We start from the raw sequence: 219,588 nt of genomic DNA, 5'->3' as shown, positions 1-219,588 counted from the left end.
CGTAGAGAATATCGTTGTTGCATATCGTGGCCTGGCAAATCGAAATTTCACGGGGGCATTCGCAAAGGTCCGGGGGAAGACCATATTTGGCCTTCATCCACTGCCGTGACGGATCGACAAAGCTGATCAGGGCGGCCGGGCAGTCGCAAATCTGCGCCGCCAGTTCGGTGATTTCGTCGAATCCAATTTCCGGGAGGGTGTCGAGTATGGCGTAGCTTGCCAGCGCCTCAAGCCGTTCAGGCTCATTGGCTGGAATCGCGATGTCCATAACAAGCCCTCCGCCGGATCGACCAGGAAATCTATGGCGGAGTGCACATGGCCGGCAAGGCCTCCTTACGGAGGCCCTGCTTCAACGTGTTGTGGTCCCGATCAAGCGCTTCGGGACGCGCAGCAAGACCGTGTCCTGGGCCTTACAGCCCCGTATACCCCGCCTTCACCGGATCGTTGCTGCCATCGAGCTGGCGTAGATAGGTGAGCCCGCACACCGTCAGCCGGTGTGGATCCGTCTCGCCCGCCTCGACCAGCGTGGTGAGATAGGCCGTGACCTTGGCGCGCGCCTCCTCGCTGGCAGCGGCGCTGCAGTTCAGAAGCAGGTCATAGGTCTGCATGATCCGTTCGATCGCGGCTTCCATGGATTCTCCTGAGTTGCGTGAGCGGTGATCGTCAGGCCAATGCGCCTGCTTCGAACGTGGCGATCGCCCTATTGGCGAGCCTGATCCTGTTGAATTCGCCGCGCCGGAACAGCTTCACGATGATTGCGAGCAATCGCTCGTCGGTGACCTGGATATCGGCAATGGCGCCGCTTTTGCGAAGGTAGTTTGAGGCGATCGCGTAGGCACCGCCCACCACCTCAAAATTCATGACCTGAATTCCGCGCTCGACCAGCATGCCCTCACCTGTTTGGTGGCCGGGCCGATAATTCGCAGGCGCGAAGATGGTTCCACTGCGAGAAGAAGATGGTTCCAGTGCGAGAAATCGCCATTTCCCTTTAGGAAACAGCGATAGCTGCCCGGAAATGCGGAGGATTTTCTCTCAAAGGCAAAGCGCACCGGAGCCGGAAACCGGCGCCGATGCGCGTTGAGCGGGGCTTGCTGCCCTGCCAGTTTTGTCAGCTTGTTGGCTACCGGTCTTCTAGGCGGCCGGCTTACGAATTCTCAGAGCCGATACAGGATCTGGTCGGTCCAGAACCGCTCGAGGCGGTGCAGCGACTTGTTCAGCGTCGCGAACTCCTCATTCGAGATGCCGCCGACCTGCTCCACCGTCTTGACGTGCTTCTGGTAGAGCGCATCGACGATCTTGCGGATTTCCTGGCCCTGCGCGGTGAGGCGAATGCGGACCGAGCGACGATCGACGCGCGAGCGCTGATGATCGAGGAAGCCGAGCTCGACAAGCTTCTTGAGATTATAGGAGACGTTGGAGCCGAGGTAATAACCGCGCGTACGCAGTTCGCCCGCGGTCAGCTCCTTGTCGCCGATGTTATAGAGCAGCAATGCCTGCACCGAATTGATGTCGGCACGGCCGCGGCGATCGAATTCGTCCTTGATGACGTCGAGCAGCCGGCGATGCAGCCGTTCCACCAAAGTCAACGCTTCCAGATAGAGCGGCTGCACCGGAGTTTGACCGGCAGAGCGTTCAGCGGTTTCCACCGCCGTTGCAACGGCTTTGATCATGACACTTCCCCTGTCGTCGTTTTTCGACTTATTTCGACGAAACTTCTGTCCCGCCTGATAGCCTCAACTTAAGGGGGCCGTTTGAAGATCCGCTTAAATAAGACAATAAAGAGATCATGAATTTAACAGAGTGAATTGTGGATTAAGCCCCATGGATCAAGGCTTTTCGCAACATTTCATTGACGCTGGGAGCGCCCTGTTCACGCTTCGTCTGCAAGCCTTGTCGCATTCGGAAACAGGTGCGTCTGAAATCGAAACGCTCGCGTGAGAGTGTGGTGGAACCCTTTACGGCCTTTAACGGTGACCAAATCGTTACGGAAAAACTTTTTGAAAATTGTACGGATTCGCGTCGCGGATTCTGCACGCCGATGGATTATGGCGGAAAACTGACAGAGTTGAGGATGCTGCTGCGCTGTTCCCTCGCCCTGCTCTTCGCGGGGGAGAAGGAGCGCATCAGCATACGCCCCCTACGGCGGGCGCTCGCGCGCGGCCATCCAGGCGAGCGCGAGATAAGCGCCGAGCATTACAGCCTCGAGCGCCACCACCGTCAGGCTGCCGCCGTAGATGCCCGGAAACATTAGCTCGATCACCGCCGTCGACACCACCGTGGTGAGCCATACCACCGCGCCCCAAGGCGTCGCGAGCCACAAGCCGACGGCGCCGACAAGTTCGATGACGGCGAAATAGACGGTCGCGGTCTGCCAGGCCATCGACTGGTTCTCGAACGCCTCTTCCTCGCCGCCGATGAAACCCGTGACCTGCGCCCAGTGGTACAGGCCCTTCATGATCGACACGACCGCCATGATGCGCAGGAACAGCACCAGCCGACGCGTCCACACATTGTCATCGGGCTCGATCCGCTCCGATGACATCGCCGCCATGGACATCGCATTGTCCCTGGCATGGTCCCGCCCCTGATCGCGCGCCGAAAGGTCAGACATGGAAGCCGACCTGGAAGCTGATCTGGGGGCTAGCCTCGCAACCGGGGCGCAATGCGTGCTGGAATCTCCTCATGGCCCGATGTCTTGGCCCGGCGGGACGGTAAAATCAATTGCTGATGAGATAGATCAAGGCTCGGTGACGGGGCAGCGGCAAGGTGCTAGAATTGGAACAAATCAAAACCTTCCCTCCGCCTCAAGGAGTACCGTTCACATGGCGATCAAGTTCGGGCGTCCGATCGAAATGCGCGACGCGCCGCGGCGGCAGGCCGCCCTCGCCTCCACCCCGCTCGACCTTGCCATCCGTCCCCGCCGCAACCGCAAGGCGGAATGGGCGCGGCGGCTGGTGCGCGAAAACGTGCTGACCACGGACGATTTGATCTGGCCGATGTTCGTAGTCGACGGCCACAACACGCGCGCGCCGGTGGTCTCGATGCCCGGCGTCGACCGCCTCTCCGTCGATCAGGCGGTGCGCGACGCCGAGCGCGCGGCAAAACTGAACATCCCCTGCATCGCGCTGTTTCCCTATACCGAGCCGTCGCTCCGCGACGAGCACGGCTCCGAGGCGCTGAACCCGAACAATCTGGTCTGCCAGTCGGTGCGCGCGATCAAGAAGGAGTTCCCAGAGATCGGCGTGCTGTGCGACGTCGCACTCGATCCCTTCACCAGCCACGGCCATGACGGGCTGATCGAGGACGGCAGGATACTGAACGACGAGACGGTTGCGGTGCTGGTGAAACAGGCGCTGGTGCAGGCGGAAGCCGGCTGCGACGTCATCGCGCCATCAGACATGATGGACGGCCGCGTCGGCGCGATCCGCCAGGCGCTGGACGAGGCAGGATTTCTCGACGTGCAGATCATGTCCTATGCGGCGAAATACGCGTCCGCCTTCTACGGCCCGTTCCGCGACGCCATCGGCTCCGCCAAAACGCTGACCGGCGACAAGCGCACTTACCAGATGGACAGCGCCAATTCCGACGAAGCGCTGCGCGAGGTCGAACTCGACATCGCCGAAGGCGCCGACATGGTGATGGTGAAGCCCGGCATGCCCTATCTCGACGTCGTGCGGCGCGTGAAAGACACGTTTGCGATGCCGACCTTCGTCTACCAGGTATCCGGCGAATACGCGATGATCGCCGGAGCCGCGGCCAATGGCTGGATCGACGGCGACCACGCCATGATGGAAAGCCTGCTCGGCTTCAAGCGCGCCGGCGCGGACGGGATCTTGACGTATTTTGCGCCGAAGGCCGCGGAGAAGTTGAAGGCCGGAGGCTAACCCTCTCCGTCGTCCGCGAACGCAGGACCGATAACCACCGCTGCACGTGGTGGCAAAGGCAACTGGTCCCATCGCCCCATTGATGAGCGGTGGCGTATGGGTCCCTTGCGTTCGCAGGGACGACGGAGAAGTTGTGCCCCATCGCTGCAACCCGACAATATTGCACGCTGTTAATGATTGTAGGCCCTTGGCGCGCCCTCCGCCTGTTCCCATGTGAACCTTTGGAAACTTCGGCCTGGAGGACGGACCATGTCTTATAGCGGCTCTGGCAATACCGGCGGCGGCGCTTCAAATGCTGGCGGCGGCTGGCGGAATGACGGTGGCGTGCCGCCGCATGCGTTCGATCCCTATTCGCAGCCGGAACTGTTTCGCGGCGTGCTGACGCGGCGGGTATTTGCGTTCCTGATCGACCTCGTCGTGCTGTCGGTACCCGTCATCCTCGGCTACATCTTCATTGCCGTGTTCGGCTTGATCACGCTGGGGCTCGGCTGGATGCTGTTCTGGCTGGCGTGGCCTGCCACCATCGTGTGGGCGATCGTCTATTACGGTACCTCGATCGGCGGCCCGCATTCGGCGACGCTCGGCATGCGCGCGATGGATCTGGAGTTGCGCACCTGGTACGGCGAGCCGGGCTATTTCGTGCTCGGTGCCTGCCACGCCGTGCTGTACTGGGCCTCGATCTCATTCCTGACGCCGCTGGTGCTGCTGGTCGGCCTGTTCAACAGCCGCCGCCGGCTGCTGCACGACATCATCCTGGGAACCGTGATCATCAACAGCTCGGTTCGTACCCAGGTAGTTCCCTCGGCACGCAGCAGCTATTAAGCGAGCAGCAAACTATTTGACCGTCCGCCTTCGGGGCGCGATGTTAGAGCCGGTCGGGGCCCCAAGATGAAATCGGGGCCGGGCCGGCGCTTTTTTTCGTTCCGATGCGTTTTCTTAACGCGACCCGGTGTCTACTGCATTGGAAAGCGCTATGGTTGATTTGTTTCGGAGGCGTGACGACCCGACGTGACCCAACACTCGCGTGATACCCCGCAATTCTACCTAACGGCGCCCTCGCCCTGCCCCTATCTGCCGGGCCGGCACGAGCGCAAGGTGTTTACGCATCTGGTCGGCGACAAGGCCGGCGACCTCAACGACCTCCTGACCCATGGCGGTTTCCGCCGCAGCCAATCGATCGCCTACCGCCCGGCCTGCGACCAGTGCCGGGCCTGCGTCTCCGTGCGCGTGATCGCCAACGAATTCCGCCCCTCGCGCAACTTCAAGAAAGTTTTGGCGCGCAACGCCGACGTTGTCGGCGAACAGCGCAGCGCGGTGCCGACGTCGGAGCAATACTCCGTGTTCCGCGCCTATCTCGACAGGCGCCACCGCCATGGCGGCATGGCCGACATGACCGTGCTCGACTATGCGATGATGGTGGAAGACAGCCATGTCGAAACCCGCATCATCGAATACCGCAAGCGCGGCGTCGACACCGGCATCACCGGCCGCGGCGAGGAGCTGATCGCGGTGGCGCTGACGGATGTGCTCAGCGACGGACTGTCGATGGTGTACTCGTTCTTCGAGCCGTCGCAGCACAGCCGTTCGCTCGGCACCTTCATGATCCTCGATCACATCACCCGCGCGCGCCGGCTCGGCCTGCCTTACGTCTATCTCGGCTATTGGATCGAGGGGTCCAAGAAGATGGACTACAAGGGCCGCTTCCTGCCGCAGCAGCGGCTGGCGCCGTCAGGCTGGCTGCGGGTGGATGCGGCGGGCGAAATGCTGTCCGAGCCGCAGGATTGACCCTCTGCTGTCATCACCCGCCTTGTGAGCAATTGCGCACTGGAGCGGGTGATCCAGTATTCCAGAGACAGCAGTGATGAATCGAGAGGCCGCGGCGAACTGGGTCGCCCGGTCAAGCCGAGCGATGACAGCCGCGTGCGCGGTTAGCCGAAAAACGTTTCGAACAACAACTTCACGTTCAGCGCGACGATGATTCCGGCCACGATCCACGCTACGGCGGCTACTGCGCGCGGAATGACGAACTTGCCCATTTTGCGGCGGTCGGAAACAAACCTCACCAGTGGGATCACCGCGAACGGCAATTGCATCGACAGCACGACCTGGCTGAACACCAACAACTGGCCGGTGCCGCGCTCGCCATAGAGCGCGGTGACGATCACGACCGGAACGATGGCGATGCCGCGGGTGACGAGCCGCCGCGCCCAATTCGGCAGCCGCAGGTGCAGAAAGCCTTCCATCACGATCTGGCCGGCCAGCGTCGCCGTGACGGTCGAGTTCAGACCAGAGGCGAGCAGCGCCACTGCAAACAGGGTCGAGGCAATGCCGAGCCCGAGCAGCGGCGACAGCAGTTCATACGCCTGACCGATCTCAGCGACCTCGGTGCGGCCGGTCGCATGGAAGGTGGAGGCGGCGACGATCAGGATCGCGGCGTTGATGAACAGCGCCAGCATCAGTGCGATCGTCGAGTCGGTGGTCGCCCATCTGATCGCCTCGCGGCGGCCCTTGTCGTTGCGCTCATAGGCGCGGGTCTGCACGATCGAGGAGTGCAGGTAGAGATTATGCGGCATCACGGTGGCGCCGATGATGCCGATGGCGATGTAGAGCATCTCCGGATTGGTGACGATCTCGGGCGACGGCACAAACCCCTTCAGGACGGCAGCTACCGGCGGCGCAGCAGCTACGATCTGAATCGAAAAGCAGATCGCGATCACGATCAAAAGCGAGATGACGAAGGCTTCGAGGAAACGAAAGCCCTTGTTCATCAAGAGCAGTAGCAGGAACGCGTCGAGCGCAGTGATCAGCGCGCCCCAGATCAGGGGAATGCCGAACAGCAGGTTGAGAGCGATCGCTGTGCCGATCACCTCGGCAAGATCGCAGGCGATGATTGCCGCTTCGCAGACCACCCAGAGCAGGAAGTTCACGGGCCGCGAGAAGCTGGCGCGGCAAGCTTGCGCGAGGTCGCGGTCGGTGACGATGCCAAGCCGCGCGGCGAGCGCCTGCAACAGGATCGCCATCAGATTCGACAGCAGGATGACCACGAGCAGCGTGTAGCCGAACTTCGACCCGCCCGCGAGGTCGGTGGCCCAGTTGCCGGGGTCCATGTAACCGACCGAAACCAGATAGCCGGGGCCGAGGAAGGCCAGCAGCCGGCGCGACCAATGCCCGCCAAAGGGCACCGAGATCGTGGAATTGACCTCGGGCAAGCTCCGCCGGACGTCGGCGGCGGCGTCAGCGCGCCAACCGGAGGCGGTCGTATCGGCCATCAGCAAACCCTTGGCTTCCGGGCCCAAATCGGGCGTGCGCGCGTCCATCTCAACAAGATGGCCGATCTTCGTTCTTATTGCAACTCATTTGCAACTGCATCTGGTGATCACGAAAATGATACCACCGTCCATACGTCACCACCGCCAAGCCGTCGAAATCGCCGAACGCGCGGCGCGCAAGGCCGCCGAGACCGAGGCGATGCCGATTACCGTGATGGCGGAAGCCGAGAACCAGGCGGCGAACAACAAAGCGGAGACCATTACCATGCTGGCCAAGGCCGACGCCGAGCCAGCGACCACCCGCGCGGTCGGCGTCAAATCGCCCGGCCAGGCCGAGGCCGAGGTGGCGGCGTTGAAGGCGGAAGCGCGCAACAAGCTCTCTCAGGCGATGATCGACTACGGGCTGCGGACGGCCACTTCCTTATTGCAAATGCCTCTCATTCGTGACAGCAATTGCGACTAATTCGCAATTGCAACTGAGGGAGCATCCAAATGCGTCAGTTCAAGCGGAATTGGGAGGCACACCAAGATAGAAACGACGATTTTCACTTCGGCGCCTTTCTCGGCCATTTTCATGTGCCGCACCGACCGCACGGCTCGCATGGTCCGGGTGAGCACCATGGCCCACATGGCCCCCACGGCTCGCCGTGCTACCCGGATCCGAAGCCGGTAAAACTCGAGTACCGCAGCTTCGACGGCTCGCAGAACAATCAATCGGATTCCACCCTCAACGCTGCCGGCACTGAATTCGCACGTATCGGTGAGGCGCATTTTGCCGACGGCATTTCCGTCCCGCTCGGCGGCAACAACCCGCGTACCATCAGCAATCTTGTGGTCGGCGCCGGCGACCCGGACGTGGCAAACCCGGAAGAGGTTTCCGCGTTCATGTACGCCTGGGGTCAATTCATCGATCATGACATGACGCTGACCCGGACGGATGGCGTCAACGATATCAGCGTCGTCGTCCCCGGCGGCGATCCCGTGCTTTCCGCCGGCACCATCATCCCGATCACCCGCGCGGTCATCGATCCCACGACCGGTGCGGGAACGTCCAATCCCGCGATGGCGGTCAATTCCAATACCGCCTGGCTGGACGCCTCGATGGTCTATGGATCGAGCGCCGCGACTGCCGCCAGCCTGCGCACCGCCGACGGTCACATGATAACGTCGCAGGGCAACAACCTGCCGATCGACAACGGCATGGTCGTGGCCGGCGACGTCCGTGCCGCAGAAAATCCGGCGCTCACCGCGCTGCACACGCTGTTCGTGCGCGAACACAACTACTGGGTTGACAGACTACACCTCGAGCACCCGAAATGGACCGGCGACCAACTCTACAATCACGCGCGCGCGATAGTGACGGCGGAAATCGCCAACATCACCTATTCGGAGTTCCTGCCAAACCTACTTGGCAAGAACGCGCTGACGCCCTACGACGGCTATGACCCCAATGTCGATCCCCACCTGACGCTGGAATTCGTCGCTGCGGCGTTCCGCTTCGGACATTCGATCGTGTCGGGCGAAACCGAAGGCCTTGCGGAAAACGGCCAAGTCATCGCCGGCTCCGAGGAAGACCTGAAGGATGTATTTTTCCAACCGGCGGCAAACTTCATTGACGATGGCGGCGCCGATGGACAATTGCGCCACCTGGCCGCCGATCCGTCACAGGCGCTCGACGCGCGCATAGTCGACGACCTGCGTAACTTCCTTTTCGATCCGCCGGTGTCTCTCGATCTCGCCGCGATCAATATCCAGCGCGCGCGCGACCTTGGCCTCGGCACGCTCAACCAGATTCGTGAGGCAATCGGCCTCGAGCCCTACACGGATTTCAGCCAGATCACGAGCGACCCGGAGACGCTGGCCGGACTGAAGGCGGCTTACGGCAATGTCAACAACGTCGGCCTGTGGACAGGCGGCCTGTCGGAAAATCACGTCCCAGGCGCGCTCGTCGGCGAAACCTTTCAGGCCATCATTACGATGCAGTTCGAGGCGCTGCGCGACGGCGACCGGTTCTGGTTCGAGAATCAGGGATTCGATTCCAAGACGTTGTCCGAGATCAAAGGAACGACGCTGGCAGATATCATTCTGCGCAATACCGACACCAAGTATATCCAGGATGATGTCTTCGTTACCTATGCGCGGCACACCGGCCTTGCCGGCGGCGTGGAGTCCGAAGACCCCGAAGCCCGCCAGATCGTCATCGGCTCCAATGGCAACGACACGCTGATCGGCGGTCCGCAGGGTGATTATCTGTTCGCCGGAACCGGCAGGCAGACGATGACGGGGAATGACGGCGCGGATCGCTTCGTGTTTGATTTCGGATCCACCAAAGCCAAGATCACCGATTTCGATCCAGGCGTCGACATGCTGGTGTTTGAGAATGCCGGCCGTCTGGACTTTCGCGACGTGAGTATCTGGGGCGACCATGGGAATACGGTGGTTCAGGTCGGCGACGACCAGATCGAACTCATTGACGTGCGGCCCCATGAACTCACAAAGCACGATTTCCTGTTCGACGTTTAATGCGAATCCGTCAGCAGGAAGGACGTGCCGGATAAAGCCCGGCCAGGACGGAAGGTGAAAGGCCTCCACGCTGCCGCGATCTTTGCGCTGTCGTGCCCGCGCTTGTCGCGGGCATCCCCTCCCTTGCATCGCGTAACGACGTGAATGACCGGGACAGGCCCGGCCACCGCGCATGTTTGTATTTGGTACCGGCGCTCAGCGTTCGCTGAGATTGTCCATCGTCAACTTGCGGATCCGCTGCTCAAACGGGGCAACGACCCACGAAAGGTTTCCCGCCTTCCCGCAGCGCCAAGATCTCCTTGCGTTGCTCCTCGATCAGTTCAAGCAACGCCTTTTTTGCTCGGCCTTTAGACCCGTCGCGCTTTCGGTGCGCTGGGGCGCGCCATCGAGAACCGTCTTGATCTCCGCCTCGGGGATCGTCGCAAAGAACCCCTTCATCGTTTCGTCTACTGCGGTTTTCCAGTTCTTCTGATTGAATCCCGATTTGGTAATCAACTTTTGGCTCGCAGCATCCTTCTCGAACCACTCGTCGGCTTCGTCATCGTCGTACGCGAAATTGCCAAACTCGGTCTTCAGCTTCTCGATAAGGTCAACGACGGTGGCGGCATCGCGAGAGGTCAATGCCAACGCGACCTTGTCGAATTTGGCCACACTCAATGCGGCGAGCAAAGCAAAGGCTAATGCGATAGCTGCCGCTGCCCGTGAGGGGAAACCCTGCATTTTTCAATCTACTCCTGTTGATTCCAATGAACGACCCCACCCACCTCACGGACGTGCTCACTGAATCAACAGGCAGCTCACAAGGAAGTTGCGCCACCTGCCACTGAATCAAATGGCCCAAATTGTCAATTCGCCCGCCGCTCGATCTGGATATGCAGATGCGTTCTCGCCGTTCGTGAGAGCCTGAGCTTTGCTGACTTTTACTTTTCCCCTCGACCATGAGGGGTACGGAGCGCCACCAGGCGCAACGGTAGTCGGTGTCGCCAGCGCCCTCCCGCTTGCGACACCGGACGACACCAGCCCAACGCCTTGCGGAGCTCCGCGCGCGGCGATTTCTGTCGCGGGGGACCGTGTGCTTCCGGCGCGTGTGGAGGTTTTTGTTTGCAGAGAAGCTTGTCGGGAAACGGGTGGGTTGGATCGTCCATAGGCCAGACAATGGGCCAGATAGATTCTGCCAAGGAATACTGCCATGTCCGCCGCCGACACGCCGCGCCTGCCCGCGACCTTCAACCGTCTGGCCTGGTCGAACCTCGCCGCGCAATTGGCCGAGCAGATTGCGCTGGCCGCAGCGCCCATCGTCGCGGTGCTGCTGCTTGGCACGGGCGAAGGCCAGACCGGGCTATTGCAGACCGCGCTGACGCTGCCCTTCATCCTGTTTGCGATTCCCGCCGGTCTCCTTGCCGACCGCATCTCGCGGCGCTGGGTGATGGCGGCCTCCGAAGCGCTGCGGGCGGCCGCGCTTGCCGCGACGCTGCTGCTGATCTGGCTTGGCGCAATCACGCTGCCGCTGCTCTCGCTGCTCGGCTTCATCGCTGTCTGCGGCACCGTGGCCTACAGCGTCGCCGCGCCCGCTTTGGTGCCATCGCTGGTCAATTCGGAGCAATTGCCCGCCGCGAACGCGCGCATCGAACTGGCGCGCACGGTGGCGTTTGCGAGCGGCCCCGCGCTCGGCGGCGTGCTGGTCGGATGGGTCGGGGCAGCGCCTGCCTTCGGCTTTGCCGCCGCATTGTCGGTGGTGGCCGTCGTGTTGCTGTCGGGCATCTATGAACCGGCACGCGTCCCTGCCCCGCGCCGCCATCCCTTGCAGGAGATCAGGGAAGGCGCCGCGTTCGTGTTGCATCACGCGCTGCTGCGGCCCGTGTTCATCACGCAGTTCATCTTCAACACGGCGTCGTTCCTGCTGCTGGCCGTGTTCGTGCCTTACGCCGTTCGTCATCTCGGCCTATCGGCCACCGGCGTCGGCGTAACGCTTGGCATGTACGGCGTCGGCATGGTGGCCGGCGCGCTCGCGGCCACACGGGTGATGCAGCGGCTGGCCTTCGGCACGGTGATCGGGCTCGGCCCGGTGACGGGATTCGTCGCCGCCGCCATCATGGCGCTGACCACGATCGCACCGACGCCGCTACTGGCAGGCCTGAGCTTCTTCCTGCTCGGCGCAGGTCCCATTCTCTGGGTGATCTCGACCACGACGCTGCGGCAATCGGTGACGCCGCCCTCGCTGCTCGGGCGCGTCTCGGCCATCAACATCATGAGTTACGGCGCCCGTCCGCTCGGCTCGGCGCTCGGGGCCATCGTCGGCGGGCTTTATGGCGCGGAAGCCTGCCTCTATCTGGCAGCCGCGATCTTCGCTGCGCAAGCGCTGGTGATCCTGCTGTCGCCGGTGGTCTCGCTGGCACGGCAGCCGGACATGGTGGGCGAGCCGGCGGGGTGCTAACCGGCTTGCCGAAACCGTCAACGACGGTTTTTGCCAGCGTTTCTTTCCAATTGCCCGGAGCCTATTGGTGCTTTCCCATCCCGCTTTATATGATATACGTAATATCATACAGAAGCGAGAACCCTCATGGCCGACCAGACTGCAGCAATCGACACCGGCCCTCGTTCGGAAGCTTCTTCCACTGTCCTGCAGATTGCTGTCCTGGCAGGCCTCGCCGCCACGGGAACACTCGCCACCAACATCCTGCTACCGTCGCTGCCGCAGATGGCGGCGTCGCTCAACGTCACGAGCGCGGCGGTCACCGCAGCGATCACGGTCTTCCTCGCGGTGTTCGCGATCGGCCAGCTCGTGGTCGGGCCGATCTCGGACCGCTATGGCCGCCGTTGGCCAGTCTTGGTCGGATTTGCAATCTTCTTCGTCGGCAGCGTCTGGTGCGGCTTCGCCAATGATTTGCCAAGCCTGCTGATTGGCCGTGTCATCCAGGCGGCCGGCGCCTGCGCCACCTCGGTGCTGTCCCGCGCCATTGCCCGCGACCTGTTTTCCGGTCCAGCCCTGGGCCGCGCGATGGCGCTGATCATGATCGCAATGTCGGCAGCGCCGGGCTTTTCGCCGCTGCTCGGCGGTGCGCTCGACCACGCTTTCGGCTGGCGCTCCGAATTCGCATTCCTCGCGGCTTTCGCCGGGCTCGGCGCCCTCGCCTACGGCATGGTGTTTGGCGAGACCCACCTCGCAACACGCACCCCGCTCGATCTGCAGGCGATCGCCAAAACCTACCTCGCCCTGCTCCGCGACCGCCGCTTCGTGGTGCCGGCGGCAACCGTCAGCCTGACTCTGGGCGCGCTGTTTTCGATTTTCTCGGCGGCGCCCCGCGTGCTGATCGAAGCGATGCATTTTACGCCGATTCAACTCGGCCTGTTATTTGCGGGTACGGTGCTGATCGTGTTCGCCGCCGGTATGCTCGCGACCCGGCTGGCGCCACGCTATGGGCTCGATCGTTCGATCCGGGGCGGACTGTTCGCCGCCGCAGCCGGCAGCCTCGCGATGCTGCTGGTCTCGCTATACGCCCCCTCCTTCCTGCCGTTTCTTGCGGCCATGAGCGTGTTCCTGCTCGGCATGGGCATCGTCAGCCCGTTAGGCACGGCGCAGGCGCTGTCCCCGTTCGGCGACAAAGCGGGCGCGGCATCAGCGCTCATCGGCTTCTCGCAGATGATGACGGCCGCAATCGGCGTCTGGCTCGCGGCGACGATTTCGCATGAGGCGCTGTTCGCGCTCGGCGTGGTGCTGATGGTGTTCTCGTTAGTGGCCGTGGCGCTTTACTCGACCCGGGCGACCGGGCCGTGACGCGATTTCACGCCAACGACCGCGCGCCCGACGGAAGCTCCTGCAACAGCGGCCACCGGTAATCGGGAAGTTGCAGGGTGTCGACGATATCCCTGCCGGTCATGAGCCGGGCCACGCCGGGGATGGTAAACGCCCTTATCACCTGATTGCGAAACCAGAGGCCGGCCGCGGTTCTTGGTGCAAAAGCCGAAGCGAAGCGCTCGGCACCCTGCTGCTTGCCGTGGATGTAATTCCGCAACCGCGTTTCGTAGTTGCTGAAGGCTTCTTCGTGACGTCCGTCGGCGCTGGCCAGTTCGCCGGCCAGCACGTAGGCTGAAATCATGGCAAGCGCCGAGCCCTGTCCGGCCAACAGCGACACGCAAAACGCGGCGTCGCCGGCGAGCGCAACGCGACCTCGCGACCAACTCTCCATCCGGATTTGGCTAACGCGATCGAAATAGAGCTCGTCCGTTTCCTCGAGCCGCTGCAGAACCTGCGGACATTCCCACTTCCCCTCGCCATAGGTCTTGCGCAGCATGGCCTTCTGCAGGTCCAGCGTGCTCGGCAGTGAACCGCCTTTCGCGGCGAAAACGAAAAGGAACAGCGTTCGATCATCGTGCAATGTGAAGCGGCCCAGCATGCGCCCGGGCCTTCCGTACATCAGATAGACGTCGTCGTCGCGGGGACGATAGCCGCGGACCTCGAACGCCGCGACGACATAGCCGAGATGTTTCTCGAACTGATGCTGCGGCCCGAATGCCAGCCCGCGAACGCCCGAATGCAGGCCATCGGCGCCGATCACCAGATCGAACCGTCGTTCGCCCGCATGCTTCAATCGCACCTGCACGCCGTCTGGCTGCTGCTCGAGTTTGACAATCTCGCTGTCGAAAATGACTTCCGTGGTCCCCCTGATCTTCTCGAACAGCAGTCGCGAGAGGTCGCTGCGCCGAATCGTCACGTAACGATCGTCCGTCAACTCGGAAAACACCTTGGTTCCAAATCCGGTTACGCGCTGCCCCCTGTCGTCGACAATCCGCAGCTCCTGCACGTGGTAGCCGGCGCGGTTGATCTCCGTTATCAACCCCATGCGCTCGGCAATGTCGTACCCATGCCCCCAGAAGTCGATGACATAGCCGCCACTGCGTAGCTCCGGTGCGCGCTCGATCAGCGTGGGCTGTAACCCGGCCGCTCGCAGCCAAAACGCTAGCGTCGGTCCGGCGATTCCAGCACCCAAGATCAATACCGTCTTCATCTCCGGGATTTGTGAAGCGCGGGGCATTGTTCAAGGAGCTGGATGGCATTTGCCATTCACGCTTTGGTTTGCGGGCCGTCTCAGGAGGCTAGATATCGCTCGTACTTCCCGGTCACCACCTCGTCCGCCGCAATATCCGGATCGAGCGTATAAAGATCCTGCGCGCGGCCGATGCCGCGCAGTGCGTAGCGGCCGGTGGAGACCAGGTAGTTTCGCCCCGCGGCATCGAGACCCGAGCAGAACGCCGAGGACATCAGCAATTCGCGGTCGACCGAGCGGCACATCGAGGCGATGCGGCTCACCTCGTTGACGGCGGGCCCCACCACCGTGAAATCGAGCCGGTCGTCGCTGCCGATATTGCCGTAAAAGACCTCGCCGACATGCAGGCCGACATGGGCTGATGTGACCGGCCGGTTCTCGGCCGTGCGTCGGGCGTTGAGCGTCCTCATGTTACGGCGGAAACGATGTTCGGCGCGCAGCGCGGCGCGGTTTGCCTTTGCCATGTTCTCATGTGTGAACATCGCCAGCACGCCGTCGCCGATCAGCTTGAGCACCTCGCCGCCGGCATCGTGAATGGCGTCGATCGAGGCCTGCGCGTAATCGTTGAGAAACGGGATGATCTCGCCGGGATCGATGCTCTCGCTGATCGCCGTCGAGCCGCGCAGGTCGGAGAACCACAGCACCGTGTTGATCCGCTCGGTGACGCCGCGCGTGATGCGGCCGCGCAGCACCTGCTCGGCGGTGTCGCGACCGAGATAGACCCGGCCCAGCGTCTTGGTGATGTCAGCCTGCGCCGCGGATTTGATCGCCAGCCCCAGCACCGGCACGAGATCGCGGAGGGCCGCGAGTCCCTGCACGCCAAACCCCTCGTCGCGTCGTGTCACCCAATAGGAATAGACGCAGTCCATCTGCCCCATGGTGCCGGCCTCGCCGAACTGGTGCACATAGGCGACCAGATGCTTGTGACCTTTCTCGGCGAGCTCGCCCATGAATTTGAAGTTGTGGGAGGTGCGATTGCCGAGGTCGAGCGGCAGCTCTTCATGGCCGTTTTGGAGCATGTAGTAGAAGATCGAACTGCGCCATGCCTCCGCGGCTTCGCCCTCGTTGGTCGAGCCATATTCGAACGCGTCGCTTTCGTTGGTCTCGGCGTCGTTCCAGCGAAAGCCACGGCCCTCGAAAATCGGGTGCAGCGTGTCGATGAAGACCATGCCGCGCGACAGGCCAAGCCCCTCGGCACAGCAGCGTTCGCAGAAGCCGCGGATCAGGTCGTTTTGAGGCAGGCCGGTGAGGCCCTGGCCGACCAGCCAGTTCATCAGGCGCAGACGGGGGGTGAGGTCCATGGGGCTATTATGCCGTGCAATCGGGGCGAGTGAAAGGCTCGCGCCCCGCGCTGGTCAGACCTCGAACAGGTCAGAGCGCAGGCTTGCAAATGTCACGAAACTGTTCGAGTCGGACTGTGACAGGATATTCAGGTCTGGACATCAGTCGCGTCGTGCAGGGCCGCAGTGTGATGCTCACGTCGGCGCGTCATTACTGGCGGCGACGGTTGCGCCACCAGCCTCGTACCAGCCGCGCGAAGCTTTCACCAGATAGACCACCGAAAGCATGACGGGGACTTCCACCAGCACACCGACGACCGTGGCCAACGCGGCTCCGGAATTCAGGCCGAACAGGCTGATGGCGGCGGCGACGGCGAGTTCGAAGAAATTGCTGGCGCCGATCAGCGCCGCCGGCGCAGCGACGCACCAGGCCACGCCGAAGCGCCTGCTCAGCCAATAGGCCAGCCCGGCGTTGAAATAGACCTGGATCAGGATCGGCACGGCGAGCAACACGATCACCAGCGGCTGCGCGATAATCTGTTCCCCCTGAAAGCCGAACAGCATGACCAGCGTCGTCAGCAGCGCCACCAGAGACACCGGTTGCAGCATATGCAGCGTCCGCTGCAACGCCGCAGGTCCCGTTCTTAACAGCGCACGGCGCCCAAGCTGCGCCACGACGACCGGCACCACGATATACAGCAGCACCGAAATCAGGAGCGTAGCCCAAGGCACGATGATCGAAGCCACGCCGAGCAACAGGCCGACCAGCGGCGCAAACGCAAACACCATAATGACGTCGTTGAGCGCAACCTGGCTCAACGTGTAGTGCGGCTCCCCCTCGCACAGGTTCGACCACACGAACACCATCGCGGTACATGGCGCAGCCGCCAGCAAAATGAGACCGGCGATGTAGGACGGAATTTGTGCCGCGGGCAGCCATGCCGCAAACAGATGCCCGATGAACAGCGAACCCAGCAGTGCCATCGAGAATGGCTTGACCGCCCAGTTGATGAACAGCGTGACGCCGACGCCGCGCCAGTGTTCCCGTACCTGGCCGAGCGCACCGAAATCGATCTTCAGTAGCATCGGGATGATCATCAGCCAGACCAGCGCCGCCACCGGCAGGTTCACGCGCGCGATCTCGGCACTCGAGATGGTCGCGAACATTCCAGGCAGCAGATGTCCGAGTGCGACACCGGCGGCAATGCACAGCGCCACCCACAGCGAGAGATAACGTTCGAACAGGTTCATGGTGGAGACATCCGGGCGTGACTTGGAGAGGCGCTCTCCTGCTATCGCGCGCGGCCGTGACCGTGCGATGACCTCCGATATTGCAGGCTCAGCCCGTTCGCAAGAAATATGTCTAGATTTCTCGACACATTGAAACGAAAATTGCGCCGGTAACGTGCAAATCGCCGCGTTCTACCGCTTAACGTCATCGAACTGTCATCTAATTCGTCGATAACTATGGACACGATAGCGAGGCCGCGAGAAAGTCAATGGAAGCAAATGGTCGCGAAGCCAGCGCCATAGAGGGTTTTGGATCGCTCGCGCAGGCAACCCGCCTTGCCGCGGTACGCCACCTGCTCGCCGTCCACCCGCAAAGCCTGCCCGCCGGTGAGATCGCACGGCTCTGCGAAGTGCCGCACAACACGATGTCGACGCACCTCGCAATTCTAAGCCGAGCCGGTTTGATCTCCGTCGAGAAAGATGGCCGCTCGATGAACTATCGGGCCGATGTGGACGGATTTAGAGGCTTGCTCGAATTTCTCTCCAGGGACTGCTGCAACGGTCGCCCCGAACTCTGTGGCGATGCCTTCGATCTCCCATCCGAAGCAACGGGGAAGTTCATGACGCCCGCGTTCAACGTCCTCTTTCTGTGCACTCAAAATTCGGCTCGCTCAATCATCGCCGAAGCCGTGCTCGAGAAGATCGGCCGTGGCCGCTTCCGGGCTTATTCCGCCGGATCGGAACCGGCCCGAGAACCCGTTCCCGAAGTCATCGACCGGCTGAAAGCCCTCGGGCACGACGTGTCCCGCCTGCATCCAAAGTCGTGGGATGAGTTTCGAGGTCCACTCGCTCCCCGCATGGACTTCGTCATCGCGCTCTGCGACGCGCCCAATGGCCAGTTTTGTCCGGACCTCGGCGCCCAGTTCGTCACCGGCGCCTGGCCCCTTCCCGACCCGGCGCAGTTCACGGGGTCGCCGGCCGAGCGCACCACGCTTCTAAATGAACTCTACGCCATGATCCGGCGCCGCATCGAAATCTTCACAAGCCTGCCGTTCGATTCGCTGGACCGCATGGCGATCAAGGCGCGTCTGGACGAAATCGGCGATACGACTCGCGTATCCCCTTAAGGAAATTTCTTATGAGAGTTGGAATCAATGGCATGGGCCGCATCGGTAGGCTTGCCCTGCGTGCGGCGCTAAGTGGCATACGGCGTCCCGAGAGCGATCCGCGCGCCAACAACCGTCTGGAGGTCGTCCATATCAACGAATTAAAAGGTGGCGTGGCGGCGACCGCCCACCTGCTCGAATTCGACAGCATTCACGGACGCTGGCACGAGCGGATCGAAGTTGAGGCCGACAAGACGATTGCAATCAGCAAGCAACGCATCGGCTTCAGCGAACTGGCACATCCGGGCGATATCCCGTGGGGCGATCTCGGTTGCGACGTGGTGCTCGAATGCACCGGAAAATTCCTGAAGCCGGACCAGCTGCAGGGCTACTTCGACCGCGGCGTCAAACGCGTGATCGTCGCCGCCCCCGTCAAGGACGAAGCGGCGCTCAATATCGTCGTCGGTGTCAACGATCAGCTCTACGACCCTGCCCGGCACCGGCTGTTGACGGCGGCGTCATGCACGACGAACTGCCTAGCGCCCGTCGTCAAGGTGATCCATGAATCAATCGGCATCCGCCACGGACAGATTACGACGATTCACGATCCGACCAACACCAACGTCGTCGTCGATGCTCCGCACAAGGATTTGCGGCGCGCACGATCGGCAATGCTGTCGATGCAACCGACCACCACCGGAAGCGCCACCGCCATTTCGCTGATCTATCCAGAACTCAAGGGCAAGTTGAATGGCCACGCCGTACGCGTACCCGTGTTGAACGCCAGTCTCACCGATTGTGTATTCGAGCTGCAACGTTCGACTACTGTTGAGGAGGTTAACCAGCTTTTCAAGTCAGCCTCTGAAAGCGTGCTGGCCGGTATCTTGGGACTGGAGACCCGCGCCCTGGTTTCGGCCGATTACAACAACGACCCCCGCAGCTCGATCGTCGATGCCTTGAGCACAATGGTGACGGACGAGACGCTGCTGAAGGTGTATGCTTGGTACGACAACGAGGTCGGATACGCCTGCCGGATGGTTGACCTCGCCAATATCGTCCGACAAGCGGGCGTATAGACCATGATCCGAAACTACCTCATCGTCACGGCATCCTACTGGGGCTTCACGCTGGTGGACGGCGCGTTGCGCATGCTGGTCCTGTTTCACTTTTTCCGGCTGGGATATACGCCCTTCACGCTCGCTTTCCTATTTCTCCTCTATGAGGCGGCTGGCATCGCCGCCAACCTCGCGGGCGGCTACTTCGCGTCGCGTTTCGGCATTCCCCGCATGCTCGCGGTCGGCCAGATGCTGCAGATCGCAGGATTGCTGATGCTCTCGGCGCTCAATCCCGGCTGGGGCGCCGCCCTATCGGTCGCATGGGTCGTCGTCGCTCAAGGCATCGCCGGAGTCGCCAAGGACCTGACCAAAACCGCGTCCAAATCGGCGATCAAGGCAACCTCCGCGGAGGGCAGCGGGCAGTTATTCCGGTGGGTCGCGTGGTTCACGGGCTCGAAGAACGCAATGAAGGGAATCGGTTTCTTCCTCGGTGGTCTTCTGCTCGATCTTGCAGGCTTTACCCATGCGCTGTGGTTGATGGCCGCCCTGCTCGGAATGGTCTTTGTCGCGGGGCTGCTGCTATTGCCGTTGCAGCTTGGCAAGGCGAAATCGTCAAAAACTATCCGCGAGCTATTCGGCAAGTCGCGTGGCGTGAATCTGCTGGCCGCCGCGCGCATCTTCATGTTCGGGGCAAGAGACGTCTGGTTCGTCGTCGGCCTGCCGGTGTTTCTCTACGCCTACGGCTGGAAATTCCTGCAGGTCGGCGCATTCCTGGCGGCCTGGACTATCGCCTATGGCGGTGTTCAGGCTATCGCACCCTCGCTCGTAAGCCGCAGCACGGACGGCCTGAGCCGCGAGGTGCCGGCGGCAAGAACCTGGGCCGCGCTTCTCGCGGCTGTCCCGATTGCGCTGGCAATTATCATGAACTCAACCGGCGTTGGACGCCCGGATATCGTCCTGGTGGTCGGATTGGCGCTATTTGGGTTACCCTTCGCCGTGAACTCGTCACTGCATTCGTACCTCATTCTGGCCTACGCCGGATCGGAAAAGGCCGCGGAGGATGTCGGCTTCTACTACGCCGCAAATGCGGTCGGCCGTCTTCTCGGCATCACTCTTTCCGGCGTGCTGTACCAGGTCGCCGGTATCACGGGCTGCCTGATCGGTTCCGCGGTCATGTTGCTGCTCTGCTCGCTGATTACATTCCTGCTTCCGCAAAACGCAGATCTATCGACGACAAGACCTGCCTCGGTCTGACCCCCAAGCAATAATCAACATCCCGGGCTTCCTTGCAGTTCCTTCACGCCCTGGAGCCCATCCGCTGATGGGCCGTTGCAATCGCTGAAAGGTCCGACGCGGCGTCTCGTTGCGGACCTGCGGCCGCTCTGCGCTCGGAGTAGCGGTCCGTCAGGGTCGCGACGTGGGGCCGGAGCAGGACCGTGAAGCGAACGAGCTCTTCGACGACGTCGACGATCCGTTCGTAGTAGCTCGATGACCTCATCCGCCCCGCCTCGTCAAACTCCTGGAATGCCTTTGGAATGCTCGACTGGTTGGGAATGGTGAACATCCGCAGCCAGCGCCCCAGCAGCCGTAGCGTATTGACGGCGTTGAAGGACTGCGAGCCGCCGCAAACCTGCATGACCGCCAGCGTTCGGCCTTGGGTTGGCCGCCTACCACCCATGTTGAGCGGCAGGTGATCGATCTGCGCCTTCATGACACCCGTGATCTGGCCGTGCCGCTCCGGGCTGCACCAGATTTGCCCCTCCGACCACATCGACAGCTCACGCAGCTCCTGCACCGCCGGATGATTGTCGCCCTTGAACTGATCCGGCAACGGGAGGTCTGATGGATCGAAAATGCGCGGTTCAGCTCCAAAGAAGCGGACGAGACGAGCGGCTTCCTCGACAACCAGACGCGAATACGAGTGCTCCCGCAGCGATCCGTAGAGAAGCAGGATGCGTGGCGGATGCCGGGGGCAGGCTGCAAGGCTGCTGGCCCGGTTTTGCGGTGCGTGGCGCATGTCGAGGGCGGGCAGGAAGTCGGGATCGGACAGTGTACGAACTCTCATACGCGTTCAGCCGTTGATGTGGGGTTCAAAGGAACAAGCGGTGCACGGGAACAGAACGTTGTAGATGAGATCAGACATCGGCCCTCCCCTTCGGCCTTGGCTGGCAACAGGGCATGAGGTCTTCGATGAGCGGCGCGCAGATTTCCGGCCGCCCGTCGCAACAATCCTGGAGCATGAACAGCACGACGCGACGCAGGCGGTTCAGCTCGGCGCGATAGACAGTCGAGCGGCTGAACCGCCGCGCCGATATCAGTCCGGCGCGCGAAAGCACCGACAAATGCGAGGACATGGTGTTTTGCGGAACCGCGATCGCCTTGGCGATGTCGCCAGCCGCAAGCCCGTCCGGCTCATATTTGACGAGCAAGCGAAACACATCGAGACGGGTCGATTGTGCGAGTGCGGCAAGCGCAACAATGGCATCCTCTGATTCCATACTTCTAGAACTATAGATAAATAGAGCGCGCTGTCAACGTTATTTCGATAATTCCAGAAATATGGTGGACATGGTCCCCGAAGCCTGAAATACTGCTTCCATGAAACTCGATGACGCCGCCGCCCATCTCGAAGCGCTGGGGAATCCGACCCGGCTCAAGATCTATCGTGCCCTGATCCGCGCCGGCGGCGCCGGACTTGCCGTCGGCCGCCTGCAGGAGAAATTGAAAATCGCGCCCTCGACCCTCTCCCACCATATCAAGGCGCTGGTGGTGGTCGGCCTCGTCACCCAGGTGCGCGATGCGACCACGTTGATCTGCCATGCCAACTACGAAGTGATGCGGGAGCTGGTGGGTTTTCTGGTTGCCGAATGCTGCACCGAAAGCGCCGAAACCAAGAATGCCAAGGCTGCGGCTTAGCTGCCGCTCTTTCGACCGATATTTCGATATTTCTAGTTATATGGGAGAACATCATGAGCGAGGCCAAGACAGTAGCGATCATCGGAGCCGGGCCGGTCGGCCTTGCCGCCGCCGCCCATGTGCTGGAGCGCGGCCTGCAGCCGATCGTGCTGGAAGCCGGCGACAAGGTCGGCTACGCCGTGCGGCAGTGGGGCCACGTGCAACTGTTCTCGCCCTGGGAATACAATGTCGACAAGGCGGCGGCGCGGCTGCTGGCGGCAACGGGATGGAATTCTCCCGAACCGGATCAGTATCCGACCGGCATGGAGATGGTGGAGCGCTATCTCGAACCGCTCGCGACCCACTCGGTGCTCGAGCCCTACATCCGCACCTCGAGCCGCGTCACCGCGATCAGCCGGGCCGGCTTCGACAAGATGAAGTCGAAAGGCAGAGAAAAGGCGCCGTTCGAAATTCGCTACCAGAACGGACAAGGTCCGAAAGTCGTCAAGGCTGATGCGATCATCGACGCTTCCGGCACCTGGCATTCGCCGAACCCTGCAGGCGCCAACGGCCTTTCCGCCATTGGCGAGGCTGATACCTTCGACAAGATCGCCTATGGGATGCCCGACGTCCTCGGCAAAAAACGCGCGCGCTATGCCGGCAAGACCGTCGCGGTGCTGGGCGCGGGGCATTCGGCGATCGGCACGCTGATCGATCTGGCGAAGCTTGCGGAGCAGGCGCCGGGCACCCGGCCGATCTGGCTGCTGCGCGGCAGCGATCCGGCCAAGGCTTTCGGCGGCGGTGCGAACGACAAACTGGTGGCTCGCGGTGAATTGGGCGCGGCCTTTGCCGCGTTGGTGACGGCAGGCAGCATCAAGGTCGAAAGCGAATTTCGCGTTTCGCATCTCATAGCCGACGGCCCGCGCCTCGTCGTCGGCGCCCTGTCCGCCTGCAGCGCCCGGCAGGCCGTGGTCGATGAACTGATCGTCGTGACGGGTTTCCGCCCCGATCTCGATTTCGTGCGCGAGTTGCGCATCCGGCTCGATCCTGCGATCGAATGTCCGATCGCGCTGGCGCCACTGATCGATCCGAACGAGCATAGCTGCGGCACGGTGCGTCCGCACGGCGCCCGCGAACTGGCGCAGGACGAGCCGGGCTTCTATTTCGCCGGCATGAAAGCTTACGGCCGCGCGCCGACCTTCCTGATGCTCACCGGGTACGAACAGGTGCGCTCGATAGCGGCCGACATCGCCGGCGACCGAGCTGCCGCAGAGCGGGTCGAACTGGTGCTGCCCGAGACCGGCGTCTGCAGCCTCCCGCTTGCACCTGCTGCCAGCAATTGTTGTGGCGGCCCCGCAATATCGGATGTTGACGCATGTTGCGTCGCGGATGAAAAAGCAAAGCAACAAGGCAAATCGGGATGTGGTTGCGCGTCCTCGGCATGAGGAGTGAATAGAATTTCGCTGGAAGGCCGATCCGTCATCGTTGCGATCTGCGTGGGACAGCTCGGCGTCGCGCTGGATGCGACCGGCGGGCCGCAAAATGAATCGGCCTGGATGGCGGCGTTCGCGGTGCTGGCAGCGGGCATCCTGCTCGGGCCGCTGGCGCTGCTGTGGTCAAGAAGGGAAACGGTCCAGTGAACCAGCTTCCCATCATTCTCGCCCTCGGCACGACACAGACCCTGGCCTGGGCTTCGAGCTACTATCTGCCGGCGATCCTCGCCGACCCCATCGCGCGCGATCTCGGTATATCCTCGACCTGGATATTTACCGCTTTCTCCGCCTCGCTGGTGATTTCGGCCCTGATAGGCCCGCGTGTCGGACGGCAGATCGACCTGGTCGGCGGCCGCTCCGTGCTGTCGCTATCCAATCTGGTGCTGGCGGGCGGGCTGGCGCTGCTCGGCTTCACTTCATCCATCCCCATGCTCGTCATCGCCTGGCTGCTGCTCGGCGTCGGCATGGGCGCCGGCCTCTACGACGCCGCCTTCGCCGCGCTCGGCCGCATCTACGGCGACGCCGCACGCCGTTCGATCACCGGCATCACGCTGCTCGCCGGCTTTGCCTCGACCGTGGGATGGCCGCTCTCTGCGTGGGGGCTGGAGACCATCGGCTGGCGCAACACCTGCTTTGCCTGGGCGGCCGCGCACATTGTGATCGGCCTGCCGCTCAACCTCCTAATGCTGCCGGCCGTGAAAGGCGCGAAGGCGGCGGTGGCGGCAGCCGTCAAGCCGCATGTCCCGATCGATCGCACCATGATCGTGCTCGCCTTCGTGTTCGCAGCCGCATGGGCCGTCACCGGCGCGATGGCGGCGCATCTGCCGCGCATCATGGAAGCGGCCGGCGCGACCACCGCGCAGGCGGTGTTCGCCGGCGCGCTGATCGGCCCGGCGCAGGTGGCCGCGCGGATCTTCGAGGCGGGCTTTCTCAGCCGCTACCACCCGCTGGTCTCGACCAGGCTTGCCTGCATCACCCACCCGATCGGCGCCGCCATCCTCGGCCTGGCCGGCGGCGGCGCGGCCAGCGTGTTCGCGCTGTTCCACGGCTCCGGCAACGGCATTCTGACGATTGCGCGCGGCACGCTGCCGCTCGCGATCTTCGGCCCGGAGAATTACGGCTATCGCCTCGGCATCATCGGCGCACCGGCGCGGATGGCGCAGGCCGCGGCCCCGCTGCTGTTCGGCCTATTGATCGAGGTCATGGGGGCGCGGGTGCTGCTCGTATCGTCGGCACTCAGCATCTCGGCGCTGCTGGCGCTGTTTCTGCTGCGCAAGGGATCGCCGAAGCTGCCAGTTGAGACGTGAGCCTACGGCTTCCTGATCTCCGAGGTCGCGATCCATATGCCCGCAAACACGGCGACCAGTCCAACAATGAGGTTGAGCGTGATCGGCTCGCCGACGAGCTGGGTGGCAAGCAGCCCGGCAGCAACCGGGTTGACGGTCATGGTGTTGGCCACACGCGTCGGCGACGCCCGCTCGAGCGCCAGCACCCACAGGATGAAGGCGAGGGCCCCGCCGGCGACGCCGAGATAGAGCCCCGCGATCCATTGCGGCGTTCCGAACTGGCCGAGCGATGCGACGCTGCCGGTCAACGATCCGACCAGGATCAGCGCCGCCGCGCCGGTGCCCATGCCCACGGTGAGGAAACCGAGCGCGCTGGACCGCTGGATGAACGGCCGGGACCAGACATTGTAGAACGCCATGCACAGCACCGCGCCGGTCATGATCATCTCGCCGCGCCACGCGCCCGCCGGCGCGGCCGACAATCCCGTTGCGAGTGCGGCGGCGACACCCAGCACCGCGATGCCGACCCCGATCGACTTCCGTTTCGTCAGCGGCTCGATGCCGAGCAGAGCACCGACCACCATGGTGTGCAGCGGCAACGTCGCCAGCGCGAGCGAGGCGCGCGCCGCGGTCGTGAACGTCATGGCAATATTGTAGAGAACGAAAAACACGCCGAAGAAGCAGAAGCCGAGGGCGGCGACGGCGGGCCAGTCCGCGCGCTTCGGCCATCGCGCCTTCATGAGCAGCGCCGCCGGCAGCACGCAGCAGAAGCCGATTCCCCATCGCAGGATCGCAAGCGTGATCGGATCTGTGTTACCGGCGAGATACCGCGTGATCGCCGCGGCACTGCCGCCGAGGCTGCTCGAGACCAGCGCGATTGCGACCCCGATCCATTCACCCAATGCCGCCCCCTGTCGCCCGCGTCGCTCCCGCGACCATATGGTGCGGGAAATCGCGCACGCGAGGCTCGATGGCGCTGCGATGAACCTTTTTGTCTTGCGCCGCGCGAACGGCACGCAAATGGCGGCAACTGTCAGTAGCCCATGTCGATCTCTCGTCTTGCGCGCGATGCCACGACGGGCTTAGCCTGCTTGCGGGGAAATCGCAGCCTCCCCGTCAAATGGCGATCCCATTCAAGCGCTGCTCGCTTTTGTATGGAGCGGGCATATGGATGGAACGACGCTCGAACTGCCGCTGTTTCTTCTCGCGACCTTCGTCGGCGCGCTGGTCGCAGGTCTCTCCGGCTTCGCCTTCGGCCTCGTCGTCTCCGCGATCTGGCTCTACATCCTCACTCCTCTGCAAACGGCGACGCTGATCATCGCGTTCGGGCTGGTCGTGCAGGGCTATTCGGTGTGGAAGCTGCGCGGCGCGCTCAACTGGCGAACGCTGTGGCCGTTCGTGGCCGGCGCCGCACTCGGCGTTCCCATCGGCGTCGGCATTCTGACCTGGGCGAACCCTGCCCATGTGCGCGCGGGCGTCGGCGCGTTCCTCGTGCTCTACAGCCTCTACGCGCTGCTGCGACCGGCCATCCCTGCGGTGAAAGCGGGCGGCGCCGCGGCCGACGCCGCCGTCGGTTTCCTCAACGGCGTGCTCGGCGGCATCGCCGGGCTAGCCGGAATTTTGGTGACGATCTGGTGCGGCCTGCGCGGCTGGCCCAAGGACGTGCAGCGCACGGTGTTCCAGCCGGTGGCCGTTGCGATCTTCGCCATGAGCGCCCTGTGGATCGGAGCCAGGGGCGCGATCACGCCTGACACGATCAAACTGTTTCTGATTGGTCTGCCAGCCTTGTTCGCCGGCACCTGGGCCGGGCTCAAGCTGTACGGCCGGCTGGATGAGGCGGCGTTCCGGAAGGTGGTGCTGGTATTGCTGCTGGTCTCGGGTGCGGTGCTGGTCATCTGATAGCAGCGGGGAGCGAAAAAAAGTCTCGATCGCGTCCGGTCAATTGAGCGTGAGTCTGCTGATGTCAGCGTGTGACCGCGTTGACACTCCGCATCAGTGTGGCTGAATGCGGCCATGGGGGCTTTGCGATCCCCCCACGAGGCGACATGCCCAAGTATCGCGTCCCGGTTTTCCGGAGGCGCATACGTATGCCCAAAATTCTCTCATCCATACCCCGACACTCGGCCGCGCTGCATTACGCCTTTGCGGGATGCCGCGCGCTATCCGGTCGATCTTTGGGACTCGCGCAAGGAGGAGAACGCCATGAAACATCGGCTCACATTAATCGCGCTCGGTGCTGCATTGCTGCTGTCGGAGGCCGCCCGCGCCGATGCTATCGACTGGAAGAAGGTGGATGCCGCCCTCGGCAAGACCGCCACGGTAAGCGGTGAAGTGCATCGTTACGGACTGCCGCGATCAGATCTGCACGTTACGCTGGACGGCGTCGCGATCAAGCCAGCATTGGCGCTCGGAGGCTGGGTCGCCTTCGCTCCCATGCACGGAGAGGCCATGCTGATGGGCGATCTGGTGTTGCTCGAGACCGAGATTACCCCTGTCATGACGAAGCTGCTGGACAGCGGATTGGATATTACCGCCATCCACAATCACATTCTCCGCGCCTCTCCTGCGACCTTCTATATGCATGTGGCCGGGCACGGCGATCCCGAGAAAATGGCAACCGCGATCCGTGCAGCGCTTTCATCGGCAAGCAAGACGCCGTTCGATCCACCGGCCACCACCTCCACCGCTGCGCCTGCGGTTGATCTCGACACAGCAAAGCTCGACGAGGCGATGGGCGCCAAAGGCACGGCGACTGGCGGTGTCTACCAGTATGGTATTCCGAGGCGTGATCCGGCCAAGGAAGGCGGAATGCAGGTCAACACGCCGCTCGGCGGCGCCAACGCCATCAACTTTCAGCCGACCGGTGGCGGCAAGGCCGCCATAACAGGCGACTTCCTCGTAACCGGCAACGAGGTCAATCCGCTGATCCGGGCGCTGCGTGCCGGCGATATCGAGGTCACCGCGATCCATAGCCACATGCTCGCAGAAGAGCCGCGGATGTTCTTCGTTCATTTCTGGGCCAACGACGACGCCCTGAAGCTGGCACGCAATATCCGCGCCGCGCTCGACAAGACGGCCGTCGCGCAGCACTGACCGCGCGGGACGTCAAGCTTCCTTTGGCGGCTTGATGCGGCGGAACGGAAACAACGGCGGCGCCGCGGTCGGCGCCGGCAGGCGGCATTCGTGACCAATCTGGCCACCAATTAGAAGTGCACCCCGACCAGATCCGCGAATTATCGCGTCAATCCATCCCTAAATTTCAATCAATTGCGTCGAACCGGCATAGCTTACCGTCAAGAACTTTTTGTCATGAGAAGCTAACCGGAACCCCGGTTTCCCGTAGTTTCGAGGCTCCGGCAGGTTGGAGCGCACAAGCTCTGAGATTGGCTATGAAGGAAGCGATCCGCTTACGTGAATTGGAGGCCGAGTGCCGTCAACGCGCGCTGAGAGAACCGGACAAGAAGTGGTATTGGTTGGCCCAGGCCGCCAAATATCAGGTGCAGGCAAGCCAGCAACTCGCCTTTGACTCGGAAGGGAGCAACACGCCCCACACGCCGGAGATCAAGCTGGCGCAATGGTCGCATGTCCGAGACGAGCGGCGCGTGATGGACCCCCTGCCCGACGGGCGGCGATCGCCTTGGTAGTCCCGCGAACCGCGTTGACGCGCCGGTCGCCGCATCGCGTGAAATCGCGTCACCGTCCCTGCTCCTCGGGCGGCTTGATATGGCGGAACGAGAACAGCAAAGCGAGATCGTAGGCGATCTTGAGCGTGCCGCAAACCACCAGCGGCAACCCCGTAAACGACGTCATCAAGAGCGCGCCCGAGATTGCCGGGCTGACGGCGGATGCGAGGCTGCGCGGCACGGCGGTGACGCTGGCGGCCGCGGGCCGTTCGGCCGGCGTCACCACGGCCATGACGTAGGAGGTGCGGGTCGGCACGTCCATCTGCGACAGCGCGGAGCGCAACAGCAGCAAGCCGAGCGCGACGTAAAGATTCGGCGCAAATGCCGCGAGGATCAAAAAGATGCTGGAGGGGATATGCGTGAACACCATGGTGTTGACGAGCCCGATTCGCTTGGCGATCCAGGCGGCCACTGGATAGGAAAAGGCGCTGAGCGTGCTCGACCAGAAGAAAAACAATCCGGCCGCGGATAATGACAGATCGAAGCGCTCAAACAGCCAGAGCACCAGAAGGGACTGCGCGACGAAACCGCCAGCAAATGAATCGATGCTGAACAGCGCTGCGAGCTTGTAGACCGTGCCGCGCGAAGGCCCGAGTGGCGCCTGAGGCGCCCGCTCCTCGCCGCGCTGATGCGGCACGTAGCGATAGAGCGCCGCGCAGGCGATGCCCAGCGCCGCATAGGCGTAGAACATCAGACGGAATGCGGCGAGTTTGGTGCTGCCGCCGGCGACAAGGAAATCCGGCAGCGAGGCCGCGAGCGAACCCGCAGCAGTGCAGAGCGCGCCGATCAGGCTGTAGCGCGCGAACACCTGCGTACGGCGCTCGTCCGTGGCGCTGTGCGCCAGCACCGCATGCTCGAGCGGCACCAGCACGCCGAGATCGCCGCCGGAAGCGTTGATCGTGCCGATGAATGCGACTAGCGCAATCAGCACAAAATGCTCGACGGCGGGAAAGGCGACGCCGGTGGCGGCCATCAGGCTGGCGCCCGCGATCAGCAGCGGCCGGAGGTCATGGCGCGGCGCGATCCAGCCCGTGATCAATGTCAATAGCGCCGTGCCAAGCAGCGAGGCCGTCGCGACGATGCCGACGGCGATCGCGTCATAACCTAGCGCGGTCATGTAGGCCGGCAGAATGATGACCGCAAAGCCGTCGCCGAAGCCGCGCAGGCCGCGTGCAACATAGAGCAGCCGGATCAGTGCGTTTCCGATCGAAGCCTTCGGTTCGGTCGCAATGCTTGTCATTCCGGCGTCCTCACGGCAAAGCGGTGATCGTTACCTGATCGAAGCGCGTCACACTGTCGGCCTTGGTCCATAGCGCAACAGCGCCCGCATCCCTGAACGTATCGTCCTTCACCTCGAACAGCACCGCTCCGTCATAGCTCACCGTGAACCGGTCGCCTTCGGCCCGCAGCGTGAGGGTGTGCCATTCATTCGATGTCACGCGAACGTTTGATGTACCGAGCTGCTGCCGCCGGCCGGCAACGACCCGATAAAAGCGGACATTGTCCTCAAGCGCGTTGGCGCGGGCGACGTAGTAATTGTCGAGGTCCATAAGCCGCACGGCAACGCCGCCGGCCTGGTCGATCCCGCCCGCGACGGGTTTAAAGCGCACCTGCATGACGAGATTCTTCGCCGAAAAGCTCTCATGTATGGCGAGCGGAAAGCGATAGTTGGTGCGGTCCTTGCTCTGCTGCTCGATAGCGCGGCCTACTTTGGCGGTCGGATCGGCGACGACGCTCCATTCGCCCTGCGCGCCCTGGCCGGTTCGCGCAAACGAAAATTCGGCCGGCGGGGAACCTATAGTCATGCGGTCGATGGCAATCATGACGTCTTCTCTTGCCATGGACGGCGGGAGTCCAGCGCATGCGAGCACGGCCGCGGTGAGCGTGACGCGCAGTGTTGACCTGACGGAACAAAAAAATATCGGCCCTGAACCATCCATGTGCGCTCCTCCCGACACGTCGGGTGTGCGCAGAGCTTGGACGATGGGCCGTCTGACGGGGAGCCTGCTTTGTCCCCGATGAGACAATCTAGGCCCGACCACGCCGTGGCGCAAGCATCGAGTCTGTAGGATAGGTGGAGCGAAGCGATATCAATCAACCCACGATCAGCCGATGATGGGTTTCGCTTCGCCCACCATTCTACGCACCGTTGACAACCATTGACAGCCGAACAGGGCTGCGCTTAATTCCGCGCATGGGGATGTTGCGATCTCCCCACGAGGCGACATGCCCAAGTATCGCGTCCCGTTTCTTTTTGACGAGGGCGCTGCCATGTCATCCTACACCACGATATCTCCAGACAAGCTTTCAAAATTGATCGGCACGGCCAACATGCCGGCCCTGATCGACGTTCGTACCGACGAGGATTTCGCGGCCGATCAGCGGCTGATTCCCGGCGCCGTCAGGCGCAACCACGAGGACGCCGCCTATTGGGGCGAGGAGTTTTCCGGCCGCTCGGCGATCGTCGTCTGCCTGCGCGGCCAGAAACTGGCGCAAGGCACCGCGGCTTGGCTGCGCCATCTCCATGTCTCGGCCGAAGCGCTGGAAGGCGGGTTCGAAGGCTGGAAGGCCGCAAAACTGCCGCTCGTGCCGGCGGCAAGACTCCCGGCACGCGACGCGCAGGGCCGCACCGTCTGGGTCACCCGCGCGCGGCCGAAGATCGACCGCATCGCCTGCCCGTGGCTGATCCGCAGGTTTGTCGATCCCAACGCGGTATTTCTTTTCGTCACGCCGCCGGAAGTGCTCGCGGTCGGCGAGCGTTTCAATGCCGCGCCGTTCGATGTCGAGAACGTGTTCTGGAGCCACCGCGGCGAACTCTGCACGTTCGACGTCATGATCGAGGAATTTGGGCTCGCGACGCCGCCCTTGCTGCGGCTGGCGGCAATGGTGCGTGGCGCCGACACCGGGCGGCTCGACCTGTCGCCGGAAGCGCCCGGCCTGCTCGCGGCTTCGCTCGGGCTGTCGCGGATGTTCGACGATGACCTCGAGCAGTTGGAAGCCGGCATGACGCTGTACGACGCGTTCTATCGCTGGTGCCGCGACGCGACCGGCGAGACCCACAATTGGCCGACCAGCAAGGCGAAACCGTAATGGATGCGACGATGAACAAGGTGGCCGAAGCCGATGTCGTCAGGGAAACCGGTCACGGCATCAGCTTCGGCGAGGCTTTCCGGGTCTGGCTGCGGGTCGCCATGCTGAGTTTTGGCGGCCCGGCCGGGCAGATCGCGGTGATGCACCGCATCCTGGTCGAAGAAAAGAACTGGATCTCCGAAGGCCGGTTTCTGCATGCGCTGAACTATTGCATGCTGTTGCCGGGCCCGGAGGCGCAGCAGCTTGCGACCTATATCGGCTGGCTGCTGCACCGGACCGCCGGCGGCATCATGGCGGGCGGGCTATTCATCCTGCCCGGCATCATCGCCATCATGGGCTTGAGCTACATCTATGCGGCCTACGGCAATGTCGGCTTCATCGAGGCGCTGTTCTTCGGGCTGAAGGCTGCAGTGCTGGCGATCGTGGTCCATGCGGTCGTCCGGGTCGGCAAGCGCTCCCTACGCAACCGCGTGATGATCGCGCTCGCGGCGATCGCATTTGTCGCGATCTTCTTTTTCAACGTCCCCTTCCCGGTCATCATCATCGCGGCCGGCGTGATCGGCTATTTCGGCGCGCGCAGCGGCCGGCCAGAGTTTGCCGCCATCGAACACGGTGGCGGCGGCAAGCAGTCCGCGGCGGTCGACAGCCTGCTCGGCGAGGAACTGCCCGACCATGTCCGCCCCAGCGTGGCGCGCGCGCTGCGTGTAAGCTCGATATGGCTGTTGCTGTGGGTGGTGCCGGTCGCGGCGCTGCTGATCGGGCTTGGACAGGCCAATGTGTTCAGCCAGATCGCGCTGTTCTTTTCCAAGATGGCGATGGTGACGTTCGGCGGCGCCTATGCGGTGCTGGCCTATGTGGCCCAGCAGGCGGTCGAGCATTATCACTGGCTACAGCCACGCGAGATGCTGGATGGCCTCGGCATGGCCGAGACCACGCCGGGGCCCTTGATCATGGTGCTGCAGTTCGTCGGCTTCATGGCCGCCTATCGCGACCCCGGCACGCTGTCGCCGATGCTGGCCGCGACGCTGGGCGGATTGTTGGCGACCTGGGTCACCTTCATCCCCTGCTTCCTCTGGATCTTTCTCGGTGCGCCCTACATCGAGACGCTGCGCGGCAACAAGGGGCTCGCGGGCGCGCTCTCTGCCATCACCGCCGCCGTGGTCGGTGTGATCCTCAATCTCTCGATTTGGTTCGGACTGCACACGCTATTCCGGCAGACCACGCCGGTTCGCTCGCTGGGGCTTTCGTTCGACATGCCGGTATGGGGAAGTCTCGATGTCGCAGCATTCGTGCTGGCGGCCGGCGCGGCGACGGCGATCTTCCGGCTTAACGTCGGGATGTTGTGGGTGCTGGCCGGATCGTGCGTGGCGGGCGTGGCGCTAAGGTTTGCGGGATTGGCGTAGCGCAGCTTCGTAGGATGGGTGGAGCGAAGCGATACCCATCAATACTTGTCATGACGCTGATGGGTATCGCTTCGCTCCACCCCATCCTACACATCCCTACACCCGATCGGCCGGCGCCAGCCTGCAGACGGCGGCATCGACTTCGATCTGCAAGGTGGAATGATGGATGTTGAAGCGATGCGACAACTCCTCGCAAACGTGATGCAGGAAGGCATCGTCACTGCCGCCGGGCCGTACGAGATGCGCGGTCAACGCGGTCTCGTTGGTGCTCATGGCCCAGACATGGAGGTCATGTACCTCAACGACGCCGTCCAGCCCGCCGAGGTAATCCTTCACATCGGAGAGCTCGATGCCGCGCGGCACGCCGTCTAGCGCGAGATTGACGCTGTCGCGGGCCAGACCCCATCCGCTCCAGAACACCACAGCCGCAATGACAAGGCTGATCGCGGGATCAAGCCACAGCCAACCGGTCAGCATGATGATGCCGGCGGCAACCACCACGCCGAGCGAAACGCCCGCATCGGCCGCCATGTGCAGATAGGCGCCGCGAATGTTGAGATCGCCGTGGCGGCCGCGCATGAACAGAAGCGCGGTAAAACCATTGATCGCGACGCCGAGCGCGGCGACCAGGACGACGGTCATGCCCGCGACCGGCGGCGGGGCATAAAAGCGATTGACCGCCTCGACGACGATGCCGCCGACGGCGACCAGCAGCAGTCCGGCATTGAACAGCGCCGCCAGAATGGAGGCGCGGCGATAACCGTAAGTGTGCCGCTGGGTCGGCTGCTTCTGCGCAAGCCACGCGGCGCCCCACGCCAGCAGCAGCGCGACTACGTCGGACAAATTGTGAACAGCGTCAGAGATCAGCGCCAGCGAATTGGCGGCGTAGCCGAAGATCAGCTCAGCAATGACGAACGCAGTGTTGAGCGTAGCGCCGATGGCGAACGCCCAGCCAAAATTATCCGGCGCGTGGCTGTGGCCGGCGTGACCGTGTGCGTGAGAATGATCGTGATGGTGCGCCATGCCACGGTATATAGCGCGACTAAAACTAAATACTATCACAGTGAAAAGATACGATCGTGGTGAGAAGATACGATCGTGCGGCTATCTCCGCCGTCGTCCCGGCCCTTATGCGCAATTGCGCATCAGGAGCCGGGACCCAACCACCGCCCTCAATCGTTGACGCGAGATGGAGCTCCAGCGAACGCTAACCACGAATAGTTGTGGTTATGGGTCGCTGCGTTCGCAGGGAGACGCAATCACCTCACGTCACTCCACGCCGCGCAAGAACTTGTTCGACTTCGGCAGGCCGTGCGCGAGGCGTCCGGCGTCGGCGCGGTTGCCGCGCCAGTCGAACAATTCCTTGGCGCTCATGCTCTGCTCGCGGCCGGCCGAATCCTTCCAGGTCAGCCCCGCCTTGAACTCGAACACCGCGACGTCTGACAGCTTGGCGCTGGAATATTTCTGCAGGCGCACGCCGCGGCCGCGCGCCATCTCCGGCACCTGGTCGAGCGGGAACAGCACCATCTTGTGGTTGGTACCGATCGCAGCAACGGTGTCACCTTGCACGGTCGCGATCGCGCAGGCCTCGTTCGGCATGGTGACGTTGAGCACCTGCTTGCCCTTGCGGGTATTGCTGACGCAATCCTCTTCCTTGACGACAAAACCCTGCCCCTCGCTGCTTGCGATCAGGAACTTTCGCTCGCCCTTGTTAACGAACAGCGAGACGATCGCGGCGTCCTGCTCGAGGTCGATGAACATGCGGATCGGCTCGCCATGGCCGCGTCCGCCGGGCAGTTTTGCCACATCGAGCGAATAGAATTTGCCGTTGGTGGCAAACAACAACAGCTTTGAGGTGGTCTCGGCAAAAAAAGCATGGTCGAGTTTGTCGTCGGTCTTGAAGGCAAGGCCCGAGATATCCTCGACATGGCCCTTCAGTGTACGCACCCAACCCCTCTCGGAGATCACGACCGTCACCGGCTCGCGCTCGACAAAGGCTTCCTCGATCGCGGCGAGATCATGCTCGGGCGCGTCGGCGAATTGCGTGCGGCGCTTTCCGAGCGGCGTCTTCGGCCCAAAGATGTCGCGCACCTTCCGAACCTGTTCGCCGACCTTGGACCATTGCTCGGCTTCGGACCCGAGCAGCGACTTGACGCCCTTCAATTCGTCGCGAAGGTTCTTGTCCTCGGTGCGGATTTCGAATTCCTCGAGCTTGCGCAAGGAGCGCAGCCGCATGTTGAGGATCGCATCGGCCTGGACTTCCGTCAGCTTGAACGCCTTGATCAGCGCCGGCTTCGGCTCGTCCTCGGTGCGGATGATCTTGATCACCTTGTCGATGTTCAGATAGGCAATCAGGTAGCCGCCGAGTATTTCGAGGCGGTTCTCGATCTGGGTCTTGCGATAGTTGGAGCGGCGCACCAGCACGTCGCGCAGATGGTCGAGCCATTCGCGCAGGCACTCGGCAAGCCCCACCACCTTGGGGATCTTGCCCTTGATCAGCACATTGAGGTTCAGCGAAATCTTGCTCTCGAGCTCGGTGAGCCGGAACAGCGATTCCATCATCAGCGCTGGATCGACCGCGCGGGATTTCGGCTCGATCACGAGGCGAACATCCTCGGCCGACTCATCCCTGACGTCGCCGACCAGCGGCAGCTTCTTCTCGTTGAGCAGTTCGGCGATCTTCTCGACCAGCCGGGATTTCTGCACCAGCCACGGGATCTCGGTGATGACCGCGATCCAGGTGCCGCGCGCGCCCTCTTCCTGGGTCCATTTGGCGCGGGTGCGGAACGAGCCGCGCCCCGTCATGTAGGCTTCGGTAATACTTTCCTTGGAATCGACGATGATGCCGCCGGTCGGGAAGTCCGGGCCCTTGACCCATTTCATCAGCGACTTCGACTTCGCCTCAGGCTTGTCGATCAAGTGCAGCGCCGCGTCGCAGAGCTCGGCGACATTGTGCGGCGGGATCGAGGTGGCCATGCCGACCGCAATGCCCTGCGCGCCGTTGGCGAGCAGGTTCGGGAAGCCGCCGGGCAGAACGACCGGTTCCTTGCTCTGACCGTCGTAATTGGCGCGGAACTCGACGCCGTCCTCGTCGATGCCTTCGAGCAGGAGCCGCGCGACCTCGGTCATGCGCGCTTCGGTGTAGCGGTAGGCGGCCGGGTTATCGCCGTCGATATTGCCGAAATTGCCTTGTCCATCGACCAGCGGATAGCGCGAGGCGAAATCCTGGGCGAGACGCACCATGGCGTCGTAGATCGCCTGGTCGCCATGCGGATGGAACGAGCCCATCACGTCGCCGACGATTTTTGCCGATTTCTTGAACGGGGTACCGGGGTCGAGCCTGAGCAGGCGCATGCCGTAGAGGATGCGCCGGTGCACCGGCTTCAGCCCGTCGCGGGCGTCCGGCAAGGCGCGATGCATGATGGTCGAGAGCGCGTAGGCGAGATAGCGCTCTTCCAGCGCATCACGCAGCATGACCTCGTGGATTTCGGCCGGTTCTTCCGGCGGTAGCTGTCGTTTTCCCATGGGGAGGGGTTAGACTCTGCTGATAAATCCGGCAAGACGTATGCCGATGCAATTTTCTGATGTCGTCCCTGCGAACGCAGGGGCCCCTAACCACAGGTGTTTGTTGGAAAAATGACTCGACAGCCCGGCACCAAACGACCACTGCGGCATATGGCTCCTGCGTTCGCAGGGACGACGGGTTACGGCAGCGGGTTCAGGCCGACGAACTGATTCGCGCCCGATGCCGCGTCACCGCATTGATGAACCCGTCCCGGGCGTCGGAATGGCCCTGCCCGCGCGGCTCCAGCACGTGGCGGAGCAGGAACAGGCCGGTCAGGCGAAAACCGTCCTGCAGGTCCTGGTCCGACCAACTGTTCGCCCCGGCCTCGCCTTCGCGCAGGAAGGCCGGCAACCGCAGCAGGCGATCCCGATAGGGCTCGCCGGCCTCCCGCGAGACGGCGCCGCCGGATTTCGGCGAGACATAGATCAGGTCGGAGGTCGCGCCGGTCGCGGCGCAGTTTTCCAGATCGAGGCCGAAGCCGAGCTCGGCGAGCATCGCGAGCTCGAACCGGATCAGGTGCGCCGCCGCGCCGCCGGCGTCGTCGAAGTCGTCCAGCGTGCGGTCGAGCATCTCGTAGATGTCCTCGTGCGGGTCACGTTCCGGCAGCAGCCGCGCCAGTGCGGCCAGATGGGTAACGCCATAGACCGCATGCGAGGACGCGAGCAGCGTTGCGGCGCGCAGCCGCGTGCCCTCGATGGCGTAGGTACCGAGATGTTCGTCGAGCCGCGCCCGCCACACGGCGGTGACGCTGTTGCCGGGCTGCAGCAGCGGCCGCATCCGCGAGGAGGCACCGGCGCGCACCAGGCCGAGATGTCGGCCATGCCCGCGCGTCAAGAGCTCGACGATGGCGGAGGATTCGCCATGCCGCCGTACGCCCAGCACGATGCCTTCGTCGGTCCATTCCATGGGCGGGAGCTTACAGGATTTGGGAGCCTGTAGGGTGGGCAAAGCGTAGCGTGGCCACCATCCACGACGAGCCACTGGATAGATGGTGGGCACGGCGCCGAGCGCCTTTGCCCCCTACCGCAGCCCTGCATCACTCGTTGAACCACCCCACCGCATCGCCGGTGAACGAAAAATACAGCCCCGCCGCAGTCAGCGCGCAGGAGATCACTTCGATGCCGCTGTCGAACTGAATGCCCTTCTCGCCGATCATTTGCGCAAGCGAAATCACCGACAGCACCAGCACCGCGGTGAGCACCCAGCGTGGCCAGTTCTTGCGGTGCTCGGCGGCGAGCCGGACGAGATAGACCAACAGCAGAATCAGGCCGGCCGCCATCAGCGTTCCGGTGCCGATCATCTGCTCCGTCATCTTCGGGGTCGGCGTGCGATCCTGGAACGCCACTGACACCGCATCCAGCGTTAGCGACAGATACAGCAAAACCTCAAACCACAGCACGTTTCTCGGTACGGTCATCGGGCTCGTTCTTGGTAATTGGTGGGTCATGTTCCTAGCCCCGTCATTTCGAGGAGCGAATGCGACGAAGCTATCCATCTTTCTGCGGCTGTATGGATTGCTTCGCGGAGCCCGTCATCCGGCGGCGCTTCGCGCCGACCGGGTGGCTCGCAATGACGCGCCCTCACTATTCCTTGGGGAACTCCAGCCCCATTTCCCGGTAGCGGTCGGGGTCGTCGCCCCAGTTCTCGCGCACCTTGACGAACAGAAACAGGTGCACGGGCACGCCGACAATTTCGGCGAGCTCCTTCCGCGACTCCGCGCCGATCGACTTGATGGTGGCGCCGCCTTTGCCGAGCACGATCTTGCGCTGGCTCTCGCGCTCGACAAAGATCGTCTGTTCGATCCGGACCGACTTGTCCTTGCGCTCGGTCCAGCTATCGGTCTCAACGGTCGATTGATACGGCAGTTCCTGGTGAAGCTGGCGGTAGATCTTTTCCCGGGTGATTTCCGCCGCCAGATGCCGCAGCGGAGCATCCGACATCTGGTCCTCGGGATAATGAAATGGACCCGGCGGCACGCTCTTTGCGAGCGTCTTGCGCAGGTCGGCGACACCGTCGCCCGACAGTGCCGAGATCATGAAGGTGTGCTCGAACTTCATCCGCTCATTGGCGGCCTGCGCCAGCGCCAGTAGCTTCTCGCGCGGGATCAAGTCGATCTTGTTCAGCACCAGGATTTTCGGGTGCGCAACCGTCGCAAGCTTGTTCAGGATCGCGTCGGCCTCCTCATCGATTCCGGCCTTGGCGTCGAGCAGCACGCAGACCAGGTCGGCATCGTGGGCCCCGCTCCAGGCGGTCGACACCATGGCCCGGTCCAGCCGCCGCTTTGGCAAGAAAATGCCGGGCGTGTCGACCAGAATGATCTGCGCATTGTCCTCGATCACGATACCGCGGATCAGCGCGCGTGTCGTCTGCACCTTGCGCGAGACGATGGTGACCTTGGAGCCGACCAACGCATTGACAAGGGTGGATTTGCCGACGTTGGGGGCGCCGATCAGCGCGACGAAACCGCAGCGGGTCTCGGCAGACGCGCCGGATACGGGTTCAACTGTCATTGCCGCCGACACCTTCGCGTTCGATCATCACGGAGGCTGCCACCTTCTCGGCTGCGCGCTTGGAGCCGCCGACGCCTTCGGCGGGCGCCAGTCCCGGCAAGTCGACAGCGACGCGGAATTGCGGGTCGTGATGCGGCCCGGTGCGCTCGATCTCGCGATAGACCGGCGTCGGCAAGCCCTTGCTCTGGGCCCATTCCTGCAGCACCGTCTTGGGATCGCGCAGCGGCCGGCGCGGTTTGCGCATCCGCTCCAGCCAGTTGCGCTCGACGAATTGCGACGCCGCCGCATAGCCGCCGTCGAGATAGATCGCCCCGATCACCGCCTCGCAGATATCACCGAGAACGGATTTGCGCAGGCGCGCGCCCGCCCCTGCGCCCACCGCGCCAAGCTTGATGTCATCGAGCAGCCCCAGCGATTTGGCGACGTCGGCGCAGCTTTCCTTGCGCACGAGGTCGGCGAGACGTTTGGACAATTCGCCTTCGTCCGCCCTCGGATAGGCGCGATACAGCATGTCGGAGATAATCAGCCCGAGCACGTGGTCGCCGAGGAACTCCAGCCGCTGATAACTGTCGGCGCGATGTCGGGTCGCGGGCTTCAAGGCCGAGACATGGGTAAAGGCGGTCGTCAGCAACGTCGGATCGGAAAATTTGTAGCCGATGCGCCCCTCGATCGCGGCAGCCGCAGCCTTCGCGCCGGCCTTGCCGCGCTTCTTCTTCGGCGCAGCTTCGCGGGGCGCATCCGCCTGCTGGCCCGGCCCGCCGGGGGCCGATGTGTCAGGAATGATCGCTGTCTCGTCGTTCATCGCACAATTGTGAATAGGCGATTCCAGCGCACGGCGGTCGGCCAGCGCCAGAACATCCAGGCGTGTTCGCCCTCGGCAATGGAGAAGAAGATCATCTGCGCCCGGCCGACGATGTTTTCGAACGGTACGTAGCCCACCGCCGACAGCACGCGGCTATCGGTGGAGTTGTCGCGATTGTCGCCCATCATGAAGAAGTGGCCGGGGGGCACGGTATAGACGTTGGTGTTGTCGTAGAAACCGTTGTCGACGCAATCGAGCGATTCATAACTGACGCCGTTCGGCAGCGTTTCCTTCCAGCGCTTGACGCGTGCGGTGGCGTCGGAGCCGCAGGGGTCCTCGCCGATGAAGTCGGAAAGCCGCTCGCGCTTGACCGGCTTGTCGTTGATGTGGAGCAGCCCCTCGCGCATCTGGATGCGGTCGCCCGGCAAGCCGATCACGCGCTTGATGTAATCGGTGGAGTCGTCCTTCGGCAGACGGAACACGACGATGTCGCCGCGGTTCGGCTCCGAGCCGAAGATGCGGCCCGAGAACAGTGGCGGCGACAATGGAATGGAATAGTGGCTGTAGCCGTAGGAATATTTCGAGACGAACAGGTAATCGCCGACCAGAAGCGTCGCCTTCATCGATCCCGAAGGGATGTTGAACGGCTGGAACAGGAAGGTGCGGATCACGAGCGCGATCAGAAGAGCGTGGATGACGACGCGGATGGTTTCACCCAAGCCGCTTTCAGATTTTGTGCCGGATGTCACGCTCATCGCTTTCCCAATTCCCGCGGGCCCCAGCCCGCACGGTGGCAGAACGTTTTCCGCACGCGAATCGCAAAATACGTTCGCGTCAGGAAAATGGTCTAGATAACTGATATTGAGAGCCAATTCCGACGGTAACCGGAATCGGCCCTGGCTCGAACAGGTCGTTGGCGGCGTTTTTAGACGGTTGTTGGTGGGCGCGCAATCAAGCGCCTTGTCAAAACTTTATAATCCATTGATATCTCAATGATTTTTAGTTTTCCCGCTTCCCCGACGCAAACGCCTGCGCGGCTCATGATTTGCCGGGTGCGACCGCCGAAATTATGACGAAGGCCTGCGCCAGCGGCCAGTCGTCGGTGATTGACAGATCGATTCGCGCTTCAAAGCCATCCGGCGTCAGCGCTTCGAGCCGGGCCAGCGCGCCGCCGGTGAGTTTCATGGTCGGCCGTCCCCCCGGCATGTTCACCACCCCCATGTCCCGCCACCAGACGCCACGCCGGATGCCGGTGCCGAGCGCCTTGGAACAGGCCTCCTTGGCCGCGAACCGCTTGGCATAGGTCGCGACCACCATTTTTTCGCTGTTGGCGCGGCGCGCCGCCTTGGCGCGCTCGGTGTCGGTAAAGATACGGTCGAGGAAGCGGTCACCATGGCGCTCGATCACCTTGGCAACCCGTGTGATGTCGATCAGGTCGGAACCGATGCCGATGATCATGGCCGGCCCGCGACTTTCTGGCGGCCGCGGTCCATTGCGGAGCGCATCTGCCGCACAGTCTCGCCAAGGCCGACGAACAGGGCCTCCCCCATCATGAAATAGCCGATGTTGAGCTCGGCGATCTCGGGCAGCGCTGAAATCGTCTCCGCGGTCTGGTAGTCGAGGCCATGGCCGGCATAGACCTCCAGCCCCGCCGCGCGCGCCAAGGCGGCGCCCTCGACGATCCGCCGCCATTCCGCCTCGGCCTTGTCAGCGTGGCCATCGACCACGGCGTCGCACCAGCCGCCGGTGTGGATCTCGATCACGGGCGCGCGCAACTTTGCCGCCATCTCGATCTGCGGCGGGTCGGCGGCGATAAACAGCGACACCCGGATGCCGGCATCGTTGAGCCGCGCGATGAACGGGGCCAGCACGTTGTGCTGGCCGACCACGTCCAATCCGCCCTCGGTGGTGAGTTCTTCGCGGCGCTCCGGCACCAGGCATACGGCGTGGGGTTTTATCGCGAGCGAAATCCGCAGCATGTCTTCCGTTGCCGCCATCTCGAAATTCAGCGGTTTTGATATTTCGGCCTTCAGCCGGGCCATGTCGCTGTCGCGGATGTGCCGGCGGTCTTCACGCAGATGCGCGGTGATGCCGTCGGCGCCTGCCTCGATCGCGAGCAGCGCGGCGCGCACCGGATCCGGCCGCTCGCCGCGCCGCGCGTTGCGCAAGGTGGCGACGTGGTCGACATTAACGCCGAGACGGAGCGGAGGAACGGGCATGACCGGACTCACAGGCAAGCTTACGGGCGACTTCGATAGCACAGAACGTCATGCGCGGGCGTGACCCGCGCATCCATCTACTTGAGAAGGATGGATTGCCGGATCGCTCAGTGCAAGAGACGCGCTTCGCGCTTTTGCCCTGCAATGACGATATCGCCTACCCATTGACGCGCTCGACCTTGGCGACGACGGCCTTGGCACGCAATTGAGCGATAATTGCACTGAGATGCTTGAGGTCATAGACCTCGAGATCGATGGTCAACTCGGTGAAATCGGGCGAGCGGCGCGACATGCTGATATTGTCGATATTGCCGTCGTGCTCGGCGATCACGGTGGCGACCTGGGCGAGGCTGCCGGGCTCGTTGACGTTGTGCACCAGGATCCGCGCCGGGAAACGCTGCGGCATGGATTCATCGATATCCCAGCGCACGTCGAGCCAGCGCTCCGGCTCCTCCTCGAAATCCTTCAACGCCGGCGACTGGATCGGATAGATCGTGATCCCCTCGCCCGGCGTGACGATGCCGACGATGCGGTCGCCCGGAACCGCACCGCCGTTCGGCGCAAATTTCACCGGCAAATCCGAATTGATGCCGCGCACCGGGATCACAGAGGTGCTGCGCGCCGGTTGCGGCGGCGACTTCAGCTTCAATTTCACCGCGAGGCTCTTCTTGGCCCCGTACTTCACCAACCGCTCTTCCTTGTAGTCCGGGTACATCGCGCGGGCGACGTCGGAGGCCTTCAGTTCACCCCGTCCGACGGAGGCCATCACGTCCTCGATCGAGGCGCGCGCCAGGCGCGGCAATGCACCCTTCAGCTTGTCGTCGGCGTATTCGATCTTGGCACGGACAAACAGGCGGTCGACGATGCGCCGGCCTAGTCCCGCATATTGATCGCGCACCGCGGTACGCGTGGCGCGGCGGATCGCGGCGCGGGCCTTGCCGGTGACCGCAAGCGATTCCCAGGCCGAGGGGGGCGCCGACTGCGCCTGCGAGGTCAACACCTCGACCTCGTCGCCGTTCTGCAATTCGGACGACAGCGGCGCGAACTTGCCGTTGATCTTGCAGCCGACCGCTGAGTTGCCGACATCAGTATGCACGGCATAGGCGAAGTCGATCACATTGGCCTGCCGCGGCAGCGCGATCAGTTTGCCCTTCGGGGTGAAGCAGAACACCTGGTCGTGGAACAATTCGAGCTTGGTGTGCTCAAGAAACTCTTCCGGATTGGCGCTTTCGGAAAGGATGCCGACGGTGTGGCGCAGCCAGGCAAAGGCGTTGGATTCGTGCTTGAGCCGCTCGGTCGGCGAGCCCATGCCTTCCTTGTAGAAGGCATGTGCTGCAATGCCGAATTCGGCGATCTGGTTCATTTCCTCGGTGCGGATCTGCAGCTCGACACGCTGGTTGCCGGGTCCGATCACGGTGGTGTGCAGCGAGCGATAGTCGTTCTGCTTCGGTGTCGAGATGTAGTCCTTGAAACGCCCCGGCACCACCGGCCAGGTGGTGTGCACCACGCCAAGCGCGCGGTAGCAAGACTCTGCGTCGTTTAGAATGATGCGGAAGCCGTAGATGTCGGACAGTTGCTCGAAGCCGACCGACTTGCGCTCCATTTTGGTCCAGATCGAGAACGGCTGCTTGCGGCGGCCATAGACGCGCGCAGTGATCCCGTTCTTCTGCAGGTTCTTGGAGAGCTGGCTTTCGATCTCGCCGATCAGATTACGGTTGCGGTCGGCAAGCGCGTCGAGCCGCTGCTTCACCACCGCATAGGCTTCGGGATCGAGCACGTGGAAGGATAGATCTTCCAGTTCCTCGCGCATCTCATGCATACCCATGCGACCAGCGAGCGGCGCATAGATATCGAGCGTCTCCTCGGCAATGCGGCGGCGCGAGGCGTGCGGCACGAATTCCAGCGTGCGCATGTTATGCAGGCGATCGGCGAGCTTGATCAGAAGCACGCGGACGTCGTCGGCGATCGCCAGCAAGAGCTTGCGCAGGTTCTCGGCCTGCTTGGCTTCGCGCGAGACCAGCTCCAGCCGCTTCAGCTTGGTGAGCCCTTCGACCAGCGCGCCGATCTCGTGGCCGAAGATATTGTCGATCTCGGCGCGCGTCGCCTCGGTATCCTCGATGGTGTCGTGCAGCAGCGCCGCGACGATGGTGGCGTCGTCGAGCTTGAGATTGGTCAGGATCGCCGCGACCTCGAGCGGATGCGAGAAATAGGGATCGCCGGACGCGCGCATCTGCGTGCCATGCGCCTTCATGGCGTAGACATAGGCGCGATTGAGCAGGTCTTCGTTGGTATCCGGATTGTACGTGCGGACGCGCTCGACCAGATCGTATTGCCGCATCATTCGCGAACGCGGCGATTTCGGCTTCTCCGGCACGGGCGACCCCGGCGCAACCGCGACCTGGCCGGTCGCGGCCTGCATTTGCCGGGAGCTGCGGCGCCAATACGCCATCACATCACTACCTTCTTCCACCACACCCGGACGGGTCCCGCCGTTACGTATCTCACTTACGTATCTAATGCGTTTTCGAACGGCGATACACGCCGCGCGGGCCGCGATACGGTTCAATTTCGGTTGGGCCTGCGGCCATCCGACGCCCAACCCGATGGCCTGTCGGCCCGGCAGGTCAGCCGTTTTCGGCCGCGCCGGCCAAGGACGCATTGTAACCGCAAAAATGTCAACAAAAGCAAAGGCCCGGACTGACGTCCGGGCCTTTGGCAGATCGGGAGTTCGGGACGGACCGGAAGGTTCCGGATTACTCGTCCTCTTCGGGCTGCTCTTCCGGCGGCGCCAGGCCTTCCAGCCCCTTGAGGAGCTCTTCCTCGGTCATGCGCTCGACCGCAACCTCGGTGTCGTCGGCATCCACGCTGGCACCGGCCGAGCCGATCAAAGGCACGGTATCGGGCTCAGGCTCGTCGACCTCGACGAATTTCTGCAGGGAATGAACCAGTTCCTCGCGGAGGTCTTCCGGGGAAATCGTGGAATCGGCGATTTCCCGCAGTGAAACGACTGGGTTTTTATCGTTATCGCGATCAACCGTCAGTTGCGATCCGGACGAAATCATACGGGCGCGATGCGCCGCCAGCAGCACAAGGTCGAACCGGTTGTCGACCTTGTCAATGCAATCTTCCACGGTGACGCGCGCCATAGACTGTCGCTCCGTTAAATGGGGCCAAATATGTCGGTTATGGGCGCTAGTTATAGTGGCAGGCGGTCTTTCGCAAGATCAAATTTGTGATTTGCCTTCCCAATGGGCTCTGATACGCCAACTCTTGGGGCCAGAAGGGCCGGAGCGTCCGGACGCGGCAGGGTTGCTGTACAGGACAAGTAAATCTCTTCATTGCATGTCAAAAGTATAGGTTTTTCGCCCTCGCCTCACCATAATTGCAGTGGTGACTGTCGTGGGGCACGATTCACCGAACTTTAGGCAACAGAACTGGAAAGTGCGCGCGGCCGTTGGCCGCTGCGCTAGAAAAGCTAACAACAACGTGAGAACCATTTGATGTCACCAGCTTCCAACAAGATTGCGCTCTTCATCGATGGCGCCAACCTCTACGCAACGGCCAAGACGCTCGGCTTCGACATCGATTACAAGCGCCTTCTCAAGGAATTTCAGAGCCGAGGAACGCTGTTGCGTGCGTTTTATTACACGGCAATCATCGAGGATCAGGAATACTCCTCGATCCGTCCATTGATCGACTGGCTCGACTACAACGGCTACACCGTCGTCACCAAGGCAACCAAGGAATTCATCGACGCATCCGGCCGCCGCAAGGTGAAAGGCAACATGGATATCGAACTCGCCGTCGATGCCATGGAACTCGCCGAGCATGTCGATCAGATCGTGTTATTTTCGGGCGATGGCGATTTCCGCTCGCTGGTGGAAGCGGTGCAGCGTCGCGGCGTTCGCGTCACGGTCGTTTCGACCATTTCTAGTCAGCCGCCTATGATCGCCGACGAACTGCGCCGCCAAGCCGACGTCTTCACCGATCTTGTCGAGCTGCAATCAAAGCTGGGCCGCGATCCCTCCGAGCGCCCTGCCCCGCGCGAGCCGCGTCACCACTCGCCGCAATTCCTGCAGCGCGCGACCACCGTGGCGCCACGGGCCGGCGACGACGATTTCGACGATTGAGCATGAGCCAGTACACTGCTAGAGCCTCGGTTCTGATTGAAAACAGAACCGGGGCTTTTTGTTTTGGCGCGCGCCTCTGAGGAGAACCGGTATCGACGCCGCACCGGGTCCGTGACTGGATTTCGCTCAAAAACGCATTGGACTGATGGCTAATCTCCCCGCCCTTGCGGCTGCCGAACCCGACCGCAACTGCCCGCTCTGCCCGAGGCTCGCCGAATTCCGCGCGCAGGCGCGTGCCCGCGAGCCGGGCTGGCACAACTCGCCGGTCGCTTCGTTCGGCGATGCCTCCGCGCAACTGTTGATTGTCGGGCTGGCGCCGGGCCTGCAGGGAGCCAACCGGACCGGACGCCCATTCACCGGCGACTACGCCGGCGATCTGCTGTATGCGACCTTGCTGGCATATGGCTTTGCAAAGGGCGTCTACCAGGCGCGACCGGACGACGGACTGAAGCTCGTCAACTGCCGGATCAGCAACGCGGTGCGCTGCGTGCCGCCGCAAAACAAGCCGCTCCCGGTCGAGATCAGCACCTGCCGGCAATTTCTCAGCGCGACCATTGCCACGATGCCCAGACTTCGCGCGATCGTGGCGCTCGGGCGTATCGCCCATGAATCGACATTGAAGGCACTCAGCCTGCGCAACGGCGCCGCCCCCTTTGCGCACGGCGCCGTGCATAAAGCCGGCGCGGTCAGGCTCTACGACAGCTATCACTGCTCGCGCTACAACACCAACACGCGGGTGCTGACACCGGAGATGTTTCGCGACGTGTTTGCAAGAGTGCGGAAGGATTTGGAGTCGTAGAATCGCAGGGTGGGCACGCTGCGCTTTCCCCACCCTGCAATTTAGGCGGGATTTTCCTTCAGCCATGCCAATACGTCGGCGGCGTTCCGGTCGGGCGGGAAAACCGGATAGAACACGTGGGCAATGCGCCCATCGTCGACGATCAGCGCCAACCGCTTGATCAATGTCAGTCCCGCCACTTCCATGGTCGGCAAATTCAGGGCGCGGGTGAGCTTAAGCTTTTCATCCGACAGAACCGGAAACGGCAAATGCAGCCGTGACGCCATCTCGGTCTGGTAGACGTTGTCCTGAGTCGATAGGCCGAACACCTGCCTGGTGCCGGCCGCTTTCAATTCTGCAAACAGATCGCGGAACGAACAGGTTTGCGGCGTGCAGCCGCGCGCGCCAGGGATCATGTCCCAGTCGTCGACCAGGCTGATCTTGCCCGGCGACCCGGTGCGGGGATAGGCGAACACCACGGTGCGGCCGGGAAGCACCGAGAGCGTCACCGAACTATCATCGGTGGCCAGCAGCGTGACCGGCGGAATCGCCATGCCGACGAGATGCGCCGACGCGCCGTCGTCGACCGGCGGAGGGATCTTGCTCCAGTCGACTTCATGCAGGTTTTTCTGGTTCATCTCAGGCTCCACTTCCCTCGTAGGATGGGTAGAGCGCAGCGAAACCCATCGCAACCGTCGTCGATTGGAGTTCTATCTTGATGGGTATCGCTTCGCTCCACCCATCCTACGACCTATTCGCCCTCTATCCTCTCGCCCGCATCAGGCGACCTTTTTCCCGGCCCCAGTCGCGCTTCTTTTCGCTCTCGCGCTTGTCGTGCAGCTTCTTGCCCTTGGCGATCGCCAGCAACAGCTTGGCGCGGCCGCGCTCGTTGAAATAGAGTTTTAGCGGAATCAGCGTCATGCCTTCGCGATCGACTGCGCCCATCAGCTTGTTGATCTGCTTTCGGTGCAACAGCAATTTGCGCGGCCGTTTCGGCTCGTGGTTGAAGCGGTTGGCCTGCAGATATTCCGGAATATTGGCGTTGATCAACCAGATCTCGCCGTCCTTGGAATCCGCATAGGACTCCGCAATGGTGGTCTTGCCATTGCGGATCGACTTTACTTCCGTGCCGGTCAGCGCGATGCCGGCCTCGACCGTGTCCTCGATTGCATAATTGAACCGGGCCTTGCGGTTTTCGGCGACGACCTTGATTGGGCGCTCGTTCTTATCAGCCACGTTAGCCCTTCTTGAGGAGATCGCGGATCTCGATCAGCAGTTCTTCCTGTCGGGTCAGCTTCGGCGGCGCGGGCGGAGCTTCGTCCTTGCGCTTCAGCTTGTTCATGGCGCGAATAACGACGAACAGCACAAAGGCGACGATGAGGAAGTTCAGCGTCAGCGTAAGGAAATTGCCCCAAGCCAGTACGGCGCCTTGCTTTTTGGCGTCCGCCAGGTTGCTGGCGTTTACCGCCTTCGACAGTGGCGTGAAATAGTTGGAGAAATCAAGACCGCCGGTGATCGCGCCGATCACCGGCATGATGACGTCGCCGACCAGCGAGCTCACGATGGCGCCGAAGGCCGCACCGATGATGACGCCAACCGCGAGATCGACGACGTTACCCTTCATCGCGAATTCGCGGAATTCCTTCAGCATGCTGGCTTCCCCTCTTCGTTCTTCAGGCGAAGCGGAACCGCCTTAGTTGATCAGGCCGGCATGGACCATGGCGCTGCGCACGGCGACCCGCGTGGGCTCGGACACCGGCACCATCGGCAGCCGCAGCTTCTCGTCGATCTTGCCGAGCAGCGAGAGCGCGTATTTCACCGGCGCCGGATTGCTTTCGATGAAGAGGTTGTTGTGCAGCGGCATCAACTTGTCGTGCAACTTGAGCGCGGTGGCGTGATCGCCCTTCTGCCATGCCGCGTGGAACTCCGAGCACAGCCGCGGCGCGACGTTCGACGTGACCGAGATGCAGCCATGGCCGCCATGCGCCATGTAGCCGAGGATGGTGGCGTCCTCGCCCGACAATTGGTTGAAGTCCTCGCCCATCGCCGCGCGCTGCTGCGATACCCGCACCATGCTGGCGGTCGCATCCTTCACGCCGGCGATGTTCTTCAATGCGAACAGCCGCGTCATGGTCTCGACCGACATGTCGATCACGGAACGGCCGGGAATGTTGTAGATGATGATCGGAATGCCGATGGCATCGTTGATCGCCTTGAAGTGCTGGTACATGCCTTCCTGGGTCGGCTTGTTGTAGTACGGCGTCACTACGAGCACGGCATCTGCTCCTGCCTTTTCCGCGTGCTCGGCAAGCTCGACCGCTTCCCTGGTCGAGTTGGAACCCGCGCCGGCAATCACCGGCACCTTGCCCTTGGCCTCGTCGATGCACCATTCGACCACGCGCTTGTGCTCGTCATGGCTCAGCGTCGGGCTTTCACCGGTCGTGCCCACCGGGACCAGGCCGTTGGTACCTTCGGCGATCTGCCAGTTCACCAAGCCGCGGAAAGCGGCCTCGTCGACCGAGCCGTTCTTGAATGGCGTGACCAAGGCAGTAAACGACCCCCGGAATTTTGTCTTGGCTGCCATGGATTTCCTCCAAACGCTTAAGAAACGGCACGACCGAAACTGGATCTCAATTCATATCGGGTCTGGCGACTAGGCGAAAGGGCCGTGCATCAGGTGCTAGCGCCTTGTTCCGAAGCTCTTTCCCGCCGCGGGCCAATATCTACCATCCTCGAACGCTGATAGCCGCGATTTTGCCGTGGTGATGGCGCAAACAGGTCCACCGCGACGTTTTTCGCATTTTGTCCACATATTCAATCAAAATAGACCAAGGCTGGAGCGATTGAATGATTCGCCGCCGCAGAGGAAAGCCGTGATCCCTTCCGCCCGCGCCGCCGCGTTGCGATCGTCCGCACTGGCCACAAGCCTGGCGCTGGCGGTCGGACTGACTTCCTTCCCTGTTGAAAGCTGGGCCAAGTCAAAAGTTCCCGTACCGAAGCCGCGACCGATTGCCCGCAACGTCGTTCCCAAGTCCGCGCCGACAGCGAATACTGGCACCCCGGCTGCACCGACCGCGCCGGCGCATGCAGCGCCGGCGCCACCGCCGCCTGTTCTGGCGCCTGCGACCCGGCAGCATGCTGTCGCGCCGGCTCCGCGCAGACACGCCCCAGCCGCAGTGGCCGCGACCTCCTCGACGTCTCAGGCCGACAAGGACGCGCTGGAGAACGTCATCGAACTGGTGCGCAAGCAGAAGGCCGGCGATGCAACGCAGGTGCAAGCGTCGATCTCGGATCCGGTCGCCCGCAAGCTCGCGGAATGGCTGATCCTGCGCAGCGACAACAACAACGCCTCGGTCGAGCGCTACCGTGCGTTTATTTCAGCCAATCCGAGTTGGCCGTCGCAGACTTTCCTGCGCCGGCGCATCGAGGCCGCGCTGTGGGACGACCGCCGCGACGATTCGACCGTCTGGTCGTGGTTCGAGAACGAATCGCCGATCTCGGGCAAGGGCAAGTTCGCGCTGGCGAAGGCGATGCTCGCGCGCGGCGACCGCGCCAATGCCGAACGGCTGGTCCGCGAGGCCTGGCGTCACGACGGCATGTCGGAAGACACCGAGAACGCCGCGCTCGACATGTTCGGCGCGCTGCTGACGGCGGGCGATCACAAGGCACGGATGGAGTCGCTGCTTTACGGCACCGAGCAGGAAACCGGCGGCATGCGCGCCGCGAAACGGCTCGGCTCGGGCCATGTCGCGCTTGCGAAAGCGCGGATCGCGGCCAACAAAAAGTCCTCCAACCTCAGGGCGCTGCTTGAGGCGGTGCCGCGCGAATTGCACGGCGAAACCGGCTACATCTTCGCGAAAATCCAGCTACTTCGCCGCGAAGAGAAGTTCAATGAGGCCGCGCAGCTCATGCTGAGCGCGCCGAAAGACCCGAATCGCCTGCACAATCTCAACGAATGGTGGATCGAGCGGCGCTTGCTGGCGCGCAAGATGCTTGATGTCGGCGAGCATCGCACCGCGTATCTCATCGCGCGGGATGCGGCGCTGCCGACGCGCGACATCTACAAGACCGAGCAGGAATTCACCGCCGGCTGGATTGCGCTGCGGTTCCTGAAAGATCCTGCGGTCGCAGCCCAGCATTTTGCGCGCATCGGCGTCGGCAGTGCGAACCCGACTGCTTTGGCGCGCGCCGGCTATTGGCAAGGCCGTGCCGCGGAAGCGGCGGGCCGCGCGCAAGAGGCCCGCGCGGCTTATGGGCGCGCGGCCGAACAATCAACCAGCTATTATGGTCAGCTCGCCCGCGCCAAGCTTGGCCTGCCGCAGCTTCAGTTGAACGGCGTCCCGAGCGCCCGCGGCCGTGGCGTCGAGCGATTCGAGATCGTTCGCGCGGTGCAGCTGCTATATGACCTCGACGAGCGCGAACTCGCGATCCGGATTTTAGCCGACATGGGCGAGAACGGCGATCCCGAAGCCCTGGTGGGTCTCGGCGAACTCACCTCGCGCTACCGCGACGCCCGCGGCATGCTGCTGCTCGGCAAGGCCGCGCTCAATCGCGGCCTGCCGTTCGACGTCTACGCCTATCCCGTCACCGGCATCCCGTCGTTCAAGCAGATCGGACCCGAGGTCGAGCCCAGCGTCATCTATTCAATCGCGCGGCAGGAAAGCGCCTTCAATCCGGCCGTGGTCTCTCCGGCCCAGGCCTACGGGCTGATGCAGGTAACGCCGGACGCCGGTCGCTATGTCTGCAAGCGGGCCGGCGTCAGCTTCGATCTTCAGCGGATGAAGACGGACTCGGTCTACAACGCCATGCTCGGCGCCGCCGAGCTCGGCGGGCTGCTCAAGGACTACCGCGGCTCCTACATCCTGACCTTCGCCGGCTACAATGCCGGTCGCGGCAGTGTGAAGAAATGGATCGAGCGCTACGGCGATCCGCGCGATCCCAAGGTCGATGCGGTCGATTGGGTCGAGCAGATCCCGTTCTCCGAGACGCGGAACTACGTACAGCGGATCATGGAGAATCTGCAGGTCTATCGCGCGCGGTTCGGCGGCGGGACCAAGCTTCAAATTGAAGCCGACCTGCACCGCGGCGCCAGCGTCGAATAGCGTCAGGCAACCCGACTTGACCTGAATATTGAGCCACGGCCCGGAACGAGCCTGCGGGCCGCAGCTATCTTCGCAATAAGTCCTGAAGCGCGGATAAGGCATGCGCCGCCCTTTGTCCGTGCCACGAACCATACCCACAATGAAAAACCCCCGGCAGTTGCCTGCCGGGGGTTCTCCTAGTGTTTCAAGTCTTTCGGGATCAGAAGTTACGCTGAGCGCGAACGTTCAGGAACACAGTGCTCTGGTCCCGGAACTCGTAGATGGCAGTCGGCTTCGGAGCCGTCGGCGTCAGGATGGCAGAACCGCTCATCTTCTGGTCGAGGAAGAACGCACCGACTTCAGCCGAGAACGTCAGGTTCCTGACGGGAGTCCAGCGGGTGGTAACACCAACCTGGGCGAAGTTGAAGGACGGGTTGCAGGAGAAGTCTGCAGACACGACCTTGCCAGTTACGTAGTTAGCGCACCAGGCGCCCCTTGCCGAGGTGATGTCCAGCTCGTCGCCACCGTAACGGACCTGACCATAGCTGCCCCAGAGGCTGGTCGACCAGTAGGGATCCCAGTTGTGGTTGAACGCACCACGGATACCCCAAGCATCCACCAGCTTGATGCCGTCGGTGAAGCCAGGCAGGTACACACCATCAGCCGTCTGACCGAAGCCGATGCTCTGGTAGCCACCCGCAAGACCGGTGTCACCGAACATCACGAAGCTCGGCGAAGCGCCGCTTGTGGAGACCACCGACTTGGTGGAGCCCTTGGCGTAGGTGGCGTCGATCTTGAAGTCGTCGCCCGCGCCGGTCGGCAGGTTCTTGATCTGCAACGCAGCCATCACCGCACCGCCCCACTTGCTTTCGGGGTGGCCAGAGATCTCCGACAGGTTGTTCGGAGTGCCGTTGGCGTTGAGGATGTTGTAAGAACCGTTCACGAGATGCGCCAAACCACCGATCTGGAACAGACCCCAAGCCTGGTCGACGCGGATGTTGCCGACGATGTCAGGAGCACGCACGCCGCCGTAGGCTTGAGCGCCCGCCGTAGCGAAGCCGCCGATTCCAGAGGAAAGGTTCAGCAGCGCGGTGCGGTTGTACACGGTCGGTTCATCCAGACCGATGGTGGCCGACACGCCATTGCCGAACTGAGCGGTGTACTGGATGTTGTTGACGCCGGTCACGTAGTCCGGACCGCCCATCAAGAACGAGTTGTTGTTGCCCGGATAGCCGTTCCAGGGCGACGCAAAGGCCGAAACCGACTTACCGAAGGTGAAGCCCGCGAACTGCAGGAAGATCTGGTCGACCGCGACATAGCCACCGCCCGCGGAGTCAAGCAGTTGCGTGTTGTTGCCGAGGTTGGTCGCGAGCGAGTTCGGATTGAAGGTGTTGTTGCCGAGCGTGCTGAGTTGGATGTTGGCCTGACCGAAGGTGCGGACAACGCCGTATTCAGTGGCGGTGCGGGTATCAACCGTCAGCGCCAAACGGGAACGGGCCGCGAAGTAATTGGCGTAGCGGTTGCCCTGACCGATATCACCGCTCCATGCTGGCGAGCCATAGATGCCGCCGTTGAACGTGGTGTCGATGCGCAGATAACCACCCAGCTTGATGCAGGTGTCGGTGCCCGGGATATAGAAGAAACCCGCGCCATATAGGGAGCAGATCCTCACGTACTCGACCGCTTTGGCCTTGACGGGAAGATCGGCCGCCTGTGCTCCGCCCATGGCGATCAGACCCGCCGCTGAGCCGAGAATAAGGCTCTTAACCATCTTCATGCTAAACCTCCAAGTTGCTCTGTAGGGAAGGTTCCGGATCCGCTGGGTGAAACACCCTAAGGTTGGTTCCCTTGTCCCCTGAAACCCGCTTAGTCGCTTCGCGCCTTCGGACACTCCCGCATGAACGCGAGGGACTTAAGCGAACCACCTAAAACGGGACGACCTCGGGATGCCCCCCTCCGTCGCCCGATCACAATTACCGAGGACTTCTGCACAAGCAACAAAGGAACCGCTTCGAGCGGCCCCACTTCGCCCCTTTTCCGAAGGGTGTTGCACAAATAACACGTGTTTGTGATCGAAGTTTCTCTACAAGCCTTTGTTTCTAATAAACATTTTTGATTAGTTCTATTTGACTCGTGAATTGTTACGTGGGCAGCGCAGCAAGCGGTTCTGCCCTCCGAACGAATGTCATCGCGTCGAATCGAATGGCGGGATTCGCCGAATCCGCATCGACCGAACACGATAGAGAAGGCGACGCGCGGCAGCCGGTTTGGGCGCGATTCATGACAAGTATAAAGACTAAGCCGGCGGCCCCGCCGTCATGACCAGTTTCGGCCGGCGGCTCCCAGGGAACCAGCTCGTGAGAAACTGCAAAAAGCCCCGGAATCGAAGTGCATTCGCTGGGCGAAGACGACGCTTTATATAAGCGCCTGCTCCCAGGCCCCTTAATCGGGCTACATCCCCGCGCCGAATCGAATGCGAGGCCTTGAAAAGAAGCGGTGTGACATGCTCTGCGGGATACGGGATCGACCCGGAAGGAACGCCTACGGCGGCACCGCCACCAAATAGCCCCGGCGTAACCTGAATCTGCCGCTTGCGGCTCGCCCTCGCGTCGGGCATATCCGCCCTCATGGAGCTGTGGCCGAGTGGCTGAAGGCGGCGGTTTGCTAAACCGTTATAGGGTTGTAAAGCCCTATCGAGGGTTCGAATCCCTCCGGCTCCGCCACCCTTCGCCCTGCCGGGCTTCGGGTGGCGGGCCACCCGAGGGCCGACAGAGCGAAGGGTGTCTCCCGAAGCTCTATTAAGAGCGCAGGGAGACTGTAACCACGTGTGGTACGTCTACTTCCTCGAAACTGAGCAATGGCGACATCTACGTCGACTCAACGGACGATCTGCGACGAAGAGTTGCGTCCCATCAGCAGGGACACGTCATCTCGATAAGCAAGTATTTGCCCTTGCCATAACCATTGCGCCATTTGCGATGATGCTGGATCGTCTCTTGCCGTTGCGAGCGCATCCGATCAGCATCGGATTTACCACACGCAGTGGAGCACAGCATGAAAAAGGAATAACTCGAAGCAATCCTCGACGATGGCGAGAACACGCCTGATCTCGGCCCGATCGAAGACCACCTTCACGGCATCGCAACGGAAGCAGACCTTCCTGATTTCGCCATCGCCGTTTGTACGGCGGATCGAAGAAGCCGCGCCGAAATTGCGCGCCTCGAGAGAGCTGCGGATGGCGAGCTCTTGTCAGACGATGAAAGTCTGCTGCTGTTCCGCGGGCTTCATATCCTGGGCGGAGCTTGTAACCGCGAATCTTGCCAGCCGCTCTTGCGCCTGCTGCGCCGGCCCTTCGATGAGGTCGACGATCTCATCGGCGATACCGTCATTGAAAGCCTGGCCAATATTGTCACTGGCGTGTTCGATGATGATAGCGACGCCCTGTTCGCTCTGATCACCGACCGCTCAATCGACGGATTCATCCGTGAAGCGTTGTTCGGCGCGGGCGCGCCACGTCGGGCGTAACGATCCATGTCCCTGCGGGAGTGGCAAGAAGGCGAAGAAATGCTGCCTTGCCAACGGAGAGCCGCCGGCGTGACGCCGCCGTCTTTCAATGCGCGGTCATCCACGCACGCGCCTCGCGCTGTGCGGCGGCGATTTCGGCATCCGACATCATGGCGGCAACCTCGCGGCGCATGGAGATTGCATCCGCGCGTCCCTTCAGCGCGGCGAGATTGAACCATTTGTGGGCCGCGACGAGATTGACCACGCCGGAACGGCCGCTCGCCCAGTAAAGGCCGCGCTCGAACAGCACGTCCGGAATTGCGGTCGCCTCCACCGGAATTGCGGTATCGAGATCGATCTGCCCCTGAAACATATGTAGCTCCCCTTCTTATCGTTGCCGCCCTCCCCCGAGCGCGGCCCCTGTCCACTGTTGACATCCCCGGCGCGCGATCAGCAAAAGTGGAAACCGGTTTTGCGTCCGATCGCGCGCCCTTTATTGGAAGAACGCATGATCTGATCGCCAAACCGCCTACACTTTGGCGGATCATGCGCGTGCCGTTTTCCGGTCTGTTGTTGGGATGATCATGGCCGAACAAATTTGAAGGGCAGTTTAAGGTTCGCGATGAACGGGGCGTAAACGCGCACCTTGCGCCGTTGAACACGAAAATCGCAGAAGTATCTGCGGCACAGGGAGAAGTGGCCAATCGTGAAGGTCGGTTTACCCTGCGGTTTTGCGGAACGATAACCATTGCGGCCAATGTCGGTGTCATCGTCACCGTCACCCCGATCGAAGCGTTGACGGTTCCAGCAGATGACCCGGGCGGCACGCAACTCTGCGGGCGTGCCGGCCACCGAAACGCGCCTGCCGGCGCGACAGGCGGAACCGAACCGGCGCCTGTGGACGATGTGAATTTGGAAAACTTCAGTGCCGGACGCCTGATGCGCGGGCTGTCGGAGCGCTCCAGCGAGAGTGGGCGTTCCGGGGGCGAGTACGCCCCAAGGGAACGAGGGCGTCGGCGAACACGTCAGGACCAGATTTCAAGCCGGGCTTTTGGCCCCGGTGAAATTGCGAGCAGTTAAGGATGCCCGCACCGAACGAAGAAAACCTGTTTCTTCTGCCGGACCGGTTTGAAAGAGCAAGCTCTTCCGAAATACGATCCAGCCGTTTGACCTGATGTCTCGCCGACACCCTCTTTCGTCGACCAGAGCCTTCAGCGTTTCGTCTTGGGGCTCGGATGACGTGCCGGCATCGAGCCGCCGGCAATTTTCAAAGAAGCGAACTTACTTCTTCTTCTTGGCGACCTTGCGGGTCTTCTTCGCAGTCTTCTTCACTGCGCTCTTCGCTTTCTTCGCCTTCTTAGCTTTCTTGGCCATGTTGCCCTCCTAATGTAGTGAGATGGCTTAGTCGCTGCGTGCACTCGGGAATCGAGATGCACTACATCCCGAATACACCAACACATCCAAAAAAACAGCGTCCCGCTTAAGGAAGTGTTGACGCGGTAATGTGAGAGCGCGAGCAGCGCTGCAGTCGACGACGCAACGACATGCTCGCGCGTCGATGCAAAAAGTGCCGCAACGATCGACATCGGCGTTTGTCAAGATTGCAAGAATCGCCTGTGCCGCAGCGCTTTCTTGGATTCGCGCAAACCACGTTCGATGCGCACTCGATGTCGTCGCGACTCACTGATGGTGCGAAAACGTCGTGTGCACGGACTCTGAGTCGCAAATTTTGGCAATAAAAAAATTTTCGTGGGCACGGCGTTGGCGTCTCATCGCCGCTCGCCAAAACCGAACTTTTTTGCGAATCGCGAAGACCGATTCGCAACTGCGCTATCGGGCGCGCGGGTGAATTTCAGATCGCGATGGACGATCGAAACACGCTCGCGCGCATCAATCAACGACGGAGTCGTCCCGTTACGGGACGCCTCAGATGCCGAGCTTCGTCTTCAGGAGATCGTTGACTGCTTGCGGATTGGCCTTGCCGCCGGACTGCTTCATCACCTGCCCAACGAACCAGCCGGCGAGCTGCGGCTTGGCTTTCGCCTGCGCAACCTTGTCCGGATTGGCGGCGATGATGTCGTCGACGACCTTCTCGATCGCACCGAGATCGGTGACCTGCTTCATGCCGCGCGCTTCGACCAGCTCGCGCGGGTCGCCACCTTCCTGCCAGACTATCTCGAACAGATCCTTTGCGATCTTGCCGGAGATCGTGCCCTCGCCGATCAGGCCAACGATCGCGGCCAACTGCGCCGCCGACACTGGCGACGCCGTAATGCCATGGCCTTCCTTGTTGAGGCGTCCGAACAGCTCGTTGATCACCCAATTGGCGGCGAGCTTGCCGTCGCGCGCCTTGTCCGCAAGTCCATCCAGCACGGCCTCATAGAAGACCGCGCTCTCACGCTCGGCCACCAGCACGCCAGCATCGTAGGCCGACAGGCCGAGGCTCTCGATGAAGCGCGCCTTCTTCTGGTCCGGCAATTCCGGCAGCTTCGCCTTGAGCTCATCGACATAGCTTTGCGTGAACTCGAGCGGCAGCAGGTCGGGATCGGGGAAATAGCGATAGTCGTGCGCCTCTTCCTTGGAGCGCATCGATCGCGTCTCACCCTTGTTGGGGTCGAACAGGCGCGTCTCCTGGTCGATCGTGCCGCCATCCTCGATGATCTCGATCTGACGCCGCGCCTCGTACTCGATCGCCTGGCCGATGAAGTTGATCGAGTTCATGTTCTTGATTTCGCAGCGGGTGCCGAGCGGCCCGCCGGGCTTGCGCACGGAAACGTTCACATCGGCGCGCAACGAGCCCTTCTCCATGTCGCCGTCGCAGGTGCCGAGATAGCGCAGGATGGAGCGAAGTTTGGTTACGTAGGCCTTGGCCTGCTCGGCATCGCGGATATCGGGTCTTGACACGATCTCCATCAACGCCACGCCGGAGCGGTTGAGGTCGACATAGGACATGGTCGGTGACTGATCGTGCAGCGACTTGCCGGCATCCTGTTCCAGGTGCAGCCGCTCGATACCAATCGTAGCGGTCTTGCCGCCGTCCAGTTCGACGACGATCTCGCCCTCGCCTACGATCGGCGACTTGTACTGGCTGATCTGATAGCCCTGCGGCGAGTCCGGATAGAAATAGTTTTTTCGGTCGAACACCGAACGCCGGTTGATCTTGGCGTTGAGGCCGAGCCCGGTTCTGACAGCCTGCTTGACGCATTCCTCGTTGATGACCGGCAGCATGCCCGGCATCGCGGCATCGACCAGCGACACATGGCTGTTGGGCTCGCCGCCGAATTCGGTCGACGCGCCCGAGAACAGTTTTGATTTCGAGGTGACCTGGGCGTGCACCTCCATCCCGATCACGACTTCCCAGTCGCCCGTCTGGCCCTTGATCAATTTTCCCGGTTTGACTGACACGGTCATGCTTTTCTACCTCCGAGCAGCGCGGACACGATCCGCTCCCATTCGGCTTCCAGAGAGTCCTTTGCCACCGGCTGGCCGGCCTGACGGTACCAGTAGCCGGCGTTGCTGAGATCGCCTTCGACCCGGTGCAGATAGGCATGCACCCAGGCGGCGTTCGCATCGCTCTCGTCCTGAACGATCTTGTGCGCCCGGTCCCAGTCGCCCTTGGCAGCCCACCACAACGCGGCCAGCGGCGGCTCGAGGCCCCGCGCGGGCGCTGCGTCCGTCAAGCTGGCGCGGAAATCCGCCATGGCTACCACCAGCGCGGCGGGGTGAAGCGGCCGGCCGCCTGCTCCACGACTTCGCCGAGCGAGAACAGCGTCTCCTCATCGAACGGACGGCCGATCAACTGCAGGCCAAGCGGCAGTCCCTGCGCATCCTTGCCGGCCGGCACGGCGATGCCCGGCAGCCCCGCCATGTTCACCGTCACCGTAAAGATGTCGTTGAGATACATTTCGACCGGATCGGCGCCGCCCTTTTCGCCGACGCCGAAGGCGGCCGAGGGCGTCGCGGGCGTCAGGATCGCGCTGATGCCCTTGGCGAAGCAATCTTCAAAATCCCTCTTGATCAGGGTGCGCACTTTTTGCGCGCGCAGATAATAGGCATCGTAATAGCCGGCCGAGAGCACATAAGTGCCGATCATGACGCGGCGGCGCACTTCATCGCCAAACCCTTCCGCGCGGGTGTTCTCGTACAACTCGCCTATGCTGCGGCCCGGCACGCGCAGGCCATAGCGCACGCCGTCGTAGCGCGCGAGGTTCGACGAGGCTTCCGCCGGCGCCACAATGTAATAGGCCGGCAGCGCGTATTTGGTGTGCGGCAGCGACACCTCGACCAGTTCGGCGCCGGCCGCTTTCAGCCATGCCGCGCCTTCGCTCCAGAGCTTTTCGATTTCCGCCGGCATGCCGTCGAGGCGATACTCTTTCGGGATACCGATCTTCATGCCTTTCACGGACTTGCCGACGGCGGCTTCGTAATCGGGCACGCCGATGTCGACCGAGGTCGTGTCCTTCGGGTCGTGGCCCGCCATCGAGCGCATCAGGATCGCGGAATCGCGCACCGTGCGCGCGATCGGACCGGCCTGGTCGAGCGAGGACGCGAACGCCACGATGCCCCAACGCGAGCAGCGGCCGTAGGTCGGCTTGACGCCGACGGTTGCGGTGAAGGCGGCGGGCTGGCGGATTGAACCGCCGGTGTCGGTCGCAGTCGCGCCCATGCAGAGCAGCGCTGCCACCGCGGATGCCGATCCGCCGGACGAGCCGCCCGGCACCAGCGCGGTGTTGGAACCCTCGCGCCGCCACGGATTGACCACCGGGCCGAAACACGAGGTCTCGTTCGACGAGCCCATCGCGAATTCGTCATTGTTGAGCTTGCCGAGCATCACGGCACCGTCGCGCCAGAGCTGCGAGGTCACGGTCGATTCATACGGCGGCACGAAGTTGCCGAGGATCTTCGAGCACGCGGTGGTGCGCACATCTTTCGTTGCGAACAGGTCCTTGATACCGAGCGGAATGCCGGCAAGCGGCCCGCCCTCGCCCTTGGCAATCTTCGCATCGACCGTACGCGCCATGGCACGCGCCTGGTCGGGCGTTTCCAGCACGAAGGCATTGAGCGAACGCGCCGCTTCAATCGCGGCGAGATGCGCGTCCGTCAGTTCAAGCGAGGTGAAAGACTTGCTCGCGAGGCCGGACCTGGCCTCCGCGATCGTCAGAGATGTCAGGTCGGTCATTTATTGATCGGGCTGCAGAAGAACGGAGAAAGCGTCTTGTCGGCGGCGGGGCTATTCGATTCCTGGGCGCGCGCCTTGTCGGCTGCCTCGAGCTGATCAAGCACGGCATCCATCGCCTTGTCGGGATCGGCGGCCTTGCCCTGCCGCTCCATCGCGTCGAGATAGTTCATATAGGCCTGATAGGCCTTTTCATCGTCGCAGAGCAGACACATCGGACTTCCGATCTCAAAACAGAGTAGATGTTATTCGACCACCTTTGGCACCAGGAAGAAATGGTTTTGCGTCTCCGGTGCATTCCTGACGATGTCGTCGGGAATCTCGCCGTCATTGACCACGTCCTGCCGCTTCTTCATTTCCATCGGGGTCACCGAGGTCATCGGTTCGACGCCGTCGATGTTCACTTCCGAAAGCTGCTCCACGAAGGCCAGCATGGCGTTCAGTTCGCCCTGCAGATGGGGAACCTCGGCCTCGGTGACCGCAATCCGCGCCAGATGCGCGATGCGGCGAACGGTGGCGGCATCAACGGACATAAACATAGGCCTCAAACGGGGAATTCGCACCCGCCGTATAGCAGAGGCTGCTTTTGCGCCGCAACCGCGGGAAAAGGCGGCCGCAGGCCGTTGCGGTCGCCCTTGCCCTGATGGACAAGATTTTGTGTGTGAAGCGCAGATATCCTGCGCAAAAGCGCCCCGACGAAACCATTTTTATCGATTGACGTAGTCATCCTGAAACAGTCAGGGGATGAAAGTCGCGGCCGGAACATCGGGAGGCCGTGTCATGTCGACCATCGAAAATGACCGCGCCGAATCGGAAAGCTGGGATCCGGCCCTCTGGTCCATCGGGACCGTTCTCGGTGTCGCAATCATCTACCTCGCCTGCTTAACCTGACCCAATCGGGAGAAGAGCCATGTCCCAGGCTAAAATCCTGCGGGAAAAGGCGGAAATGTTCGAACGCCGTGCCGAAAATGCGACCGACCCCATCTCCAAGCAGCATTACAAGGAGATGGCCGCACATTACCGGTCGCTTGCCGCGGAGCATCTGGACGTCAGGCGCGATGAACCCGCACATTGAGCGGCGAATAGGACTTATCCGCTTAGCGCACTGAACCGCGCCAGCGCAGCGCCTGCGAGCGAACGGGTCAATTCCGCCGCCGGCATATCGCGGCCCATCCGCACCGCCTGCCCGGCCCACAGATTGGTGAAATCGACCTTGCCGAGCTTTTCGGCCGCCGCCTTGAGCGGCCCAAGCGCGGTTGCGGCATGGGGGAATGCGGGCGCGTCCGGCGAGATCGGTCCGACCTCGCGCATAACACGGTTGGCGACGCCACGCGCAGGACGGCCGGTCATGACATTGGTGATGACGGTGGAATCATCATGCGACTGGGCGAGCGCCGTGCGAGCCGGTCCGATCACCTTGGACTCCGGACAGCGCAGATAGGCGCTGCCGATCTGCACGCCGGATGCGCCGAGCGCGAACGCCGCCGCAATGCCGCGCCCGTCGGCGATGCCGCCGGCCGCGATCACAGGCACCTTCACAGCATCGACCACCTGCGGCACCAGCGCAAACGTGCCGGGCTGCTGGGCGATATTGTCGGTCAGGAACATGCCGCGATGGCCGCCGGCTTCGGCGCCTTGCGCGATGATGACGTCGGCGCCATTCTCCTCCAGCCAGATCGCCTCCTTCACGATGGTTGCCGAGGACATCACGAGGCAACCCGCCGCCTTGACGCGCTTGACCAGCACCGGATCCGGCAGGCCGAAGTGGAAGCTGACGATTTCCGGCTTCAGTTCTTCCACCACCGCACACATCGCCTCGTCGAACGGTGCGCGATTGGCGGCGCTGATGGGCGCGGCAGGATCGATACCCAATTCCTTGTAATAAGAGCCAAGCCGCGCCTTCCAACCGGCCTCGCGCGCGGGATCGGCATCGACCGGCTTGTGACAGAAGAAGTTCATGTTGATCGGCGCGGTGACGCGCTGGCGGATGATGTTGACCTGCTCACGCGCTTTCTCGGCCGAGATCATCGCGCAGGGCAGCGAGCCGAGCGCCCCGCCCTGCGCCGCCGCGATCACAAGCTCGGCGTCCATGAAGCCGGCCATCGGCGCCAGCACGATCGGAAATTCGGTCTTGAAGAGGTCGATGATCCGGCGGTCTGGCCACATGGTTGTGCTCGCTTGAATGAATTGAAGGTCGGTGCGGGTCAGGCGGCGACGGAATTCCGCCGTCCGCCCAATATCTGCTCTGCCTCGGTAACGATCCTGTCAACGATCTCGCCGGCCGGCGGGATATCGTGAATCAGCCCGACGGCTTCGCCCGCGATGACGGCAGTGATATCGAAATTGCCCGCCGCTCTCGCCGCCGCATATTCGGCGGCCACCGCTTTGAGATTCTGCATCAGTTCGACCTCGCGTCCCATCCACCGCCGCGCATGATCGTTGATCAGGCAGCGGCCGGTAAACGGCGCCGGCCAGACATTGTTGCGCGAGAGATCGAAAATGATGCCGCGGACGCTGTTGCCGCTGGTTGCGGCGCAGATACGCCGCTTGGCTTCGTCCGCTCCGTCGCATTCCTGGCTGGCATAAAAGCGGGTGCCGAGCAGCACGCCGGAAGCGCCCAGCATCATCATTGCCGCAAGCCCGCGGCCGTCGCCTATCCCGCCTGCTGCTGCGACTGCCGCCCGGCCGGCCGCCAGATCAACAATCGCCGGCACAATGTCGATCGTGCTGCGCGATGCGCCATGGCCGCCGGCTTCCGTTCCCTGCGCGACCAAAATGTCGGCGCCTGCATCCAGCGCCTGTCGCGCCATGTCCTCGTCCTGAACCTGGCAGATCAACAACGCGCCCGATGATTTGACGCGCGGTGCGAAAGGTGTGGGATCGCCGAACGAGAGCATGATGGCGCGTGGACCGGCTTCAAGCGCGACATCCAGTAGCGCCGGCTGCTTGGCGAGGCTCCAAGTGATGAAGCCGATGCCGAAGGGAGCGGATAGATCAGCAAGCTTGGCCGTCTCCTGCTCCAACCACGCCCGCTCGCCATAGCCGCCGCCGAGAATGCCGAACCCTCCGGCAGCACTGACCGCGGAGGTGAGACGCGCGCCCGCAATCACATCCATGGGCGCCGACAGGATCGGATGCTGGATGCCCAGACGGGCGGTCAACGGCGTGGAGATCGGCATGTCCATTCCCTGCAAACTGGACAGGCAATATAGACCGAACTATCATTCTCCAAAAATGAATACTATAGAACTCTACCATCTCTAGAAAGAAATGGAACTCGCCATGGAGCTGAGCGATCTCGTCACCTTCCAGGCCGTGGCCCGGCTGGGCGGCATCACCCGCGCCGCCGACGAACTCAACACCGTGCAGTCCAACGTCACCCAGCGCGTGAAGGCGCTGGAAGGCGAGATCGGCACCGCGCTGTTCGAACGGCACAGCCGCGGCATGACGCTGACCGGCGCCGGCCGCCGCCTGCTTCCCTATGCCGACCGGATGGCGGCGCTGACGCGCGAGGCGGTGCTGGCCGCGCGCGACGATGGCGAGCCGAAGGGGCCGCTTTCGATTGGCTCGATGGAAACGACGGCCGCGGTACGCCTGCCCTCTTTGCTCGCCGAATTTCATCGCCGTTTCCCCGCTGTTCAATTGAGCCTGCGGACCTCGACAACGGCTGACCTCGTCGCCGGCGTGCTCAACGGCACGTTCGACGGCGCGTTCGTAGCTGGTCCCATCGAGCATGCCGAACTCGATGCGACGGTCGCGTTCCAGGAAGAGCTGGTGCTGGTCACGGCACGGCGCTGGCAGAGCCTCAGAGCTTTACGCGCAGGCACGCCCGGCTCGGGTCCGACCGCCCTGGTCTTCCGCATCGGCTGCACCTACCGGCAGCGGCTCGAACAGGTGTTTTCGGAATTCGGCTGGCCGTCGGCCACGCGCTTCGAGCTCGGCACGCTCGACGGTATGATCGGCTGCGTCGCCGCCGATATGGGCGTGACGCTGCTGCCGCGCGCCGTCGTCGGGCGGAACGACACTGTCAACGTCCACACGTTGAACCCGGCGCAGGCACGCGTCGAGACGCTTTTCATCACCCGTCGCACGGCCCATCGATACAGCGCCCTGCAGGGCTTTGCCGCCTGCCTGGAAAATAACGGCGAGGTCATCGCCGCCTGATATGCCTGCGCCGCAGCGCGACGCCGGCCCAGATCGCCTCGACCAGCCCGAACGGCCAGGCGCCCTGCAGAAATCCGTATACCGAGCCGAGCGCACATGCGCCTGCAAAGGCAAGGATGAACCAATGGCTGCGGTCCTCCAGCGCGTAGGCCACGAGCATCGCGGTTACCGCGAACAGGCCGAACAGGCTTAGCGCATCCACTGAACTGCCCCATACGTTCCGTTGCGCGAAAATTCCGCTGCCTCAATTCTGCAACAAGTCGAATTGCGGCGCAGCACCCGCGGTCTTCGATCGCAACACACGCATCGGCTCGAAAAATTTCTAGCCGCCGCGCACCGCTACGTTAGTATGAGCCGCTAGTTACCAAAAACCATAACGTCAACATCTGGGAGGAACTGCGATGCGCAACGCATTCGTGTTGTGCTGTTCTGTTACCCTGTTGGGTACGGTCGGAACGGCAAGCGCTCAAGACTGGACGAAATCGAAATGGGGACCGAACGACGAGATCGGCGCCGCCAATTACATGAAGCCCGAACTCGTTGTGAAGGCAGCGGGCCTGGTCAAGACCGGCAAGACCTACGCGCTCGGCATTCCAGTCGACTCCAAGACTCCCGCCTACCCACCGCGGGCCTTCAAAGTCACGATCGTGCAGCCCGGCCAGGCCGGCATTCCCGGCCTTGGGCCGAGCAAGACCACCTATAACGACGATATCATCGAGGGCTGGGTCGGCGTCGGCAGCCAGCTCGACGGCCTCGGCCACATCGGCGTCGAGCATGTCTATTACAACGGCAACAAGCTCGCCGACTTCGCCGATCCGACCGGGCTGAAGAAGCTCGGTGTCGAAAAGATCCCGCCGATGGTCACGCGCGGCGTGCTGCTCGACATGGCGGCCCATTACGGCACCGACGTGGTCAAGGAAGGCACCGCCTTCAACACCAAGGAAATCGAGGAAGTCGCCAAGAAGCAGAACGTCGAAATCCGCCAGGGCGATGTCGTGATCTTCCATACCGGCTGGCTCAGCCTGATCGGCAAGGACGACAAGCGCTTTGGCGCCGGCGAACCCGGCCTTGGCGTCGAAGGCGCCAAGTACCTCGCCGGCAAGGGCGTCGTCGCTGTAGGCGCGGATACCTGGGGCCTCGAGGCGGTCCCGTTCGAGACCAAGAATGTCTTCGAGGTGCATCAGGTCCTGCTGCCGATGAACGGCACCTACATTCTGGAGAACATGGACACGGCCGAACTCGCCAAGGACAAGGCCTATGAGTTCCTGTTCGTGCTCGGCCACCCGCGCTTCAAGGGCGCCGTGCAGAGCATGATCAACCCGGTCGCGATCCGGTAAGACCAGGCGCGGCGTGGCGTTCTCGCATGGATGCCACGCCGCGATCGGCTTTGCGTGCGCGCCGCGACGCGTGTTAAGCGGGGCGATGCCCGCCCCCATCCTCCCCTTGATCGACGCCGTGACGCACTGGCCCGAGCGTGGGGCCCTGATCGGCCTCGATCTTGGCACCAAGACCATCGGTGTCGCCGTGTCCGACCCCGACCGCCGGCTGGCAACCGGCGTCGAGACCATCCAGCGCAAGGCCTTCAAGGCCGACGCAGCGCGGCTGCTTGCGATATCAGGCGAGCGCAATGCGGTCGGCTTCGTGCTTGGGCTGCCCATCAACATGGACGGCAGCGAGGGGCCGCGCGCGCAATCGACCCGCGCCTTTGCCCGCAATTTCTCCAATCTCACCGGGCTTGCCATTGCCTTGTGGGACGAGCGGCTCTCGACCGCGGCGGTCGAGCGTGAGCTGATCGGAATGGACGTTTCTCGCGCCCGCCGCGCCGAGGTGATCGACGAGCACGCCGCGATCTTCATCCTGCAGGGCGCGCTGGACCGGCTCGCAAAACTGCGCAGGGATCGCTGAGCATGGCGGTCGTCATCGCGGCGCTGCTGCCGGTGTTTTTGCTGATCGTGCTCGGCTTCATCCTGAAGCGGACCCTGATACGACCGGAAACGCAATGGCATGGACTGGAACGGCTGACCTATTATGTGCTGTTTCCGGTCCTGCTGGTACAGACGCTGGTCAAGGCCGACCTGAGCAAGGTGCCGGTGGCCGGCGTCGGCGGCGCGCTGCTGCTCTCGGTGCTGCTGATGTCGCTGCTCTGCCTGGCGCTACGGCCCTTGCTCGCGCGCCTGTCGATCGACGGCCCCGCCTTCACCTCGATCTTCCAGGGCGCCACCCGCTGGCAGACCTATGTGGCGCTTGCCGTATCCGGCAGCCTGTTCGGCGACCTCGGGCTGGCGCTGGCTTCCGTCGCGATGGTCGCCATCATTCCGCTGGTCAACGTGTTCAGCGTTTCCGTGCTCGCTCACTACGCTTCGCCGGAAAAGCGCTCGGTTGGCACGATCGTCGCGACCGTGGCACTCAATCCGTTTATCTGGGCCTGCGTCATCGGGTTGGCGCTCAACGTCACCCACATCCCACTTCCCAAACTCTGGCACGAGGTGGCCGATGCGCTCGGACGTTCCTCGCTCGCCATCGGCTTGCTGGTGACCGGCGCTGGCCTGCACCTCGAAGGCATGTTCCGGCCGAGCCTCGCTGCCTCGGTCGCGCTGGTGCTCAAGCTCGTGTTGATGCCCGTCATCGCGGTCACGCTGGCGCTCTGGTTCGGAGTTTCCGGTCCGAACCTTGCCATCGTCACGGCCTGCGCCGCGGTGCCCACCTCTTCCTCGGCCTATGTGCTGGCGCGACAAATGGGCGGCGACGCCCCGCTGCTGGCCCAGATCATCACGCTGCAGACCATTTTGGCGGCGATTACGATGCCGATTGCGATTGCGCTGGCGGCCATGTGCTAGTTGGAACCCGCCAGCCAGAAAGTCTGGATGGTCGCCGCCAGATTGTTGATGCCGTGCAGGACGATGGTCAGCCAGGTCGAATTGGCGCGGTAGCGCAGATAGCCAAGCAGCAAGCCGATCGAAAACACCTCGCCGAAAAAGAACCAGTCGTATTGCAGATGCAGCGAAGTCCAGGCCAGCGACGACAGGAAGATGGCCCCGGCGACGCCGAGCCGCGACTCCGACCAGCCGCGATAGAGAAACCCGCGCGCGAAGATCTCCTCCCACATCGGCGCGGCGACGGCAAACGCGATCACCAATAGCCACAGCGCGCCGTCGGCCTGCGCTGTTTTCAGAACCTCGCCCATGAAGCCCGGCGTCACCTCGCGCCCGAGCGAGCGCGACAGCAGGTCCCAGCCGCCGACGAGAATGACTAGCGCAGCGAGGCCGATGAAGAAATTGCGCCACGAGGGCCAGCGCAGCGCCAGATAGTCGGCAAACGGTATGCGCGTCGGTCGGATTGCAATCCACGTCGCCAACAGCACGGCGGGCAATCCCAGGATGACCGAGAGCGAGATGGTCAGGCCGCCGCCGATGACACGGATCGCCTCAGTGATGTCGAACGATCCGCCCTGCCGCAGCACAAAATAGATGATGACCGAGAGTTGGCCGAGGAACACCGCGGCAAAGATGAACACGCCCCACAGCGTCGTGCCCCAGAATTTCCAGGCGCATGGCGGCCGCTGATCTGGCATCGCTGGCGGTACGGCAGCGGGACTTGCGGTGGTGAGGGAGTCCATCAAGTGACTTTCATAGCCGGAGGATTATCTTCGCCATGCCCGAGCTTGCCGATGAAGCTTCAGCGAAGGCGGCAAACCCAGCCACGACGGTGAGACGCGTTCATGCTCACGGCAGCGCGCGCTCCAGAAGGCCGCGGACATTGCCACTATCCAGATCGACCGCGCCATACATGCCGGCGTGGGTGCCGGCAAGACGCGTGGCTGCGAACAACTCGGCATGCCGCGGCGACACGCCATTGAGCGCCGCGGCAGCCGCCAGCAGCGCCAGCTTTTCGACCGCCAGCCGCGCCACGCGCTCGCTGTCCGGCCGGTGGAACGCCTTGCCGATGAACGCGGTGGCTTCACCTGCACCCGGCAATCCGAGCGTCTCGCCGGTCAGTTCATGCACGATGCCGGAGGCCGCTTCGGGATCGCGCGACAGCGCGCGCAGCACGTCGAGGCACATCACATTGCCGGAGCCTTCCCAGATCGCATTGACCGGTGACTCCCGGTAATGCCGCGCCAGAATGCCCTCCTCCACGTAGCCGTTGCCGCCGAGGCACTCCATCGCCTCATAGAGAAAGCCAGGGGCGCTCTTGCAGACCCAGTATTTGATGGCGGGCGTCAGCAGCCGCATATAGGCGGCTTCCTTGGCGTCAACAGGGGCGCGATCGAACGAACGGCATAGCCGCATCACCAGCGCGATGGTTGCCTCGACATGCAGCGCCATGTCCGACAGTACCGCCTGCATCAGCGGCTGGTCGGCGAGATGCTTCTGGAACACGCTGCGGTGCCGCGCGTGGTGCAGCGCATGCGCCAGCCCCGATCGCATGAGGCCGGCAGACGCGATCGCGCAATCCTGCCGCGTCAACTGCACCATCTGGATGATGGTGCGGATGCCCTTGCCCTCGGCGCCGACGCGCTCGGCGTAGGCGCTGTGAAACTCAACTTCCGAGGAGGCGTTCGAGCGGTTGCCTAGCTTGTCCTTCAGCCGCTGGAACCGGATCGTGTTGACCGAGCCGTCCGGGGCAAAGCGCGGCATGAAGAAGCAGGTCAAGCCATCCTTGGCCTGCGCCAGTACCAGAAAAGCGTCGCACATCGGCGCCGACATGAACCATTTGTGTCCGGTGATGCGGTAGACGTCCCCGTCACGCTCCGCCCGCGTCATATTGGAGCGGACGTCGGTGCCACCCTGCTTCTCGGTCATGCCCATGCCGAGTGTCATGCCGCGTTTTGTCGGCCATGGTGCAAAGCTCGGGTCATAGGATCGCGTCGCGACGACCAGCATCACCTTCGCCAACAGGTCAGGCTGTTCCGCAAGCGCCGCCACCGACGCGCGCGTCATGGTGATCGGGCAGAGATGCCCGGTCTCGACTTGTGCTGCCATGTAGAATTTCGCCGCGCGCACCACTTCGGACGCACCGCCGGCCGGCTTGCCGTCGGCAGTCCAGGTCGAATTGTGCACGCCGGCATGCGCACTACGCGCCATCAGTTCGTGATAGGCCGGGTGAAACTCGACTTCGTCGCGGCGATTGCCGCGTGAATCGAAGGCACGCAGCTTGGGCGTATTCTCGTTGGCAATGCGGCCGCGCTCCGCCATTGCCGCAGAACCCCAATGCTTGCCGAAGTCAGACAACTCCCCCTCTGCCGCAGCGCCGCCATTGGCGGCGACCGCATCGAGCAGCGGCCGGTCGGCCACGTATAGATCGACATCCCAAAATGGCGGCGACTGGTTGAAGACCTCGTGGGTCGAAAATGTTGCCTGGCTCATGGCTGATCCTGGAACAGTTAAATCACTTCCGCGGCGTGATCGGGAAATCATAGGCCTGCCCGCCCGCGCCCGGCAGCGAAAAGTGCCACCACTCCTTCGAATAGTTTACAAATCCTCGCCGCGCCATCACCTGGACCAGCTTCTCCCGCCAGCGGCGTTGCGCTGCGGTGATGGATTTCGCCGCCGTGTGCGACTTGGCGTCGGAACAATCGTAGCCGGTGCCCATATCGACGCTGCCTTCCGGCGCGCGCAGGTTCACGTTGGCGATGCAGTCGGCATAATCCTTGGCGGGATCGAAGGTTGCCGAATTGTCGGCCTTCAGATCAACCAATGTGAGATCGAGCGCAGCTCCGGTCGAATGCCCGGAACGTTCGGCAATATAGCCCAGGCGAAACAGGTCGGCCTTGCGGAACGATGGATTGTAGCGCTTCCGCGCCGGTGTTTCGCGGCCATCGCGCGACCAGGCCACCATGTCGGCCACCGCGCGCACCGGGCGGTAGCAATCGAACATCTTTAGCGCCAGGTTCTGCAGCGCGAGTTCTTCCTGAACGCTCTTCAAGCGCATGCCGACCTCGCGCTTCACCACGCATTCGGCAGCCTGATAGCCCCGCAGCGGACGGCCGACAAGATTGTTCGAGCCGGCGTAACGGATATCCTGGATGATGGTCGGATCGATGTCGCGCAGATAAACGAAACCGGCAGGCAGTTTTGGCGCCTGCGCGGCGGCGCTCGCGATGCAACCCGCCGCGAATATCGCCGCGAGTGCCACCCGCCTTCCAGCACCCCTGCCAACAGTCACGCCGGTGCCCACATGGTCCGAATGCATTGAGTGAAATGCCGCACGTTTTCCCCGATGTATCGCGTGCCAATCCTGGCCATTCTAGTGGAATCCCCAGGTGCGCGGATTTACCCTGTCGCGGAAGCGCTAGTGGATAAGTCGGTACCTCGGATTTGAAGCTTGCCCTGCATGGCATCTCTGCCTATAGCTCTCGCTTTAATGACCCCTGCATCGAAATCGACCTTCGTCCTCGGGCACCGGCACTTGCTGGGAATCGAGGGGCTTTCCGCTGCCGACATTACCGGCCTGCTCGACCTTTCCGAGGAATATGTCGAGCTCAACCGCCAGGTGGACAAAAAGCGCACCTCCTTGCGCGGTCGGACCCAGGTGAACCTGTTTTTCGAGGCGTCTACCCGAACCCAATCCTCGTTCGAACTGGCGGGAAAACGGCTTGGCGCCGACGTCATGAACATGTCGGTGTCCTCGTCCTCGATCCGCAAGGGCGAGACGCTGATGGACACAGCCGTGACGCTCAACGCCATGCACCCGGACATCCTGGTGGTGCGGCACCACGCCTCTGGCGCGGTGGAACTTCTGGCGCGCAAGGTTGACGGTTCCGTGATCAATGCCGGCGACGGCGCGCACGAACATCCGACCCAGGCGCTGCTGGACGCACTGACCATCCGCCGGAATAAGGGCCGGCTGGAAGGCCTCGTGATCGCGATCTGCGGCGACGTCATGCATTCCCGCGTAGCGCGCTCCAATATCCTCCTGCTCAACACCATGGGCGCGCGCGTCCGCGTCGTCGCCCCCTCGACGCTGCTGCCGCGCGGTATCGAACGGATGGGCGTCGAGGTCGCGCGCGACATGCGCGAAGGCCTCAACGGCGCCGATATCGTGATGATGCTACGGCTGCAGCGCGAGCGCATGAACGGCTCCTTCGTGCCGTCGTCGGGCGAATATTTCCACTATTTCGGCCTCGACCAGAAGAAGCTCGCTTACGCCAAGCCGGACGCGCTGGTAATGCATCCGGGCCCGATGAACCGCGGCGTCGAGATCGACTCGATCGTGGCCGACGGCGCGCAATCGCTGATCCGTGAACAGGTGGAAATGGGAGTGGCAGTGCGCATGGCGGTGCTTGAAGCGCTCGCCCGCAACCTGCCGAACGCGTAATCATGCTGACCGACCGCCGCCCGATCCTGCTCGCCAATGCCCGCGTCGTCGATCCCTCCAGGGACCTTGACGGCCCCGGCGACGTCCTGATTGCGGACGGAACGATCCGTGACTCCCGGCGCGGCATCGGCGCTGCCGGCGTGCCTGAAGGTACCGACATCATCAATTGTGCCGGCAAGATCGTCGCCCCCGGGCTGATCGACATGCGCGCCTTTGTCGGCGAACCCGGCGCCAGCCACCGCGAAACCTTTGCCTCCGCAAGCCAGGCGGCGGCCGCCGGCGGCATCACCACCATCATCTGCCAGCCGGACACTTCGCCCGTCATCGACAATTCGGCCACCGTCGACTTCGTGCTGCGCCGCGCCCGCGACACCGCGATCGTCAACATCCACCCGATGGCGGCGCTGACCAAGGGGCTAGGCGGTCAGGAAATGACCGAGATCGGCCTCTTGAAGGCTGCCGGCGCGGTCGCCTTTACCGATGGCGACAAGAGCGTCACCAACGCGCAGGTGATGCGCCGAGCGCTGACTTATGCGCGCGATTTCGACGCGCTGATCGTGCACCACACCGAGGACCCTGATCTCGTCGGCGAAGGCGTGATGAACGAGGGCGAGTTCGCCGCCCGGCTTGGGCTCGCCGGCATTCCCAACGCCGCCGAGGCCGTGATGCTGGAGCGCGATATGCGCCTGGTGGCGTTGACCGGCGGGCGCTATCACGCGGCCTCGCTATCGTCGATCGAGTCGCTGGAAATCCTCAAACGTGCGCGCGACGCCGGCCTCGACGTCAGCGCTTCCGTATCGATCAACCACGTCACGCTGAACGAAAACGACATCGGTCCCTACCGCACCTTCCTGAAGCTTTCGCCGCCGCTACGCACCGAGGAGGACCGCCTCGCCCTCGTCGCAGCGGTCGCCTCCGGCCTGGTCGATGTCGTGATGTCCGATCACAATCCACAGGACGTCGAGGTGAAGCGGCTGCCGTTTGCGGAAGCGGCTTCCGGCGCGGTCGGGCTGCAGACCATGCTGCCGGCGGCGCTCCGGCTGATCCACAACGGCGAGATGGACTTCAAGACGCTGATCCGGGCGATGTCGACCCGCCCTGCGGAGCTTCTCGGCCTGCCCGGCGGCTCGCTGCGGGCGGGTTCCCCGGCCGACGTGATCGTCATCGACCCCGATACGCCCTGGGTGCTCGATCCCGCCGACCTCAAATCGCAGTGCAAGAACACGCCGTTCGACGAAGCCCGCTTCTCGGGGCGCGTCGTGCGTACTATCGTGGGCGGGCGGACAGTTTATGAACACGTCTGATTCGTCCGAACCAGCCCGCGTGGAGTGACGGCGATGTCACCTGAAGTATGGCTGCCGTTGGCTTTCGTTCTCGGCTATCTGCTGGGCTCGATTCCCTTCGGGGTGGTACTGACCACAGTCGCGGGCACGCAGGACCTGCGCTCGATCGGCTCTGGCAACATCGGTGCCACCAACGTATTGCGCACGGGGCGCAAGGGCCTCGCCGCTGCGACGCTGATCGGCGATATGCTCAAGGGTACGGTTGCGGTGATGATCGCAGGCTATTTCGGCGGCGCCGATGCGGCGATGCTGGCCGCGCTCGGCGCATTCCTCGGTCACCTCTTCCCGGTCTGGCTCAAATTCAACGGCGGCAAAGGCGTCGCCACCTATATTGGCGTGCTGATCGGCCTGTTCTGGCCGGGGGCCGTGATGTTCTGCCTGATCTGGTTGGCCACCGCCCTCACCACGCGCTATTCGTCACTGTCGGCGCTGGTTGCCGCATTCGTCACCCCGCTGTTCCTGTGGTGGTTCGGCCACCCCGCGCTGGCGTCGCTGTTCGTCGTGCTGACGCTGCTGCTGTTCTGGAAGCACAGCGAGAATATCAAACGGCTGCAGGCCGGGACTGAAGGACGGATCGGGGCGAGGTAAGATGTCCCGGCTCTCGTAGCCCGGATGAGCGCAGCGATATCCGGATCGGCGTTAGACTGTTCCCGGATGTCGCTGCGCTCATCCGAGCTACGGCTCTATCGACGCGCAAGCGCCCCCTCCACAAATCGCGCCGCCGCGAGGGCTTGGGCATCAGCGCCGTATCTCGCAATCACCTGCACGCCCACCGGCAAATTGACTTCCGCCACAAGAGCCGGAACGTTGACGCACGGCACACCCATCAGCGTCCACAGCCGGTTATAACGGGCGTCGCCGGTCGAGCCCAATCCCTTCGGTGCCACGCCAGGTGCCGACAAGGTCAGCAACACATCGCCATCATCGAACACCTTTTCCAGCGCTTGTCTGGCGCGGTTCGCTATTCCAATCGCCGCGTCATACGCGGCGGGCGTTGTGTCCCTGCTCCCATCCAGCTTGGCCCGCAAGAGCGGCGCCATCTCCGCGTAATGTTCACGGTATTCCCAGGCGAGCGCCCGATGCGCCTCGAATTCCTGCACGATCGGCTGCGCAGCCCATGCGTCGGCAAAAATCTGGGGCAGGTTCAGCGCACGCACGTACGCACCGGCTTTCTCCACCGCTCGCGTCGCAATCCGCAACGCCGCCTGGCCCGACGTTTCCGGCGCGCCGGCGAAATCCTGGAGCACAAAGCCGATGCGTGGTGTTGGAATCGTGTGCGGCAGAAGCAATTCGGGCCGACCGGTCATCGCGGACAACCCGCGCGCGACGTCATCAATGCCGGCCGCGAACAGCCCCACCGTATCAAGCGTCCACGAGTAGCATTTGACGCCAACCGTCGGCAGCAAGCGGTAGGACGGCTTGATCGCGGCGACGCCACAGAACGAGGCCGGCCGGATCACCGAACCGCCGGTCTGCGTCCCCAGTGCCAGCGGGATCATGCCGGCCGCAACCGCTGCGGCCGAGCCCGATGATGATCCGCCGGGTGTATGACCCTTGTTGTGCGGATTGAGCGTCGGCGTCGGATCCATCGAGGCGAATGCCGTCGTCGTGGTCTTGCCGATGATGCTTGCGCCCGCCTGCTTCAGCATCATCACGACGGCGGCGTCGGCGCGCGGTCGATATCCCCGGTAGATCGGCGAGCCCATTTCGGTCGGAAACTCCGCCGTATCCATGACGTCCTTGATGCCCACCGCAATGCCGCGCAGCGGTCCGGCGTTTGCCGCGCGCACATTTTCGGTACAGCAGACGAAAGCGCCGATGGCTTTGTCCTGTGCGGTGATCGCTTCCAGCGACTGCGCGATGGCGTTGTCGGGTGAAAGTTCGCCAGCATCGATGCGGCGCTGAAGGTCGGCGACCGAGATCATGGGCGTGTTCCTGCGGCTTTTGATCGTGGCGGCTGGATGGAATATGATTGATCCGCCGCTGTCAAAGTTGTCCGTGTGTCGTGATGCAGCTTGAATCCATCCTGACCTGTCCGCGCTGCAACCATCAATCCGATGAGCAAATGCCAACGGACGCCTGCCAGTTTTTGTATATCTGTAAAGGCTGCGGCGAGAGGCTGAAACCGCTGGCGGGAGACTGCTGCGTGTTCTGCTCGTACGGCTCCGTGCCGTGTCCTCCCGTTCAGGAAAGCGGCAAAGGTGCCTGCTGCAGCTAGCAAGCTCAGGACGTTTTTACGTCAAACAGGTTGATCGCAATCTCAGGTTGGGCAAAGCTGTGTCCGCATGCATGACCGGACGCCACAAACCCTTCACCTCACCGACGCCGAGCGGATCGACCGGCTGCGGCTGATCCGCAGCGACAATGTCGGCCCGCGCACCTTCAACTCGCTTATCAGTCATTTTGGCAATGCGCGCGCGGCGCTGGAGCGGCTGCCCGATCTGGCGCGGCGTGGCGGCGCTGCGCGTTCGGGGCGTATCTGCAGCGAAGAGCAAGCGCGGGCCGAGATCGCGGCGGCGAGCAAGATCGGCGTTTCGCTGGTGGCGCCGGGCGAAGCCGCTTACCCGCCGCGGCTGGCGACCCTCGACGATCCGCCGCCGCTGCTCGGCGTGCGCGGCACGCCCGACGCGCTGATGCGGCCGATGATCGCGATCGTCGGCTCGCGCAACGCTTCCGGCGCCGGATTGAAATTCGCCGGCCAATTGGCGCGCGACCTCGGCGACGCCGGCTTCGTCGTCATCTCCGGGCTGGCGCGCGGCATCGATCAGGCCGCGCATCGCGCGACGATCGAAAGCGGCACGGTCGCGGCGTTGGCCGGCGGCCACGACCGGATCTATCCACCGGAGCATCAAGATTTGCTGGCGATCTTGCTCAAACAAGGCGGAGCGATTTCCGAGATGCCGCTCGGCCACGTGCCACGCGCCCGCGACTTTCCACGCCGCAACCGCCTGATCTCGGGCGCCTCGCTCGGCGTCGTCGTGATCGAGGCCGCGCATCGGTCGGGATCGCTGATCACGGCGCGGATGGCTGCCGAACAGGGCCGCGAAGTGTTCGCGGTGCCCGGCTCGCCGCTCGATCCGCGCGCCGCCGGCACCAACGATCTGATCAAGCAGGGCGCAGCGCTGGTCACCGAAGCGAACGACGTCATCAACGCCATTCAGCCGATCCTCGAACGGCCGATCACGCTCGAGGCGCGCGAGGACGACGAGCCGCTCGACTTCGACACCGATCCAGGCGAACGCGAGCACATCGTTGCGCTGCTGGGACCGAGCCCAGTCAGCCTCGACGATCTGATCCGGATGTCGGGCCTCTCGCCCACCATCGTTCGCACAGTGCTGCTCGAACTCGAACTCGCCGGACGGCTGGAGCGTCACGGCGGCGGGCTGGTGTCGCTGATTTAGTCCTTCTCGCTGCGTGCGTCGAACTTCATCCGCGCATGTTGAATCTCTGGCTGATGCTCGATCGCCCAGGTGCCGAGAGCTTTCACCGGCTTGGATAAGCCACGTCCCAGATCGGTCAATTCGTAGTCGACACGCGGCGGAATGGTTGGAAACACAGTTCGCGTCACAAGACCATCGCGTTCCAATCCGCGCAGCGTCAGCGTCAGCATGCGCTGCGAGATGCCGCCGATCATGCGCTTGATCTCGTTGAAGCGCTTCGGGCCATCGCCAAGCATCATGATCACGAACACGCTCCATTTATCGCCGACCCGCGCCAGCACGGATGCGGCGCCGCGGCAGTCACTGTCGAGGTGGGGACCGGCTGGCAGGGCAGGCACTTTTTTGTGCTCGGGTCTCATGGATGTGCTCGGGTGTAAAAAATGTGCGTTCTTGCGGGACCTTACGACAGTCACTCATATAGCGCCAGTTACAAACGTATACCAAGGGTGACCCCTCATGAAGCTTCTGCATCTCGATTCCAGCGTTCTCGGCCCCCACTCCGTCAGCCGCCAGGTTTCCGCCGCCATCGTCGACCGCCTCCGTCAATCCACCCCCGGCCTCGAAGTCGGCTACCGTGATCTTACGCTGACCCCGCTGGCGCATCTCACCGGCTCACACCTCGCTGCCGGCCAGGGAGCGGCCCCGGAAGCTGCATTGCGGGAGGATATCGCCGCCGGTCAGGCTGTCCTGGAAGAGTTTCTGGCCGCCGACATCGTCGTGATCGGCGCGCCCATGTACAATTTCACGATACCGAGCCAGCTCAAGGCCTGGATCGACCGTATCCTGGTCGCGGGGAAGACCTTCAAATACGATGCCCAAGGTGTCCAGGGGCTGGCCGGCAACAAGCGCGTCATCGTCGCGATCTCGCGCGGTGGCTATTACGGCCCGGGCACGCCGGCCGCGCTCGGCGAACATCTCGAAACCTATTTGCGCTGGGTATTCGGCTTCATCGGCATCAGGAATCCCGAATTCATTTCCGCCGATGGCATTCAGGTCGGCCCGGAGCACCGCGAAAAAGCCGTCGCCGGCGCGCTGAGGGCCGCGAGCGACCTACACGCGGCGTAGTTGGAGCGAGAGCGGTTGCCGCCGCTAGGCGCGACGGCAGCCGCTCGATCAGAAGACGCCGTTGATGCGGAGGATAACGGCGACCAGCGAGATCAGCAGACCTACCCCGGAAAACAGAGCGACTGAAACAAGTTGAGCGGTATCCGAGCTTTGCGACGCCGATGAGGAGATGCCAGCGGTTTTCGGCATGACGGCTCTCCGGTTCTTTGATTGGCAAGAACGCCTGCCTCAAAATGTCCTGCAGTTACACGCCGGGTTCAATGCGCGTTCTGGCTCCGCGCCAATCCGCCGCAGGGCGCCGGAGCCCGTCAGCGCGACGAGATTAGACCGCTGACCGGCTTGGATCGTGCCGGGATCTGCTTACCCCCGATAGATTGGCGCACCGCTTGGAGAGGCCGTGGCGCCGCCGTCGACGAACAACTCCTGGCCCTGTACATGGGCGGAATCGTCGGAAGCGAGGAACAGGACCGTCTTGGAAATATGCTCGGGTTCGCCGATCCGGCCGAGCGGCGTCGACAACGCGATGCGCTTTTCAAACGCCTTTTCGGCTTCCGGCGTGGCGATCGCCGCCCCCCAGATCGGGGTGCGAATCGCGCCGGGCGCCACCACGTTGACGCGGATGCCACGCGGCGACAATTCCGAAGCCATGATCCGCGCCATCGCACGCACGCCGGCCTTGGCCGCCCCATAGGCCGAATAGCCGGGGATTCCGAGCACCGAGATCACCGAGCCGTTGAGAATGATCGAGGCGTTGTCGTTGAGATGCGGCAGCGCCGATTGCACGGTGAAGAACACGCCGGTCAGGTTGGTGCTGATGACCTTCTCGAACGCCTCGAGGGTTGAGTCACCTAGCGGCGTGCCACCGGCGATCCCGGCATTGGCGAACAGGATGTCATATTTGCCGAACTTTTCGGCCCCCTTCCCGATCGCAGCTTCGGTCGCCGCGATGTCGGTGGCGTCAGCCGCGAGCGCCAGCGCGTTTGGGCCCAATTCTTTCGCAGCGGCATCAAGCGTTGCCTGATTCCGTCCGGTTATGACGACCCGGGCACCTTCGGCCACGAACAGTTTTGCGGTCGCGAGGCCAATGCCACTGTTGCCCCCTGTGATCAACGCCGTCTTGTTCGCGAGCCTCATGGCATGTCCCCTATGGTTGCATTATTAAACTAGATTGATTAGCTAGGGCATCTGGTTTAATATTGCAACCACACAAAGCCGTGATCGGTCTCAAACCGATCGGAGACTGAAATGGTGAAACGAACCAGCTTTGAGCATGACGATTGCCCGATCGCGCGCTCGCTGGATGCGATCGGCGACTGGTGGTCGATGCTGATCATTCGCGAGGCGCTGTTTGGCATCAGCCGCTTCAGCGAATTCCAGAAGAGACTGGGGCTCGCCAAGAACATCCTCACGGTGCGGCTGCGCGCGCTGGTCGATCAGGGCATTCTGAAAACCGCGCCCGCTTCCGACGGCAGCGCCTATCAGGAATATCTGCTGACGCTGAAAGGCCGTGGCGTCTTCCCTATCCTGGTCGCCCTGCGGCAATGGAGCGAGGAGTTCGACGAGCACCCGGAAGAGATCGCCACCATCTTGGTCGACAAGGAAAAGGGTAAGCCGGTTCGCAAACTCGAACTCTACTCGCAGGATGGGCGGCTATTGAGTGCGGGGGATACCGCGCTGAAGCCACGGGCGGTGGTGAAGCAAGGCGGGCGGCTTACGGCGTAGCCGACCTTCTTCTCCCTCTCCCGTTCTTGCGGGGAAAGGAAGAGTGCCCCGTGGGAGACTGCCGTCGGTTTGAACTCTCACGAGAGCTTGCGTTTGCTGCGGGTGCGCAGGCGCTCTTCCGCCTCGAGCTGCGCCATGCCGAGCAAATGGCTGAGCACCTCGAGCCGATGGCGCTCCGCGAGCTTGACCAGTTCGGCAACGGTCTCCGCAATGAAGGCCACGGCCTCGTCGGGGCCGCCTTCCTCACCTCGTTCTTCGGTTGGCGATTCCGGTTTCTTGCCTGAAGCCTTCCGCTTCCGGCCGCCCGCAGCCTTGCTCAAAAAATTTGCATCCTAACGACACAAAATATTACCCAGAAATAACCCCTTTGGAGGCGCAACTCTAGGGCGCATTTCGCAACTCCTCAGATATAAGTGGATAGCGAAAGGTTCCCTGGCGGCATCTGCCGATTTGACAGGGGCCGCCTCACCACCCATGTTCGGGCCAATCGGTGGGCCGCGAGTCTCGCGGAACCCGCCTTTATCTTTTCCCGTAAGCCATTGGAATGACATGAATATCGTCATCGTGGAGTCGCCGGCGAAAGCCAAGACGATCAATAAGTATTTGGGCGCCTCCTACGAGGTTCTGGCCTCGTTCGGCCATGTCCGCGACCTCCCCGCCAAGAACGGTTCCGTCGATCCGGACGCCAATTTTCAGATGATCTGGGAGGTCGATCCCAAGGCGGCCGGCCGGCTCAACGACATCGCCAAGGCCCTGAAGGGCGCCAGCCGACTGATTCTCGCAACCGACCCTGATCGCGAGGGCGAAGCGATCTCCTGGCACGTGCTGGAGGTGATGAAAGAGAAACGCGCGCTGAAGGATCAGAAGATCGAGCGCGTGGTGTTCAACGCCATCACCAAGCAGGCGGTGACCGATGCCATGAAGGCGCCGCGCCAGATCGACGGCGCGCTGGTCGACGCCTATATGGCGCGCCGCGCGCTGGACTATCTGGTCGGTTTCACGCTCTCGCCGGTGCTCTGGCGCAAGCTGCCGGGCGCGCGGTCGGCCGGCCGCGTGCAATCAGTCGCCCTGCGGCTGGTCTGCGACCGCGAACTCGAAATCGAAAAATTCGTCCCGCGCGAATACTGGTCGTTGGTCGCGACCCTGACCACGCCGCGTGGCGACAGCTTTGAGGCGCGCCTCGTCGGCGCCGACGGCAAGAAGATCCAGCGGCTCGACATCGGCTCCGGCGCCGAAGCCGAAGACCTCAAGAAGGCCATTGAAGCGGCGAACTTCACGGTTTCGACCGTCGAAGCAAAACCCGCGCGCCGCAATCCGCAGGCCCCCTTCACCACCTCGACGCTGCAGCAGGAAGCCAGCCGCAAGCTCGGCTTTGCGCCGGCGCACACCATGCGGGTCGCGCAGCGCCTCTACGAAGGTATCGACATCGGCGGCGAGACCACCGGCCTCATCACCTATATGCGAACCGACGGCGTGCAGATCGACGGCTCGGCGATCACCCAAGCCCGCAAGGTGATCGGCGAGGATTACGGCAACGCCTATGTCCCCGACGCGCCGCGCCAGTACCAGACCAAGGCCAAGAACGCGCAGGAAGCGCACGAAGCGATCCGCCCGACCGATCTGTCGCGCCGGCCTGCCGAGATGCGCCGCCGCCTCGATCCCGATCAGGCGAAACTCTATGAGCTGATCTGGATCCGCACCATCGCGAGCCAGATGGAATCGGCCGAGCTCGAACGCACCACCGTGGATATCGCGGCGAAAGCCGGCTCCCGTGTGTTGGAGCTGCGCGCTTCGGGCCAGGTCATCAAGTTCGACGGCTTTCTCGCGCTCTATCAGGAAGGCAAGGACGACGACGGTGACGACGAGGATTCCCGCCGCCTCCCCGCCATGAGCGAAGGCGAAGCCTTGAAGCGGCAGGCGCTTGCCGTTACCCAGCATTTCACCGAGCCGCCGCCACGCTTCTCGGAGGCCTCGCTGGTCAAGCGGATGGAAGAGCTCGGTATCGGCCGTCCCTCGACCTACGCCTCGATCCTGCAGGTCCTGAAAGATCGCGGTTACGTCAAGCTGGAGAAGAAGCGGCTGCATGGCGAGGACAAGGGCCGCGTCGTGGTCGCCTTCCTGGAAAACTTCTTCTCGCGCTATGTGGAGTATGACTTCACCGCCGCGCTGGAAGAACAGCTCGACCGCATCTCCAACAACGAGATTTCCTGGCAGCAGGTGCTGCAGGATTTCTGGACCGGCTTCATCGCCGCGGTCAACGACATCAAGGATCTGCGCGTCGCCGAGGTGCTGGATGCGCTCGACGACATGTTGGGGCCGCACATCTACCCCGCCCGCGCCGATGGCGGCGACATCAGGCAGTGCCCGACCTGCGGCACCGGCCGGCTCAATCTGAAAGCCGGCAAGTTCGGCGCCTTCGTCGGCTGCTCGAACTATCCGGAATGCCGCTATACCCGTCCGCTGGCGGCCGACTCCGAGGCGAGCGCCGACCGCGTTCTCGGCAAGGATCCCGAAACCGATCTCGACGTGACGGTGAAGGCCGGCCGCTTCGGCCCCTACATCCAGCTCGGCGAGCAGAAGGACTATCCCGAGGGCGAAAAGCCCAAGCGCGCCGGCATCCCGAAGAACATGTCGCCCGGCGACATGGAGCTCGATCTGGCGCTGAAGCTGCTGTCGCTGCCGCGTGAGATCGGCAAGCATCCGGAAAGCGGCCAGCCGATCACCGCCGGCATCGGCCGCTTCGGCCCGTTTGTGCGTCACGAGAAGACCTATGCGAGTCTTGAAGCCGGCGACGAGGTGTTCGACATCGGCCTCAATCGCGCGGTGACCCTGATCGCAGAGAAGATCGCAAAAGGCCCGAGCGGCCGCCGCTTCGGCGCCGATCCCGGCAAGCCGCTCGGCGAGCATCCGAGCCTTGGCGGCGTCGCCGTCAAGAACGGCCGCTACGGCGCCTATGTTACCGCAGGCGGCGTCAACGCCACGATCCCGAGCGACAAGACGCCGGAGACGATCACGCTGGCCGAAGCCATCGCGCTGATCGACGAACGCGCCGCCAAGGGCGGCGGCAAGCCGAAGCGCGGCGCCAAGAAGGCCGCACCGAAGAAGGCTGCCGCCAAGACTGCCAGCAAGGCTGCAGATCCCGATGCGCCGAAGCCCGCCAAGAAGGCGCTGGCGAAGAAGCCGGCCGCGAAGCCTAAATCGGAGGCCGTGAGCAAGGCGCGCGCGCCGGTCGCCTCCGCCGCCAAGACATCGGCGGCGAAGCCCACTGCACCCAAGACGCCCGCGAAAAAGCGCGCGGGCAAGGCGCGAGGATAAGTGAAGAGAAAACACGACCATGGCTTTCCGGCCCGGGACGCCATCGTCGCCTTTGTTCGTGCCCACCCGGGCAAGGTCGGCACCCGCGAGATAGCCCGCGAGTTCGGCCTGAAGAATGCCGACCGCGCCGAACTGAAACGTATCCTGCGCGAGCTCGCCGACGAAGGTGCCATCGCCAAGCGGGGCCGGAAGATTCACGAGACGGCCCTCCTGCCCCCGACCGTGATCGCCGACATCACCGGGCGCGATACCGACGGCGAACTGCTCGCCACTCCCACCGAATGGGACACAGAACAAAGCGGCCCCGCGCCGAAGATCCGCATCCACGTCCCGCGCCGTCTGCAACCCGGCACGGCGGCGGGTGTCGGCGACCGAGCCATGTTGCGGATCGAGAAGGCCGATGATAGCGAAGGCGCCCCTTATCGCGGGCGCATCATCAAGATCATCGACCAGGCCCGCACGCGCGTGCTCGGCATCTTCCGCAAACTGCCTGGCGGCGGCGGCCTGCTCGTTCCCGTCGACAAGAAGCAGGCCGGGCGCGAATTGAACATCGCGCCATCGGACACCGCGGGCGCCGAGGATGGCGACCTCATTAGCGTCGATCTGGTGCGCTCGCGCGGTTATGGCCTCGCCTCCGGCAAGGTGAAGGAGCGGCTCGGCTCGTTGTCGAGCGAAAAGGCGATCAGCCTGATCGCGATCCACGCCCACGAAATCCCGCAGGCGTTTTCACCATCCGCCTTGCGCGAGGCCGAGGCTGCGCAGCCTGCTGACTTGAAAGGCCGCGAGGACTGGCGCGATTTGCCGCTGGTGACCATCGATCCGCCTGATGCGAAGGACCATGACGACGCGGTGCACGCCGCGCTCGATTCCGATCCGAACAACAAGGGCGGCTATGTGGTCCATGTCGCGATTGCCGACGTCGCCTTCTACGTGCGGCCGGGCTCGGCGCTAGATCGCGAAGCGGTGACGCGCGGCAACTCGGTGTATTTTCCGGACCGCGTGGTGCCGATGCTGCCCGAGCGCATCTCCAACGATCTCTGCTCGCTGGTGCCGGGCGAAGCGCGTGGCGCGCTCGCGGTTCGGCTGGTCATTGGGCCCGACGGCCGCAAGCGCTCGCACAGCTTTCATCGCGTGCTGATGCGCTCGGCCGCGAAACTGCACTACGCGCAGGCGCAGGCCGCGATCGACGGACGGCCCGACGATATCACTGGCCCGCTGCTGGAGCCGATCCTGACGCCGCTCTACGCGGCCTATGCGCTGGTGAAGCTCGCGCGCGACGAACGCGATCCGCTCGATCTCGATCTGCCCGAGCGAAAGATCCTGCTCAAGCCCGACGGCACGGTCGATCGCGTCATCGTGCCCGAACGTCTCGACGCGCACCGGTTGATCGAGGAATTCATGATCCTCGCCAACGTCGCCGCGGCCGAAATGCTTGAAAAGAAGGCTCTGCCGCTTATCTATCGGGTGCATGACGAACCGACCTTGGAGAAGGTTCATAATCTACAGGAATTCCTGAAAACGCTCGACCTGCCGTTTGCGAAGACCGGCGCGCTACGACCCTCGCTGTTCAATCGGGTGCTGGGCCAGGTCCGCGGCGAGGATTATGAGCCGCTGGTGAACGAGGTGGTACTGCGCTCGCAGGCGCAGGCGGAATATTCGGCGGAGAATTACGGCCATTTCGGCCTCAATCTGCGTCGCTACGCCCATTTCACCTCGCCCATCAGGCGATACGCTGATCTGATCGTGCATCGCGCGCTGATCCGCGCGCTCGATCTCGGTGAAGGCGCGTTGCCGGAGAGCGAAACGCTGGAGACACTGAGCGAGATCGCGGCGCAGATCTCGCTGACCGAGCGGCGGGCCATGAAGGCGGAGCGCGAAACCGCCGACCGGCTGATCGCGCATTTCCTCGCCGACCGCATCGGCGCGACTTTTCAAGGCCGCATCTCGGGCGTTACGCGCGCCGGCCTGTTTGTGAAGCTTTCGAATACCGGCGCCGACGGGCTGATCCCGATCCGCACGCTCGGCACCGAGTACTACAATTATGACGAGACGCGTCACGCGCTCGTCGGCTCACGCAGCGGTGCCATGCACCGGTTGGGTGACGTTGTCGACGTGCGTCTGGTAGAAGCTGCACCGGTAGCCGGCGCGTTGCGGTTCGAACTGTTGTCGGAAGGCCAGCTCATTCCGCGCGGCAGAAAACGCGACGGCGCGAAGGCATCGGCAAAGCCATCGAAATCGCATCCGGGCCGCAGCCCGCGCGACAAGGTTCGCAAGCCTCACAAGGGTAAGTCGGGCAAAGCCAAGCCCGGCAAATCGAAGAAGGGCAAGTCATGGAAACGGTGAACGCCGCGACGACATGGACCCGGGACACCGCGCTGGCCGAGAAGCGTGACCTCTGGACCGCGATGAAGCGCGGCCTCCGTTGCCGCTGTCCGCGTTGCGGCGAAGGAAAGATGTTTCGCGCTTTCCTGAAGACTGCCGATAATTGCTCCAAGTGCGGGCTCGATTTTACTCCGCACCGCGCCGACGATCTGCCGGCCTACCTCGTCATCGTCATCGTCGGCCACATCGTGGTGCCAGTGGCGCTATGGATCGAAACCAACTACTCGCCCGCGGTGTGGCTGCAACTGGCGATGTATCTGCCGGCGACGCTGGTCTCCTCGCTTGTGCTGTTGCAGCCAATCAAGGGCGCGGTGGTCGGCATTCAATGGGCGCTGCGCATGCACGGCTTTGACGAAAATGCCCCTAGCGACATCCCGTCAGTGCCGCCGATTTGACGTTCCTACAGTAGTTGCCGCGGGCTCACGCTAGGAACTTCAAATCGAAAAACGGCACTGAAAATCTAAGTTTGCTAGCGCCCCCTTATTTCCGAAGTTCGCGAAACTGGGGCCGCGAGAGATCGCGAACTTCGGAAACGGGGCGCTAGTCTAGCTAGACCGGTAGTAACAAGAAAGCACCAAAGATGGGGATGGAATGAGCGACGTCGCGACCGCCGTAAAGGAAGAAAAAGAAGCCGATCATCATCCCTATTTCCGGCCCAAGGATGCAGCGACGCTGATCCTGATCGACCGCTCCGGTGACAAACCGAAAGTTCTGGTTGGAAAGCGCCACGACAAGGTGGTGTTCATGCCGGGCAAATATGTTTTCCCGGGCGGACGTGTCGACAAGTCGGACAACCGCATCCCGGTGGCCGCACCGATTTCCCCAGAGCTCGAGGCCAACCTGCTCAAAGGCAGTCCGAAGATCGCACCATCGCGGGCGCGCGCGTTGGCGGTTGCTGCGATTCGCGAGGCCTGCGAGGAAACCGGCCTCTGCCTCGGATGCAAGGTCGACAAGCCCGTCAAGCTAGACGGCGCGTGGAAACCGTTTGCGGAAGCAGGCCTCTTGCCCGATCCATCCGGCCTGTTCCTGATCGCGCGCGCCATCACCCCGCCCGGCCGCGTCCGCCGTTTTGATACGCGCTTCTTCACGGCCGATGCGTCAGCCATCGCCCATCGCGTCGAAGGCGTGATCCATGCCGATGCCGAACTGGTGGAGCTGGTGTGGGTCGAGATCGGCTCGCAGCCACTGGCCGACGCGCACGCCATGACCAAGAACGTGCTCGCCGAACTCGACCGCCGCCTTGCGACCGGCCCCTTGCGCCACGACGCGCCGGTGCCGTTCTTTCATTTCTACGGCGGTAAGATGCAGAAGGACGTGCTGGGGGCGTAAGGCCCTGCTCTCTCTGCGCCATTCCGGGGCATCGCGGAGCGATGAACCCGAAATCTCGAGATTTCCGGGTCTGCGCTACGCGCATCCCGGAATGACAGTCGTGTTGAGACTCCGCGCAAAAACAAAATATTCTTCTGCGCTTCTCCAATGGCTTCACCGCCGCCCATGCCTATCTCTTTCCCAACAATAACAGCTACGGAACGGCGCGATGGCACAGCGGCAACTCAAGCTCGGCGCGTTCATGCGGCCGGTCTCCATCCACACCGGCGCGTGGCGCTATCCCGGCGCCTGGCCCGATGCCAACTTCAATTTCCCGCGTGTCAAGCAACTGATCCAGAAGCTCGAAGCCGGCAAGTTCGACGTGTTCTTCATGGCCGATCATCTGGCCGTGCTGAACATGCCGATCAATGCGCTCAAGCGCAGTCACACGGTCACTTCGTTCGAGCCGTTCACGCTGTTGTCGGCGCTATCAGCCGTGACGGAACATATCGGCCTGATCGCGACGGGATCGACGACCTTCGACGAACCCTACCACGTCGCCCGACGCTTTGCCTCGCTCGATCACATCTCAGGTGGCCGCGCCGGGTGGAATATCGTCACCACCTCCAATCCGGACGCAGCGCTCAATTTCGGGCTCGACGACCACATGGAGCACGCCGAGCGCTACAAGCGGGCGCGCGAGTTCTATGACGTGGTCACGGGTCTGTGGGATTCCTTTGCCGATGACGCCTTCACACGCGACGTCGAACAAGGCCTCTATTTCGATCCCGCTAAAATGCATGTGCTCAATCACAAGGGCAAACATCTGTCCGTGCGCGGCCCGCTCAACATCGCCCGCCCCGTGCAAGGCTGGCCGCTGATCGTGCAGGCCGGCGCGTCCGAGGATGGCAAGCAGCTCGCGGCGGAAACCGCAGAAGCCGTCTTCACCGGCGGCGGCAGCCTTGCCGACGGGCAGAAGCTCTATGCCGACATCAAGGGCCGCATGGAGAAGATCGGCCGCAACCCCGAGCATCTGAAGATCCTGCCCGGCGCCTTCGTCGTGGTCGGCGACAGCGTCGAGGAAGCCAAGGAGAAAAGGGCCAAGCTCGACAGCATGGTGCATTACGACAGCGCCATCGCTTCGCTCTCGGTGCAGCTCGGCACCGATGCCTCCGGCTTCGATCCCGACGGCCCGTTGCCGAAAATCCCCGAAACCAACGCCAGCAAGAGCGGTCGCCAGCGCCTCGTCGATGCCGCCGCGCGCGACAAGCTCACGGTACGCCAGCTCGCCCAGCGCGTCGGCGGCTATGGCGGACTGTCCTTTGTCGGCACGCCGCAGACGATCGCCGACCAGATGGAGGAGTGGCTGATCAGCCGCGGCAGCGACGGTTTTAACATCATGTTCCCGTTCCTCCCGGCAGGATTGGACGATTTCGTCGACAAGGTGGTGCCGGAACTGCAGCGGCGCGGGATCTTCCGGAAAGAGTATGAGGGCAAGACGCTGCGGGAGAATTTGGGGCTGCCAAGGCCGAAAAACCAGTTCTTTGAGGGTTAATCACCTCGGATCCGGCCGGTTTTTGCCCCGAAAACCTTGACTTTGGGCGGATCGAGGCTAGGTTGCGCGGCAACTGCAGGCCGGTTCGGCCGGCGCCTGACACCCCCTATTTGAGGTTTCGAACATGGCCAAAGCGGTCACCATCAAGGTCAAGCTCGTTTCCACGGCGGATACCGGCTTCTACTATGTCGCCAAGAAGAATTCGCGCACCATGACCGACAAGCTGGTCAAGAAGAAGTACGACCCGGTCGCGCGCAAGCACGTCGAGTTCAAGGAATCGAAGATCAAGTAAGCGAGCCAATCGCTGAAGGTTTTGAACGGGGCCTTGCGGCCCCGTTTTCGATTCTTGGCTATCCGTGTCCCGGACGCGGTGCAGCGCTTCTTCAGTGCTGCACCGCAGAGCCGGGACCTACGGTGGCCGCGGATGGACCCCTGATCAGCAGCGCACCACGCGCCGAGCGCGCGCTGCGCAGCATCTGGGAAACGATGGATAGATTACGCAGCTTGCATCTGCGGTGGCCCGCTCGGCCGTATCAGCGCGAACGCGACCTGGACAATGCCGCCGGCCAGGCCAAGCGCGACGCCGATCCGCCACGCCATGGTGTAGGAGCCGAGCGCGTCGTACAGCACGCCGCCCCCGAACGCGCCGAGGAAGCTGCCGACCTGGTGGCTCATGAAGGCGAGCCCCTGGATCATCGCCTGCCATTTCAGGCCGAACATTTCCGCCACCGCGCCCGCGACCAGCGGGCCGACGCCCATCCACAGGAAGCCCATGATGGCACCGAACAGCAGGGTGGTTGCCGGCGTCGGCGGCAGCGTGAAATACCAGGCGAGCGCGATCGAGCGGAAGATGTAGATGCCGCCGAGCAACGCCAGCTTGTTCCAGCGCTGGCCGGCCCAGCCGAAGAAGATGCTGCCGAGCACGTTGAAGCCGCCGATCATGCCGAGCGTCTGGGCGCTCAGCATCGGGTCCATGCCGCAGATCGCCAGATAGGACGGCAGGTGCGTGGTGAGAAAGACGAGCTGCATGCCGCAGACGAAATAGGCGCCGGTCATCACCACGAAAGACGCGTTGGCGAACGCCATCTTCGTTGCGGCTGTGGCCGAAGTGTCGCCGATCTCGTCTTCTGTCGGCTTGGGCAACGGGATCTTGTCCACCCTGCCCGCGTACCAGGCCGCGGGAATCATCAACAGCGACAGCACCACAAATCCGACCAGCCCCATTCGCCAGCCGTAACCTTCATTGAGCATCTGCCCGATCGGCGCGGACAATAGCGCGCCGAGGGAGCCGGCGCCCGACACCAGGCCGAGCACTGTGGAGCGCACCGACGCTGGCACCGCGCGCGCCGCAACCGACATCGCGATCGCCGCCGCGGTGCATGCCAGCGACGTGCCGATCAACACGCCCCCGCCGATCATGACGGCGAGAACGCCGTTCGCCCCCGCCATCAAGGCAAGGCCGGCGACATAGAGCAGCGCGCCGACCAACATGATGGCGCGAAAGCCGTAGCGCACCGTCATTGCCCCAGCGAGCGGCTGCAAAAATCCCCAAGCGAGGTTTTGCACCGCGATCGCCAGCGTGAAGTCGGAAATCGATATTCTGATATCCTGCGTCAGCGGCTGCATGAAAATGCCGAGCGACTGCCTCAGCCCCATGCTCAGCGTCAGCATGATGGATGCGCCGATCAGAATGGGTAGCGTCGGACGCAGGATTTGCAGCAGGGCCATTGTTTTTGTTCTCCCTATCGCCCGCGAGTCGAAAGCCGCGTCCTGCAATTGGCATCTAAAATAGGTACACAGATCTGTGTAAGTTGGCTATAAGGTTGGCACTGCTGTCAAGGAAGAGGCGACCCACGCATTCGCATGGCTACCCTGCCCGCCAAACCGGCGATGAAGGATCGGATTCTGGAAACCGCGGATAGGCTGTTCTACCTGCAGGGAATTCGCGCGGTCGGTGTCGACACCATTGCGGCCGAAATCGGCATCAGCAAACGCACGCTCTACAATCATTTCCCGTCCAAGGACGCGCTGATCTCGGCCTATCTGGCACGGCGCTTCGTGGCGCCGCGGCCATCAGACAAATCTCCGGTCGAACAGATTCTCGGCACTTTCGATTCGCTGGAGCGGCGCTTTTCGGCGAAAGATTTTCGCGGCTGTCCCTTCGTCAACGCGGTGGCCGAACTCGGCGAGGATCAGTCGGTCCGAAAGGTCGCGGTCGAGTTTAAGGAAAGCCGCCGCCTCTGGTTTCGCGGCCTGCTGGTACAACTCGGCATCCGCCAAGCGGACGCATTGGCGACGCAGCTCGCTCTGCTCGTCGACGGCTCGATCGCCCAGGATCTCGTGCGCAACGACCCCGCGATGGCGCGCGCGGCAAAGGAAGCAGCAACGGTGCTGTTGAAGAATGCAGGCGTGAAGATTGGCGGGAGCACTGCCACGAAGAAACGTGCGGCAAGAAAACGTCAGTCCTGATCGGCTACCAACCCCTCCACGGTCGTCCCTGCCTAGTGCGCAATTGCACACGGGCGCAGGGACCCATACGCCGTGGCTTTTCAGTGAGGCGATGTGGTAGTTACCTTCTTACGATAATAAGCGCCGGTGGTTATGGGTCCCTGCGTTTGCAGGGCGACGAACGCGCAAGAACATGACGGCATAGGGAGCGAAAATGGAAGACCTGAAAGTGACCACCAGCGGTTATGACTTCAAACCGGCACGCGCGGCCATGCAGCGCTATATCGACAACAACCTGCTGTCCGGCATTTCCTGGGCGGTCATGGTCGGGCGCGACCTCGTCGACGTGAATTGCGTCGGCTGGGCCGACAAGGAAGCGCAGACGCCGCTCCGCACCGATCACATCTTCCGCGTCTTCTCCAACACCAAGCTGATCACCTCCTGCGCCGTGCTCTTGCTGTTCGAGGAAGGAAAACTCAGGCTCGACGACGGAATCGAAAAGTTCATTCCGCAGCTCGGAAATCGCAAGGTGCTGCGGCCCGGCGCCAGCTCGCTGGATGACACCGAGCCTGCGAAGAGCTCAATCACCATCCGTCAGTTGCTCAGCCACAGCTCCGGCCTGAGCTACGGCTTCTTCGATCCCGGTACCGCCATCTACAAGGCGCTCAACGAGCGCGGCGTCCACAATCCCATGACGACGCTGGCCGACATGGTGGACGTGCTGGCCGGCCTGCCGCTGATCTATCAGCCGGGCACGTCGTGGGAATATTCGCTGGCCACCGACGTGCTGGGGCGGTTGGTCGAAGTCATCAGCGGCCAGAGTTTCGACAAGTTCATCCAGGCGCGCATTCTGGGTCCGCTCGGCATGGTCGATACCGGCTTCGTCGTGCCGGAAAAGGATCAGGGCCGGCTCGTCGCCTATTACGCCGGTGCGGACCCGATGGAGCCGATGAAGCCGGGATTGACCCGAACCGACAACTCGCCCTTCCCCGGCGCTTATCTGCGCCCGATCGCAAGGCTGAGCGGCGGCGGCGGCCTGGTTTCAACCCTACCCGACATGGTCACGCTGATCCGAAGCCTGCTGCCCGGAGGGCCGACCCTGCTCAAGCCCGAGACGATTGCGCTGATGCTGACCAACCAGTTGCCCGAGGATCAGTGGATCCGCTTTGCCATGATGGGAGAGCAGCCCGGCAAGGCCTTTACCTTGGCCGGCGGATTGATCCTGACGCCTTCGGCGTTTGATCATCCGGACGCCACAGGCGAACTCTATTGGGGCGGCGTCGCCGGCACCCAATGGTGGATCTCGCCGAAGCGCAACGTGGCCGGCGTGATGATGGCCCAGCGCCAGATGGCGTTCGTGCATCCGTTCTCGTTCGAGTTCAAGCGGCTGGCGTATGAGGCGGTGAAGCAGAATGCCGAGGTTGTTGCTTGACGCGACAACCGATCTGCGGTCGTCTCTGCGTTCGCACTAGTGCGTTCGCAGACACGACAGTTCAGGCCGCCGCCGCTGATACCACCCGGTTCCGTCCGTCGTGCTTGGCGCGATAGAGCGCGGTGTCGGCGCGCTTGAGCACGTCGGCGACCGGCTCGCCCTTGTGGTCCAGCGTCGCCAGGCCGATCGAAATCGTGACGTCGATCCGCTTGGTGCCCTTGTTGACCGCAAAGGTTTCGCTGGCGACCGAGCGGCGCAGACGCTCGGCGACCATGCCGGCGACGGTCAGGTCGGTTTCCGGCATCACGATGACGAATTCCTCGCCGCCATAGCGGCAGGCCAGATCGATGCCGCGGATCGACTTGCGGATGCGCACCGCGAACTCGCGCAGCACGTCGTCGCCGGCGTCGTGGCCGTAGGTGTCGTTGATGGATTTGAAGAAGTCGATGTCGAGGATCATCAGCGCAAGCGGCTTGCCGCGGCTCGAGGCCTGCTCGACGAGCGTCGAGAGATGGCTTTCCATGTAGCGGCGATTGTGAAGCCCGGTCAGCGCGTCGGTGATCGCCATTTCGATCGAGTTCTGCACATTGTCGCGCAGATGGTCGGTGTAGCGTCGCTTGCGGATTTGGGTGCGCGCCCGCGCCAGCAGTTCGTTCTTGTCGACGGGACGGAGCAGATAATCGTTGACGCCGATTTCGAGCCCGCGCAGCAGACGCGCATTGTTGTCGGCGTCGGAGATGGCGAGAATGGGCAACTGGCGGGTGCGCTCCAGCGAGCGCGCCTGGCTGCACAGTCGCAGACCGTCGTAATTTTCCAGGCTGAGAGAGACGATCAGCAAATCGTAATTGCCGTCAGCGGCGTGAAACAGCGCTTCCGCCGGATTGATTTCGACGTCGACGGTGTGCTCGGCGGCAAGGATCGGCGCCAGCCGCTCGTAGGACGACGGCCGGTCGTCGACCAAAAGGATCCGTCCGCCGACGCCCTTGTCGGCGATCGCGCTGCGCTCGGGCGCTTCCATGCCGATCTCGAGCGAGGTGATGGCGCGCATGCGCAGCTCATCGGTCATCATCTTCAGCCGCGTCAGTGACCGAACGCGCGCGATCAGAACGATGTCGGACACCGGCTTGGTGAGAAAATCGTCGGCTCCGGCTTCCAGCCCGCGGACGCGATCTGATGGGCTGTCGAGCGCGGTGACGATCACGACGGGAATGAAATGGGTGGCCGGGTTGGATTTCAGCCGGCGACAGACCTCGAAACCGTCCATGTCCGGCATCATGACGTCGAGCAGGATGATGTCGCATTCGGAGCGCGAACAGAGGTCGAGCGCCTCGGCGCCGTTGGAAGCAGTCAGCACGTCGAAATATTCAGCCGACAGCCGGGCTTCCAGCAGCTTGACGTTCGCAGGAACGTCATCGACGACGAGGATACGCGCAGACATCGAAACTCACCCTACCCGATAAAACGCCGTACGGTTTCAATAAACTTGCCGACGGAAATTGGTTTGGACAGATACGCTTCGCAGCCGCCTTCGCGGATGCGCTCTTCGTCGCCCTTCATCGCAAACGCAGTGACGGCCACCACCGGAATGGTGCGCAACTCCGGATCGTCCTTGATCCAGCGCGTGACTTCGAGGCCAGACACCTGCGGAAGCTGGATATCCATCAGGATCAGATCAGGGCGCAGCTTGCGGACGAGATCGAGCGCCTCGAAACCATTGCTGGTACCGGAGGTTTGATAGCCATGCGCTTCCAACAGATCGCGAAAGAGCTTCATGTTGAGCTCGTTGTCCTCCACGATCAGGACGGTTTTCGCCATCCCGTCCCTCCCTCATCCCAGGAAACAAGTCCGGCCTTTCGGCACGTCTTGCACCGACGCCGCCCCCTGTCGAAAACTGAATTCAAACTAGCGCCAGATTCGCTCTAAGCCGTTAAATCGATGCGCCAACTTTTACGAAGCGGTTTCGATTGTTGAACACACTTCGCAGACTCGGGCATGATGGTTCCCAAATTAGAGACCATAAGTTAACGGAAAGGCAAATGATCTATTGAAAAAGCCTGTTCACAACCCTCGCGAAGTGGCTGAAATCGTTGCGGTTCAGGCGCTGGGTTTCATTGCCGGCGATCCTGAGAGGCTAGGCTTGTTCCTGGCTGAAACCGGCATCGGTCCGGAGACACTGCGCACCGCCGCGTCCGACCCGCAATTTCTGGCCTCGGTGCTGGATTTTGTGATGCGGGACGACGCAACGGTGAAGGCATTTGCGAGCGCCTCGCAACTGCACCCGACCAACATCGCCGCCGCCCGCCAGGTGCTCGGCGATCCGCATTGGGAGCGCGACGTGCCGTGAGCGCGCAGGCGCCGCCAGCCTTAGACGATCCGCGCGCGTTCTGCCGGGATTGCCTCGGCGACATCGATATCAAGGCAAGGCGATGCAATGAATGCGGTTCCCCGCGCCTGGTCCGCCACCACGCCCTGCCCTCGCTGACGCTGGCGCATATCGATTGCGACGCGTTTTATGCCACAGTGGAGAAGCGCGACAATCCGGAACTTGCCGACAAGCCCGTGATCATCGGCGGCGGCAAGCGCGGCGTGGTGTCGGCTGCCTGTTATGTCGCGCGGACCTACGGCGTGCGCTCGGCAATGCCGATGTTTAAAGCGCTGGCGCTCTGCCCCCAGGCAGCCGTGATCCCGCCAAACATGGCCAAATATGTCCGCGTCGGCCGCGAGGTGCGGCAGGCCATGCAGACGCTGACGCCGCTGGTGGAACCGCTCTCGATCGACGAGGCGTTTCTCGATCTTTCCGGCACACAGCGCGTTCACGGCATGATCCCCGCAAAAGTGCTGGCGCGTTTTGCCCGCGAGGTCGAGCGCAACATTGGCATCACCGTTTCCGTTGGCCTGTCCTGCAACAAGTTTTTGGCCAAGATCGCCTCCGATCTCGACAAGCCGCGCGGCTTTGCCGCCCTCGACCAGATTGAGGCCCGCGAGATGCTCGCCGACAAGCCGGTCGGCTTCATCTACGGCGTTGGTCCCGCGACCCAGGAAAAGCTGCTGCAGCGGGGGTTTCGCGTCATTGCGGATCTGCAGCGCGCCGACGAGGTCGAGCTGATGAAGCAGTTCGGCGGCGAAGGCCGCCGGCTGTGGCGGCTGGCACGCGGCATCGACGACCGCAGCGTGGTCCCCGACCGCGGCGCCAAGACGATATCGAGCGAAACCACATTCGAAAACGACATCCGCGATTTCGCCACGCTGGAACGGCTGTTGTGGCGGCTTTCGGAAAAGGTGTCGTCCCGGCTGAAGAACGGCAATCTTGCCGGCTGCACCATCACGCTGAAGCTGAAGACTGCCGATTTCAGGCAGCGCACCCGCTCGCAATCGATTCAGGCGCCGACCCAGCTCGCCGCGAAGATCTTTGCGGTGTCGCGCGAAATGCTGGCCAGGGAGATCGACGGCACCGCCTTCCGCCTGATGGGCACGGGCGTCAGCGCGCTGCGCGAGGGCTCGCGAGGAGACGACAGCGACATGCTCGACCGCCGCTCGGCCCACGCCGAGCGCGCGATGGATGATTTGCGGAAAAAGTTCGGCAATGCCGCCGTGATCCGGGGCATCGCCTACAACGGGCCGGCAAAGGAAGAGGAGGAGCAAGAGGAAGAATAGACCGCTCCCTCCCCGTCATTGCGAGCAGCAAAGCGACGAAGCAATCCATCTAGCCGTTATGCCGCGCCATGGATTGCTTCGCGGAGCCTGTCATCACTACGCGAGCGCTATTGCGCTCGTCGCGGGGCGCGCATTCGCGCGACCCGTTGGCTCGCAATGACGACGTCAATCGACGACCGCCACTGCCTCAATCTCGATCAACCATTCAGGGGCCGCGAGCGCCGTTACACCGACGAGCGTGCTCGCCGGCGGCTCGATGCCTTCAAAGAAAACCGAGCGCGCTTTGCCGATGATCGGACGGAGCTCCGGTTTATAGCCGACGACGAAAGTCGTGATCTTCACGATGTCAGCGTAACTCGCACCGGCGGCTTTCAGCGCCAGGCCAATATTGTGCATCACCTGCGTCGTCTGCGCGGCTATGTCACCCTCGCCGACCACCCGCCCCTCCTCGTCGGTGGACACTTGTCCCGCGATATAAATCGTGCGGGCGCCCGAGGCGGCGACGACGTGGGAGTAAGCCGGATTGTGGTGAAGGCCGCTTGGCCGAAGTTTTTCGAGCTTGCTCATGTTTGCGCCTCCCTGACGTGCATGGTTCGGCCGAAGCGTATCCGGGTCCGATCCTCTCGACCAGACTGGTTGTTGCAGGATACGCAGCACGCGTCCCAAGGCCTGACCCGAGGACGAGCCCCCTTAATTGCAGGGCTTGGAATCCCTGACGCCGAATTTGCCCGCCCCTCAAGGAAAATACCAACTAAGCGGCCTTGAACCGGCAAGGAATGATCAAATTTCTATCAAGTCTCCAACTTGTAGGGGCCCGTAGGTCGGCATGCGTCCACGAAACCCTACGCGGAAGGAGCGGAACATGGCGTTTTTAAAACGGGAGTTACATCGGCAGGTCAAAGGCCCGGAAATCACGGAGTCGGATTTTTGGAACCTGGTCTTCGACACCGACACCAAGCGCTTGTACGTCGAACATGAGTGGAGCTACCTGGATCCGCGTATCCGCGGCGCGGCGGACTATCGAACAGACGTAATGGACATCGCGGAGTATCTGAACCAGGGCGGCCAAACCGCTGGTCACCGCGAACTCTGGCGGTTGCTGCGAGCGATCTTCAAGGAACAGTTCGAATCTGAGCAGTATGACCGCCAAGCGGCACTTTCGGAGCAGCCCCCTGCTCAGGAGGTCGAGCAGAAGTCGCCAAGTGCCTGACGCAGATCGTGTCATGAGAGCCTCGCCATCGTCACCCGTAGCGTCTTTTCGAGCGCACAACAGGCCCATCCTCATGGTATGACGGCAAAGCCAGCCCTCGGCTTCAGAAGACGGTCGACTTGCGCAGCGGTTGTCAGAGCATCTTGCCGACGACCTTGGTCATGTCCTCCACCGAGAAGGCTCGCAACGACTCGGTGCGAACATTGCCCAAGGCGCCGAGGCTCAAGCTAAGCGTCATGGCGGAAAATTCATCCGGCGCATCGAGGATCGTCACAATGTCATAGCGTCCCTGCGTCCAGAACAGCTCCTTTACCGTAATTCCGAAGGTCTCGGCCATTTTCTTGAAAGCCTCTGCCCGTTTCGGCGAGTCCTTTGCGCTCCGGATTCCCTGATCGGTGAAGTTGGCAAGCACGACGTAAGTTACCATCCTGGCTCTCCCTGGTTGTCGGGCTTAACCGAACCTCCTGGTCGACTGTTCACGGCCATCCATGGATCGGCGCTCGTGGAGCCCTGCACGGCTGTCTCACGAAAACTGCTCAAGGTCCGCTTTGAGCGCTACCAGGAAGCGAGCGGCTTCGCCGCCTGTCACGACGCGATGGTCGAAGGTGAGCGACAACGGCAGCACGCGCCTCACCGCCGGCTGGCCTCTATAGGCGACCACCCCTTGGGTAATCCGGCCGGCGCCTATGATCGCCACTTGCGGTGGTACGACGATCAAGCTGGCGAAGCGGCCTCCAATCATTCCGAAGTTTGATAGCGTAATCGTCGCTCCGCGCAGTTCTCCCGGAGGTATCGAGCGGGCGATGGCGTCCGCCCGCATCCGGTCAAGCCCGGTTCGCAAGTCCGATACTTCCCGCTCCGCGACATTGCGCAACACGGGAACGATGAGACCACCCCCGGTATCGACGGCGATGCCGAGATCGATACGGTCGATCAGACGCCGTTCACTGGCGTCGGAATTGTACCAGGCATTGAGCGAAGGCGCCGTCTTGCAGGCGACAGCGATCGCGCGCACCAGCCGGATTGTCACGTCCTCGCCGGTTCGCCAATCGTCGATATCGGCCTCGTCCGTGACGCTGGCCGGAACGATCTCGGCATGAGCCGCTGTCATGCGCTGAGCCATCGCCCGCCGCAAACCGCGCAACGGTTCGGCAGGTCCGGTATGGGGCAAGCCCTTGGCAGCCCGTTCCACATCCGCACGCGTGATGGTGCCGCCGGGTCCTGTGGCTTCGACCAGATCGAGGTCGACATCGAGCTTGCGGGCGAGCGCGCGCACCGCCGGAAACACTTGGGCTTTCTGTCCAGCCGCTGACCCGAAGGGCGCCACTGCTGCCGGCGGCGGCTCGCCGCCGCCAAGTTCGCCGACAATGGTGCCGGTGTCTTGCTCGGGGCCTTCGGCAAACTCGACAAGCGGCGCGCCTACCTTCACCACATCTCCCTTGGCGCCAAACAGGTGCAGGATGCGTCCGCTCGACGGTGACGGCACCTCGACGACGGCTTTGTCGGTTTCAACCGAAACCAGTGGCTGATCGGTAACGACGTGATCGCCTTCGTTGACATGCCAGTTCACGATCTCCGCCTCTTCGAGACCCTCTCCCAGATCCGGCAATACGAACTGGCGCATGGGATAAACCCGCTGGCAATCAACTGAACTGGCACGCTTTTCGCGCGGCCGTGACGATACGACCGGCCGATGGCATCATGTGTTGCTCAAGCCGCGCCATCGGAATAATCGTATCGTAGCCGGTGACGCGGGCCACGGGTGCGAGCAGGGAGGTCAGAGCGCGCTCGGCAATCAGCGCCGCGATCTCGCCTCCGAATCCGCCGGTGCGTGTCGCCTCGTGCACGATGACACAGCGCCCGGTTTTTGCGACCGAACCGAGCACCGTGGCTTCATCGTAAGGCTTGAGCGTGGCGAGATCGATGACCTCGGCGGCGATGCCGTCAGCAGCCAGCGCGTCGGCCGCCGCCATGGTTTCCTTCAGCATCGCGCCCCAGCTAATCAGCGTGACGTCGCGGCCTTCCCGCAGGACAAAGGCGACATCCAGCGGCAAAGCCTCACCGTTATCTTCCACCTCGCCTTTCGCCGCGCGGTAGAGGCGGGTCGGCTCCAGAAATACCACCGGATCGGGATCGCGGATCGCGGCGAGCAGCAGTCCGTAGGCGCGCTCCGGCGACGAAGGCATGACAACGCGCAGGCCGGGGATATGGGCGAGCATCGCCTCCGTGCTTTCGGAATGGTGTTCCGGCGCGCGAATGCCGGCTCCATGCGGCGTACGCAGAACCATTGGGCAGGTGAGCCGCCCCTGCGTGCGGTTGCGGATTCGGGAGGCGTGATTCACCAGTTGATCGATACAGGGATACAGAAACCCCATAAACTGGATCTCGCCAACGGGCTTCAATCCCTGCGCCGCCATGCCGACACAGAGCCCGCTGATCAGGAGTTCGGCAAGCGGCGTATCGAGGACACGCTCCGGGCCGAAGCGCGTTTGCAGGCCAACGGTTGCGCGGAAGACCCCGCCGTTGATGCCGACATCTTCGCCAAGTACGACGACATCAGGGTCATCCTCCATCGCGCGGGCGAGCGCCAGATTGACGGCCTCGACCAACGTCACCTCAGGCATCGCCCTCTCCCGCGAGTTTGCGGCGCTGCGCGGCGTACGTCTCGGGCAGCTCGGCATAGAGATGATCGAACATGGTTTCGGGTCGGCGCGGCTCCGTTGCCAGGTAGCGCTCGACCGCCGCCTCGACGCGCTCATGGCACTCCGCCGCGAGCTGTTCCTCCTGCGCCTTGCTCCACATTTTTTGGCCGACGCGATAGCTCCTCAGGCGCGTAATCGGCTCTTCTTTCCAACGGGCCTGGACTTCGTCAGCCGAACGATAGCGTAACGCGTCATCGGAGGTCGTATGATCGCCGAGCCGGTAGGTGACCGCCTCGATGAAACGCGGACCCTGGCCGTCACGAGCGGCGGCAATGGCGTCTTCGGCCGCGGCGCGCATCGCCACAACATCGCTGCCGTCCACCTGCTCGCCGATGAAGCCCGCGGCGATGGCTTTCTGCGCCAGCGTTTCGCAACCGGTCTGTAGTCGTAACGGGACGGAAATGGCCCATTGATTGTTGGTGGCGACGAACACGACCGGCAATTTGTGCACGCCGGCAAAATTCATCGCCTCGTAGACATCACCCTTCGAAGTGGCGCCATCGCCGAACATGCATACGGCGACACGCGGCTGCTTGCGCAGCTTGAAGGCATAGGCAACGCCGGCGGCATGCGGCGCCTGCGACCCCACGGGAACGCAAAACGGGAAATCCTCGACCGATCCGGAGAAGCAATTGCCGCGCTCGTCCCCTCCCCAGAACAGCAGGATCTCCTCCAGCTTGACGCCGCGCCAGATCAGCGCGCCATTATCGCGATAGGAGGGCAACAGGACGTCCTCTGCGCGCATCGCGCTGGCTATCCCGACCGACACCGCCTCTTGGCCGAGCGAAACGGCGTACGTCCCGAGCCGGCCAGTGCGCTGCAATGCGACAGCCTTTCGGTCAAAGTTGCGCAGCAGCAGCATCGCTCGGTAGAGCGCAGTGAGAAGGTTGGCATCGGAGGCGAATGCAGGGAGCGGCCGGTTAATCGAGCCGTCTGGCGCGAGGTAATTGCGGTGGCGCACCTCAAAGCGCGCGATGACGGGAAGTCCTCCGTCTGACATTTTTTTGCTGGCCACGTCCTCGCTCCCAGAGCGATTCTGCATCCCACAATTCGTAATTGGTGCTGGGCCGGAACAATACAAGATGGGGCAACCATCTTGTATGGTCGTTGCTGCACCGCGCTCGCGAGGGCGGCCTTTACCACCGTGGAAACGACACTGCGTCAGTGGTATATCAAGCCATGGCAAATGGTCAGGTTGTCCTGGTAACAACTGAACCGTTGGGAGGCGGTGCACCCGTTCGCTCGGTCTACTATGTGGCTGAACGGGATCCGGCAAAGGCCGAGGCAATCATCGCAGCAATGATGGCCCCGAATGAAAGGGTCGAGGCCTGGGGGCCGCTTCCGGCGCCGGCTGTCCAGGCGCTCGGATTGAAGCCAGGCGATTTCACGCGCGGGTGATATCAAGCAAAAGTGTGAGACGCCCGCGCGATCTCCGGGCGCGACCGTTTTCAGGATGTCGTCACTTGCAGGGTTTGGAATCCCTGACGTCGAACCGGCCCATCGCGCCCGCAATCACGAAATCGTTGTAATCGAGTACCAGCGCGCGGGAGACGCCGTTCTCGAACAGCTCGAACGACATCGCGTAAACCGGCGTCTGCTCGCCGTCTTTCGCCTTGGCGTCGCGGTCGTAATAGCTCACGGTCACCGGCCAGCGGGTCAGCGCCTTCATCTGGTCGTTGGCGGTCGAGGGGTCGGGCGTGGCAATGTTTTGGGTGCCCGGGATCGGCTTCCCGATCACCGACAGCGTGTTGTAGACCTTCTCGCCATTATCCGAGCCGTCATAGACCATCAGCTCCAGCACCGACTTGCCCGCGCGCCCGGCGGCGATGATGTGCTGGATCTGCTCGGTCGGGAACACGACCTTGCCGTCAAGCTCGAACGTCTTCGCAACCGGCTGTTTCAGCTTGACCGTGATGCGGTCGCCGACCCGTTCCGCCACGCCGTCGATCGGCGCAGAGTCGGTATCGTTCATGCGGGTGTCGATCTTGAAGCGATAGCTCTTGCCGGCGGCGTCTTCCCAGGAATGCGAGCGAAGATCGCTCAGCGTCAGCCTGCCCTCGCCGCTGTCGAGTTCGGACACCTGGCGGAATTCGGAGGTGTAGCCCTCGCAGGCGCTGCCTGAAAAATTGTAGAGAATGCGCCCGCGCGCACCCGATATCGCATTGGATCCGCGCGACTTGACCAGCTTCAATTCATACAGCGCCTGGTGGGCGAGAAATGGCCCGCTGGCGCCAGCCAGCGCCGGACCGCTTGTGAAGCCTGAGAGCAAAGTGGCGGCAGCCGAAAATACCAAAGCACGAACCGGAATCGGGAACGAGCTAGCCATGTTCTATTTTTTCCTCGAGGGAGATTCGACTACATTAGTGACGGGTCCATTGCGCCGCAACTAGGGCGGTCGTCACGAAAACGCAAGAATTCGAGGCCGAGGCGCGCCGTTTTTGGCATTTTCGGGCACGATCCGCTTCAATCGCCATGCTGGACGGAAGCTCCACCGTCGCTTGCAAGACGAAGCGCGATGCGCGAAACAATGCGCGCCTGACCGCAGGTCAGGAACGGTCACATCAAGCGGGGATGCAAAACATGGCGGGTACGGTCGAACAGAAGCTGGCGGCACAAGGTATCGTCCTGAACGAGCCGCGCACCCCCATGGCGAACTATGTCGGCTTCGTGCGCTCAGGAAACCTGCTGTTCGTCTCCGGCCAGGTCTGCGCCAATGCCGAAGGCAAGCTGATCGCCAAGGGCAAGCTCGGGGCCGGCGTCACGATCGAACAGGGATACGCCGCGGCGCAGGGCTGTGGGGTCAACCTGCTGGCCCAGGTCAAGGCGGCGCTCGGCGATCTCGACAAGGTCGTCCGCGTGGTCAGGCTCGGCGGCTTCATCAATTCCGCGCCTGATTTTCTCGACGGACCCAAGGTGCTCAACGGCGCCTCCGACCTGATGGTCACGGCGTTTGGCGACAAGGGCCGGCACGCCCGCACCACGGTCGGCGTCGCTTCGCTCCCCTCGGATGCCGCCGTCGAGGTCGACGCGATCTTCGAAGTGTCCTGAAGCGGAGCGGCTCTCGTGCGTGCGCCGGACTGGCTGACGGCGAGGCCGGTCGCCCATCGCGGCCTGCATGATATTTCGCGCGGCATCGTCGAAAACATGCCGGCGGCCGCGCAGGCCGCCATCGATGGCAATTTCGCCATCGAATGCGATATCCAGCTTTCATCCGATGGCGAGGCGATGGTCCATCACGACAATGCGCTCGGCCGCCTCACCGACGGTTCGGGCGCGTTGCTCGGTATGACCGCAGCCGAACTCAAGGCCGTCAATTTCAAGGATACGCCGGAACGGATGATGACGCTCGGCGATCTCTGCGCGCTGGTCGCCGGCCGCGTGCCGCTGGTGATCGAAGTAAAAAGCCATTTCGACGGCGATCGCCGGCTGGTGAAACGGATGGCAGAGGTTCTCGCCTCCTATGGCGGCGCGGCGGTCGGGATGTCCTTTGACCCGGATCAGGTGGTGGCGTTGCGCGAACTGATCCCTGGCCGCGCCCGCGGCATCGTAGCCGAGCACGACTATACCGCCGAGGAGTGGCCGGAAGCATCAGCGGAACAACGCCGCGGCATGACGCACCTGCGCCACGCTTTTCGCACCCGGCCGCATTTCGTCGCCTATGGGGTGAATGAGCTACCCGCGGCCGCACCTTGGATCGCCCGCAACGTCTTAGGCCTGCCGTTGTTGGCCTGGACCGTGCGGACACCGGAGCAGCGTGCGCTGGCGGCGCGGCACGCCGACCAGATGATCTTCGAGGGGTTCCTGCCGGGAACCTGATGCTGTCAGCGCCACCTTGAACTCGCCTGCCCGATGCACGATCTTTGCAGTGCGTTGGTCGCCATGCGCGCTGGCTGATCGCATGATGGGACCGGTTTGAATTTCTAGATGGCATCATCCGAAATCACCCTCGAAGCCGTCCCCTCCGTCAGCGACATCAAAGCTGCGGATTGGGACGCCTGCGCCAACCCGGGGGGCGACCCGAACGGCCTCGAAAATCTGGACACGCTGGCTGCGCGGAACGGCTCCTGCGCCGCTGCAAAGCCAGCCTATAACCCCTTCGTTTCTCATGCCTTTTTTGAAGCCGCGGAAGCTTCTGGCTCGGCCTGCGCCCGCACGGGCTGGGGCCCTCGGCATCTGCTGGCACGGCTCAACGGCGAGATCGTCGGCGTCGCGCCCTGCTATCTGAAAGCCCATTCGCAAGGCGAATATGTCTTCGACCGCGGCTGGGCGGATGCCTATGAGCGCGCCGGCGGACGTTATTATCCCAAACTGCAGGTCTCGGTGCCGTTCACGCCTGCCACCGGCCCCCGACTTCTGATCCGCGACGGCGTCGACCGCAAACAGATCGGTTCGGCGCTGGCGCGCGGGCTAATGGCGCTGTGCAACGCGACCAACGCCTCCTCCGTGCATGTGACCTTTGCCCGCGAGGCGGAAGCGAAGTTGCTGGGTCAACATGGCTTCCTGCAACGCAACGACCAGCAGTTTCACTGGCACAACGAGGGCTACGGTAGTTTTGACGATTTCCTGAACTCGCTGAATTCGCGCCACCGCAAAGCGATCAAGCGCGAGCGACGCGAGGCGGTGGCCGCCGGCGTCACGATCCACCGCTTGACCGGAGCCGATATCACCGAGGACGAGTGGGATGCGTTCTTCGCGTTCTATATGGAGACCGGCTCGCGCAAATGGGGCCGCCCCTACCTTACTCGAAAATTCTTCTCGCTGATCGGCGAGAGCATGAGCCGCGACGTGCTCCTGGTGATGGCCAAACGAAACGGCCACTGGATTGCGGGTGCCATCAATTTCATCGGATCGGACACGCTGTTCGGCCGCAACTGGGGCGCGGTCGAGCATCACCCGTTCCTGCATTTCGAGGTCTGCTATTATCAGGCGATCGATTTTGCGATCGAGCGCGGCCTAAAGGTAGTGGAGGCCGGCGCGCAGGGCGAGCACAAACTGGCCCGCGGTTACCTGCCGCAAACCACCTATTCCGCGCATTTCATCGCCGATCCCGATTTACGCCGTGCGATTGCCGACTATCTGAAGCGCGAGCGCGCCTATGTGGCCGAGGTCGGACGGGAACTGACCGAGGCCGGCCCGTTCCGCAAGGCCGCCGACGAGACTTGACCGCTTGAGCTGGCGACGTGAGATTGAGATCAAACCTTGAGGGAAGAAGCCCATGCCCGCCTACGACGCCAACAACCCCTTCGCAAAAATCCTGCGCGGCGAGTTTCCCTGCCACAAGGTTTATGAGGATGACCATGTGCTGGCCTTCCTCGACATCATGCCGCGTTCGCCCGGCCACACGCTGGTGATCCCAAAAGTCCCTGCCCGCAACATCCTCGACATCACGCCCGACGATTACGCCCATGTCGCGCGCGCCGCCCACAAAATCGCCGCAGCAGCTATGAAAGCCTTCAACGCCGACGGCATTACCGTGCAGCAATTCAACGAGCCCGCCGGAGGGCAGGTCGTGTTTCATTTGCACATGCATGTCATGCCGCGCCACGATGGCGTGGCGCTGTTGCCGCCCGCAAGCCGCAAGGAAGACGTGAAAGTGCTGGAGGACAACGCGACCAAGCTGATGGCGGCGCTGGGGTAGTCGGGCGGTCTCACCCCGTCATTGCGAGCGCAGCGAAGCAATCCATTCTTTCTTTTCGCTGTGAGATGGATTGCTTCGCTGCGCTCGCAATGACGGGGAAAAGCAATCACTCCCCCTCCACATCCCCGCCCTTTTGCTGCACCACCGGCGAGAACTCGCAGCGGTCCGGCTTGACGTCGAGCAGCGGCGTCTCGTCGAGACAGTCGAGGCCGCGCACCAGGATTGCGTTGCCCTCGATGCCGACGAACTTCACGATCGAGGTGCCGATCGGATTGGGCCGCACCGGCGAGCGCAGCGAGAAGGTGCCGCGGGTCTTCTGGTTGTTCTTCGGACTCTGCAGCACGAGATCTCGGCGCGAGTGATGCAGCCAATAGATCACTTCGAGATTTTCATAGAAGTCGACGCCCTTGATCGCAGGCACCCACGGCTCGAAAATCTCGAGCCGGCAGACCGGGCCGTCGTGGCGGCCCTGTCGCGGTGTCTCCAGCCGCGACTTCCAGGGCGTGCGGATGCGGCCGATGAAGACTAGCCCGGCATCGCGGGCCGGCGGCATGTCGACGGTAACTTCGCCCTCGCGAAGTTTGGTGTCCTGAACCATTGCCTAATCCGGTGAGATGGACATCGATCGCGTGCAACTTTCTTGTCGGCCGGGACAGTACCGGATTATGGGCCATGCAATCAACCGAGCCACCATTTGCCGGCCAAAAGGATGATCTCGCCAGAGACCACGCCGGCAAAGATCGAGCGTCGCGTCAGCATGAACACCGCAAAGCCGGCCGCGACCGCGCCATAACGCAGCCAGTCCGGTACGCCGGCCAGCGCGCCCGGCGGCTGCACCAGGATTTGCGCGATGACGCCGGCGAGAATCGCGGTCGCCACCGCCCTCACCCACACCAGGACTTCCGAGCCCTCGTCGACGCCCGCGCCGAACCACAGCCCGGCCATCCGCCAGATCTCGTTGGGCAGGAAACCTGCAAGCACGAGGACCAACAGCGCGTGCGGGCTGCCGAAAAATTCGCTCATGCGCGCGCCCTCTCCCGCCACCAGTGCACGCCGTAGGCAATGCTGCCGGCGGTGACGCCGCTAATCAAAATATCGACGCCAGTATCCAGCATCGACACCAGCGGAAACAACGCCAGACCCAGCACCAGCGCCAGCACATCCGAGATCTGCTTGCAGTTGCGCGCCGTCGACAGCAGGAACGCCAGCGGCGTCAACAGCAGGATCGCCGCCGCAAACAGCGGCGGCAGCTTGGCGGCAAGTACGTAGCCAAGCGTAGTCGCGATCATGCATACAGTGACAAGTCCGCAGCCGAGGCCATGCGTGAACGCAATCCGCCGCTCGCGTGGCACCTTTGGCAGCAGCCGATAGCATTCGACCCAAAGCGTGACGGCGATGAAATGCGTCGCCAGCACGAGGTGACGGCGCCTGGTCTTGGGTGTCTTCATCAGCGGCAACACCGATACCACCATCGGAAACAGCCGGATCGCGCTCACCGTCACCGCAATCGCCGCCTGCACCGCGGTCGCCCCGGAGCCGAGCGTCGAAATCAGGATGATCTGCGCCGGACCAGCCCAGACCAGCAGCGTGCTGCCGAGCACCCAGCCAAGGCTGAAATGGCTGTCATGGGCCAGCGCGCCGATGCCGAGATAGGTCGCAAACAGCACCAGCGTGAGCACCGTGGACGCAACCGAACTCATGCCCCACGCGAACGCGCGGACAGGGCTTTTCCATTGGGGAGAGTCGAGCGAAGGTAGCGCCACGAGTGACCGGGATGATGGTTGGAGTCGTCGCGGGCATAGGGCTGACGAATGCGGCCCGCGTCAAGCAAGCACGGCTCAGGGCGGCTATGCAATCAATGGCAATTGCACTGTCATTCCGGGGCGATGCGAAGCATCGAACTATGGTGCGCAGTTGCGCACCTGAGAAGCTCGAGATTCCCCGATGCGCAATTGCGCATCTGAGGTCTGGTCCTCCCCTCCGGACCATCCGGAATGACGAAGCAAGTTACCTCACCCAGCCACGCCCCTGTTCCTTAGCACAAAGCACGCCCCGCCGGCCTTGCGGATGCGGTTGCAGAGGTCGTCGGCCTCGCCGCGCGTGTCGGCGCCAAAGCGCACCTGGTAGAACGTCGCCGGGCCGCGGCTGCGCAGACGCGAGCTGAGGATCGAGGGATCGCGATTGCCGATCACGCTCGAAAGGCGCGAGACCGCGCGCCCATACATCGCGAGCGCCTTGTCGCGGGAAAAGCCAGCGGCGAGCTGCACCCCCCATTGCTTGGCGGCGGCGAGCGTCACACGCTGCTCTAGTCTGGCAACAAAGGGATTGGGCGCTTGTTTCAATAGCGCCATCAACTCGCGGCAGCTCGATGTTCGGATTCGTTCGGGCTGTTTACCGCCCTTGCCCGCCTTCGCCCAATCCTCCACCGTGGAGCCGGTGATGGCGAGCACGTAGTTGCGTGTCTCCTGCGGCATCGGCCCGGTGCCGGCCAGCCATTCCTGCACCCTGCGCGGGCCGGCATTGTAGGCGGCCGCCGCGAGTCCGAGATTGCCAAACTGCTCGCGCAGCTCGGCCAGAAACTCCGCCGACTTCGGCAGCGCCTGCACGGGATTGTAGGGATCGAGCAGGCCGCGTTCGTTCGCGGTGCCCGGCATGAATTGCGCAATGCCCTGCGCGCGCTGGCCATTTCGTGTGACCGGCCCGACCGCGTCAGACTGAAAGCGGCTCTCCTGCCAGATCACGCGCGCGAAGAACTCCAGCGGCAGGTCCGAGGCCCTCGCCGCCGACTCGATCATCAGGCACATCGCCTCGCGCGCCTCGCTCTCGCGCGCGGTGGCCGGCTTTTGGCTAGCTGCCGCGCTCGACCGGGTAGCCTCACCCGCGTCCTCCGCGAAGGCGTTCGCAACTGAGGACAAAAGCCACAGCGTGCACCATAGGGCGCGAAGAAATCGACCTCTTTGCATGGCAGTTCGCAATCCGGGAATGCGTATTGCGGTGGAAACGTTGGTCAAACGATCATGGCTTGCAGGTGGATCCGCCGCCTCTCCGCTGCGCGCCGCTTTTTTTGCGTTGCAATTGCTCCGAAATCCCCGCCATCGGAACCGCCGTTAATTTACGTTAACGCCGCATTTTGCGGCGGCCGGACTTTTACGGGCAACAAAGCGGGGTAAAAGTCTCCTCACTTTTTTGGGAGGCTTTCAATGCAGGACCGGCGCGAGAGCGTGCGCGACAAGGTGATGTATGGCGGCGTCGCCGAGATCGGCGAATGCGGCGCGACGCGCGAATGCATCGTCCGCAATATCTCCAACAACGGCGCGACCATCGAATTCAGCAATGACGTCCAGTTGCCGAAAGAGCAGCTCTCGCTGCGCATCGCGCGCAAGGGTCGCTCCTTCCTCGCCAGGGTCATCTGGTGGCGCGACAACTTTGTCGGCGTTGCATTCAGGGCGGAAAGCCCTGCCGAGCCGGTCTCCGATCTCGAGGAGCGGCTGCGCAGAAGCGAGATCAAGAAGCGGCAGCTCCAGCGCCGGATCGACGAGTTGCTCAGCGAGCGCTGAGCGCCGAGCGGGGCCTTGTGCGCAACACAATAGACGCCTTACGGTGCCGCGGCACAACCACGGTATTGCTGGAATTAGCATGTCTCCAAAACCGCCAGACGACCTGCTCGTCTATCGCCTGCTCACCGGCAAGGATGACGCTGCTTTCTGCCGGCGCGTTTCCGAGGCAATTGAGCTCGGCTATGTGCTGTATGACTCGCCTTCCGTGACGTTCAACGGCGAATACGTCATGGCCGCCCAAGCGTTGGTTTGGCCGGGCAGTTAGGCGTCAAAAAGCCGGCGGTCTTGCGACGCGCCGGCTCTTCGTTTCGAATTGAGGCCGCTTACACCTTGACCAGCGGACCCTTCGAGGCTGGGCCCTTGGGACCGCCGCCGTTGGGGCCGCCCGGCTTCGGCTTGCGCTTGCGCGCGCCCGGCAGCTTTTCGGGCTTCGGCGTGACCGGACCCTCGACGAACTCGAAGCCGATCTTGTCCTTGTCTTCGGCGTCCTTGACCAGCACGACACGGACATGGCCGCCGCCCTTGAGCTGACCGAACAGCACCTCGTCCGCCAATGGCTTCTTGATGTGCTCCTGGATCACGCGCGCCATCGGCCGCGCGCCCATCTGCTCGTCATAGCCATGCTCGATCAGCCAGGCCTTGGCCGGCTCGGACAGCTCGATGGTGACGTCGCGATCGGCAAGTTGCGCCTCGAGCTGCAGCACGAACTTCTCGACCACCATGCCGATCACGTCGGCGTTGAGATGGGCGAACGAGACGATCGCGTCCAGCCGGTTGCGGAATTCCGGGGCGAACTGCCGGTTGATCGCCTCGTGGTCGTCGCCTTCCCGCTTGTTGCGCGTGAAGCCGAAGGCCTGCCGCGCGAGGTCGGCGGCGCCCGCGTTGGTGGTCATGATCAGGATCACGTTGCGGAAATTGACCTGCTTGCCGTTGTGGTCGGTGAGCCGGCCGTGATCCATGATCTGCAGCAGCACGTTGTAGAGATCCGGATGCGCCTTCTCGATTTCGTCGAGCAGCACCACGCAATGCGGATGCTGGTCCACGCCGTCGGTCAGAAGCCCGCCCTGGTCGAAGCCGACATAGCCGGGAGGCGCGCCGATCAGGCGCGACACCGTGTGCCGCTCCATGTATTCGGACATGTCGAAGCGCAACAATTCGACGCCGAGCGAGGCCGCGAGCTGTTTTGCCACTTCGGTCTTGCCGACGCCGGTCGGACCGGAGAACAGGTATGAACCGATCGGCTTCTCCGGCTCGCGCAGGCCGGCGCGCGCCAGCTTGATCGAGGCGGATAGCGACTCGATCGCCTTGTCCTGGCCGAACACCACGCGCTTCAGCGTTTGCTCGAGATGCTTCAGCACCTCGGCATCGTTCTTTGACACGCTCTTGGGCGGAATCCGCGCCATGGTCGCGATCGTGGTCTCGATTTCCTTGATGCCGATCGTCTTCTTGCGCCGGTTCTCGGCAACCAGCATCTGCGCCGCGCCCGACTCGTCGATCACGTCGATCGCCTTGTCCGGCAGCTTGCGGTCGTGGATGTAGCGCGACGACAATTGCACTGCCGCCTCGATCGCCTCATTGGTGTATTTCAGCCGGTGATAATCCTCGAAATAGGGCTTCAACCCCTTCAGGATCGCAATCGCGTCTTCCACCGTCGGCTCGTTGACGTCGATCTTCTGGAACCGGCGCACCAGTGCGCGGTCCTTCTCGAAATGTTGACGGTATTCCTTGTAGGTCGTCGAACCCATGCAGCGGATCGTGCCGGAAGCCAGCGCCGGCTTCAGCAGGTTGGATGCGTCCATCGCGCCGCCGGAGGTGGCGCCCGCGCCGATCACGGTGTGAATTTCATCGATGAACAGGATGGCGTTCGGATGCGCCTCCAGTTCCTTCAAAACCTGCTTCAGCCGCTCCTCGAAATCGCCGCGGTAGCGAGTGCCGGCGAGCAGCGTGCCCATATCGAGCGAGAACACGGTGGCGGCGGCCAGCACTTCCGGCACTTCGGAATCGACGATGCGCTTGGCCAGGCCTTCCGCAATCGCGGTCTTGCCGACGCCGGCCTCGCCCACGAACAGCGGATTGTTCTTCTGCCGGCGGCACAGCACCTGGATGGCACGGTTGATCTCGGCATTGCGCCCGATCACCGGATCGATCTTGCCGTCCCGCGCCTTCTTGTTCAGGTTGACGCAATAGGTCTCGAGCGCCTCGCCCTTCTTCTTGGCGTCCTCGTTGCCCTTGGTCTCGGTCTCCTCGTCGACACCGCGCACCGGGCGCGCTTCGGAGACGCCCGGCCGCTTGGCGATGCCATGGCTGATGTAGTTGACCGCGTCGTACCGCGTCATGTCCTGCTCCTGCAGGAAATAGGCAGCGTGACTTTCGCGCTCCGCGAAAATCGCGATCAGCACGTTGGCGCCGGTGACTTCCTCGCGCCCTGAGGACTGGACGTGTATCACCGCGCGCTGAATCACGCGCTGGAAACCGGCCGTCGGCTTGGCGTCGTCGGCGCCGTCAGTCACCAGATTTTCGAATTCGGTCTCGAGATAATTGACGAGGCTGGTGCGCAGCTTGTCGAGATCGACGCTGCACGCGCGCATCACCGCAGCCGCATCCGAGTCATCGATCAGCGACAGCAGAAGATGTTCGAGCGTCGCATATTGATGATGGCGCTCGTTTGCAATCGCCAATGCACGATGCAGGGATTGTTCAAGGCTTTGGGAAAAAGTTGGCATTCGCGTCCTCTATGGCCCCCGGTCATCATGATCGCCATTACCCGGTGAGGCAACAACAACCTTCGTCATCCCCTGTCATATAGTTACACACGATCGTGGCGAAAGACCGGTTCCGCAAGCATGGTTTTCCTCTAAATTCGCGGCACCACGGCGGCGGCACGCGACCTCTCCCCCGAAAAAAACTCCCGGGAATACGGTCGGCGTCCGTCAACACCGATCAATGCAATCCCGTTCCTTATTTCCGGCCGGATCGCGAGCCACGCGCGACTATTTTTTTTCCATCACGCATTGCAGTGGGTGCTGGTGCTTGCGCGCAAAATCCATCACCTGCGTGACTTTGGTCTCGGCAATCTCGTAGGTGAACACGCCGCACTCACCGATCCCGTGGTGATGGACATGGAGCATGATCTTGGTGGCCGCTTCGGCGTCCTTCTGGAAGAACTTCTCCAGCACATGAACGACGAACTCCATCGGCGTGTAGTCGTCGTTCAGAATAAGCACGCGATAGAGGTTCGGACGCTTGGTCTTCGGCTTGACCTTGGTGATGACCGATGTTGATGGTCCGCCGGTTCCGGCGTTGCGGTTCTGGTCATTGCTCATTCGGAGAGCAGAAGATGACTTTGCCGGCACGGACGGACAAGCTTTGAAGGTTGGCTGCAACATGGCTCAGGCGTTCGAAATTCCAAAAGGGATGACCGGAGAGCGCATCCTGGCCCACACGCGATCGGCTCTGACGTGAGCCACCGCCTGGTACTCAGTAACGCTTATTCCAGATCGCCGCTCCCGGTCCGACCCGTTGGCCGGATCGGCACCTGGAATATGGGTCCGCCGCCGGATGGCCGCAAGCGCATGATGTTGCCCTGCCACGTCCCGCGACCGGCCCGATTCCCGGCTCGGCTATCCGGAGCAAGGTTAATCGTTTCTGCCGGATTTGACAAAGGACGGCGACGGCCCGTTTAGCGCCGTTGAGCATACCGGGGTCTTTTTTGGCGACCGGTCTGGCGGTGCATGGGCTTTGACCCGTTTTTTGGCGGAACCGGAGACTTTGACGGCATTCAATTCGATTGGACAGTCGCTGGCCAAACTGCGCGTCGCGAAATAACCGCCTCCGTCGAGGCGGAAAGAAAAAAGCCCGGCCGCTACGGCCGGGCTTTTGTTTTTCGAAGTATGGACCCGCGAATTAGTGCGCAGCCGGGGTGAACTTCGCGACCAGGCCTTCGTAGGGCTTGTAGGCCTGCTTGGCGAGGTCGGTGTAGAGGCCGGCAATCTTCTGCGACTCCGCGACAAAGGTCTCGTAGGAAGAACGCGCAAATTCGGTCTGGGCTTCGAGCGCCTTGTCCAGCGACTTCACGCCGGAGAGCTTTTCAACAAACGACTTGGTGTCTTCGAACGATTTCTTGGCGTAGTCGCCGTAAGCGGTGGCGATCGCGTGAACGCCGCTCTGCAGGTTGGTTGCGGAAGCGGCAGCGGATTCGAGATGCTCTTTGCCGTAGTTCTGAATGTCTTCAATTTTGACCATCAATGGAGTCCTTTCCCAGACTGAGCGTTCCGATTGCCGGGAGGTCCCGGCTCCCTAACAACGCCCCTATATGTGCACCGCACAATAAAGTCAAGAAATTTTGTGCGACGCACAAATACGATCAATTAACGGAAAACCCCGGGGTCTTACGAAACGGTTAATTAATCTTTTGGAAACTCGCTCCGCCTAACCTGATTCCTGGACTTGTTCGCCTTCCGACAGACAGCTCGAAAGCTGCTTGTGAACAGCATCTTAGCTAGAACAGCGACCTGATCGGCCACTCCAGCCTCGCGTCATGGCCGGACGGGCGCCTCGAACGGGGAACCATCAGCGGTTTAGCGGGCACAATTTTGCCTCACGAGCCGGTGATCAAGACGGAAATTGGGACGGGGAAGTAAATGCTTCGTACAACCTTGGCTTCCTCGCGCGCATTGCGCGTGTGCGCCCTCGGACTCATTACCTTCACCACGGCAATACTGATCTCGAGCGAGAGCGCCGAAGCGCGCCGCTCCAAGCACCGCCGGCATCATCACGTCGCCCGCGAAAGCTACAGCCCGCAATTCTCCTCCATCATCGTCGACGGCAATTCAGGCGCGGTGCTCGCCTCCAACAATCCCGACGGCATCCGGCGCCCGGCGTCGCTGACCAAGATCATGACGCTCTATCTGCTGTTCGAGCGCCTGGAATCCGGCAAGATGAAGCTCGACACCGAAATGGAAGTCTCCGAGCACGCCTCCGAGCAGGCGCCGACCAAGCTCGGCCTGCGTCCGGGTCAGACCCTCAAGGTCGAGGATGCCATCAAGGGTCTTGTGACGCGTTCCGCCAATGACGCCGCCGTTGTGGTCGCCGAGGCGATTGCCGGCGATGAAGCCGAATTCGCCAGGCTGATGACGCGCAAGGCGCGCGCGCTCGGCATGAGCAAAACCACCTATCGCAACGCCTCCGGCCTGCCCAACGACGAGCAACTGACCACCGCGCGCGATCAGGCGACCCTCGGCCGCGCCATCCAGGATCGCTTCCCGCGCTACTACCGCTACTTCGCGACCTCGGTGTTCAATTATCGGGGACAGTCGATCCGCAATCACAATCGCCTGCTCGGCAATGTCGAGGGCGTCGATGGCATCAAGACCGGCTACACCCGCGCGTCAGGCTTCAACCTCGTAAGCTCGATGCGCCGCGGCAACCGCCACCTGATCGGCGTGGTGCTGGGCGGCCGCAGCGGCGGTTCGCGCGATGCCACCATGCGCAACCTGCTGGCCGAAAACCTCGAGAAGGGCGCGACCAAGCGTACCGTCGTTGCCATCACCGAGCGCAATCCCGCCGACGGCACCGTCGATGTGGCCGCAGCCGAGACCGTTGCACGTCCGGCCGAAACGGCTCAGTCCGGCGGCGCCGAACCCGGGCTCGCCGCCATGCCGGCCACCCGCTCGATCGCGCCGGCCAAGCCGTCTCTGATGGCGGCGGCTGCCGCTGCCTTGCCCCCGCCGCCCACTAAGGTCGAACAGAACAAGTTCGAGCAGCAAGCCAGGCCCGAACCCGCACCATTGACCAACGGCGTCATCCAGACCCAGGCGATATCAGCGATCCCCGGCTCGGCTGAGCCGATGAAGCCGGTCAAGGTCAAGACGGTTCAGGTCAAGGCCGGACCGATGAAGCTCGCTTCAGCCGGCCCCTCGCAGCCCGCGGCGCCGCCGATCACCAACACCATTCCGGCCCGCCCTGAAATCGCCGAGACCTCCAGCGCCGTCGTCGCGAAGGCCGCGGAGACCAAGACCGAAGCCGCCAGGGTCGCGATGCCGCCGCAGCCCGCCAATCACGGTACCGGACAGGGCGTGCTCGGCGTGCTGCCTGCTTCCAGCCTGACACACATCCCCTCGCAAGCCCCGCACGCGCAGGCGCTGGCCTATGCCGATCCGGCACCCCACGCCCAGCCGCCGGCCGTCCAGCAGAACAGCGCCGTCAAGCCGACCGCGCCGGCGGTCGTCCGCACCGGCTGGATCATCCAGGTTGGTGCGCTCGAAAGCGAAAGCGAGGCCAAGCAGCGGATCGATCTCGCCCGCGCCAAAGCCAGCACGCTGCTCGGCAAGGCCGATCCGTTCACCGAGCCGGTGGTGGCCAAGGACAACCGCACGCTCTACCGGGCCCGCTTCGCCGGCCTCGAGCGCGATCAGGCCGAAGCGGTCTGCAAGACCCTCAAGCGCGCCGACATTTCCTGCATCACCGTTCGCAACTGATCCGGACGTTTCTTTGAGTTTGGCAAGGCCGGCGCCGCAAGCGCCGGCTTTGTTGTTTTCCAAACACAGTCGCGACGGCTCTCGCGAGATCACGCCCAAGGCGGTCCGCGAAAACTTCTCGTCAAGAATTTCAGGTTAGTTTCCCTGCAATGAACGATCGACCACGCCGGACAACGGCGGGCGATATGGGGCGTCAGTCAGAGAACGGCATAGAAGCAACTCGCGGTTTGTAGCGTCGGTGGCGTGAGCCGGAGTTAGCTGGAATGCGTGCGAAGAAGAGTATCCTTGGCCTCGTTTACGCGGGCAGCGAGGTACGTCGAGCCCCCCTGGTCGGGATGCAGTTTCTTCATCAGGGCGCGGTGCGCCCGGCTGATGTCGTCACGCCCCGCCCCAGGCTGCAGGCCAAGGATCTGATAGGCTTCCTCGTCCGTCATTTTTCCGCTCGCCGCCGTGCGGCGCTGCCGCCCTGCCGCATCGCCTTGCGCGTTCTGACGCCAAGCGGGAAACCGGCGGTCAAGATAGCTTTCAAGTAAGGCGACGCTCTCGGCGTCGAAGCCCGGTATCATCGCGATCAATTGCGGCAGGTCGAACTCGCCGAGCGAGCGCCCGGCATTCGGCCCGTCCACGATCCGCCCCGACAGCTCGCCGCTGTCGTGATCGAGACTCATGTCGAGAAATTGCGAGCGGACGCGCGAGGCCTGCCCCGACGAACGCTGCGCGCCGCCGCCGAATATCCCGCCGATATTGCTGAAGCCGCCCGGCCCGAACGGCGACCAGCCGAGCAGGCCGGCGCCGAAGATACCGAGCGGAATTGCCACCGCAAGCTCGCCGCGCAGCCCGGTGAAAGCTGCGACCGCCAGCGCCACCACGCCGCCCACGATCTTGATCGCGCGCGCGAGCACGACCGGGTTGGCTGCACGAAACATCTGCAGCAGCAAGTACAGAAGGACAACGGCGACGACGCCGGCAATCAGGGTTGCCATGGCTCTAATATAGCGGCACTGGCGCCGAAAAGCATGACGCTCGGCACCTTCTCGCGCCCCGGTGATCTGGCTACCAAAGTCGTAATCACTTCATCTGGCCGATCAGTGCGGCCGCGCCGCTTGTGGTCTTCGACAGCCGCAGCAGCGCTTCGCGCCCGCCGGCGGCATAGGCTGCGGCAGCGCGCAGCAGCTCGCGCAACTGCGCCGCGGCACCGGGGTCGAACCTACACCATGCGCCGCCGGTGAGCCGAGCAATCTCCCGGAACGTCTGCTCGGCAATCGGGTCGTGGCCTTCCTGGAACATAAACACGGGCACCTTGAGCAGGCCGAGCTCGCCGGCCTTGGCGCAGAGGTCGTCGACGGATTCCTCCATGGCATCGCCGACAAACACCATGGCGCGCACGCCGGACGCCACCGCCTCGCGGCGCGCTTCCGACAGCACCTTGCCGATCTGGGTATTGCCGCCCCGGCAATCGATCTTGCCCATCAGCCGCGCCAGTTGCGCGGAGTCGGAGATCCAGCCCGTGGCGCGGCATTCGTTGAAGCCGCGGTAGTAGACCAGCCTGATATCGAGGCTGCCGAGCGAGGCCGCCTCGCGAAACATGTCGGCCTGCAGCGCGCAGGCCATATCCCAGGTCGGCTGCCGACTCATGGTGGCGTCGAGCGCAAACACCAGCCTTCCCCTGGCGTCCGGGCGATGCGGCGACATCGCTCGCGCTTTCGCCACGAAGGCTGCGATGTCCTCCGACGCCGACGGCTTGGCCTCCGGCAACGGGCCGCCTTTGCGCGCCTCGGCTCTTGCCGAAGCAACATCACCTGCCGATTTTGGCTTGATAGGTTCACCGGCCATGAGCGCTCGTGAGTATGTAGCAAGCTCAATGTGGGACGGTGCACGGCGCCGGTCAATGCGCCGGACGGTGGCGCAGCCACAAACGCACGATAGCGGTCAGTTGCCTAGTTCGTGACGGGCTTGTTCTTCGGCGCCGGGTTGCTGGCCAACGGCACGGACAGCGGCACCGGTCCCGGGCTGCTGGTCAGAACGTCCGGTATCTTGGTCGGCACGGGCTTCAACGCGCCACTCTTGTCGGACTCGTCAAGGAACCTGTCGAGCATCGACTGGATCGAGGATTTGGCTGCATCAGGGCCGGTGTCGCGCATGTCGTTATGCTGGAAGCCCGTGTTCACGACGGTGATGCCGGCCTGCTCGCATTGCTCGTCGTCGGGCACGACGCCGGGGTCCGCTTTGAAATGCGTGTCCTGGGAGCGGAACGACAGGATCTTGAACTTGCCGTCGGTCAGGAACGGCACTCGCAAATTGTCCAGTGTCACGACTTTCTTGATTTCGTCGGGATACTGCTTGGCGAAATACATTGAAATGTCGCCACCCATCGAATGGCCGACCATGGTCACCTTGTCATAGTCGGCATTGGGCTGGAGCTTCTTCATTTCGTGGACAGCGAAATGGATGTTGGCGACGCCGCGCTGAATCTGCGGCAGACGGCCGACATAGGGTTCACCGATCTTGGTCACCATCGGCGGATCGGTCGGCAGATCGTGCTGCGGGCTTATCGCAAGATAGCCGCGCCAGGCGAACACGTTCGACAGGAATGAGTACTCGGTGTTCTTGACGGTGTTGCCGTGATTGAGGATCACAACCGGCAGCTTGATCAAGCCGGCATTGGCCTGCATTTCCTTGTCGCGGCGAACCGCGATGCTGACCGCCACCAGACGGTTGTCGCGGACGGGATCATGGAACGCGATGGTCTCGTGCCGGATCGCCCACTTGCTCGCGGTGAAATACGCGACAGCGACCAACACGGAGAGTGAAAGCAGAACGAGAATTCCACGTTTCATATCTGTCTTCGTCCTCGCGCCCCGCTGGGGGCCCAACCCTGTTTGAGACTCTTTCGGTCCCTTGTTGATGATATATGTCACGATGGCGTGACATAAAGGCCAAATGTTGTGTATTGACCGCCTGATCATTGTGCGATGCACCCATTCGCTGTGCAGCCGCTCAGTTCCACAAGATTTAGCCTCCTTTTTTCTTATGACGCCTCCTTTCAAGCTTCGGTTCGAGCATCCGATAAAAGTCTAATGAAAACGGCGTAGTGTAGGACCGGTTCCCGGGAACCCACTGCGTCACGGTGCGTCACGGTGTGTCAATACCCAGCGACGGAGGATTCTTAAACCGTCGTGTAGATGACGAGCTTCAAGGCCGGATCGTCATTGGCCTGGAAACTCGCATACTCCAGTTTGAGCCGCCCCTTTTTGGGATGGGTCAAGGATTTCCGTCCTGCCGCGACGCCGCTGACGTCATGGGCCTCCCACCAGCCAGTAAATTCCGGACAGCCTTCGCGAAGGCGCGCCAGCAGATCGCGAAAGGCTGGATCGCCGGCCCACAGGTCATGCGTCGCTCTGAACTGGGCAACCATGCGCTGCGCCTCATCCGCCCATGACGCACCGAACAGCCGCCTCGTCGCGGCATTGGTCAGTACCGAGAGCAGGCTGTTGCGGTCGGCTTCTGCAAGCCGGCTGAACGCAAAGATTTCGTCGGCGGCCGCATTCCAGGCGAGGATGTCCCAGCGCCGGCCGGTGACATAGGCTGGCATGTTGAGTTGCTCGACCGTGCGGCGGATGGCGGGCGGAACGGTCTCGCGGACAAAGGCGCGCCGGTCGGCATTTTGCGTCAGCTCTCTCAGATGCCGGTGTTCGGCCCTGGTCAGCCGCAGTGCGTGCGCCAGCGCATCGATTGTCGCTTGCGAAGGGCTGACGGATCGTCCCTGCTCGAGACGGATGTACCAGTCGACGCCGATGCCGGCGAGGCCGGCCACTTCCTCCCGCCGCAGGCCGGGCGTGCGGCGCCGCCGGCCGCCGGGCAGGCCGACCGCCTTCGGCGTCAGCTTCTGCCGCCGTGAGCGCAGGAAGTCGCCGAGTTCGCTTTGCCTTGAATTCGTGCCTGGTTCTGCCATGCGCGCCGCGCCCCCGAGGAAGGTTTCTAGTCCTAGGATACTACCAGGTCTTGTTGGGGCGATGAAGCCTGCGAGAATGCGGCTTCATCGAAACGAGGAGGCCCCATGAAGGCTGCCGTTCTGAACGCGTTCGGATCGCCGCTTGCGATCGAGACCCTTCCCGACCCGCTGCTCGGCACCGGTGAGGTTATCGTCGACGTCATGGCGAGCCGCGTGCTGGCCTATGCCAACGAAGTGCTCGGCGGGCAGCGAAAGTACCTGATGGAATTACCCATGGTGCCCGGCCCCGGCGCGATCGGCCGTGTCCGGGCCACCGGCCCCGACGCGACCCGCCTTCGCCCTGGCCATTGGGTCTATTGCGATCCGACCGTGCGCTCGCGCGACAACGCACTATCGCCTGATATCGCCCTGCAGGGCCTCACCGCCGGCAGCGAAGGCGGGCTCCATTTGCAACGCCATTTCCACAACGGCGCCTGGGCCGAGCAGATGCGCGTGCCGACCGAAAACGCGGTTCCGATCGGCGACATCGATGAGAAGGATGCTGGCCGCTGGTGCGCGCTCGGCACCCTCCTCGTACCCTTCGGCGGCTTCCTTGCCGCAGAACTGCAAGCCGGAGAGATCGCGCTGGTCAACGGCGCCACCGGCAGCTTCGGCAGCGCGGCCGTCGCCGTTGCATTGGGGATGGGCTCGCAATGCGTGGTCGCGACCGGGCGGAACGAGCAGGCGCTGGCCGAGCTGACGCGGCGGTTCGGTGGGCGCGTCCGGACCGTGCCGATGCGTGGCCACGAGGCCGACGATCGCGCCCGCATCCTGCAGGCGGCGCCCGGCCCGATCGACTGCGTGCTCGACATCCTCCCGCCGGCGGCCAACGCCGCGCAGGTGCGAACCGCCATTATGGCGGTGCGGCCTTACGGGCGGGTGGTGCTGATGGGCGGCGTCGGCATGCTCGGCGGCGGCGGCCTCGATCTGCCCTACCCCTGGACGATGCGAAACTGCGTCACCCTGCGGGGGCAATGGATGTACCCACCGCATGCGGCCGTGCTGATGACCGGCCTGATCCGCGCCGGCCTGGTCAATCTCGATCATTTTGAGATCACCGCGTTCAGTCTCGACCGCGCCAACGAGGCGGTCGCGCATGCCGCCGCACACAGTGGTCCGTTCAAAATGACGGTCATCCAGCCGCGATAGGCTGAGCCGGCTACCGATGGAGATCAGGCGCTGATGATGTCGCCGATGATGTCGTGGACCTCGAGCGGCTTGTCGACTTGGGTGAACCATTCGGCACGGTTGGCGGCGCGTCGGCGGCCGCGCTCGTCGAGCGGCAGCTTGAGCTGGCGCAACAGACTGGTCACTTCCTCGCGCGCGGTGACATGGCCCATGCTGGGCCGGGTGCCGAGGGTAGTTTCGTCGATGTTGTCTAGGGCCGTCAATCCGCGCGGGAAGAATTCGCGGTAGACCACCCGCTCGGCGAATCCATCGATGGAGCGGAAGCCGAGCCGCAGCGAAAGGTCCTTCAGACTGTCGGCGACGAGCTGCTTGTTGCGCGATCCGATCATCGACAGGCGGTTGCGCACCACGATCCAGTCGGTGGTGGCGCCGTCGAGCTGGCGGCGCTTGCGCCTGGTGTCGCGCACCATCTCCGCATAATGGCTCGCGCCGGTTACCGTGTAGGTTGCAGGATCGACAGTGCCGAGCACGTCGAAATCGAGGAAGCTGTCGTTGATCGGGGTCACCAGCGTGTCGGCCATCGAATGCGCCAGCCGCATCAGGTAGGAGTCCGAACCGGGCGTATCGATGACGATGAAGTCGAAAGCGCGCTCGACCGTGCCGACCGCCGCCGCAAACTGCTGGAACTCGGAGTTTTCGTTGTCGGCGATCTGCATCGTCTCGCCGAGCTTAATGCAGTAGTGCACGGGGATTTCGAGATCGAGACCGGTGCGGCGGGCCCACGCACTCCGGTTGGCGATGTAGCGGGTAAAACTCTGCTGGCGGCAGTCGAGGTCGATGGTGGCGACGCGCTGCCCGGCCTTCAGCAGGGCAACGGCGATATGCAGGGCGGTGGTGGATTTTCCAGAACCGCCCTTCTCGTTGCCGAGCACGACGACATGCGCCGAACCAAATTGACCCTGACTCGCCTGAAGCAACATGATTCAACCCTCGCTCGATATCTTCAAATCACAGCGCGGCTGCGGTCAAGTGAAATGCGTGACGACGCATTCAATTCGCTCGCGGTGTGTCTTAATCATGAATCCGATGGTGCGGATTTCGTTCCGTTGCAGCGATCTGTTCGCAGTCTATTCGACCAGCGAGGCGCACACATCTAGCTTTCGCGTTGAGCTGCCGCAGGCTTGCCATTCCCGAGTAACCTTGGCGGCAAAGCTCTGGCCTTATAAGGTCGGCGCGCCTGCCGAAAGTATCGGGGCCACCGGCCCCCTCACCCCGTCACAAGCTGCAAGAGATCGAGGCCAGATGTCGCGAAGTCCCATGGTCATCCGTACCGTTCCCGCATTGCGCCGCGCCGTCGAGGCCTTGCGCGCCCGCAAGGCCTCCGTCGCGCTGGTGCCGACCATGGGTGCGCTTCATGACGGACACATGTCGCTGGTCCGGCTCGCCAAGCGTCGCGCACAGAACGTCGTCGTCTCGATCTTCGTTAACCCGACGCAGTTCGCGCCGACGGAGGATTTCGGCTCCTACCCGCGCACCTGGAAGGCCGATCTCGCCAAACTCACCGCCGAGAAGGTCGACCTGGTCTGGAATCCAGACGTCAAGGCAATGTACCCCGACGGCTTCGCCACAAGGATCGTGCCCGAAGGTCCGGCTACCGCCGGGCTCGAGGATCGTTTCCGGCCGCATTTCTTCGGCGGTGTCGCCACCGTGGTTGGCAAGCTGTTCACGCAGGTCTGGCCGGACGTCGCGATCTTCGGCGAGAAGGACTTTCAGCAACTGCGGGTGGTGACGCAAATGGCCGCCGATCTCGACCTCGGCGTCAAGGTGATCGGCTCGCGCACCGTGCGGGAACGCGACGGGCTGGCGATGTCCTCGCGCAACGTCTACCTCTCGGCCGAGGAACGGCAGACGGCACCGACCCTCTATCGCGCCATGAAGGAAAGCGCAAAACGGCTGAAGGCCGGCGAGGATTTCGAGGCCGCGATGGCGGGCGGCCGCGAACTGATCACCGCCGCCGGGTTCGCGCTGGACTATTTCGAGGCCCGTCACGCCGGGACGCTGGCGCCGATCGCATCGATCAAAGAAGGGCCGGTGCGGATCCTCGTCGCCGCGAAGCTCGGCACGACCCGCTTGATCGATAACATCGGCGTCTAGAGCCTTTTCGGTTCTGATTGAATCAGAACCGGGCTCTAGATTCTTGTTTTGTCGCGTTTTCTTGACGCGAACCGGTGTCCACCCACGGATCAAGTCCGAGGGCATGCTTCGCTGGAAAACGCTCTAGGACGTAGCCGCGGGCCCGGTCAGAGCAGCCCCAGGTCGCGCAATTCGCGCCGCATCGGTTCCGGCATCGCGGCAACGCCAGCGGCGGCGGATTTGGTGAGGTCCGGGGGTGCTGCGTCCTCTGTCAAATAGCGCCAGCCCTGGAACGGGCGCATCGGCCGCGGCGAGACTGCAAACACCTTGGGCTGCATCACCAGGCGACACCGCCCGATACCGTCCTTGTCGCGGAACGGTTCGATCGCGACGATCTTTTCGCGGGCGGCGATTTCACCCTTGATGACCCAGTAGAGCGAGCCGCCGGCGAGGATCTCGCCGTCGCGCTTCGGCGTCATCCGCGTGATGTGAACGTGACGAAGCGGCAGGCCCTTTTTCTTGGCGGTTGCCATCCGTTCGGCAACCCACCCTTTGAGTTCTTTGACCGACTCGCAGCCAACGGCGAGCTTAATGAGATGAAGCGGCATGATCCCGCCGATGTAGCGGCCCAGGGACGCTTTGAAAAGATCACTCCTTGTGGAGATCACTGTTCGTTTTCGGCAGCCCCCGAAGCCGACGGCGCGAGCTGGACCGGCGCCGCAGTGGACGGCCGCTTCGGCGCCGGAGGCGGCTTCTTGGCAGCCGCGACTGCGGGCGAAGGCGCGGGTGACGGCGGTGTCGCCGCGGCCGGTCGCGGCGCGGCTGGCGATGCCGGCGCAGCAGTGGCCGGTGGCGACGGCTTCGCCACCGGCTCGGGGGTCATGATGCTGACCGGCGGAGTAGAGGCCGAGGTCGGGAATTCGGCATTGGTCGGCTTCCCTGTCGGCTGGGACGGTGGTAGCGCCGCCATCATGCCGGCGGCAGTCTGCGGCGGCGCGTTCCACGACGCCGCGTGGCGCATGACCAGACTTTCGTAGACACGGTCTTCCATGTTGGCCGCGACCTGGCGCGTGTCGGTCAGCGAGCGGAACGCGCGGCAGGCCGCCGGCGTACAACGGTCGCGCGCCGTCAGCACATAGGCCATCAACCCGTAACGGTCGCGCTCGACGGCGCGGCGCAGCGCCAGCAAATCGGAGCCCGCCCCGTTATTCGCGGTGGCGACATCGCCCAGCGAGGTCAACAGCGTGATCTGCGAGGCGGCGTAGGCGACCGCCGCCGCCACCGACTCGGCCGAACCGAACAGTGCCTTCTCGCATGCGGCGAGGACGGCATCACCGGCGAGCTCGTCGATACAGGAAAGCTGCGGCAATGCGGCAGTGGCCGTTGGAACCGGCCGCGCCTCCGTCGGCTGAACCGCGTTTGCCGTGCCGAAACCGCGGAAGGTCACGGCTCCTGCGACGCCGATCGCCAGCAGCGTGATGAGCGCCAGCACGCCGTTGGCCACGGATCTCTCCGAGCGCAGCAGCGTGATCAGAACGACAAGCCCGACAAAGCCGGCCGTGGCCAGCGTCAGGTACAAAGGAAGGTTCGGCGAGCGCCAGATCTGATCCAGCGAAGCAGCCCAGGTCCAGTTCATGCGCAGTGTCCCTCAACGCAGCATCAAACGCGATCGAAAGGCGAATGCGTCTTTATCGCATTCGCTTTTCGGCAGAATGGTTCTGCGAACGGGGCCTTTTGACGGCGCTTTGAATGGAACTCCGTCAGCCGGCTGCTTGCGCACAACTGTTTTAGGAAATCGCGAGCTGGCTTTCCTTGGCGACCCGTTCGAAAGCTTCGGTCGAGCTTTTGATGCGATACTGACAGTCGTCGCCATCAGTCGGCAGCAGCCGGATCACCTCATAGGTGCCGCTGGCGGCCGGACGGGCCACGTTGCTGGCAGTAAAATAGACAGTCTCTCCAACGGAGTACTTATGCTTCAACGCCCTCTCCATTACGCAAGAACGCCGGCCGCGCTCACGGTCCCGCTAGCTTTCGGCCGACTTGAGAACCCTGCGGCAACCTAGCACAGGCCATCGCCCAAAAGCCAGTGGCATCGAGGCATGGCAAATGCGCAAATTCTGCATGTTTTTCAGGGCGATAAACGCCAATCCAGGGGGTTCCCGATTATCCGCGTACCCGCCGTCGAAGCCGTCTTTCCCAAAATCGGACAGTCCGGCGGCAGATTGATCGAGGGCCGCAAGCCGCGGGCGGAGCCGCAGGACCCCGCCGGCTCGCTCCATCGTCAGACCGTCTCGAACCGATCGATGACAAGCGTTTCGGCAAGGCCGGCGCGAGTCCATTCCTGGAATGCCGGCAACGACATCATCGCATCGAAATAGTGTCTCGCCTCGCCCTCCACTTCGATCGCATAGGTGCGGAAGCGATGCACCACCGGCGCAAACATCGCGTCTGCTCCGCCGAACGTGCCGAACAGGAACGGTCCATCCTTGCCGTTACAGCGATTACAATCGGACCAGATCTCCTGAATGCGCGCCACATTGGCGCGTGCATCGTCGGACAGATCGACGGCACCGATTGGGCGGTGCAGGTTCATGCCGCATTCGTTGCGCAGCGCCATGAATCCCGAATGCATTTCTGCCGAAATCGAACGCGCATGCGCCCGGCGGGCGCGGTCTTCCGGCCACAGCTTCGCCTGCGGGTATTTCTCGGCGAGATACTCGATGATTGCGAGCGAATCCCACACCGTGACATGGCCATCGATCAGCGTCGGCACCTTGCCCGAATCCGAAAAGCTCAGGATCCGGTCCTTGTCCGCCTTATCGTTGGTGTAGAGCGGGATGAATACCTCCTCAAAGGGGATGTTATTGACGCGCAGCGCCAGCCATGGCCGCATCGACCATGACGAATAGTTCTTGTTGCCGATGACCAGTTTCAACATTTGCGGGGGAAATCCTGTTGGGACCGGCATCTTGCCATAGTGCACGGCACCCGTCCAATCTGTACATCACGATCGCGCAAGCCATCATCGGGGATGCCGCCACATGGGCGCCTATTGGGTCGATATCGCCGCCGTCGCCTTCTTCGTCGTCGAGTGGCTGGCCTATGGCTTCACGCTCGAACACACAGCTTACGGCCGCGACAGCCTGTCGGCGCGCATGAATGCCTACCGCGAGGTCTGGGTGCGCAACATGCTCGATCGCGAGGCACGCATGGTCGACATGCAGATCATGGCCTCGCTGCAAAATGGCACCGCCTTCTTCGCCTCCACCAGCCTGATCGCGATCGGCGGCGCGCTGGCGCTGCTGCGGGCGACCAACGACGCCTTGGCCGTGCTTCGCGAGCTGCCGGTCGATCTCACCCCCTCGCCGGCGCTTTGGGAGATCAAATGCGTCGGGCTGATCCTGATCTTCATCTACGCCTTCTTCAAATTCGCCTGGTCATACCGTCTGTTCAACTATGTCGCGATCCTGCTCGGCGCGATGCCGCCCTCGTCACAGCGCGACACGGCGGAAGCAGAAGCCCATGTCATGCGCACGACGCGCCTGTTCGAGGCGGCGGGGCGGCATTTCAACCGCGGCCAGCGCGCGTTCTTCTTCGCGCTCGGCTATCTCGGCTGGTTCGTCAGCCCCTGGGTGTTGCTGATCACGACCGCACTCGTCGTGATCGTAACGTGGCGGCGGCAGTTCGCCTCGAACGCCTGGCGGGCGATGGGGAACTGACGGGCTGGTGGCTTCATTGATGCCTCAACACGCCTGTGCTATTTCTCCGGCCACCATATGATGATCCGCATCTTCAATATCGCTTCGGCCTTTTTCCTCAGCCGCTAACGGTTGCCCGCACCAGCGGCGGAAACGAGCGCGTCTGTGCCGTTCGGCGCCAGCGCGTTCAATGACCGAATGAGCCGCCCCATTCTCGCTGCGCGCGATGATGCTGGCTGGCCAAGCGATATGAGGATTTCATGCCTTCTAATACAATTCGACACGTGCACGCGCTCAGCGACGCACAACTGAATCAGTTTGTTCAAGACGGCTTCGTCCGACTGGACAACGCTTTCCCCGAGCAGCTCGCCGCGGAAGCCCGCGCCATTCTCTGGCGCGACACCGGATGCGATCCCTTCGACAAGAAAACCTGGACGCGGCCGGTGATCCGGCTCGGCTATTACGGACAGGAGCCGTTTCGGAAAGCGGTGAACACACTGCTGCTCCACGCAGCCTTCGATCAACTCGTCGGAAGCGGCCGCTGGCGACCGCGCGCGGACCTCGGCAGTTTTCCGGTGCGCTTCCCGCATGCCGAGGATCCCGGCGATACCGGCTGGCACGTCGACCTCAGCTTCCCTGGCCCGTCGGACGATCCAAACGAGCGCAACGATTTCGCCTCGTGGCGAGTCAACGTGACATCGCGTGGCCGCGCGCTGCTGATGCTCTTCCTGTTTTCCGATATTGGCGAACTGGATGCGCCGACGCGTATCCGGGTGGGCTCGCACCTCGATATGGCGCGACTGCTCGAACCTGCGGGAGAAGCCGGCATGTCGCACCTGATGCTCGCCGACGTGGCGGCCGAGCGTCCAGAAGCGCTTGCCGTCGGAAAGGCCGGCACGGTCTATTTATGTCATCCCTTCCTAATCCACGCCGCGCAACCGCATCGCGGTTCGAGGCCACGATTCATGGCGCAGCCGCCCCTGCATCCGGCCGAACCGATCCTGCTTGAACGGGAGGACGGCGATTATTCGCCGGTCGAAACGGCGATCCGGCGCGCGTTCCAGAAAAACCAGGACTGAGAAGCGAACGATGCCGTCCGGGTTGGGCCACCGAACCGGGCGGCATTCGCGAAAGTTGCTAGCCGCTCGTAAAATCCTGCGGCGTAAAGCTGAGGTCGAGCACCTTCCATTCGCCGTAGCGGTCCACCGGCAGCATGGCATAGGGCTGGCAGGCCGAAAGCGCGGAGATGGCGCCCTGCATCAGCAATGGTCCCTTCATGGAGGCGCTGGCCTCGATCAGGATCGGTTCGGCGGCGAGCCTGCCGTCCGGCGTCATCAGGACACGCAGCTTGACCTTGACGTCGTCGGTGCCCGACAGCGAGGCCGGCAGTTTCGAGCAGGTCTTGAGGTGCCGCCGAAATTCCGCGATCAGCGTGCTCGAGATGTCGGCGGTTTCGGTCGCCGGCCCATCGAAATTGTCGTCGTCCTTGTTGTGAGCTTGCGTCGGTGCCTGCGGCTGCAGCGCGATGTCGGGCGGCAAGCCCAGCAGCACGTGATACTTGATCGAGATATCCGGCTCGGGCGGCGTGTACGCTGGCGCCGCCGGTTGCGATGATGGCTGTGCCACCGGCTGCGGCGGGGCGGCGAGCGGCGCAGCAAGCGCAGCCTGCTTCTGCGGTGACGGCTGTAGCTGCCCTGATGGCGGAGGTGGACTGGCAGCGGCAGGCGTTTCCAGTGGCGAGAAATCAGGCTGCGGGATTGGCGCCGGCTCCGCCCTGGTCTCAGCGGCTTGCTGTTCGGCCGGCTTTGGCTGTTCGGGAATTTCCTGCGGCGTAACGATCTCGACCGGGACCTGCTCGGCGGTCACCGAGCCGAACGGATGCACCTCCGAAAACAGCAGGAACAGCGTCAGCAGCGACACATGTGCGACTGCCGACGCCGTGATCTCAGCAGGTATGATCCGCCGCAGCTCCATTGTACCGAAATGAGGTTCGTCTCTTACGGTCGCCAGAATAGCGTTCGGCGGCGCGGCTCCTCAATCCCATTTCGGCGCGAAGCCGAAATCCGTGAGCCGGCCGCCGGCGCTGCCCATGGCGGAGATCTCCTGCATGTCCTCGTCCGACAGTTCGAAATTGAAGATCTCGATGTTCTCCGAGAGCCGTTCGAGTTTCGAGGTGCGCGGAATTGCCGCCACGCCCTGCTGCACCAGCCAGCGCAGGCAGATTTGCGCCGCCGTCTTGCGATAGCGGTCGCCGATCCGCTGCATCACGCGATCGCTTTTGATGCGGCCCCTGGCGACCGGGCTATAGGCCACCAGCGCCATGCCGTGACGGGCACAAGCTTCCCTCACTTTGATCTGGTCGAGATAGGGATGGTACTCGACCTGGTCGCAGACCAGCGGTTCCGGGCATGCCGCCACCGCCTCCTCGATCAAGGCCACGGTGAAATTGGATATGCCGATGTGGCGGGCGAGGCCCTGCTGCCTGACCCGTGCCAGCGCGCCCAACGTCTCCACCAGCGGCACCTGCGGGTTCGGCCAGTGCAGCAGCAACAGATCGACCTCGGTCAGGCGCAGCCGCACCAGGCTTTCCTTGGCGGAACGTTCCAGATCGTGGGGTGCGAAATGCGAGGGCCAGACCTTGGTGGTGAGAAAAATCTGATCGCGCTTCACGCCCGCAGCCCGCAGCCCCTCGCCGACCTCGCGTTCATTGTCATACATCTGTGCGGTGTCGATGTGGCGATAGCCGAGCCGCAATGCCTGCTCGACGATCCGCGCGCAGGTGCGTCCGCGCAATTCCCAGGTACCCAGCCCGATCGCCGGGATTTTTGCGCCATTGGCTTCGACAAACAGCATTGGTTGTATCCGCGGACCGCCCCCATTATGGGCTGCGGAAACAGCCGTGCCAACAGATAGCGCTTCGAGCGGAGCGAATTCCGGTACGCGTGAAGAAGCGCACCAAGATAAGCGCTAGGCCGGCGACGGTTCCGTGGCCAGCGCGGCGAATACGGTTTCCGGCGAATGGGCGATCACCGCGAGTAGCGCCCGCGCCGGCCCCCGCGGCACGCGCTTGCCCTGCTCCCAATTCCGGATGGTTTCGACGGGCACGCCGAGCCGCGCCGCGAATTCGATCTGGGTCAGGCAGGCGCGACGACGAAGGTCGCGCACGGCAGGCAGCGCGGGGGTTTCGCCCGGCGCTGCGTCAGGCATGACGGTCGCGGTTGAAGGCATTGTCGGCACGAGCGGGAACTCCTGCCCGTCACGCAGTTCGACGATCCGCCCGTCCGCTTTCAGCCGCAACCGCTGCATGTTGACCTCGTGGGCCAACATCATCGGCGAAGCGCCTTAAAGTCCGATTAACGATAAATGAGACCTCGTTCTGACGCGTTTTCTTCACGCGAACCATCCACCCCGGATCAAATCCGGGGCAGGCTTTCGCTTGAAAACGCTATGCTACTTCAGCCCGAACCACAGCGTGGCGATGCCGAGAAACGAGAAGAAGCCGACCACGTCGGTGATCGTCGTGACGAAAGTTCCCGACGCCACTGCCGGGTCGGCGCGCACCCGGTCCAGCACCATCGGGATCAGGATGCCGCCGAGCGCGCCGGCCACCAGATTGCAGATGATGGCGAGGCCGATCACGACGCCCAAGCCGGGGATCTTGAACCATGCCACCGCCGCGACGCCCGTGATGACGGCAAAAGCGAGACCGTTGACGAGGCCGACCATCGCCTCGCGCATGACGACGCGGAAGGCATTGTTGGAACCGAGTTCGCGGGTCGCCAGCGCCCGCACCGCCACCGTCATGGTCTGGGTCGCGGCATTGCCGCCCTGACTCGCCACGATCGGCGCGAGCACGGCGAGCGCCACCATCTTCTCGAGCTGACCCTCGAACAGGCCGAGCACGGAGGACGCCAGAAACGCGGTCGCCAGATTGACCAGGAGCCAATTGAATCGGCCGCGTGCGATGGTCCAGACATTGTCGGACAATTCTTCGTCGCTGGTGACGCCGCCGAGCGCCTTCAGGTCTTCATCGGCCTCTTCCTCGATGACGTCGACGACGTCGTCGATGGTGATGACGCCGACCAGCCGGTTGGTGGTGTCGACGACGGGGGCCGCAACCAGATTGTACTTGCCGAACATCCGCGCGACCTCTTCCTGGTCGTCGAGCACGGAGACGCGGCGGCGGTCTTCCTCGATCAGGTCGACAAGCGGCACCGGGCGGCGTGCCCGCAACAGCGTGTCGAGCGAAACCGCGCCCTGCCAGTGCTGTTCGGAATCGACCGCGTAGATCTCGTAGAAGCGGTCAGGCAGATCGGGCGTGTCGCGCATGTAGTCGATCGCCTGCCCGACCGTCCAATCCGGCGGCACCGAGATAAACGCGGTCTGCATCCGGCGGCCGGCGGAATTTTCCGGATAGAGCAGCACGCGCTCGATCGCGACGCGTTCGGGCGGCGACAGCCTTTCGAGGATCTCTTCCTGGTCCTCCTCGTCGAGGCCCTGGAGCAACTGGACGGCGTCGTCGGACTCCAGTTCGCGAACGCCCTCGGCGACCGTCTCCGGCTCGAGTTCCTCGAGGATCTCCTCGCGGACGGCGTCGTCAACCTCGTTGAGCGCCGAGAAATCGAAATCGGTGCCCGTGATCTCGACGAGGGTGACGCGGTCCTCGGGCTCGAGGGCCGCGATCAAATCGCCGAGATCGGCCTCGTGTAGTTCCGCCACCACCTCGCACAACAACGGCCGGTCGGCAGCATGGATCGCGCGCGTCATCTCCTCGACAAACTCGCGGCGGAGCTGCCCCTCCTCGTCCCGCATCAAGAGATGGTCGAGCACCGATCCCTGGCCCGGTCGCGCTTCGGCGGTTTGGGCAACGTCGATATTCTCGGCCATGCCGCGCCTCGCCAGTTTGACAGAATGAGCGAACTCGTCTGAGCTACGCTTGACGCATTACCCAATCGGCTGCGCCATGCGCAATGCCAAATATCACCAACGGCAAATGACCCGGAAATTCGGCGCGGCGCTGTGCTCGGCGGTTGCGACATTGATGACCTTGACTGCGGCGGCGACGGCTGCCGAATGTCCCCGCAAGGACGCGCTCGGCACCTCACGCGTTCTCGCGGTGGATGCCGCTACCTACCCGCGCGTGGGCCTCAAGAGCTTTCCACAGACGCTTCCGCTGGAAGACCACGAGGTGGTGCTGACCTTCGACGACGGACCGTGGCGGCCGACGGACCAGAAGATACTGGCGGCACTGGCGCAGGAATGCGTGCGCGCCACCTTCTTCCTGCTCGGAAGGCGCGCCTCCGAACATCCCGAACTGGTGCGAAGAATGGCCGCCCAGGGCCATACCATCGCGCACCACACCTGGACCCACCACAATCTCAAATCCATGAAGCCGGAGGCTGCCATCGGCGAGATCGACAAGGGCATCGCGGCAGTCGAAACGGCGCTGCACGGCACGGCCACCACGACCCCAACCACGCCGTTCTTTCGCTTCCCCTATTTTGAAATGACGCCCGCCACGCTGGAGACCTTGCAAAAGCGCGGTATCGCCGTGTTCGGCGCCGATCTCTGGGCCTGCGATTGGAATCATATGACGCCGGAGCAACAGTTGAAACTGCTCACCGACCGGCTGCAAATTGCCCGCAAGGGCATCATCCTGCTGCACGATCCGAAGGCGCAGACCGCTTCGATGCTGCCGGCCTTTCTGCGTTACCTCCGCGACAATCATTACCGCGTGGTCCACCTCGTCCCGGCTGATGCCCAAACCGTGTCCGGCAAGGCACATTAGAGCCAAAATCGGCATGAAGTTCAGTCGATTAAAGCACGATTCATCGCGTCTCGTGTAAGCATGGCTTGCCTGGAAGAATGAACCTTGGTGCTGGTCGTCAGAACCAAGGGCTGGAATGAAGCCGGTGTTCAATGATTGTTAGCGTATTCGAAGGCCCCCGAGCGCGGCCATGGGCCGCTTTGTGCATGGGAGCGCTGGCCTGCCTCACCGTACAAACAGCTTCCGCCGCCAAGTGCCCCGGTCATCCTGACGCCATCGGCACCTCACGCACCATCGTGGTCGATCCGCGCGCCCATCCCGTCATCGGCACCATGCAGTATGGCAAGACGCTGCCACTCGAAGACCGTGAGGTGGTGCTGACTTTTGACGACGGACCGCTGCCGAAATACAGCAACCAGATTCTCGATATTCTCGCTGCCCATTGCGCGAAGGCGACCTTCTTCCTGGTCGGCAGCCAGGCCAACGCCAATCCCGAAGGCGTGCGCAAGGTGCGCGATGCCGGTCACACGGTCGCCACCCACACCCAGAACCATCCAGGCGGCATGGATCGCCTGCCGTTCGATCGCTCCAAACAGGAGATCGAACAAGGCATCGCATCGGTGACCGCGGCGCTCGGCGACGGCACCGCGCCCGCGCCGTTCCTGCGCATTCCCGGACTGCGCCGCACCAACGAGATCGAGGAATTCGCCGCTTCCAAGGGACTTCAGCTCTGGAGCGCCGACTTCCCGGCCGATGACTGGCGCGATGTGTCCGCCGCGCGCGTTTATGAGCTCGCGCTCAAACGGCTGGAGGCCAAGGGAAAAGGCATCCTGCTGCTGCACGACATTCAGCCACGCACGGTCACGGCGCTGCCGAGAATCCTGAGCGAACTGAAGGCGCGCGGCTATCGCATTGTCCATGTGGTGCCGGCGACGCCGGAGCGGCCGGCGACGCCGACCGAGCCGCGGCAATGGCAGTTGCGTCCGCCGTCGGAAGTGATGGCGATTTCGCGCTGGCCGAAGGTCTCGAAATTCGCTGCTGCCGGCCCCGCCGCGCTGCCCGTCCCGGCCTTGTCCAATCTCGACTGGCACACGGCCGATGCTGGTGCGCACGCCCGGCGACGCGGGCGCGGTGTACCCCTGCCACCGGCAACGCCGTGGCCGCGCCAGACGAGTTTGCCGCCGGCCGGCAAGCTGGCCGCGCTGCCGATTCCGGCGGAGAGCATTTTCAAGATCCCGGAATCAACCAGTGTAGCCATGCTGGCCCTCTCCGCGCGGCGGACGACGTCGATTGCGCAAGTTCGGTCAACGGAAGTCTCCTCGGCAAGCCTCGCCGGGAAATCCCGTCGCCACGACCGCGCAGCGACCGCTCAGCCGCCGACATCAGCCGGACAGACCGCACAGGCGCCGGAGGGCGCCAGCGGTACCGCGCCGAAGCCGACGGCACAAGCCAAGCGGCGGTCGGTTCGCGTTGCGGGCTTGAAAAAGCGCTGATCGGCCGTGGTCCCGCCCGATTCATTTTCCTGACGTCGGGCACCGCTCGCCCGCCATTCGCGACAAGGGCTCAATTGGCCACGATCTTGGCAATGCAGAGCAGGATGACGATGGCGAGAAACAGCAGGTCGATATAGGCCTTGATCTCGCCGGCTTGGCGGAGCCCGCTGACTTCGGCGATCACCTGCTTGCGCGTAGATGTCGAACTCGGCCCCTCGCCCAGCGCCGCCACCAAACGGCGGGCCTCCAGTTCCAGCCGTTCGATGCGCTGGAAGAAATGAAACGACCGCAGCGCGGACGCCGCATGCATGCCGGCATAAACCAGCACGAGAACCGCGACGACCACGCGATGCTGGTACTTTTCGAGGAAATTCAGAGCAAAATAGACCAGCGCCAGGAACACGAAGTTGGAGAGGAATCGATAGGCGTAGCTCAGAAATAGCATTCATGTGCTCCGGATGGCCTGACATGCAGAACCGTGGTCAGAGAGCCGGAATCACCGGCAAGGCTGGTTCAGTTTACGCGAACGATGCGACATCAGGGCAGCAACCATCACCCAGCCCCAGAAGGAATCGCGCGGCCGTGTCCTTGCGGACACGCGCCTTCGCCTTCAGCCGTCGGCAATAAGGTCCAAACGGCGCCGTCTGTGGTGCACCGGCGACCCCGAATCACTCAGCAAGAATGACTTAAGGGGGCGGACAAGACGAATCTTTGTTCCCACAGTCCGCTTGGCGCGGCCAAAGCGAGCTTGCCCCGACGAAGAAGAAAGAGCGAGAATGACGTGCTTCACCGCTCAGGCAAATACACAAGGGAGCGCCGGTCTCCCGTAGCTCAGCGCTCCGCCATCCTCGAAGCCGGGAAATTGCCCGAGCACCGCGAAGCGCTAAGCCCTAATGGATGGCTGATAAGATCCTCGCGCATCTCATAGTCTTTCCGCGCCGCATGCCGGCCTTTCGACATGTGAGGTCTTTTGTCGGCCAAGCCGGCTGCTTTTACCTCTTCGTCTTTCGCTTCGTTTCTTCGTCCGGCGTATTAGGGCCGCCGCCGGCGGCGCTACCGGAAGTGCCACCAGCCGCTCCGCTTGTGCCCGCTCCACCCGCGTCGGCTCCGCCCGTGCCCGCGCCTGCCGCTCCCCCAGTCCCTGCCGCACCGCCGGCACCCGCGGCGCCACCGGTGCCCGCACCTGCGCCTGCACCAGCGCCGCCGGCTCCTCCGGCTCCCCCGCCTCCGCCACCTTGAGCGAGAGCCAACGTTGAGCCGAGCGCAAAGAACAATGCTACTGTGATCGCTAATACCTTCATGATCGTCTCCTTGGTAGCTGTCGAAGCCCCGGAAATTTGCAGACGCTGCTTTCGTTCCAATTTTTACTGCGGCCAAATGCGCGAGCGGCTCTATGGCGCGCGATAGGAACCTTTCCTCGCGCGGAGCCTGCGCGACAGCAATGATCGCGTGGCGCAACGCAGATGGGCCGGCACTCTGGTTCCGCCAGAGTGGCTGCCGATCGAACGTGCTCGGTGTCGCTCGTGCACGCTGGACGGAATGCGTGAGACGGCACGTGGGCTAGTTAAGTGAATACGTCCTAGCCAGAATGGAGCTGCCGGCTGGAAGGCATTAAGACCTCTCCGAGCAACTGCGTGCGGCAACCGCAGTGCCGCTGCTGGCACGTCGGCTAGTACAAAGAGAACCCGTCATTCGCGACGGGTTCGAGTCTAGGGAGGAGTACAAAATAAGCTGATTCACGGCACCAGCGTGTGCCGCAATTCACACACACTACTAGAAAAGCATTGCCTCCCGTCGGGACGGCAAACCTGATCGATGTCCCTTACAATGCTACACTTTGCCTTCAATCATCTTCAGTTTGACGGTCTCGCAGGTCTTCCGCACGTGCTCGGTAAAGATCGAGCATTCCTCGATGCGCTTGAAAATCTTCTTGGCTTCTTCACGATAGGACGCTGCGGTGTCGCGCATGAAGGCAATGGCATTATGCACTTCGGCGGTCATTGCCTCGCATTTGTTCGCTGCGCTGATCAGCTCTGCTCCCATGGCTTCGATTTCCTTGGCGGCGGCTTCATAGTCACGCACTACAGCTTCGGCTGTGAGCGCACCGACGCGGGTGACGCCCTCTTCATGCTCGACGTAGTCCGGCATCGGCCCCGATGGAGCCGCCCTGATTGCAGGAAGGCTCCCTACGACATCTTCCTCAAGCTTGGCTAAATCCAGCGGCGCAGTTTTGTGAAGTCGTTCGATACTCGCCATCGGTCATTCTCCATCATTCGATGAAAAACCCCAGCGCATGAGCATGGCGACCGATTCGTGGCGAAATCCCGTATGGAAGAAAGCAACGAAAAGGCAGACGTGTGAATGCAAGCACCGTGGGAAAGTGCCGGGTCGCTTCTGTTCATCCGAAGCGGCACTGGCTCAGGCATTAACCATGCCGGCGCATCAAGCTGCGCGTGGCCTACGCTTAATGCGCATTTAACCGTTTTGCATCATTGATTGAGGATCAGCGCAAACTCCTTCAAGCCGCAAGAATTGCGGGCAGCACTCAACCTCTTCAGGAGGATCGATTGAGGACGCTCCTTATTTGCGCGCTGGCTGTCGCCTTGGTCGGTTGCAGCAGCCAACCACCAACACAGCCATCCTGCGTTGGCCTGAACCCGTTAGCCTGTCTGACCGCGGTTCATGTGCCGATCGAACCTGAGTCGTATGAGAGCGATTCTGCCGCAACGAAACCCGTGTCCGCCGTCGCCTTGTGCGGTGACAGGCCGCCCCGATCTCACGCGGACCACGCGGTCCGTCGAACACGCAAGCCAATCAAGGTAGCGGCGAAAGCTGCCATTCCCGTTCCGGTTCCTTCTCCGCAAGCGAACCAGCAGACGACGGGCAATGCCGTTGCTTCCCAAGCGCCTCCAGCAAGCGCCACCGATACCCATCCAACGACTGACGTTCCGCCGACCCGAACGACAGAGGAGCAGGTGGCGGCCGCATCTGCCGTCGCGGAGCGAATGTCGGTCCCGACATTGGATGCATCGCTGGACGCGCTCGTGGCCGTCCTCGTGGCAGGTCCCAACGTCAAGTCGGTCTCCGACCTGACTGGTAAGACGATTGCGATCGACGATAGATACTCCGAGTCGTCGATCAGCCGCGTCAGGACCGCGATGGCGGCAGCGGGTGCGCCCGACGTCCAACTGAGCAAAGGTCAAACCACGGCGATCAGCCGGCTGGTCGGCAAAGAAGTTCCGGCCGCGGTCGTCGGGTTAGTCTCCACCAGAGCCGCGGATGGCTTTCCTGAGATCGCGCGATACAAGACGTTCCAAATCCCGCTCAAACCTCGATCGAGCCCGGCCGAGCCGTGACGGGTTTGCCCCTTGCCCCCGTGACAGGACGCGGGCCGCGGAGCCGAAACCCAACAAAACAAGGCTGATTTTTAAGGTGGTGCGCTCGGAGAGAACCAATTTACACATCACACCGTTGATTTCATTGTGTTTTTACGCTTTTTGACCGCGCCGTGTATCACAATTTGTATCCCATTTTGTATCACAGTTTGTGCACTGCGTTCGTCGTTTTGTCGTTGCTGCTAAGGCGATTCCGTTAGTTCAAAATCGCCTAGCCCGCCAGCCGATAGCCAGCCAGCCAACCGCAGCTTCAGATAGAATGAAGGAACAAAGCCGCCACCACGCTTGTTCCAACGCTGACTGGCCCCCCGCCGCCAGAATATCGCCCTATTTCTTGAAAGGGGCATTGCGGACTCGTTCCGGATAGAACAACCTCCAGCGGCATGGCGACACGGGGGGACATGGTCGCTGCGATCACGGCCTATGCGGCCGCTCGCAAGCGCATTCTGGGTTATGACTCGGCTCCGACTTGGGCGCTGGGCTTCAATCCCCGCGAAGTCGTCATGAAATACCCTCTAGAGGTTGGCGGCGAACTCATGGGGCAACTGTGGATTGTTGGGTTCCCACACGCCAAGGACATCAAATTTCGCCTTCAAATCGTGCTGGACGGGCCGATTTGTCGTCTCGACTATACCGACGAGACCCATCCAAATTCGATTGACGGCTATACCAATGGGTTCGTTCCGATGATCGTCGTCGGCCCCCATTATCATTCATGGCCCATTAACCAACGATTTTTTCGTGGGGCCACCAAACCACCAAAGCTTCACGATGCCTTGCCATACATGGAGCCGGGCCGAACGTTTGATGCAGTTCTCCGTTGGTTTTGTACTGATACGAATATAGATTCTCTCCCCGGGAGCCATTTGATCGGACTGCCCGGACCAGGGTTGCTGCTATGACTCCGAACCTTATGACTTTGACATGCACGGGGCTTTCGCAACTCGCTCACTGCGAGCCTACGGAAGATGGGATCGTCGTGACAACCCACTGCATGTACCCGTCGAACGGACTGGTCCGCGTTACAGTGCGCGGCGGTGCCGAAACGATTGTTGCCTCCGATGAGGGGGGCGCATTGGGTGAGGCATTGGCAGCCGGCATTGAAGTCAGGAATTATGATCGGACCCTTGGCCACCTCGTCCGAGAACAAGGTCTTCTGATTCGGGATAGCGTGATCTACACGCCGAGAATGCCAATTGAAGCAGCCCCGCTTGCGGTGTTGCATGTAGCCAACGCCTCTCAAGAGGTCGCTCGCTGGATGTTCGACCACGGGAAGGTCAAGCGGTCGCGTGATTTTCGAATGCTTTTGGCTGATTTTCTCTCGAAGCGCTTTGACGATCGCGTAGCTCATGGCGAGTTTGTTATCGGGAACAGCAATAAGCGCCACAAGTTTGCAAATGTTGTCAGCTTGCAAGGCGAACGGAAACTAATAATTGATCCTGTTTCGAATGACTCCTCGTCTATTAACGCGCGTGTTGTTGCCAACCTTGACGTAAAGGCAATCGGAAACCCCAACCTGATTCAACGCATCGTGTATGACGATGAGGACGATTGGTCGGCTGCGGATTTGAACCTTCTTCAAGTGGGAGCGGTTGCCGTCCCCTTCTCTCGCGCTAGCGAGGTGATCGAAAGGATAGCCAATGCAGCTTGACAAGGACTACGAGCAGTATCCGCGTCAGATCGAGCGCCGCATTTAGCAAAGAGGTCCGGAGCTACTAGCGAGAGAGCCAGCGAGCTGAGAAGCCCGGTTTGAGGAAGGTGGCCAGTGGACGACCATTTCGCCTGACTAGCGCTTAGTCTGTACGGGCTCTATTGTGAGCCGCGCAGGGCGCGCGGGCGGGCCCGTATGCAGCCTCCGGGGGGCGGATGAGTCAACACTTGATTAACCAGTATCTCGGCGATCTCGATCGCCTTCGGCGGGTATCTGGCGTGAATCGCGAATCAGTGGTGCGCGAGGCTTTTAAGGACCTGCTCAAAGCTTGGGGCCGCTCCCGCGAACTGCAGTTCATCCCCGAACATGAGTACATCACGCCCACCAAGGAGCGCCGTTACATCGATGGCGCTTTGCTGCACGGCCTGCGCGTGCCGTTCGGCTACTGGGAAGCGAAAGATACGAATGACGATCTCGACGAGGAAATCGCCAAAAAATTCCGGCGGGGCTATCCGCAGACCAACATCATCTTCGAGGATTCCACCCGTGCGATCCTGATCCAGCACGGTCAGGAAGTGATGCGCTGCGGCGTCGACGATGTTGAAAACCTAAACAAACTGCTCGAGCTGTTCTTTGGCTACCAGCGGCCAGAGATCGCCGACTTCCGCAAAGCCATCGAGCAGTTCAAGTTCGACCTGCCCGCTGTGCTGAAGGCACTGCGCGAGCGCATCGACGAAGCCTACGCCGGAAACAAAGCCTTCGCCACGGCTGCGCGAGCTTTCCTTAAGCAAGCCCAGGCGACAATCAATCCCGCCGTCACTGACGCCGACGTGCGCGAGATGCTAATTCAGCACATCCTGACCGAGGACATTTTTGCCCGCGTCTTCGGCGAGAGCGACTTCCACCGGGAGAACAACGTCGCCAAGGCGCTCTATACCCTGGAACAACTATTTTTTCGTGGCGAAATCAAACAACAGACGCTGCACGCGCTGGAGCCCTATTACGCCGCTATTCGCTCCACTGCTGCATTGATCCAGAGCCATTCGGAGAAGCAGGGATTCCTCAAGGCGATCTACGAGAATTTCTACAAAGTATATAATGCAAAGGCCGCTGACCGGTTGGGTGTAGTCTACACGCCCAACGAAATCGTGCGCTTCATGGTAGATAGCGCAGACTGGCTCTGCGAGAAGCACTTCGGAAAGAACCTAATCGATAAGGACGTTGAAATCCTTGACCCAGCCACGGGGACGGGAACGTTCATAGTAGAATTGTTGGAGCATTTCCGCGGGCGGACCGACGCGCTGAAATACAAATACCAGAACGAACTGCATGCCAACGAAGTAGCCATCCTGCCTTACTACGTCGCGAACCTAAACATCGAGGCGACCTACGCGGCGATCACTGGGCAATATGCGGACTTCCCTAACCTTTGCTTCGTCGACACATTAGACAACACCGAAGCGCTTAGGGTCCTTATGGGCCAGCATTACGGCGACCTGCTTGGCGGTATCAGCACCGAGAATGTTCAACGCATCAAGCGCCAGAATGGTCGCAAAATAAGCGTTGTCATCGGTAATCCGCCATACAACGCGTGGCAGGAGAACTTCAATCAGCGCAACGCTAACCGGCTTTACGCGCGCATCGATGAGCGGATCGCTGCAACCTACGTCAAAGAAGGAACGGCTCAGAACCAGAGCAGTGTCTATGACATGTATACTCGATTCATCCGGTGGGCCTCAGACAGGGTGGCGGATGACGGCGTGATCACTTTTATCACTGGCCGGAAGCCGTTTACTAAGGCGGCATACGATGGCTTTCGTAAAGTCGTGGCGCGCGACTTCGCGGAAGTTTGGGTTGTCGATCTTGGTGGTGATGTTCGCGAAAATCCTCGGCTTTCCGGCACTAAGCATAATGTCTTCGGCATCCAGACGGGCGTCGCAATCACGTTTCTGGTGAAGAAGAAAAACAAGGCCGGTGCCGTCATTCGCTACGTACGCCGCCCAGAAATGGAGACCGCTGAAGAGAAGCTTTCCTTCCTTTCCAGCCACTCCATAAAAACTCTGACATTCCAGACGATCGTTCCAGATCGAAAGAACGACTGGCTCGACCAGGCTGAGAACAATTGGGATGAGTTCATTCCGCTGGTTGATGCAGCGAACAAGTCCGCCAAGAGCGCGTCGCAAGATCGAGCGATAGTCCGCTTGGTGTCAAATGGGCTTCAAACCAAACGCGATGACTGGGTCTACGACTTCGACTTCGATGCGCTCATCAAGAAAATCAAGGCGCTTGTTGCAGGCTACGAGAAGGCCCGCTCAGATCCGGAGGCTGTACACCTCAACGAAATCAAGTGGGACCGTGAGATAACCGGGCGTCTCAAGAGGAAAGTCAAGATAGCGTTCGACAAGCGGAAGATCGTCGCCTCAACATATCGCCCATTTACGGGGAAATTCGTCTATTTTGACCGCGACTTGAATAGCCAAAGTTTCCGCCTGCATGAAATGTATGACTACACCACTGAGAACCCGACAATCACATTCTTATCTATCGCGTCATCGAATCCTCTTGCTGCATTGGCCACCAAGGGGCAATTTGATACCTGCCTATTGAAGAAGGGTAACGGCAGCACCCAAGGCATTTCACGATGGCGCTTGTCAAAGGAAGGAGGACGCGTCGACAACATCACCGATTGGGCGCTGGAACAGTTCACCGCTCATTACGGCGACAAAGCAGCTATCACCAAGGACGATATCTTCGCCTACGTCTACGGCGTGCTGCACGACCCGATCTATCGCGAGACCTATGCGCTGAACCTCAAGCGCGAGTTCCCTCGTATCCCCTTTTATCCTGACTTCAAGCGTTGGCGCGATTGGGGCAAGGATCTACTCAAGCTTCATCTTGATTATGAGGCTGCCGAGCCATTCCCGGTGGTGCGCACCGACACACCAGACGAGAAAGTCAGCGCCAGTGGCCAGAATCCGCGCGTGATCCTGAAGTCGGACCGAGATAGCGGGACTATCGTATTGGATGCGGAGACAAAGCTTTCCGGCGTACCGGCGGCGGCATGGGAATACACATTGGCCAACCGTCCCGCCATCGACTGGGTGCTTGGCCAGCGTAAAGAAACGATGCCCGACAACGAGGTTGTCCGCGAAAAGTTCAACACCTACCGATTCGCCGACTACAAGGAAGAGGTCATTGACTTGCTAAAGCGCGTGGTAACTGTCAGCGTGAAAACGGTAAGTATTGTTGAGATGATGCGAACAACGACGCGACTCATCGATAACAAGCGCGCAGACATCGCACGCGAGCGCTTGGACCGCGACCCCAAACCAAAGCGGCGCAAAGCAAAGTCAGCCTGACGACCTGTCTACCGGTATTTCTGCTTTGTGAAAGCGTCCGACGGCCAGCGCCTCGCCCTTCTCTGGTATGTCTAGCCTAGCCCTCACATCGCTCGGCTGCCTCGCATGGAATGGTGTAACCACCCAACAATAAATTGAGGCTGTCTCCGTACGACAAGGCCTAGCGTCTTCATTCGATTCGCGGGACGTCGTTACCTTTTGTCGATCCGCCGATGCTGTAAGGCTTGTTCAGGAAATAGCTCCGATTGCCCAGCGCCTTCTCCGCATACTGATCAATCGCAACAATGATGGCTTGGACGTGCTGGTAGCAGTAGCCCTCACGAGGGGCCCGCTGGCGCACTTCGGCTAGCGCCTTAATCCAAGGCGAATTGTCCGCCGCCTTCTCGTCGAACCACTTCAACGGCTCTGCCATCACCAACTCCGGCCGCCAAGCACACGCCCTTTCGTCGGACCGCCCTGCTCTTTCTTGAGCCGGTCCCGCTCATCACAAAGGCCCTCTATCTTAGCCAGCATCCTCTGCAGCATAAGCTCAGCCGCCGCAGTCGAGATGCCGGCGCGCTGAAGCTGCAAGATTTCCTTACGCTGCCGGCCGACTTGGACGCGCATGTGCTCGATTTCGGAACGAACGTGATCTAGGCCCATAGCGCTCCTTCAATTCTCGCTGGATTGTTCGGATAAGGCCTTCTGCGCGGCGCTCAAGCCGGTCGTACAGCCGAAGCCGCCTGAACAGGATCTCGATTTCGCGGTCATTTTTCACGATAGCGGATAATAGAACAAAACGTGAACTAGTGACAAGCCGCTAGGAATAGGGTGTGCTGGGGCGGAACACCCAAGATCATTGCCCCGAGTAGATTTTATTGCCCTGGTCCACCTCGTTTGAGGACCCAATACTGCTTCCGAATGGCCGGTGGCTCCTCACCTTGAGGGATGCCGCCAGCTACATCACGAAGCTGCCGAAGGCTGAGCACTCCGCGCCGGAATGGCAGGCCGCCATGGAGGCGCTGATCCTGGTTGCAGAGACCGGCGGCCCGACGATGTTGGCCCGGATCGGCGTCATGCGCGCGTTGAATCGTCATGTCGAACGGGTCTTTAATCCCGATCGCAAGGGTCATCACTGGGGCAAGCGCAAGCTGAAGAGAGACCAATGACCGTTTTTGTCTACGTTAACACAAGCAAACAGGTCGGCGATGCCGAGCACATCAAAGTGTTCGCCAATGCAGATGCCGCAGAAAAGTGGTTTGAGGAGAACGATCCGGAAGGCGTTGCCTTCGAATACCCGGTGATCTCGTGAACCGCCCGACGCGCATCACACTTGTCGGTATGGTGATCGTCCTCCTTTGGGCGCTTATTTCAAGCACAATGGGACATGCCCAAGAGAGTGGTAGAACCGCCAAGCAGCATCCGGCCTTTAGCCGCGTGATAGGATAACAAAGAAGCCCGCTCGGGCTTCCCCGGCGGGCCTCTTGACCGTGTCGCCCACGGTCGATCTTGATGTCGTCTTTAGGCTGCGTGTGCTCCGGGTCCGCGTTGAACCCGCTCTTTTTACTGAGCCCGGCGGGTACGAAAGCCGCCTCTATTTACTCCATCAATTCTCAGGCGTTCGGTTCCAAGGTTTCCAATCAGTCAGGCGGTTACAGCTTCATGGTCGTGGCCTCCGTTGGTGCAAAACCGTTCGAAGCGAATGACCAAAGAATAACGAACCGGCTGGCCCTGACAGGCCCGATCCAGTAGCCCTTGCCGTCGTTACACTTGGCTGATGCCGTAGGCGATCAGCGCGAACACAATGCCAAAGGCAACGGCGATGACGCCGATGTAAACTCGTTCGCTCATGATGCTTCCTGTTCGTCGCTGCGGTCATGATTTTCCGTTGTTTGCGGTACTCGTCAGAAATTTGTCGAAGCGTTCGGCGACGCGATCGAGGGACCGAACCAGCCGCTCTTCGAGCCGGTCGATCAGATGGATCGTCGCGTATTCCTGCGCGACCTTTTCTCGGAACTGCGCAAGCTCACGCTCTGCGGCAGCAGCCAGACGGAAGGCATCGGCAGCGGCTTGCTTCGCCTCATGGGCAATGGCCTGCGCAGCCTTGGCCGACGCTTGGTTGCGCGTGTGCAGAACGGCGTTGCGGATCAGTATGCCGATGCCGCCACCGGCCAGTGTTGCGAGGCCGGCGACAACGCCTTCTTCAATCGAGATCATTGGGATGCCTTGATGCGTGCCTTACGCACGTTGCTGCGGCCCACGCGAAGCCGATGGTTTGCTTCGATCCGTGCAGCCTCTTCGAGCTTCCAAGCCACTCGCGCGTCCACACCGGGGCGCACATTGGGAGCGGGAACTTCGTCAGGCACAAGAGTCGACTCATGGGGAATGGTGCGGTTGATCGGAGGCGGATTACTTCCGGTCGTCACGCAGCCGGCGAGGAAAGTCGTCATCAGTGAGCAGGCAAGCAGCATTACCGCCGCGCGCTTCGAGTTGTTTCGCATAGTTGGCAATCCTGTCCTGGTCGGCTTTGGCTCGCTCGGCTGCGGCCTTTCGCTCGTCTGCGGCTTCCTCCGCTGCTTGTGCGGAGAAGGCCAAGTCGATCTTCTGCGTGGCGATGACGTTGTCCTTGATCTCCATCTTCGCTCGAAGCTCAGCGGCTTCAGCGCGCCGATCCGCCGTGCGGAAGCCGAGCAAGAAGACGAGGATGGTCAGCGACAGAATGAAGAGCGCCCTCGCCGCCCGCACATAACCGCCGACGACCGGGATCAAGCTACCGAAGGGGATGTAGCCAACGACGGCCGCGCAGAGCGCGAACATGCCGATGGAGGTCAAGACCACGTCCGAGATCGCGATGTCCCACAGGAAGTCGGAGATGAACGTGCCCTTGACGAGCCCCGTGAAGAAGCCCCTGACGGTCTCGATCACTTCTTCTCACTCCAAATCCAGAGAGCGAGGCCGATCAGGATGAAGACGCCGAGCGCGGTGATGACCTTCCAGTCAGTGAGCAAACCCGTGAACGACGACAGGGACAGGCCACCGAAGAGACCCGATACCGTCGTGAACTTGCTCTTGATGAACTGCTTGAGCTTGCTAACGCCGCCGGCACTTTCGTCCTGGATCGCGTTGTGCGGCTCGATCTCGACTTCGTCCGGCACGCCGCTTTCGTCGGTGTCGGTGCGCTCGCCTTCGTCCGACTGCGACATGAGCCCCACCGGCTTGTAATTGAGCACCGCCTTGCGCAGGGCTTCGAGCGGATACAGCGGGTTGGTGTCAATCTTCCGACCCGGCGAGATCATCCAGTGAGTCACGATGTCTTCGATGTTGAACGCGTCAACGAGCGCCCGACAGAGTTCCTCGACGGCGGCGATCTGCTCGTCACTGTAGGCCAGCCAGTAGCCGGCACCGTGCGCCTTGGTCTTGGCGTACTCGACCTTCAGCTTCGGGTTCTTGTTGGTGTCGATGGTGACGATGGAGTTGCGATAGACGCCCTCCGCGACCTTCTCCATCTTGCCGGGGTTGTCGATCTCGATGCCGACAGCGAAGGCGTTGAGAAACTTCTTGCCCTTCCACGAAGACTGACCGGCGTGCCACGCGACGACGTTGAACGGCACAAGCTGCGTGATCTTGCCTTCGCGGCTGACCACGACATGCGCCGAGACCTTGCTGGCGCGGTTAGTCAGCCACGACACGTCGCCGTCCTCCTTGAGGCCCGACGCGGTATCGTGGATCACGATGTAAACGGGGTTGAGCTTGCCACCGATGTTCGGGCTCTTCACGAACGGAAGCTGACGCCCGTTCTGGAAACCCAAACCCTTGTTGATGGTGATCGACTGCATGACACTCTCCGAAAATGTTCGGGAGTATCATTGCCAATCGTTCCGCAGTTGGCGGGACCGTTTGAGTAGCCTTAGCCACCGCCCCATGAATTGTCATCGCCTTCGCCGCCCTGCTCGCATGAGATGCGCGTCGAGAGGCCCTGATCATTCAGGCGATGGATCGCAGACTTGATCGTGTAGGAGTCGTCCACGTCAGGATCGAACCCAATCGCGGTCAACCCGGCGCCCGCGAACATCTCCGTGCGGCCGAGAAAGTTGGCACCGAAGACCTTGCTGCCGCGAGCGAGCGCGCCCTTCGTGGCCTTGGCCTGCGCTTTCGCCTCTTCCTCCGTCTTGAAGAGCTTCCGGCTGCGAAACGTCGGCGAGCCGCCGCCCTCCTTCACCCACTCGCGCTCGCCCTTCTTGACGTTGTGCCACGCCGCCTCGACCGACCGATAGTCGCCGCGCGTCGAGCCGGTGCAATCCCAATCGGTGCAGCCGGTCTCAGCCAGGACGAACGTAGGCGCGGCACCGCCACCGGGAAGCTGACCGGAACCCGCCTTGTTAAAGATGATCTTCTCGTCAGCCAGCTTGAAGTTCGCACCGACGCGGCCAGCCAATCGGGTCAGGAAGTTGAGGTCGGACTCGTTGGACTGATCGAGATGCCCCGGCTTGATGCTCCCGATTTCGCCGGCCACGACAGCGGACAGGCCGTGCTTGCCGGCGATCTGATTGACGATGTCGCTGACGCTCTTCTCATGATACGAGCGCGACTTCGGAGCCTTGATATCCGTCGTCAGGCCAGCCGCCTTCGCCGACACAGTCATGATCTTGGGACGGCCCTTCTTCGTCCACGAGTCGATCAGAAAGGTGCCCATGTAGTTGACGCCGGTCTCGGCAAAGCCGAGCCAGACCCGCAGCTTCGATCCCTTGCCCGGCGACGGGATGTACTCGCGGGCATCCAATTCAAGGTCGCATGAGTCCGACTTCTTGCCTTCGTTGTCCGTGACGGTGATCGACAGCAGCGCGCCCTTGCCGAAGCCGAGAACGCCGCCGGGAATGACGTGACCACCGCTTTCCAGCGGCATGCCGAAGGGCGCCGGGAGCAGGTTCGCGGTGATGTCGATCCCGTCGAGCATGATGCGTGCAGCGGGCCTCATGACCAAATCCTCACGGTCTTCAGTTCCTTCTTCACCGACCACGCCGGCAGGTTGATCGTCATGCCTTCGGGGAGCTTGGTGCCCGCCGCAGCGAGACCGGGATTGGCGCGCAGGATCGCTTCGGTCGCGCCATGCGTCACGCCGTACCGCCGGTAGGCGATCAGGTCGGCAGTGTCGCCCTCCATCGTCGTGTACTGTTCCATCACGCGTAAGCCTTCAATTCGATCTGGAACTCGATCTTGCGGGGAGCGCCGTCCGACATCAGGACATCTTGAGTCTCCCTGATCTTCTCGATGACGTAGACGCCGAGATACCGGCCGTAGCCCGAGACAAGCGGCAGCGGCATGCCGAGACCGGCCTGCGCGCGCATTTGGTCGATCTGGCGCAACCCGCCCCTGAAGTGCGGGAAGATCACGCCATCGATCGTGATCGTGTCATCGCCGGGACCGACATACTGCGGTGCCGGGGCCATGCCGATGCGCTCAGTAGACGGCCACCGCCACGACGACGTGCGGTCGAACTTCTGATACGCGCCGTTGGAGACTGCGAACCGATATGCGCCAAGCGCGAGAAGGACGGTGCTTTGCATGATCAATCACTCAAGAGGCCGCGCTGCTCGGACTCGAGCCGAGCGAACGCGCGGTAGACTGCGGCTTCAGCTTCACGCGCGATGTCGTTTGCATTGCCGTTTCCGGCGACCTGAATGCTGATCGTCGCGCTGTTGGTATTGGACGTGCTGCTCGACGAAGACGCGCCAGCGACCGCCGCAGCCCCGTCAGAGGTCAACCTGCGCAGCGTGTCGTTCGTCTCGATGCGTCCGGTCTGACCGGGCACGAAAAGCTCGGGGCCGCGCTCGCCGACAAGGTACGGCTTGCCATAGGTCACGGGGCCACCGAGCGCGCGAGCGCCAGCGATAGGCGAGGCATTCGGTGCGTTGGGGGTCGCCTTCGATGACCATAGATTGCTGATCGCACTGCCGAGCCTTCCGGCCGCGCCGATGGCGGTGCCGATGAAGCCGATCAATCGCTGGATCGCGGAGATCACGGTGTTGACGCCGGTCGCCGCCGCGCCGCCGACAGCCGCGCCCCACTCACGCCACTTCGCGCCGGTCGCATCGAGCGGGCCAAGCAACTGCGACAGCCAGTTATACGCGCTCTGAAGATGACCGACCATCGTGCCCAGCGGCCCGTTCGCCCCGCCGACGCCCTCGACAAAGCTCTTGCCGAACGCGCTGAAGAACTCCTTGATGCCCGCCCAATTGTTGTAGACCCACACGCCAAGCGCAGTGAGCGCGGCAACGAGCGCGGTGATAATCAGGCCGACCGGGTTGGCAACGAGCGCCCACATCGCAACGGTGATGGCGCGCAGAGCCGTGATCGGGAAGAGCAGGATCGCTCGACCGAGCGCGAGCAAGCTGCCACCGAGCGCCGCAAGGGTAGCGCCGGCACCGAGCGCGGTCAGCATGCGGAAGCCGAGCATCATCGCGGCGAAGCGCCCCGTCGCCGCCACGATGGCTACGGCCAAAAGCCGAAACGGCACAAGCAATGCCATCACTGCGAGGTTGAGGCCGCGCATGGCGAGCAGCCCGACGCGCCCGAGCGCGCCGAGAACGAACATCAGCGGACCCGCTGCGGCTGCGGCAACGGCAAAGCCGACAGCCAGCTTCAACAGTGCGGGATTCGTCTTCGCGAGGTTTTGCATCGCGTCGGCGAGGCGAGTGAAGGCGTTGGCGATGTCCGCGCCGACCGACTCGACTACCGTGTTGCGCAGCTTTGCCCAAGCCGCACTGAGCTTGAGCAGAACGGCGGGCAAGCCCTGGTTGGCGATCTCGTACTGCTTCTTAGAATAGCCGTCCGACTTCTCCGTGACTTCCTTGATCAGAGCCGGCAGGTCGGTCTTCAGCAGAGCCATGTATCGCGAGATGTGGCGCGCTTCGAGAATCTGTGCGATGTCGCCGGTCGTCGCGATACCCGCGTCCATCTTTGCCTTGAGGTCGGTCATGAACTTCGTGATATCGACCTTCGAGCCAGCGGCCGCAACAGCGTCGTTCACCGACTCCGCGATCTGGTTGGCGTCAACCGCCGACGAACTGCCAATGGTCCCCTGCACCGCCTTGGTGATCTCAGCCGAGATGGTGGCCTGATCCTTGGTGCCCCGGTTCTTGAGGATGTCCGCGATCTGGCCCTTGGCAGATGACGCATCAATGCCGTCCGTCTTCAGGCCCGTGAGAACGCTATCGGCCGTGACCGGGCGCGCTTGCGTGTAGTCGGCAAGGTTCATCCCAATGCGGCTCAACGCCTTCATGCCGCCCTTCGGCATCTTGACGAGACGGACGATAGCCGAGCGCAGCGCAACGCCGGCTTCCGAGCCGAGCACGCCAGCCTTGGCGAACGCCATAGTCATCGCCGTGACCGAGTCGAGCGAGTTGCCGGTCGTCGAAGCGACGCCGCCGGCATACTTGAACGTCTCCGCAATATCCTTCATGGACGCGACCGTGGACACGGCGGCGTAGACCATGCGGTCGGTGACGATGGTCGAAGACTTCATCGCCTGCTCATACGTCTTCATAGGCATCGCGAACTGCGTCAGCGTCTTGCTGAGCGACGCGCCAACGTCGGCCGGCGTCATATCGCCAGCGAGCGCCGATGCAGCGAGAACCTGTTCCAGCGCCCCACGGGTCTGCTCGAACGTGAAGCCCGCCTTCAGAAGCTCGGTCGCGGACTTCATGATGCCCGTCGCACCGCCGGCATCGAATCGCCCGGCCAAGTCCTGCGACAACTTCGAGAGTTCTTCGCGCTGTTGCTTGGTCGCTTCGCCCAGCGCCTCGACCATGTTGCCGGCCTTGGCGAACTCGGAAGCATCCTTTATCAAGTTAGCGCCGAACCAAGCGGCCGGTGCCGTAACGCCAAACGTCGCGTTGCGGCCCGCGCGCTGCATCGCCGCCATACGCTTCGAGGTATCGGTCAGATGATTGTTGACGGCCGCGAACGGTGCGTTGATTCTTGCGGCCATGCCGGCGAGCGAAGCCCCGAGGCCATTGACCTGAGACTTCGCTGCGCTGACGGCGGCGTTGAGGCTCGGGCTAACCTTGCCTCCGATGTTCACAAATACGGAGAAGCCGGTCGCCATACTACTTGCCTTTGCCCTTCATCGCCTTGTTGATGTCGGCCTGAAGGGAAGTGGCGTCTTCGAGCCAACCGTAGAAATCGTCGAGGTACATTTCCTCGACCTCGAAGAGCGTGAAGCCGCCCTTCGACAGTCTGATCAGGGTCAGTACAGCCTTGCGAAGATCGCTTAGCTCGACTGACCCCCACGAAAAGCCTCAAGCTGATCGCTGAGCTTCATCGCGTCGATCTCGTCAAGCTCTTCGATCACATCGGGCGAGACGTTGCAGAGATCAGCCAGGAGCAAAATGCCCTTGTCGGCGTCATGGCCCTTGAACTTCGCGGCCTTGATCGAGTCCTTGGTCTTCGGCCGACGCATGATCAACGTCTTGTATTGGGTGCCATCGACAGTCGGCGGGAAGTCAAGCGTGATGCTCGCCGACAGCCGCATGTCAGGCTTCTTCTTTACTTCGGTCGTCACAGGTAGTTCTCCCATCTTCGGATTGTGACCGGCCTGCCGAAGCAAGCCGGTCGGTTTGGATTACATGCCCATCGCTGCGCGGATGGACGCCAACTGATCGACGCCGTTGACGATGCGGATCATGTTGTCGATGTCGATCTCGATCACCTTGGTATCGGCGATCTGAATCTTCAGGTAGCGGATCGACATCTCTGCTTCGTTCTGAGACAGATCGCCAGCCTTCCAAGTGCCGAGCGTGTTCGTCTTGAAGCCGCCGTGCAGGTCAACGACCATCGGGACCGCAGTTTCGCCGTCACGCTGAAGAGCGCCGCGAAGCTGGATGCGGGCGGCGTTGCCGTCCATGTTGCCCCAAAGGCCGATGATCTGGTTCGCATACTCGGCGAAGGTGAACTTGGCGGTCAGCGCCTCCAAGCCCATGTCGAGTTCTGCGACGCCGTCCATGCCACCGCCGCGATGCTCTTCGGTCTTCACCGTGAGTTCGGGCAGTTCGACTTCGGTGACGCGACCGGCATAGCCGGTCCCGTTCACGAAGGTATTGAAGTTGCGAAGTACGCGCGGGATCATCTGTCTTCCCCGTTATGCGAAGAGGTTGCGGATGTAGTCGGAGACGAGATGCGACCGGAAGGTCACGCGCTCGGCCGGATACGGCGGGGTGAAGTCATACGAGAAGGTGACGTGACCCTGCGTGATGTCGGCTTCGGTGTTGAACTCGGGATCAACCCAGCAGTCGCCACCGAGGATCGCACCGCGCGTCTTCAACTGGCGCAGGTACGCCTTCACGGAGGCGGTCACGTCTTCCAAGTAGTTCTTCGTGATCGAGCGATCCACGGCCCAGCGGTGAGCCTTGGCGATGGAGATGTCGATCATGTCCGCCGTGCGCGACACGCACAGGAACGCGAACTTCTCGTCTGCCGAGCAGGTGCGGTTGCCCCACAGATACCAGCCGTCGTCGCGAATGAACGTCGCGATCTGGTTTTCGTTGAGGATGTTCGCACGACTGTTCTTGTCGCCGTAGGCGTAGTCGATGGGTCGAGCGAGACCGCCGATGCCGTAGACTTCCTTGTTCGACGGCGACTCCCAGAAGCCAAGCTGGTTATCGACGCGCGAGATCAGGCCCGCCACGCGGGGCGAGGACGGCTCGATGGCGTAGGTCGAGGTCTTGACCGACCAACCCGACACCTTCGGATCGACAACGAACACGCGGCGGGTGCCGTGGTCATTGCGATAGGCGAACGCGGCGGCGTCCGTGGTCGAGGGACCATCGGCGATGATATGGGCCTTCATGCCATCGGCAAGCTGCTTCATTTCGCCGACCACCGGATTAGCGGCGGGTCCGGTCGTGATGGTCACGGTCGCGCCGGTGCCGGTGCCGGTGATGGTCGCGGTCACAGGCGACACGATCCCGTAGCCGAGCGACTGGAACTCAAGGCCGGTGATCTTGCCGTTGGTGATGATCGGCGTCGCGGTCGGCAACACTGCGCCGACACCACCGCCCGAGAAGGCGACGCTCGCCGTGGTGTAGCCGTCGCCCTGCGCGGTGATGGTGTGGCCGCTGACGCCAATCGGACGCTGATGCGTGAAGCCGGGAGCGATCAGGATCATCGGCGAAACGCCGCACTCGGCTTCGGCCGCGCGGAACACATGGATGCCGGTGAAGTCGCCAGTGACCGCGTCAACGCCGCCGATGATCTTGGTCATCTGCTCGTTCTCGGTCGCGACATGCTCGACGCGGACGAGCACAATGAGCGCACCGCCCTGGTCGAAGATGGCGTCGATCGCCTGCGGCAGCGTGCCGGTCGAGCCGATTGCGGCTGCGGCCTGACGCCGATTGACGAGCACAGGGGTATCGAGCGGAAACGACGCTGCGAGCGCGCCGGGGGCCGTGCCGATCAGTCCGATGACGGACGAGCGGACGGTCTGGATGGGCCGAGGGCCACGGTCAACGACGACAGTCTCGACGCCGTGCAGAAAGTCGGTAAGGGACATGGTTTCTCTCAATCCTCAGTCTTGGGATTGATCGAACCCTAACGATGGTCGTTCACGGCGTCGGGACCGTTTGAGTAGCCCTTAGCGAGACAGATTTCGTCTGCCATTCTAACTCCAGACGACGTAGAGGCGGCCAGCTTGTCCAGCCTCCGCGGCGAGATATTCTGCATAGCCAGCAGCGCCGCCCGTGCCGATGGTGAACGCGATGGTGCTCCCAACGGTAAGCTGACCGAGGGTGTATGCCCTCACGCAACAGCCGCCGCCGCCACCGCCAGCGCCGCCGCTCTCCATGTCGTCCCAGCCCCCATAACCGCCACCGCCGGGCGGCTGCGCGGCTACAAAAAACTCGCCGCCGCCTAACCTGCCGCCCGTACCACCACCGTTAGCGCCATTGCCTCCATGTGCGGTGCTCAATACGTACCACGAGGATACTCCCGCACCGCCCGTGTAGTTGGACGTACCGCCCGAGGCAGTGCCACCGACGCCAGCCGCAATGTCGGCACCGTTCCATGCCCGACCTCCACCGCCTCCGTTAGCCGTGAGGCCCAGAGAGGGAATGGACGATGCCGAGCCGCCCGTTCCTGAGTTGCTGAACCCGCAGCCGCCGCCGCCCGGACCCCAGAGGGTGAACGTGATGGTGTTGAAGGCCGGGACCACCAGCGAGCCAGACGCGTTGTAGGTAGCACTGCCGGGAGTTACCGGAGGCAGGCCGGTGATGCCCCGAACGGGGAGCATGATGCCGGGAAGGATTGCCCTGGGCCGGATGATAGCGGGCGCGAAGAGAGCGCGATCCTTCTTAGGAACCAAGAGGCGATTGCTCACAGCTTGCCCCCGGCATAGGCGATGATGCCCGCGTCGCACCGCTGACCTGAGATGTAGTTGTTCGTGCCGTTGGTGTTGTTATAGGTCGGCGCGGTGCCGCCAATGACTCGCCATTCCGATCCCACGGCAATCGTGTGCGCGCCACCCATCGCGATCTTGAGGCCGAACGCTTGTCCGCTCTTCAAATTCGTCGGGTTAGCAAGCGTGATGCTGCCCGTCGTCGTCATCTTGAAATTCAGTCCGGTAGCGAAGTCGATAGTGACGGTGCCGCTGACATTGCCTAGATCGACGACGCTTGCCGCGCTCCACAACGAACTCACGCTGAGAAGCTTGCTCGCGGTGTTCGCGCACAACTCGGCTGCGGTCGCAACAGCGCCCGCCGCGAGCTTCGCATACGTGACAATACCGTCTGCGATCAACGTGGTGGCATCGACGACGCCTTTCACGGCGAGCGCGCCGAGACCGAGATTGGTGCGCGCAGTTGCGACGTTGTCCAGGTCCGAAAGATTGCTTGCCTTCGAGACCTTGGTCCCGATAGCCGCATCGAGAACATCAAGAACTTCGCGGTCATCTTCGATGGCGTTGGCGATCTCGCCGAGCGTATCCAAAGGTAGCGGGCGCGGTGCTGACAAGGTTGGCGACCGCGTTCGCGATTGCAGGCGGCAACGTGCTGTTGAGAGCGGCCGTGATCATGTCCTTGACGCGCTTCACGACAGGCACAGCGTTGGTCGCGGTGCCGCCGGTCGCTTCCGCTTCCGTGGCGAGGCGGACGCCGCCCGTCACGGTCTCGGATGCCGTCGCGGTATCACCTTCAAGCGCGTCGATGTCACCGCTGATCGCCTCGATCGCGTTGCGGATGCGGGTAGCATCCTCACGCGCGATGTTGTCGGGATTCGGGAGCGGATAACCGCGCGAAGTGGTCTCTTCAGCCATTTACATTAACCCGTGGTGGACTGGACTGCGACGCAGCGGATGTTGCGAACGTTGGACCGAGCAGCGGGACCGCCCGTGATCACGACCTTCGCGCGCGAGATGTTGCTGTTGACGTGGTCGATCATGTACTGCCGCTCTTCCCAGCCGTCGCCGAGCGGCGTGGCCTTCTCAAGCGTCACTGCCGACCACACCGGGAGGCCAGCGGCCTCGGAGGTCTGGACCTGCGCAGTCAAGGTCGAGGTCGAGGGCAGATACACGTCGAGGATCACGCGAATCTTCGAGTCGGTGCCAGCCTCGAACGCACGGCTCACATAGTCGCCTTCGGACTGGATCGAGCCGGCCACGACCTGAATGTACGGCACCATGAGCGGCGACAGGGCCGCAGTGCCGATCATGCGCAGGCGGACCTTCAGCGTGCCGGTGATCGCGGACGGAAGCTGGATGTTCACCGCCGGACCCGTGACGTACTTCGCGCCGTTCGGCGCTTCAAACTCGACTTCGATAGCCGTGTTCTCGGGACGCTCGGCAACAAGCAGCGGCATGAGGTCAGAGCAGTTCGTGACGGTGACTTCGCCAACCTCAATCGTGCGCGTGGCCGGCGCATACTTGGCGACGCGCAGACGGAAGGTCAGCGAGCGACCCGGCTTCGGAAGCCAAGTGCGCGCGTCCGAACCGTCGAGGAAGGTGCCGAGCGGGAACGCGTTGCTCGTCACCCAGCCGTTGATCTGATCGAAGCCGCCGAGATCAGCGATGGCAACCGAGTGGATCGCATCTTCGGTCAGGACGGTGATCGCATAGTTGCGATCTTCGCGCAGCGTGGTCGGGCGGTCGAACGCAGCGAACGTCCAATGGGATTCAAGGCGCGGGGCGGTCGAAAGCGGGTCGATGGCCGTGACCCCATGCATGTCGAGCACGCTTTCGGCCACGACGCGCTCGGTCGGGATGCCGAGTTCGACTTCGCGAATCTGGATACGCACCGGCTTGTTGCGGTCGCCGATCTTGGTGAACTTTACGTCCACGCCGAGAACCTGACGCGGTTCCTGCAAGCGGAAGGTCTGCGCAACCGGATCGGGGTTGTACCAGTAGTTCGTGGTAATGACGTTGCGCTCGTTGGTGACGGTCGTCAGCCAGCCGTAGGCGGTGTAGAGCGCATTGCACTTCGAGCCGCCGAAGCCCTCGAAGCCGACATGCTTCACACCGACCGGGACGCCCGCCGGAATCTGGAATGAACTGACGAGCGTGCCATTGGCGTCGGCGCGGATCACACCGGCCGGCGTCACGTCGATGTCGTCGAACGTGACCTTCGTCAGGACTTCGTTGAAGCCCCACTTGTTGATCGTGAAGCCGACCGAACGCTGACGGATGGTCTCGATCTCGGTCGTGATGTTGCTCACGACACGATCCTGAAACTCTTGCGTCTGAGCCCACAGGACGCCGCCCCAACCGACCTGCCGGGCCGTCTGGATCGAGGTCCACACGTCCCGCGTCTCCGTCCAAAGATCAACGGAGGGATTCAGCGTGACATCGGTCGGCGGCGGGCCGAACGAAGAGTAGGGGTTGATCTTGGTCTCGCCCGTGATCTGGCGCTGCTCGAACACGTTCTCGGACGTGTAGGACAGCGTCGTGGGCGCCACCGGGAGCGTCGTGACGGTCGGAGTGATCGGGAGCCACAGCTTACCGCTGAAGATTGCGCCGGTTTGCGTGATGCCCTGATCGCGCATATCGTCGTCGAGCAGCGGATCGACGAAGACGCCGCGCTTGGCCGTCACTTCCTTGCGGTCCACGTCGCGCTGAAGCCGCTCTTCCGCAACGAGCGCGTAGAGATCGCCGACCATGCCTTCGAGGCTGCGCAGGTCGGAGTACGGCATGCGGACGGTTCCGACCTGGCGCACGGTCGGGACAAGGCCCCAATTGTTGAAGACATCGGCCAGTTTGACGAGCGTCGGCGCGACCTGCACGACCTGCGGTGCGTACAGCGAAGAGATGCCTTCGAGGTAGGAGATCACACCGGCTTGATCGACCACGACGGCGTCATAGCGCGGCAGCTTCGTGCGATACTTGACGTAGGCGACAGTGCCGTCCGCAGCGCCCGTGATGTTGAAGCGATCACGCTGGATGTTCGTCGGGACCGCATTGGTCAGGTAGCGGTAAGTGATCTGATAGGTCGAGCCCGGTGCCATTTCAGCGCCGGTCGGCGACCAATCAATCGCAGCGCCGGCCAGCTTATAGTCCGTGGTCTGAGTGTAGACGGTGCCGCCCTGCCGGACATCGCTGATCGAGAGCACGGTCGGATCGGGCAGCGCGTCGGACACGCCGGTATAAGCGCCGTGCGTCAGCGTGACGGTTTTCTCGGCGATGATCGTGCATTCGACGATTTCGGCGATGGGAGCGAAGCGAACGACGATGGTCTGCGCGCCGGAATTGACGGCATGCGGCTCGTCATCGATCAGGATGATTTCCGGGTTCTCGGTTACGCGCAGGCGATACGAGGCAGGCCGGGTTCGCTTGTAGCCGTAGACGTTGATGGTGCCTTCTGAGACGGTGAAGACCTGCTTGCCAGCGTCCATGCCAAGGGCTTGCACCTTGAAGCCGTCCACAACGTAGCCGCCGTGAGCTTCCCGGTCATAGCGCGCGAGCAGGTTCGCCCAAGCGTCGTCGATACCGGGCTCGCCGGGCGTATCAATGGTGCCGTCAGTGATGGTGTGGATCGGGAAGAAGTCGCCTTCCTCGCCGTCACCCTCAAAGCCCCAGCGCCCCTTCATAACGAGCGCCGAAGCGCCGGGCTCGCCCTGCGCGCGCGTGCCGGGGGCCATACCCTTCAGGGTCACGTCGTCTTCAAACGTCAAAGTGTACGTGCGCAGGCGAATGCCGATGACGATGGTGCCAACTGCGGACACAACGAGATTGCGCGCTTCGATGTCATGCACGGCGCCGCGAATGTAAACCTTGGCCGCTGCCAACCGCGCTTCAACCGTCGCGTTAACGATGGGGCCGAGAACGATTGCGCCGCCGCTGACGAGCGAACCGTCGCGCCAGAAGGCGTCGGCGATCTGCTTCACGCGGTCGGCGTCAATGTCCTGAATGACATTGATCTCATTGCTCGTCAGGAAGCGGTCATAGTGAGCCGCGAGGCGCTGGAAGCCCTTAGCGCGGTTAAAGGTGTTGATGTATGCCGGAAGGTTGTCGCGGGCGTCAGCCATTAGATCACCAAAACGTATGAGAAGCCTTGCCGCGAACTCGGAGAGCGAGCGATGCCGGCGAAGCGGTCGAGCAGAAGCAAGTATCCCGGCTGATCGACTTCTTCGGGAGTCAAGTACAGTTGCCCTTCAGGCACTCCCGCCTTGCGCGTGCCATCGACGAAGATGCCGACTTCGCGGATCGTTTCGGTCTGCGCTTCGAGGTAGTCGAACAAGACCTGCACATAGAGGTAGCGGGTCGGCGTGACCGAGACCGTCCACCGATTACCGCCCGGCGTGCTGATGGTGCCGTTCGGATCGGGATTGACGAACTCGACGGACGCGGCCTGACGACGGCCGACTTCGCTGACCAAGCCGGTGTCGGATGCGGAGAGCGGCGTAGTGCCGTAGACGACCTGCGCTTGCACCGTCGAGCCCGCAGAGATAGCGCCGCCGTTGACGCGCGTGACGACGCCCGTGTTGTTGTCATAGGTGTAGTCGGCGGGCGACTGATAGACCTGCGCGCTTTCGCCGTTGCGCAGGGTCAGTGACGCCACCGGGGCGTGATCGAGCGTGATGCGCTCGGGCGACCCGGCGAAGGTCTTGTTCACGACATCCGTCGCGCCCCACCAAGAGGCACCACGGCCCCACGCGAAGAACATCGGGCGCGCGCGCAAGGCGCCGGCCAAGCCCGCTCGGCCGCTATTAACCAGAAGAGCCATCAGGGCCTCCATAAATGGTGAAAGGTTCAAAGTAGGACCAGCCGAGTTGCGGCCAGGGCGAATTGGGCCAAGGCATCGACACGTCATCGGCGAGGTCGATTTGCTCGGCAGAGAATGCGGCCTGAATGGCGACAACGGACGGCTCGACGACTTCCTGATCGAGGACCGAACGGTCGAACACGAAGCCTTCCTCGAAGCGCGCAACACCCTCATGCGCCGCATAAGCGCCGCCGGACAGAACCGGCATCAAGTCGATGGGACCGCCGTGCTGGCGACCGAAGGAGAGCTTCGGCTTGATCCCCGACAGATAGACGCCGGACCAATCGTCGAGCAACGCACCATCGAGGCGCATCATGTCGAGGCGCACCGGCCGGATGTCATATCCGCCGTAGACGCGCCCCAGCACGCTCGATGCACGCTTCGAGAGATTGGCGAGACCGATCAGATTGATCAGCGTGGTCATCGCCGGCTCGGCTTCGAGACCAAGCTGGAACAGGCCCCAGCGCACGTCGCCGCGCGTGCCACGCTCATACTCACCTTCGAGGGCAAGCCAGTCGAAGATGATCTCGTATGCCTCTACACGGCCGCGCACCGTCTGCCAGTGCTTCCCTTCCTTATAGAGGCGCTGATGGTCGGGCGTGAACGCAGCCGCGTCCTCAAGGCCCCAATGGCGCAGCAACCACGGCAGGATGTCTGCGGGGATCGTATCGAGATAGCGCACGTCGATGATCGACTGCACAAGCGACTTGTAACGCTCGCGCGAGTCAACGACCTGCACGCTGGCACGTTCGAGCGGCGAAGCTGAGCGAGGTACGATGTCGATCAGGTTAGTCATTAGTAGGACCGACCCTTGAAGTTGAGCTTCACGGTGCCGAGCGCCACGGCCTCATTCGGTTCGGCGCGCACATACGAGTCGGCGGCCGGCGTGAGCATGACGATCCGGCGGACGCCAGACGTGCGCAGGGCCGCGATCACGAAGTCGGCGGTGAAGTCCCAGCCGAGCCGCCGCGCGGCGGCGAACTCAGTCTTGAGGCGCGCTTCGGCGCTCGTCAGTTCGTTGGCCGGCGCTTCGGGCAGAAGCCACACGTCAGCCTCGACGTTGACGACGCGGATCACCGCAGGCACAACCTCAATATGATCGTTGTCGCCCAGCACGGTCGGCTGATTGAGCGCGGCATTCACGGTCGCCAGAAGCTCGGGGCTCGCGACGCCGTTGGCTTCGGCCGACAGGATCGAGACCTTTACGCCGCCCTTGGAGTCGCCAGCAACGCCAACGTCGGCAACGAGCAGCGGCGCGGCCTCGAAGGCGAACCGCTTGTACCAATTGTCGGTGAAACCGCCCTGCCCCTTCTTGCGCTCGCGCAAACGGCGTCGCAGATCGTCGATGGTCTCGCCTTCGGCACGCTCCAAATTCCAATCCGACGCCTGCGCAATAAGATCGGCGCCCTGGCCGAAGTCGATCAGCGTGGCGCGGAACGTATCGTTGAGCGACGTGACATACAGCAGATCGCCATACGCGGCGTGACGGCAGACGTTGTTGATGGGGTCCGACCGCAGCATCCAAGTGTCCCAATCGAGACCTGCGGTCTCCAAGAGGCCACGCATCTGCGTCAGGCGCGCATCAAAAAGGATCTGAAACTCAGGCTCGCGTTCGATAACCGGGAGCGGCAGGTTCGGAAGCGGCGCGTCCATTATACATAGCTCCCGATCACGAGATTGTTCGCGACGATGACGCGACCTTGCGCATCGCGCGCTTCGGAGTAGTCGCCAAGATGACCACGCGGGTAATAGATGCCGTCGATGTCGAACGTCGCATGGCCGGCATCGGTCATGTCGGCGAGCGTCATCTGAATGATGCGGAAGCGCGGCTCTTCCGCCATCAACGCCTCTGGATTGATGCGATTGATCGCGTCCGGCACGGCCGCATAGAACTCGATCAGCGTGACCTGGCTCACGGCGCGGTCAACGAGGCGCGGCATCTTGGAGCCGAAATCGCGTGCCATAACGAGCCCCGCGAGGGGGGTGCTCAGAATGGTCGCAATCGACTGCCAGACATCGTCGATGCCTTCGAGCGGCCTGCCAGTGAAACGGTCAATAGTTGCCATAAGGCGTACCGTGCCGCGACGTAGGGATCGCCGACAGACTGGTTTGGTCGCCTATTACATCTTCGCAAACGTCTGCTTCGCCGGCCCGGCTTCGGTCACGACCTTGTCCTTGGCCTCGTCGCCTTCGTCGTCGAGACCGAGCATCGTCTTGCCGATGGTCTTGAAGGTCTCTTCGGCGGTATGGTGCGACTCGCTGGCCTTCGACTCGAACTTATCGCCCGCTTCGATCTGGACATTCTCTTCCATCTCGACGACGAAGTTCTTCGCCTTCAGCGTGATCGTGCCGTCCTTCATGACGATCTTGCAGCCCGAGCCTTCGAGCGTGATCGAGCCCTTGCCTTCAATGCCCTTGATCAGCCAGTCGCCCGTATTGCGGTCGTAGCTGATCTCGCCAAGGATTTCGTCTTCCTCGCCTTCTCCACCTTCCTCGCCGCCTTCGCCGCCCTCATCGCCCTCGCCACCTTCGCCGTCCTTGCTCTTCGGCTTCTGGAAGACTTTGCGCCAAACACCCGCCTTATCGGTCGTTTCCTTCTCGTCTTCCTCTTCGGTGTACTGCCCGGCGGGCATGACATAGGCCGTCGAAAGCTCGCCACCTTCGGCAAGCAGCGCGACCTTCTCACCCTTCTCCAGATAGTGCGTCTCGCGGTCGCCCTTGGCGCGACCGCCGGTCGCCGGGAGCCAATCGGTCAGGATGTAGTTGTCTTCGTCGTTCTCGTCACCGATCTCGATGCGATAGGACGGCGGGCTGCGCTTGTAATCGACTTCCTTGACGCGACCGAACTTGACGATGTCCTGCGCGCGCCGGTCAATGTCCGTCGCTTCGGGATCACTAACGCCGCCAGTGCTCGCGGGATCGCGCAGAAACTTCATGCGAGCCTCACGTCGGGTTGTTCAAGAAGTCATAGTCGGGCGCATCCACGTTGGAGCGAGCGCGCCATGCGGTGCGGTAATTGATCTGCCAAACGAGGCCGATAGCGCCAACGGGCCGCTTGACCTGCTCGGTGATAACGTCGATGTCGGACTCGATCAGGCGGATGCGCGCGGTCTCAAAGCCGGGAATCTCGAAGTCGCTAAGCGCAGCCTCCATCTCTTCGGCCATGTCGTCGAGCTTGTCGTCAACGGTCTCGCCGCCGAGCGTCATCGCTTCGGTGACAAGCGTCAGTTCGCGCTCGACGTTCGTAGCGATGCCCTCGACGCCATAGTCCTTGTCGGCGTTGTACTTCTCCATCCGCGCGTAAACGAGGATGGCCGGGCCATCTTCCTTCAGTTCCTCTTCGGAGACCGGCGCAAGCCGGCTTGCATAGACGCGCGACCCTGCGGCCGTGCGAAAGCTACCGTCCGGCAGCGGAAGGGCCAGTCGGTTTTTGAATGCGAGGCGGATCAGCTTGCGAGGATGGGCCATCAATCATTCGCCATCAAAAGGAGCAGCGTCATGCCGGTGCCGTCCGGTCGCTTGCCCTCGATCCTGTATTCGGTGCCCTTGATGGTCAGCTTCTCGCCCTTGCGACCGCCCTTGTGCAGGTCGGCCGTCCGGCACTGAAACGTCGGGCCAGTTGACTCGACGTGAGCGCCCATCTGCATCTGAAACTCCGTGCCGGTCCAACGGTTCGGATTCCAGTTGCTCCCTTCGTCATCGAACATGCCGGGGACAGTCTTCGGCTCAGCGCCGTCTTCACGCGAGACATAAGACGCCTCAACCCCGAACTCGTCGGGGTTGAGGAAGATCAACAGATCGTCTTCGGTCTCAACGGGCATCAGAGGCCCGTTTCGCGCAGAGCCAGGGCTGCGTCGATCTCGGCATCATTGATGTCGAAACCCACGATCTCTTCAATCGCCTTCTGCTTCGGCTTGCCCACGCGAGGGCCGGACTTGAAGTAGTCCTTCTTCTCGTCGAGCAGGTCGATAGCAGCACTGATCTCGGAGACGCGAACACTCGCGCCGCCCGACTGTTCTGAGGCGGGAGGAACCACGACAGCGGGCGGCGCGTCGCTGGTGGCATCCCCAGCGGACCCCGTGACCGCGACAACGGTCGCAGTCTGATCTTCGGCCAAGACAACGCGCGACGGGCCAAGGGCCTTCGCCGTGTCTTCGTCGAAGTCGTGCAAGCTGCCGGGCGGGTGATACCGCCCAGCGCGCTTGATCGTTACAAGACCTCGATAGATGGGCATTAGAGCACCTTCGCGCCCAGCGTGCCGTTCGCACGGTACGGCGCAATCAGCGGAGCCGACTGACCGAGGATGTAGCGAACGCTCGGGTCTTCCTCTTCCCAAGACTTCACGAAGAAGTCGCGGGCCTGAATGCCGGCCTTGAGGTCGCGGATCGCGCCGAAGTGACGGACGCCCTCGATCTCTCGGGAGGCCATGACGATCTCGCCAGCCGGAAGCACATCCTTCTCGAGTCCGGTCAACGGGTCGGTGTACTTGTCAGCGTGAACCCACAGGCGATAGTCACCGAAGACCGCAACCAGCTTCACGCCGGGAGTGATCAGGATCGGACCAAGCTCAGCGCGAGCCGCCGACAGGCCAGCCGTGGTCGTGTCGATCTGAAGACGCATCGACTTGGCGACCGCATCGGTGTCGGGACCGGCCATCTTTGCGCGGATGGCCTTCCACACGTCGCTCGCCATGAACACGTCGCGCACGACCAAGCTCGAATGGTCGAACACGGCCTGACCCCATTCCTCGATATCATTGAGCGGGTTGACGGCGGCGGTAGACCACTTGTCGGTGCCGGTCAGGACGATGGTCAGTTCGGCATCGCGGCCGAAGTCCACTTCCTGCTTCGGATACTCGTCACCTTCAAGGATGACCTTGCCGGTGCGCAGCACTTCGGCGGACATCACTTCGAGGCGGCGGGTCCACATCTCCAACTGCTCGTTGAGAGCAAAGGCGATGGACGCGGCGAGGCGCTGATCCGGGGTCAGAGACCCGCCGATCTTCTCGCCAGCGCGACGCTTGAACTGCTTGTTCGGATCGAACACGCGCTTGTCCTTGACGTAGGCCGGGCTCAGGGACGAGGTCTTGTAGCCGGCTTCGCGGATGACCTTGCCGGCCACGATGGGGCTGACGAGGGGCGAAATCAGGCGACGACCCTTGACCTGGTCGAACTTCACGTCTTCGGTCGTCGAGGTCTCGACGGTCGTGAAAAAGGTGTTGAGGAAGAACGCCGGGTTGAGCGGCAGTTCTTCAACAACGCGGTTGAGGGCGGTAGTGGAAAAGAGGTCCATCGTAGGGCTTCCCGTTTGCTTTCGTGGTTGTCTCGGTTAGCCCTGCGGCTTGACGAGCCAGATCGACTTGTCGCGGAACGTCGCGTCAATCGACCCGAGGGTGTGTCCAGTGCCGAGGATCAGCTTGTCCTGATCGAACTCACCGGCGATGTAGATGATCGCTTCCACGTCGGCGCTGGTGGCATCGACGGCTTCGGCCAGAATGGCGTCTACGACCTGCGAACCATCGCTCGCTGCGGCCAGCGACTTCAGGTACTTCTTGTCGGCCGTTACCTGACCGAGCACGGTCGCGGCGGCGAGAACGCCGGCACCGGACTTGATCACGGCCTTGCGCGCCCGCGTGTGACCGAGCGCGAACTGGTTCGGAACGAACGAACCCTCTTCCTTGAACTGTGCCACTAGCGGGCTCCTTAGTTGCCGGTCGCGAGCTTGAACGCGCCGAGAATTGCGTTGGCTGCGGCGTCGTCGCCCGTTGCCCGCTCCTTGCCGCTCGACGGAGCCACTTCAGCGTTCGCTTCGGTGTCCGTCTTCACGGCATCGGCGCGCTCGGTGCGCTTAGCCTTTTCAGTGCTGACGATCATTGCCGAGAACTCATGCGCCGAAGAGCCCGTTTCGATAGCCTTTGAAGCGGCCTCTTCGTAACCCGGCAGGGTCAGCGCCATGATGTCGGTGACGCGCTTCCGTTCGGCTGCGGTTGCAGCGGCAGACGCATCGACGGTCTCGACGGCAGCGGCTTCGGGGGCAACGACCGGGGCCGTTGCAGCGGCGGCGGCTTCCGCAGCCAGTTCTTCCGGGGTCTTTTCCATAGTCTCACTCTCTTGGGTTTGGCCGGATGCGGCCGGGTTGAATCCTGCAAAGGACTTGGGCTCTTCACCGCGAGACAGGCTCGCGAGAACGGATTCAAAGGTGCCGAAGCCATCGGCCATGCCAGCGTCAATCGCGGCCTTGCCGATCAGGACATCGCCCTTTCCGAATGCTTCGAGGACATGCGCCACCGACACGTTTCGGTTCTTGGCGACGGTCTCGACGAACACCGCAGCCATCGCATCGACGCGCGCTTGCACGCGGTCACGACCCTGCTTGCTGTTGAGGTCCACCTTCTTGAACGGCGACTGCGACGACACGAACTCATAGTTCTTGACGCCGCGCGATTCGTCGCGACCTGACGTGTCCTGGATGCCAGCACGAACACCGATGGAGCCGAGCGCGGCGGCAGGCCCGATCCAAAACTTGTCAGCGGCCGATCCGATCCAGTAAGCGGCCGACGCCGCCTGATCGCCTGCATAGGCGTGGATCGGCTTCACGCTGCGAGCGTCATAGACGGCCTGCGCAAGCTCGGAAGTGCCTGCCGCCTCGCCGCCGGGCGAATGGATGTTGAGCATGATTGCGCGCACGGACGCGTTGTCGAGCGCGGCCTGAAGGTCGCGCCGCAGCACATCATAGGAGGTCGCACCGCAAAACATGGTCATCAGGTTGGCGCGCTTGAACAGCGGGCCATCGACGTTGAGGATCGCCACGCCATCACGCACGGTCGCGCGCTCGGCACGATCAAGCTCTTGCGCGCGATAGGCTTCGAGCATCGTCGGTTCGATCTGATGCTCGCGCGATGCGATTTCGAGGACGGTCTGAAGCGCAGCTTCGTCCATCGCCCAATTGGCGGTGATCGCGGCGTCGAAGATCATCGGGTTGCGGATGCTGCGGATGGTCATTCGTCGTCCTCGTTGTGTGCCGGCTTCGGCTTGTTGCCACTGCCGCCCTTTTCGCCGCCGTTCTCGTCAGTCGGCGGCGGGGGTGCCGTGCCTTCCGGGGCGAGGATTTCGGGTTCGAGCTTGCCGGCGGCACGCGCCTTGTGCTCGCGGATGCGCTGCTTCGTGGTCTGCTCGAAGTCATCGCCACCGCGCTCGATGATCACGGCTTCGATGGTGCGAGCGCCAAGGCTCACGGCTTCGGCTTCAGCCTTCCATTCCTTCAGCGGGTCGAGAATGATGCGAGCCGGGCCGATCCATTGCGAGCCGAGCCAAGCGGCGCGACGAATGGGATCATTGAAGAAGCCGGGCGCGACGATCAGGCCAGCGTTGATCGCATCGGCCATGAACCATTCGTACACGGGCGCACAGAAGGCGCGGACAAGCCAAGTGCGCCGGTCGCGGAAGAACTGCGCCGCCATCTCCAAGGCCGCACGCGAGGCGCTGTAGCTCGCCGTGAAGTGCAGCATGAGCAGTTCAAACGGGATTTGCAGCGCAACGCCGATCTGGCGCACGACGGACGTGAAGAACGGATCGAAGTTGGACGTGTTCGCCGGTTGCGCGGTCTGGATGTCTTCGCCGGTCCCGATGTCAACGATGGTGCCCGGCCCCATCGTGATCTCGTTGGCACCCATGCCGGGGAATGCGCCCTGCGTGGCGCTGGCGAGTCCGTCGTCACCTTCGGTCTTCAGGAAGACCGTGAAGAACGACGACACAACGGCCTTCATCAACTCGGCTTCGCTGTAGCGGTCGAGTTGCTTCAGGATTTCGATGACAGGCGCAAGCTGCGGGATGCCACGGTTCAAGCCAGGCCGAAGGCGCTCGAACACATGGAGCACCATCTGCTCGCCGGACTTCGCACCGAACGCCGCAACTTCCTTGTAGCCGTACTGCGCATAGGTCGGCGAGTCGCCGGGATGGTCGTTGAGGATGTAGTAGCCAACCGGCGCACCATCTTCGTCGATCCTGACGCCGTCGCGGATGTAGTAGTCACCCATCTTCTCTTGCGGCGTGGCAACGCGGTCGGCCTCGATCACATTGAGCGCGAGCGGGACGATGGTCTTGCGCTTCGGCGTGCGCCGCAGGACGAACGTGTCGCCGGACTCGAACACCGTGTTGAAGACGAGCCCCTGAAGCTCATAGAAGTTCTGCGTGAGCGTGATGTCGGCGGTTTTGGATTGCGCCCAAAGATCGAACAGCGTCTCCGCGTTGCGCTCCCAAACTTCGGCGGCTTCTTCGGAGAGACCGAGCAGCTTGGCATTCAGCTTCGAGCGAACGCGCAGGCCGGTGCCGACGATGTTGCTCTTCGAGGTCGAGCGAGCGCCGGTAGCGATAGGATTGTTGCGGCCGAGGTCGCGCGATCGAGCGCGCAACGTCGGCAGATCGCCAAGCGTGTCAGCGTCGGCCGAACCGGGATTGGTGCGCCAAGTCTTCAGCGCAGCGCGGTTCGACTTCGCGCCGGCATACTGGCCCATAAGGTTGAGCGACAGGCGCGCATGGTAGCGGCGCTGCGCGAAGGTTGGCGCGACGCTCGCCAGAAGGCGATCCGTAAACGTGGGCGCGAGGGGCTTCATCACAGCGGAATGATCCGCTGAATCTTGACGCCGCCATTCTTGGCACGCGCACTCGCTCGCTCAAGGCGCTCGGCGCGCTTGTCGAGAACCTTCAGATCGCCACGCCAAAGCTCACGATCCTTGATCGTGTAACGCTGGCCGCTCTTCTCGACCTGACGGATCGATTCGAGGGTTTGTTCGAGTTGTTCTTCGACGCTCTGTGCCATGTCTCGAAGCTACGAGACATGGCGCGATCCAAAGAGACTACTTCCGTCGCCTTTAGCGCGCCTTCTTGCGAGGCTCAGTTGGGGCGAAGATCACAACGTCGTCAGGCGGAACGCCGCCCGCCATATAGATGCGCAACAGCATCTCGATAGTGCCAGAGACCGCCGACTTGCCGCTTTCCATGTTGTAGACATGGTCGGTGCCGTGCTTCTCGGACAGGCCGAGGGCGCGGACAAGCTCTTGGGCAGTCAGCGGAGCGCCGCCGGGCTTCCACATCTTGCCGAGCACCGCTCGGGCTTCCCGAATGTCTTCCTTGGTCATCATGCTTCGCATGTAGCCTGCAACCGCCTATCTTTCAACGCCGCGTGAGCGAAGACGACGCCGGCCGGTGCCGGCCGGTGCCGGGGTCGGCTCTTCCGCCGGGCCGGACATGGCCGCTCGCGGGGCCTGATTGAGAGTCGCAGACGCGGCAGCACGCAACGCGCCGAGACGCCGTTCCATGTTGATGCCGAGCGAGAGCCGCGCCGCGATTCCGTAGACACGCACGTCGAGCGGTTCGTTGCGCTGATGGACCTTGTGCCACTCCTTGACCGTGAAGCCCTTCTTGTCGGTCTTCAGGATCGCCTTTTCGGCGGTCAAACCCTCGAAGTGCTTCTTGTCATAAGGCGGCTCGATCTTCGGAAAGTGACAGTAGCCGGGACCGGGCTCCTTCACGCCAAGGCGTTTGTAGTGGACATCCTTGGCCTGATCAACGCCCAGCACGAACACCGTCACGTTCTTCGCCTTGTTGACCGTGCCCTTCGCAGGCCAGATCGGACGGCCGGGACCACCGATGCCCTTAATGGCGTAGACCTTCCTGATCTGGCGCGGCCGAACGAAGTTGTAGACCTGTTGCGTGAAGTGACCACCGGAGTCGATGCACGTCGCCTCGACGCGCATGTCAACACCGGCCGGATGCCGGAATGTGCGCATCAAGGCATGGTCGAGCACTTCCCAAAAACCGGGAGAGTTCGGGTCGCCATAGTAGACCTTGTAGTCGAGCGACCAACTTTCGTCGTCCTGACCCCAGCCCTGCCACTCGATCTCGAAGCGGTCATCCTGAATATCGACCGACGCCGTGATGGCGCCGACGCCGCTCGGAAGGATTTCGGTGGCGTCATACTCTTCGCGCCTGCCATAGATCGAATCCGGGTTGGCGCGCTCGCCGCGATCCTCCCACGTCTCAGCGAGGCGCGTGTTGACCCACGTCTTCAGACGCTCGGGATGCTTCTTGACGAGCACGAAGTCGCGCGCCATCTCGCCAAGCGCGCGCCAGGGCGAAGCGATGCGGTTGAGATGGAAGCCGGCGTGGCCCTTGATCTCGGGCCGCGTTGCGAGCCACACGCCCCCAGCGATGGCCTGAAGTCGCTCGGCTTCATCCCATCCGTGATCGCAGAGTTCGCCGGTCGTCGGGTCGTTGTACTCGCAATGATACTTCGCTTCGAGCGGAGCGCCTTCGGGCCAGCGGACTTGCTTCCAGCGAAGGTGTTGCAGATGTCCGCACTTCGGGCAGTTGACGAAGAAGCGCCGCTGATCACTTTCCTCATATGAGGACTCGATACGCGACGCGCCCTTGATGGTTGGCGTCGAGACGAGCGCGATCTTGCGGTTCCAGAACGTCGTCGTTCGCTCGATAGCGAGCGAAACCGGGTCGCCTTCCTTGCCGGCGCTCGCCTCATAGCGATCAACTTCGTCGCAGAGCAGGATGCGGATCGGACGCGACGCCAGCGATGCAGGAGAGTTCGCGCCGGCCATCGTGATATGACCGCCGGGATACTTCTTGTGAAGGATCGTGTCTTCGGAGTCGCGCGCGTGGTTGCCGAGCTTCGCCGCAAGCTGCGGCGTATCGCGGATCATCGGCGCGAGACGATCCTTCGAGTATGCTTCGGCCATCTGCAACGTCGGTTGCAGAATGAGCATCGGGCAAGGATCGAGATGGACGTGGAAGCCAGCCACGTTGTTGATGACTTCGGTCTTCACCGTCTGCGCCGCGACCATACAGGTGATGATCTCGATGTCAGGATCGGCGAACGCGTCCATGATGCCGCGCGACGGCTCTACGCGCGACGTAGACCACTTGCCGGGTTCGGAGGACGCTTCGGGCGAGAGGATACGGTATTCGTCCGCCCATTCGGAGACCGTCAGCTTCGGCGGCGGGCTGAAGCTTTGGGCAATGATCTCCCGCACCGTCGCGCGAAGCTTCTCTTCATGCGCCGGGTCGAGATCATATTCGTCGAGGACGGCGATGATATCCATCGTCAGATGTCCGACCTCCGTCGAAACTCAGGACATCGCTGACGGGACTCGGTCATATCGCCGTGGTGCTTGGACTCCGCACGGCCGCAGCGACCGTCAAAGTCACCTTGCTTGTGCCATGCGGTGCAGGACTCACAGCAATTCGGGGGCCATCGAAGCCACGACGGCTTCATGGGTACTTCTTCACTAGACATTTTCTTCTTCTGGCTTCGAAGGTTCGTCGGCGAACGACTTGATCTCGGTCAGCGCCTCGCGGATCAGGCGATCCAACTCGTTGACGAGCTTTTGGGTCTTCTCTTGCGTGCCGACCGCGAGATGAATCGTCGGGCGAAACTTCGAGGGGATCGCGAGAAGGCGAGCACGCGCGTTGGCGATCTCGTTCGAGAGCACGCGCGCGATCATTGCGACCGGGCGAACAAGCTCCATCTTCTGCGCGAGTTCGATTTCGGCCGTCTTCGCCTTTGCTACTTCGTGACGGAGCCGCGCCTTTTCGATGGTGATCGGCTCGCTGCCGTCATTCATCGTCGCGGCCGTTTCCGCCTTCCTAAGCGCACGCTCGCGCGCGAGAAGCCACTTCAGGCACTTCTCGGTATCGAACTCGAACTGCTTGCCGCGCCCGCCGTGCGTTTCCACCGGCAGGCCGTCTTCGATCCATGCGGAGATGGTCGGCAGCGAGTAGCCGAACAGGTCGGCAAGCTCTTGCCGGTTGACGATCTTGCCCATGCTATTCGTCGATCTCGACGCCCAGCGCGATCAGCTTCGCATCAACGGCGGCGATGCGACGGTCGAACTCGGCGACGACGGCGGCCTTGACCGCCTCGATCATCTCCTTGTCCTGGTAGGAGCCCCTGATCGTGATGCCGAGACCTTCGCCGTGCGACGCGACGCGATGCGCCGCCTTCAGTTCGTCTCGGGCCTTCAGAAGGCGCTCGAAGTCATATGCCTGCGAAATCTTCACGGCCGCACCGGCTGGGTTTGCATCGGCGGCAGGCCAATGGTGGCCCTCGCAACGAGGCGAGCAACGAGGTCATCGACCTGCTTCATCGTTTCATCGAGCCGGCCGAGTTTGTTCACGATCACCGCCGACGCGCTGACTTCGACCTGATACCGCTCGGTCGGCTGATCCTTCGGCACCAAACCGGGTTGCCAGACCTCCCAAACGCGACCGTTCATGCGCTCGATGGCGACGCCTTCGTTCGCGTGCCTGCAATCCTCGAACAGGACGCGCTCGGGCTGCTCGATCCAGAGCTTGTCGGTCTCGGTCGCGATCCAGAGGTCGGGAGACATCCAGTCGCGGCCCCAAGGCTTGCCAAGGCCCTCCATCGCGTGACGCGGCGTCTTGCCGTTGAGCCAATCGGACGGCTCTTCCTTCAGATCGCCGTCGATCATGCGCTCGATGGTGGCTTCATCGCAGCCGCGATAGCGCAAGAAGGCGCGCAGCATGTCCTTCAGAGCGCCAGCGAAGCGCCCACGGACGAAACCGTGCTTTTCGATGAGGTGACGAGCGACAGTGGTCTTGCCAGACCCAATAAGCCCCTTGAGGCCGACGACGATCATGAAACGAAAGCTCCCGTTGAGAGCTATACGGTCTCAATCGGTATTGTTTCTTTCGAGTGCGTTTGAATATCCCTTGATCCCAACGGATGAAAATCCGGTCATAGACCGGAAAATAGGCCCTTTCGGCGCTTCTGGCCCTTCTCGGGCCTCAAGGTTGCAACCCTGCGCTGAGAACAGAAAGTACCCTTTTTTCTCTCGTATCTAGAAAAGGTGGACGGTCGCGCGTCACCCGCACCCCACACCCCCTCGAAAGTACCTTTTTCCCTCAAACGCCGCTTTGACAGAACATTTTTCACGCTTTGCTCAGTCTCATAGAATAATCTTGTGCTTCGCGCTTATCGTTTGATCGCATGCGATATAACCTGCGGTTGTATGGCCCGCGCCGCGGAGCCCAGCGCAGACCGCTTTCCCCAATGATATCAATGTGTTGAATGCGGTTCGCTTTGCGCGTTTCGTTCGCTTTCGCTTGCGTCTGCGCGGCTCGATCGCTTTGCGCGAAATGATCTAAGCTATTGATATTGCTTGGCTCTGCGCTCGTAAGCCGGTTTAGGTGCAACCTGGTCCGCATTATCCGGCGCCTTGCCGGTTTCGTCCGTCGCCATCCTCCGAAATCATTTGACGATTCCGGTCTTAGTCCGTTATGGACTGTCTAACGACGGATGGCCCGTCGCTAGCAACGGACGAAAGGCAAACGGACATGACAACGCGCAACGATGGCGGACTATCGCAGGCAATCGCTCAATTCCATTCAATCGTGGAAATGGTCTCCGCGCTCCGCTTCGCCGAAAAGGCCGGCAATGATCGCGCGGAGAATGAGGCCCGCGAGCGGATCAACGAAGACGCTTTAAGCGTCGAAGTGCGGTCCGGCTGGTACAGCCCCGGCAATAAGGAAGACTCGAGCCCGGCAGAATACACAATCTTGCTTTGCACTGGCGGGCCTGCGGTGCGCATTCGCGGCGAACTAAGCGACTATTGCGAGCCCGAGTCCGCTTTCATCGAATATCAGGATTGGTTCACGGGCTGGACTCGTTGGACTCCCGGCAATTCGCAGAACGTCGAGTCAATCTTGCTCGCCTATTCCGCCGTTTTCTATTTCGGCGAATAGGAGCGCGCGCAATGCAAATCATTGGCCGCAAGGTTATCGCCTCACGCAATGAAGTCGCTGCATTCAATGCAGCGTGGCCATGCAGCACGCTTCGCAGCACGCGCGCTTATTGGTTCGATTTCGATAGCAACGGCGATCTGGTCGATACCGATTGCCCCGAACAGGATGACGGCCCCGCCGCGTCTGCGATGGCTGAAGACTGCAAAGCCTACCTTTTCGACAACGTGCAAGCCCCTTGGATGGAAGCCTAAGCCATGCCGCAGTTTGTTCTAAACGACGTTCCAGCCCCGCGCAGCTATGACGCGTTGAGCGATTTCGCAAAGGGTTATGTAGAAGCGATGTTTTTCACCAATGGCGACATTGGCGAAGAAAACGACGAACACAGACTCAACCGCTTAGGCGTTGCGCGTCTTACGCGCGCGGCAATCGCAGACCTCGCAAAGGATTGCGCCGCGTTCTGGCAAGCCAACGAAGCACACTTAACGGCCGCGATGGAATTAGAGCCGGGCTCCGAAGGCTTTCGCTATGGCCGCAACGAACTAAACGACGAAAGACTCGGCAATCTCTTTTGGTTTGCCCGTCAGGGTCATGGCGTTGGCTTCACAGACGACGGGCACGCGGCATGCCTTGAAGCATTGCAGAACGCGGCTCGCGCTTTCGGCGAAGCCTACTGCGAAACGTGGCGCGGTTGGATTTACCACCGCTAAGCCCGCGCAAATCTCAATCCCTCTTCAGATATCAGGACTCCCGCAAATGACACTCTCCGCAGAATCCGCCGTCGCCATCCGCAACCGCGAAACCGCGCTCCGCAATTGGTTAGGCAATCGCACTAGCTACCATCCGTCAGAATTGCCGGCGGATATCATCCCGCCAACGAATGAAGAGCGGAGCGCGCTAGAAGTTTTTGAGTTTCTGCGCGACAAGCCCGCGCGCTACTTCCTTTATATCAACCGGGAAAAGGGAGTCGCGACGACTTGGACGGGCGAAGTTTTGGGCCGCGTTACCTTTGGCCGCGAATATCGCGACAATTTCGGAGGCAAACGCATTGCGGTGCGGATTGCCGCGATTAGTGGCGACGAATACCACGGCACATATTTTGTTAGCTCTGGCGATTATGCCCGCGTCCAAAAAGTGAAGCGCGCGGAGTCCTTTCAAATGTCCGTTGAGTATACGGACACTTTCGGAGGCGAAGCCAATTATTGCTGGGTTAAGCGCGAGACTCTGACTCTCCCGGTTGGCGCGACAGACCGGCAAATCATGCGAGCCGCAAAGCTTGCAATGGGACTCAACGCCGTACGCGGCCGTTTGGAGTCGCATGGCGATGGCTTCGCCTTTTATCCGTATCGCTCCGCAACCGTCATGTTTGTGCAGACGATTTATTGAGGCCCGGCAATGTCGATGCAAATCAACTCAATCGCAGACTTTCGCGCGGCCGTTCGCAATGGCCCCTATGCATGGCCCGGCGGTTATCCGCTCTATTTCGTCACAAGTGACGGGGCCGCGCTTTCGTTTGAAGCAGCGAAGCAGGAACGCCGCAACATTCTGGAATCCATCCGCGACAAGTCTAACGACGGATGGCGAGTCGTGGCGGTTGCCATCAATTACGAAGACTCGAGTCTGTTCTGCGATCATACGGGCAAGCGGATCGCGTCCGCATATGCGGAGGACGACGCGCAATGATTCAGGTTTATGCCGTCGAACTAGCGCGCGCTGTTTTTGTCGCACTTTGCATCGCCTTCGTTGTCACAGTTGCGGGCATTGCCTGCACTCCGCTCTAAATCAGGATCGATTCCCATGTCTGACGAACCATTGACGGCCGTCCTATTCCGCGCGGACAAGCGCGGCCCACACAAAGGCGAAGTTACTGCCGTATTCCCTCGCGAAATCGACAACGGCAATCTTATGGGTTGCTATGCGCATATCGGGCAGCATGGCAGTTGCTCGCGCGAGTGGTACGCGACAACGCGGCCCGCGACTCCCGCAGAATACGAAAGCCTAAAGCGCGAGCTAGAGTCGGCCCCCTTCGGCTATCGCTTCAAAGTCTACAAGCGGATTCCCGGTTGGATGGCATAGGGCGAAACGACGCGGTGCGCGTCGTCTGGCGGTTGTGCCGTCACTGAAGAGCCCAACGCCTTCAGAACATAGGAGTCACTAAATGCAATTCCGAATCCGCGATATCGCCACGGGCGAACTAACTGGAAACTTTGCGGCGTTTGATCCAGCGAAGACGGAAGCCGAAAGGCTTTGCGCCGCGAATGATCGCCAGCGGCATTTTTCCGTTGTCCGCATTGAAGACGTTTACACAACGCAATTGCTTGAAGAGGCATTGCGCAAGCCTAAGACGCTCGCGGATCGAAGCCGCTTGAACCGCGATCACAACCGCTAAACCCATTTGCGAGTCCCCTGTCCCTTCCATCGGACATTCCAAGGGGACTCGCTTCTAACAGGATGCAAGCCAATGGCTGATTTTAGGATTGAGTTTAAAGACTATCCGCCGGACCAAATGCCCGCCATGCCGGCGGGCTTTGTCGATTCATCATGGGGCAATGACGTTTGCCCGTCGTTTACGAACGAAGCCGCAAAGCTTGTCATTTGGTGCGACTATCCGAAGCCGGAAGAGCGCGAATTTCCAGAGTGGCTACGATTCCACGTTTGCGCGATTGACGAGTCGGCAGACAACAATCTGCGCGATTTGTTTTGGGCGGATGACTGGCAAGCCATCGTTGGCTTTGTTGAGTCTCGCATGTCGTCCGATGCAACGCGCGTCGATTACGCAAGCGACAACGAAGCCGGGGCCGATATGGCGCTAGGCGAGTTGATCCGCAATTTTCACGCAACCGGCGGATTCCAATTCGGACACAACGAGTCAGACCTGCGGCACGGAATAGCGAGTCGTGGATGGTACGAAGGACTCCACCGTAACGGCCGTTATCTTGTCTTGAACGTGCAAAAGCACCGCAAAGCCTAATCATCCCCCCTCGCAATCAATCGACACAATAGGAATCACAATGTCCGACACTTTCAAGACTAAACTCGGAACCACAAAAGCAGGCGAGCGGACTCGCATTTGGATTGAAGGCGCTAGGCTCGCGGCCGTAGGCTTTACGGTCGGCAAGCGATTCAAGCGCGAATGGAGCGACAAGACTCTAACCCTGTCCGTCTGCACTGAGTCGCAATTCAATGAGCTAACGCGCGCGGAGCGCGGCACGGTTAGCGGCAAAGGTGACAAGCCAATTATTGACGTGACTGGCGCGCAGGTCGCGGAGACCTTTAGCGGCTCGCATGCCGTGGTGACGTATTCGGCTCGCCTAATCACCATCCGTAACGCGTGACGAACCACGACGCATAGAAAACGGCTCCGCAGGCAATTGCGGGGCCGTTTCACTATGCGCCGCTAGGCGAGTCGAGCGAAAGGATTCGGAGCAATGCGCCGCTACTGGCGCGAGTCGGATAGTTCGCCGCGTGATTTGTGCGGCGATAACGGCCGCGCGCGTCTTCACAAGGCTGTGACGCGTTGTCGCATTCTGCAACCGCGAGGGGGCCGAAGTGTAACGACGCGCGCGAATGGCGACCGATTGCCAGACGCGATTAGAAGCCCGTGCAATGTCGTATGGAAAAGCGGGGCCGTGGTAGCGGGGCATTGCCGAAAGCTTATGGGCCGCGCGCGCTGGCCGCTGGCGCTACGCGCAAAAAACGTCGGACTCTGCCGTGATCGCCTGCACGTTCTAGGCGAGAGAAGATTTTGCGCAGCGATTTTCGAGATTGGTGACGAGCTTCGCCGGAAGATCGCCGAGATCGGCTGAGTGGCCCGTCGCTGTAAGGAAAAAACGTAGCCTAAAAATTTTTTTCCCCGCGAGGTTTAAACGTGGTGGCCCTCGCGGTCCACGCCTTGAGTCAGAAGCTCCCATCGCATTGAGCGACAGTACGAGCGGACGCGCTCGATGGGCCAGCCACGCATGTAGCGTAAGATCGGCGCGATAGTGCCGCACACGACGCCACCAACGACATCCGCCCCAGCGCAGAAGTGCGGCGCGCTGATGCGAAGCAGGCCGGTTTCGCTCGTAGGGGCTGACATCTGCGTCCGATGGGTAATTTGCATTTTCTGCAAAGAAGTCGATGTGTCGGGGATCTTCACCACCGCATTCGTCCTGGCACGCTCGGGCCAGTGCGGGGCCGATTGAGGCGGCGATTGCGACGACTGCGATCAGGGCCAGCCGTGGGTTGCGCCTCGATCGTGGGAGGGGGGAGTCGTTTTCGTCACATTTCGATTCATGGGGGCCGAGTCATCTTCGCCAAACGAGGGGGGAGTCGTTTTCGTCATCGAGTGCTCGCGTTCACGACCGCTCGATAGAAGTGATGGGGGAAGCGCGATTGAACGACACCGCTAACGGTGCCGAAGAAGTCCCAATTCTCGGAGATGTCCGCGCTGTTCTGAAGCATGGCGAGGGATTGGAGCGGCTTCCGTGCCTTGCCCTTGCGGCGCACGATGAAGACCCGACCGCCAGAGACGATCTGAAACGGCTTCTTCTTCTGGTTTTCCATCCGGTTCAAACGACGACGCACCACCGTATGCACGGGGGCACTGGCAATCGAGCCGTAGGGTTTGATCAGGATGCCGCCCGTTGCCAGACGGCCGTTGCTGCCACGCTTCGAGCGGATCGACAGGCTGTTGGCTGCTTGCTTCTCACGTCCGGCGCCGATGACATGGCGCTCCATGTACTTGTCGATTGAGCCGACCTGCGCCTTCAGGTTTCCGCCATTCGCCGGCTTGATGCGAATGCCGCCGACGATCCACGGACGACGAATGACGAACATGGCTGGGACTTGCGTCCGCAATGCCATCTGCGCGTCCTTGGCGGTGAAGGTCAGCGCCTTCGCGGTCGCGGTGTTGATGCTACTCTCGCGCAATGCGTCGAGGCGTTCGAGCATCCCCTTCGTGAGCGTGAGCGTGATCTGCATTACAGCCGGGCTCGCACTTCAGCTTCAACCAGGTCGGCCAGTTCTTCCGGCGTCGTGGCCTTGATGGTGATGATCTCGAAGCCGAGAGCGGCGAGCAGCTTGTGACGGTCGCGTTGCGCCTTCGAGCGCGATCCCTTTGGCGTCTTCAGTTCAAAGCTAAGCAGGCGAGCCCGCGTCATGTAGACACGAACATCGGGCTCGCCTGCGGTAAGACCCGTGACCTTTGCTTCCATCCGCTCACGGCGACTGCGCTTCGCGCGGTTCATGTCGCCAGCGCAGGCGATTGGCAGACCTTCGTCTTCCATTGCGTGCAGGCGTGCGATCACCGCAGCCTGATAGCGCCATTCGGGGATGTTGTTGACGATCCGAGTTTCCATGCGACGAAGGTCGCGTGGATCGACAGCCTTGAAGAGACCGATCCGGTCTCCGTCAGGTAACGACGCCCAGCTTCGGCAAGACCCGACCATCGGACCCGACTTGCGGCTCGCCGAACTCGGCGGCGAAGTACCGAAGCCCCTTCCGGCCACGGTCGGACGTGCGGGCCATAGCCGAGAAGATCAACCCGCCCTGCTCCAACATGGTGCCGACCTCTTCGACCCGCTCGCGCTTCAGGACGCCAGCCGTAGTCCTGACGATCTCATAGGCGGCAATGCCGGCCGGTCCCGCCTTCTGGATGTAGCTGAAGACCCGCTCTTCATCCGGCAGGTTCGCGGCGACACGCTTCGGCACCGGGATCAGCTTCTTCGCGAGGGGGGCGTCTCCCTGCTCAAGTTCCGGCTGCGTCTCGATGACAATCGGCATCACCGCCGGGAAGACGAGCCACAGGAACTTGCGCACCAAGCCGACCTGGATCGCGTTGGCGTCCATGAACCGGCGGAAGACCGCCATCACGTTGCCGGCCTCGACCGCGATCGAGCGCCTGATCTCAGCCTGAAGCTGGGGCTGATCCATCCAGCCACCGCTCGGCGTGTTGGACTTCAGCACGGCGATGTTAACGGCCGCAGGTCCAACGTCGGTGAACAGGCCGAACAGTCTCGGGTCGATCAGCACCGGAAGCTTCACGTCCACCGCCGGGGGACGACCGCGAGCCGGTCGATGGCTCGCCGGGAAGATGCGGGCATGTCCTCTGCGCACCGACATCCAGATCAGCTTCTTGCGATGCAGATGCCGAACGACCTCGTCCGCAAAAAGTGGGGAGACCCTGATCGCCGCCACGTAGGCATCGAGCGTCATCCCCTCGCCCGGAATCTCAACGTCCTCAGACGCGCGCTCCCAGCCCTGCATCGTCTTCCTAGTCATCCGTCAGCCGTCCGTTCTGCATATTATCTCCCATCCGTCGCCCGAACCGTCAAAAAGGGGGTTATGAGGGTTTTGAGGGTTTCAGTTCCCTATATAGGGGTAAGGTGCAAATCACACTAAATTACATCCAATAAATATGATCTATATATTACCTCTATATATATAACCGAAACCCCTAGAACCCGTTTTGAGCCTTCAGTTTCAGGCAAAACCCCCGAAACTAACCCCCATCGGTTTTCGTCAAAACTATAACCGTTAGAACGCCGAATTACGATGCCGAAATTCCGTCTGGCCGTCAACGGATCGTTGACCAAAACCGGCCCGTCATCCGTCAACATCCCTCACAAAGTTCTTGCTTTCCTTTTCGTCCGTCGCTATCCGTTGAGGCACGGGAGCTTGCCGAGTCGGCAGGCCACGGTCGGGAGACCACCGACATCGCCAATCGGAAAACGCCCTTGCGGGCGAACGGGAGAGCTTTGCCTATGGACGAGAAGTATCCGAACACGCCGGGATCGAAGGGCGGCGGCGCATCCAAGGATGCTGCCGAACGCATCGGGGGCCGCGCCTCGATGCTCCGCGATGCCGTCACCGAACTCATGCTGCGCGGCTACCAACTGACCGCTGACGAGATCGCCAAGCAACTCGGCGAGACTGTCCTGGCTATCCGTCCTCGCGTCTCAGAACTCGTCAAGCGGAAGGTGCTGATCAAGACCGAGCAGCGCCGGAAGAACGTCAGCGGCATGACCGCTCACGTCCTGCGGCATCACATGCGCACCGAGGCCGTCGAGCTTCCCGCCCCCACTCCCGCAAAGCCGCGCCGCTCCGCTGCGCCGGCCATGCACAGCGATCAGAACGCCTTGTTCGGCTGATGCGAGCGCATCGCCACAGGGCATCCAAGCGGTGCCCTGCACGATGCGCTTGTGCATCAGTTTGGGAGAACTACTCGATGAAGAAGATGATGTTCCTCGCCGCTGCCGTTGCCGTTCTGGCATCGCCAGCATTCGCCTCCGACGACCTGATCGCGCCGAACGTGGTGTGCAAGCAGGGCGCGCTCGGCGGCAAGTGCTGGGATCGCAACCGCAACGTCGCACCGCTTTCGAGCGGCGAATACTTCGCCAACACCGAGAGCGCCGAAGCCATCCGCCTGATGCAGGTCTCGGCAAGCGACTGCTCGCAATTCCGTGGTCACATCCCGCCGACCCGCAATTGGGCGCTGATCGAGCGGTTTGAAAACTGCCGCGCGAAGGCGGTGCGCTAATGGCGGCCGTCCTCTCCCACGGCGAAGGGATGTTGGTTCGCCGCGCGCTCGGACTTGAACGCTCGCGTTCGATCTGCCGCAACCGGGTCGCCGTCCACGCCAACGGAGAGGACATCCGGCTCGCGGAATGTCTCGCCGACAAGGGCGCGATGTTCCGCGATCCCCGCGAAGACTACGGCTCGATGCGGGTCTTCCGCGTCACGCCCGAAGGTGCCCGCGCAGTCTCGAAGAAGCTGCCGCCGGCCCTGACCATCCAGCCGCTCAACTGATCACCACCGAACCCTGAAAGTCACAAGAATGTTTCGTCTCTTTGCATCACTCGTCATCGGCGGTATCGGAATTTCCACCGTCCTCGACTCGCTCGTTCGCGGCCACTTCTGGATCGCCGTGCTCTTCACGGCCTTGACCGCCATCGTCCTGATCCCCGGCTGGGGCGACCTGCGCAAGCTGTTCAAGGCAGAACTCGGCCTTGCTGCGGCCGATGATCAGGCCATGCACGCGATGAAGCTCGCCGCCGAGCACGCACGCGACGCGGCCAGCTACGCCACCGCGTTGGTGTCGATCCGCGACACGCTCTCCGAAGGCGACAACAACAAGGAGGCACTTTACATCGCCAGCGACGCGCTCGCCGAGATGCAGGACACGGCCACCGCCATCCGCTTCTGCTTCAACTGGATGACCGCGATCATCCACAACGCCAACGCTCATTGGTGGATCGACCCGGCGACCGGCGAGAACCTTCGCAACGCTCGCTTCGTCGTACCGACCAAGCTGATGCTCACGGTCAGCGAATTGTCTGAAGCAATGGAAGCCCACCGCAAGAGTCTGGCCGACGACAAGCTGCCGCAGTTCGACGGCTTCACCGTCGAGATGGTCGATGCGCTGTTCCGTATCTTCGATCTGGCTGGCTCTCAGCGTTGCGGTCTCGGCGACGCCGCGTCCGCGAAGCTCGCCTACAACGCCACTCGCGCCGATCACACCAACGCCGCTCGTCTCGGCACCCACGGCAAGGCGTACTGAGATGAACCCCGCCCTGCTCATTCAGGCGCAAGCCTTCGTTGATCGCAAGTATGTCGCTCGCGCCGACGCGCGGCAGAAGGCGATGGGTCTCGCATACGTCACCGCAGAGCGGCAGGACTTGGCTCGCGAGATCGTCCGCTTCGCAGAAACTGTTCACGCCGAGAGGGTGACAGAACTCGAAGCGGAGCTTGCGCACGCCGACAAGAGGATCGCGTTGCTGCGCGCCGCATACCGCGTCGGCGACGGATCATGAGAACCGTCGTCGGGCTGAAGATCAGCCAAGCCGCTTACAACGAGATCGCCGGCCATCTGCGCGAACACGAATACCATCACTGCTTCCTCAGTGACGGAGGGATCGACATGAGCGGCATCGCCGTCCTGCCCGATCCTGACCGGGCCTTTCCGCCCGGCATCGTCGAGGTTGATGCGAGGAACATCAGTCGCGACGCCTTCCGCGAACTCTACTCACTTGGGACCACGGGGAATACCGACAATGAAGCTTGAGAACTTCGACAAGGTCCGCGACCTGATCAAGGAGCGCGAATACTACGCCAAGCTGCTCGGCATGCTCGGCTCTGCTACCGCCCGCCTGCATATCGGCAACACGGCCGAGCGCGATCACGATGTTCGCCCCGAACTCGTCAAGCGCATGGTGCCGGACATGAAGCTCGTCATCGAGCAGCAGATCGCCATCGTGGACGAAGCACTCGCCGCCCTGGGTGTCTTCGTAAAATGAACATCCAATCCGCGCGCATCCTGACCGACGTATCCATTCGCATCGCGCCGCGCGTATCCGCAGGCGGCTATCGCTTCACCGAACTGCACCACCACTGGATCGAGAACGGAGAGCGCCGCAAGGCACTGTCCCGCGTCTCGGCCGAGATCGCCGACACTCCGCACAATCGCGCTTACCACCTTCAGGCGTTCCTTCAGCGCCAGAAGCGCACTCACTAAAGGGGGCTCGAATGAGCCCTCGCAAAGAGCGCATCCGAGCCAAGGTAATGGCTCGCGTCGAGGTGGTCGAAGGGCCGCTCGATACACCGTGCCACTTGTGGACCGGACCCACGTCGGGAAGCACCGGGAGGGGGAAGGACTATCCGCGCATGTGTCTCGATGGCGGCACGATGGCCGTCCATATCGTGATGTTCGTGCTCGAACACGGTCCCATTCCCCCTCGCAAGCAACTCGATCATCGCTGCCGTGTTCGCCGCTGCGTGAACGCGGATCATCTGGAACTGGTGACGCACAAAGAGAACCAGCGTCGCCGCGACAAGGCCCGTCGCTTCGAGTGTGAAGCCATAGCGGCCTAAACGAGGAAGTACATGAAGCGCCTCTTCAGCGCGGTCGCACTGGCGACCGTGATCGCTACCTCTTTGCCTGCGTTCGCCTCTGACCTGCGGTCGCAGATCGACAGCGCCGCCGACTCACACGGCGTCCCGCGACACATTGCTCACGGCGTTGTCACGGTCGAGAGCCGCTACAACTGCCACCTGACGGGCCGCGCTGGCGAGCGTGGGATCATGCAGGTTAAGCCCGCCACTGCGCGCAGCGTTGGTGTCACGGGGAATCTGTACGATTGCAACATTGGTATTCGTGCCGGGATGCGTTACCTGCGGATCGCCATCGAGAAAGGTGGATCGGGGTGCGCAGGGGTCAGCCTTTATCAGCGCGGCGTTTATGCAAGGCCGGGATGCACCGGGTACGGACGGAAGGTGATGGCTGCGGCATCTGCGTATCAGTCAAATCGGTAGTAAAAAACTCGGCGGCTTATCCCTTCGGTTTAAGCCGCCGCTGTTTTCGCAGTAGCGACTCTCTTTAGATAGATTCCAAAAGCCGCCTTGAGAGAAACTTTAAAAATCTTGACGCTAACCTCGCATTGCGAAATCGTTAGAACACAACCAAACACACGCATTCCGCGAACATTACGGACCCCGGTTGCATCACCGAACGGGGAAAAGGGAGACTAGCATCGTGAATAACAGGGGCAACGCCTTGGCGCTCGCAGTGGCGCTAAACAGTGGGGAAGAAACTACTTTAGGACCAAGCGACAGCGCGCTTTGCGCTGAAGCTCTACGGTGCTACGCGGCTTCGCAGAGCATGGAAAGCAGTCGGAGCCTTCGCATTCCCGCGATCTGCGGCGCGGTCGTGATCCTGATCGCGGCATTCGTGAACTATGGCTATGGGTTTAAGGACAATTTTGCCGCGAAGTATTTCCCGCCGCAAGTCGCCCTGCAACAACCGGCGAGTGCATCCAAGAGCGTTGCCATCGAGACCTTCGACGAACTGAGTCAGGGCGTCGCGCCGCCGGTCGATCTGCGCTCCCTTGCAACGGCGGAACGCAAAGGATAGCTAGTTGCCGTCACCGATTCCAGCAATCTAGGCTGGAGCGCCTAGCCAGCCAGCCCAACGCCAGCCAGCCACGGCAACTCGATAAACAAAGCCCGCCAAATCGGCGGGCTTTTTCATTGCCCTACAATGCGACCCACCGGAACGTCGGGCGACCGCCGGTCTTGCCGGACGTGAACTTGCGGTCGATCTGCTTCGATTCCTGAAGCTGCGTCGTGATCGCATTGAGGCGTGCCAGGTCGAACTCGCCGTTGACCTGCGCCTTCAGCTTCGTGTCGGTCAGGCCGAACTCGCCGGCTTCCTTGATCATGCGGCGGACCTTCAGGTATTCGGCCTGCTTCTCGGTTGATGCGAGCCGGTCGCCAACCTCAATGAGACAGGACCGAACCGAAAGCTCGACCAACCTGATCGCCCAAAGCATGTTGTCTTCGGTGACGACCGGGTACTCAGGATTGACGCCGATGGCGACGATGTGAGCGATGCGCAGGGCGATCTCCATCGTGCGGGACCAAAGCACCGACATCTCGTTCTTCATCGCGTTGGCGCGCTTTGAGAACAGTTCGCGGTGATACTCATAGCAGGCTTCCGCGTCCTTGCCCCAGCCGGCCTTAAGCGCCTGTACAGGTCGCGACGACGACGGCGGCAGGTTGCCCTTCTGCGACAGCGACACGATAGCGCGGCACCACTCAACCAGCCGGTCAGGCGGCTCCCGGTCATGGGTCTTCGCGACGCCACGCAACGGCTCGCCCGATACCGTGAGCACCAACCAACGCGGCAGGAAGCCGTCGCCGATGCCCTTGCCGGACATTGACGGCCAGAAGTCGTGCGGCGTGGACGTTCCATAGATCGAGAAGTTCGGGTTGTGAATCGGCGTCGCGGTTTCCTGCGCACCCTCCGTTCCCTGATAGGACGAGTCCGACATGGTGAAGAGCTTCAGAAGCATGGTGCGCATGTTCGACTGATGCGAACCGGCGCGGCGATCCATGATCTTGTTAATGAAGCCACCGAACTCGTCCATCATCGACAGAAGCGACGGCCGGCGCTCGATGGTTTTGCGCAGGGCCGAGTCCGACAGGAAGTCTTCGGGGCCGATGTAGTTGGTGTGCAGACCGGCCTTCTCAGCCAGCGCCAAGACGCGCTTGCGAGCGTGGTCCTTGCCATACCCCGAGGGCGCCAGAGCGCAGATATAGAGGTTCGTGCGCAGTTCGGTCGGGCCTTCATGGTGGCGACCGGCCAGCGTCCCGACGAACGTCAATGCCGGACCCAGGGCGAGCGGACGCGACGGGCTATTAGAGCATCCGACGATCCAGTCCATCATTTCGCCAATCAATCCCGGCACGTCGCGGCAGAGGGCTTCAAGCTCGTCCATAGTCGGCGGGACGATAGGCACTTCTTCGGTGCCCATCTCTTCGGGGATCGCGTCAGCGTCCACGACAGCCGGCACAGGGGGCTCGCTGGGGGCCAACAGACCGACAAGGTTGCCGCGCTTCGTCGGCTTCCAAGTCGGAGTCTGGATGGTGATCCCATCGTCCGCCACATCGTTGTTGACATAGGTCGCTTCAACGGGCGCACGCAATGCCAGCGGCGGCTCAGCATGCGTCGGCGTGGAAACGTGGATGATCTTCTCGGGCAACGGCGTGAGGTGCTGTGCGGCCTTCCCAAGGGCTTCTGCTTCCTTCCTCCGATTGCGCAGGTCGATCTCGATGCCGAAGTTATAGCCAAGATTCTCGCCCAGCCATTGCACGGCCGCGTCGCGCTCGGAATCGTTAATGCCCATGACCTTCATCACGACGTTGAGCGCCGTGAATTTCTCGCCAGTGCCGAAGTCTTCGATGCCCTTGCTCGACAGCGACAGGTTCGGGTTACGGCGCGCGACCGCCCTGCCCGATCCCGACGCACGCCACGGGGCGACGGCGCGATAGACGTTCCCGAACTTGCACTGGCACTTCGGCAGGCCAAGCTTCGGCACCCAGGCGTGCAGGTTCGCCAGCGCGTCTTCGTTGAGCTTCCGGTAAAAGTCGCTCGAATGCGTCAGGGCGGTCTCAGGGATGTCGCCGGCCACAACGCGCTCAACGATGCGGTCGCCTTCAGGATCATAGCCGAACTGCTTCAGCACTTCCGCGATCTGATCGGCAATGTCGTCATCCAACTCGGTCAGGTCTTCCGGGTAGGTATTGAGCAGTGTGCCTTCGGTCCACCAATAATAGGGCTCACCCGTGTCGGGATGGATCGAGGGCGGAAGCACGGTCTGCTTGCCTTCAGCGAGCAGGTCAACGAGGCCGACGCGCTCGGGCGTGCGGAAGTTCTTCGACCTGATCTTCTCGGTGTTGCCACGATAGAAGAGCGAGATGCCCTTGCGGCCCTTCTTCTGCACCGTTGAGAGCGGCAGGATTTCGAGCAGCGCAGCGACGGCTTCTTCGAGGTCGATGTCGATGCAGATCAAGCCTTGGCCGCACGCAACGCCAACACCAGCCAGCGGCCACTTCGCCCATTGATTGATCTGGAACTGGCTGGGACGCGAAACGCAGAACTCATTCCAGCCCTTGAATAGGCGCCATTCGTCCCCGACCATCATGCCGGGCTTCTTGTCGCCGGGCATGATCGGGATCGGATTGTACCCCATGCGAAAGAGATCAGGGCCAACCTGTGAGAAAGGTGCTTCAGTCATATCGAGCCTCAGAACGGTGCAGCGTGGGAGAGGACGTGTTCGCGCATCTTGGTGCCGTAGCCCTTGAGAACGATGGTTAGGAAATTCATCCATTCGTCCTGGCTGAGTTCGGACAGGTCGAACTTGCCGAGCTTTTCGAGATACGCGCCCCCTTCGCTGCCGGCGTCGGCAAGAGAGAGACGTTCAAAGTGAGTGAGCTTGCTAGGTGCCATGTGAAAAACGACTCGTCCAAGTTGGATGCATTCAGGTTCATCGCAGAGCCAGAGAACCGGCGTACCCTGCTTTGGTGCGTAGCCGAGGCCAACTGCCTGCCGCTGGCAGACGCCGCAGCAGACAGGTTCGGCGTCGAAGTTACGGCGCGTCATGATGGAATTGGCCTCCCAGCCGTTCACGGATAAGCCGCTTGATCTGAGCGACGCAGTTGTCAGCCGAGCGATGGTCGCTTGCACTGGCCGGGAAGAAGAACTTCACCTTCGATCCCTGTTTCAGGTCCACCAAAAGATAGGGATGCTTCGAGCCATGCACGGGCTCAAAGGGGTATCCCTGCTCACTCAGGTAGGCAGACAGCTTTTGATACGACTCGTTGCGTCGCATCGCCTTGCTAATGGCCCCCACGTTCGTCCCCCTCAGAACGGAATGTCGTCGTCGAGATCGAGATTGCGGCTGTTGATCGGCGGCGTGATCTGCGCGTTCCAAGGCTTCGACGTATCGAGCTTGGCGCGAGGCGCGACGAAGCCGGGCATCGTTGCCTTCGGAGCGCTGACGGTGATCGTCGTCGGCTTCTCCCAAGGCGGCACAACGCGAGCGACAGGCGCAGCCGGCGTCACACCGGGCATCGTCGCCTTGCGTGCTGCGACCATCTCGTCATGACGACGCAACACGGTCTCGCGGGACGGCTGCACGAAGCCAAGCGGCTCGATGCTCGGATCGGCATCAGTCAGCTTGTGCCCGACAATCTCCCAATGCTTGCCGTTGGCCTTGATCATGATCTCGGCGCACTGCTTCAGATCCTTCAGAAGGCCGAAGGTGGCGTCGATTGACAGCGGAGCGTCGTCACCACCGCCATGCTTCTTCCACCACTTCTCGAACAGGACGCGCGCGTAGCCCTTATGCTCGGGGCAAATCCATTCCTTGTGCGAGACGAAGCCGCAGATGTACTCGACGCGGATGCTCGGCGTGCCACCGGGCTTATCGTGCCGATAGAAGGTGCGGCGCTTGACCGTTACCCAATTCGGCTTCGACGACGACAGGATCGGCACGGCGTCGGCGGTCTGCTTGATGTTCTTCTCGACATCGCGCTCGAACTTGTGGCCGCAGTCAGGGCACTCGCTCAGACCGGCGAAAATCAGTGAGTGGCACTGCGGACATTCCTTGACCGGCGCTTCGCCCTGGCCCTTGCCCGGCTTCCGCACGGTGACGCGATCCACCGGGCCATGCCGGCGGACGTTGCCGGCGAAGTCGAGCACAAGGCAGTCAGACTTGCCGTTGCGGATCGACTCATGAATGTCCTTCCCCATGCAGCGCGTGCCGCGACCGACCATCTGCACATAGAGCGCCGTGGACTCGGTCGGCCGTAGCATCGCGAGCAGATCGACGCGCGGTGCATTGAAGCCCGTGGTCAGCACGTTGGCGTTGGTCAACGCCGTGATCTTGCCAGCCTTGAAGTCCTCGACGATGCGCGAACGCTCGCCCTTCGGCGTCTCGCCTGTGATCGTCTCGCATGAGAAGCCGCGCAGGCGGATTTCATCGCGGACATGGACCGCGTGATCGACGCCAGTGCAGAACACCAACCACGAACGACGCGGCGTTTCGTTGCTCTGCGCATAGGCCACGATTTCATCAACCGCCGCACAGGTGATCGGATGCTTATCGACGGCCTTCTGAAGCGCAGTCGGTTTGAAGTCGCCGCCGGATCGACCGACGCCCTTCAAATCCAACTGCGTCGCCGTGGCCTTCGAGGTCAACGGAACAAGGAAGCCAAGGTCGATCAGTTCCTTGATCGTGATCTCATAGATGATGTCGGTGAAGAGCGCGTCGTCGCCCTCCGTGAGCAGCCCGGAGTCGATCCGGTACGGCGTGGCGGTCAGGCCAAGGATCAACATCTTCGGATTGATCGCGCGCAGCGCCTTGATGAACTTTCCGTACATCGCGGCTTCGTCCGGCGGGACGAGATGGGCTTCGTCGATGATCAGCACATCGACGTGGCCTATCTTCTCCGCGTTGCGGAACATCGACGCGATGCCACCGAACACGATCTGCGCGTGAGCCTCACGACGGCCGAGCGATGCCGAATAGATACCGGCCGGTGCCCAAGGCCAGAAGCCTAGAAGCTCAGCATAGTTCTGCTCGATCAGTTCGGCGATATGCGTCGCCATGACGATGCGCGTCGTCGGCTCGATCTCGATGAACTCTTGTGTGATTGTGCCGAGCACAAGCGACTTGCCCCCGCCGGTCGGGAGCACGATCAGCGGATTGCCTTCCGGCTTCTTCTCCCAATAGGGATACGGCGAGTCCGCAGCGGCGCGCTGATATTGGCGAAGCGTCAGGCTCATTGCAGGCGACCCCGCAGATGCGGTTGCGCATGCTTCAGGACGCTCTTCAGCGCATCGCTGTATTCGAGGAAGTCGGAACCGGGCTCGATCTCTTCGCCGCCGGCATCATGCTTCGCAGGATCGAACGGAACGACCTGTGCGAGACCAAGGCGCTGCATCAGCGTGGCGAACTGGAATGCAGTGCATCCGCTATAAGAGACGATGCACGCGAACGCGGCCATCGCTTCGTTCGAGATGATCGTCAGGCCAGCGCGCTCAAGGGCGCGTTCGATCTCGACGGCCTTCATCCCCGGCGATGCGGTCTGCCCGTCAGTCGCGATGACATGGTCACGAAGTACAGTAAGCGAGTCCTTACGCTGCATTGGTTCCCCCAAAGAGTGAGTTGTCGTTGGCGACGACGGCGCGTGCCGGGTAGCCGGGCATGTGAATGAGGTTCGGGGTGCCGCCGGTCTTGCCGACTTCGTTGCCCCATTGGTGCCAGCCAGGTCGGGCGTGCCGCGCGAACAGTTCGAGGTACGGGCCGGGCAATAGCTTCTCGATGCGGTCGTATGCTTCGAGCGGCTTTTCCGAGTGCTCGGTGCGTGGCGCGAGGATGACCTTGTCTTCAAATGTCAGTTCGAGGATCAGCCGTTGAACGCCCTTCGAGAGGCGTTCCGGCTTGCCACGCGTGCCGAGCAGGCAAATCTCGGGATTGGCGCGCGTCCAATATCCCATGCCTGTAACCGGACGCAGGCCGCGTGCGATCTTGATGTAGTAGAAGCCGACCGTCTTGAAGGTGAAGCCCCAAGCGGTCAGAACCTCGAACGCCTTGTCGAGCAGCGGATCACACGCCCAAAGCAGGCATGCGGAGTCGTCGGCCGCGAGATCGGCGACGGGCATCGCCTTGATCTCGTCAAGCGTCATGCAGTCATAGTGCTGCTCGGGCGAGCGATCCTTGCCTTCCTCCGAATACGTCTCGAAGGTCCACGCTGGATCGGCATAGATCAGCGGAAACTTCACGACACGATCTCCGTCAGATCGGGTTCGTGATCCGAATCGTCGTCGCACGTCACCACCGACGCATCGCGGAAATAGATGCGGCCCGCTTTGAGCGGCTGATACGTCTCGCGGCGATGCGCGTCGCAGAACGACTTGCCGGCCCTTGTCGGCGCACCGCAAACGAGACCGGCCATGCCAGACTCGCCCGGCAAGAAGTACATGCACTGACAGCCCTTGGTCAGCATGAAGCGAGTGGCAAAGGGATATGCAGACACAATCAGTCCTCGTTGTTGTCTTGAGCGTAGCGTTCGGAGAGGGTTGCGAACTCAGCGGCAGTGAGTTCTTCGACAAGCGCGCCGTCACCGCCGCCTTCGCGCGGATCGGGCTCGTCTGCGGTCGTCATGAAGACGGAGCCGCTTTCGGGATGGTGCCAATAGCGACGGGCGGGCTTCACGCCGTCGCGCCATTCGCGGCCGTCGTGCAGCGTGTAAAGCACCCACTCTTCTTCATCGTTGGCATCGACGACTTCGCCGGGGACGAGCGTCGGAACGAACAGGTGTGCGGGGCAGCCGGCCTTCTGCTCAGCGAGCGAGAGCGGCTTGTTCCAGCGAGCGCACGACCACGCCGCGTCGCCGAACATCTCGGGGGTCGCGTGCAAGCAGGTGCGGCACGAAATGCGCGCGAACGCCTTGTCGTGGCAGATCGCCTTGTGCTTGCACATATGCTTGCACTTGAAGGCCAGCTTCGCTTCGGGGTCTTCGTGAAGCTTCGGCGGCGGATTAGCGGCCTTAACGATACGCTCAGCGCGAGCGAGCAGACGGATCGCCTCGACGTGGTCGGTCTCGATGCGCTCGCTGTGGACCTCGCCGGTATTCTTGTTGCGGCAGATGTAAAGGCCGCGCTCGAAGCCGAAGAGATGGCAGTAAAGGTTCAACTGCACCCAATGAGCGTAGTAGCCCTTGCGAACGCCATCTTTGACGACGGCCTTCCAATAGGTTTCCTTCATCGACTTGCATTCGACGACGTGCCACGTCTTCACGGCTTCCGGCAGGCCGAGCACCTTGCCGTCCATCTTGCCGCGAACGTGTCCGGCGACTGCGCTGGCGCGATACTGCTTGCCGCGATGATCGACCTCGTCCACTTCGCAGCCGATCATGCGCAGCGCGTTAAGCAGACGGGTTTCTTCGATGTTGCCGGTCTCGAACGTGATCGCCTTCAGGCCGTCGATGACTTCCGGCTGAGATGCCCAGCGCAGTTCGTACCAAAGTGCGCGCTCGCACTCTTCGCCGAGGATCGAGATGGAGATTCCCATCGAGTCCCAAGCTTGGCCGCGAGACTTCGCATAGGCGGCATAGATGGCTTCGGTCGTCTGACTGATCGTTCGTGGTAGCGGAGCCATTAGGCAAGCCTCTAGCGTTCGCGCCGAAGGGCACGTTGGTCAGGTTGAAATTTCGGAGGGGGCAAAACGCCGGGGCCGAAGCCCCAGCGTCAGATCAGGACGAAGGCGTTACTTCTTCCAAGGCATCGAGCGAGCGCCGCCGGAAGCGGTAGCGGCATTGTTCTGCGTCGGGCGCGCAGTCGTGGTCTGCGGCTTGTTGTCGTTCGCAGTGGTCGTCGGCTTCGTCACGTTGTCGTTCGCAGCTTCCTTGCCGGGCGGGACCGAGTCCGCGTTGCCGGCGTGGATGAACTTCTTGATGACGTTCCGTTCCTTGTCCTGACCGTTCTTCTGGTAGGGCTCGATATCGACATCGGCGAGGAACGGCTGCCAGTTAAGCTGCTCGGTGTCGCTCAGCGTGGAAGGGTCCATGCCGCACGCGAGAGCGAGCGCCTTCAACTGAGCCTGACCGATCTTCTGAGCGGTCATGTTCGAGTGGCTGACGTTGATGTTGCCGAAAATTTTGGCGCCCTGGCAGTCGCCTTCGATGACTTCGGCCTTGTAGTCGAAGAGCATGCCGGTCTTCTTCGAGTTTTCCTTCACGTCGCCTTCGATGATCTGAAGCATATAGCGACCACGCGGCAGGACGGTAAAATTACCGCCTTCCGCATCGTTCTCATTCACGTCGGCGAGGTTTACGTTCAATTGTGCCACGATGTTCTCCTATGGCGTTTCGGTCGGGTGATTAGGCGGCGACAGCCGGCGCAGGCGGGAGAAACTTGGCGAGCGCCGCGTAGCCTTCGCCCTTCCGGTATTGGATTTCATGAGGCATGCCGAAGCGGTTGCCAGCGATGAAGCCGGGACGCTCTTCGAGATACATCCAGCGCGAACCACCGCCTTCGGCGTGGCGGATGTCCTTGTTGAAGCCAGCCTCAACCTTCTTGATCGTGGCCTTGAAGTTGAGAAAGGCGATCACGTCGCTGTTCGCTTCGATGATGTCGGCAACATCCTTGTGCAGGTTGATCCGATAGCGCGAGTACGGATCGGTCGTCGGCGAGTCGAAGCGGTTGATGTCGCAATGACCAAGCTGCACGATTGCCATGTTCTTCTCACGGCGCAGCGTCATGATGCCGTCGATGTATTCGAGGAAGATCGAGGCGGCGACCTTGTAGCCCTTGCCGAAGCCGGGGTCTTCGAGGGTCTTCCAGCCGTTGCGTGCGCAGGCTTCCGCGCGGATCAGGTTTTCGAGCCCCGTCGTCGAGTCGAAAACCGCCGTGCCGAAGTCATGCTCTTCGTTGACGAGCGCGCCGATGGCCTCGCACAGTTCGCCGTAGTTGCGAACTTCCAGCGTCTCGGCCTCAACACCGGCCGGAACGCTTTCGCCTTCGGCGGTCTGGATGAACACCGGACGCGGGAACTCCGCAGCCAGCGACGACTTGCCGATCTTCGGCACGCCGTAAATGGTGAAGACCGGCTGCAACTCGGCAGCAGTCTTCTTCTTGATGGACTTTAGTGAGATTGCCATGTGGCTCCCCGGTTAGTGCTCGACGGGCGTGTCGAGCTTCAAAGTCTTTGCCCATACGAGCCGATCAACGAGCCGGTAGCCGGTTCGATTGATGGTCTCGATCTTGATGCGGTGCTTCTCGGTCTTGTGACGGATGCGGGACATGAACACGTCCACCGAATGCGTCGTCTCGCGATCCTGAGTGCCGTACAGCACGACCACGGCCATCTGCTTCGAGACGATCTCGTTGCGGACCAGGGCAAGGAACAGATCGCGCTCTTTCGGGGTCAGCCGCCAATCCGGCGGTAGTGCCCCAGAAAGGGACATAGACTGCCGCAGATCGTTAATGGTCTGCGTGAGCGAGACGATCCGTCCGATCAGTGCTTCGTTCGTTTCGCCCGACAAATCCATCCGTCGCTACCGCTTGACATCCGTCAGGGTTCCGGTTTAAAGCCGAATCAATGAGAACTATTGTTGATCACGTTGAACTTTATCTAACGGACGGCTGCATGGTTGTCAACGGATAGCGACGGATGAAATCAAGACACAAGACCTAGATGCCGTCAGCCGGAACCAAACAGGGATTTGCCGTTCGGCGAGCGTCCGCTACTAATGAAGGTGGGGACATGGCGTTGAGCGAATTGACAGGAAAGAGGATTATGGCTGCGAAGAAGGCGGAGGCCAAAAAGACCCATCCGAAATTGGAGATCATAAAGACGCGCGTCGAAGAACGCGTCACCGCCGCGAATCTCTCACGCAATGAAGCGTCGCGCCGTGCAGGTTTAGGACTGAGCTACGTTAACGACCTGCTCGGCGACAAATCGTTGAACCCGACACGCGAGTCGCTCGCCAAGCTCGGGGCCGTCTTAAATACCGACGTTGGCTACTTCTTCGGCGAGCAGGAAACCCCGCGCGTTGCAGGCTCTGGCGATTCTGGCGGACGCGCCGATAACAACATGGCCGTGCCGGAAACCGTCACCCTGTATCAAATAGGACTTACAGACCCGGATGGTTTCTTTTCGCTCAGCGAATCGAACAAGACTCAACGGAGTCCTTTTATCGTGAGCGGTCCCGACGCTTATTTCGTGTCGGTGCCCGATGACACGATGTCCCCACGCTACCGGGCTGGCGAGGCGGTGATCGTGAATCCAAGGGTACCAGTGAGGCACGGCGGTTTCGCCATCGTGTGCGCATCCGACAACCGCGTTGCTATACGCGAAGTGGTCTCTATTTCGACCGACAAGATCAGTGTGCGATCCCTAAGCGATCAAGTCGTTGTCGAGATGCCCCGCGCAAGCGTGAAATCCTTGCACCGCATCATGGGAAGCTGTGAATTAGTTTGACCGCTCCATCCGTTGCTATCCGTTGACATAACGGATAGTTCTGTTATTGATCCGTTGCTGCTCGGGAGAGGCAACGGATCATGCAACCCATCAAACTCGTTATTTTGGAATCGCCCTTCGCGGGGCAGATCATCGCGAACGTGGCTTATGCCCGTCGCGCCCTTAAGGACTGCGCCCTGCGCCGCGAGAGCGCGCAGGCATCGCACCTTCTTCTCACTCAGGTACTGAACGACGGGAAGCCGGACGAGCGAGAGCTTGGCATCGCGCTCGGTCTCGCTTGGCGCAAGGTCGCCGACTACTCGGTCTTCTACACGGATCGGGGATGGTCGAACGGCATGCACGCGGCGCTCGATAGTGCCGTCGCCGAAGGGCGTCCGTTCAAGCTCCGCGCCATCGACGGCCCGGTGACGCTGCCGAACCCCAAGTATCTTTCCACGATCGTCTACGAATCCATCGAGTGCAACTGATGGACGCCGTAGCTCAAGACCTCGCTGCCCTGGCTCGCGCGCATGCCGCGTTGTCCGCTGGCGATTCAATGGTCGCGCGTCGCTGGCTCGCATCGGTCGGCAACGTGTTCGCCGAAGAGATCGACTCACTGATCCGGCAGGGCCGGTACGAAGACGCGACCGAGCGCCTTCATCGCTACCTCAATCCCAAGTTCTCAACCGTCGCCGAATGCGAAGCGCATGTCGGTTCATCTCATCATCTCGACTCAAAAAGGGTGCCTCTGTGAAGTTGAAGATCAATCGCGACCGTCTGGCTGATATCGTAACGCGCGGCGTATCGAGCGCACCGAAGAACTCGCCGTCAGTGATCGCCAACAACGCCCGCATCATTGCGCGCGACGGCGTCCTGTCCATCGCATCAACCGACTTCGACATGATGGTCGAGGCGTCCGGTGAATGTGAGATGGAGCACGGCGGCACGACCACCGTCGATGCTGCCAAGCTGAAGATGACCGTGGATCGTCTGCCGAAGGGCGTCGAGGTCTCGTTCACCTATGACGACGCGAAGCGCGACCTGATCGTGAAGGCGGGTCGCTCGCGCGTGACGTTCCCGACGCTCGCCGCCGAAGACTGGCCTGCTCGCGAGTCGAAAGTCAGCGGCGCGCAGTTCCAGTTGAGCGGCGCTGATCTTGTCCGGCTCTTCGGTCACACGTCGCAAGCCTTGTCGAACGTGCCGAACTCCCCGATGGCTGGCGTCTTCCTGCATGTGCGCGAAGATGATGGTCGTCCGGTGCTCGCCGCCGTTGGCACCACCGGCATGATCCTGATCTTGGCGACGGTTGGCTTGCCCGAGGGCGCCGAGAACATGCCGCATCGTGAAGGGCAGCCGGCCGGTGTCATCCTCTCTTCGGAGACCGTCAACGCCGTGCTGCGACTCTTCCGTGCTGCCGACGTGGTCAACATCGAGGTTGATAGCAGCACGATCCTCTTCACCACCGACGACATTCGATTCTCTTCGGCGATGTTGGTCGGCACCTATCCGAACTACGGGCCGCTGGTTAGCAATCCGTCCGAGAACAGCGTGCTCGTTGACCGCGTGTCGTGCATCAGCACCGTCTCGCCGCTCGAACCGTTCGCCTCGAAGGAATTGGGCCACCGCTTGCAGTGCGCCGGTTCGGACGAAGGCTTCGTGGTGGCGGTTGGTAGCCAGACCGGCGGCGGTGTGGACGTGGTCGCAGCCGAGATCGAGGGCGAAGTCCCTGCCTTCGGCATCAACGGCCAGTTCATGAAGACGATGCTCAACTCGTTCAAGACCGAGATCATCGTCATGCATCCCGACGCGCATCATCGCCGCGTCATGTTCCTCGCCGAGGGCGAGCCCGATCTGATCGGCGTCATCGGCATGATGAACATCACCACCGAACTCGCTGAAGGTCCGAAGCATGAATAGCCGCCGCCGAGATCGCGTTGCTCGGCGCACGGTGACGATGCCAGAGCGCGTCGGCCCGCATGTGAAGCTCGTCTTCGCTGAGATGGCGAGACTTCACGTCACTTATGACGAGACCGAAGAAGGTTCTGGCGTTCGCCGCGCTTCCATCAAGGCGTGGCGGCGCAAGAACCGGCCGGGCCTCGAGTCCCTCGAAGCCGTGCTCGGCTTCCTTGGATGGGATTTCGTCGCGGTGCCGCGCGCCAAGACATTGCCCGACGAAGTGCGGGCCGAGCTTGAGCCCATCGCGGCCAAGCTCGGTCTCACGATGCCGCAGGCCACGTTGGCGTTGGTCGAGATCGTGACCGGCATCCACGAACGCTTCCCGTTCCTGCGCGACCCGACTGCCATGCGGCCGGTTCGCTTCAAGGCCCAGCGCAAGCAGCGGCCGATAATCCATCCCGACCAACACGCTCTTTTGCAGGATGTCCCAACCAATGTCGCGCACTGAGGATGCAACCACTAAGCAGATGATCGTCGCTGCGGTAGCTCGCAATGCGAAGCCGGAAGTCGACTCGGTCACGTTCGCGCTGCTCGATGCCCGCTTCCGTTGCTTCGAGATCGGCATGCGGCTCGATGCCGTGATCGCTGGCGTTCGCGGCGTCCGCCGTACCTTCGAGACCGTTCGGGATGTCAACTGATGCCGAACCGGGTCGAGTTCTGGATGAACCAAACTGCCCTGGCGGCGACGCAGGCGGCAGTGTGAATGTGGCTGTACGTCCCCCAATCAACGTCATCTCCCTCTGCACTGGCGGCGGCGGGCTCGATCTCGGAATCGAGTTGGCAATGCCAAGTGCTCGAAGCGTCGTGTGTGTCGAGAGGGAAGCACACGCCGTCGCGAACTTGGTCGCAGCGATGCAACAGGGCCTACTACATGAGGCTCCTATTTGGAGCGATGTCACCACCTTCAACGGCAGGCCGTGGCGTGGCCTTGTGGATGGACTCATTGGCGGCATCCCGTGCCAGCCTCATTCCGTCGCAGGGCTCCGTCTCGCCGAAGACGACGAACGAGACCTATGGTCGCCAGCGCGCAGGATCATCGTCCAATCGCGCCCGACGTTCGTCTTCATCGAGAACGTCGGCGGGTTCGTCACGTCCGGCGGGTTGGCACGAGTCTGGCGAGATGTTCGCCGCCTTGGTTACTCAATTGAGGTCGGACTTTTTACGGCGTCAGAAGTTGGCGCGAGTCACCGTCGCGAGCGATGCTTCGTCCTCTGTGTGGCCGACGCCGGCGGCGCGGGATTGGAAGGGCGTGAATGGGGAATCGCACATGGAGAACGGCACGGGCCGGCTTCATCTGGATCAGCTTCCGAACTTCGTCGAGCACCTTTGGTACACGCCCAGCGTTCCGAACGGCGGTCGAGCGTTGAACGACAACACCAGCCTGACCGGGACGCAGGCGGACGGCACGAAGCGGCAGATCGGTTTGGAGAATCAGGTTCGTCGTTGGTCGGGCAACCCGAGCGCGGTGAACGACAATCAACCGCAGCAGTGGCCGACGCCGACCTCGCTGAGCTTCAGCGACAGTCACCAGCCGGGCAACTCACGCAGCTACAATATCACGATGGACTTGGCATCTTCGCTCCAGGACCATCTGACCTCGCAGGATGGCGACACGCCCTCGAAGTTGCGCCGCACCTTGAACCCGCAGTTTGTCGAATGGCTGATGGGTTGGCCGCACGGGTGGACCTGTCTGGCCCTCACGCCGCTCGCATTGAGAGACTCCGCATGCTCGGCAACGGCGTTGTCCCGTTGGAAGCAGCGTATGCGTTCCGCACTCTTGCAACTCGACTTTCCCGACGATCCGCCAGTGCAGCACAGCTTGTTCGGCTGATGCTCGCTGCATGAAATCACCGCCGCAGTGGCGTTGAGACTAGCACCATCAAGAAGGTAGCAACCAATGGGTAAGAAGCACGACAAGCTGATGATCGAGCATCAGGCCGCGCTTGCGCGCATCGCGTATCTCGAAGACTTAGTCACGATGTTGCAGAAGCCGATGGGCACCGGGGAGTACATCCTGCGCGTGGCGCTGGATCACTTCTGGAAGGCGCTGGGTGCCGAGCATCAGACCGATGCATGCGGTCGGCTGCGCAACCTACTCGAAGAGCGCAACGTGCTCAACGCGATCCGCGACGCACTTGAAGAGCGCGGCTTCTTCCACATGGCGAACGGTCGCGACATCGGCAAGTTGCTCGACGATGCCGACGCTCTGAAGCGCGCGTTGGTGCTCGCCGTTGACATGCTCGCTGCGAATGAGCCCGGCGACAGTCGCGCCGTGTCGAATGAGTTCGTCGCCCTGGCTGCGGTCTCGACCGGCGACACAAGTCCCGAAGTCATGGCGATCATTGATCAGCCCCGGAGCCCGGCCGCGTTCCGATGCGCGCCGACCAATCTTGAGATCACCGTGTCATGACTGAAGCTCGAATGGAACTCGTCAAGCGCATACGTGACAAACTCGAATGCGGTCTGCATCGCGCCGTCGAGATCGAGCGCGGCCTTCGCGTCGTTGGACTAATCGAGCGCGCGAAGGCATTCGGGTCTGACACCGATCTGTGCGATGCGCTGCGTGACATGGCGCTCGATCAATACCGGATCAGAGACTTCGATATGAGTAAGATCGCGGAGTCGAAGCCATGAAGGCTGCGAACGACAACAAGCCGGTCAAGATCACCACCGACCTTCTTGAAAAGTGCCTTGACCGCGTCGCGCTCGCAATCGACCGCGCCGGGGACAAGGGCGCAGCGTATCTTCCGATCTATGAGCGACTCGAGTCCGAGCTTAAACTGATACGCGCCAACGACAACACGCTCGAACGCGCCCGCCAGCGCATCAGACGATAGACTTGTCGAACGGATAAACGATCTTCAGCAATTCGTCCCGATACAGCTTGAGCGATCCGCCCGAGCCGTACATCTCGCGATCAATCGCGTGCCCCATCAGAATCTTGCGCAGTTCGTCGTCGATCCTGCCCTCCTTCATGCGGTCCTCGAAGGTGTGCCGGAAGCTATAGAGAGTTTCCTTCTTGGTCGGCGACAGGTTGTTCTCGCGCAAGAATTTGTTCACGGTCGCCGATAGCGAATTTCCGTCTTCCCTGTAGCGAGGGAATCCGTCTGGATGCTTCTTCATCGCGGCGAGCGCCACGCCTACCAATGGAATCCTTCGCACCGATGACACGGTCTTAACCTCATACGGCTCGTCTGCATCAAACGACGGCTCGACGATGATGTGCGGAACCTTGTCCCGAAGCTTGATCTTGTCGGCCCGCAGATAGCGCAACTCGATTGGCCGCGCGCCGGTCTCAATCGAAATGAAGACGATGTCGCGGGCCTCTTCGTTCAACCCGGCCAGCTTGCCGGGACTCAAGATAACGTCGCGCACCCACTCAATCGGGAACGGGATGCGCCGCTTTTTGAATTTCTGGTTGAAGGTCAGGCCGTCGAATGGATTCGCGCGTGTGTCGTCGCCGATGTGCGCGAAGTATCGTTTATACAGGATGCTCATATCGCCCATCCGGCGCTTGCCGAGTGAGGCGGACTTCTTTTTCCCGCCATCGGTCGGCACGATCTGCTTGCGCCAGTGTGCATGAAAAGTCTTCGCGTGATCTCGCGTGATGTCCACCATCGCCAAGTCTTCGCCGACGACCTTTTTGAAGGCTTCGATGGCGTAGCCCTTCACCTTCTTCCACGACTTCTTCTGCTCTTCGCTCTTCCCGGCGATTTCGGCCGCAGCGATCTCGTCACAGTAAATGGTGAACGCCTCGCTCACCTTGACCTTTGGCTGCTCGACACCACCGAGAACCGCCGTCTCCACGGCAACGGGCGTGCGAGGGTCGCTGATCGACGATATTCTCCGCAGCAACTCTTCCAGTGGAAGTTGCGCGACTTCGCCAGCGGGTTTGTATGCGAACCCTAGAGCCTCTGCCCGAGCGCGCGACACTTGGTAGGCCGCGAGCGCCTGCTCGGTGGCGCTGCCTTCGGACAGCATCGCTCCCCAAAGCACACTGTCCGCGCCTTCGAGGATGTCCCGCTGCGCGCGGGCCTTGGCGAGATCGTCCGTCTTCAGCGATATGCGGATGACCGGCGCACGGTCGTCTAGGTGCTCAACGGCCTTCGGGACGCGCCGCCAGTAGTAATAAACCCCGGCACGCAGGAGCAAAAAGCGATCCTGTTGTTCCTGCCTAACCACCGTCGCGCTCCCGCCCTGTGTCACAGTTTGTATCCCATACTGTATCACAGTTTTCGGGAAAATAGGAAGTTCAGGCAGCGCCCCAATTTAATTGTTGAGGCTTTTCAGTCACTTGGGATATCAGGAGAATGAGGTTTTTGGTGCGCTCGGAGGGACTCGAACCCCCACGATGTTACTCACTGCCACCTCAAGGCAGCGCGTCTACCAATTCCGCCACGAGCGCTTGGGATACCGGCTGGAAGGATTGCAGCCCGCCGGATCAACGGCTGCGATGTAACAAATCAGGGATGGAGGGACAAGGAAGTTTTGCGCTCCGATAACTACCTGACATCAGGGGATTTCGGCAGCATTTGCTTGACTTCGACCGCGATGCGGTTGCGATCGACCAGCACCACGCCGGAGGCAATGGGCAAGTTATTGGCGAGGATCTTGACCTCGTCCGCCTCGGTGGCGTCCAGTTCGATGATGGCGCCGCGGGAAAGCCGCATCACCTGGTGAATAGGCATGGTCGTGGTGCCGAGCACCACCATGAGATCGACGCTGACTTTATCGAGGGTGGCCACTTCTGAACCGCCAAAGGGGACTAAATTAGTGTGGTTACCACCTGAACACGGTATGGTTAGCCAATGGTTAATGACCGCCAAAGCCTTGATTTGACGACCTTCGCGCAAGCCCAGGGCGGCGGCGGGGTCGAATGGCGGATTTCGGCGGAACCGGTCCCCTATCCCGAAGCCGTGGCTGCAATGGAGGCCCGCGCGGCCGAGATCGCCGAGCGGAAGGCGACCGAACTGGTCTGGCTCCTGGAGCACCCCCCGCTCTATACCTCTGGCACCAGCGGCAGGGAGGACGACCTGCTCGAGCCGCGCTTCCCGTTGTTTACCACCGGCCGCGGCGGACAGCTCACCTATCACGGTCCCGGCCAGCGGGTGGCCTATGTGATGCTCGACCTCAAGCGGCGGCGACCGGACGTGCGTGCCTATGTTGCCGGCCTCGAAGAATGGATCATCCGCACGCTGGACGCCTTCAACGTGCGCGGCGAACGCCGCGAGGACCGTGTTGGCGTCTGGGTCCGGCGGCCGGACAAGGGTGTCGGCCACGAAGACAAGATCGCTGCGATCGGCGTGCGGTTGCGGCGCTGGGTGTCGTTCCACGGCATCGCCATCAATGTCGAGCCGGAGCTTTCGCATTTTTCCGCCATCGTTCCCTGCGGCGTCGCCGACCCGCGTTACGGGGTGACCTCACTCGTGGACCTCGGCCTGCCCGTGGCGATGGAAGACGTCGACATCGCGCTCCGGCGGGCGTTCCAGGAAGTGTTCGGAACGACCATGGCAGACCTGCCAGCGGCAACGGCCTGAAACTGCCGATCGGATCCCGCTTCCATCGCCGCTTTCCCTTGAGGTCTTCCGCCACGGTGAGTGCGGCCACATATCAGAGGCAGGCGGTGAACAGCGGAGGTCGCGATGATGTCGCACAGGCTTCCCTTCGAGAACCGATGGACCAACGGCACGCACGCCTGGGAATGGAATTGCGCACTTGATCGACTGGGCGCGGCGAACGTGCGCGCCATCTTCGCAGATCACGAACTGCATCATCCGAACCGGCTTAGCGTCACGATGAACATTCCCGCCGGATTCGTTCGCGACTGGCTGGCATTCCACGATCGCCGCGCGGCGCGGCAACAACTCCTTTGGCGCGCCATCGTGATTGCGCTCGCGCTTGTCGCTGCGACCGCGGCCGTGCTGGATGTGCTGATCGTGTGAAGCGGAGAGCCGCTCGTCGCGCGGAAGCGGCTGTCCAACAGCCGTCAAATGTTCGCCTTGAGGAAATCAACGAAAGCCCGAACCCGCGGGATGGTTTGCCGCCCCGGCAGGATCAGGGCCGTGATCGGTTGCGGATCGGGATCATGGCAGTGCGACAGCACCGGCACCAGCCTGCCTTCGTTCACGGCCGCCTCCCCCAGAAAGTCGCCAAACCGGACGAGACCAGCGCCGCCGAGCGCAAGGTCGAGCAGGAAATCGGCGCTATCAGAGCGGATCGATCCTTTCACCGGCACCATGATCCGTTTGCCTTGCTCGAACATCGGCCATTGCGCGAGCCGCGAGAAGCCGCTGAGCTGCAGGCAATTGTGTCGGGCGAGATCGGCGGCTTGTTCGGGAATGCCATAGCGCTCCAGATATCGCGGGCTGCCGGCGATGATGCGCCTGACTTCGCCGAGGCGAACCGCGATCAGCTCGCTATCGCAAAGCGGGCCGACCCGAATCGTGACGTCGACCTGGTCGGCGATCGGATCGATGCGGTGATCGCTCACCGAAAGCTCGACCGCGATTTCCGGAAACTGGTCCATGAACTGCGGCAGCAGTTCCGCAAGCCGGTGTCTGGCGAACGCGGTGCCGCTGTTGATCCGCAGATGGCCGCGCGGACGTCCATGAACCGAGGCGACATCGGCTTCGGCTGCCTCGACCGCAGCCAGGATACTTCTCGCGTGAACCAGGAACGTTTCGCCCTCCTGCGTCAGCACCAGCCGCCGCGTCGTCCGATGCAGCAGTTTGGCGCCAATGCGGTGCTCCAGTCTCGTCACGATCCGGGAAACGCCGGAGGGGGTCAGCTCGATTTCGGCGCCCACGGCCGCAAAACTCCCCAGATCGACCGTTCGGACGAAAACCGCGAGGTCTGACATCGGGTGCTTCAGCATATTCATGATTTTTCAGTATCAGTGTTTCGCAAAATTGATAGTTTATCTCTTTTCTTAGCATGAATAGGACGGAGTCCCCAGCAATTTGGAGGTCTTCCCATGCCCCTCGCCCGCATCGCCGTTCCGGCCCATCTTGCGCCGGCCAGAATTCGCGCCCTTGCCGACGCCGTGCACGAGGGTCTCGTCGAGACCTGCGGCGTGCCGCCCAAGGATCGGTTTCAGCTCGTTTCGACCTACGCGCGCGAAATGATGTTCATTGACCCGACGTTCCCGGATGTCGCGCGCACACCGGATGCGTCGATCATCGAGATTCTGTTTCTCGCAGGGCGCACCGTCGATCAGAAGAAGAACCTGTTTCGGCGGATCACGGATCGGGCCGTCGGCGCCGGATTTTCCGCAGACGACATCATGATCTCGCTCTCCGAAAATACGCCGGTGGACTGGTCACTCGGACGCGGCCTTGCATACGGCGATCACCACACGCCGCTGGCAACCAGCCCTGCGTCCGCCCGCTAGCAGCAGCCGAGCCGACGGCGCCGCGCGCCGTCCGCTCGTCAGGCGATCTTCACGCGGCGGCCTTCCGCGGCGCGACTTCGAGCTGGCCGGCGATGTAGCGGCGCTCCTGGGTGAGGCCGCCGAAGCCGTAAGCATCGCCCTTCACTTCATCGATATGGGCGTAGCTCTCCTCGTGCAACGGCCCGAGCAATTCGCCCATGCGCTGGAATAGCGCGGCGAGATAGGCCGCCTTCTCGTCCTTGGTGTTGGTGCCCTCGCTGACGTGAACGTCGAGCCAGAAGCTGGCGAGGCTCTGCTCGGCGAGCGACTTGCCGCCGGCGAACCAGTCGGCGGCATCGACCGACTTCACGATGACGGCAGTGACCTTCGGATCCTTGCGCAGAATTCGCGCGGTGAGATCGCTGACAGCGGACGCAATCTCGGCCTTCAGCGACGGCTCGTTGCGCACGCTGGAATAGGTGACGGTGATGAGCGGCATGGTCGTTCTCCTTGAGTTGGCGCGCTGGCATTGCGCTTCCCTTTAGCTAGACCCGCGGCCATCATTTTGGTACCTTATCTTTACTCATATCAATGATAACTCATGTTGATGATGCCGTGAGCACGCTGGATATCGATACGGTGCAGGCGTTTCTGCTGGTCGCCGAACTGCAAGGCTTTACCCGCGCCGCCGAAGCGCTTGGCACGACGCAGGCCGCCGTTAGCATGAAGCTGCAGCGGCTGGAGAGCGTGGTGGGCCGGCGGCTTGTCGAGCGCTCGCCGCGCACCGTCGCGCTGACCGCCGCGGGCGCTGCGTTCCTGCCGCACGCCCGCGCTTTGATCGAGGCGCATGACCGTGCGCTGTCGGGCGACAAGCCCACGCGTCCGCAATTGTCGCTCGGGATCTCCGATCACGCCGCAGGCCTCGAACTGGTGCCGTTGCTCGAACGGCTGCATGCGGTGTCGTCGCAACTGGCGCTTTCCGTAACCATCGGCTTCTCGCGCCAGATACTCGACGCCTATGATGCCGGCGAATTCGATGCCGTGGTGGTCCGCCAGGAAGGCAGCCGCCGCGGCGGCGAGAAGCTGACTGAAGACGGCTTCGGCTGGTTTGCCGCCAAAGCTCTGGCCTGGCGCCGCGGCGAGACGCTGCCGCTGGCGATGCTGGCGCCGCCCTGCGGCGTTCGCGCGCTCGCGGTCCGTGCCCTGGACAAGGCCGGCATCGCCTGGAGCGAGAGCTTTGTCGGCGGCGGTGTCACCGCCGTGGCCGCCGCGGCATTGGCAGGCCTCGCGGTAGCGCCGCTGGCCCACCGGATCGCGCCACCGGGCCTGGTCGATATCGGGCCGGCTGAAGGACTGCCGCGGCTCGCTTCCTCGAAGGTGATGCTGCACTCGAAGGTCAGCGACCCGGCCAAGCTCGCGGCGCTGCGGACGCTAGCGGCGACGTTCAAAAGCGTGGCCGCGGCGCGGTAACCCACCATTTCGTCAAAAAGCCCAATGGCCGTGGAACCAATCGGCAGGACGAGCGTTTGCGCCAGTTAAAATGGGCAGGTCGGATGTTCAAAAAGGATCAGCAGCAGCAAAGGGATCTATTCGAAAGCGAACGCAATTTCCGCCTTTTGGTTGAAGGCGTTTCTGACTACGCGCTTTACATGCTGGATCCGACCGGAATCATCACGAGCTGGAACATCGGCGGCCAGCGGATCAAGGGTTACGCGCCCGCCGAAATCATCGGACAGCATTTTTCCTGCTTTTATACCGAAGTCGATCGCGCGAATGGCAAGCCGCTTCGCGCCTTGCGGATTGCTCGGGAACAGGGCCGCTACGAGGAAGATGGCTGGCGCGTTCGCAAGGACGGCACGTCCTTCTGGGCCAGCGTCGTCATCGACCCGATTTACGAGGACGGCGAGCTCGTCGGCTTCGCCAAGATCACCCGGGACATTACCGAACGACGCGAAGCCCAGCTCAAGCTCGAACGGATGCACCAGCAGCTCGCGGAATCGCAGAAGCTCGATGCGCTCGGCCAACTGACCGGCGGCGTGGCACACGATTTCAATAATCTTCTCATGATCGTCAGCGGCAGTCTTCACACGTTGAAGAAAGCGGTGGGCAACGATCCCAGGTGCCTGCGGGCGCTATCGGCGATCGAAGGAGCGACCAAACGCGGCGCTTCCCTCACCAGCCAGTTGCTGACATTCGCGCGGCGGCAGAGCGTAAATCCGCAGGTCGTCGACGTCGCCGAACGGATCGATGCGATGCATGAGGTGCTCGACAGCGGCGTCGGCAGCGCGGTGACCTTGCAGCTCGACATCGACCCGGGCGTCTGGCCGGTGATGGTTGACGTCACCGAGTTCGAGACGGCGCTGGTCAACCTCGTCATCAACGCGCGCGATGCCATGACCGGCGGCGGCGTCATCACGATATCGGCGCACAACGACATGCCAGGCGAGGCCTATACGGAATATGTCGCGATCTCGGTGAGAGATACCGGCACCGGCATCGCGCCCGATGTGCTCGGCAAGATCTTCGATCCCTTCTTCACCACCAAGCCGATCGGCAAGGGCACTGGTCTCGGACTATCGCAGGTTCACGGCTTCGCCCACCAGGCCGGCGGAACGGTCGAGGTGGCGAGCGAACTCGGCAAGGGCACGACGATCACGATCCTGCTGCCGCGAAAGGAGCCCGCTGACGCTGCCGGAGATGTCGACGCGGTCGAAACCGGCGGAAGCGGCACCGTGCTGCTGGTGGAGGACAATCCTGATGTCGCAGCCGTCAGCACCGGGCTGCTCGAACAGCTCGGCTACACCGTGCGCAGGGTAGCGAGCGCCGAAGCCGCGTTGCGCGAAATCGAGCTCGACGGAATAGACCTCGTCTTCTCCGACATCGTGATGCCCGGCAAAATGGACGGCCTCGGTCTGGCGCGCCACTTGAAAGCCGTCAGACCCGGACTGCCGATCCTCCTGACCAGCGGCTATAGCGATTCCGCGCGGAACGCGCGCGGCGACTTTCCGATTCTGCGCAAGCCCTACGAAATCCACGAACTCAGCCAGGCGATCGCGAAACTGCCGCGGTGATTTGCAGCGCTTGCTGTCCGATGCGGCGAGCCACCCTTTCATCGCGCGAGAACGGGTATCGGAGCACATCTCACCCTCCTCACAAGATCGCCTTGAAGGCGCTGCGCAGCTTTCGTGCCGGAACACAAAACCGTTGCTGAGCGCCTTGTTCGGCAACACGCGCTGGCCGCCAAGCAAGAGCTCGGCCGAGCCGGTGCTGGGCTTGCGTCCAAAAGACCTGCTCGGCAAGTCATGCTTAGACCTGGTCCATCCGGACGACAGGGAGAGCGTCAAAGCGGCGACCACCCGGATCGACGGCGCCGATAGCGTCAGCACGGTCGTGTTTCGGCACTATCGGGGCGACGGGACGCTGGCGTGGGTGGAAAGCAAGTTCAAGATGGCCTCCGCAACCAGCGACCCGGCGCGAACGGAATTCCTCTGCGTCATCCGCGATGTCACTGAACGCAAGCGGATGGAGGATCTTGCAATATGTCGACAGCGCCTCCCTCCAGCACGACGGCGAATTCGCGCCGGGCGAACGGACGCATTAGCCAGGGCGCCGAGGTGCTATCTAGCTGTGCAAAACCAGCTCGCTGATTATCCGCTTTGCTGGACGCGAAAAGCCGACGCCGGACCTACTCCACGATTTTCCAATAGGAGTGTCCGTCGCCCGTCTCCGCCAGTCGGATGGTTGATATTCGCTCTGCGCGTTCGATCTCCGAATAGGCCATTGGCGACTGGGTCGGGTCAAGGTCGGAGGCGCCCCGCGAACGGGCCCTGGTTCAAGCAGGCACCGACGTTATATCGTCGGCAGCACCGAGAACCGCTCGCCTGCCCGCCGCAGCTTCAGCATCTCGGGATTGCCGGCGTCGTCCTGTACCGCCTCGACCCGCGCCGACGACGGTCCTCGCCGGCAAGCCGAGATCATTGCGGTCACCGGCTCCGCGGGACCTGCGAACACCGCCTCGACACGGCCGTCCCTGCGGTTGCGTACCCAGCCTTCGAGATCGCGCGCCCGTGCCGTGTCGTCGACCCAGGCGCGATAGCCGACGCCCTGCACCCGGCCGCTTATCGTGACATGACGAATTGCATCGCTCATTTATTCTTCAACCCGAGAAATGCGCCGGCGCGCGCCTTTACTTCGGCGTCGCGCATGGCCCGGCTGGTCAACTCGGCAGACGCAAGGCCGTTCAAATTTTTCGGCGAGGTTCCCTCACGCAACGCCTTCAGCGTCTGGTAGACGGCCTGCGTTGCGGCGGCGAATGGCGCGTGGCCCTGCAGCGCGATCCGCACGCGCTGCCCGGCGAGATAATCCAGCGCCGTCATGTCCTCAGGCGCACCACCGAGCACGATCGGCAATCTCGTCGCGGCGGAAATCGTTTCCAGCTCGCCCCGGCTCTTGATGCCTGTGAAGAACAGCGCATCGACGCCGGTGGCCTCATACGCCCTCGCACGTTCAATGGTGTCGTCAAGACCGGTGACGGACACTGCGCCGGTGCGGCCCATGATGATCAGCGAGGGATCGCTGCGGCCATCAAGCGCGGCTTTCATCTTGCCGACGCCCTCCTCCAGCGGAATCAATTGCGTTCCGGCCTGCCCGAATGCTGGCGGCAAGAGCGTATCCTCGATCGTGAGGCCAGCGGCGCCGGCAGCCTCGAGTTCCTGAACGGTGCGGCGAACGTTGAGCGCATTGCCGTAGCCGTGGTCGGCGTCGACCAGCACCGGCAGTGTCGAGGCGCGCGACATCCGCCGCATCTGCTCGGCCAGCTCCGTCAGTGTGATCAGCGCAATATCGGGATCGCCGAGAACGGCAAGCGAGGCCACCGAGCCGCCGAACATGCCGAGCTCGAAGCCGAGGTCTTCGGCAATGCGGATCGAGGTCGCGTCATAGACCGATCCCGGCCGGATGCAGGCGGAGCCGGCGAGGATGGAACGCAATCTCTCTCGGCGCTGACGGAAAGCCATGGTGCCCTCAGTTCTATCTACCGTCATTGCGAGCCACCCGGTCGGCGCAAAGCGCCGCCGGATGACAGGCTCCGCGAAGCAATCCATCGTGCAGCGAAAGGACGTGTGGATAGCTTCGTCGCTGACGCTCCCTTGCGCAAACGCTTCGCATTTGTCGCAGGCAATGACAGGGTTGCTTCTACGCAAACTCCAAAATCAACGCGTCCACCGCCAGTGTGGCGCCGGCCGCGGCATGGATCTTCTTCACGGTGCCGTCGCGTTCGGCGCGCAACACGTTCTGCATCTTCATCGCCTCGACCACGGCCAATGTCTCGCCGGACTTGACCTCCTGCCCTTCGGCGACCGCAATCGACACCACGAGCCCGGGCATCGGGCACAGCAGCTTCTTGCCGGTGTCGGCGGCCGAATTCACGGGCATCAGCCGCGCGGCAGCCGCCTCGCTTTCAGTGAAGACGTTGACTGCAACTTCAAAGCCCTGATGCGCGAGACGGAAGCCGTTCGGGATCGCGCGCACCTGCATTGCGACCAAGTGGCCGTCGATGGTGCCGTGCCAGACCGGCTCGCCCGGCGTCCAGGCCGAGATCAGGTTGTGCGGATTGCCGGGCAGGCCATCGGCGCCGATGAAACGCACCGCGATGCCGTCGGCCTCCCGCGCCACATCGAGCGCGATTTCGTCGCGGTCGAGCCACACCGCGCGGCGGCGTTCACGCTGCACCAGGCGGCCGGTCAACTGACCGGAAATCTGGCGCTTGCGCTCGCCGAGCACGTGATCGATCGCGGCACCCACGGCGGCCAGCCGCCTCGCGATCTCGCCTTCCGGCGGACGCGCCGAAAACCCTTTTGGAAATTCCTCTGATATGAAGCCGGTGGAAAGTTTGCCTTCGCGCCAGCGCGGATGGTTCATCAACGCTGACAGGAACGGAATGTTGTGCCTGATGCCGTCGACGTAGAACGCGTCGAGCGCCGTGGCCTGTGCCTCGATCGCGGCGGCCCGCGACGGCGCGTGCGTCACGAGCTTGGCAATCATCGGATCGTAATGGATCGAGATCTCGCCGCCCTCCTGCACGCCGGTGTCGTTGCGGATGGTAACGCCGTCCTGGCTCGCTTCCGCCGGCGGCCGGTATTTCACCAGCCGGCCGATCGACGGCAGGAAGTTGCGGAAGGGATCCTCGGCATAGACGCGCGATTCCACGGCCCAGCCGGTCAGCGTGACGTCCTTCTGAGCGATGGAAAGCTTCTCGCCGGCCGCGACCCTGATCATCTGCTCGACCAGGTCGATGCCCGTGACCAGTTCGGTGACGGGATGCTCGACCTGCAGACGGGTGTTCATCTCCAGGAAGTAAAAGCTCTTGTCCTGGCCGGCGACGAATTCGACGGTGCCGGCCGAATCGTAACTCACCGCCTTCGCCAGTGCCACTGCCTGCTCACCCATCTTGCGGCGGGTGGTTTCGTCGAGCAGCGGCGACGGCGCTTCCTCGATGACCTTCTGGTTACGGCGCTGGATCGAGCATTCGCGCTCGCCGAGATGGATCACATTGCCATGCTTGTCGCCAAGCACCTGTATTTCGATGTGGCGGGGATCGACGATGAACTTTTCGATGAAGACGCGGTCGTCGCCGAACGAGGATTTGGCCTCAGCCTTGGCGAGATTGAAGCCCTCGGCGACTTCCTTCTTCGAATGCGCGATCCGCATGCCCTTGCCGCCGCCGCCGGCGGAGGCCTTGATCATCACGGGGTAGCCGATCTCGTCGGCGATCTTCACCGCGTGCTTTTCGTCCTCGATCACACCGAGATGTCCCGGCACGGTCGAGACTTTTGCCTTCGCGGCGGCTTTCTTGGATTCGATCTTGTCGCCCATCGCGGCAATGGCGCCGGGGTTGGGGCCGATGAAGACGATACCCGCCTTGGCGAGCTCGCGCGGAAACGTCTCGCGCTCGGAAAGAAAGCCATAACCGGGATGCACCGCCTCTGCGCCGGTCTTGCGGCAGGCATCGATAATCCGGTCGATCAACAGATAGCTCTCAGCCGCCGCCGGCGGGCCGATCAGCACGGCCTTGTCCGCCATTTCGACGTGGAGCGCATCGCGGTCCGCTTCGGAATACACCGCGACCGTCTCGATCCCCATACGGCGCGCAGTCTTGATGACCCGGCAGGCGATCTCGCCGCGATTTGCGATCAGAATTCTCTTGAACATGTTCTTCTTGCTTGAGCTTTGGGCGGGATCCTCCCCCGCAATGAGACATGCGGGACGCGGGTAACACACCCGTCGTACAGCAAAAATCGATGGAGGCAACGGTCTCGTACCGGCTTCGCGGGGCCGCCCGGCGGTAATTCAGCCGGAATAGGAGTTGAAGCGGCCCCGCGCATAGGCGTGGGATACCGCTTTCATCAGCTCGCCGACCTCGGATTCCAGATATTCGTTGGCCACGATCAATGCGCGGATCGTCGCCCTCATATCCCCACCACAGACAGAAATCGCCTGATCTACAGCGGCTTCCAGCTCGCCGTTCTCTTCGGACTTCGGCTGTGAAGAGGACGACATGGCAATATTCCGTGTTGAGCGAGGGGTTTTATGTTCTTATTTTGTTCTTGTGAAGTCAATGGTCGCTGTCGTCCGGTCGCAACTGCGCTCTCGGCTTTTCCCCAACCTGGTTTGCTTCGCCATTAGCGTCGGCATCTTGGTTCAATCACGTCGGCTTATGCTAGAAGGCGCTCGCGGGTGTGGAATTGATTTCAAAATGAAACAGATGCGGTCAAGAATTTTTCTGGTTGCGGCGTTGCTGTCGATCGTCCTTCCAGCCAGCCAGAGTTTGGCTGCCACTGCCATCATCCGCGATGGCAGCACGCTTCAGCTAGGCAATGTTACCTATCGCCTCGACGGCATCGAGGTGCCCACCGCCGATCAGCTCTGCATCGACGAACACGCCGATAGCTGGACCTGCGGGATCGAGGCGCGCGATCAACTGACCAAGTTGATCGGCGGCAAACAGGTCCGCTGCGACGATCTGGGTCCCGATCCCTCGTTCAAGAAACGGCGCATCGGCGTATGCAAGATCGAGGGCGACACCACCAGTCTCAGCCAGTTGCTGATCCGCAAGGGGTTTGCCCTGAATGTCGAAGCCTCCGCCAGCGGGCGCTTCACGGTGGACGAAGCCCGCGCCAAGGACGACCGCCAGGGACTCTGGAAAGGCTGCTTCGTCGCGCCGCGCGAGTTCCGCGCCGGGAAGAAAGATGGCCCCCTGCTCGGCGCCGCGTGCCGCGCCGATCGCGACCGCGAAATCCGCGAGGCGCTGTTCCCCGAGGATCTCATCATGCCGGCGAATTGCAACATCAAGGGCAAGTACGCGGTACGCGCGCGCGTCACCGGGAACCTTGGCATCTACCATCTGCAGGCATGCCGCTCCTATCCGGGACTGACCAGGCCGGATCGCTGGTTCTGTTCCGAGGAAGATGCGCAGGCCGCCGGGTTCCGCAGGGCCTATAACTGCCGGTCAACCACCAAAAGCAAATGAGGCTGGCTAACGCGCCGGCTCTTGTGTGAAAGTGCCGCCAGAGGTTGCCGGCACGCATGACACCTTCCGACACTACGAACCTCCTGCCTGAAGCTGCCGCCGCCGAGCGCTTGCGGCAATATCTGCAGGAAATCGCAAGCGAGCGCGACAGAGCCCATCGTGCTTTGCAGGAGCGCGAAGCGGAGCTGGCGCGTATCCAGCGCATCGCCGGCGTCGGCGGTCTCGAAATCGATTTCCGTGACGGCGTCAAGAACCGCCGCTCCCCCGAATATCTTATCGTGCACGGGCTGCCGCCCGAGGCGGCCAACGAGACCTATGAGGAATGGGTCAGTCGAATCCATCCCGAGGATCGCGAGCGAACGGTCCAGCACCTGTTCGGCGTATTGAAAAGCCAGAGCGAGGATTATTCGGCCGAATACCGCATCGTGCGGCCCAACGACGGCGCGGTCCGCTGGATCCGCGTCGTCGCCAAGATCGAGCGCGAGGCCGACGGCCGCGCGCTGCGCCTCGTCGGCGCCGATTGCGACGTCACCGATCAGATGCTGGCGCAGGCAACCTTGCGCGAAAGCGAGGAGCGCTTCCGCCTGATCGCCAACAGCGCGCCGGTCCCGATCTGGGTCACCAAGCTCGACCGCACGCGTTCCTTCGCCAACCAGGCCTATGTCGATTTCCTTGGACTGCCGTTCGAGGAAGCCATTGTGTTCGACTGGCGCAAAAGGCTGCATCCGGACGATCAGCAACGCGTCGTGCAGGAATCAATCGCCGGCGAAGCTTCGCTCAAGCCGTTCGTGCTGGAGGCCCGCTATCAGCGCGCTGACGGCGAATGGCGGTGGCTGCGCTCGGAATCCCAGCCGCGCTGGGGTCCGACCGGCAAGCACATCGGCTTCATCGGCGTTGCCCACGACGTCACCTCGGCCAAGCAGGCCGAGCACGATCTGCGCCGGCTGAACGAAATTCTCGAACTGCGGATCACGGAGCGGACGGCGCAGCTCGAATCCAGCGAAGCCCAGATGCGGGCGATCTTCGAGACCAGCCATCAATATCAGGCGTTGCTCAACCAGCATGGCGAGGTGCTTTATGCCAACAGGACGGCGTTGGCCGGCATCCGCGCCGACGCCGGCGCGGTGGTCGGCCAGCCGTTCTGGGAAACGCCATGGTTTGCCGCGACCCCCGGCATGCGCGACGCCGTCCGCGACGCCTTCATCACGGTCATGCAGGGCGAAGAGGTCAAGATTGAAATGCTGCTGCACCTGCCGATCGGCGACCGCTATTTCGATTTCGCGATGCGCCCGCTGCACGACCGGCACGGCACCGTCATCGGCGCGGTGCCGGAGGCCATCGACGTCACCGAGCGCCGCCAGGGCGAGGAAGCGCTGCGCCAGTCGCAGAAAATGGAAGCGGTCGGACAGTTGACTGGCGGCGTGGCGCACGATTTCAACAACCTGTTGACCATCATCCGCTCCGCGACCGATTTCCTGCGCCGCCGCGAGTTGCCGGAAGAGCGGCGCCGGCGCTACATCGACGCGATCGCCGAGACCGTGGAGCGCGCCTCCAAGCTGACCGGACAATTGCTGGCGTTCGCCCGCAGGCAGCCGCTCAAGCCGCAGGTGTTCAACGTCAGCACCCAGGTCGAGTCCGTCGCGCAATTGATCCGTCCCCTCGTCGGTGCCCGGATCAGGATCGACGTCGAAATCGCCGATCTCAGTTGTTTCGCAATCGCCGACGTCGCGCAGTTCGAAACCGCGCTGATGAATCTCGCCGTCAACAGCCGCGATGCCATGGACAGCGAGGGCCGGCTGACCATTCAGGTCCGCAAGGTGGATGCGATTCCGCCGCTGCGTGCCCAGCCCGCCCGCGGCGGCGACTTCGTCGCCATCACCGTGACCGACACCGGCTGCGGCATTGCCCCTGCCCTGCTCGAGACGATCTTCGAGCCGTTCTTCACCACCAAGGAAGTCGGCAAGGGCACCGGCCTTGGGCTGAGCCAAGCGTTCGGTTTTGCCAAGCAATCCGACGGCGATATCGCAGTTGCAAGTGAGCCCGGCCAGGGCGCGACGTTCACGATCTATCTGCCGCAGGCCGCGGTGCCGGCCGATACGAGCGAAGCCGCCGCGACCGCCAGCGAGCCCGCAGCCCGCGGCCGCGGCTACCGCGTCCTCGTCGTCGAGGACAATGACGACGTCGGCCAGTTCTCCACCGAACTGTTGGAAGATCTCGGCTACACCGTGCGCCGTGTCGCCAGCGCGGACGCCGCGCTCGCAATCCTGGCCGAGGACGAATTTTCCGCCGACCTGGTGTTTTCCGACGTCATCATGCCCGGGATGAACGGCGTCGAGCTCGCCGGCATCGTGCGCGAACGCTATCCCGGCCTGCCCGTGGTCCTGACCAGCGGCTACAGCAACGTGCTGGCGGAAAGCGCCCACCGCGGCTTCGAGCTGATCCAGAAACCCTATTCAGTGGAACTGCTGTCGCGAATTCTCAGGAAGGCGATTTCCGAGGCGCGCCGCTAATTAGGGCATAAACGCCTACGCCGCGGCCTCGACGCCAGCCTTCCCCGGTGCCAAGAGCGCGCGGATTTCCTGGGCAGGGCGCGCGGCACTGAACAGATAGCCCTGCATCTGCGTGCATCCGAGACTCTGTACGGTCTCGCGCTGCTGCAACGTCTCGACGCCTTCGGCAGTCGTGATCATGTCGCGGTCGGCGGCGATGCTGACCACCGCACGGATGATCGAGGCCGACGAGGAGTTGCGCGTCACTTCCTTGACGAAGGAGCGGTCGATCTTGATCTTGTCGAACGGGAAGCGCTGCAGATATTGCAGCGAGGAATAGCCGGTGCCGAAATCGTCGAGCGCGATGTGAATGCCGAGCGCGCGGAGCTGATTCAGCGCCACGAGCGCGGCGTCGTCGTCGGCCATCAGGACGGCTTCCGTGATCTCCAGCTCCAGCCGGCGCGGATCGAGTCCGGTCTCGGAAAGGACAGCCGCGACTTTCACCGACAGCGTTTCCGACCGGAACTGGATCGGCGAGACGTTGACGGCGATGCGGATATGGGCCGGCCAGGTTGCGGCTTCGGCACAGGCGGTGCGCAACACCCATTGCCCGATCTCCTCGATCAGGCCGGTCTCCTCGGCGACCGGCACGAAATCGGCGGGCGAGATCATGCCGCGCACCGGATGCCGCCAGCGCAATAGCGCCTCGCAGCCGGTGACGCAATCGCCGTGCAGATCGACCTGCGGCTGATAGTGCAGTTCGAACCCGCCCTGCACCAGCGCCACGCGCAAATCCGCCTCAAGCTCGCGGCGGTGATTGGCCTGCTGCTCCATCTCCGGATCGAAGAAGCGATAGGTCCTGCGGCCGGCGGCCTTCGCCGCATACATCGCGAGATCGGCGTTCTTCAGGAGATCGAAAAGGTCCGAGCCGTCGCGCGGGGCAATCGCGATGCCGATGCTGGCATCGCTGGAAAGCTGATGGCCATGGCAGTCGAACGGGGTACGCAGCGCTTGATAGGTCCGCGCGACCAGCGCGTGAACGTCCTCGGCGCTCTTGATATCGTGCTGAAGGATAGCGAATTCGTCCCCGCCGAGGCGGGCGATGAAATCCTCAGGGCCAACCGACTGGCGCAACCGCTCCGCCACGCCCTTCAGGAACTCGTCGCCGATCAGATGTCCCAGCGTGTCATTGATGCGCTTGAACTCGTCGATGTCGATATAGAGGATCGCGAACTCGCGTCCCTCGGTTTCCAGCAGCAGTCCCTCCGCGTGGCGCTGGAACAGGGTCCGGTTCGGCAGATTGGTCAGCGCGTCGTAATGAGCGAGATATTCGATCCTGGCCTGGTCGCGCCGCCCTTCGGTGACGTCTTCCAGCGTCGCGGCCCAGCCGCCGTCCGCCGACCGCTTGAAGATCAGCCGGATCGTGCGCCCGTCCGGTGTCGAGGTCACGGTGTCCTGAACCAGGCTGCCGTTGGGATCGAGGAAGCGGTCGCAATACGCGTCGACGTCGCCGAGAAAGGAGCCGCGTTCCTGACGGTGCCGGATCAGGTCGCGCAGATGACAGCCGGGTTTGACGACCTCCGGCGAGAGCCCGAACATATCGATATAGCGCCTGTTGCAGATCACGAGACGGCCCGAGGAATCGAACAGCAGCAGGCCCTGCGTCATGTTGTTGATGGCGGTGTCGAGATGCCGGCTCTTCTCCGAAAGCTTGCGCTGCGCGGCGGCATGCTGGCGGCGGAGCTGACGCACGATCAGGAAGACCATGCCGATCACGACGATGACCGCCAGGGCCGCCGCGAAAAATTGCAGCCTCGTCTGCGCCCGCCAGTCGGCCAACGCAGCCTGCGTTCGGGTGGTCGCCACGATCAGGATCGGGAAGTGCATGAGCGACTTGACCGCGCCGACCTTGTCCTCCGCCAGCCTTGCACTCGTGAAGCGCCCGGATATGTTGCCATCCACGGCCAGCGCGCGTTGAAAGGCTTCGCTTCCGGCGACATTGAAGCCGATCAGGCTGTCGTCCTTCGGATAGCGGGCAATGATGGTGCCGTTGCGGTGAACCATCGAGATCGCGGTATCGCTGTTGAGCTCCAGCGATCCGACAAAGGCCTCGAAATGCGACGGTTCAACGCCGCGGCTGGCATATCCGATGATCTCGCCATTGCGGCCGACGATCTTGCGCGCAAATAGCGTGGTCCAGTTTCTCGTCACCTTGCTGACGACCGGCTCGACGATCACATCGGTGGTCGGTTTTCCCGACGTGAACTCCTTGAAGTATTGACGGTCCGCGATGCTGAGATCGGGGACCGGCCACGTCTCGGAGGAATTGATCAGCCATCCCTCGACGTTCCACAGGTTCAGCGCGCCGACATGGGGCAGTGCCGAAAGCTTGCTGCGCAGCATCTCGTGCGCGCTCAAGGTCGACATCCTTTGTTCGAATTCTTCCGACGTATCGACCCCGTCGGCCCGCATGCCGGATACGACGTCCTCATGCACATGCTGGAGATCGTTCAGTTGCTGGTCGAAATGCCGTGACAGCAGGAGCGCGCTATTGCCGAGTTCGCGCTCGGCGACTTCCAGCGCCCGCTCGCGGTATTGCATGGCGAAATAGCCGGTGCCGAGCATGATCGCGATCACGAGCCCCGCGGCACTCAGGATCAGCCACTGGATCGCGCCCAGCCTGGCCCGCCACGGCATGCCGCCACCGAACAGCGGCTGGCTTTCCGCGATGATGTCGTCCGATAGATCATTCAGCATTCTCGCTGCCCCCAACAGGCGCGTGTTGTAGGGACCACAAGCCAAGGGGGCGTTAGCAAAATGAGTTATCGGGAGGTTAAAGCGACCGCGGAATCAGGCGGATTCCGCCATCTCGTCTTCCTTGAGACTGCACTCGATCAGCGCCCCGTCGATCGTGAATTTCGAAAACAGCGAGCCCGGCGTCGACGCCTGCAGCGCCGCAAAGAACTGCGAGTCTCCGGGACTGCGCAGGAAAAACCGGATGTGGCTCGCCGACATCGTATCCCTCGACAGCCATACGATGCCCGAGAACAGCGCCACCATCGTCTGGGCGTACTGGCCGGCATCGGCGATGCCAAGTTCGTAAACCGGCGACACCACGATGAAGCGCGCGCGGAGGATGGGATCCGGGAATTTGCTCATCATCAGGCGGCTGACCTGGCAGGCCGCGTGGATGCGCTCGCCGTCGGACAGGCAGTACAGGCTGGGGTGATCGCCTTCCTTGGTCAACCCGTCATAGGCTGCATAGCTTCCCGTCGAAAAGGTCGAAAAGTCCTCGCCGACGCTTTCGGCGTCCTTCTTCCACTGGCCCTTGATCGACCGCCAGGACCTGTCCGGCTCTTTCATCGGCAGAAGGCGCATGACTAACCAGAGGTTAATGCAGAAATTGATGCCGGTATTGTACGGACTGCGGCTAAACGTTTGCTTACGCTGGCGCCCGGCGCGCAAATAATCTGTTTGACCCACTACCTGGGCGCGCGTTTTTCTGCCGTGTCTCCTTGCGGTCTCGAACTCCGGAGGGAACTGTGAGACGCTCCTGCGAAGCAAATACAGCAGCAATCGAGCGCGCTCCGGGTTTTCCTTCCCCAAACGTCGAACTCGAGCCCCGCAATCCCATAACCAGAGTTGGCGGGGCTTCTTTAATTTGAGCAGCTATGACGCAGTAGAACGAGCGGCTCTAGGCCGCGGCCTCGTAATTGACCTCGGTCTCCGCGATCTTGGTCAGGATTTCGTCCGTCTTCTTCTCTTCGGCGAGCGTCTGATCGATCAGCTTCACGGCTTGCGGATTGTTGAGCTTTTGTGCCCAGGCTTTCAGGGTGCCGTAACGAGAAATCTCGTAATGCTCGACCGACTGGGCGGCGGCCAACAGGCCGGCGTCGAGCGCGGGCGTGTCGGCATACTGCTCCATGATGTCTTTGCCTTCATCGATGATGCCCTCGATCGCTTCGCACTTCTTGCCGCGCGCTGGCTTGCCGAGAAGCTCGAATATCTCTTCCAGCCTTTCGACCTGCTCCTCGGTCTCTTGGTGGTGCTTTTCGAAGGCGGCCCGCAGCTTGTCCGAGGTGGCAGCCTTCGCCATTTTTGGCAGCGCCTTCAGGATCTGCTTCTCGGCGTAATAGATGTCCTTGAGAGTATCCAGGAATAATTCATTGAGGTCTTTGTCCGGCATGGCGTCCTCCATTGATGGTGCGCTGACAACATGGGACCGAATGATTTGGTTCCTAAAGGCGTTCGTCGGAGGCGCTACCCGCTCCCGGCGGCAAGATCGATCAGGGCAATTCCGAGGTCGGGCCTCTTCTTGCGTCGAAGCGCTGCCGGCGCTTCGGTCAAGATCACTTCGAGCGTCGGCCTGACGGTTGCTGCCAGCAGATGACCGCCGCGCGTCGAGCCATCGGCTAGGCCAAGCACGACGTGAACGTGCAGGCTGGGCTTGCCGTCGTCGCCGGCGGCAACATCGCCGATCGCGCTGAGGACTTCGCACTGCTCGTCGACCTCGATCTTCCGGTAGTTCTTTGCGGCGACGTCGAACCAGCCGACCGTCGCCCGTTCGAAGGCGCCGATCGCGGTCAGCGAGGCCGCGGAAATTCCGGATTCGGCGGCGAACCGGGTGAGCGCGGCAAACGCCTCCTCGCCCGTGTCCAGAACGACGACGTGAACCTGCGCCTGCTCTTCGGCGGCGACGAGCTTGCTCTTCATGATGATCGCCTTTCGTTCAGGCTGCGCTGCGCCTGTTGTGCCGACCTTCCCTCACTTCCTCGATGATTTTTGCGCTGAACGCTTCGAGATCACCCGGGTTGCGGGACGTAATTACGCCCTGGTCGACCACGACCTCCGAGTCCTGCCATTTGGCACCGGCGTTGGCGACATCGGTCTTGATCGACTTGTAGGACGTCACCTTCCGTCCCCTGGCGATGCCGGTTTCGATCAGGAGCCACGGTGCATGGCATATGGCCGCGACGGTTTTCCCGGCGTCGAAAATGTCCTTGATGAACTTGAGCGCCTTCTGTTCCACCCGGAGCAAGTCGGGATTGATCTGGCCGCCGGGCAGCACGACGGCGTCATAGTCCGAAGGTGAAGCCTGATCGAGCGTCTTGTCGACTCCGACCGGCCGTCCCCAGTCCTTCTTGTCCCATCCCCTGATTTCGCCTGATGCCGGGGAGACCACGTCGACAACAGCCCCGGCCCTTTTCAGCCGATCGCGCGGCACTTCGAGTTCCGACTGTTCAAAGCCGTGCGTTGCCAGAATAGCAATTTTCTTTCCGTCGAGAGTCATCGGGTGCTCCCTGAGAGTGAGCTTTCCCGGTCAATCGCCACTACAGGGCATCGTTCCCGTCGATCCGAATCCCGCGGGCGAGCCCCCGCGGGAACCCGCTATTCCCCGAAAGGCCCATTAGACGGAGACTGCAATGCACATCGAAAGCTTTGGCTCGGACGGGCTGGAGTATCGCACGTTCGAATGCAGAACATGCTATCATTCCGAGATGAAAACGTTTGGCGCTGATCCGATTAAGCCAGACGCCGGGGCTTGACCAGAAGCGCGTTGCGATCGCTTGACTAGGGTCTGTTGGGATTCAGGATTCTCATCCGGGCTTGGTTGTGATTCAAGCTAT

At 62.3% G+C, this 219,588-nt stretch carries 243 protein-coding genes, 2 tRNA genes and 3 pseudogenes (1 of these 248 only partly in view); 106 read left to right on the top strand and 142 right to left on the bottom strand.

All coding sequences use genetic code 11. The annotated features are described in order from the left end of the window. The 5 genes from CQ13_RS26425 to CQ13_RS26405 all read right to left on the bottom strand — a co-directional run. Positions 1-268 carry the start of an adenylate/guanylate cyclase domain-containing protein gene (locus CQ13_RS26425; RefSeq protein WP_057845743.1) on the bottom strand. 983 nt of this gene lie to the left of the window's left edge, so only the first 268 of its 1,251 coding nucleotides appear in the window; the start codon lies at positions 266-268; the stop codon falls past the left edge of the window. 142 nt (positions 269-410) lie between these two features. Further along, the gene (locus tag CQ13_RS26420) at positions 411-632 is read right to left on the bottom strand and encodes a hypothetical protein (RefSeq protein WP_028345690.1); all 222 of its coding nucleotides are present in this window, start codon (positions 630-632) and stop codon (positions 411-413) included. Between the two features lie 31 nt (positions 633-663). Further along, on the bottom strand, positions 664-888 hold the full coding sequence (locus CQ13_RS26415) for a hypothetical protein (RefSeq protein WP_057845742.1): 225 nt from the start codon (positions 886-888) through the stop codon (positions 664-666). Between the two features lie 266 nt (positions 889-1,154). Then, positions 1,155-1,670: a transcriptional regulator LdtR gene (gene ldtR, locus CQ13_RS26410; protein ID WP_028345688.1), complete on the bottom strand. Its 516-nt coding sequence runs from the start codon at positions 1,668-1,670 to the stop codon at positions 1,155-1,157. Positions 1,671-2,137: 467 nt separating this feature from the next. Beyond that, positions 2,138-2,611, bottom strand: coding sequence for a DUF6163 family protein (locus tag CQ13_RS26405; RefSeq protein WP_028345687.1), 474 nt, complete (start codon positions 2,609-2,611; stop codon positions 2,138-2,140). Positions 2,612-2,822: 211 nt separating this feature from the next. Here CQ13_RS26405 and hemB point away from each other — a divergent pair, with 211 nt between their 5' ends. From hemB to CQ13_RS26390, 3 genes are all read left to right on the top strand, one after another. Next, positions 2,823-3,884, top strand: coding sequence for a porphobilinogen synthase (hemB, locus tag CQ13_RS26400; RefSeq protein WP_057845741.1), 1,062 nt, complete (start codon positions 2,823-2,825; stop codon positions 3,882-3,884). Positions 3,885-4,133: 249 nt separating this feature from the next. Beyond that, a complete protein-coding gene (locus CQ13_RS26395) occupies positions 4,134-4,706 on the top strand; it encodes an RDD family protein (protein WP_057845740.1) in 573 nt (190 codons plus the stop codon). 186 nt (positions 4,707-4,892) lie between these two features. Then, positions 4,893-5,669 (top strand): arginyltransferase, encoded by a 777-nt coding sequence (locus tag CQ13_RS26390; RefSeq protein WP_057845739.1) that lies wholly within the window; start codon positions 4,893-4,895, stop codon positions 5,667-5,669. Positions 5,670-5,812: 143 nt separating this feature from the next. Here CQ13_RS26390 and CQ13_RS26385 read toward each other — a convergent pair whose 3' ends face one another. Beyond that, positions 5,813-7,153 (bottom strand): Nramp family divalent metal transporter, encoded by a 1,341-nt coding sequence (locus CQ13_RS26385; protein ID WP_245309321.1) that lies wholly within the window; start codon positions 7,151-7,153, stop codon positions 5,813-5,815. On the opposite strand from CQ13_RS26385, the gene CQ13_RS45885 reads away from it, so the two are divergent. Together CQ13_RS45885 and CQ13_RS26375 are read left to right on the top strand one after the other, a co-directional pair. Continuing rightward, positions 7,080-7,616, top strand: a complete 537-nt coding sequence (locus CQ13_RS45885; protein ID WP_245309332.1) for a hypothetical protein — start codon at positions 7,080-7,082, stop codon at positions 7,614-7,616. The two genes, CQ13_RS26385 and CQ13_RS45885, sit on opposite strands and share 74 nt — an antisense overlap. A 29-nt stretch (positions 7,617-7,645) precedes the next feature. After that, complete coding sequence (locus CQ13_RS26375) at positions 7,646-9,676, top strand: peroxidase family protein (RefSeq protein ID WP_057845736.1); 2,031 nt, start codon at positions 7,646-7,648, stop codon at positions 9,674-9,676. A gap of 315 nt (positions 9,677-9,991) precedes the next feature. Here the strand turns inward: CQ13_RS26375 and CQ13_RS26370 are convergent, their stop codons facing one another. Continuing rightward, a complete protein-coding gene (locus tag CQ13_RS26370; protein WP_156433915.1) occupies positions 9,992-10,396 on the bottom strand; it encodes a hypothetical protein in 405 nt (134 codons plus the stop codon). 469 nt (positions 10,397-10,865) lie between these two features. Between CQ13_RS26370 and CQ13_RS26365 the strand changes: the two genes are divergently transcribed. Continuing rightward, positions 10,866-12,110 (top strand): MFS transporter, encoded by a 1,245-nt coding sequence (locus CQ13_RS26365; protein WP_057845734.1) that lies wholly within the window; start codon positions 10,866-10,868, stop codon positions 12,108-12,110. Between the two features lie 126 nt (positions 12,111-12,236). Then, positions 12,237-13,451 carry a multidrug effflux MFS transporter gene (locus CQ13_RS26360; RefSeq protein WP_057845733.1) on the top strand — a complete coding sequence of 405 codons (1,215 nt, stop codon included), beginning with the start codon at positions 12,237-12,239 and terminating at the stop codon, positions 13,449-13,451. Positions 13,452-13,458: 7 nt separating this feature from the next. Here CQ13_RS26360 and CQ13_RS26355 read toward each other — a convergent pair whose 3' ends face one another. The 3 genes from CQ13_RS26355 to arsB all read right to left on the bottom strand — a co-directional run bounded on the left by CQ13_RS26355 (position 13,459) and on the right by arsB (position 17,252). Continuing rightward, positions 13,459-14,682: an FAD-binding domain gene (locus tag CQ13_RS26355; RefSeq protein ID WP_057845732.1), complete on the bottom strand. Its 1,224-nt coding sequence runs from the start codon at positions 14,680-14,682 to the stop codon at positions 13,459-13,461. 80 nt (positions 14,683-14,762) lie between these two features. Continuing rightward, a complete protein-coding gene (locus tag CQ13_RS26350) occupies positions 14,763-16,022 on the bottom strand; it encodes an adenylate/guanylate cyclase domain-containing protein (RefSeq protein ID WP_057845731.1) in 1,260 nt (419 codons plus the stop codon). A 174-nt stretch (positions 16,023-16,196) separates the two neighbouring features. Beyond that, positions 16,197-17,252 carry an ACR3 family arsenite efflux transporter gene (gene arsB / locus CQ13_RS26345; RefSeq protein WP_057845730.1) on the bottom strand — a complete coding sequence of 352 codons (1,056 nt, stop codon included), beginning with the start codon at positions 17,250-17,252 and terminating at the stop codon, positions 16,197-16,199. A gap of 248 nt (positions 17,253-17,500) precedes the next feature. Here arsB and CQ13_RS26340 point away from each other — a divergent pair, with 248 nt between their 5' ends. From CQ13_RS26340 to arsJ, 3 genes are read left to right on the top strand one after another with little or no spacing between them, the layout of a single operon-like run. Beyond that, on the top strand, positions 17,501-18,358 hold the full coding sequence (locus CQ13_RS26340) for an arsenate reductase/protein-tyrosine-phosphatase family protein (protein WP_057845729.1): 858 nt from the start codon (positions 17,501-17,503) through the stop codon (positions 18,356-18,358). Positions 18,359-18,369: 11 nt separating this feature from the next. Next, positions 18,370-19,413 carry an ArsJ-associated glyceraldehyde-3-phosphate dehydrogenase gene (locus tag CQ13_RS26335; RefSeq protein WP_057845728.1) on the top strand — a complete coding sequence of 348 codons (1,044 nt, stop codon included), beginning with the start codon at positions 18,370-18,372 and terminating at the stop codon, positions 19,411-19,413. A 3-nt stretch (positions 19,414-19,416) separates the two neighbouring features. Then, positions 19,417-20,646 (top strand): organoarsenical effux MFS transporter ArsJ, encoded by a 1,230-nt coding sequence (arsJ, locus tag CQ13_RS26330; RefSeq protein WP_057845727.1) that lies wholly within the window; start codon positions 19,417-19,419, stop codon positions 20,644-20,646. A 43-nt stretch (positions 20,647-20,689) separates the two neighbouring features. Here arsJ and arsH read toward each other — a convergent pair whose 3' ends face one another. Further along, positions 20,690-21,457, bottom strand: coding sequence for an arsenical resistance protein ArsH (gene arsH / locus CQ13_RS26325; protein WP_057845726.1), 768 nt, complete (start codon positions 21,455-21,457; stop codon positions 20,690-20,692). Positions 21,458-21,527: 70 nt separating this feature from the next. Further along, positions 21,528-21,890 (bottom strand): ArsR/SmtB family transcription factor, encoded by a 363-nt coding sequence (locus tag CQ13_RS26320; protein WP_057845725.1) that lies wholly within the window; start codon positions 21,888-21,890, stop codon positions 21,528-21,530. Positions 21,891-21,990: 100 nt separating this feature from the next. On the opposite strand from CQ13_RS26320, the gene CQ13_RS26315 reads away from it, so the two are divergent. Genes CQ13_RS26315 through CQ13_RS26300 form a run of 4 tightly spaced genes read left to right on the top strand, consistent with a single transcriptional unit; the run spans position 21,991 to position 25,087 of the window. Next, complete coding sequence (locus tag CQ13_RS26315; protein WP_057845724.1) at positions 21,991-22,308, top strand: ArsR/SmtB family transcription factor; 318 nt, start codon at positions 21,991-21,993, stop codon at positions 22,306-22,308. A gap of 53 nt (positions 22,309-22,361) precedes the next feature. Beyond that, on the top strand, positions 22,362-23,732 hold the full coding sequence (locus tag CQ13_RS26310) for an NAD(P)-binding domain-containing protein (RefSeq protein WP_057845723.1): 1,371 nt from the start codon (positions 22,362-22,364) through the stop codon (positions 23,730-23,732). Between the two features lie 3 nt (positions 23,733-23,735). Beyond that, complete coding sequence (locus CQ13_RS26305; RefSeq protein WP_057845722.1) at positions 23,736-23,927, top strand: hypothetical protein; 192 nt, start codon at positions 23,736-23,738, stop codon at positions 23,925-23,927. Further along, on the top strand, positions 23,924-25,087 hold the full coding sequence (locus CQ13_RS26300) for an MFS transporter (protein WP_057845721.1): 1,164 nt from the start codon (positions 23,924-23,926) through the stop codon (positions 25,085-25,087). Before CQ13_RS26305 ends, CQ13_RS26300 begins: the two co-directional genes overlap by 4 nt. A gap of 2 nt (positions 25,088-25,089) precedes the next feature. Here the strand turns inward: CQ13_RS26300 and CQ13_RS26295 are convergent, their stop codons facing one another. Then, complete coding sequence (locus tag CQ13_RS26295) at positions 25,090-25,968, bottom strand: DMT family transporter (protein ID WP_057845720.1); 879 nt, start codon at positions 25,966-25,968, stop codon at positions 25,090-25,092. A gap of 265 nt (positions 25,969-26,233) precedes the next feature. Between CQ13_RS26295 and CQ13_RS26290 the strand changes: the two genes are divergently transcribed. From CQ13_RS26290 to CQ13_RS26280, 3 genes are all read left to right on the top strand, one after another. Next, on the top strand, positions 26,234-26,965 hold the full coding sequence (locus CQ13_RS26290; protein WP_057845719.1) for a sulfite exporter TauE/SafE family protein: 732 nt from the start codon (positions 26,234-26,236) through the stop codon (positions 26,963-26,965). Between the two features lie 303 nt (positions 26,966-27,268). Beyond that, the gene (locus tag CQ13_RS26285) at positions 27,269-28,159 is read left to right on the top strand and encodes a DUF1259 domain-containing protein (protein ID WP_057845854.1); all 891 of its coding nucleotides are present in this window, start codon (positions 27,269-27,271) and stop codon (positions 28,157-28,159) included. 296 nt (positions 28,160-28,455) lie between these two features. Continuing rightward, entirely contained in the window at positions 28,456-28,710 is a 255-nt protein-coding gene (locus CQ13_RS26280; RefSeq protein ID WP_057845718.1) for a hypothetical protein, read from the top strand. Between the two features lie 49 nt (positions 28,711-28,759). Here the strand turns inward: CQ13_RS26280 and CQ13_RS26275 are convergent, their stop codons facing one another. Continuing rightward, the gene (locus tag CQ13_RS26275; protein WP_057845717.1) at positions 28,760-29,989 is read right to left on the bottom strand and encodes an MFS transporter; all 1,230 of its coding nucleotides are present in this window, start codon (positions 29,987-29,989) and stop codon (positions 28,760-28,762) included. A gap of 10 nt (positions 29,990-29,999) precedes the next feature. After that, positions 30,000-30,572: a hypothetical protein gene (locus CQ13_RS26270; protein WP_057845716.1), complete on the bottom strand. Its 573-nt coding sequence runs from the start codon at positions 30,570-30,572 to the stop codon at positions 30,000-30,002. A gap of 448 nt (positions 30,573-31,020) precedes the next feature. Between CQ13_RS26270 and CQ13_RS26265 the strand changes: the two genes are divergently transcribed. Then, complete coding sequence (locus CQ13_RS26265; protein WP_057845853.1) at positions 31,021-31,839, top strand: chromate resistance protein ChrB domain-containing protein; 819 nt, start codon at positions 31,021-31,023, stop codon at positions 31,837-31,839. 11 nt (positions 31,840-31,850) lie between these two features. Beyond that, the gene (gene chrA / locus CQ13_RS26260; RefSeq protein ID WP_430649714.1) at positions 31,851-33,242 is read left to right on the top strand and encodes a chromate efflux transporter; all 1,392 of its coding nucleotides are present in this window, start codon (positions 31,851-31,853) and stop codon (positions 33,240-33,242) included. 96 nt (positions 33,243-33,338) lie between these two features. Here the strand turns inward: chrA and CQ13_RS26255 are convergent, their stop codons facing one another. From CQ13_RS26255 to rpoZ, 11 genes are all read right to left on the bottom strand, one after another. Continuing rightward, a complete protein-coding gene (locus CQ13_RS26255; RefSeq protein ID WP_057845714.1) occupies positions 33,339-34,265 on the bottom strand; it encodes a cation diffusion facilitator family transporter in 927 nt (308 codons plus the stop codon). Positions 34,266-34,511: 246 nt separating this feature from the next. Next, positions 34,512-36,767, bottom strand: coding sequence for a DNA topoisomerase IV subunit A (gene parC / locus CQ13_RS26250; protein ID WP_057845713.1), 2,256 nt, complete (start codon positions 36,765-36,767; stop codon positions 34,512-34,514). A gap of 193 nt (positions 36,768-36,960) precedes the next feature. After that, positions 36,961-37,713 carry a DNA repair protein RecO gene (recO, locus tag CQ13_RS26245; protein WP_057845712.1) on the bottom strand — a complete coding sequence of 251 codons (753 nt, stop codon included), beginning with the start codon at positions 37,711-37,713 and terminating at the stop codon, positions 36,961-36,963. Positions 37,714-37,843: 130 nt separating this feature from the next. Beyond that, positions 37,844-38,224 (bottom strand): hypothetical protein, encoded by a 381-nt coding sequence (locus CQ13_RS26240; protein WP_057845711.1) that lies wholly within the window; start codon positions 38,222-38,224, stop codon positions 37,844-37,846. Positions 38,225-38,390: 166 nt separating this feature from the next. Beyond that, on the bottom strand, positions 38,391-39,317 hold the full coding sequence (gene era / locus CQ13_RS26235; protein ID WP_057845710.1) for a GTPase Era: 927 nt from the start codon (positions 39,315-39,317) through the stop codon (positions 38,391-38,393). Next, entirely contained in the window at positions 39,307-40,119 is an 813-nt protein-coding gene (rnc, locus tag CQ13_RS26230) for a ribonuclease III (protein WP_057845709.1), read from the bottom strand. The genes era and rnc overlap by 11 nt, the downstream gene beginning before the upstream one ends. Further along, on the bottom strand, positions 40,116-40,874 hold the full coding sequence (gene lepB, locus CQ13_RS26225; RefSeq protein WP_057845708.1) for a signal peptidase I: 759 nt from the start codon (positions 40,872-40,874) through the stop codon (positions 40,116-40,118). Before lepB ends, rnc begins: the two co-directional genes overlap by 4 nt. A 283-nt stretch (positions 40,875-41,157) precedes the next feature. Beyond that, positions 41,158-41,577, bottom strand: a complete 420-nt coding sequence (gene acpS, locus CQ13_RS26220) for a holo-ACP synthase (RefSeq protein WP_057845707.1) — start codon at positions 41,575-41,577, stop codon at positions 41,158-41,160. Beyond that, positions 41,574-42,338, bottom strand: coding sequence for a pyridoxine 5'-phosphate synthase (locus CQ13_RS26215; protein ID WP_057845706.1), 765 nt, complete (start codon positions 42,336-42,338; stop codon positions 41,574-41,576). Before CQ13_RS26215 ends, acpS begins: the two co-directional genes overlap by 4 nt. 157 nt (positions 42,339-42,495) lie before the next feature. Next, a complete protein-coding gene (locus CQ13_RS26210; protein ID WP_057845705.1) occupies positions 42,496-44,787 on the bottom strand; it encodes a RelA/SpoT family protein in 2,292 nt (763 codons plus the stop codon). A gap of 304 nt (positions 44,788-45,091) precedes the next feature. Further along, positions 45,092-45,484, bottom strand: coding sequence for a DNA-directed RNA polymerase subunit omega (rpoZ, locus tag CQ13_RS26205; protein ID WP_024512695.1), 393 nt, complete (start codon positions 45,482-45,484; stop codon positions 45,092-45,094). A 354-nt stretch (positions 45,485-45,838) separates the two neighbouring features. Between rpoZ and CQ13_RS26200 the strand changes: the two genes are divergently transcribed. Together CQ13_RS26200 and CQ13_RS26195 are read left to right on the top strand one after the other, a co-directional pair. After that, positions 45,839-46,468, top strand: coding sequence for a LabA-like NYN domain-containing protein (locus CQ13_RS26200; protein ID WP_028345653.1), 630 nt, complete (start codon positions 45,839-45,841; stop codon positions 46,466-46,468). Between the two features lie 145 nt (positions 46,469-46,613). Further along, positions 46,614-47,267 carry a uracil-DNA glycosylase gene (locus tag CQ13_RS26195; RefSeq protein WP_057845704.1) on the top strand — a complete coding sequence of 218 codons (654 nt, stop codon included), beginning with the start codon at positions 46,614-46,616 and terminating at the stop codon, positions 47,265-47,267. 41 nt (positions 47,268-47,308) lie between these two features. On the opposite strand, the gene CQ13_RS26190 is transcribed toward CQ13_RS26195, so the two are convergent. From CQ13_RS26190 to dapA, 4 genes are all read right to left on the bottom strand, one after another. Then, positions 47,309-47,884, bottom strand: coding sequence for a peroxiredoxin (locus CQ13_RS26190; RefSeq protein WP_057845703.1), 576 nt, complete (start codon positions 47,882-47,884; stop codon positions 47,309-47,311). Positions 47,885-48,008: 124 nt separating this feature from the next. Further along, positions 48,009-48,482 carry an SsrA-binding protein SmpB gene (smpB, locus tag CQ13_RS26185; RefSeq protein ID WP_057845702.1) on the bottom strand — a complete coding sequence of 158 codons (474 nt, stop codon included), beginning with the start codon at positions 48,480-48,482 and terminating at the stop codon, positions 48,009-48,011. Between the two features lies 1 nt (position 48,483). Then, a complete protein-coding gene (gene mscL / locus CQ13_RS26180; RefSeq protein ID WP_057845701.1) occupies positions 48,484-48,897 on the bottom strand; it encodes a large conductance mechanosensitive channel protein MscL in 414 nt (137 codons plus the stop codon). Positions 48,898-48,939: 42 nt separating this feature from the next. Further along, positions 48,940-49,830, bottom strand: a complete 891-nt coding sequence (gene dapA / locus CQ13_RS26175) for a 4-hydroxy-tetrahydrodipicolinate synthase (protein WP_057845700.1) — start codon at positions 49,828-49,830, stop codon at positions 48,940-48,942. A 289-nt stretch (positions 49,831-50,119) separates the two neighbouring features. Here dapA and CQ13_RS26170 point away from each other — a divergent pair, with 289 nt between their 5' ends. Beyond that, positions 50,120-52,348, top strand: coding sequence for a lytic transglycosylase domain-containing protein (locus CQ13_RS26170; RefSeq protein WP_430649713.1), 2,229 nt, complete (start codon positions 50,120-50,122; stop codon positions 52,346-52,348). 199 nt (positions 52,349-52,547) lie between these two features. Here CQ13_RS26170 and CQ13_RS26165 read toward each other — a convergent pair whose 3' ends face one another. Then, positions 52,548-54,104, bottom strand: a complete 1,557-nt coding sequence (locus CQ13_RS26165) for a porin (RefSeq protein WP_057845699.1) — start codon at positions 54,102-54,104, stop codon at positions 52,548-52,550. A gap of 852 nt (positions 54,105-54,956) precedes the next feature. Here CQ13_RS26165 and CQ13_RS26160 point away from each other — a divergent pair. The 3 genes from CQ13_RS26160 to CQ13_RS47250 all read left to right on the top strand — a co-directional run bounded on the left by CQ13_RS26160 (position 54,957) and on the right by CQ13_RS47250 (position 55,925). Next, positions 54,957-55,050 (top strand) — tRNA-Ser (locus CQ13_RS26160). A 523-nt stretch (positions 55,051-55,573) separates the two neighbouring features. Continuing rightward, positions 55,574-55,852, top strand: coding sequence for a DUF1186 domain-containing protein (locus CQ13_RS44600; RefSeq protein ID WP_057845698.1), 279 nt, complete (start codon positions 55,574-55,576; stop codon positions 55,850-55,852). Beyond that, positions 55,812-55,925 (top strand): SEC-C metal-binding domain-containing protein, encoded by a 114-nt coding sequence (locus CQ13_RS47250; RefSeq protein WP_197427437.1) that lies wholly within the window; start codon positions 55,812-55,814, stop codon positions 55,923-55,925. Before CQ13_RS44600 ends, CQ13_RS47250 begins: the two co-directional genes overlap by 41 nt. Before the next feature lie 12 nt (positions 55,926-55,937). Here CQ13_RS47250 and CQ13_RS26150 read toward each other — a convergent pair whose 3' ends face one another. The 7 genes from CQ13_RS26150 to gatC form a co-directional block, all read right to left on the bottom strand. Next, complete coding sequence (locus CQ13_RS26150) at positions 55,938-56,204, bottom strand: hypothetical protein (protein WP_057845697.1); 267 nt, start codon at positions 56,202-56,204, stop codon at positions 55,938-55,940. A 209-nt stretch (positions 56,205-56,413) separates the two neighbouring features. Next, positions 56,414-56,683, bottom strand: coding sequence for a hypothetical protein (locus CQ13_RS43440; RefSeq protein ID WP_156433913.1), 270 nt, complete (start codon positions 56,681-56,683; stop codon positions 56,414-56,416). A gap of 1,074 nt (positions 56,684-57,757) precedes the next feature. After that, positions 57,758-59,242, bottom strand: coding sequence for an Asp-tRNA(Asn)/Glu-tRNA(Gln) amidotransferase subunit GatB (gatB, locus tag CQ13_RS26145; protein ID WP_057845696.1), 1,485 nt, complete (start codon positions 59,240-59,242; stop codon positions 57,758-57,760). Continuing rightward, on the bottom strand, positions 59,239-59,532 hold the full coding sequence (locus CQ13_RS26140; protein ID WP_057845695.1) for a hypothetical protein: 294 nt from the start codon (positions 59,530-59,532) through the stop codon (positions 59,239-59,241). The genes gatB and CQ13_RS26140 overlap by 4 nt, the downstream gene beginning before the upstream one ends. A 2-nt stretch (positions 59,533-59,534) precedes the next feature. After that, complete coding sequence (gatA, locus tag CQ13_RS26135) at positions 59,535-61,010, bottom strand: Asp-tRNA(Asn)/Glu-tRNA(Gln) amidotransferase subunit GatA (protein WP_057845694.1); 1,476 nt, start codon at positions 61,008-61,010, stop codon at positions 59,535-59,537. After that, positions 61,007-61,222 carry a hypothetical protein gene (locus CQ13_RS26130; protein ID WP_057845693.1) on the bottom strand — a complete coding sequence of 72 codons (216 nt, stop codon included), beginning with the start codon at positions 61,220-61,222 and terminating at the stop codon, positions 61,007-61,009. The genes gatA and CQ13_RS26130 overlap by 4 nt, the downstream gene beginning before the upstream one ends. A gap of 30 nt (positions 61,223-61,252) precedes the next feature. Next, positions 61,253-61,540 (bottom strand): Asp-tRNA(Asn)/Glu-tRNA(Gln) amidotransferase subunit GatC, encoded by a 288-nt coding sequence (gatC, locus tag CQ13_RS26125; protein ID WP_057845851.1) that lies wholly within the window; start codon positions 61,538-61,540, stop codon positions 61,253-61,255. Between the two features lie 377 nt (positions 61,541-61,917). Here gatC and CQ13_RS43435 point away from each other — a divergent pair, with 377 nt between their 5' ends. Beyond that, complete coding sequence (locus CQ13_RS43435) at positions 61,918-62,082, top strand: hypothetical protein (protein WP_156433911.1); 165 nt, start codon at positions 61,918-61,920, stop codon at positions 62,080-62,082. A 14-nt stretch (positions 62,083-62,096) separates the two neighbouring features. Here CQ13_RS43435 and CQ13_RS26120 read toward each other — a convergent pair whose 3' ends face one another. Next, positions 62,097-63,173, bottom strand: a complete 1,077-nt coding sequence (locus CQ13_RS26120) for an NAD(P)H-dependent flavin oxidoreductase (RefSeq protein ID WP_057845692.1) — start codon at positions 63,171-63,173, stop codon at positions 62,097-62,099. Positions 63,174-63,211: 38 nt separating this feature from the next. Beyond that, positions 63,212-64,186, bottom strand: coding sequence for an NAD(P)H-dependent flavin oxidoreductase (locus CQ13_RS26115; protein WP_057845850.1), 975 nt, complete (start codon positions 64,184-64,186; stop codon positions 63,212-63,214). Between the two features lie 103 nt (positions 64,187-64,289). On the opposite strand from CQ13_RS26115, the gene CQ13_RS26110 reads away from it, so the two are divergent. Further along, positions 64,290-65,171 (top strand): LysR family transcriptional regulator, encoded by an 882-nt coding sequence (locus CQ13_RS26110; RefSeq protein ID WP_057845849.1) that lies wholly within the window; start codon positions 64,290-64,292, stop codon positions 65,169-65,171. Here CQ13_RS26110 and CQ13_RS26105 read toward each other — a convergent pair. After that, entirely contained in the window at positions 65,158-65,373 is a 216-nt protein-coding gene (locus tag CQ13_RS26105; protein ID WP_057845691.1) for a hypothetical protein, read from the bottom strand. The genes CQ13_RS26110 and CQ13_RS26105 overlap by 14 nt on opposite strands. Before the next feature lie 199 nt (positions 65,374-65,572). Here CQ13_RS26105 and CQ13_RS26100 point away from each other — a divergent pair, with 199 nt between their 5' ends. From CQ13_RS26100 to CQ13_RS26090, 3 genes are all read left to right on the top strand, one after another. Next, positions 65,573-66,508, top strand: a complete 936-nt coding sequence (locus tag CQ13_RS26100) for a cyclase family protein (protein WP_057845690.1) — start codon at positions 65,573-65,575, stop codon at positions 66,506-66,508. Positions 66,509-66,593: 85 nt separating this feature from the next. Beyond that, complete coding sequence (gene ruvX / locus CQ13_RS26095) at positions 66,594-67,076, top strand: Holliday junction resolvase RuvX (RefSeq protein WP_057845848.1); 483 nt, start codon at positions 66,594-66,596, stop codon at positions 67,074-67,076. 2 nt (positions 67,077-67,078) lie between these two features. Next, positions 67,079-68,008, top strand: coding sequence for an AEC family transporter (locus CQ13_RS26090; protein ID WP_057845689.1), 930 nt, complete (start codon positions 67,079-67,081; stop codon positions 68,006-68,008). Here CQ13_RS26090 and CQ13_RS26085 read toward each other — a convergent pair. The 3 genes from CQ13_RS26085 to CQ13_RS26075 form a co-directional block, all read right to left on the bottom strand. Continuing rightward, a complete protein-coding gene (locus tag CQ13_RS26085; RefSeq protein ID WP_057845688.1) occupies positions 68,005-68,787 on the bottom strand; it encodes a CPBP family intramembrane glutamic endopeptidase in 783 nt (260 codons plus the stop codon). The genes CQ13_RS26090 and CQ13_RS26085 overlap by 4 nt on opposite strands. A gap of 106 nt (positions 68,788-68,893) precedes the next feature. Further along, the gene (locus CQ13_RS26080) at positions 68,894-70,537 is read right to left on the bottom strand and encodes an acyl-CoA dehydrogenase family protein (RefSeq protein ID WP_057845687.1); all 1,644 of its coding nucleotides are present in this window, start codon (positions 70,535-70,537) and stop codon (positions 68,894-68,896) included. Positions 70,538-70,559: 22 nt separating this feature from the next. After that, on the bottom strand, positions 70,560-71,306 hold the full coding sequence (locus CQ13_RS26075; protein ID WP_430649712.1) for a M15 family metallopeptidase: 747 nt from the start codon (positions 71,304-71,306) through the stop codon (positions 70,560-70,562). Between the two features lie 228 nt (positions 71,307-71,534). On the opposite strand from CQ13_RS26075, the gene CQ13_RS26070 reads away from it, so the two are divergent. The 3 genes from CQ13_RS26070 to plsY are packed head-to-tail and all read left to right on the top strand — an operon-like array spanning position 71,535 to position 74,419. Next, positions 71,535-72,488, top strand: a complete 954-nt coding sequence (locus CQ13_RS26070) for an aspartate carbamoyltransferase catalytic subunit (protein ID WP_028345624.1) — start codon at positions 71,535-71,537, stop codon at positions 72,486-72,488. A 2-nt stretch (positions 72,489-72,490) separates the two neighbouring features. Beyond that, on the top strand, positions 72,491-73,792 hold the full coding sequence (locus tag CQ13_RS26065) for a dihydroorotase (RefSeq protein WP_057845686.1): 1,302 nt from the start codon (positions 72,491-72,493) through the stop codon (positions 73,790-73,792). A 33-nt stretch (positions 73,793-73,825) separates the two neighbouring features. Then, positions 73,826-74,419, top strand: coding sequence for a glycerol-3-phosphate 1-O-acyltransferase PlsY (gene plsY, locus CQ13_RS26060; protein WP_057845685.1), 594 nt, complete (start codon positions 73,826-73,828; stop codon positions 74,417-74,419). A 95-nt stretch (positions 74,420-74,514) separates the two neighbouring features. On the opposite strand, the gene CQ13_RS26055 is transcribed toward plsY, so the two are convergent. Beyond that, complete coding sequence (locus tag CQ13_RS26055) at positions 74,515-75,756, bottom strand: amidase (RefSeq protein WP_057845684.1); 1,242 nt, start codon at positions 75,754-75,756, stop codon at positions 74,515-74,517. 83 nt (positions 75,757-75,839) lie between these two features. On the opposite strand from CQ13_RS26055, the gene CQ13_RS45880 reads away from it, so the two are divergent. Then, positions 75,840-76,049 (top strand): GDCCVxC domain-containing (seleno)protein, encoded by a 210-nt coding sequence (locus tag CQ13_RS45880; RefSeq protein ID WP_082637644.1) that lies wholly within the window; start codon positions 75,840-75,842, stop codon positions 76,047-76,049. Positions 76,050-76,116: 67 nt separating this feature from the next. Continuing rightward, a complete protein-coding gene (gene dprA, locus CQ13_RS26050; protein WP_057845683.1) occupies positions 76,117-77,232 on the top strand; it encodes a DNA-processing protein DprA in 1,116 nt (371 codons plus the stop codon). Here dprA and CQ13_RS26045 read toward each other — a convergent pair. After that, the gene (locus CQ13_RS26045; protein WP_057845682.1) at positions 77,229-77,630 is read right to left on the bottom strand and encodes a winged helix-turn-helix transcriptional regulator; all 402 of its coding nucleotides are present in this window, start codon (positions 77,628-77,630) and stop codon (positions 77,229-77,231) included. The genes dprA and CQ13_RS26045 overlap by 4 nt on opposite strands. Before the next feature lie 97 nt (positions 77,631-77,727). Between CQ13_RS26045 and CQ13_RS26040 the strand changes: the two genes are divergently transcribed. After that, positions 77,728-78,336, top strand: a complete 609-nt coding sequence (locus CQ13_RS26040; RefSeq protein WP_057845681.1) for an FMN-dependent NADH-azoreductase — start codon at positions 77,728-77,730, stop codon at positions 78,334-78,336. 48 nt (positions 78,337-78,384) lie between these two features. Here CQ13_RS26040 and CQ13_RS44595 read toward each other — a convergent pair whose 3' ends face one another. Beyond that, on the bottom strand, positions 78,385-78,525 hold the full coding sequence (locus tag CQ13_RS44595; RefSeq protein WP_197427436.1) for a hypothetical protein: 141 nt from the start codon (positions 78,523-78,525) through the stop codon (positions 78,385-78,387). A 171-nt stretch (positions 78,526-78,696) separates the two neighbouring features. Next, positions 78,697-79,470 carry a glucose 1-dehydrogenase gene (locus CQ13_RS26035; RefSeq protein ID WP_057845680.1) on the bottom strand — a complete coding sequence of 258 codons (774 nt, stop codon included), beginning with the start codon at positions 79,468-79,470 and terminating at the stop codon, positions 78,697-78,699. Positions 79,471-79,581: 111 nt separating this feature from the next. On the opposite strand from CQ13_RS26035, the gene CQ13_RS26030 reads away from it, so the two are divergent. Next, entirely contained in the window at positions 79,582-80,058 is a 477-nt protein-coding gene (locus tag CQ13_RS26030) for a winged helix-turn-helix transcriptional regulator (protein WP_057845679.1), read from the top strand. Between the two features lie 77 nt (positions 80,059-80,135). Here CQ13_RS26030 and CQ13_RS26025 read toward each other — a convergent pair whose 3' ends face one another. Further along, complete coding sequence (locus tag CQ13_RS26025; RefSeq protein ID WP_057845678.1) at positions 80,136-80,378, bottom strand: hypothetical protein; 243 nt, start codon at positions 80,376-80,378, stop codon at positions 80,136-80,138. A gap of 229 nt (positions 80,379-80,607) precedes the next feature. Between CQ13_RS26025 and topA the strand changes: the two genes are divergently transcribed. The 6 genes from topA to rpmG all read left to right on the top strand — a co-directional run bounded on the left by topA (position 80,608) and on the right by rpmG (position 88,910). After that, positions 80,608-83,373: a type I DNA topoisomerase gene (topA, locus tag CQ13_RS26020; protein WP_057845677.1), complete on the top strand. Its 2,766-nt coding sequence runs from the start codon at positions 80,608-80,610 to the stop codon at positions 83,371-83,373. Next, positions 83,374-85,716, top strand: coding sequence for a ribonuclease R (gene rnr, locus CQ13_RS26015; protein ID WP_057845676.1), 2,343 nt, complete (start codon positions 83,374-83,376; stop codon positions 85,714-85,716). Further along, complete coding sequence (locus CQ13_RS26010) at positions 85,704-86,150, top strand: DUF983 domain-containing protein (protein WP_057845675.1); 447 nt, start codon at positions 85,704-85,706, stop codon at positions 86,148-86,150. Before rnr ends, CQ13_RS26010 begins: the two co-directional genes overlap by 13 nt. A gap of 196 nt (positions 86,151-86,346) precedes the next feature. Beyond that, positions 86,347-87,084: an NUDIX hydrolase gene (locus CQ13_RS26005; RefSeq protein ID WP_057845674.1), complete on the top strand. Its 738-nt coding sequence runs from the start codon at positions 86,347-86,349 to the stop codon at positions 87,082-87,084. 208 nt (positions 87,085-87,292) lie between these two features. Next, positions 87,293-88,618, top strand: a complete 1,326-nt coding sequence (locus tag CQ13_RS26000) for an LLM class flavin-dependent oxidoreductase (RefSeq protein ID WP_057845673.1) — start codon at positions 87,293-87,295, stop codon at positions 88,616-88,618. Positions 88,619-88,742: 124 nt separating this feature from the next. Then, positions 88,743-88,910, top strand: coding sequence for a 50S ribosomal protein L33 (gene rpmG / locus CQ13_RS25995; RefSeq protein WP_027537094.1), 168 nt, complete (start codon positions 88,743-88,745; stop codon positions 88,908-88,910). A 203-nt stretch (positions 88,911-89,113) separates the two neighbouring features. On the opposite strand, the gene CQ13_RS25990 is transcribed toward rpmG, so the two are convergent. Next, a complete protein-coding gene (locus tag CQ13_RS25990; protein WP_057845672.1) occupies positions 89,114-90,346 on the bottom strand; it encodes an MFS transporter in 1,233 nt (410 codons plus the stop codon). Between the two features lie 135 nt (positions 90,347-90,481). Here CQ13_RS25990 and CQ13_RS25985 point away from each other — a divergent pair, with 135 nt between their 5' ends. Together CQ13_RS25985 and CQ13_RS25980 are read left to right on the top strand one after the other, a co-directional pair. Further along, positions 90,482-91,087 (top strand): TetR/AcrR family transcriptional regulator, encoded by a 606-nt coding sequence (locus tag CQ13_RS25985; protein ID WP_057845671.1) that lies wholly within the window; start codon positions 90,482-90,484, stop codon positions 91,085-91,087. A 193-nt stretch (positions 91,088-91,280) separates the two neighbouring features. Then, on the top strand, positions 91,281-92,498 hold the full coding sequence (locus tag CQ13_RS25980; RefSeq protein ID WP_245309318.1) for a serine hydrolase domain-containing protein: 1,218 nt from the start codon (positions 91,281-91,283) through the stop codon (positions 92,496-92,498). Positions 92,499-92,559: 61 nt separating this feature from the next. Here CQ13_RS25980 and CQ13_RS25975 read toward each other — a convergent pair whose 3' ends face one another. Both CQ13_RS25975 and CQ13_RS25970 read right to left on the bottom strand, forming a co-directional pair. Beyond that, positions 92,560-93,936, bottom strand: coding sequence for a PleD family two-component system response regulator (locus CQ13_RS25975; protein ID WP_057845670.1), 1,377 nt, complete (start codon positions 93,934-93,936; stop codon positions 92,560-92,562). A gap of 11 nt (positions 93,937-93,947) precedes the next feature. Beyond that, positions 93,948-94,313 carry a response regulator gene (locus CQ13_RS25970; protein WP_057845669.1) on the bottom strand — a complete coding sequence of 122 codons (366 nt, stop codon included), beginning with the start codon at positions 94,311-94,313 and terminating at the stop codon, positions 93,948-93,950. Positions 94,314-94,542: 229 nt separating this feature from the next. Between CQ13_RS25970 and CQ13_RS25965 the strand changes: the two genes are divergently transcribed. Both CQ13_RS25965 and CQ13_RS25960 read left to right on the top strand, forming a co-directional pair. Next, complete coding sequence (locus CQ13_RS25965; RefSeq protein WP_057845668.1) at positions 94,543-94,842, top strand: DUF3572 domain-containing protein; 300 nt, start codon at positions 94,543-94,545, stop codon at positions 94,840-94,842. Beyond that, positions 94,821-96,152, top strand: a complete 1,332-nt coding sequence (locus CQ13_RS25960; protein WP_082637643.1) for a DNA polymerase IV — start codon at positions 94,821-94,823, stop codon at positions 96,150-96,152. Before CQ13_RS25965 ends, CQ13_RS25960 begins: the two co-directional genes overlap by 22 nt. Positions 96,153-96,317: 165 nt before the next feature. Here the strand turns inward: CQ13_RS25960 and CQ13_RS25955 are convergent, their stop codons facing one another. Further along, positions 96,318-96,719, bottom strand: a complete 402-nt coding sequence (locus CQ13_RS25955; RefSeq protein ID WP_057845666.1) for a RidA family protein — start codon at positions 96,717-96,719, stop codon at positions 96,318-96,320. 295 nt (positions 96,720-97,014) lie between these two features. Here CQ13_RS25955 and CQ13_RS25950 point away from each other — a divergent pair, with 295 nt between their 5' ends. Then, positions 97,015-97,362: a hypothetical protein gene (locus CQ13_RS25950; RefSeq protein ID WP_057845665.1), complete on the top strand. Its 348-nt coding sequence runs from the start codon at positions 97,015-97,017 to the stop codon at positions 97,360-97,362. Positions 97,363-97,495: 133 nt separating this feature from the next. On the opposite strand, the gene CQ13_RS25945 is transcribed toward CQ13_RS25950, so the two are convergent. The 5 genes from CQ13_RS25945 to CQ13_RS25920 form a co-directional block, all read right to left on the bottom strand. Continuing rightward, positions 97,496-97,789, bottom strand: coding sequence for a GYD domain-containing protein (locus CQ13_RS25945; RefSeq protein WP_057845664.1), 294 nt, complete (start codon positions 97,787-97,789; stop codon positions 97,496-97,498). Positions 97,790-97,885: 96 nt separating this feature from the next. After that, positions 97,886-98,986 (bottom strand): dihydrolipoamide acetyltransferase family protein, encoded by a 1,101-nt coding sequence (locus tag CQ13_RS25940; RefSeq protein WP_057845663.1) that lies wholly within the window; start codon positions 98,984-98,986, stop codon positions 97,886-97,888. Positions 98,987-99,005: 19 nt separating this feature from the next. Next, positions 99,006-99,986: an alpha-ketoacid dehydrogenase subunit beta gene (locus tag CQ13_RS25935; RefSeq protein ID WP_057845662.1), complete on the bottom strand. Its 981-nt coding sequence runs from the start codon at positions 99,984-99,986 to the stop codon at positions 99,006-99,008. Further along, complete coding sequence (pdhA, locus tag CQ13_RS25930; RefSeq protein ID WP_245309317.1) at positions 99,979-101,298, bottom strand: pyruvate dehydrogenase (acetyl-transferring) E1 component subunit alpha; 1,320 nt, start codon at positions 101,296-101,298, stop codon at positions 99,979-99,981. The genes CQ13_RS25935 and pdhA overlap by 8 nt, the downstream gene beginning before the upstream one ends. 225 nt (positions 101,299-101,523) lie before the next feature. Next, positions 101,524-102,390, bottom strand: coding sequence for a cell envelope integrity EipB family protein (locus CQ13_RS25920; RefSeq protein WP_057845660.1), 867 nt, complete (start codon positions 102,388-102,390; stop codon positions 101,524-101,526). A gap of 254 nt (positions 102,391-102,644) precedes the next feature. Between CQ13_RS25920 and CQ13_RS25915 the strand changes: the two genes are divergently transcribed. The 4 genes from CQ13_RS25915 (at position 102,645) to CQ13_RS25900 (ending at position 105,702) form a co-directional block, all read left to right on the top strand. Next, positions 102,645-103,112 (top strand): RidA family protein, encoded by a 468-nt coding sequence (locus tag CQ13_RS25915; RefSeq protein WP_057845844.1) that lies wholly within the window; start codon positions 102,645-102,647, stop codon positions 103,110-103,112. Between the two features lie 15 nt (positions 103,113-103,127). Continuing rightward, complete coding sequence (locus CQ13_RS25910) at positions 103,128-103,880, top strand: glycerophosphodiester phosphodiesterase (protein WP_057845659.1); 753 nt, start codon at positions 103,128-103,130, stop codon at positions 103,878-103,880. Positions 103,881-103,988: 108 nt separating this feature from the next. Further along, positions 103,989-105,227 carry a GNAT family N-acetyltransferase gene (locus CQ13_RS25905; protein WP_057845658.1) on the top strand — a complete coding sequence of 413 codons (1,239 nt, stop codon included), beginning with the start codon at positions 103,989-103,991 and terminating at the stop codon, positions 105,225-105,227. 52 nt (positions 105,228-105,279) lie between these two features. Continuing rightward, positions 105,280-105,702 (top strand): HIT domain-containing protein, encoded by a 423-nt coding sequence (locus CQ13_RS25900; protein WP_057845657.1) that lies wholly within the window; start codon positions 105,280-105,282, stop codon positions 105,700-105,702. Between the two features lie 106 nt (positions 105,703-105,808). Here CQ13_RS25900 and tsaA read toward each other — a convergent pair whose 3' ends face one another. From tsaA to CQ13_RS25880, 4 genes are all read right to left on the bottom strand, one after another. Continuing rightward, the gene (tsaA, locus tag CQ13_RS25895; protein ID WP_057845656.1) at positions 105,809-106,300 is read right to left on the bottom strand and encodes a tRNA (N6-threonylcarbamoyladenosine(37)-N6)-methyltransferase TrmO; all 492 of its coding nucleotides are present in this window, start codon (positions 106,298-106,300) and stop codon (positions 105,809-105,811) included. A gap of 80 nt (positions 106,301-106,380) precedes the next feature. Next, the gene (locus tag CQ13_RS25890; RefSeq protein ID WP_057845843.1) at positions 106,381-106,725 is read right to left on the bottom strand and encodes an AzlD domain-containing protein; all 345 of its coding nucleotides are present in this window, start codon (positions 106,723-106,725) and stop codon (positions 106,381-106,383) included. Beyond that, positions 106,722-107,465, bottom strand: a complete 744-nt coding sequence (locus CQ13_RS25885) for an AzlC family ABC transporter permease (RefSeq protein WP_057845655.1) — start codon at positions 107,463-107,465, stop codon at positions 106,722-106,724. The genes CQ13_RS25890 and CQ13_RS25885 overlap by 4 nt, the downstream gene beginning before the upstream one ends. Positions 107,466-107,714: 249 nt before the next feature. Then, positions 107,715-108,665: a lytic transglycosylase domain-containing protein gene (locus CQ13_RS25880; protein ID WP_057845654.1), complete on the bottom strand. Its 951-nt coding sequence runs from the start codon at positions 108,663-108,665 to the stop codon at positions 107,715-107,717. A gap of 237 nt (positions 108,666-108,902) precedes the next feature. On the opposite strand from CQ13_RS25880, the gene CQ13_RS25875 reads away from it, so the two are divergent. Continuing rightward, complete coding sequence (locus tag CQ13_RS25875) at positions 108,903-109,259, top strand: PilZ domain-containing protein (RefSeq protein ID WP_057845653.1); 357 nt, start codon at positions 108,903-108,905, stop codon at positions 109,257-109,259. A gap of 79 nt (positions 109,260-109,338) precedes the next feature. Next, positions 109,339-109,524, top strand: a complete 186-nt coding sequence (locus tag CQ13_RS25870) for a DUF1737 domain-containing protein (protein WP_057845652.1) — start codon at positions 109,339-109,341, stop codon at positions 109,522-109,524. Positions 109,525-109,582: 58 nt separating this feature from the next. Here CQ13_RS25870 and clpA read toward each other — a convergent pair whose 3' ends face one another. The 3 genes from clpA to CQ13_RS25855 form a co-directional block, all read right to left on the bottom strand. After that, positions 109,583-111,982 carry an ATP-dependent Clp protease ATP-binding subunit ClpA gene (clpA, locus tag CQ13_RS25865; protein WP_057845651.1) on the bottom strand — a complete coding sequence of 800 codons (2,400 nt, stop codon included), beginning with the start codon at positions 111,980-111,982 and terminating at the stop codon, positions 109,583-109,585. 267 nt (positions 111,983-112,249) lie between these two features. After that, on the bottom strand, positions 112,250-112,582 hold the full coding sequence (gene clpS / locus CQ13_RS25860) for an ATP-dependent Clp protease adapter ClpS (protein ID WP_057845650.1): 333 nt from the start codon (positions 112,580-112,582) through the stop codon (positions 112,250-112,252). 580 nt (positions 112,583-113,162) lie between these two features. Continuing rightward, positions 113,163-113,501 (bottom strand): phasin family protein, encoded by a 339-nt coding sequence (locus CQ13_RS25855; RefSeq protein WP_057845649.1) that lies wholly within the window; start codon positions 113,499-113,501, stop codon positions 113,163-113,165. A gap of 398 nt (positions 113,502-113,899) precedes the next feature. Between CQ13_RS25855 and CQ13_RS25850 the strand changes: the two genes are divergently transcribed. After that, the gene (locus CQ13_RS25850) at positions 113,900-115,735 is read left to right on the top strand and encodes a serine hydrolase (RefSeq protein ID WP_057845648.1); all 1,836 of its coding nucleotides are present in this window, start codon (positions 113,900-113,902) and stop codon (positions 115,733-115,735) included. 254 nt (positions 115,736-115,989) lie between these two features. On the opposite strand, the gene CQ13_RS25845 is transcribed toward CQ13_RS25850, so the two are convergent. The 4 genes from CQ13_RS25845 to CQ13_RS25830 form a co-directional block, all read right to left on the bottom strand. Next, positions 115,990-116,718: a DnaJ domain-containing protein gene (locus CQ13_RS25845; protein WP_057845647.1), complete on the bottom strand. Its 729-nt coding sequence runs from the start codon at positions 116,716-116,718 to the stop codon at positions 115,990-115,992. An 85-nt stretch (positions 116,719-116,803) separates the two neighbouring features. Next, positions 116,804-117,568, bottom strand: coding sequence for a vWA domain-containing protein (locus CQ13_RS25840; protein WP_057845646.1), 765 nt, complete (start codon positions 117,566-117,568; stop codon positions 116,804-116,806). A gap of 104 nt (positions 117,569-117,672) precedes the next feature. Next, on the bottom strand, positions 117,673-118,572 hold the full coding sequence (locus CQ13_RS25835; protein ID WP_057845645.1) for an alpha/beta fold hydrolase: 900 nt from the start codon (positions 118,570-118,572) through the stop codon (positions 117,673-117,675). Positions 118,573-118,901: 329 nt separating this feature from the next. Beyond that, entirely contained in the window at positions 118,902-119,687 is a 786-nt protein-coding gene (locus CQ13_RS25830) for a helix-turn-helix transcriptional regulator (protein ID WP_057845644.1), read from the bottom strand. 105 nt (positions 119,688-119,792) lie between these two features. On the opposite strand from CQ13_RS25830, the gene CQ13_RS25825 reads away from it, so the two are divergent. Further along, positions 119,793-120,875 carry an alcohol dehydrogenase catalytic domain-containing protein gene (locus tag CQ13_RS25825; RefSeq protein WP_057845643.1) on the top strand — a complete coding sequence of 361 codons (1,083 nt, stop codon included), beginning with the start codon at positions 119,793-119,795 and terminating at the stop codon, positions 120,873-120,875. Between the two features lie 23 nt (positions 120,876-120,898). On the opposite strand, the gene CQ13_RS25820 is transcribed toward CQ13_RS25825, so the two are convergent. After that, a complete protein-coding gene (locus tag CQ13_RS25820) occupies positions 120,899-121,834 on the bottom strand; it encodes a division plane positioning ATPase MipZ (RefSeq protein ID WP_057845642.1) in 936 nt (311 codons plus the stop codon). A gap of 322 nt (positions 121,835-122,156) precedes the next feature. Here CQ13_RS25820 and panC point away from each other — a divergent pair, with 322 nt between their 5' ends. Then, the gene (gene panC / locus CQ13_RS25815; RefSeq protein ID WP_057845842.1) at positions 122,157-123,008 is read left to right on the top strand and encodes a pantoate--beta-alanine ligase; all 852 of its coding nucleotides are present in this window, start codon (positions 122,157-122,159) and stop codon (positions 123,006-123,008) included. Between the two features lie 146 nt (positions 123,009-123,154). Here the strand turns inward: panC and CQ13_RS25810 are convergent, their stop codons facing one another. From CQ13_RS25810 to CQ13_RS25790, 4 genes are all read right to left on the bottom strand, one after another. Further along, positions 123,155-123,595: a DUF1489 family protein gene (locus tag CQ13_RS25810; RefSeq protein ID WP_057845841.1), complete on the bottom strand. Its 441-nt coding sequence runs from the start codon at positions 123,593-123,595 to the stop codon at positions 123,155-123,157. A 56-nt stretch (positions 123,596-123,651) separates the two neighbouring features. Beyond that, a complete protein-coding gene (locus CQ13_RS25805) occupies positions 123,652-124,623 on the bottom strand; it encodes a hypothetical protein (RefSeq protein ID WP_057845641.1) in 972 nt (323 codons plus the stop codon). Positions 124,624-124,774: 151 nt separating this feature from the next. Beyond that, a complete protein-coding gene (locus CQ13_RS25800; RefSeq protein ID WP_108517906.1) occupies positions 124,775-124,978 on the bottom strand; it encodes a hypothetical protein in 204 nt (67 codons plus the stop codon). Positions 124,979-125,268: 290 nt separating this feature from the next. Then, positions 125,269-125,925: a glutathione S-transferase family protein gene (locus CQ13_RS25790; protein ID WP_057845639.1), complete on the bottom strand. Its 657-nt coding sequence runs from the start codon at positions 125,923-125,925 to the stop codon at positions 125,269-125,271. Between the two features lie 103 nt (positions 125,926-126,028). Between CQ13_RS25790 and CQ13_RS25785 the strand changes: the two genes are divergently transcribed. Next, on the top strand, positions 126,029-126,706 hold the full coding sequence (locus tag CQ13_RS25785) for a DUF599 domain-containing protein (protein ID WP_057845638.1): 678 nt from the start codon (positions 126,029-126,031) through the stop codon (positions 126,704-126,706). 263 nt (positions 126,707-126,969) lie between these two features. After that, a complete protein-coding gene (locus tag CQ13_RS25780) occupies positions 126,970-127,764 on the top strand; it encodes a phytanoyl-CoA dioxygenase family protein (RefSeq protein WP_430649711.1) in 795 nt (264 codons plus the stop codon). A gap of 58 nt (positions 127,765-127,822) precedes the next feature. Here the strand turns inward: CQ13_RS25780 and CQ13_RS25775 are convergent, their stop codons facing one another. The 4 genes from CQ13_RS25775 to mgtE form a co-directional block, all read right to left on the bottom strand. Further along, positions 127,823-128,605 (bottom strand): hypothetical protein, encoded by a 783-nt coding sequence (locus CQ13_RS25775; RefSeq protein WP_245309314.1) that lies wholly within the window; start codon positions 128,603-128,605, stop codon positions 127,823-127,825. A 114-nt stretch (positions 128,606-128,719) separates the two neighbouring features. Continuing rightward, the gene (locus CQ13_RS25770) at positions 128,720-129,538 is read right to left on the bottom strand and encodes an aldo/keto reductase (protein WP_057845635.1); all 819 of its coding nucleotides are present in this window, start codon (positions 129,536-129,538) and stop codon (positions 128,720-128,722) included. A gap of 114 nt (positions 129,539-129,652) precedes the next feature. Continuing rightward, positions 129,653-129,991 (bottom strand): helix-turn-helix domain-containing protein, encoded by a 339-nt coding sequence (locus CQ13_RS25765; protein ID WP_057845840.1) that lies wholly within the window; start codon positions 129,989-129,991, stop codon positions 129,653-129,655. A gap of 144 nt (positions 129,992-130,135) precedes the next feature. After that, entirely contained in the window at positions 130,136-131,572 is a 1,437-nt protein-coding gene (gene mgtE, locus CQ13_RS25760) for a magnesium transporter (protein ID WP_057845634.1), read from the bottom strand. A gap of 154 nt (positions 131,573-131,726) precedes the next feature. Here mgtE and CQ13_RS25755 point away from each other — a divergent pair, with 154 nt between their 5' ends. Together CQ13_RS25755 and CQ13_RS25750 are read left to right on the top strand one after the other, a co-directional pair. Continuing rightward, a complete protein-coding gene (locus CQ13_RS25755; RefSeq protein ID WP_057845839.1) occupies positions 131,727-132,473 on the top strand; it encodes a polysaccharide deacetylase family protein in 747 nt (248 codons plus the stop codon). Between the two features lie 185 nt (positions 132,474-132,658). Further along, positions 132,659-133,945, top strand: a complete 1,287-nt coding sequence (locus CQ13_RS25750; RefSeq protein WP_245309311.1) for a polysaccharide deacetylase family protein — start codon at positions 132,659-132,661, stop codon at positions 133,943-133,945. 70 nt (positions 133,946-134,015) lie between these two features. Here CQ13_RS25750 and CQ13_RS25745 read toward each other — a convergent pair whose 3' ends face one another. Together CQ13_RS25745 and CQ13_RS25740 are read right to left on the bottom strand one after the other, a co-directional pair. Beyond that, positions 134,016-134,390 (bottom strand): hypothetical protein, encoded by a 375-nt coding sequence (locus CQ13_RS25745; RefSeq protein WP_057845632.1) that lies wholly within the window; start codon positions 134,388-134,390, stop codon positions 134,016-134,018. Positions 134,391-135,775: 1,385 nt separating this feature from the next. Then, complete coding sequence (locus CQ13_RS25740) at positions 135,776-136,201, bottom strand: hypothetical protein (RefSeq protein ID WP_156433909.1); 426 nt, start codon at positions 136,199-136,201, stop codon at positions 135,776-135,778. Positions 136,202-136,920: 719 nt separating this feature from the next. On the opposite strand from CQ13_RS25740, the gene CQ13_RS25735 reads away from it, so the two are divergent. From CQ13_RS25735 to CQ13_RS25720, 4 genes are all read left to right on the top strand, one after another. Beyond that, entirely contained in the window at positions 136,921-137,301 is a 381-nt protein-coding gene (locus CQ13_RS25735; protein WP_082637641.1) for a hypothetical protein, read from the top strand. A 440-nt stretch (positions 137,302-137,741) separates the two neighbouring features. Beyond that, entirely contained in the window at positions 137,742-138,242 is a 501-nt protein-coding gene (locus CQ13_RS25730; protein WP_156433908.1) for a hypothetical protein, read from the top strand. Positions 138,243-138,334: 92 nt separating this feature from the next. Continuing rightward, entirely contained in the window at positions 138,335-138,991 is a 657-nt protein-coding gene (locus CQ13_RS25725; RefSeq protein ID WP_197427435.1) for a hypothetical protein, read from the top strand. 215 nt (positions 138,992-139,206) lie between these two features. Further along, positions 139,207-142,350, top strand: coding sequence for a type ISP restriction/modification enzyme (locus CQ13_RS25720; RefSeq protein WP_082637640.1), 3,144 nt, complete (start codon positions 139,207-139,209; stop codon positions 142,348-142,350). 169 nt (positions 142,351-142,519) lie between these two features. On the opposite strand, the gene CQ13_RS25715 is transcribed toward CQ13_RS25720, so the two are convergent. Next, on the bottom strand, positions 142,520-142,762 hold the full coding sequence (locus CQ13_RS25715; protein WP_057845627.1) for a hypothetical protein: 243 nt from the start codon (positions 142,760-142,762) through the stop codon (positions 142,520-142,522). Between the two features lie 580 nt (positions 142,763-143,342). Between CQ13_RS25715 and CQ13_RS46840 the strand changes: the two genes are divergently transcribed. Together CQ13_RS46840 and CQ13_RS44590 are read left to right on the top strand one after the other, a co-directional pair. Continuing rightward, the gene (locus CQ13_RS46840) at positions 143,343-143,498 is read left to right on the top strand and encodes a hypothetical protein (RefSeq protein WP_347337058.1); all 156 of its coding nucleotides are present in this window, start codon (positions 143,343-143,345) and stop codon (positions 143,496-143,498) included. Then, positions 143,495-143,641 (top strand): hypothetical protein, encoded by a 147-nt coding sequence (locus CQ13_RS44590; protein ID WP_197427434.1) that lies wholly within the window; start codon positions 143,495-143,497, stop codon positions 143,639-143,641. The genes CQ13_RS46840 and CQ13_RS44590 overlap by 4 nt, the downstream gene beginning before the upstream one ends. A 563-nt stretch (positions 143,642-144,204) precedes the next feature. On the opposite strand, the gene CQ13_RS25695 is transcribed toward CQ13_RS44590, so the two are convergent. The 32 genes from CQ13_RS25695 to CQ13_RS25540 form a co-directional block, all read right to left on the bottom strand. Continuing rightward, positions 144,205-144,546, bottom strand: a complete 342-nt coding sequence (locus CQ13_RS25695; protein ID WP_057845623.1) for a hypothetical protein — start codon at positions 144,544-144,546, stop codon at positions 144,205-144,207. A gap of 192 nt (positions 144,547-144,738) precedes the next feature. Beyond that, on the bottom strand, positions 144,739-145,254 hold the full coding sequence (locus CQ13_RS25690; protein WP_057845622.1) for a hypothetical protein: 516 nt from the start codon (positions 145,252-145,254) through the stop codon (positions 144,739-144,741). Beyond that, complete coding sequence (locus CQ13_RS25685; RefSeq protein WP_057845621.1) at positions 145,251-146,165, bottom strand: N-acetylmuramoyl-L-alanine amidase; 915 nt, start codon at positions 146,163-146,165, stop codon at positions 145,251-145,253. The genes CQ13_RS25690 and CQ13_RS25685 overlap by 4 nt, the downstream gene beginning before the upstream one ends. Before the next feature lie 71 nt (positions 146,166-146,236). Further along, complete coding sequence (locus tag CQ13_RS25680; protein WP_057845620.1) at positions 146,237-147,304, bottom strand: phage late control D family protein; 1,068 nt, start codon at positions 147,302-147,304, stop codon at positions 146,237-146,239. Continuing rightward, positions 147,301-147,507, bottom strand: a complete 207-nt coding sequence (locus CQ13_RS25675) for a tail protein X (RefSeq protein ID WP_057845619.1) — start codon at positions 147,505-147,507, stop codon at positions 147,301-147,303. Before CQ13_RS25675 ends, CQ13_RS25680 begins: the two co-directional genes overlap by 4 nt. Continuing rightward, a complete protein-coding gene (locus CQ13_RS25670) occupies positions 147,507-147,893 on the bottom strand; it encodes a phage tail protein (RefSeq protein WP_057845618.1) in 387 nt (128 codons plus the stop codon). Before CQ13_RS25670 ends, CQ13_RS25675 begins: the two co-directional genes overlap by 1 nt. Positions 147,894-147,895: 2 nt before the next feature. Beyond that, positions 147,896-150,433, bottom strand: coding sequence for a phage tail tape measure protein (locus tag CQ13_RS25665; RefSeq protein ID WP_057845617.1), 2,538 nt, complete (start codon positions 150,431-150,433; stop codon positions 147,896-147,898). 165 nt (positions 150,434-150,598) lie between these two features. Further along, positions 150,599-150,889: a phage tail assembly protein gene (locus CQ13_RS25660; RefSeq protein ID WP_245309310.1), complete on the bottom strand. Its 291-nt coding sequence runs from the start codon at positions 150,887-150,889 to the stop codon at positions 150,599-150,601. Positions 150,890-150,949: 60 nt separating this feature from the next. Further along, positions 150,950-151,453: a phage major tail tube protein gene (locus CQ13_RS25655; protein ID WP_057845616.1), complete on the bottom strand. Its 504-nt coding sequence runs from the start codon at positions 151,451-151,453 to the stop codon at positions 150,950-150,952. Positions 151,454-151,465: 12 nt separating this feature from the next. After that, the gene (locus tag CQ13_RS25650; protein ID WP_057845615.1) at positions 151,466-152,875 is read right to left on the bottom strand and encodes a phage tail sheath C-terminal domain-containing protein; all 1,410 of its coding nucleotides are present in this window, start codon (positions 152,873-152,875) and stop codon (positions 151,466-151,468) included. A 108-nt stretch (positions 152,876-152,983) separates the two neighbouring features. Beyond that, positions 152,984-153,610, bottom strand: coding sequence for a hypothetical protein (locus tag CQ13_RS25645; protein WP_156433905.1), 627 nt, complete (start codon positions 153,608-153,610; stop codon positions 152,984-152,986). An 83-nt stretch (positions 153,611-153,693) separates the two neighbouring features. Continuing rightward, positions 153,694-154,329: a hypothetical protein gene (locus CQ13_RS25640; RefSeq protein ID WP_156433904.1), complete on the bottom strand. Its 636-nt coding sequence runs from the start codon at positions 154,327-154,329 to the stop codon at positions 153,694-153,696. Beyond that, entirely contained in the window at positions 154,265-154,630 is a 366-nt protein-coding gene (locus CQ13_RS25635; protein WP_057845612.1) for a hypothetical protein, read from the bottom strand. Before CQ13_RS25635 ends, CQ13_RS25640 begins: the two co-directional genes overlap by 65 nt. Positions 154,631-154,635: 5 nt before the next feature. After that, positions 154,636-157,830 (bottom strand): DUF4815 domain-containing protein, encoded by a 3,195-nt coding sequence (locus tag CQ13_RS25630; protein WP_057845611.1) that lies wholly within the window; start codon positions 157,828-157,830, stop codon positions 154,636-154,638. Beyond that, positions 157,830-158,495, bottom strand: coding sequence for a hypothetical protein (locus CQ13_RS25625; protein WP_245309308.1), 666 nt, complete (start codon positions 158,493-158,495; stop codon positions 157,830-157,832). Before CQ13_RS25625 ends, CQ13_RS25630 begins: the two co-directional genes overlap by 1 nt. A gap of 16 nt (positions 158,496-158,511) precedes the next feature. Beyond that, the gene (locus CQ13_RS25620) at positions 158,512-159,363 is read right to left on the bottom strand and encodes a hypothetical protein (protein WP_057845610.1); all 852 of its coding nucleotides are present in this window, start codon (positions 159,361-159,363) and stop codon (positions 158,512-158,514) included. Beyond that, positions 159,363-160,220: a baseplate J/gp47 family protein gene (locus CQ13_RS25615; protein WP_057845609.1), complete on the bottom strand. Its 858-nt coding sequence runs from the start codon at positions 160,218-160,220 to the stop codon at positions 159,363-159,365. The genes CQ13_RS25620 and CQ13_RS25615 overlap by 1 nt, the downstream gene beginning before the upstream one ends. Next, positions 160,220-160,633: a GPW/gp25 family protein gene (locus CQ13_RS25610; RefSeq protein WP_057845608.1), complete on the bottom strand. Its 414-nt coding sequence runs from the start codon at positions 160,631-160,633 to the stop codon at positions 160,220-160,222. Before CQ13_RS25610 ends, CQ13_RS25615 begins: the two co-directional genes overlap by 1 nt. A gap of 54 nt (positions 160,634-160,687) precedes the next feature. Then, a complete protein-coding gene (locus tag CQ13_RS25605) occupies positions 160,688-161,503 on the bottom strand; it encodes a phage baseplate assembly protein V (protein ID WP_057845607.1) in 816 nt (271 codons plus the stop codon). A gap of 7 nt (positions 161,504-161,510) precedes the next feature. Beyond that, positions 161,511-162,035 (bottom strand): hypothetical protein, encoded by a 525-nt coding sequence (locus CQ13_RS25600; RefSeq protein ID WP_057845606.1) that lies wholly within the window; start codon positions 162,033-162,035, stop codon positions 161,511-161,513. Further along, positions 162,035-162,388 (bottom strand): head-tail joining protein, encoded by a 354-nt coding sequence (locus CQ13_RS25595; protein WP_057845605.1) that lies wholly within the window; start codon positions 162,386-162,388, stop codon positions 162,035-162,037. The genes CQ13_RS25600 and CQ13_RS25595 overlap by 1 nt, the downstream gene beginning before the upstream one ends. Further along, positions 162,388-162,801 carry a hypothetical protein gene (locus tag CQ13_RS25590; protein WP_057845604.1) on the bottom strand — a complete coding sequence of 138 codons (414 nt, stop codon included), beginning with the start codon at positions 162,799-162,801 and terminating at the stop codon, positions 162,388-162,390. Before CQ13_RS25590 ends, CQ13_RS25595 begins: the two co-directional genes overlap by 1 nt. After that, on the bottom strand, positions 162,801-163,859 hold the full coding sequence (locus CQ13_RS25585; RefSeq protein ID WP_057845603.1) for a major capsid protein: 1,059 nt from the start codon (positions 163,857-163,859) through the stop codon (positions 162,801-162,803). Before CQ13_RS25585 ends, CQ13_RS25590 begins: the two co-directional genes overlap by 1 nt. Before the next feature lie 36 nt (positions 163,860-163,895). Beyond that, the gene (locus tag CQ13_RS25580; RefSeq protein WP_057845602.1) at positions 163,896-164,258 is read right to left on the bottom strand and encodes a head decoration protein; all 363 of its coding nucleotides are present in this window, start codon (positions 164,256-164,258) and stop codon (positions 163,896-163,898) included. A gap of 11 nt (positions 164,259-164,269) precedes the next feature. Next, on the bottom strand, positions 164,270-165,568 hold the full coding sequence (locus CQ13_RS25575; RefSeq protein WP_057845601.1) for a S49 family peptidase: 1,299 nt from the start codon (positions 165,566-165,568) through the stop codon (positions 164,270-164,272). Further along, on the bottom strand, positions 165,565-167,178 hold the full coding sequence (locus CQ13_RS25570; RefSeq protein ID WP_082637638.1) for a phage portal protein: 1,614 nt from the start codon (positions 167,176-167,178) through the stop codon (positions 165,565-165,567). Before CQ13_RS25570 ends, CQ13_RS25575 begins: the two co-directional genes overlap by 4 nt. Beyond that, positions 167,178-167,384 (bottom strand): hypothetical protein, encoded by a 207-nt coding sequence (locus CQ13_RS25565; RefSeq protein ID WP_057845600.1) that lies wholly within the window; start codon positions 167,382-167,384, stop codon positions 167,178-167,180. The genes CQ13_RS25570 and CQ13_RS25565 overlap by 1 nt, the downstream gene beginning before the upstream one ends. A 52-nt stretch (positions 167,385-167,436) precedes the next feature. Continuing rightward, positions 167,437-167,703 carry a hypothetical protein gene (locus CQ13_RS25560; protein WP_197427433.1) on the bottom strand — a complete coding sequence of 89 codons (267 nt, stop codon included), beginning with the start codon at positions 167,701-167,703 and terminating at the stop codon, positions 167,437-167,439. 27 nt (positions 167,704-167,730) lie between these two features. Next, positions 167,731-169,677, bottom strand: coding sequence for a phage terminase large subunit family protein (locus tag CQ13_RS25555; RefSeq protein WP_057845598.1), 1,947 nt, complete (start codon positions 169,675-169,677; stop codon positions 167,731-167,733). A gap of 186 nt (positions 169,678-169,863) precedes the next feature. Continuing rightward, on the bottom strand, positions 169,864-170,400 hold the full coding sequence (locus CQ13_RS25550) for a terminase small subunit (RefSeq protein WP_057845597.1): 537 nt from the start codon (positions 170,398-170,400) through the stop codon (positions 169,864-169,866). A gap of 1 nt (position 170,401) precedes the next feature. Then, entirely contained in the window at positions 170,402-170,635 is a 234-nt protein-coding gene (locus tag CQ13_RS25545; RefSeq protein WP_057845596.1) for a hypothetical protein, read from the bottom strand. Then, complete coding sequence (locus CQ13_RS25540) at positions 170,632-171,234, bottom strand: P-loop nucleotide/nucleoside kinase family protein (protein WP_057845595.1); 603 nt, start codon at positions 171,232-171,234, stop codon at positions 170,632-170,634. The genes CQ13_RS25545 and CQ13_RS25540 overlap by 4 nt, the downstream gene beginning before the upstream one ends. A 697-nt stretch (positions 171,235-171,931) precedes the next feature. Here CQ13_RS25540 and CQ13_RS25535 point away from each other — a divergent pair. From CQ13_RS25535 to CQ13_RS25495, 9 genes are all read left to right on the top strand, one after another. Beyond that, a complete protein-coding gene (locus tag CQ13_RS25535) occupies positions 171,932-172,339 on the top strand; it encodes a hypothetical protein (protein ID WP_057845594.1) in 408 nt (135 codons plus the stop codon). A gap of 11 nt (positions 172,340-172,350) precedes the next feature. Continuing rightward, the gene (locus tag CQ13_RS25530; RefSeq protein ID WP_057845593.1) at positions 172,351-172,590 is read left to right on the top strand and encodes a hypothetical protein; all 240 of its coding nucleotides are present in this window, start codon (positions 172,351-172,353) and stop codon (positions 172,588-172,590) included. A 3-nt stretch (positions 172,591-172,593) separates the two neighbouring features. Beyond that, entirely contained in the window at positions 172,594-173,046 is a 453-nt protein-coding gene (locus CQ13_RS25525; RefSeq protein WP_057845592.1) for a hypothetical protein, read from the top strand. A gap of 46 nt (positions 173,047-173,092) precedes the next feature. Beyond that, on the top strand, positions 173,093-173,722 hold the full coding sequence (locus tag CQ13_RS44585; protein WP_057845591.1) for a hypothetical protein: 630 nt from the start codon (positions 173,093-173,095) through the stop codon (positions 173,720-173,722). Positions 173,723-173,737: 15 nt separating this feature from the next. Then, positions 173,738-174,019: a hypothetical protein gene (locus tag CQ13_RS25515; protein WP_156433903.1), complete on the top strand. Its 282-nt coding sequence runs from the start codon at positions 173,738-173,740 to the stop codon at positions 174,017-174,019. Between the two features lie 114 nt (positions 174,020-174,133). Then, positions 174,134-174,412 carry a hypothetical protein gene (locus CQ13_RS25510; protein ID WP_057845589.1) on the top strand — a complete coding sequence of 93 codons (279 nt, stop codon included), beginning with the start codon at positions 174,134-174,136 and terminating at the stop codon, positions 174,410-174,412. Positions 174,413-174,494: 82 nt separating this feature from the next. Next, positions 174,495-174,725 carry a hypothetical protein gene (locus tag CQ13_RS25505; RefSeq protein ID WP_057845588.1) on the top strand — a complete coding sequence of 77 codons (231 nt, stop codon included), beginning with the start codon at positions 174,495-174,497 and terminating at the stop codon, positions 174,723-174,725. Between the two features lie 72 nt (positions 174,726-174,797). Continuing rightward, a complete protein-coding gene (locus tag CQ13_RS25500) occupies positions 174,798-175,307 on the top strand; it encodes a hypothetical protein (protein WP_156433902.1) in 510 nt (169 codons plus the stop codon). Between the two features lie 40 nt (positions 175,308-175,347). Further along, entirely contained in the window at positions 175,348-175,671 is a 324-nt protein-coding gene (locus CQ13_RS25495) for a hypothetical protein (protein WP_057845586.1), read from the top strand. Positions 175,672-176,656: 985 nt separating this feature from the next. On the opposite strand, the gene CQ13_RS25485 is transcribed toward CQ13_RS25495, so the two are convergent. The 3 genes from CQ13_RS25485 to CQ13_RS25475 are packed head-to-tail and all read right to left on the bottom strand — an operon-like array spanning position 176,657 to position 178,597. Then, on the bottom strand, positions 176,657-177,298 hold the full coding sequence (locus CQ13_RS25485) for a hypothetical protein (protein ID WP_057845584.1): 642 nt from the start codon (positions 177,296-177,298) through the stop codon (positions 176,657-176,659). Then, the gene (locus CQ13_RS25480; protein WP_057845583.1) at positions 177,298-177,675 is read right to left on the bottom strand and encodes a VRR-NUC domain-containing protein; all 378 of its coding nucleotides are present in this window, start codon (positions 177,673-177,675) and stop codon (positions 177,298-177,300) included. The genes CQ13_RS25485 and CQ13_RS25480 overlap by 1 nt, the downstream gene beginning before the upstream one ends. A 52-nt stretch (positions 177,676-177,727) precedes the next feature. Then, a complete protein-coding gene (locus CQ13_RS25475) occupies positions 177,728-178,597 on the bottom strand; it encodes a hypothetical protein (RefSeq protein ID WP_156433901.1) in 870 nt (289 codons plus the stop codon). Positions 178,598-179,079: 482 nt separating this feature from the next. Between CQ13_RS25475 and CQ13_RS25470 the strand changes: the two genes are divergently transcribed. The 11 genes from CQ13_RS25470 (at position 179,080) to CQ13_RS44580 (ending at position 183,224) form a co-directional block, all read left to right on the top strand. Next, positions 179,080-179,466 carry a hypothetical protein gene (locus CQ13_RS25470; protein WP_057845581.1) on the top strand — a complete coding sequence of 129 codons (387 nt, stop codon included), beginning with the start codon at positions 179,080-179,082 and terminating at the stop codon, positions 179,464-179,466. Positions 179,467-179,543: 77 nt separating this feature from the next. Further along, the gene (locus CQ13_RS25465) at positions 179,544-179,855 is read left to right on the top strand and encodes a hypothetical protein (protein WP_057845580.1); all 312 of its coding nucleotides are present in this window, start codon (positions 179,544-179,546) and stop codon (positions 179,853-179,855) included. Continuing rightward, positions 179,855-180,124 carry a hypothetical protein gene (locus tag CQ13_RS25460; RefSeq protein WP_057845579.1) on the top strand — a complete coding sequence of 90 codons (270 nt, stop codon included), beginning with the start codon at positions 179,855-179,857 and terminating at the stop codon, positions 180,122-180,124. The genes CQ13_RS25465 and CQ13_RS25460 overlap by 1 nt, the downstream gene beginning before the upstream one ends. Before the next feature lie 28 nt (positions 180,125-180,152). Then, positions 180,153-180,875, top strand: a complete 723-nt coding sequence (locus tag CQ13_RS41500) for a nucleoside triphosphate pyrophosphohydrolase family protein (protein ID WP_057845578.1) — start codon at positions 180,153-180,155, stop codon at positions 180,873-180,875. 1 nt (position 180,876) lies between these two features. Beyond that, the gene (locus CQ13_RS25450) at positions 180,877-181,128 is read left to right on the top strand and encodes a hypothetical protein (RefSeq protein ID WP_057845577.1); all 252 of its coding nucleotides are present in this window, start codon (positions 180,877-180,879) and stop codon (positions 181,126-181,128) included. Next, positions 181,125-181,379, top strand: a complete 255-nt coding sequence (locus CQ13_RS25445) for a hypothetical protein (RefSeq protein WP_057845576.1) — start codon at positions 181,125-181,127, stop codon at positions 181,377-181,379. The genes CQ13_RS25450 and CQ13_RS25445 overlap by 4 nt, the downstream gene beginning before the upstream one ends. Next, positions 181,369-181,611 (top strand): hypothetical protein, encoded by a 243-nt coding sequence (locus CQ13_RS25440; RefSeq protein WP_057845575.1) that lies wholly within the window; start codon positions 181,369-181,371, stop codon positions 181,609-181,611. The genes CQ13_RS25445 and CQ13_RS25440 overlap by 11 nt, the downstream gene beginning before the upstream one ends. Next, positions 181,608-181,829: a hypothetical protein gene (locus CQ13_RS25435; protein ID WP_057845574.1), complete on the top strand. Its 222-nt coding sequence runs from the start codon at positions 181,608-181,610 to the stop codon at positions 181,827-181,829. Before CQ13_RS25440 ends, CQ13_RS25435 begins: the two co-directional genes overlap by 4 nt. Positions 181,830-181,840: 11 nt before the next feature. Then, on the top strand, positions 181,841-182,185 hold the full coding sequence (locus tag CQ13_RS25430; RefSeq protein ID WP_057845573.1) for an HNH endonuclease signature motif containing protein: 345 nt from the start codon (positions 181,841-181,843) through the stop codon (positions 182,183-182,185). Between the two features lie 12 nt (positions 182,186-182,197). Continuing rightward, positions 182,198-182,626 carry a lytic transglycosylase domain-containing protein gene (locus tag CQ13_RS25425; RefSeq protein WP_057845572.1) on the top strand — a complete coding sequence of 143 codons (429 nt, stop codon included), beginning with the start codon at positions 182,198-182,200 and terminating at the stop codon, positions 182,624-182,626. A 394-nt stretch (positions 182,627-183,020) separates the two neighbouring features. Further along, positions 183,021-183,224, top strand: a complete 204-nt coding sequence (locus tag CQ13_RS44580) for a hypothetical protein (protein ID WP_197427432.1) — start codon at positions 183,021-183,023, stop codon at positions 183,222-183,224. A gap of 121 nt (positions 183,225-183,345) precedes the next feature. On the opposite strand, the gene CQ13_RS25415 is transcribed toward CQ13_RS44580, so the two are convergent. From CQ13_RS25415 to CQ13_RS25365, 11 genes are all read right to left on the bottom strand, one after another. Beyond that, positions 183,346-185,889 (bottom strand): bifunctional DNA primase/polymerase, encoded by a 2,544-nt coding sequence (locus tag CQ13_RS25415; RefSeq protein ID WP_057845570.1) that lies wholly within the window; start codon positions 185,887-185,889, stop codon positions 183,346-183,348. Positions 185,890-185,897: 8 nt separating this feature from the next. Further along, complete coding sequence (locus tag CQ13_RS25410; protein ID WP_057845569.1) at positions 185,898-186,254, bottom strand: DUF6511 domain-containing protein; 357 nt, start codon at positions 186,252-186,254, stop codon at positions 185,898-185,900. Further along, the gene (locus CQ13_RS25405) at positions 186,241-186,504 is read right to left on the bottom strand and encodes a hypothetical protein (RefSeq protein WP_057845568.1); all 264 of its coding nucleotides are present in this window, start codon (positions 186,502-186,504) and stop codon (positions 186,241-186,243) included. The genes CQ13_RS25410 and CQ13_RS25405 overlap by 14 nt, the downstream gene beginning before the upstream one ends. Before the next feature lie 11 nt (positions 186,505-186,515). Next, complete coding sequence (locus CQ13_RS25400) at positions 186,516-188,441, bottom strand: DEAD/DEAH box helicase (RefSeq protein WP_057845567.1); 1,926 nt, start codon at positions 188,439-188,441, stop codon at positions 186,516-186,518. Then, positions 188,438-188,803 carry a hypothetical protein gene (locus CQ13_RS25395; RefSeq protein ID WP_156433898.1) on the bottom strand — a complete coding sequence of 122 codons (366 nt, stop codon included), beginning with the start codon at positions 188,801-188,803 and terminating at the stop codon, positions 188,438-188,440. The genes CQ13_RS25400 and CQ13_RS25395 overlap by 4 nt, the downstream gene beginning before the upstream one ends. Then, complete coding sequence (locus tag CQ13_RS25390; protein WP_057845565.1) at positions 188,793-189,440, bottom strand: MT-A70 family methyltransferase; 648 nt, start codon at positions 189,438-189,440, stop codon at positions 188,793-188,795. The genes CQ13_RS25395 and CQ13_RS25390 overlap by 11 nt, the downstream gene beginning before the upstream one ends. Next, positions 189,437-189,694, bottom strand: coding sequence for a hypothetical protein (locus CQ13_RS25385; protein WP_156433897.1), 258 nt, complete (start codon positions 189,692-189,694; stop codon positions 189,437-189,439). The genes CQ13_RS25390 and CQ13_RS25385 overlap by 4 nt, the downstream gene beginning before the upstream one ends. A gap of 2 nt (positions 189,695-189,696) precedes the next feature. Then, positions 189,697-190,818 carry a hypothetical protein gene (locus CQ13_RS25380; RefSeq protein ID WP_057845563.1) on the bottom strand — a complete coding sequence of 374 codons (1,122 nt, stop codon included), beginning with the start codon at positions 190,816-190,818 and terminating at the stop codon, positions 189,697-189,699. Between the two features lie 108 nt (positions 190,819-190,926). Continuing rightward, positions 190,927-191,508: a DUF669 domain-containing protein gene (locus CQ13_RS25375; RefSeq protein WP_197427431.1), complete on the bottom strand. Its 582-nt coding sequence runs from the start codon at positions 191,506-191,508 to the stop codon at positions 190,927-190,929. 31 nt (positions 191,509-191,539) lie between these two features. Continuing rightward, positions 191,540-192,319: an ATP-binding protein gene (locus tag CQ13_RS25370; protein WP_057845561.1), complete on the bottom strand. Its 780-nt coding sequence runs from the start codon at positions 192,317-192,319 to the stop codon at positions 191,540-191,542. A 12-nt stretch (positions 192,320-192,331) separates the two neighbouring features. Then, a complete protein-coding gene (locus tag CQ13_RS25365; RefSeq protein WP_245309307.1) occupies positions 192,332-192,709 on the bottom strand; it encodes a helix-turn-helix domain-containing protein in 378 nt (125 codons plus the stop codon). Between the two features lie 248 nt (positions 192,710-192,957). Between CQ13_RS25365 and CQ13_RS25360 the strand changes: the two genes are divergently transcribed. The 11 genes and pseudogenes from CQ13_RS25360 (at position 192,958) to CQ13_RS25310 (ending at position 198,413) form a co-directional block, all read left to right on the top strand. Further along, positions 192,958-193,641: an XRE family transcriptional regulator gene (locus tag CQ13_RS25360; protein ID WP_245309305.1), complete on the top strand. Its 684-nt coding sequence runs from the start codon at positions 192,958-192,960 to the stop codon at positions 193,639-193,641. Between the two features lie 80 nt (positions 193,642-193,721). After that, complete coding sequence (locus tag CQ13_RS25355; protein ID WP_057845559.1) at positions 193,722-194,108, top strand: DUF7768 domain-containing protein; 387 nt, start codon at positions 193,722-193,724, stop codon at positions 194,106-194,108. After that, complete coding sequence (locus CQ13_RS25350) at positions 194,099-194,374, top strand: hypothetical protein (protein WP_156433896.1); 276 nt, start codon at positions 194,099-194,101, stop codon at positions 194,372-194,374. The genes CQ13_RS25355 and CQ13_RS25350 overlap by 10 nt, the downstream gene beginning before the upstream one ends. After that, on the top strand, positions 194,371-195,537 hold the full coding sequence (locus CQ13_RS25345) for a beta clamp domain-containing protein (protein ID WP_057845557.1): 1,167 nt from the start codon (positions 194,371-194,373) through the stop codon (positions 195,535-195,537). The genes CQ13_RS25350 and CQ13_RS25345 overlap by 4 nt, the downstream gene beginning before the upstream one ends. Positions 195,538-195,574: 37 nt before the next feature. After that, positions 195,575-196,024 carry a hypothetical protein gene (locus tag CQ13_RS25340; RefSeq protein WP_245309303.1) on the top strand — a complete coding sequence of 150 codons (450 nt, stop codon included), beginning with the start codon at positions 195,575-195,577 and terminating at the stop codon, positions 196,022-196,024. Next, complete coding sequence (locus tag CQ13_RS25335; RefSeq protein ID WP_057845555.1) at positions 196,011-196,214, top strand: hypothetical protein; 204 nt, start codon at positions 196,011-196,013, stop codon at positions 196,212-196,214. Before CQ13_RS25340 ends, CQ13_RS25335 begins: the two co-directional genes overlap by 14 nt. Continuing rightward, positions 196,204-196,782 (top strand): annotated as a pseudogene (locus CQ13_RS47245) (DNA cytosine methyltransferase); the annotation flags it as partial. The gene CQ13_RS25335 and the pseudogene CQ13_RS47245, both read left to right, overlap by 11 nt. Before the next feature lie 61 nt (positions 196,783-196,843). Further along, positions 196,844-197,407: a hypothetical protein gene (locus CQ13_RS45875; protein WP_245309301.1), complete on the top strand. Its 564-nt coding sequence runs from the start codon at positions 196,844-196,846 to the stop codon at positions 197,405-197,407. A gap of 90 nt (positions 197,408-197,497) precedes the next feature. Continuing rightward, a complete protein-coding gene (locus CQ13_RS25320) occupies positions 197,498-197,986 on the top strand; it encodes a hypothetical protein (RefSeq protein WP_156433895.1) in 489 nt (162 codons plus the stop codon). Then, positions 197,983-198,210, top strand: a complete 228-nt coding sequence (locus tag CQ13_RS25315) for a hypothetical protein (protein WP_156433894.1) — start codon at positions 197,983-197,985, stop codon at positions 198,208-198,210. The genes CQ13_RS25320 and CQ13_RS25315 overlap by 4 nt, the downstream gene beginning before the upstream one ends. Next, complete coding sequence (locus tag CQ13_RS25310) at positions 198,207-198,413, top strand: hypothetical protein (protein WP_057845550.1); 207 nt, start codon at positions 198,207-198,209, stop codon at positions 198,411-198,413. The genes CQ13_RS25315 and CQ13_RS25310 overlap by 4 nt, the downstream gene beginning before the upstream one ends. On the opposite strand, the gene CQ13_RS25305 is transcribed toward CQ13_RS25310, so the two are convergent. From CQ13_RS25305 to CQ13_RS25295, 3 genes are all read right to left on the bottom strand, one after another. After that, positions 198,403-199,782 (bottom strand): DUF6538 domain-containing protein, encoded by a 1,380-nt coding sequence (locus tag CQ13_RS25305; protein ID WP_245309298.1) that lies wholly within the window; start codon positions 199,780-199,782, stop codon positions 198,403-198,405. The two genes, CQ13_RS25310 and CQ13_RS25305, sit on opposite strands and share 11 nt — an antisense overlap. A 114-nt stretch (positions 199,783-199,896) precedes the next feature. Then, positions 199,897-199,981: transfer RNA gene (locus CQ13_RS25300), tRNA-Leu, on the bottom strand. Between the two features lie 97 nt (positions 199,982-200,078). Continuing rightward, positions 200,079-200,321, bottom strand: a complete 243-nt coding sequence (locus tag CQ13_RS25295) for a FliM/FliN family flagellar motor switch protein (RefSeq protein WP_027583831.1) — start codon at positions 200,319-200,321, stop codon at positions 200,079-200,081. A gap of 63 nt (positions 200,322-200,384) precedes the next feature. On the opposite strand from CQ13_RS25295, the gene lipB reads away from it, so the two are divergent. Continuing rightward, on the top strand, positions 200,385-201,113 hold the full coding sequence (gene lipB / locus CQ13_RS25290) for a lipoyl(octanoyl) transferase LipB (protein WP_057845548.1): 729 nt from the start codon (positions 200,385-200,387) through the stop codon (positions 201,111-201,113). A 105-nt stretch (positions 201,114-201,218) separates the two neighbouring features. After that, positions 201,219-201,518, top strand: a complete 300-nt coding sequence (locus tag CQ13_RS25285) for a hypothetical protein (RefSeq protein WP_057845547.1) — start codon at positions 201,219-201,221, stop codon at positions 201,516-201,518. Positions 201,519-201,562: 44 nt separating this feature from the next. Here CQ13_RS25285 and CQ13_RS25280 read toward each other — a convergent pair whose 3' ends face one another. Beyond that, a complete protein-coding gene (locus tag CQ13_RS25280) occupies positions 201,563-202,456 on the bottom strand; it encodes a LysR family transcriptional regulator (protein ID WP_057845546.1) in 894 nt (297 codons plus the stop codon). A gap of 93 nt (positions 202,457-202,549) precedes the next feature. Between CQ13_RS25280 and CQ13_RS25275 the strand changes: the two genes are divergently transcribed. Beyond that, entirely contained in the window at positions 202,550-202,966 is a 417-nt protein-coding gene (locus CQ13_RS25275) for a tautomerase family protein (RefSeq protein WP_057845545.1), read from the top strand. 49 nt (positions 202,967-203,015) lie between these two features. On the opposite strand, the gene CQ13_RS25270 is transcribed toward CQ13_RS25275, so the two are convergent. Then, on the bottom strand, positions 203,016-203,444 hold the full coding sequence (locus CQ13_RS25270; RefSeq protein WP_057845544.1) for a tautomerase family protein: 429 nt from the start codon (positions 203,442-203,444) through the stop codon (positions 203,016-203,018). 116 nt (positions 203,445-203,560) lie between these two features. Between CQ13_RS25270 and CQ13_RS25265 the strand changes: the two genes are divergently transcribed. Further along, the gene (locus CQ13_RS25265; RefSeq protein ID WP_057845835.1) at positions 203,561-204,415 is read left to right on the top strand and encodes a LysR family transcriptional regulator; all 855 of its coding nucleotides are present in this window, start codon (positions 203,561-203,563) and stop codon (positions 204,413-204,415) included. Between the two features lie 83 nt (positions 204,416-204,498). Continuing rightward, the gene (locus CQ13_RS25260) at positions 204,499-206,016 is read left to right on the top strand and encodes a PAS domain-containing sensor histidine kinase (protein ID WP_057845543.1); all 1,518 of its coding nucleotides are present in this window, start codon (positions 204,499-204,501) and stop codon (positions 206,014-206,016) included. Between the two features lie 79 nt (positions 206,017-206,095). Here CQ13_RS25260 and CQ13_RS46835 read toward each other — a convergent pair. Beyond that, a pseudogene (locus tag CQ13_RS46835) lies at positions 206,096-206,199 on the bottom strand (DUF1731 domain-containing protein); the annotation flags it as partial. A 10-nt stretch (positions 206,200-206,209) separates the two neighbouring features. Between CQ13_RS46835 and CQ13_RS47240 the strand changes: the two are divergent. Continuing rightward, positions 206,210-206,446: pseudogene (locus CQ13_RS47240) on the top strand (PAS domain-containing protein); the annotation flags it as partial. Between the two features lie 348 nt (positions 206,447-206,794). Here the strand turns inward: CQ13_RS47240 and CQ13_RS25255 are convergent. The 4 genes from CQ13_RS25255 to CQ13_RS25240 form a co-directional block, all read right to left on the bottom strand. Continuing rightward, complete coding sequence (locus tag CQ13_RS25255; protein WP_057845542.1) at positions 206,795-207,094, bottom strand: acylphosphatase; 300 nt, start codon at positions 207,092-207,094, stop codon at positions 206,795-206,797. Further along, on the bottom strand, positions 207,091-207,960 hold the full coding sequence (locus CQ13_RS25250; RefSeq protein ID WP_057845834.1) for an isocitrate lyase/PEP mutase family protein: 870 nt from the start codon (positions 207,958-207,960) through the stop codon (positions 207,091-207,093). Before CQ13_RS25250 ends, CQ13_RS25255 begins: the two co-directional genes overlap by 4 nt. A 178-nt stretch (positions 207,961-208,138) precedes the next feature. Then, positions 208,139-210,154 carry an acetyl-CoA carboxylase biotin carboxylase subunit gene (locus CQ13_RS25245; RefSeq protein WP_057845541.1) on the bottom strand — a complete coding sequence of 672 codons (2,016 nt, stop codon included), beginning with the start codon at positions 210,152-210,154 and terminating at the stop codon, positions 208,139-208,141. A 138-nt stretch (positions 210,155-210,292) separates the two neighbouring features. After that, complete coding sequence (locus CQ13_RS25240; RefSeq protein ID WP_057845540.1) at positions 210,293-210,502, bottom strand: hypothetical protein; 210 nt, start codon at positions 210,500-210,502, stop codon at positions 210,293-210,295. Between the two features lie 205 nt (positions 210,503-210,707). On the opposite strand from CQ13_RS25240, the gene CQ13_RS25235 reads away from it, so the two are divergent. Together CQ13_RS25235 and CQ13_RS25230 are read left to right on the top strand one after the other, a co-directional pair. Continuing rightward, positions 210,708-211,472 (top strand): thermonuclease family protein, encoded by a 765-nt coding sequence (locus CQ13_RS25235; protein WP_057845833.1) that lies wholly within the window; start codon positions 210,708-210,710, stop codon positions 211,470-211,472. A 56-nt stretch (positions 211,473-211,528) separates the two neighbouring features. After that, positions 211,529-213,982, top strand: coding sequence for a hybrid sensor histidine kinase/response regulator (locus tag CQ13_RS25230; RefSeq protein WP_057845539.1), 2,454 nt, complete (start codon positions 211,529-211,531; stop codon positions 213,980-213,982). 15 nt (positions 213,983-213,997) lie between these two features. Here the strand turns inward: CQ13_RS25230 and CQ13_RS25225 are convergent, their stop codons facing one another. The 5 genes from CQ13_RS25225 to CQ13_RS25205 all read right to left on the bottom strand — a co-directional run bounded on the left by CQ13_RS25225 (position 213,998) and on the right by CQ13_RS25205 (position 219,251). Beyond that, the gene (locus tag CQ13_RS25225) at positions 213,998-216,718 is read right to left on the bottom strand and encodes a bifunctional diguanylate cyclase/phosphodiesterase (protein ID WP_082637634.1); all 2,721 of its coding nucleotides are present in this window, start codon (positions 216,716-216,718) and stop codon (positions 213,998-214,000) included. A gap of 93 nt (positions 216,719-216,811) precedes the next feature. Continuing rightward, the gene (locus CQ13_RS25220; protein WP_057845538.1) at positions 216,812-217,339 is read right to left on the bottom strand and encodes a hypothetical protein; all 528 of its coding nucleotides are present in this window, start codon (positions 217,337-217,339) and stop codon (positions 216,812-216,814) included. Positions 217,340-217,655: 316 nt separating this feature from the next. Next, the gene (locus CQ13_RS25215) at positions 217,656-218,147 is read right to left on the bottom strand and encodes a YciE/YciF ferroxidase family protein (protein WP_057845831.1); all 492 of its coding nucleotides are present in this window, start codon (positions 218,145-218,147) and stop codon (positions 217,656-217,658) included. A 74-nt stretch (positions 218,148-218,221) separates the two neighbouring features. Then, positions 218,222-218,674, bottom strand: a complete 453-nt coding sequence (locus CQ13_RS25210; RefSeq protein WP_057845537.1) for a PPC domain-containing DNA-binding protein — start codon at positions 218,672-218,674, stop codon at positions 218,222-218,224. A 16-nt stretch (positions 218,675-218,690) separates the two neighbouring features. Further along, positions 218,691-219,251, bottom strand: a complete 561-nt coding sequence (locus tag CQ13_RS25205) for a type 1 glutamine amidotransferase domain-containing protein (RefSeq protein ID WP_057845536.1) — start codon at positions 219,249-219,251, stop codon at positions 218,691-218,693. Positions 219,252-219,588: the final 337 nt, after the last annotated feature.

The organism is Bradyrhizobium retamae (genome assembly GCF_001440415.1).
Lineage (GTDB): Bacteria > Pseudomonadota > Alphaproteobacteria > Rhizobiales > Xanthobacteraceae > Bradyrhizobium > Bradyrhizobium retamae.
Note: the sequence above shows the minus strand (reverse complement) of the source record. Positions and strands in the feature narration are given on the sequence as shown.

What these genes read in the sequence shown, in the direction of transcription:
- CQ13_RS26420 (WP_028345690.1), bottom strand. Translation starts at nt 632, where the DNA reads ATGGAAGCCGCGATCGAACGGATCATGCAGACCTATGACCTGCTTCTG.
- CQ13_RS26415 (WP_057845742.1), bottom strand. Translation starts at nt 888, where the DNA reads ATGCTGGTCGAGCGCGGAATTCAGGTCATGAATTTTGAGGTGGTGGGC.
- ldtR (WP_028345688.1), bottom strand. Translation starts at nt 1,670, where the DNA reads ATGATCAAAGCCGTTGCAACGGCGGTGGAAACCGCTGAACGCTCTGCC.
- CQ13_RS26405 (WP_028345687.1), bottom strand. Translation starts at nt 2,611, where the DNA reads ATGTCTGACCTTTCGGCGCGCGATCAGGGGCGGGACCATGCCAGGGAC.
- hemB (WP_057845741.1), top strand. Translation starts at nt 2,823, where the DNA reads ATGGCGATCAAGTTCGGGCGTCCGATCGAAATGCGCGACGCGCCGCGG.
- CQ13_RS26395 (WP_057845740.1), top strand. Translation starts at nt 4,134, where the DNA reads ATGTCTTATAGCGGCTCTGGCAATACCGGCGGCGGCGCTTCAAATGCT.
- CQ13_RS26385 (WP_245309321.1), bottom strand. Translation starts at nt 7,153, where the DNA reads ATGGCCGATACGACCGCCTCCGGTTGGCGCGCTGACGCCGCCGCCGAC.
- CQ13_RS26375 (WP_057845736.1), top strand. Translation starts at nt 7,646, where the DNA reads ATGCGTCAGTTCAAGCGGAATTGGGAGGCACACCAAGATAGAAACGAC.
- CQ13_RS26370 (WP_156433915.1), bottom strand. Translation starts at nt 10,396, where the DNA reads ATGCAGGGTTTCCCCTCACGGGCAGCGGCAGCTATCGCATTAGCCTTT.
- CQ13_RS26365 (WP_057845734.1), top strand. Translation starts at nt 10,866, where the DNA reads ATGTCCGCCGCCGACACGCCGCGCCTGCCCGCGACCTTCAACCGTCTG.
- CQ13_RS26360 (WP_057845733.1), top strand. Translation starts at nt 12,237, where the DNA reads ATGGCCGACCAGACTGCAGCAATCGACACCGGCCCTCGTTCGGAAGCT.
- CQ13_RS26355 (WP_057845732.1), bottom strand. Translation starts at nt 14,682, where the DNA reads ATGAAGACGGTATTGATCTTGGGTGCTGGAATCGCCGGACCGACGCTA.
- CQ13_RS26350 (WP_057845731.1), bottom strand. Translation starts at nt 16,022, where the DNA reads ATGGACCTCACCCCCCGTCTGCGCCTGATGAACTGGCTGGTCGGCCAG.
- arsB (WP_057845730.1), bottom strand. Translation starts at nt 17,252, where the DNA reads ATGAACCTGTTCGAACGTTATCTCTCGCTGTGGGTGGCGCTGTGCATT.
- CQ13_RS26340 (WP_057845729.1), top strand. Translation starts at nt 17,501, where the DNA reads ATGGAAGCAAATGGTCGCGAAGCCAGCGCCATAGAGGGTTTTGGATCG.
- CQ13_RS26335 (WP_057845728.1), top strand. Translation starts at nt 18,370, where the DNA reads ATGAGAGTTGGAATCAATGGCATGGGCCGCATCGGTAGGCTTGCCCTG.
- arsJ (WP_057845727.1), top strand. Translation starts at nt 19,417, where the DNA reads ATGATCCGAAACTACCTCATCGTCACGGCATCCTACTGGGGCTTCACG.
- arsH (WP_057845726.1), bottom strand. Translation starts at nt 21,457, where the DNA reads ATGAGAGTTCGTACACTGTCCGATCCCGACTTCCTGCCCGCCCTCGAC.
- CQ13_RS26320 (WP_057845725.1), bottom strand. Translation starts at nt 21,890, where the DNA reads ATGGAATCAGAGGATGCCATTGTTGCGCTTGCCGCACTCGCACAATCG.
- CQ13_RS26315 (WP_057845724.1), top strand. Translation starts at nt 21,991, where the DNA reads ATGAAACTCGATGACGCCGCCGCCCATCTCGAAGCGCTGGGGAATCCG.
- CQ13_RS26310 (WP_057845723.1), top strand. Translation starts at nt 22,362, where the DNA reads ATGAGCGAGGCCAAGACAGTAGCGATCATCGGAGCCGGGCCGGTCGGC.
- CQ13_RS26290 (WP_057845719.1), top strand. Translation starts at nt 26,234, where the DNA reads ATGGATGGAACGACGCTCGAACTGCCGCTGTTTCTTCTCGCGACCTTC.
- CQ13_RS26285 (WP_057845854.1), top strand. Translation starts at nt 27,269, where the DNA reads ATGAAACATCGGCTCACATTAATCGCGCTCGGTGCTGCATTGCTGCTG.
- CQ13_RS26280 (WP_057845718.1), top strand. Translation starts at nt 28,456, where the DNA reads ATGAAGGAAGCGATCCGCTTACGTGAATTGGAGGCCGAGTGCCGTCAA.
- CQ13_RS26275 (WP_057845717.1), bottom strand. Translation starts at nt 29,989, where the DNA reads ATGACAAGCATTGCGACCGAACCGAAGGCTTCGATCGGAAACGCACTG.
- CQ13_RS26270 (WP_057845716.1), bottom strand. Translation starts at nt 30,572, where the DNA reads ATGATTGCCATCGACCGCATGACTATAGGTTCCCCGCCGGCCGAATTT.
- CQ13_RS26265 (WP_057845853.1), top strand. Translation starts at nt 31,021, where the DNA reads ATGTCATCCTACACCACGATATCTCCAGACAAGCTTTCAAAATTGATC.
- chrA (WP_430649714.1), top strand. Translation starts at nt 31,851, where the DNA reads ATGAACAAGGTGGCCGAAGCCGATGTCGTCAGGGAAACCGGTCACGGC.
- CQ13_RS26255 (WP_057845714.1), bottom strand. Translation starts at nt 34,265, where the DNA reads ATGGCGCACCATCACGATCATTCTCACGCACACGGTCACGCCGGCCAC.
- parC (WP_057845713.1), bottom strand. Translation starts at nt 36,767, where the DNA reads ATGGGAAAACGACAGCTACCGCCGGAAGAACCGGCCGAAATCCACGAG.
- recO (WP_057845712.1), bottom strand. Translation starts at nt 37,713, where the DNA reads ATGGAATGGACCGACGAAGGCATCGTGCTGGGCGTACGGCGGCATGGC.
- CQ13_RS26240 (WP_057845711.1), bottom strand. Translation starts at nt 38,224, where the DNA reads ATGACCGTACCGAGAAACGTGCTGTGGTTTGAGGTTTTGCTGTATCTG.
- era (WP_057845710.1), bottom strand. Translation starts at nt 39,317, where the DNA reads ATGACAGTTGAACCCGTATCCGGCGCGTCTGCCGAGACCCGCTGCGGT.
- rnc (WP_057845709.1), bottom strand. Translation starts at nt 40,119, where the DNA reads ATGAACGACGAGACAGCGATCATTCCTGACACATCGGCCCCCGGCGGG.
- lepB (WP_057845708.1), bottom strand. Translation starts at nt 40,874, where the DNA reads ATGAGCGTGACATCCGGCACAAAATCTGAAAGCGGCTTGGGTGAAACC.
- acpS (WP_057845707.1), bottom strand. Translation starts at nt 41,577, where the DNA reads ATGATCATCGGCATCGGTTCCGACCTGATCGACATCACACGGGTTGCC.
- CQ13_RS26215 (WP_057845706.1), bottom strand. Translation starts at nt 42,338, where the DNA reads ATGCCCGTTCCTCCGCTCCGTCTCGGCGTTAATGTCGACCACGTCGCC.
- CQ13_RS26210 (WP_057845705.1), bottom strand. Translation starts at nt 44,787, where the DNA reads ATGGCGTATTGGCGCCGCAGCTCCCGGCAAATGCAGGCCGCGACCGGC.
- rpoZ (WP_024512695.1), bottom strand. Translation starts at nt 45,484, where the DNA reads ATGGCGCGCGTCACCGTGGAAGATTGCATTGACAAGGTCGACAACCGG.
- CQ13_RS26200 (WP_028345653.1), top strand. Translation starts at nt 45,839, where the DNA reads ATGTCACCAGCTTCCAACAAGATTGCGCTCTTCATCGATGGCGCCAAC.
- CQ13_RS26195 (WP_057845704.1), top strand. Translation starts at nt 46,614, where the DNA reads ATGGCTAATCTCCCCGCCCTTGCGGCTGCCGAACCCGACCGCAACTGC.
- CQ13_RS26190 (WP_057845703.1), bottom strand. Translation starts at nt 47,884, where the DNA reads ATGAACCAGAAAAACCTGCATGAAGTCGACTGGAGCAAGATCCCTCCG.
- mscL (WP_057845701.1), bottom strand. Translation starts at nt 48,897, where the DNA reads ATGCTGAAGGAATTCCGCGAATTCGCGATGAAGGGTAACGTCGTCGAT.
- dapA (WP_057845700.1), bottom strand. Translation starts at nt 49,830, where the DNA reads ATGGCAGCCAAGACAAAATTCCGGGGGTCGTTTACTGCCTTGGTCACG.
- CQ13_RS26165 (WP_057845699.1), bottom strand. Translation starts at nt 54,104, where the DNA reads ATGAAGATGGTTAAGAGCCTTATTCTCGGCTCAGCGGCGGGTCTGATC.
- CQ13_RS26150 (WP_057845697.1), bottom strand. Translation starts at nt 56,204, where the DNA reads ATGTTTCAGGGGCAGATCGATCTCGATACCGCAATTCCGGTGGAGGCG.
- gatB (WP_057845696.1), bottom strand. Translation starts at nt 59,242, where the DNA reads ATGACCGTGTCAGTCAAACCGGGAAAATTGATCAAGGGCCAGACGGGC.
- CQ13_RS26140 (WP_057845695.1), bottom strand. Translation starts at nt 59,532, where the DNA reads ATGGCGGATTTCCGCGCCAGCTTGACGGACGCAGCGCCCGCGCGGGGC.
- gatA (WP_057845694.1), bottom strand. Translation starts at nt 61,010, where the DNA reads ATGACCGACCTGACATCTCTGACGATCGCGGAGGCCAGGTCCGGCCTC.
- CQ13_RS26130 (WP_057845693.1), bottom strand. Translation starts at nt 61,222, where the DNA reads ATGTGTCTGCTCTGCGACGATGAAAAGGCCTATCAGGCCTATATGAAC.
- gatC (WP_057845851.1), bottom strand. Translation starts at nt 61,540, where the DNA reads ATGTCCGTTGATGCCGCCACCGTTCGCCGCATCGCGCATCTGGCGCGG.
- CQ13_RS43435 (WP_156433911.1), top strand. Translation starts at nt 61,918, where the DNA reads ATGTCCCAGGCTAAAATCCTGCGGGAAAAGGCGGAAATGTTCGAACGC.
- CQ13_RS26120 (WP_057845692.1), bottom strand. Translation starts at nt 63,173, where the DNA reads ATGTGGCCAGACCGCCGGATCATCGACCTCTTCAAGACCGAATTTCCG.
- CQ13_RS26115 (WP_057845850.1), bottom strand. Translation starts at nt 64,186, where the DNA reads ATGCCGATCTCCACGCCGTTGACCGCCCGTCTGGGCATCCAGCATCCG.
- CQ13_RS26110 (WP_057845849.1), top strand. Translation starts at nt 64,290, where the DNA reads ATGGAGCTGAGCGATCTCGTCACCTTCCAGGCCGTGGCCCGGCTGGGC.
- CQ13_RS26100 (WP_057845690.1), top strand. Translation starts at nt 65,573, where the DNA reads ATGCGCAACGCATTCGTGTTGTGCTGTTCTGTTACCCTGTTGGGTACG.
- ruvX (WP_057845848.1), top strand. Translation starts at nt 66,594, where the DNA reads ATGCCCGCCCCCATCCTCCCCTTGATCGACGCCGTGACGCACTGGCCC.
- CQ13_RS26090 (WP_057845689.1), top strand. Translation starts at nt 67,079, where the DNA reads ATGGCGGTCGTCATCGCGGCGCTGCTGCCGGTGTTTTTGCTGATCGTG.
- CQ13_RS26085 (WP_057845688.1), bottom strand. Translation starts at nt 68,787, where the DNA reads ATGGACTCCCTCACCACCGCAAGTCCCGCTGCCGTACCGCCAGCGATG.
- CQ13_RS26080 (WP_057845687.1), bottom strand. Translation starts at nt 70,537, where the DNA reads ATGAGCCAGGCAACATTTTCGACCCACGAGGTCTTCAACCAGTCGCCG.
- CQ13_RS26070 (WP_028345624.1), top strand. Translation starts at nt 71,535, where the DNA reads ATGACCCCTGCATCGAAATCGACCTTCGTCCTCGGGCACCGGCACTTG.
- CQ13_RS26065 (WP_057845686.1), top strand. Translation starts at nt 72,491, where the DNA reads ATGCTGACCGACCGCCGCCCGATCCTGCTCGCCAATGCCCGCGTCGTC.
- plsY (WP_057845685.1), top strand. Translation starts at nt 73,826, where the DNA reads ATGTCACCTGAAGTATGGCTGCCGTTGGCTTTCGTTCTCGGCTATCTG.
- CQ13_RS26055 (WP_057845684.1), bottom strand. Translation starts at nt 75,756, where the DNA reads ATGATCTCGGTCGCCGACCTTCAGCGCCGCATCGATGCTGGCGAACTT.
- CQ13_RS45880 (WP_082637644.1), top strand. Translation starts at nt 75,840, where the DNA reads ATGCAGCTTGAATCCATCCTGACCTGTCCGCGCTGCAACCATCAATCC.
- dprA (WP_057845683.1), top strand. Translation starts at nt 76,117, where the DNA reads ATGCATGACCGGACGCCACAAACCCTTCACCTCACCGACGCCGAGCGG.
- CQ13_RS26045 (WP_057845682.1), bottom strand. Translation starts at nt 77,630, where the DNA reads ATGAGACCCGAGCACAAAAAAGTGCCTGCCCTGCCAGCCGGTCCCCAC.
- CQ13_RS26040 (WP_057845681.1), top strand. Translation starts at nt 77,728, where the DNA reads ATGAAGCTTCTGCATCTCGATTCCAGCGTTCTCGGCCCCCACTCCGTC.
- CQ13_RS44595 (WP_197427436.1), bottom strand. Translation starts at nt 78,525, where the DNA reads ATGCCGAAAACCGCTGGCATCTCCTCATCGGCGTCGCAAAGCTCGGAT.
- CQ13_RS26035 (WP_057845680.1), bottom strand. Translation starts at nt 79,470, where the DNA reads ATGAGGCTCGCGAACAAGACGGCGTTGATCACAGGGGGCAACAGTGGC.
- CQ13_RS26030 (WP_057845679.1), top strand. Translation starts at nt 79,582, where the DNA reads ATGGTGAAACGAACCAGCTTTGAGCATGACGATTGCCCGATCGCGCGC.
- topA (WP_057845677.1), top strand. Translation starts at nt 80,608, where the DNA reads ATGAATATCGTCATCGTGGAGTCGCCGGCGAAAGCCAAGACGATCAAT.
- CQ13_RS26010 (WP_057845675.1), top strand. Translation starts at nt 85,704, where the DNA reads ATGGAAACGGTGAACGCCGCGACGACATGGACCCGGGACACCGCGCTG.
- CQ13_RS26005 (WP_057845674.1), top strand. Translation starts at nt 86,347, where the DNA reads ATGAGCGACGTCGCGACCGCCGTAAAGGAAGAAAAAGAAGCCGATCAT.
- CQ13_RS26000 (WP_057845673.1), top strand. Translation starts at nt 87,293, where the DNA reads ATGGCACAGCGGCAACTCAAGCTCGGCGCGTTCATGCGGCCGGTCTCC.
- rpmG (WP_027537094.1), top strand. Translation starts at nt 88,743, where the DNA reads ATGGCCAAAGCGGTCACCATCAAGGTCAAGCTCGTTTCCACGGCGGAT.
- CQ13_RS25990 (WP_057845672.1), bottom strand. Translation starts at nt 90,346, where the DNA reads ATGGCCCTGCTGCAAATCCTGCGTCCGACGCTACCCATTCTGATCGGC.
- CQ13_RS25985 (WP_057845671.1), top strand. Translation starts at nt 90,482, where the DNA reads ATGGCTACCCTGCCCGCCAAACCGGCGATGAAGGATCGGATTCTGGAA.
- CQ13_RS25980 (WP_245309318.1), top strand. Translation starts at nt 91,281, where the DNA reads ATGGAAGACCTGAAAGTGACCACCAGCGGTTATGACTTCAAACCGGCA.
- CQ13_RS25975 (WP_057845670.1), bottom strand. Translation starts at nt 93,936, where the DNA reads ATGTCTGCGCGTATCCTCGTCGTCGATGACGTTCCTGCGAACGTCAAG.
- CQ13_RS25970 (WP_057845669.1), bottom strand. Translation starts at nt 94,313, where the DNA reads ATGGCGAAAACCGTCCTGATCGTGGAGGACAACGAGCTCAACATGAAG.
- CQ13_RS25955 (WP_057845666.1), bottom strand. Translation starts at nt 96,719, where the DNA reads ATGAGCAAGCTCGAAAAACTTCGGCCAAGCGGCCTTCACCACAATCCG.
- CQ13_RS25950 (WP_057845665.1), top strand. Translation starts at nt 97,015, where the DNA reads ATGGCGTTTTTAAAACGGGAGTTACATCGGCAGGTCAAAGGCCCGGAA.
- CQ13_RS25945 (WP_057845664.1), bottom strand. Translation starts at nt 97,789, where the DNA reads ATGGTAACTTACGTCGTGCTTGCCAACTTCACCGATCAGGGAATCCGG.
- CQ13_RS25940 (WP_057845663.1), bottom strand. Translation starts at nt 98,986, where the DNA reads ATGCGCCAGTTCGTATTGCCGGATCTGGGAGAGGGTCTCGAAGAGGCG.
- CQ13_RS25935 (WP_057845662.1), bottom strand. Translation starts at nt 99,986, where the DNA reads ATGCCTGAGGTGACGTTGGTCGAGGCCGTCAATCTGGCGCTCGCCCGC.
- CQ13_RS25920 (WP_057845660.1), bottom strand. Translation starts at nt 102,390, where the DNA reads ATGGCTAGCTCGTTCCCGATTCCGGTTCGTGCTTTGGTATTTTCGGCT.
- CQ13_RS25915 (WP_057845844.1), top strand. Translation starts at nt 102,645, where the DNA reads ATGGCGGGTACGGTCGAACAGAAGCTGGCGGCACAAGGTATCGTCCTG.
- CQ13_RS25905 (WP_057845658.1), top strand. Translation starts at nt 103,989, where the DNA reads ATGGCATCATCCGAAATCACCCTCGAAGCCGTCCCCTCCGTCAGCGAC.
- CQ13_RS25900 (WP_057845657.1), top strand. Translation starts at nt 105,280, where the DNA reads ATGCCCGCCTACGACGCCAACAACCCCTTCGCAAAAATCCTGCGCGGC.
- tsaA (WP_057845656.1), bottom strand. Translation starts at nt 106,300, where the DNA reads ATGGTTCAGGACACCAAACTTCGCGAGGGCGAAGTTACCGTCGACATG.
- CQ13_RS25890 (WP_057845843.1), bottom strand. Translation starts at nt 106,725, where the DNA reads ATGAGCGAATTTTTCGGCAGCCCGCACGCGCTGTTGGTCCTCGTGCTT.
- CQ13_RS25880 (WP_057845654.1), bottom strand. Translation starts at nt 108,665, where the DNA reads ATGCAAAGAGGTCGATTTCTTCGCGCCCTATGGTGCACGCTGTGGCTT.
- CQ13_RS25875 (WP_057845653.1), top strand. Translation starts at nt 108,903, where the DNA reads ATGCAGGACCGGCGCGAGAGCGTGCGCGACAAGGTGATGTATGGCGGC.
- CQ13_RS25870 (WP_057845652.1), top strand. Translation starts at nt 109,339, where the DNA reads ATGTCTCCAAAACCGCCAGACGACCTGCTCGTCTATCGCCTGCTCACC.
- clpA (WP_057845651.1), bottom strand. Translation starts at nt 111,982, where the DNA reads ATGCCAACTTTTTCCCAAAGCCTTGAACAATCCCTGCATCGTGCATTG.
- clpS (WP_057845650.1), bottom strand. Translation starts at nt 112,582, where the DNA reads ATGAGCAATGACCAGAACCGCAACGCCGGAACCGGCGGACCATCAACA.
- CQ13_RS25855 (WP_057845649.1), bottom strand. Translation starts at nt 113,501, where the DNA reads ATGGTCAAAATTGAAGACATTCAGAACTACGGCAAAGAGCATCTCGAA.
- CQ13_RS25850 (WP_057845648.1), top strand. Translation starts at nt 113,900, where the DNA reads ATGCTTCGTACAACCTTGGCTTCCTCGCGCGCATTGCGCGTGTGCGCC.
- CQ13_RS25845 (WP_057845647.1), bottom strand. Translation starts at nt 116,718, where the DNA reads ATGGCAACCCTGATTGCCGGCGTCGTCGCCGTTGTCCTTCTGTACTTG.
- CQ13_RS25840 (WP_057845646.1), bottom strand. Translation starts at nt 117,568, where the DNA reads ATGGCCGGTGAACCTATCAAGCCAAAATCGGCAGGTGATGTTGCTTCG.
- CQ13_RS25835 (WP_057845645.1), bottom strand. Translation starts at nt 118,572, where the DNA reads ATGAAACGTGGAATTCTCGTTCTGCTTTCACTCTCCGTGTTGGTCGCT.
- CQ13_RS25830 (WP_057845644.1), bottom strand. Translation starts at nt 119,687, where the DNA reads ATGGCAGAACCAGGCACGAATTCAAGGCAAAGCGAACTCGGCGACTTC.
- CQ13_RS25825 (WP_057845643.1), top strand. Translation starts at nt 119,793, where the DNA reads ATGAAGGCTGCCGTTCTGAACGCGTTCGGATCGCCGCTTGCGATCGAG.
- CQ13_RS25820 (WP_057845642.1), bottom strand. Translation starts at nt 121,834, where the DNA reads ATGTTGCTTCAGGCGAGTCAGGGTCAATTTGGTTCGGCGCATGTCGTC.
- panC (WP_057845842.1), top strand. Translation starts at nt 122,157, where the DNA reads ATGTCGCGAAGTCCCATGGTCATCCGTACCGTTCCCGCATTGCGCCGC.
- CQ13_RS25810 (WP_057845841.1), bottom strand. Translation starts at nt 123,595, where the DNA reads ATGCCGCTTCATCTCATTAAGCTCGCCGTTGGCTGCGAGTCGGTCAAA.
- CQ13_RS25805 (WP_057845641.1), bottom strand. Translation starts at nt 124,623, where the DNA reads ATGAACTGGACCTGGGCTGCTTCGCTGGATCAGATCTGGCGCTCGCCG.
- CQ13_RS25800 (WP_108517906.1), bottom strand. Translation starts at nt 124,978, where the DNA reads ATGGAGAGGGCGTTGAAGCATAAGTACTCCGTTGGAGAGACTGTCTAT.
- CQ13_RS25790 (WP_057845639.1), bottom strand. Translation starts at nt 125,925, where the DNA reads ATGTTGAAACTGGTCATCGGCAACAAGAACTATTCGTCATGGTCGATG.
- CQ13_RS25785 (WP_057845638.1), top strand. Translation starts at nt 126,029, where the DNA reads ATGGGCGCCTATTGGGTCGATATCGCCGCCGTCGCCTTCTTCGTCGTC.
- CQ13_RS25770 (WP_057845635.1), bottom strand. Translation starts at nt 129,538, where the DNA reads ATGCTGTTTGTCGAAGCCAATGGCGCAAAAATCCCGGCGATCGGGCTG.
- CQ13_RS25765 (WP_057845840.1), bottom strand. Translation starts at nt 129,991, where the DNA reads ATGCAGCGGTTGCGGCTGAAAGCGGACGGGCGGATCGTCGAACTGCGT.
- mgtE (WP_057845634.1), bottom strand. Translation starts at nt 131,572, where the DNA reads ATGGCCGAGAATATCGACGTTGCCCAAACCGCCGAAGCGCGACCGGGC.
- CQ13_RS25755 (WP_057845839.1), top strand. Translation starts at nt 131,727, where the DNA reads ATGACCTTGACTGCGGCGGCGACGGCTGCCGAATGTCCCCGCAAGGAC.
- CQ13_RS25750 (WP_245309311.1), top strand. Translation starts at nt 132,659, where the DNA reads ATGGGAGCGCTGGCCTGCCTCACCGTACAAACAGCTTCCGCCGCCAAG.
- CQ13_RS25745 (WP_057845632.1), bottom strand. Translation starts at nt 134,390, where the DNA reads ATGCTATTTCTGAGCTACGCCTATCGATTCCTCTCCAACTTCGTGTTC.
- CQ13_RS25740 (WP_156433909.1), bottom strand. Translation starts at nt 136,201, where the DNA reads ATGGCGAGTATCGAACGACTTCACAAAACTGCGCCGCTGGATTTAGCC.
- CQ13_RS25730 (WP_156433908.1), top strand. Translation starts at nt 137,742, where the DNA reads ATGGTCGCTGCGATCACGGCCTATGCGGCCGCTCGCAAGCGCATTCTG.
- CQ13_RS25725 (WP_197427435.1), top strand. Translation starts at nt 138,335, where the DNA reads ATGTACCCGTCGAACGGACTGGTCCGCGTTACAGTGCGCGGCGGTGCC.
- CQ13_RS25720 (WP_082637640.1), top strand. Translation starts at nt 139,207, where the DNA reads ATGAGTCAACACTTGATTAACCAGTATCTCGGCGATCTCGATCGCCTT.
- CQ13_RS25715 (WP_057845627.1), bottom strand. Translation starts at nt 142,762, where the DNA reads ATGGCAGAGCCGTTGAAGTGGTTCGACGAGAAGGCGGCGGACAATTCG.
- CQ13_RS46840 (WP_347337058.1), top strand. Translation starts at nt 143,343, where the DNA reads ATGGAGGCGCTGATCCTGGTTGCAGAGACCGGCGGCCCGACGATGTTG.
- CQ13_RS44590 (WP_197427434.1), top strand. Translation starts at nt 143,495, where the DNA reads ATGACCGTTTTTGTCTACGTTAACACAAGCAAACAGGTCGGCGATGCC.
- CQ13_RS25695 (WP_057845623.1), bottom strand. Translation starts at nt 144,546, where the DNA reads ATGATCTCGATTGAAGAAGGCGTTGTCGCCGGCCTCGCAACACTGGCC.
- CQ13_RS25685 (WP_057845621.1), bottom strand. Translation starts at nt 146,165, where the DNA reads ATGCAGTCGATCACCATCAACAAGGGTTTGGGTTTCCAGAACGGGCGT.
- CQ13_RS25680 (WP_057845620.1), bottom strand. Translation starts at nt 147,304, where the DNA reads ATGAGGCCCGCTGCACGCATCATGCTCGACGGGATCGACATCACCGCG.
- CQ13_RS25675 (WP_057845619.1), bottom strand. Translation starts at nt 147,507, where the DNA reads ATGGAACAGTACACGACGATGGAGGGCGACACTGCCGACCTGATCGCC.
- CQ13_RS25670 (WP_057845618.1), bottom strand. Translation starts at nt 147,893, where the DNA reads ATGCAAAGCACCGTCCTTCTCGCGCTTGGCGCATATCGGTTCGCAGTC.
- CQ13_RS25665 (WP_057845617.1), bottom strand. Translation starts at nt 150,433, where the DNA reads ATGGCGACCGGCTTCTCCGTATTTGTGAACATCGGAGGCAAGGTTAGC.
- CQ13_RS25655 (WP_057845616.1), bottom strand. Translation starts at nt 151,453, where the DNA reads ATGATCCCGCGCGTACTTCGCAACTTCAATACCTTCGTGAACGGGACC.
- CQ13_RS25650 (WP_057845615.1), bottom strand. Translation starts at nt 152,875, where the DNA reads ATGTCCCTTACCGACTTTCTGCACGGCGTCGAGACTGTCGTCGTTGAC.
- CQ13_RS25645 (WP_156433905.1), bottom strand. Translation starts at nt 153,610, where the DNA reads ATGCTCCCCGTTCGGGGCATCACCGGCCTGCCTCCGGTAACTCCCGGC.
- CQ13_RS25635 (WP_057845612.1), bottom strand. Translation starts at nt 154,630, where the DNA reads ATGGCTGAAGAGACCACTTCGCGCGGTTATCCGCTCCCGAATCCCGAC.
- CQ13_RS25630 (WP_057845611.1), bottom strand. Translation starts at nt 157,830, where the DNA reads ATGGCTGACGCCCGCGACAACCTTCCGGCATACATCAACACCTTTAAC.
- CQ13_RS25620 (WP_057845610.1), bottom strand. Translation starts at nt 159,363, where the DNA reads ATGACTAACCTGATCGACATCGTACCTCGCTCAGCTTCGCCGCTCGAA.
- CQ13_RS25615 (WP_057845609.1), bottom strand. Translation starts at nt 160,220, where the DNA reads ATGGACGCGCCGCTTCCGAACCTGCCGCTCCCGGTTATCGAACGCGAG.
- CQ13_RS25610 (WP_057845608.1), bottom strand. Translation starts at nt 160,633, where the DNA reads ATGGCAACTATTGACCGTTTCACTGGCAGGCCGCTCGAAGGCATCGAC.
- CQ13_RS25605 (WP_057845607.1), bottom strand. Translation starts at nt 161,503, where the DNA reads ATGAAGTTTCTGCGCGATCCCGCGAGCACTGGCGGCGTTAGTGATCCC.
- CQ13_RS25600 (WP_057845606.1), bottom strand. Translation starts at nt 162,035, where the DNA reads ATGGCCCATCCTCGCAAGCTGATCCGCCTCGCATTCAAAAACCGACTG.
- CQ13_RS25595 (WP_057845605.1), bottom strand. Translation starts at nt 162,388, where the DNA reads ATGCCCGTTGAGACCGAAGACGATCTGTTGATCTTCCTCAACCCCGAC.
- CQ13_RS25590 (WP_057845604.1), bottom strand. Translation starts at nt 162,801, where the DNA reads ATGCCCATCTATCGAGGTCTTGTAACGATCAAGCGCGCTGGGCGGTAT.
- CQ13_RS25585 (WP_057845603.1), bottom strand. Translation starts at nt 163,859, where the DNA reads ATGGACCTCTTTTCCACTACCGCCCTCAACCGCGTTGTTGAAGAACTG.
- CQ13_RS25575 (WP_057845601.1), bottom strand. Translation starts at nt 165,568, where the DNA reads ATGACCATCCGCAGCATCCGCAACCCGATGATCTTCGACGCCGCGATC.
- CQ13_RS25570 (WP_082637638.1), bottom strand. Translation starts at nt 167,178, where the DNA reads ATGAAGCCCCTCGCGCCCACGTTTACGGATCGCCTTCTGGCGAGCGTC.
- CQ13_RS25565 (WP_057845600.1), bottom strand. Translation starts at nt 167,384, where the DNA reads ATGGCACAGAGCGTCGAAGAACAACTCGAACAAACCCTCGAATCGATC.
- CQ13_RS25560 (WP_197427433.1), bottom strand. Translation starts at nt 167,703, where the DNA reads ATGACCAAGGAAGACATTCGGGAAGCCCGAGCGGTGCTCGGCAAGATG.
- CQ13_RS25555 (WP_057845598.1), bottom strand. Translation starts at nt 169,677, where the DNA reads ATGGATATCATCGCCGTCCTCGACGAATATGATCTCGACCCGGCGCAT.
- CQ13_RS25550 (WP_057845597.1), bottom strand. Translation starts at nt 170,400, where the DNA reads ATGGGCAAGATCGTCAACCGGCAAGAGCTTGCCGACCTGTTCGGCTAC.
- CQ13_RS25540 (WP_057845595.1), bottom strand. Translation starts at nt 171,234, where the DNA reads ATGATCGTCGTCGGCCTCAAGGGGCTTATTGGGTCTGGCAAGACCACT.
- CQ13_RS25535 (WP_057845594.1), top strand. Translation starts at nt 171,932, where the DNA reads ATGACAACGCGCAACGATGGCGGACTATCGCAGGCAATCGCTCAATTC.
- CQ13_RS25530 (WP_057845593.1), top strand. Translation starts at nt 172,351, where the DNA reads ATGCAAATCATTGGCCGCAAGGTTATCGCCTCACGCAATGAAGTCGCT.
- CQ13_RS25525 (WP_057845592.1), top strand. Translation starts at nt 172,594, where the DNA reads ATGCCGCAGTTTGTTCTAAACGACGTTCCAGCCCCGCGCAGCTATGAC.
- CQ13_RS44585 (WP_057845591.1), top strand. Translation starts at nt 173,093, where the DNA reads ATGACACTCTCCGCAGAATCCGCCGTCGCCATCCGCAACCGCGAAACC.
- CQ13_RS25515 (WP_156433903.1), top strand. Translation starts at nt 173,738, where the DNA reads ATGCAAATCAACTCAATCGCAGACTTTCGCGCGGCCGTTCGCAATGGC.
- CQ13_RS25510 (WP_057845589.1), top strand. Translation starts at nt 174,134, where the DNA reads ATGTCTGACGAACCATTGACGGCCGTCCTATTCCGCGCGGACAAGCGC.
- CQ13_RS25505 (WP_057845588.1), top strand. Translation starts at nt 174,495, where the DNA reads ATGCAATTCCGAATCCGCGATATCGCCACGGGCGAACTAACTGGAAAC.
- CQ13_RS25500 (WP_156433902.1), top strand. Translation starts at nt 174,798, where the DNA reads ATGGCTGATTTTAGGATTGAGTTTAAAGACTATCCGCCGGACCAAATG.
- CQ13_RS25495 (WP_057845586.1), top strand. Translation starts at nt 175,348, where the DNA reads ATGTCCGACACTTTCAAGACTAAACTCGGAACCACAAAAGCAGGCGAG.
- CQ13_RS25485 (WP_057845584.1), bottom strand. Translation starts at nt 177,298, where the DNA reads ATGCAGATCACGCTCACGCTCACGAAGGGGATGCTCGAACGCCTCGAC.
- CQ13_RS25480 (WP_057845583.1), bottom strand. Translation starts at nt 177,675, where the DNA reads ATGGAAACTCGGATCGTCAACAACATCCCCGAATGGCGCTATCAGGCT.
- CQ13_RS25475 (WP_156433901.1), bottom strand. Translation starts at nt 178,597, where the DNA reads ATGACTAGGAAGACGATGCAGGGCTGGGAGCGCGCGTCTGAGGACGTT.
- CQ13_RS25470 (WP_057845581.1), top strand. Translation starts at nt 179,080, where the DNA reads ATGGACGAGAAGTATCCGAACACGCCGGGATCGAAGGGCGGCGGCGCA.
- CQ13_RS25465 (WP_057845580.1), top strand. Translation starts at nt 179,544, where the DNA reads ATGAAGAAGATGATGTTCCTCGCCGCTGCCGTTGCCGTTCTGGCATCG.
- CQ13_RS25460 (WP_057845579.1), top strand. Translation starts at nt 179,855, where the DNA reads ATGGCGGCCGTCCTCTCCCACGGCGAAGGGATGTTGGTTCGCCGCGCG.
- CQ13_RS41500 (WP_057845578.1), top strand. Translation starts at nt 180,153, where the DNA reads ATGTTTCGTCTCTTTGCATCACTCGTCATCGGCGGTATCGGAATTTCC.
- CQ13_RS25450 (WP_057845577.1), top strand. Translation starts at nt 180,877, where the DNA reads ATGAACCCCGCCCTGCTCATTCAGGCGCAAGCCTTCGTTGATCGCAAG.
- CQ13_RS25445 (WP_057845576.1), top strand. Translation starts at nt 181,125, where the DNA reads ATGAGAACCGTCGTCGGGCTGAAGATCAGCCAAGCCGCTTACAACGAG.
- CQ13_RS25440 (WP_057845575.1), top strand. Translation starts at nt 181,369, where the DNA reads ATGAAGCTTGAGAACTTCGACAAGGTCCGCGACCTGATCAAGGAGCGC.
- CQ13_RS25435 (WP_057845574.1), top strand. Translation starts at nt 181,608, where the DNA reads ATGAACATCCAATCCGCGCGCATCCTGACCGACGTATCCATTCGCATC.
- CQ13_RS25430 (WP_057845573.1), top strand. Translation starts at nt 181,841, where the DNA reads ATGAGCCCTCGCAAAGAGCGCATCCGAGCCAAGGTAATGGCTCGCGTC.
- CQ13_RS25425 (WP_057845572.1), top strand. Translation starts at nt 182,198, where the DNA reads ATGAAGCGCCTCTTCAGCGCGGTCGCACTGGCGACCGTGATCGCTACC.
- CQ13_RS25415 (WP_057845570.1), bottom strand. Translation starts at nt 185,889, where the DNA reads ATGACTGAAGCACCTTTCTCACAGGTTGGCCCTGATCTCTTTCGCATG.
- CQ13_RS25410 (WP_057845569.1), bottom strand. Translation starts at nt 186,254, where the DNA reads ATGACGCGCCGTAACTTCGACGCCGAACCTGTCTGCTGCGGCGTCTGC.
- CQ13_RS25400 (WP_057845567.1), bottom strand. Translation starts at nt 188,441, where the DNA reads ATGAGCCTGACGCTTCGCCAATATCAGCGCGCCGCTGCGGACTCGCCG.
- CQ13_RS25395 (WP_156433898.1), bottom strand. Translation starts at nt 188,803, where the DNA reads ATGCAGCGTAAGGACTCGCTTACTGTACTTCGTGACCATGTCATCGCG.
- CQ13_RS25380 (WP_057845563.1), bottom strand. Translation starts at nt 190,818, where the DNA reads ATGGCTCCGCTACCACGAACGATCAGTCAGACGACCGAAGCCATCTAT.
- CQ13_RS25370 (WP_057845561.1), bottom strand. Translation starts at nt 192,319, where the DNA reads ATGGCAATCTCACTAAAGTCCATCAAGAAGAAGACTGCTGCCGAGTTG.
- CQ13_RS25365 (WP_245309307.1), bottom strand. Translation starts at nt 192,709, where the DNA reads ATGGATTTGTCGGGCGAAACGAACGAAGCACTGATCGGACGGATCGTC.
- CQ13_RS25360 (WP_245309305.1), top strand. Translation starts at nt 192,958, where the DNA reads ATGGCTGCGAAGAAGGCGGAGGCCAAAAAGACCCATCCGAAATTGGAG.
- CQ13_RS25355 (WP_057845559.1), top strand. Translation starts at nt 193,722, where the DNA reads ATGCAACCCATCAAACTCGTTATTTTGGAATCGCCCTTCGCGGGGCAG.
- CQ13_RS25340 (WP_245309303.1), top strand. Translation starts at nt 195,575, where the DNA reads ATGCCAGAGCGCGTCGGCCCGCATGTGAAGCTCGTCTTCGCTGAGATG.
- CQ13_RS25335 (WP_057845555.1), top strand. Translation starts at nt 196,011, where the DNA reads ATGTCGCGCACTGAGGATGCAACCACTAAGCAGATGATCGTCGCTGCG.
- CQ13_RS45875 (WP_245309301.1), top strand. Translation starts at nt 196,844, where the DNA reads ATGGAGAACGGCACGGGCCGGCTTCATCTGGATCAGCTTCCGAACTTC.
- CQ13_RS25320 (WP_156433895.1), top strand. Translation starts at nt 197,498, where the DNA reads ATGATCGAGCATCAGGCCGCGCTTGCGCGCATCGCGTATCTCGAAGAC.
- CQ13_RS25315 (WP_156433894.1), top strand. Translation starts at nt 197,983, where the DNA reads ATGACTGAAGCTCGAATGGAACTCGTCAAGCGCATACGTGACAAACTC.
- CQ13_RS25310 (WP_057845550.1), top strand. Translation starts at nt 198,207, where the DNA reads ATGAAGGCTGCGAACGACAACAAGCCGGTCAAGATCACCACCGACCTT.
- lipB (WP_057845548.1), top strand. Translation starts at nt 200,385, where the DNA reads ATGGTTAATGACCGCCAAAGCCTTGATTTGACGACCTTCGCGCAAGCC.
- CQ13_RS25285 (WP_057845547.1), top strand. Translation starts at nt 201,219, where the DNA reads ATGATGTCGCACAGGCTTCCCTTCGAGAACCGATGGACCAACGGCACG.
- CQ13_RS25280 (WP_057845546.1), bottom strand. Translation starts at nt 202,456, where the DNA reads ATGAATATGCTGAAGCACCCGATGTCAGACCTCGCGGTTTTCGTCCGA.
- CQ13_RS25275 (WP_057845545.1), top strand. Translation starts at nt 202,550, where the DNA reads ATGCCCCTCGCCCGCATCGCCGTTCCGGCCCATCTTGCGCCGGCCAGA.
- CQ13_RS25270 (WP_057845544.1), bottom strand. Translation starts at nt 203,444, where the DNA reads ATGCCGCTCATCACCGTCACCTATTCCAGCGTGCGCAACGAGCCGTCG.
- CQ13_RS25260 (WP_057845543.1), top strand. Translation starts at nt 204,499, where the DNA reads ATGTTCAAAAAGGATCAGCAGCAGCAAAGGGATCTATTCGAAAGCGAA.
- CQ13_RS25255 (WP_057845542.1), bottom strand. Translation starts at nt 207,094, where the DNA reads ATGAGCGATGCAATTCGTCATGTCACGATAAGCGGCCGGGTGCAGGGC.
- CQ13_RS25250 (WP_057845834.1), bottom strand. Translation starts at nt 207,960, where the DNA reads ATGGCTTTCCGTCAGCGCCGAGAGAGATTGCGTTCCATCCTCGCCGGC.
- CQ13_RS25245 (WP_057845541.1), bottom strand. Translation starts at nt 210,154, where the DNA reads ATGTTCAAGAGAATTCTGATCGCAAATCGCGGCGAGATCGCCTGCCGG.
- CQ13_RS25240 (WP_057845540.1), bottom strand. Translation starts at nt 210,502, where the DNA reads ATGTCGTCCTCTTCACAGCCGAAGTCCGAAGAGAACGGCGAGCTGGAA.
- CQ13_RS25235 (WP_057845833.1), top strand. Translation starts at nt 210,708, where the DNA reads ATGCGGTCAAGAATTTTTCTGGTTGCGGCGTTGCTGTCGATCGTCCTT.
- CQ13_RS25230 (WP_057845539.1), top strand. Translation starts at nt 211,529, where the DNA reads ATGACACCTTCCGACACTACGAACCTCCTGCCTGAAGCTGCCGCCGCC.
- CQ13_RS25225 (WP_082637634.1), bottom strand. Translation starts at nt 216,718, where the DNA reads ATGCTGAATGATCTATCGGACGACATCATCGCGGAAAGCCAGCCGCTG.
- CQ13_RS25220 (WP_057845538.1), bottom strand. Translation starts at nt 217,339, where the DNA reads ATGCGCCTTCTGCCGATGAAAGAGCCGGACAGGTCCTGGCGGTCGATC.
- CQ13_RS25215 (WP_057845831.1), bottom strand. Translation starts at nt 218,147, where the DNA reads ATGCCGGACAAAGACCTCAATGAATTATTCCTGGATACTCTCAAGGAC.
- CQ13_RS25210 (WP_057845537.1), bottom strand. Translation starts at nt 218,674, where the DNA reads ATGAAGAGCAAGCTCGTCGCCGCCGAAGAGCAGGCGCAGGTTCACGTC.
- CQ13_RS25205 (WP_057845536.1), bottom strand. Translation starts at nt 219,251, where the DNA reads ATGACTCTCGACGGAAAGAAAATTGCTATTCTGGCAACGCACGGCTTT.